We start from the raw sequence: 229,639 nt of genomic DNA, 5'->3' as shown, positions 1-229,639 counted from the left end.
GAGCGGGCTGAGCGAGGTGCGGGGCTCCACCGTCGTCGGCGCCGACGGGAGTACGGCCGAGGTCGACGTCATCGTCTTCGGTACGGGGTTCCACGTCACCGACATGCCCATCGCCGACCGGGTCGTCGGCGCCGACGGGCGTACGCTCGCCGAGGCCTGGGCGGACAGCGGGATGCGGGCGCTGCGCGGGGCCTCCGCCGCCGGGTTCCCCAACTGGATGACGATCATCGGGCCCAACACCGGCCTCGGGAACTCCTCCATGATCCTGATGATCGAGTCCCAGCTGAACTATCTCGCTGACTACGTAGGGCAGTTGGGCGTGCTCGGGGGACGGGTGGCGCTCGACGCCCGGCCCGCCGCCGTGGACGCCTGGAACGACCGGGTCCAGCAGCGGATGCGGCGCACGGTGTGGAGCACGGGCGGGTGCAGCAGCTGGTACCTCGACGCGAACGGGCGCAACACCACCGTCTGGCCCGGTACGACATCCGAGTTCCGGCGGGCGACCCGGAGCGTGGATCTCGCCGAGTACGAGGTCCTGCGGGCGACCGGCAACAACAGCACCGTCAGCGGTGGCAACAGCAACAGCAACAGCAACACCGACAGCACCGGCACTGGCGTCGGCGTCGGTGACATCAACTCGACCATAGAGGTGGACGCATGAGCCGGCTGATGTCCGTGGCGGACGGTCCGTACGTTCCGCCCGTGCCCCTCCGTGAGCTCACCGCCGTTTCGGCGGACGGGGCCCGGCTGCATGTCGAGGTGCACGGCGCGGCCGACGGGCCCGTGGTCGTCCTCGCGCACGGCTGGACCTGCTCCACCGCCTTCTGGGCCGCCCAGATCCGCGAACTCGCCCCCGATCACCGGGTCGTCGCCTACGACCAGCGCGGCCACGGGCGCAGTCCGGCGAGTCCCGTCTGCAGTACGGACGTACTCGCCGACGACCTGGAAGCCGTGCTCGCGGCCACTCTCGCGCCCGGTGAGAAGGCCGTGGTCGTGGGGCACTCCATGGGCGGGATGACGGTGCTGGCCGCGTCCGCGCGGCCGGGGTTCCGGGAGCACGCGGCGGCCGTACTGCTGTGCAGTACCGGCAGTTCGCGGCTCGTCGCCGAATCGCTGGTCCTCCCGATGCGTGCCGGGCGGCTGCGCACCTGGCTCACCCGGCGGAGCCTCAGCTCACGCGCCCCGATGGGGCCGGTCACGCCGGTCTCCCGGCGCATCCTCAAGTACGCGACGATGGGCGCCGGTTCGACGCCCGCGATGGTCGAGGTGTGCGCCCGGATCGTGCACGCGTGCCCGCGCAAGGTGCGGTACGCGTGGGCGCGAGTCCTGGACGGGGTTCAACTTGACGTGCAGGTGCGGGAGTTGGTGGTTCCGGCCGCTGTCGTCGTCGGTACGGCGGATCGGATGACCCCGCCCGTCCATGCGCGGGCACTGGCCGCCGCGCTGCCCCAGTGCCACGGTGTGACCGAGCTGCCCGGGCTCGGGCACATGACGCCGGTCGAGGCGCCGGGAGCGGTGACCGGGGTGATCCGTGAACTCGTCGTGACGTATGGGCAGTTGGGGTCGAACAGTACTCAGGGCACTCTGGGAACTCAGACCACTCGGGTCGGCAGCGGCGTACCCATCGAGGAGAGCGCATGAGCAAGGTCAGTCTGGACGGGCAGGTCGCTGTCGTCACGGGGGCCGCTCGGGGGGTCGGTGAGCTGCTCGCGCGCAAGCTCTCCGCTCGCGGGGCAAGGGTCGCGCTGGTCGGGCTGGAGGCCGACGAGCTCAAGCAGGTCTCGGAACGGTTGCACACCGACAGCGCGTACTGGTACGCCGATGTCACCGATCACGAGGCGATGTCCCGGGTGGCGGAGGAGGTCAAGGAGCGGTTCGGGAAGGTCGACATCGTCGTCGCCAACGCCGGTGTCGCGAGCGGCGGCCCCTTCGTCGACTCTGATCCGGAGTCGTGGCGGCGGGTCATCGAGGTCAACCTGATCGGGTCGGCGGTCACCGCCCGGGCGTTTCTGCCGGTACTGATGGAGAGTCGGGGGTATCTCCTTCAGATCGCGTCCCTGGCCGCCCTCACCCCGGCGCCGATGATGACCGCGTACTGCGCGTCCAAGGCCGGCGTCGAGGCGTACGCGCACTGTCTGCGGGCCGAGGTCGGGTACAAGGGCGTCCGGGTGGGGGTCGCGTACCTGTCGTGGACCGACACCGACATGGTGCGCGGGGCCGACCAGGACGACGTCATGCGGGAGTTGCGGCAGCGGCTGCCGTGGCCGGCCAGCAAGACGTATCCGCTGGGGCCCGCCGTCGACCGGCTCGTGGCGGGGATCGAGCGACGGTCCAGTCATGTGTACGGGCAGGGATGGCTGCGCGGGATGCAGGGGGTACGGGGGTATCTGCCGGGGCTGATCGGTGCGGTGGGGCAGCGGGAGGTCGGGCGGTACTCCGGTCGGTTGCAGGGGATGGGCACCGGGCTGGTGGGCGCGGGTGGCGCGGCGGACGAGGAGGCGCGGGGCGCGGGTGCCGGGCGGGGGTCGGACGCGGTCAGTGACTGAACGTTACTGATCGAAATGCGTGCTTTGTCCTGGCGTGCAAATCTGGTCGAGCCCCCATCCCCTCACCCACTTACGGGAGTGAACCCACATGGGCATGAAGGACGAGATGCAGGACAAGGCCCGCCAGGCCAAGGAGAAGATGGAGCAGACCCGGAAGGGTCAGCAGGGCCAGCGTCAGCAGGGCCAGGAGGACCGGTCCGGTAAGCAGGGTCAGGAGACTCCGGAGCGCGGGCGTCCTCGTGATGAGGAGACGGAGCGGGCGATGCGTGAGGAAGCGGAGCGGCTCAATCGGGACCACGAGGCGTAGTCCTGCTTGAGCGAGCTTTGACGTGGGGTGCCCTCGGCTTTTTTGAGGGCACCCTGCTTTTGTGTTGGGGGTGTTGGGGGTGCGTTGTCGGGTGTGGGTGGGTGGGGGCTGGTCGCGCAGTTCCCCGCGCCCCTGGGTATGTGCCCTCGGCGCCCGTCAAGATTGCGGCCGGAGTTGGTCTCACGTACGTGGGGGGAGTTTTGGTCTGGCCCTGTTCGGGACCTCGGTGTAGTCCGGGGGAGTTGCCGCAGGATGGGACTCCAGTAGGGCCAGGGCCAGTTTGATGGCGTCGTCCGTTTCGACGTGGCGGCCCTCTGCCCAGTCGAGGGGTGTGCGCAGGACCTCCAGGTCCGGGGCGACGCCCTGGTTCTCCACTGTCCAGCCGTAGGTGTCGAGCCATGCCGCGTTCATCGGGACCGTGATCACCGTGCCGTCGCCCAGGCGGTGGCGGCCGGTCATGCCGACCACTCCGCCCCAGGTCCGTTGACCCACCACCGGGCCGAGTTTCAGCAGTTTGAAGGCGGCCGTGATCATGTCGCCGTCGGAGGACGTCGCCTCGTCGGCGAGGGCGACCACCGGTCCCCGGGGGGCGTTCGAGGCGTACGAGACCGCCTGGGCATTGCGGGTCAGGTCCCAGCCCAGGATCGTGCGCGTCAGTTTCTCCACCACCAGTTCGCTGATGTGGCCGCCGGCGTTGCCGCGCACGTCGACGATGAGGGCGGGCCTCGACACCTCCATGCGCAGGTCGCGGTTGAACTGGGCCCAGCCCGAGCCGCCCATGTCGGGGATGTGCAGGTAACCGCACCGGCCGCCGCTCAACTCCCGTACCACTTCCCGGCGTTTGGCCACCCAGTCCTGATACCGCAACGGACGTTCATCGACGAGGGGGACCACCGCGACCCGCCTGGCCCGCCCCTCGCCGGGAGCGTCGTGCACCGGCGTGAACGTCAGCTCCACCGTCGTACCGCCCGCGCCCGCGAGCAAGGGGAACGGGCCCGTCACCGGGTCCACCGGGCGCCCGTCCACATGCGTGAGCAGCGCGCCCTCCCGGATTCCCGAACCGGCCAGCGGGGAACGGGCCTTGGAGTCGGACGAGTCGCCGGGGAGAATCCGGTCGAGCATCCAACCACCCTCCCTGCGAACGAAGTTGGCGCCCAGCAGGCCCTGCCTGCGCTGGTAGTGGGGCGGGCCCTCGTTGCGGCGGGCGGCTGTCACGTACGCGTGGGACGTGCCCAGCTCGCCCAGGACCTCCCGCAGCAGGTCCGCGAACTCGTCGGGGGACGCGACCCGTTCGACGAGCGGGCGGTACTGCTCCAGCACCGCGTCCCAGTCGATGCCGCACATGCGGGGTTCCCAGAAGTAGGCGCGGATCAGACGGCCCGCCTCCTCGTACGACTGGCGCCATTCCGCCGGGGGGTCGACCTCGTGCAGGACCCGGCGCAGGTCGATCCAGACGGTCGTGTCGCCGTCGCCCGGGTCGGTGGAGGGCACCGCGCGCAGCTCGTCCTCGTCCACGACGACCAGCCGTGAGGCGTCGCCGCTCACCGCGAACCAGTCGAGGTGGTCGACGAGTTCGGACTTCTTTCCCTTGCTGAGGTTGAAGTGTTCGAGTGTCGGCCGGCCGCTCGTGTCTGCCGGGTTGGCGAATGTCTCGCCCAGTGCGCCCGAGATCGGCCAGCGCAGCCACACCAGCCCGCCGCCCGCGACCGGGTACAGCGCCGAGTACTTGGAGGCGGCGACCGGGAAGGGCGTCACCCGGCTCTCCAGGCCCTCGGCCTCGACGGTCACCGTGCCGTCGGCACCCTCGTCCTCGGCGGGGTCCAGACCACCGGCGGCCGGACGTCCGTCGGGGGAGAGCGCGAAGGGGGAGGGGGTCGCGGAGGAGAGGGGGACAAGGTAGGGCCGGCAGCCGAGCGGGAAGGACAGGTCGCCGGTGTGGACGTCGTACACCGGGTCGAAGCCCCGCCAGGAGAGGAAAGCCAGATAGCGGCCGTCCCTGGTGAAGACCGGGTTCTCGTCCTCGAAGCGGCCATTGGTGACGTCGACGATCAGGCGGTCCTTTATACGGGCCATCTTGATCTGGCGCAGGGAGCGGCCGATGCCGGGGTGCGACCAGGTCAGCCAGGCGCCGTCGGGGGAGAAGGCGAGGTCCGTGACCGGCCCGTTGAGGGAGCAGATCAGCTCGGTGACCTCCCCGTTCGACTCCTCCGCCGCGTCGATGAGGAGAAGTCGGCCGTCGTGGGCGGCGATGGCGAGGCGTTCGCCCGCAGGGTCGGACACCAGTTCCAGTACCCGGCCCAGCCGGCCGGACGCCAGCCGCCTCGGCTCCCGCTCGCCGCTGGCCCTCGGCAGGTAGGCGATCTCGATCGCGTCCTCGCCCTCCGCGTCCGTGACGTAGGCGACCTGCCCGCCCGAGCCGAGCATCTCGGGCATCCGGACGCGTACGCCGGGCGTGTCCGTGATCGTCCTCGCCGGGCCGTCCCGATGCGTCAGCCAGTACAGGCTGCCGCGTACGACGACGGCGCTCGCGCGTCCCGTCTCGTCGACCGAGATCCCGTCGACGTGCTGCGCGGCGGGCACCTGGTACGTACGACGGCCCGCGCGCGGCCCGCCGAGCCGCACGTCGAGGCGGCGGGGGACGGAGTCGGCGGCGAGGTCGTCGACGATCCACAGGTCGCCCGCGCACTGGTACACGACCCGGGTGCCGTCACTGGAGGCGTGCCGGGCGTAGAAGGCGTCGTGGTCGGTGTGGCGGCGCAGGCCGGAACCGTCGTACGCGCACGAGTACAGGTTGCCGACGCCTTCGTGGTCGGAGAGGAAGGCGATGCGATCGCCGACGAACATGGGGGAGTGGAGATGGCCGTCGAGGTCGGGGAGCAGACGCTCGCCGTGCAGCCAGAGGCGGCCGGTCGCGCCGCCCCGGTAGCGCTTCCAGGCGGCCGGTTCATGGGGCGGGGTGCCCGTGAGGAGGAGGGTCTTGCGCTCCCCTCCGATGTCCGCGACCTGGATGTCGGAGACGGGACCCCAGGGGAGCCGGCCGCCGGGGCCGCCGCCCGCCGGGACGCTGTAGGCCCAGGTGAAGTAGGAGAAGGGCTGGCCGTGGGAGGCGACGGCGAGGATGTCGCCGTCCGGGGACCAGCCGCAGACCTGGGTGTCGGCGCTGCCCCAGTAGGTGAGCCGCCGCGCGGGGCCGCCGTCCACCGGCACCCGGTTGATCTCGGGCACGAGACTGCGCCAGCTCGTGTACGCGATGTGCCGGCCGTCGGGCGAGAAACGAGGGTGCCCGACCTTCGTACGGTCGACGGTGAGCCGCCAGGCACGGCCGTCGGTCCCTGACGACCCCGGTCCGTCGTGTCCTCCGTCTCCGTCGAGGCGGGCGAGCCAGAGATCGTCCTCGGCGACGAAGCACAGCAGGTCACCGTTGAGGTGGGGCAGGCGCAGATAGCTCACCTCCTCATGCTTTTCCGGGAATCGGGCCCGGGCAACTTGTGAAATATCGGAAACACGGATACGAGTGAACGCGGCCCGTGAGCGAGGACACGTACGAAACGGTTTCGTTTCTATGATTCTCAGGGTATGTTCATTGACGTAGGGCGTAGCTGAACGAAACGGTGTCGTCCGAGTCCGGGACCGGATCAGGGAAGGGTGAGAGACATGACCGAGGTCGCAACGGCGCGTCGTAGTCGGATCACACCCGAGCGGGAGGCCGAGCTGTACGGCGCCACGCTCGACCTGCTCCGGGAAGTCGGCTACGAGGCGCTCACCATGGACGCCGTCGCCGCCCGTACGAAGTCCAGCAAGGCCACGCTCTACCGCCAGTGGGGTGGCAAGGCCGAACTGGTGGTCAGAGCGCTGCGGCACTTCAAGCCGGGTGGCGGCGCCATCGCCGCTGTCGACACCGGGTCCCTGCGCGGCGACTTCCATACCCTGCTGCTCCGCGAGGACGACTGCGCCATGGAACAGACCTCCGCGCTGATGCGGGCTCTGGGCATGGCGGTCCACGGAAACCCCGATCTCCTCAAAGCACTTCGGGAACTGCTCATCGAGCCTGAGATGGCCGAGTTCCGCAAGGTGCTGGGGCGGGCTGTCGACCGGGGTGAGGTCAGCGCGGACAACCCGGCGATGGGTTATGTGCTGCACATGATGATCGGCGGCTTCATCGCGCGCTCGCTCATCGACGAACTGCCCCCGACGCAGGCCTACTTGCGTGACTACATCGACGCCGTGGTGCTCCCCGCCCTCTGCGTACCGGTCACGTAGGACAGCCCGTCTCCGAACCAGCCCTTGAACAACCCCACGTATCACCCCACTTGCACCTGACCCGTACCTGCCTTGCACCTGACGCGAGCGCTCACGTCGTCGGGCTGATCCCTCCTGCGCCCCAACAGGCCGATCAACCCTGCCCTGTTGCTGTTCAACGACCTGACCGGGAGTACGCCCCTCGTGGCCACGTTCCTCTACAAACTCGGCCGGCTCGCCTTCAGGCGACGGCATTTCGTCGCTCTGATATGGGTGGCGCTGCTGACGCTCGCGGGAGTCGGCGCGGCCAGCGCGCCCGCCGCGGGCACCACCTCCTTCTCCATTCCGGGTACGGAGGCCCAGAAGGCCTTCGACCTGCTGGAACAGCGTTTCCCCGGCGCCAGCGCCGACGGAGCGACCGGGCGCATGGTCTTCAAGGCGCCCGAGGGCCAGAAGATGACGGACGCTGCCAACAAGGCGACCGTGACGAAGACCGTCAAGCAACTGGGCGACGGCTCCGAAGTCGTCTCCGTCTCCGATCCGTTCACGACAGGCGCCGTCAGCCAGGACGGGACGGTCGCCTACACGTCGGTGAAGTACACGCTGCCCGGCATGGAACTGGCGGACTCGACCAAGGACTCCCTGGAGAAGGCCGGCGACGATGCCCGGGCCGCCGGGCTGACCGTCGACGTCGGGGGTGACGCGCTGCAGGCGGAGTCCGAGCCGGGAGCGGTCGGCGAGGTCGTCGGCATCGCCATCGCCGCGCTCGTCCTCGTCATCACCCTGGGCTCGCTGGTCGCGGCCGGACTGCCGCTGCTGACGGCGGTCATCGGCGTCGGTATCGCCGGCGCCACCATCACCTCCCTCGCCAACGCGCTCGACCTCGGCGACAGCACGTCCACGCTCGCGCTGATGATCGGTCTCGCGGTCGGCATCGACTACGCGCTGTTCATCGTCTCCCGTTACCGCGGTGAACTGGCCGACGGCCGTGACCGCGAGGAGGCGGTCGGCCGGGCCACCGGCACCGCCGGCTCGGCGGTGGTCTTCGCGGGCCTCACCGTCGTGATCGCCCTGGCGGGCCTCGCTGTCGTCAACGTCCCGATGCTGACCAAGATGGGCCTCGCGGCGTCCGGCACGGTCGTGGTCGCCGTACTCATCGCGCTGACCCTGATCCCGGCACTGCTCGGATACGCGGGCCGCAAGGTCCAGCCGGCGGGCCAGAAGAAGGACAAGAAGAGCAAGAAGGCGAAGAAGGGCACGAGCGAGAGCGAGACGAACGAGCAGGTCAAGCCGGTCGCCGGGCCCAACATGGGCACCCGGTGGGCGCGCTTCGTCATCCGCCGGCCGGTCGCCGTACTGATGTTCAGTGTGCTCGGTCTGGGAGCGATCGCGCTCCCGGTCACCCAGCTGGAACTGGGCCTGCCCGACGACGGCTCGCAGCCGACGTCCACGACCCAGCGCAGGGCTTACGACCTGCTGTCGGAGGGCTTCGGCCCCGGCTTCAACGGTCCCCTGATGGTCGTCTACGACGCCCGGGGCACCGCCGACCCCCAGGCCGGTGTCGACAAGCTGGTCGACCGGATCAAGGGCCTCAAGGACGTCGTCACGGTCGCCCCGGCCCAGTTCAACAAGGCCGGCGACACCGCGACGATCGCTGTGATCCCGGACTCCAAGCCGTCCTCGACCCAGACCGAGGGCCTGGTGCACGCGATCCGCGACCAGAGTGCCGACGTCAAGGCCGAGACCGGCGCGACGGTGCTGGTCACGGGCACCACCGCGATGAACATCGACTTCTCGCAGAAGCTCAACGACGCCCTGATCCCCTACCTGGGCCTGGTCGTCGGCCTCGCGTTCCTGCTCCTGATCCTGGTCTTCCGCTCCATCCTGGTCCCGCTCAAGGCGGCCCTGGGCTTCCTGCTCAGCGTCCTCGCCGCGCTCGGCGCAGTGGTCGCGGTCTTCCAGTGGGGCTGGCTGAGCGGCCTGCTCGGCGTCGAGGAGACCGGCCCGATCATGTCGATGGTGCCGATCTTCATGGTCGGTGTGGTCTTCGGTCTCGCGATGGACTACGAGGTGTTCCTCGTGACCCGCATGCGGGAGGCGTACGTCCACGGTGAGTCGCCGTCGAACGCCGTGGTGACCGGGTTCAGGCACAGCGCCCGGGTCGTGGTCGCCGCCGCGATCATCATGATGGCCGTCTTCGGCGGCTTCATCAGCTCCAGCGAGTCGATGATCAAGCTCTTCGGCTTCGGCCTGGCGATCGCGGTCTTCTTCGACGCGTTCGTGGTCCGCATGGCGATCGTCCCGGCCGTGCTGGCCCTGCTGGGCAAGCGGGCCTGGTGGCTCCCGAAGTGGCTGGACCGCGTACTCCCCAACGTCGACGTGGAGGGCGAGGGACTGCGCACCCTGGACGACGACAACCGTCCGAACGACGAGGACCGGGAGCTCGTACAGGTCTGAGTCGGACGCCGGCAAGCTGAGAAGGGGCACCCCGCGCTGCGGAGTGCCCCTTTCCGGTGTTTGTCCCGCCTGTCCCGGCTGTCCGCAGTGCCGTTCGGGTACGGGTCGCCGTTGGAGGTGGGTATGAGCGAAGACGTGGACGAGGTGGGCTGGGCGATCGAGCCCGGCGACGATATGGCGCCGATGATCGAGGTCGTGGGCGGCGTGATCAAGTTCCACAGGGAGGCCGCCGGAATGTCGGTGGCCGACTTCGGGGCGGCCATGCGGTACGGCGAGGACCTGATCCGGAAGGTCGAACGCGGGGCACGGATTCCCCGGGTCGAATTCCTGTACAGCGCCGATGAGTTGGTGAACGCGCGGGGCGCGATCGTCGCCATGCGGAAGTACGTGGAGGACGCGCAGTACCCGAAGAAGGTGCGGGATCTTAAGGAGCTTGAGGGGCGGGCCGTCGAGTTGTTGTTGTACGGCAACCACAACATCCACGGCCTGCTGCAGACGCCGGAGTACGCGAAGGCATTGTTCGAGACACGTCAGCCACCGCTCTCTTCCGGTGAGGTGGAACGGGAAGTTGCCGCGCGCATGGCCCGTAAAACGGTCTTCGACCGGGAGCCCACACCTTCGTTCAGCTTCATCCAGGAACAGGTGACTCTTGAGCGGCCGATCGGAGGGAAAATGGTGCTACGTCGGCAGCTCGAACACCTGCTGGAGGTCAGTGAGTTGCGGAACGTCATGATCCAGGTCATGCCGACAGACCGTGAGGATCACGCCAGCATGCAGGGCCTGATCCAGGTGCTGAAGTTCGCCGATGGCTCGGCGGTCGGTCGTTGCGAAGGTGCGTTCAATGCCCGTCCGATCTCAAGTCCCAGGGATCTGCGGGTCCTTGAGCTGCGTTATGGGATGATCCGGGCGCAGGCTCTCCCGCCTGGGGAGTCGCTGGCCTTCATCGAGCGAGCGCTTGGAGCGTTATGAGCACCTCGGAACTCCGCTGGTTCAAGAGCAGCTACAGCGACAGCAGTGAACCCGGCGACTGCGTAGAAGTAGCCACCACCCCGCACGTCATCCACATCCGGGATTCAAAGACCCCCACCCACACCCCGCACCTCACCCTCGATCCCACCACCTGGAATAGGTTCGTAACGCATCTGTCCGCCAGCTAGCGTGCCGGGCATGACCACGTCCTCCCGTTTCGCCGAGGCCCTCGATGAGCTGGGCCTCGGAGAGCTCCACGCCCGTATCCGCCGGTTCCCGGACGAGACCCGTACCGCCGCCGAGGCCGCCGCCGCGATCGGGTGTGAGTTGAGCCAGATCTGCAAGTCGCTGATCTTCTCCGCCGACGGAGTCCCGGTGCTCGTCCTCATGGACGGCGCCTCCCGCGTCGACGTCGAGCTCGTCCGGCGCGAACTCATGGCCGCGAAGGTCACCCGCGCCAAGGTGGACGTCGTACGGGATACCACCGGGTACGCCATCGGGGGCGTGCCGCCCTTCGGGCACCGGACCAGGACCCGGGTGCTCGCGGACCGTTCTCTGCTGGAGCACGACGTCGTCTGGGCCGCCGCCGGCACCCCGTACACCGTGTTCCCCATGGAGCCGAAGGCCCTGATCGCCCACGCCGGCGCGACCCTCGTGGACGTACGCGAGTCGGCGGCTTCGTGACTCCGACGGTCACCGCCGCCGTACTGCTCGCCGCCGTCACGCACGCCTGCTGGAACGCGCTCGCGCACCGCATCACCGACAAGCTGGTCGGGTTCACGCTCATCGCGGGCGGCGGGATGGTTCTCGGGCTGGTCGCTCTGCCGTTTCTGCCGCTTCCCGCTGCCGGGGCCTGGCCGTATCTCGTCGCGTCGGCGCTCATCCACATCGCGTACTACGTGCTGCTCATGCGGTCGTTCCGGCTCGGCGACTTCGGGCAGGCATATCCGATCGCGCGCGGTACCGCGCCCCTCGTCGTCACGGTCCTCGCCGCCGTGTTCGCCCACGAGGTACCCGACGGCTGGGCGGCGGCCGGAATCACCGTGTCCTGTGCGGGACTTACCGGCGTCGCGCTGTGGGGGCTGCGAGGGAACCGGCCCAACTGGGCGGCGATCGTGGCCGCGTTGGCGACCGGGCTGACCATCGCCGCGTACACCGTCGTCGACGGGCTGGGCGTACGGGCCTCGGGCTCCTCGCTCTCCTACATCGCCTGGCTGATGGCCCTGGAGGGCATCGCGATCCCCGCTTACGCGCTGTACCGGTGGCGGGGTCAATTCCTGGCGACGGTACGGCCGTTCGCCGCCGTCGGACTGCTCGGCGGTGCGCTGTCCGTGGCGGCGTACGGGTTGGTGCTGTGGGCGCAGACCCGGGCGGAACTCGCCCCCGTGGCGGCACTCAGGGAATCGTCGGTCAAGTCGTGCTCATGCGGTAATAACTTCGCTGTTCAGGGGGCTTGGTGAGGTTGCTCTCGTGTGTGTATGTCGCGATGGTCACTGTGGGTGTGCATTGGTTGGTGGCGTGCGACCAGGGGAGTTGATCGGGCGTGAAAATGGACGCTGTTGGAAGCGAAGGTCCCAGCTCGCTGGTGGGGTGCCTCAGGCGTTGGTCGATTTCGCGTGGGTGAGATTGGCGGTGACAACACGGGTGGTGGGGTGGTTTTCGCCGAAGACCCGTAGGCAATCGGTGAGGGTCTGTTCGTAGAGGGGGATGGCCCGGTCGAGGTCCCCTGCCGCCCGGTAGGCGCCTGCGAGGTTGTTGCGGGAGGCGAGGGTGTCGGGGTGGTTTTCGCCCAGGATCCGCATGCGGTCGGTGAGGTTTTGTTCGTAGAGGGGGATGGCCCGGTCGAGGTCCCCTGCCGACGCGTAGGCGCCTGCGAGGTTGTTGAGGGAGGCGAGGGTGTCGGGGTGGTTTTCGCCCAGGATCCGCATGCGGTCGGTGAGAGTCTGTTCGTAGAGGGGGATGGCCCGGTCGAGGTCCCCTGCCGACTCGTAGGCATACGCGAGGTTGTTGCGGGAGGTGAGGGTCTCGGGGTGGTTTTCGCCCAGGATCCGCATTTGGTCGGTGAGGTTTTGTTCGTAGAGGGGGATGGCCCGGTCGAGGTCCCCTGCCGACGCGTAGGCGCCTGCGAGGTTGTTGCGGGAGGCGAGGGTGTCGGGGTGGTTTTCGCCCAGGATCCGCATTTGGTCGGTGAGGTTTTGTTCGTAGAGGGGGATGGCCCGGTCGAGGTTCCCTGCCGACTCGTAGGCGCCTGCGAGGTTGTTGAGGGAGGCGAGGGTGTGGGGGTGGTTTTCGCCCAGGATCCGCATGTGGTCGGTGAGGTTTTGTTCGTAGAGGGGGATGGCCCGGTCGAGGTTCCCTGCCGCCCGGTAGGCGCTCGCGAGGTTGTTGCGGGAGGTGAGGGTTGCGGGGTGGTTTTCGCCCAGGATCCGCATGCGGTCGGTGAGGTTTTGTTCGTAGAGGGGGATGGCCCGGTCGAGGTTCCCTGCCGCCCGGTAGGCGCTCGCGAGGTTGTTGAGGGAGGCGAGGGTGTGGGGGTGGTTTTCGCCCAGGATCCGCATTTGGTCGGTGAGGTTTTGTTCGTAGAGGGGGATGGCCCGGTCGAGGTTCCCTGCCGCCCGGTAGGCGCTCGCGAGGTTGTTGAGGGAGGCGAGGGTGTGGGGGTGGTCTTTGCCCAGGATCCGCATTTGGTCGGTGAAGGTCTGTTCGTAGAGGGGGATGGCCCGGTCGAGGTCCCCTGCCGACTCGTAGGCATACGCGAGGTTGTTGCTGGAGGTGAGCGTGGAGAGGTGGTCGGGGCCGTGGAGGCGAGCGGAGGTGGCCACCGAGCGCTTCTGGTAGGTGATGGCCTGAGTGATCTGCCCTTGGCCGCGCAGGTAAGCGGCAGTGTTGGTGAGGAGGAGGTCAGTGTCATCAGTGTCGTGGGTGGGCTCGGCGGCGCTGAGGAGGGCTTCCGCGTGAGGGAGCAGAGCGCGCCAGGCGGGCCAGCCGGCCACGTTCGTGTCTGGTTGCTCGGGCAGTGCAGTGAGCAGGAGAGTGGTGGCGTGGTGGCGGGCCGCGGTGATGGTGCCGTGGGTGCGGTGGGGGTCTGCGTCGTCTGCAGTGGTGACGTCGGGAGTGCGGGCGATGGTCTGGATGAGGCGGTGGATGCTGAGGGTGTCGGTGTCCAGGGTGATCATGTTGTAGGCGGCGAGCTGGCTGAGGGCTTCGGCGTAGCCGACAGGGGTGTCGGTTAGGGGTGCGAGGAGGGTGCGGGGGATGGCGGTGGGGGCGTACCAGGCGGCGGTGCGCAGGATGTCGACGGCCAGAGGGGTGGTGCGGTGGAGGGCGTCGAGGGTGATGCGCCAGATGCGGGCCATGGTGCGCTGAGGAATGCTGCCCGCAGGGGCGGTGCTGGTGGTCTGGGCCGGATATTGGCGGAGCAGCTCCCGGTAGGCGCCGAGGGCGATGTGACTCTGGGCGATGAAGGCGCCGGCTTGTTCGAGGGCGAGAGGCAGGTGCCCGAGCTCGTCGGCGAGCAGGCGGGCGTGGTGCTGGCTGTCGGCGTCGGTCCGGCGGGTGAGCTGGGTGAGTAGGTCGAGTGAGGCGTCCGGGGTGAGGAGGGGAAGGGCGAGGGGAGTGCTGGGCCAGCCGTCCGTGAAGCGGCTGGTGATCAGGTGGCGTCCGGCGTGATGGAGCTGGCCTATCAGATGGCGGATAGTGTCGGGCTGTTCGGCGTTGTCGAGGATGAGGAGCCAGCCGGGGTGGATCTGGAGCCATCTGATGGCCCAGTCCGCGTCCTCCGCGCTGGTGCGGCCGGTGGCGCCGCCGTGGATGCTGGTGGTCAGGCCGGCGAGGTCAGTGATGATCTGTTCAGGGGTGTCGGCGTGAATCCACCACACCAGTTGGTAGGAGTGCCGGTGCGTGTGGGCGTAGTGGAGGGCCAGGGTGGTCTTGCCGACACCGCCAAGACCGTGAACGGTCTGGGTAATGGCTTTCGAGTCTCGTTCCATGGCGGTGGCGAGGGTGGTGAGGGCTTCTTCTCGGCCGACGAAGACTTCGGTGGGAAGGCCAGGGAGGTTGTGCAGGCCCGGGGATGCGTCCACGTCGTAAGGGCCTGATGGGGGGTGGCTGCTGCTGGCAGGGGTGGTGATGTCTTCCAAGGCCAGTGGATTGCCTGCGGCTTTGATGGTGCTGGTGAAGCCGGGGCGCGCGGCGAGGGTGGCCAGGGGAACGGCGATGAGCTGGTTGCCTGGATATCTTCCCGCGCGGTCGGTGGTCAGGACCCCGGCGAGCAGGTTCCCGCAGAACAGAGTTGCTCCGGATGCCCCGGACCAGGACGACACTGCATCGGTCGCGCTGGGTGTGGCGACTCCGTCAATGTGTGCGGTGATCAGGCCTGATTTCAGGCCGCTCAGGGTCTCTATGTGCCCGCGGATCTCCTTGGTGTCCCGGGTTCCGTCCCGCTGGTCGGACTCAGGGAACCCCACCGCGACACAGCCGACCCGCGCCTCGACCGCACCGGGCGAGGGAGCTGGCAGACGTCCCCAACGCACCGGCGCCGCTGAGTCAGGAGGCTGCCAGGTTGAATCGGTGATGAGTAGCAGGGCAGCGTCGGTGTGCGGATCCTGCGCGATGTCGGGCGGCTGCTCCGGCCACAACACCTCGGCTGCCACCCATGTGGCCTGCGGCTCTCCATGCCGGGCGAGCCGCCGCACCTCCACCGCCCGCTCGGAGGATGATCCCGCCTGCTGGATGTTGTGATACGCGGTGAGGACCAAGCTGTCTGTGATGAGGTATCCGCTCCCGGCGATCTGGCCCGCCGGGTCCCAGATCTCCATCACCCGTTGCACGTCCACTCGCGAACCCCTGTTCTCTGCATCTCACCAAGCGGCTGCCAGCGGGGCTGCTCTACTACTGAGGGCGCTGGGGGGTGCGGGCGCCGATCTTCTGGTCCTGGCCGTGTTCGTCGACCGGCTGCAAGGTGATCTTCAGTCGGGATGTGGTGCCGGCCGCGTATCCGGCTTTCGCCTCGGCGCTGGCGCTCCAGGGCAGGATGGACACCTTGGCGCCGGCCTGGGCGTCCTTCTTGACGTCCACCGCAAACTCCATCTCCACCGGGCCGGTGCGGAACTGGATCGTATGCCCGTGACCGTCGGTCATAGCCTGCTCCAACTCGGCCCGGATCGCGCTGATGGCCTCGGACAATCCAACCCACGGCTCCTGCGGCATTGATGGTTCCCCCTGATCTGCTGAGCTGACGTCAGGTGGGCAGGGTAACGGCTGCTGACCGGAGAAATGCCCCGGAATGACGATCTGTCACAGGGGCAGGACGCAACCGCAACAGACCGCCGACGTAACGAGCCGGCGACGCTCTGTGTGCGACGCCGGACGTGATCTCCGACGGTATGGCGCAACCTCCGCGTGTGCCCTGCCACCGTGCTGCACAAGCGTCAGTCAAGTCGTGCTCATGCATAACTTCGCTGGCCCGGGGACTGGATGAGGAATGAGGCGCGCTCGTAGACCTCTTTGTCTGCGGCGCAGCCAACTGACAGGCTGTCCCGCGTACCTGCTGAGGGCTCGGAATCTCCTGGCGCAGCGCGCAGAGTGGTTGAGCGGCGTCCTCGGAGACGCTGGCCGCGCAGAACTGTTGCGCAAGCCTGGCTGTCAGAGCGTCCCACTACTCTTGGTGATGCCGCGTAAGGCAGACTCACTGCTCCGCCAGGACTACCGGACCGGCCTCCAACATAAGCGCTCACGGCGGGACGGTCACATGTCTTTTGGCGAGGTTGACGCGGCGGGCAATATCTTCGAGAAGACGTGGTGGTTGCTTCAGTCCGGTTGGTTCTGGGCCAAGCAGACGGCACAGGGTGACCACACCACCATCGCCGCGTGTGGCGGGATGGACCGTGACTACTCGGAACGCTTCGTGGCGAGGGTGTGCGTCGGACCTACGCGTGCGGTGAAGCCGGTACCGTCTGTCGAGTTGGCTGCCCGTGCCCTGAGGGTGGCGCGCAGAGTCTTGGGCGACCTGCCGTACGAGGTGAGCTACTCCGGCGAAGACAGAGTGCGTTTCGTCGTGATGGACGATGGCGAGTTCGGTCCCTTTGAGCGTCACCATCTGGAGGTGTTTGGCTCCGGGCTGCTGGATCTCCGCTGGGGGTTGCACATGGCTGTGATCGATGAGGTAGCCGACCCGCTGCCATTGGGCGAGGTGGTGGCAGTTATCCGACGGGTACATCAGGTGACGCAGGGGAGCGAGTACCGCAATCTGTATAGCAAGCGGCTGAGCGAGAAGCGCCGTCGGCATGACTGGCGCATTGGAGTAACCGGCCGTATGAGCAGCGCTAAAGGGCAAGTTGAATGGCATTCACTCGACGTGCCGGGCTCGGACTCCTTCGCTCGGGCCAAGAACCGGTACGCCTACTGCCCCAGCATCGGCTTCGCTGCGGACCGCCTACTATCCCGCAAGCCAGATGAACCGGTACAGGCTGTCGTGCGGCCGGTGTTGGAAGAGTTGTTGATGCACGCTGGGTACCTCGACGTACCGAACTCTGTCGCGGCCATCGTTGCCCATCATCAGTTGGACAGCCCGACGAGGCCAGCCTTGGCGCCGGCCGAGCCTCCGGCCCCATGATGGGGCCGGAGGCTCGGTCAGCAGCTTTCGAGCCTTGCGCTCGTTGTCGTCTGATGTCGCCGTGGTCTCCCGGTAGTGCCTGAGCGCCGCCGAAATGCCTACTTTTCAGTAACATCGTCGAAGAATTTGGAAAAGATCAAGTCGAACTCACAGCTATCGGAGTCCGCAAAGGCGGGAAGCCCTCTAAGGGAATCGGCAGTGTTGTAGCTCTCACAGAAGCGCTGAGCTCGAACATTCTTATTTCCGGAAGAAAGATAAACGGATGGAGGGTAGTAGTCCTCGATCGCGCCACGCTCCCAGACGAAAATATTCTCCGCCCTCAGGGCAGACAGCAATTCGAGCTTAGCCTTGCGCAAATCTGCGGAAATTGCATCGCGCAGCACGGCTCGCTTTGTGCGGGAACTAGCACGATCAAAGAATGCGCTAACGGCAGAGTTAAGCTCCTCCCATGTGCATTCTTTCTTAGCGAAAGCGGAATGCAGGTCAGTGGCTTGCTGCCAGAGGCCTTGAACCTCTCCGCTCTTCCTCATCTTCTTCAATACTTCGCCACGAATCTGGTTCTCTTCCACCAATTTCGCATCTCTATCAACGAGGGGAAGCAGTCGACCGCGAATTTCTGCGCAGCGGTCACTAGCCCCGAGCTTATCAAAGCCTTCAAGGACAGCATCTAGATCAGCCAACACAGAGACTTGCATCTCGAATTTTTCGAAGAAGCCACGATACCGTGCAATGCTCCCCTTTCCCTCGACTTTGGCGATTGCCACAGCGTGCTTTTGAAAGTCCCATTCTGGGTTCAACGTCTTCGCTACATGTGGGACTAGATGGCAATCACTCGGACCTTCCACCAGGAAAACTGAATCGGCAAAGAAGGCTGCCTCATTGTTCTCGTGCTTAATGATCTCAAACTGATCTCTAGCGTCGATATCACTCAGGTCAATTACGTGTGCGCGACTTACGGGTGGGTCGACCTGGTGATTCTTGATCATTTTTACAAAAGTGCCCGTTTCTCTTGGGCCATAAAAAGCCGAGGAGTGGGTAGTTACCAGCACGTCATTGTACTGAGAGAAGAATTTGAGAGCATCAAAAAGCTTCCGTTGCGCTCGCGGATACAGAAATACCTCTGGCTCTTCGAAGAGCAGTACTGTCGGACGCTCTGTCGCAGAGGAATGGCCTTTTATCTGCTTCTTCTTCTGGTCTACGTAGGCTCGAAGAATAGCGAATGTGACCGACCGACGCAGACCGTCGCCCTTCGTACGAAAATGACCTGGAACTCCATCATTAATCGAAATTTCAGCACTTGACAAAAGCGTACGGAGGGCTGGCGGAGGGATGTCGAGCCGCACATCCGCACGAGGGAAGGCTTCCTGTAGGTTGCGCTCGATCAGTTTCTCGATATCGCGCACTTCTTTAAGTCGCTGATCGTCCTCATTCCCCTGATCATCGATCACTACATTCAAATGTCGATGCAGGTCGTCAAAGGATTTCTGAAGGTTGGGCATCTGATGTTCAATCTGTCCAAAAAGCAACCCAAGTAGCTTGCCAAAGGTAGAACTATCCGTCGTCTTCACTTCGTCATTAAGCTCTTTGACCGCCGGGATGTAGATAACATCCGGAAGTAGGGCCGAAATGGACCGATCAATCCCTGTGGGTAGTTTGCTTCCTTCTCCCTCCGTCATTTCCTCCGGTGGCAGGCTTGATACGATCTCCTCAAACTCCCTCCTGACGGCAGCCTTCGTGATCTTACCGTTCAGCTTCGCATGGATTTCCGGATACGTATGCGCCACGTTGGCGGAAACCTCTTCCGCTGAAAGCCCCACTTTCAGCGTTTCATCTAAAGCCGTTTGACTGAAACGGCTATCACGTGGCACTTTGGACAGTACTCGAATTTCCCCCTTTCCTGGTGAAGAGTAAACCCTCAACAGAGTCAACGAGCCATCTTCAACCTCTTTCTCGATCTTTGCGCGATGCTGGGAATCGAGCCGGGCGAGGTCGTCGGCATCAATGTCAGAGAAAGAAACCTGAACGCGAACTGATTGGGTTTTTGAGAGAAATTCTGAGGCGTCCATCGCGCTTCCGCGAAGAAAAGTGTTCAGCGCCTGGAAAACCGAGGACTTTCCTGCGTTGTTTTCGCCGATAACGCAACCAAATCGACTTAGGGGAATCTCAACTGACTCAAGCCCTCGATAGTTTGTAATCTTTACCTTGGTGATGCGCACTTTTCCCCAGCTCCACCGCATGCCGATCCGGTCACCTGACAGGAGAGTGATCCTATAAGGACCTTCTGGCGCCTTGCAGCGATTTCAGGAAATTACCTTGATTTCGACACTTTGGAGTCCTCTGAGCGGGCATCGTAGCCTTGGGCTACTGTCGACAGCCGAGCCCAGTTCCCGCCCATAGCGGGACTTGACCCGTAGGCGATAGTGCTCAGAACGGCAGTTCGGGCCTGGCTGTGCCTCGTTTGATGGCCGTGACCTGCTCATGGAAGTGGAGTGTTGAGGCCTCGCGGGGGTATCTGGAACGAAGTTCCTTGTCCAGCTCGTCAGCGACTAAAAGCAGGGACGGCAGCGACTTGCGGTCGGCTTCGAGCGCCGTGGTGCCCATAGCGACGGCTTCTTCTATGTCGCCGGTTCGGGCGGCGGCGACTCCGAGTGTGAGGCGGGCCTCTGCGGCGCGCATGGGGGAGATCTCGGTTCCGTCGGGGCCAGTGCTGATGCGGATGACTGAGCGGGCGTGGGTGGCGGCGCGTTCGTCGTCTCCGAGGAGGCGGTAGGCGTCCATCTCGTAGAAGTCCCACTTGTCCGGGTCGATTATGAAGTGATGTTCGGGGTGATCCGGGCGGGGTAGCCGGTCCAGGCGGGCGCGTCCGGCGTCCAGGGAGTCACGGACCAGGCGGGCGTCTCCCATGCGTGCGGCTGCGCGGGCCTTGTGGGCGTACAACTGCACGCCGACGGAGTGCGTCTGATCGGCAATGTGCCCTGCTTCGACTGCATCAAGCATGTCTGGCCAGCGGCTTTGCGTGAGGGCGAACCACGCGTCAATCTCGAACGCCCATGCTTTGATCTCGCCGTGGCCGGCCTCGTCGCCGATCCGCAGGGCGGCGGCCTTGCTGAGGTTGGCGGCCTCCCGCTGACCCCGGTCGTACTGCACGCACGCGTTCAGCAGGAAGAGCCAGCCTGCGTCGACCAGGAGTTCCCGGTGCTGGCGCAGCGTCGTCCGGCCTTCGAGCTGCTTGGTGACGTACTGCAAGCCGTTGCGGGTGCGCTCGTGCAGGTAGTCGGCATCTGCATACGGATAAGCCCGGGCCAGTTGATCAATGCCCTGCTCGATCGACTCCAGGGCTGCGCTGTTGATATTGGACATCTCCGTTCGCCGTAGTAGCTCGGCGATGTCCCAGAGTCCTGCGCCAGCCTCTGTGATCAAGGTGCTCGGGTCCTGCGGCACGGAGACACTGGCGCTTCGGGCCAGCTCCCACGGACGTGGGGCGAGTCCTGCAAGGGGGCCGGGGATGCGTAGCCCGTCCACCACTTCGAGGATCTTGCGGTGCTGGGTGATCCGTGGGCGTGTGCCCTTGCCGTCGGTCTCCGGTCGGGCCATGAGGCCGATGTGCTCGCGCTTGTAGCCGACGGCTTCGGCGATCTTGGCGTAACTGATCTTGCCGTGCAGTCGGGCGAGTCTGAAGACTTCGCCGAAGTCGTGGTTGGCGACTGCCGACCGTACGTCCGCGCGTTCCAGCACGTGCGGCGGCAGGGCTGCCGGTGTCGGCGCTGCTTCGGTCATCTCACTTCCCCATCGTGATTGACCAGACGTGTCTTCTCTTCTGCGTTCGTCTTGCGAGTGTACCCACGAGGGGGGTCCCCAAGAGGGGGGAGCGACAGCCGGTACAGGGGATGCATCCTCGGTCCACCCTGCCGGGAGCGTCTCGGCGGACGCGACTGGAGACGGTGAGTTTGTGTCATGACCGCGAAGCAAGCCAGAAAGCGTGAGCACGTCGCGAGTGAGCTGGACGCATTCGCTCACTGGTTCATCTCGCCGAACCTGTCCGACGGTGGTCACTACCTGACGCTCACGCTCTTCGCCGAACTCGGCAACACCGCACGCCTCGCGCGTGACATGACGGGTGCGTTCCTTCAGAGCACGGGGGTCCATGACGTAGTGGATGATGCCCGGCTGATCGTGTCGGAGCTGGTCGGGAACGTGATCAACCATGCTGTGCCGGAGCGCTGTTTTTCCAGGCCCGGTGGAGTGCGGCGTATCGATGTGGCGTTCAAGTTGTGGCCGAAGTGGCTGTTCATCGGCGTGACCGATGAGGACTCGTCTCCGCCGTTGCTCCCCTTGGGTGAGCCGTTCTCCCCTGGTCTCGCTGGTGAACTGTCTGAGGCTGTGCTGCCTGACAGCGGGCGGGGGCTGCTGATCGTTCAGCGGCTGGCCACCTCGGTCTGGTGGACGCCGGAAGACAAGGGCGGAAAGACCGTGTGGGCCCGTCTCGACCTTACCGACGGCGCCGGGGGCAAGCCGTTGTGGTGATCTTCGGGCCGTCACGTCCTCGTTTGCTCTCTCGGGAGCGGGTGACGGTCCGGGGGCTGGAGGGTCATCCCTCCGGCGTACGGGGCGCGGCCTCTTGGCTTGGGTCATCGGGTTCCCCACCCGAGTAGCAAGGGGCCGCGCTTCACAACCGAAAACGCAAGACCGGACCACCCCCGCGCCTGGAAGCAACTGGGGTGGTCCGGAAGGGAGTACAGCGACCCCCGGTGCCTGATGGTACCGGGGTCGTTGTGCTGTGCATCCGCCCTGGACCAAAGAGAGTTGACGATCAGTTACCTGGACCAGGACAGAGGTGGACACAATGACTGGCGCTGGCGAGAACTGGCTGAGCGACGGCATCGATGACTCCAGTGCGGACTTCGGGCTCTGGGTGCCTGGCGTCGACTACCTGGCGGCGTGGCGGGTCGCGCGAGAGTCTGCCGACCGCTTAAACCGGGCGTTCCTCGGTGCCGGGTTCGAGCTGTCGGAGGTGCGGGCTGTCGCCTCGACGAATGAGGACGGGCGCGGCGTGGTCCGGGTGACGGGCTGGCCGGACGCGGTGGAGCGGCTTGCTTGGCTCCTGGAGTCGCACCCTGGCGACGGTGTGGCATGAGGAGCGTTCTCGCTGGTGAGTGGTGCGGGTGGGCACGTCGCCGGCCGCAGAGACTTTGGGCGGGAGCTGCCATGGGGCGAGTGAACAGGGGGCCTTACGCTCGCCAGCGGATCGGGCAGTCCTTGGAGCTGCCCGCAATAGCCCGATCGGCCCCCTGTTCTTCGAGGCTCGCCCCATGGTGGCTGCCTAAAGTCTCGGAGGCCGTCGACCACCAGCCCACCACGCCCCGGCCCACCACTGCCGGTCGGCGCCTCAACTCCCCTGGCGTGCTGCGGTGTGGGGCGGCTGGCGCCTGGACGGGATCGGCGGCCACGCCGCACGCCCGGCCGGGGCGGCCGGGCGCCCCGGCGCGCCGCAGGCGCGCCCTTGAGGAAGTGAAGGCTGTTTCGACCGATGGCCGTTGTCGCTCAGGCGCGGGCGCGTCGGGTGGGCTGCTTGTCGGCGGTGATCCGGTAGGCGAGTTCGGCACGGTCCGCCCCGGTGCGCAGCTCTTCGAGGATCAGCGGGCGGCCGTCGGCGGAGTGCGTGACACGGGCCAGGTGCAGGACCGGGGTCGCGTCCGGCAGGCGGAGCGTAGTCCGCTCGTCGGGAAGCGGCATGCGGGCGCGGACCGTCTCGGACCACGTCAGCTTGTGCCCGTCCTGGGTGAGCAGACCGTAGATCGCTGCCGGTCGCGTGGACGGCTCCTCGGCGAGCACCGGGATGCCTTCGGCGGTCGTGAAGGGGATCAGCGTGCGGTGCATGGCGCGTGTCCCGGAACTTGGGTCGATCAGGAGACGGTCGCATCCGAACAGAGCTTCTTCCGCACCGAGTTGGAGGAGTCGGCCGGTGTCCTTCGTGGTGCGGGTGCGGTAGGTGCTCGGCTCTTCAGCCTCGTCCCACACGTCGCCGCCTGGCATCACGAACGTGCCGTCGGCGGTGCGGGTGATGCGGCGTTCGAGAGTGAGGGCGGGCTGTCCGGCGGAGCGGACGAAGCTGCCTTTGCCGTGGCGGACGTCGACCAGGCCTTCCGCTCGCAGGGCGGCAATCGCATTGCGGACGGTGGGGCGCGATACGCCGTAGCGGGCCATGAGCTGCGCCTCGGACGGAAGCAGGGCATCGGGCGCGAACTCACCCGACAGGATCGCTTCCCGGATGGCGGCGGCCACCTGCTGGTAGAGGGCTCCGGGGCGCTGGATCTCCGACATGGCGGCATCTCCGGGTTCAGGTCGTAGTCACGTCGCACGCGCGACATCACTCGTCAGCATAAGTACTTGCATCCCCGCCGTACAACACTTCATAGTCATCACTCGTAAGGACAAGTGACGTCTGAATATGTCAGGCGTCCCCAATCGGCCAGGAGGCCACAGGCATGCAGTCCATTCCCGTGGACACCGGGCGGCTCGGCGTACTGCGCTGCGCCATCGCCCCCGAAGCAAAGATCAGCAACCAGGAGACACAGGAGATCAAGAAGGACCGGGACGGCAACCTCGTCTACACCGTCGCCGTCACCGTGCGCCAGGACCGGCGGCGCATCTCCGTCATCGAGATCGCCGTCACCGGCGAACCCAAAGGCATCGAGGAAGGCATGATCCTCAAGGTCACCGGGCTCACCGCGTTCATGTGGGCGATGGGCGACCGGCACGGCGTCAGCTTCCGCGCCGACGCCATCACCCCCATCACCGGCGCCTTAAAGGCCGGTGGCGCGTGATGACCGGCATCATCGCCCTCACCCTCGGGCTGGCCCTTCTCGTCTGGGTGCTCGGCGGCGGTGATCTGCTGCGGCGTCACTGCCCGGTCTGGCACTGGTACCTCGCCGGATACCCGGCCGCTGCATGGCGGGTGGTGTTCACCTGGCGCAAGATCGCGATGCTCACCGACCTCGCCGTGTCCCGCCGTCCTTCGCGAGGGCTCCTCGGTGACCTGGTCGTCAAGGGCGATCCACTGCGGCCGGTCGCACCGAAGATCTCGTTCCCCCGCCCGACGCGTGCCGGGCTGAGCGTGATCGTGCGGCTGCACGCGGGCCAGACCCCCGCCATGTACCTCAAGGCGGCCGATGCCCTCGTACACGCATGGAAGGTCCACGCGGTCCGGGTCACCTCACCGGAACGGGGGCTGGCGCTGCTGACGGCAACGGCCACCGATCCGCTGCAACGCCCCGGCCTCGCTACCGCCCCGCCGGCACTCCTGTCCGCACTGATCGGGGTGTTGGAGAGCGGGGGCGCGTGGGTGATGGATCTTCTGGTGGTGCCGCACTGGCTGATCGCCGGGGCCACCCGGTCGGGCAAGTCCACCCTGCTGGCGCGGCTGATCACCCAACTCGCCCCGCAGCACGTCGCCCTGGTCGGCATCGACTGCAAGGGCGGCATGGAACTCGGCCTGTTCACCGACCGGCTCAGCGCACTGGCGACCTCCCGCCGTGAGGCGGTCGCGGTGCTCGCCGCGCTGGTGGTCGACATGCAGGACCGGATGAGCGTCTGCCGCACGGCCGGCGCCCGCTCCATCTGGGAACTGCCCGTCAGATTCCGGCCCGTACCAGTCGTGGTGATCGTCGACGAGATCGCGGAACTCTACCTGTCCGACGGCAGACGCGAGAGCAAAGCAGAAGCCGAACAGTGCTCCACCCTCCTCCTGCGACTGGCGCAACTCGGGGCCGCGCTCGGCATCCACCTCGTCGTCGCCGGACAGCGAGTCGGCTCCGACCTCGGCCCCGGCGTCACCGCACTGCGGGCACAGCTCGGCGGACGCATCTGCCACCGGGTCAACGACCCCGGCACCGCCGAAATGATCCTCGGCGACCTCAACAAAGACGCCGTGGCCATAGCTCAGTCGATCACCGCCCAGGAACAGGGCGTGGCCGTCTGTACGGGTCCTGACGGCGGCTGGAACCGCGCCCGCTCCCACCTCACCCCCACCCAAGAAGCCATCGCGATCACCCGTAAGCACGCGGGCCTGGTGCCCGAACTGCCCACCGTCACCCGCGCTCTCACCGCTCTCGAAGGAGACTCCCAATGATCAGCACAGGTGCCGCCGTGTCCCTCGTCGTGGTCTTCGGGATCATCACCTTCCTCCTCGTCCGCTCCCGCGACGTCCGCGCCTGGGAAGCCGTCTGCATCGCCCTGTTCGGCCTCTACCTCGGCCAGACCCCCGTCAGCCTCACCATCAACGGCTTCGTCACCTGGGTCCTCAGCGGCTTCTCCCACTTCTAGACACAGCAGAAAGGGACGTACGCCATGCCTATGCGCCGCGTGAGATGCACCGTCTGCAAGGGCGACGGAGCACGCAAGACCTGGACCGGACGACTACGCCGCTGCCGCGTCTGCCGGGGCACCGGAACCATCCGCTGAACCTCACCACCCCGCCGACCGCACAAGGAGTGATCCCCATGACCCACACCGCGCCATCCATCCTCATCCGTGCCGCTGCGGCGGCTCACCCCGGAAGGTCACCACCATCACCCCGGAACACATCACCCCGGCCGACAGGCGCGCCGTCCTCGACCGCACGGCGCGCCTGCGCCAACTCCCCGAAACAGACCGAGACGCACTCCACATCGCCCAACACCCCCAATTCGCCCGCTGGCTGGAGCAGATCACCGCAACCGGCGGCTGCACCCACCCCGTCCACCTGTCCGGGTCGACAACGACTCTGGACGCGACAACCGGCGAGATCCTCCGCCACTACGACACCCGTACCGAACCCGGCGAACGCCTCTCCGTCCGCTGCCGCAACCGACGCGTGACTGTCTGCGCCCCCTGCTCACGACTGCACGCGGGCGACACCTACCACCTCGTCCGCGCGGGCCTCCTTGGCGGCAAGAACATCCCCACCACCATCCGCAACCGCCCCCGACTCTTCATCACCCTCACCGCGCCCTCCTTCGGACCCGTCCACCGTGCCGGGGAAGGCCGTTGCCGCCCCCGTCGCGACGGCGGAACCTGCGCACACGGTCGTCCCCTCGGCTGCGGCGCCGTCCACGCCCCGGACGCTCCTGTCATCGGCCAACCCCTGTGCGCCGACTGCTACGACTACACCGGCCACGTGCTGTGGCACGCGCACGCCTCCAAGCTGTGGGACCGGTTCGTCATAGACGTCCGCCGCCGCCTCGCCACCTCGGCAGGCCTCGTCCAGTCCCACTTCGCCGACCACGCCCGGCTCTCCTTCGCCCGCGTCGCCGAATACCAGAAACGCGCGGCCGTCCACGTGCACGCCGTCGTCCGCCTCGACGGCCCGAACGGACCCGACGACCAACCCCCGCCCTGGGGCACGGCGCAACTCCTCATCGACGCCGTACGCGCCTCCGCCCGACGCGTCCTGGTCCGCACCCCATACAGCCCGGCCGTGGGCGAACTGGCCCTGCGCTGGGGCGTCCAGGTCGACGCCCGGCAACTGCACACCGACGGCGACGGACCCGACGATGACGCCGTGGCCGCGTACGTCGCCAAGTACGTCACCAAAGGCGCGAGCGAGACAGGCGCCGGCACCGACCACCCCATCACCACCTGGGGCGACATCGCCTCCGCACCCGTCACCGAGCACGTCCGAACCCTCATGTGGGCGTGCTGGCGCCTCGGCGGCCTCCCCGAGTACGAGCCGCTCCGCCTCCGAGCCTGGGCCCACACCCTCGGCTACCGCGGCCACATCCTCACCAAATCCCGCGCCTACTCCACCACCTACGCCGCGCTGCGCGCCCAACGCGCCCACCACGTCGGCCGCAGCGGCATCCCCGGCACGATCACGGACGTCAACTGGCGTTATGTCGGCTCGGGTCACACCCCCGGCGCGGCTCTAATCGCGGCTGGCATCGCCGAAGACCTCGCCACAAACCGCGAGGTCGCACGCGAAGAGCGTGAGGTACGCCGGTGACGAGACGCCATAGCGAGCAGTGGGCTCGGGCTGTCGAGCGGCAGGCGGCCAAGTTCCCTACACGGATCGGGCCGAAGAGCGCTGCACGACTCGTGCGGCTCCTCGGCCCGTCACGGAAGAGTCTATAAGGATCTGAGTGGTCTAGTCCTGGAAGAGCATGTTGTGTGGATCGATATAGGTGTAAGCAAACCCTACTGCGGTTTCCGATTCAGATTTAAGTTCGCCCCAATACGGGATCTCTGGGAACAGTTGTTCGAACTTGGATCGGATGGCCTGCAAGACCGAAGCGGCGCCGAGTCGATCAGTATCGAACGTGACGTATAGCAGGTATCCGTTGTCCGTGTGATCTTCTAATTGGAAGACTGTGCACCTCTGAATTCCTCCTACTCGTTCGAGGGCCTTGATGAGTTGATCATTGCGGTTGGCGCGAAGCGCGTCCCGTTGAGCTGGCGTGACCGGATCGCATTTCCTGGTGTCCGGTGGGACAGGGGGAGGTGGGGGCTCCGTTACTGTTACAGCCAGAGACCTCAGTTCGATAAGTGGAGCGGGGTCTATGGCCAGGACCTTAGCGAGAGCGTAGATGGTCGCTTCGCTCGGAAGGCCCTCGTTGAGGGCTTTGCTAACGGTCACATACCCCAACCCAGCCCGATGCGCCAAGGTCTTCACCGTGAGCTGCTTCTTCAGGCGACCGCGACGCAGGATTTCCTTGAGTCGGGCGAGTGGATCCCGGCGGTCGGCCTCTGCTGCTACCAGTGTCATAGATCCCCCTCACGTTCAACACCATTCATTATCCTACAGGTTGAACGGATTTGAACGTGGAATCCGTGAGGCTCATCCACGACCTAGCTGATCGTGGAAAGGGAGCACAATGCAACCGTCGCTCACCTCAGTGGCGCTGCTCGCGCTATCTCTCGCGACCGTGATCCTTCTGGCGTTACTGATTGGAACTGGAGCCTGGCTCTTGGCGCTCCTCGATGGCGCGAGCATGCCCACCTCAATTCTGCGAGGGGGTGCGGCCTTCGGGCGTGCTCTCACGCTCCTCCTCGCCCTTTTGGCCCTCATCATCAGCATGTTTGCTTGGCCAAAGAGGTGAGGCGCCTACCTAGTCGAGCGGGTTCGGCTGGATGTCCACCCGCTCGGTGTCGAACCCCCTGCCCTTCCTCGTCGGTGGGCGTACCACCACGGCAGAGAAGAGGAACCGGTAGATCGCGTTCATGCGCGCGTAGTCCTCCTCCTGCTCCAATCGCTCCCAGTTCGCCTCGGCTTCCGGTCCTGCGATCCCCTTCAGGATGACGACCGGTCGCTTCACGGTCCTGCGCTGGCGCTCCTTCATCCGCTTGAGGACCGGCGCACGCATGGCCTGGAAGTCGGCGGTCGTGAAGTCGTCATCGTTGAGCCACAGTTCTTTCAACTCATGCAGCTTCGCCCGGTCCTTCTCGTCCGCTTCGACGTCGGCTTCGGGCCGTACGGTCGTTGGGGGTTCGTGCCCGGTGGTGTCCAGCTTGGTGAGCACCTTGATCGCCACGTCCCGCACGAACGCTTCGAGGGGCTCGGCCACGATCGAGCGATTGCACCTCTCCGGGCCGACGTTGCCAGCGCGGGTACAGCGGTAGTAGGCGTATCGGACACTGTTCGTGCCGCCCATGCGCATCCCACAAGCGCACGTAGCGACACCACGCAGAAGGTAACGTCGGTTCGGCCGCTTCTGACTCTCCCGGGAGCGCTCGGCCCTGTACTGGCTGAACCGCTGCACTTCGTCCCACTGCCCTCGGTCGATGATGGCGGGCCAGGTCCCCACCCCCACCTCTTCGCCCTTGTGCATCCGAATGCCAGCCACGAAGGTCGACGCCAGCAGATGGCGGACGTTCTGGGGCTGCCATGTATTGCCCTTGGACGAGACGATCGAACGTGCTTTGAGTTCCTGGGCGATCCGGGTCGGCGACTCGCCGTCAAGGTAGCGGCGGAAGACCTCTCGAACGATCTCCGCCTCCTCCTCGATGATCGCGCGGCCGTCGGGGGTGTAGCCGTACGGGCGATTGCCGACGTGCGGCTTGCCCTCCCGGGCCTTGTCCTTCAGCGCGTCGATCAGGCGCCGTGACGTGTCGTCAGAAGAACGGCACGCGTGGGCAACCTCAATACGGAGGATGAACCGGTCGTCGGGGTCCGACAGATCGCGTCGGTTCGCCTCGCCGTGCAGCAGGATGCGCTTGTCGTCGGCTATGGACAGCAGCTCTTCCAGGTCCTTGGGCTGCCTCATCAGGCGGTCCGGGTGGTACACGATGACGTGCCGGATCTCTCCGTCCCCCATCGTCTTCAGCATCTCTTCCCAACCCGGCCGCTTGCGGTTGCGCTGCCATGCCGAACGGTTGTTGTCCACGTAGATGTGGGCCGACTCGACGCGGAGTTGAAGCCGTTCGGCGATCTCTCGGCAGATGCGTTCCTGCCGGTCGACTCCGGTCTGGTCCTCGTCCCTGGTGTGCGAGATGCGGCAGTAGATGGCGGCGGGCTCGCCTGGAGTGATGGCGGCCCTCGCTAACTTTGATCGACTCATGCCAATTACTGTATGAGCAACGTATGACATCGATCATCGTCGGCGCGGCCATCGGCGCCGTGTTCTTCAAGGAGCGGTTCGGGGCGCCGAGGATCGCCGCGGCCGGGCTGCTCGTCGTAGGGATCGGGCTGATGCTGCACGCCGGGTAGGGGAAACCTCCACCGCGGCCGGGTTGATCCACGAGACTTGCTCTTGTTTCCCCATGGAATTCCGTTGGGAACTCCCATCGGAATTCCCAACGAGGAAGGGACGGCAAGCATGGCGAACAGCGCGCTTCTGGTGATGGACGTCCAACGGGACGTCGTGGCCATCGCCGACGACGGTTCCGGATATCTGCCGCGCCTGCGCGGAGCGATCGACGGTGCGCGGGCTGCCGGCATCCCCGTGATCTACGTGCGGATGGGCTTACGGCCGGGTGATCCGGAGGTCAGCCCCCGCAACAGGGCGATGGCGAACGCCGTGCGGTCCGGAATGTTCACCGAGGGGGCCCCTGGCGCCGAGATCCATGACGACATTGCGCCCCAGCAGGGCGACGTGGTGGTCACCAAGAGGCGGGGCAGCGCGTTCTCGGGCAGCGACCTCGACCTGGTACTCAGGGCTCGCGACATCGACAGCCTTGTTCTTACCGGCATTGCCACCAGCGCCGTGGTGCTCTCCACCCTGTGGCACGCCATCGATCTGGACTTCGGTCTCACCGTCCTGGCGGACGGTTGCCTCGACACCGACCCCGAGGTGCACACGATGCTCACCGAGAAGCTGTTCCCGCAGTGGGCGGATGTCGTCACCGTCGAGGACTGGCTCAAAGCCATCGCACCGCGATAGTGCGTCTGTCGGGCGATGCTGAGGATGCCCTTGGTTCCGGGTTGTGCGCAGCCCGGAACTAAGGGCGTACCGCCACCGCGTCCACCTCGAAGAGCATCCCCGGCAGGGCCAGCGAGGCGACACCGCTGAGCGTCTGCGCCGGGAGTCGGTCGCCGAAGCGGGCGTGCAGCGCCTTGCCGAGGGTCTCCAGCTTGTCGAGGTCGTGGTCGACGATGAACGTGCCGAGCCGCACCACGTGTTCGTAGCCGAGGCCGACTCCTTCGAGCGCGGAGCGCAGCCGGTCGAAGGCGAGGTCCACCTGAGCCGCGAAGTCGCCGGGGACGGGAGCGCCGGTGGCGTCGGACGCGTACTGGCCGCCGATGTACACGGTCTCGCCTGGCGCCGACACCGCGTGGCTGTAGCCGAAGGGCGTCGGGTCGTGCAGGGCTGGCGGGTTGGTGATCGTGCGCTGGTCGGAGGTCATACCGGGCCAACGCCCGGTGGGTGCCCGCGATTCCGGCGGGCGCTCGCTCAGGACGTCGGGGCCGCGTAACTGCGGAGCTTCACCCACTGGCCCGGCAGCCACTCCTGCTCCACCTCCGCCGCCAGCAGCGTCCAGCCCAGGCGCTCGTACAGGGCCGCCGCTGCCGGGGCTGTCGACGCCACGTCCAGTACCGGGTGCAGGGCGCGGGACTTCGCCTCTGCCGTCGCCCGGGTCATCAGCGCCGCGCCGACTCCTCTGCCCCGGGCCGCCGGATCGACGTACAGGCGGTTGATCACGGCGGTGGGGCCGTCGCTCCAGAGGGCCGCCGCCGCGTTGCCCGCATCGCTGCGGGACAGGACGACGTGGCCGATGACCCCCTCGCCGTCGTCCCCCTCCGCCACCCACACGGCGAGGAGTGAGCGCGGGGTCAGCCAACCGGCCGGGTCGCTGGGCCAGTTGAGGGGGTATGCGTTCTGCTCGTGGATCGTCGCCAGTATGCGCACGCAGGCGTCGAGGTCGGCCTCCGTGCGGGGGCGGACGCGGAACCGGGCTGTGTCGGCAGGGCTGTTGCTTGCTGAGCTTGCCGTGTCTGCCGCGCCTGTCGTGTTTGTCATCCGCGCATGTAAGCACGTACGCCCGACAGGTCGTGGAGGCGCATGCTGTTGCGGTCGGTCACCGAGCGGCCGAGGGCGTGGTGGGGCCAGAGGCCGCCTGCCGTGAGGCGGCTGCGTTCGACCCAGGCGCGGGCCGGGACGCTGCTGTTCTTGTAGTAGTTGAGGGCGTAGCCGCCGGTGTGGACGCGCAGGAGGCAGAAGCCGCCCGGGTAGTCCTTGACCGCGCTGACCTCCTGCTGGGTGACGTGCGGTGCGCCCGTCAGGACCGTGCGTTTGTTGCGGTGGGTGTGGCCCGCGTGGTGGAGGAAGACGCCGGGGGAGGTGGCGTAGGCGTCGACGATCGAGCGGGCCTGGCCGCGGTCGAGGCGCTGGCCTCGGCCCATGGGGAAGACCGAGTCCCGTGTGGTGAGCGGGTGATGGCCGAAGACGACGGTCGGCTGGTCCCGGTCACGCCTCAAGTCGGTCTGGAGCCAAGCCAGTTGCTCTGCACTCAGTCCGCCCGCGTCGCCGCCGTTGCCGTTCTTCTCGTAGGTGTCCAGGCCGATCAGGCGCAGGCCGCCCAGGTCGCGCGCGAAGTAACCGGGGCCGTCGGCGCCGCCCAGGAATCCGTCGCGGAAGGAGTCGTCGGGGTGCCTGGGGCGGTCGTGGTTGCCCCGTACGACGAAGTAGTCCCGTCCGTGGGTGCCGAAGCCGTCCAGGATGCGGCGGGCCTCGGCCAGGTCCCGGGGTGCGCCGGCCGCCGAGATGTCCCCGGCCGCCAGCAGGACGTCCGCCCCGCGCCGGTGGGCCTCCTCGACCATCGCCCGGCTCATGATCTCCGGGTACGGGTCGAGGCCGGGTCGCTGCGAGACCCCGCGCAGCATCGGTACGCCCGCCACCCGGCCCGCCGTGGTCTCGCCGAGGTGCAGGTCGTTGCAGAGGGCGATGGAGAGGAGATGGCGGCCGGGGGGCGGCTGGGGGGTCGTGAAGGAGTAGGGGCCGCCGTGCGAGCCCAGGCCGTGCAGCGAGGTGCCCACCGCGTTGCCGCGCACCAGGTGCAGGGGGGTCGGTGTGGCCGCCCGGCCGCGTGAACGGGCCTGGTAGTAGTACGTCTGGCCCGGTTCCAGGTCCGTCAGCTCGACGTAGTGGTGGGCGGTCGGCCGGCCCTCCGACGCCGTGCGGTCGAGGTGGGCCGGGTGGGTGCCGTACACGACCTCGCCCTCGGTGACCGCGGGGACCAGGTGCCCGAAGCCGTCGTCGGTGCCGGGCACGACCGTGTACCAGGTGATGACGGCGCGGTCCTCGGTGAGCGTGACCAGCTCCAGGTGGAGGGCCGTCACGACGTCGGCGCGCGTGACGCGTTCCTGGCGCGCGGCGAGCGCGGACCGGAGTACGGCGGGCGTGAGCAGCGCGCCGGATCGGACGAGGTCGCGGGGAGCGGGGAACGCCGCCAGGGCGGCGAGGGGAGCGGAGAGACAGCAGCGCATGATCGGAACGTGCCCGTGGCCCGTTAACGGCCGCCGTGGGGACGGGGGCGGCCGGAGGTATGGGGCACGACAACTCCTTGACGTCGGTGCGGTCGGTGCGGGGGTTCTTGAAGCGTACGACTGAGGGCGCGCGCGCATCCCTCACCCGGGGCGATCGCGACGAACGTCACACAACGGGCGCCACGCCCGCTCTGCAGCCCCACCATCCCCATTACCCGCACCACCCCCTATGCCTCCCGCGCCTCCTATGCCTCCCGCGCCTCCTATGTCTCCCGCCCCTCCTGGGCTTCCCGCACCGCCCGTACCAACGCCTGCGCCCGTGCGTCCGCCGTCACGCTCTTGCGGAAGCCGTTCGTCACGTACCCGAACGCGATGCCCGAGTCGGGGTCGGCGAAGCCCAGCGCGCCGCCTCTGCCCGGGTGGCCGAAGGAGCCGGGGGTCAGGAGCGGTGAGGCGCTGCCGTGCAGCATGTAGCCGAGGCCGAAGCGGGTGCCGATGACCAGGACGCGGTCCGGGCCCGCCGACTGCTCGCGCCGGGCCAGCTCGACCGTCGCCGGGGTGAACAGGCGGGTCCCGCCGTCGACCTGGCCGATCAGGGAGGCGTAGAAGCGGGCGAGTCCGTCGGCCGTGGCAATGCCGTTGGAGGCGGGGAGGGCGGCGGCCCGGTACGCGGGGTCGTTCTCGTCCGGGAGCGGGGTGATCGCGGCGAAGGCGCGGCTGGTGAGGGAGTCCGGGTCGGCGTAGGCGTCGGCGACGGACCGTTTGGGGCGCGTTCTGAGGCCCGGGCCCGCCGTCTCCGGTGTCCGGGCCCGGCCCACCCGGCCCACGCGCCCCGCCTCGGCCACCGCCTCCGGCAGCCCGATCCACAGGTCGAGGCCGGCCGGCCCGGCGATCTCGGTGGCGACCCAGTCGCCGATCGGGCGCCCGCTGACCCGGCGTACGAGCTCGCCCGTCAGCCAGCTGTACGTCTGGGCGTGGTACCCGTGGTCCGTCCCCGGCGCCCAGGCCGGCGCCTGGGCCGCGACCGCCGCGGCACCGAGGGCGGGGTCGGCCGCCTGCGCCGGCGTGAGGGGCCGGTCGAGTACGGGGACGCCCGCGCGGTGCGAGAGCAGGTGCCGTACGAGGGTGCGTTCCTTGCCCGCCGCCTTGAACTCCGGCCAGTACTCGCCCACGGGAGCGTCCAGGTCCAGCTCACCGCGCTCGGCCAGCATCAGGAGTACGGCGGCGGCGACACCCTTCGTCGCCGAGCGCACGATCTGCGCGGTGCCGTGCTCCCAGGGCGCAGACCCGGACCCGGACCCGGACCCGGACCCGGACCCGGACCCGGACTCGACGTCCGCGTCCTCGTCCTTGTCCTTGTCGAAGTCCCGTACCCCGGCCCACAGGTCCACGACCCGGTGCCCGTCCTGGTACACGGTCACGGCGGCGCCGCGCTCGCCGCCGGTCGCGAAGTTCCGTACGAACGCGTCTCTGACCGGCTCGAAGCCCTCGGTCACCACGCCGTTCACGTCCACGTTCACGTCTACGTTCAAGTCCACCAGGTCCACGCCGATGTAACGCGCACCTACCCGCTCTCGATTCCTCGGCCCAGAAGGAAACCGGGAGGATCAGCCCAGGATGATCGTCACATCGATGTTGCCGCGGGTGGCGTTCGAGTACGGGCAGACCATGTGCGCCGCGTCCACCAGTTTGGCCGCGATGTCCTGGTCGAGGATCGGCAGCGAGACGCTCAGGGCGACCGCGAGGCCGTAGCCGCGCTGCTTGTTGGGGCCGATGCCGACCTTCGCGGCGACCGTGGAGCCGGTCAGGTCGTAGCCCTCGCGGCGGCCGACCAGGACCAGCGCGTTGTGGAAGCAGGAGCTGTAACCGGCCGCGAACAGCTGCTCCGGGTTGGTGCCGTTGCCGTCGCCGCCCAGCTGTGGCGGCATCGCCACTTTCAGCGCGATCTGGCCGTCCTGGCTGGTGACATCGCCGTCCCGGCCGCCGTGGGCGGTGGCCTCGGCGACGTACATGATCTTCGTGGGACGGGTGTCCGGATGCGCGTCGGCGTGGGCCTCGCTACCGGCCTCGGTACGGGCCTCGACGTCGATACCGGCGTCAGTCACGGCAGAACCTCCACCAAAGCGGACAACAGGAGCATGTGTAGATACTGCGAATACCGCAACTACATCGTGCACAAGGTACCGGCTGGTAGGGATGTATCTCTTACCCGGGGGTAGCAACCGTGGGTAACCTCAGGTCAGTGACCGGCTCAGGTCGAACGCGCCCGGTCGGCCGCCCCCTGTGCCCGCTCCGCCAGCTCCCGCAGGTCGCCCCGCAGCCGGGCGACCTCGCCCCCGCTCAGCTCCGTCGCCGCGAGCAGCGCGCCCGGTACGAGCGCCGCGCGCTCCCGGAGTTCAGCGCCCCGCCCGGTGACACCGACGGACACCGACCGCTCGTCCAGCACCGACCGCTCCCGGCGGACGAGTCCCGCCGCCTCCAGCCGCTTGAGCAGCGGCGACACCGTGCCGTAGTCGAGGCACAGGGCGGTGCCCAGCTCCTTCACGGTCATCTCGCCGCGCTCCCACAGGACCAGCAGCACGAGGTACTGCGGGTAGGTGAGCCCCAGCTCCTCCAGGAGCGGACGGTAGGCGGCGGTCACCGCGCGCTGGGCCGCGTACAGCGCGAAGCACAACTGGTCGTCGAGGCGCGGCGATCCGGGATCGGGTGTGTCGTCGTGCGCGTCCGCTTGTTCGATCACGCGCCCATTGTCCACATGCCCATCGTCATGTGGTGCGGGTGGTGGTGACCGAGCGCGGGTCGAACCCATAGGGCAGTTCCAGGCGGTGGGCGCGCATCAGCTCGTCGTCGGCCAGGAGGTCGCCGGTGCGTCCGTCGGCGGCGATCACGCCCTCGCTGAGGATCAGCGCACGCGGGCACAGCTCCAGGGCGTACGGCAGGTCGTGCGTGACCATGAGGACGGTGACGTCCAACGACCGCAGGATGTCGGCCAGTTCGCGGCGCGAGGCGGGGTCGAGGTTGGAGGACGGCTCGTCGAGGACGAGGATCTCGGGCTCCATGGCGAGCACTGTCGCCACCGCCACCCGGCGCCGCTGCCCGAAGGAGAGATGGTGCGGCGGCCGGCCGGCGAAGTCCGCCATGCCGACCAGGTCGAGGGCGGTACGGACACGCTGCTCCAGCTCCTCGCCCTTCATCCCCGCGGCGGCGGGCCCGAACGCGACGTCCTCGCGGACGGTCGGCATGAAGAGCTGGTCGTCGGGGTCCTGGAAGACGATCCCGACCTTGCGTCGGATTTCGGCCATGTGCCGCTTGCCGACAGGCATCCCGGCCACGCTGACCGTCCCCGCCCCGCCGGTGAGGATGCCGTTGAGATGCAGCACGAGCGTCGTCTTGCCGGCCCCGTTGGGCCCGAGCAGCGCGACCCGCTCACCGCGCCCGACGGAGAAGTCGACGCCGAAGAGCGCCTGGTGGCCGTCGGGGTAGGCGTAGGCCAGCCCGGCCACTTCAAGTGAGGGGGATGGCGGGAGTGAGGGTGAGGTTGTCACAGGATCCATCCCAGCAGACAGACGGCGAGGGCGGCGACGGGCAGGGCGAAGGCGTACGACCACTGTGCCCGGGACGCGGTCACCTCGTCGATGACGGGCATGGAACCGGTGTACCCCCGGCTCACCATGGCCAGATGTACGCGCTCGCCCCGTTCGTACGACCTGATGAACAGCGCGCCGGCGGACTTCGCCAGCACCCCCCAGTGCCGGACCCCGCTCGCCTCGAACCCGCGTGACTCCCGGGCGATCCGCATCCGCCGCATCTCGTCGGCGATGACGTCGCCGTACCGGATCATGAACGAGGCGATCTGCACGAGCAGCGGCGGGAGCCTGAGGCGTTGCAGTCCGAGAAGGAGTTCGCGCAGTTCGATGGTGGAGGCGAGGAGTACGGAGGTGGCGACGCCCAGGGTGCCCTTGGCGAGCACGTTCCAGGCGCCCCAGAGGCCGTTGACGCTGAGCGACATGCCCAGCACGTCCACCCGCTCACCCTGTGCCACGAACGGCATGAGCACGGCGAACGCGACGAAGGGGATCTCGATCAGCAGGCGCTTGAGCAGGAACACGGCGGGCACCTGGGCGGCGCGGGCCACGGCCGCCAGCAGTACGGCGTACACGGCGAAGGCCCACATCGCCTCCCGGGGCGTGGAGACGACCACGATCACGAAGGCGAAAGCGGCGGCGAGCTTGGTGTGCGGCGGCAGCGCGTGCACGGGGGAGTGCGCGTGCCGGTAGAGCCGGTGGGCGTGACCGGCGCCCATGTCAGACGCTCGCGCTCGGGGTAGCGGCCGGGGCCGCTGCGACGTCCTCGTCGGTACGGCGCCTGCGCACCGCCCAGAAGACGCCGGTCCCGGCGACGATCGTGACGCCGACGCCGATCACGCCGGCGAGACCGCCGGAGAGCCGGCCGTCGGTGATTCCCTCGACGGAGTAGTCGGCGAGCGGGGAGTCGGCGGCGGCGTGGTCCTCGACCTTGGCGTCGATGCCCTTGTCCGCGGCGACCTTCTCCAGGCCGTCGGGGCTGGCGGAGGCGTAGAAGCTGACGCCACCGGCGAGGACGAGGGAGGCTGCGAGGCCGGCGAGCCAGACGTTGCGCGTGCGGTGGGAGGGGGCGGGTTCCGGTTCGGGGTCGGGGGTCGCGTCCACCAGCTCGTCGCCGACCCGCAGTCGAAGCTTCTGGCGCAGGCCGCGGGCGCCGTACACGAGGTCCGGTCGTACGGCGATGACGGCGCCGACCGTGAACGCGGTGATCGCGGCCTCGCCGAGCCCGATCAGGACGTGGACGCCGACCATGGCGGTGAGGACCCGGCCGATCGGGACGTCCGTCGTGCCGCCGACGGCGTAGACGAGCGTGAAGGCGAGGGCGGCGGCCGGTACGGAGAGCGCGGCGGCGACGAAGGCGGAGACGGTGACGGAACGGCGCTTCTTGGGCAGCACCTTCACCAGCCCGCGGAAGACGGCGTAGGCGACGACCGTCGTCACGACGGCCATGACCGTGATGTTCACGCCGAGCGCGGTGAGTCCGCCGTCCGCGAAGAGGATGCCCTGCATGAGCAGGACGACGGACACGCACAGGACCCCTGTGTAGGGGCCCACGAGTATCGCGGCCAGTGCGCCGCCGAGCAGATGTCCGCTGGTCCCGGCCGCGACCGGGAAGTTCAGCATCTGCACGGCGAAGATGAACGCGGCCACCAGACCGGCGAGTGGTGCGATCCGTTCGTCCAGTTCGCGCCGGGCACCGCGCAGGCTCACGGCGACGGCGCCGGCCGCGACGACTCCGGCCGCTACGGAGACGGGGGCGTTGATGAATCCATCAGGCACATGCACCGTTCGATGATAGTGGCTTGTTGCGAACGTCTTGCAAGAGCGATGGGAAAGCGGTTTGCTGCATATTTGGGAAAATATGCGACATTGGAGAGGAAGCGGAAGCGGATTCATAGCTTCTGCACAGGTTACGCAGCGTAAGGGGCCGTCGGATGTCCGTAGTCGAGCAGTACGCGCGAGCCCATATCGTCACGGACACGCAGGACGACGACCGTGGCGCGGTCCCCGTGGTCCTGCGCTACGACCCGGACCGGGATCCGCGCGCGGTCCGCATCGGCCTGCCCGGCCCGCACGAGTGGACGTTCTCGCGGTCCCTCCTGGAGGACGGGCTGCGGGCGCCGGTGGGGTCGGGGGAGGTGCGGGTGTGGCCGTGCGGGCGGGTGCAGGCGGTGGTCGAGTTCCACTCGGCGGGGGGTGTGTCGGTGGTGCAGTTCGAGACGAAGACGCTGACGAGGTTTTTGCGGCGTACGTATTCGGCGGGGGCGCGGGTGCCCAGCTGACGTAGGGCGCCCCGTCCCTGGGGGCTGCGCCCCCAGACCCACCTTTCGGCCCTGAAGGGGCCTCGTCCTCAAACGCCGGACGGGCTGGATGGTGCCCGGCCGGGTTGATCAGGAACCCGCCTTCAGCAGTGCCGCGACAATCGGTCCAGCCGTGCTTCCTCCGTGGCCGCCGGACACCACCACGCCCGCGCCTGCCAGGTCTCCGCGGTATGCCGTGAACCAGCCGTTCGGCTTGTCCTGGCCGTCGACCTCGGCCGAGCCCGTCTTCGCCCCGTAGTCCGGGCCCAGCCCGGCCATCGCCTCCGCCGCCGTGCCGTACGCCGCCGTGTACTGCAGCAGTTCCCGAAGCTGGGAGAGCGTCTTCGACGACATCGTCCGGGACGCGGTGGCCAGCGTGCGGCCGTCCACGTCCGCCGAGACCAGATACGGCTGCCGGAACACCCCGGACTCCACCGTCGCCGCCACCGACGCCATGTTCAGCGGGTTCATCCGCACCCCGCCCTGCCCGATCAGCGACGCCGCCATCTGCGCCTGCGACTGCACCGGCACCGAGCCGTCGAAGGTCGAGACGCCGACCGCCCAGTTGTTCATGCCGAGGCCGAACACCTGCTGCGCCTGCTTGGTCAGGCTGTCGTTGTCGAGTTCCTTCGCCTGGCTGATGAAAGCGGTGTTGCAGGACCGCGCGAAGCTCGCCTTGAACGTGCCGCCCTTGATCTCGAACTCGTCGTCGTTCTGGAACTTCCAGCCGCCGTACGTCGAGTACTTCGGGCACGGGTGCGCCTTGTCGGGCGACGCCAGCCCCTTCTCGATGAGCAGCGACGACGTGATGACCTTCAGCGTCGAACCCGGCGCCAACGAGCCCTGGAACGCGGTGTTGAAGCCGTGCGACTGGTTCGCCACCGCCAGGATCTCGCCCGTCGACGGGCGCATGAGCACCACCGACGCCTTCGGCTTCTTCGCGACCTGTGCCTCCGCCGCCGCCTGCAGACTCGGGCTCAGCGTCGTCTTCACGGTGCCCGGCGTGCCCTTGCTCAGCTCCAGCAGGGTCTTGTCGGCCGACTTCGCCGCCTTGGACGCCTTGCCGCGCACGACCCGGAGCTCGATGCCCGCCTTGCCGCCGGCCTTCTTGCCGTACTTCTCCCTGAGGCTGTCCAGAACCGTGCCCAGCGACGGGTACTTGGTGAGCGTCAGCTCACCGCCGTCCCGGTCGACGGCCTTGATCGGCGGGGTGCCGGACTCCCCGGTGAGGAGCTTGTCGCCCTCGGCCAGGTCGGGGTGGACGACCGACGCGTGCCAGTCGACCAGCGGCTTCCCGTCGGACGTACGACGGACCACGGTCAGGGCGCTCTCGTACGTCAGCGGCTTGCTCGTGCCGCCGTACGTCACCGTGCCCTTGACCGTGAAGGGGACCTTGGCGCCCGTCGCCGTACCCGGTGTGATCGTCACGCCGGTGATGTGGGCGTCCTTGGTGTAGCCGGTGAGAAGGGTGGTGGCCGCCGTGGTCGTGTCCGTCGTCGCGGCTGCCGCCTGAGCTGCCTTGCCCGTCTGCCAGGCCGTCAGGAACTGCGTGGCGACCGCCTTGACCTGGGTCGCCGACACGGGACCCGACGGCACCGACGGCTTCCGGTCGGCCGAAGTCGCCGTCGAGGAGCCGTCCTCGGCCGCCGCTCCGCCGCCGTACAGCCCGTACACGCCGAAACCGGCGCCGACGACGACCACGGCGATCATCCCGCCGATCACGGCGGGCCTGGCCTTGGGTGCACTCTGTCGCTCGGCGACGCGCCTTCTCTTGCCCACAGCTCTCGAACCTCCGCGAAATCCTCAGGGTCCCCGTTGCCCTCGTGCACCTCAACGACAACGACCACCCTAGAGTCCCGTACTGTGCGGGTGAGTTCAGCCACCTGTCCGTAGCACGGCTGCGACAATCGGCCCGGCCGCGTCGCCGCCGTGGCCGCCCTCCTGGGTCATGGCCGCCGCCGCGATGTCGCCCCGGAATCCGGTGAACCAGCTGTTGGACTTGGTCTGGCCGTCCACCTCGGCGGACCCCGTCTTCGCCCCGATGTCGCCGCTCAGCCCGGCCATGGCCTGCGTCGCGGTGCCCTGTGTCGCCGTCATCCGCATCATCTCCTTGAGCTGCGCGGACGTGCTCGACGGGAGGCCCTTCGCCTTCGCCAGCTCACGGTTGTCCAGCTTCGGCGACACGAGGTACGGCTGCCGGAACTCACCCGTGATCGCCGTCGCCGTCACCGACGCCATGTTCAGCGGGCTCATCTGGACCTGGCCCTGGCCGATCGCGTTGGCCGCGCGGTCCGGGCCGGGGGAGGCGGGGACGCTGCCGTCGAACGAGGTGATCCCGGTCTTCCAGTTGTCCTGCCCGAGCCCGAACCGCTCCTGGGCCTCGGTCGTCAGCGACTCGTCCGTGAGCGGGTTCGCCTCGGTGCCGTCGATCAGCTTGATGAAACCGGTGTTGCAGGAGCGCAGGAAGTCGTTGGCGAGGGTGGCGTTCTCGTTCGGTGTCATGCCCTTGAGGTTGCTGAAGGTCTGGCTCTTCCAGATCGCGGTCTGCGTGCAGGGCGCCGGGCCGTTCATCGTCGTCACGCCGTTGTCGATCAGCATCGCCGCCGTGACGATCTTCCACGTGGAGCCCGGCGCCAGCGTGCCCTCGAAGGCCGCGTTGAACTGGTCCCCGCGGTGGTTGGCGACCGCCAGCACCTCACCGGTGCTCGGCTTCACGGCGACCACGGACGACTCGGAGAACTTCAGCACCGCCTTCTCGGCGGCGGCCTGCGCGCTCGCGCTAAGCGTTGTCTTCAGCTTGCCCGGCGTGCCCTCGGCGAGCGTCAGCAGCGAGGTGTCGGCGATGTTGGTGTCGGCGTGCCGCACCATCAGCTCGATGCCCGGTGTACCGCCCGCCTTGTCGCCGTAGCGCGCCCGCAGGGTGTCCAGGATCGGCCCGAGGGACGGGTACTTCTCCTTCGTCAGGACCTCGCCGTCCCGGTCCACCGCCTCGATCGGCGCGCTGCCCGCTTCCCCGGTGACCAGGGTGTCCCCGACGGCCTTGAGACCGGGATGCAGGACCGACGGCTTCCAGCCGACCAGCGCCCGCCCGGTCGTCGTACCCCGGACGATCGTCAGGCTGCTCGTGTAGGCGAGCGGCTTGCTCTTGCCCTGGAAGGACACCGTGGCCTTCACCGAGAAGGGCACGGTGGCGCCGGTGGCCGTCCCGGGGGTGATCTTCACCCCGGTGATGTGCGCGGTCGCCTTGTAGTCGCTGATCAGTGTGGCGGCCGGTGCGGCGTTGTCGGTGAGGTCGGCGGCGGCCTGCGCCTGCCCCTTCTCCCAGGCCGCGAAGAACTTCTCGCTGGCCTCCGCGATCTCGTCCTTCGACGGCGGCCCGGTCTTCACGCTCTCCGTGCCGCTGTCCTCGCTGAGCGCGGACACGATGTTGAACGCGCCGTACCCGGCCCCGCCGACCATCACCGTGAACACGGTCCCGACGATGGCGGCCTTCGCTCCCTTACGCATGGGTGTTCCCTCCCCGTTGGCCCATGCACTGTAAGTGGCCTGAGGGACCGCTGTGGAGGATGTTTCTTGTCTTGTCCCAACTCTTGTCCGAAGAGTGACTAGACCCAGGTATCCAGCCACATACGTGAACGCCAGGAGTCGATGGGAATCGCCGTCCCCGTGTACAGCGGCCAGAAGTAGACGAAGTTCCAGGCGATCAGCAGCACCAGCACGCCCGCGCCCGCCGCCCCCGCGACCCGGCGGCGTTCGCTCGACCCCGGTGGGCCGACGATCGCGCCGATCATCATCGCCAGGGCAAGGCAGAGGAAGGGCAGGAAGACGATCGCGTAGAAGTAGAAGATCGTGCGCTCCTGGTACATGAACCAGGGGGCGTAGCCCGCCGCGATCCCGCAGGCGATGGCGCCCGCCCGCCAGTCGCGCCGGAACAGCCACCGGTACAGGACGTACAGCACCGCGAAGCAGGCCGCCCACCACAGGAGGGGCGTGCCGAGGGCCAGGACCTCGCGGGCGCACTGCTCGCCCGAGTTGGTGGGGCAGCCGCCCTTGCCGGGTTCGGGGGACTCGTAGAAGAACGAGACCGGGCGGCCCAGGACCAGCCAACTCCACGGGTTCGACTGGTAGTTGTGCGGGGTGTGCAGGCCCACGTGGAACTCGTACACCATGTGCTCGTAGTGCCAGAGGCTGCGCCACCAGTCGGGGAACAGCCAGGACCAGCTGCTGCCCTTGCCCTCGGTCGCGGCCCAGTCGCGGTAGTAGCCGCCCTTGCCGTTCGACGGCGAGAGGATCCAGGCCGTCCAGGAAAGGATGTACGTGACGACGGCGACCGGGACCGTGGCCAGGAACGCCCAGCCCAGGTCACGCTTGAGGACCGCCTCGTACGGGTGACGGGCGCCGGCGACCTTGCGGGAGCCGACGTCCCACAGCACCGCCATCACGCAGAACGCGGCCAGGATGTACAGGCCGTTCCACTTCGTGCCGATGGCCAGGCCCAGCATCAGGCCCGCGAGCCAGCGCCAGGGGCGCACGCCGAAGCGGGTCGTCTCGGCGATGTGGGCGTCCGGCCGTACGGCGCCGTCGGCGTCCGGCGGTAGCGCCGCCGCCAGCCGTTCGCGGGCCCTGTCGCGGTCGACGACCAGGCAGCCGAAGGCGGCGAGGACGAAGAACTGAAGAACGCCGTCGAGGAGCGAGGTGCGGCTCATCACGAAGGCCAGGCCGTCCACCGCCATCAGCGCGCCCGCCAGGCAGCCCAGGAACGTGGAGCGGAAGAGGCGCCGGCCGACGCGGCACAGGATCAGGATCGACAGCGTGCCCAGCAGCGCCGTCATGAAGCGCCAGCCGAACGGATTGAACCCGAACATCCATTCGCCGAGCCCGATGACGTACTTGCCGACGGGCGGATGCACGACATACGCCGGATCCGAGGGGATCGCCACGTGCCCGTCGGTCTTCAGGATCAGGTCGTTGACGTCCTTGTCCCAGTTGACCTCGAAGCCCTTGTGGATGATGCCCCACGCGTCCTTCGCGTAGTACGTCTCGTCGAACATCACCCGCTTCGGACTGCCCAGGTCCCAGAAGCGCAGCAAGCCCGCCAGCAGTGTCACCAGCAGCGGTCCGCCCCAGCCCGACCAGCGCGTGATCCGGTCGGAGAGGGCCGGCGGCACCCCCAGGGTCGCCCACAGACGGGGGTTCGGCTCGGTGTACGGCGGCACCAGCCGGTCCCGGACATCGCTTCTCGGCTTTGCCGTGTATCCGTATCGGCGCAGCCGCTGCTGCCACGCCGGCCGTTGCTCTGGCGAGGGGTCGCTTGGCCGGATGTCCGTGGAGGGCGCGGTACTGGTCACCGCGCCATCGTAGGGAACAGCTCTGTGTGAGTCCCTTGACATCCTCCCCCTCCTTTTAAAAGAGGAGGATTTCAACCGGTTTGGGTTGAGGTTCACGGACGTTCTTCGACCGCGTGGGCGGTGTCGTCCCTCCGGCACCGGCTGTTCGCCGGGGGCGGGGGATCCCGCCCTGTCCTGCCGCGACGTTGGCTGCTGCGTTGGTGTCCGCGTTGCAGGTGAAGCCGCAGGAGGAGCAGACGAACTCGGCTTGGCTCTTGCGCGAGTTCTTGTCGATCCACCCGCAGGCGCTGCACCGCAGACTTGTGTACGGGGCGGGCACGTCCTCAACCCGGCCGGGGGCCTTGTGTCCGGTGCGCTGCCGCAACAGGCCCCAGCCCTGGGCGAGGATGCCCCGGTTCAGCCCGGCCTTCTGCGCCACGTTCCTGCCGGGCTGTTCCACCGTGCCCTTCGCGGAGCGGGTCATGTTCCTGATGTCCGGCTTTTCGAAGCGGATCAGGTCACCGGTGCGGGCGAGCAGGGTGCTGGTCTTCTCGCACAAGTCCTTGCGGCGGTTCGTCTCCCGTGCCTTGAGCTTCGCGGCCTTCGCATACTCGGCTGTCTTCCGTTCACTGCCCTTGGGTGCGCGGGCGGCGCGCCGCTGGTGCTTGCGGATCTGGGCCCGTTCCCGGGCGGTGAGCTGCGGGCAGTTCAGTTTCCGCCCATCGGAGAGGGCGGCGGTTACGGTGATGCCGCGGTCGATGCCGATGACCGTGTCCGTGCCGGGCGCGGGCACCGGGTCGGGGACGACGGCGAATGCCGCATGCCACTGCCCGTTGCGGAAGGTCACCCTGAACGTCTTCGCGTCCGGCAGTTGCGCGCCCTTGCCGCTGGTGCTGAGGCGAAAGCGGACCCAGCCGCAGCCGGGCACCTTGACCTGCGCCCAGCGCCGGTTCAGCTTCCGCACGACCACTGAGCGGCCCATGACCTGTCGGCCGGTCCTCGCGTTCAGCTTCGGCGTGCCGTCGTCGTGGTGCTCGGGCACGCGGTCGGTGCCGATGACACGGAAACCCTCATGCACGAACTTCTTGCGCCAGGTCGGCTCACCGAACCCGGACGTGAAACGTGCGCTCTTGGCCGTAGCGAAGTCCTTGAGCGCCTGCTGCTGGACGTCCGCGTTCCCCGCCGCCAACCACTCGCTCGCCCGCCGGGCCTCGGTGAGCTGACGGCACTGCTCGGCGAACGAGGGCGCGGACCCGCGGCCCGGCTTCCAGTGTGCATGCTGCTCGACGGCAAGGTTGTAGACGTACCGGGCGTGCGCGCAGTGCAGCAGCATCTGCTGCTCCTGCTCACTCGTCGGGTACATCCGGAAACGTGCCATGCCGCGAAACGTAGACCACACGTTCCCCAGCCGTGCACCTCATCGACGACTGTCACCCGTGCGAGTGACCATCCCGCCGACCTGGCCACCGGTACCAGGTCCCTCGACTTCCCGCCACCACCCGTCCCGGGCATCCCGGACAGCGACGCCGGATCGTTCTGGCAGCGATCCGGCTTCTCCTGCCCCTCTCCGCGGAAGCGGGCATTCACCCCGGCTGAAGGACCGGGCACTCTGCCCGAAAGCCAAGTGGAGGGCCCCTTGGAGGCCCTGCGAGGATGGAAACGTGACAGGAACCTTGGTTTTGGCAGGCACCCCCATCGGCGACATCACGGACGCGCCTCCCCGGCTCGCGGCGGAACTGGCGGGCGCCGACGTCATCGCGGCCGAGGACACCCGGCGGCTGCGCCGGCTCACGCAGGGGCTCGGCGTGCAGCCCAAGGGCCGGGTGGTGTCGTACTTCGAGGGCAACGAGGCCGCGCGCACCCCCGAGCTGGTCGAGGCGCTGCTCGGCGGCTCGCGGGTGCTGCTGGTGACGGACGCGGGCATGCCGTCGGTGTCAGACCCGGGCTACCGGCTGGTCGCCGCCGCCGTGGAGAAGGACATCAGGGTGACGGCCGTACCCGGCCCGTCCGCCGTGCTCACCGCGCTCGCGCTGTCCGGGCTGCCCGTCGACCGCTTCTGCTTCGAGGGCTTCCTGCCGAGAAAGGCGGGCGAACGCCTCTCCCGGCTTCGGGAGGTGGCCGAGGAACGGCGCACCCTCGTCTACTTCGAGGCCCCGCACCGCCTCGACGACACCCTCGCCGCCATGTCCGAGGTGTTCGGCACCGACCGACGGGCCGCCGTCTGCCGGGAGTTGACGAAGACGTACGAGGAGGTCAAGCGCGGTCCGCTGGCCGAGCTGGCGGAGTGGGCCGCGGCGGGCGTACGGGGTGAGATCACCGTCGTCGTCGAGGGCGCCCCCGAGAAGGACGGCGGCGAACTCGGCGCCGAGGAACTGGTGCGGCGGGTGCGGGTGCGCGAGGAGGCGGGGGAGCGGCGCAAGGAGGCCATCGCGGCGGTTGCGGCCGAGGTGGGCCTGCCGAAACGGGAGGTGTTCGACGCGGTCGTGGCCGCGAAGAACGCGGAGAAGGCCGAGGGCGCTGGAAGCACGGGAAGTGCGACGCCGGTCACGCCATAAGGGGGCAAAGGGGAAGGGTGGAAGGCAAAGCCCGGACCTCGGATCCGGGCCGTTCCCACAAGGAATGGCCAAGACGCCTTCAACAGTCGACAGGTCTGATGCCTTCACGTCGGCGGAGGCGTCCACTGGTTCACAGGACGCACCCGTCCTTTGTCCAGCGGACAAGAGGAGCTGGCATGAGCGAGATCACCGGCCACCGCAGCACGGCCACCGCCGTCGTTCACGAGTCGTATTCCTTCGCCTGCATGCGCTGCGGGCACGGCTGGGAACAGTCGTACGAGATCGAGCACCACATCGACGCCGAGGGCGCCGAGATGGTGATGTACGTGGCGGAGGGCCGCGTCGTCCCGTCCCCGCTGACCCGTCCCACCTGCCAGAACTGCGACGGCCATGTCGTACGCATCATGCGGGCGGGGCAGGTGTCGTCGGTGCAGAACTCGATGCACAGGCAGCGCTCGGCCCCCAAGGCGGTACCGGCGACGGATGCTGCCGCCGCCGAGCCGGGGGAGCCGAAGGAAGACCACCACTGGCACCTCTCGGATCTCCTGCACCCGTTCCACCGCAAGGCGAGTTAGGGTCCTGCGCCGGAGATCCGTCGGCAGGAGCAGGCGGGGGAGTCGAGGATCTGTTCGGCGGTCCTGGTCCAGATGAACGGCTTGGGATCTTCGCTCCAGTTCTTGACCCAGGCACGGTGCCGGCTCCGAGCGACTGGACGTTCTTTTCTGCGCCATGGCGGATCATCCGGTCGGCCAGGAAGCCGAACCACCGCTCCTCCTGGTTGATCCAGGAGGAGCGGGTCGGGGTGGAGCGCAGCTGGAACTGCGGGTGTTCGCCCAGCCACGTCCTGATCGCGGAAGTCCATTGGGCGCCGTAGTTTTCCATGACCAGGTGGATCCGCAGATGTGCGGGCACCTTTTTGTCGATGCGGATCAGGAACTTCCTGAACTCTGCTGCGCGGTGTCGGCGGGTCCCGACGAGGAACTGACGCACCAGAGGCAGAAGTCCCACAACAACTGACGACCGACTACTGGCGCGGGACGCCAGGAATTCGGGGCGGAGCGAGCCCCTGCGGGTAGGTGTCCGTCGCTCGCTGTGATCGCGATGCCGGCGCTACGGCCCGTGAGGTCTCCAAGTCCGGGCAGGTGTAAGGCCCCTGGTGGGAACGATCTTGCGACAGATTGTTCTGACCGAGGGGCCTTACCTGTCGGTCGGCGTCACATACATGTTGTTCTCGATCTGCGCTGGTTTATCGACTGCACCCGCTTTTCCCGGCTCGCCCGCGACAACGGCCTGTCGGCCCCCACCGCCCACCGCCTACCGCTGTCTCGCGAGGGATTGGCCGTCCTGGTGGCTGGGGCAACGCACCCCGCGACCGCGACGGAGCGTGCGAAGGCACCCTGACATTTGTCAGGGGCAGCGCAATCACTGGGTGGCATACCGTCGCATCAACCGCGCATCACAGCACAGTTCTCACGGATGTGCGGCGTTGTGTCTGTGCAAACGCGTTCAGCCGCACCTTTGCTGAGAGCAGCGTCCCTCATCAACCACATGAACATGAGGAGAAGCCCGATGCCTAAACCATTCATGCGCCGCCGCGGAAGCTCTTCGACGAGAGCCGCTCGCGCCCTGGGCGTGCTGGCCGCCGTTGTCGGCCTGACCACTGTCGGCTCCCCCGCCCTCGCTGCGGACGGAACCTCCGATACTCACTGCGTCACTGTCATCGACGGTGTGAAGGCCGGGGAAAAGGTCTCAGGGGTGCGCTCGCACACATGCTTCACGGGTGCGGGGGCGGCGGCGCAAGCCAAGAGCGCGGCGCCTTCGGCCGCGGCGGCGACGGAGCTGATGATCTGGTCGGAGCATTCGTCGTGGGGCGGCGTGTACGACCGAATCTACGGCTACGACGGTAACTGCGACGCGACCGGTTATGCGTTCAATCCCAGCACCTGGTGGTCGAACAACCTGTCCTCCTTCCAAGTGCTCAGCGGCTGCAACAAGTCGTACCTCTCCGGCCCTCGGGGCAATGGCTCGTTCACTGGCAATGTCTCCTACGTCGGGAACACGCTCAACGACGCTGTCACCTACATCAAGGTCTGGAACGGCTGACGAGCCAGACCCGATCGGCGCGGCCCGTTGCCCCCTGGGTCTGGCTGTGCCGGCACTGAGCGGGGGCCCGGCGTTCTCGGGCCCCCGCCCGTCATCCCGGGCGTGGACGGAGGGTTCGGGCGTCGGCGGAGGGTTCGGGCGGGCTGCCGGGCAGCGAGACATCACTGGACGGCTGATTCACCCGAAGTCCGCGGGGTGCCCCGAACTCCTCCGTCAGGTTCCGTGAAGACGGGCGTCATGGCGGATGGACCTCATGGGCGGGGCCCTGGCTCACTTTGAGGGGCGGGCGTGCCCTTCTCGCATGCCCCTTTCGTAGGATCGGGGCATGTCTGCCAAGTCCCAAGCCGCCTCCGCGCCGCCGTTGCCCGAACCCCTGCGGGTGCCGGTCGCCGATTCCCACACCCACCTCGACATGCAGTCCGGCACGGTCGCGGAGGGTCTCGCGAAGGCCGCGTCGGTCGGGGTGACGACGGTCGTCCAGGTCGGCTGCGACATCAAGGGCTCCCGGTGGGCGGCCGAGACGGCGGCCACGTACGAGAGCGTGCACGCGACCGTGGCCCTGCACCCGAACGAGGCCCCCCGCATCGTCCACGGAGATCCGGATGGCTGGTCCCGACAGGGAGCGAGGGTCCCCGGCGGAGACGCCGCCCTGGACGAGGCGCTGGCAGAGATCGACCGGCTCGCCGGACTCCCGCAGGTCAAGGGCGTCGGGGAAACGGGGCTGGACTACTTCCGCACCGGGCCCGAGGGCAAGGCGGCCCAGGAGCGGTCCTTCCGGGCACACATCGAGATCGCCAAACGACACGGCAAGGCGCTCGTCATCCACGACCGGGACGCGCACGCCGACGTCCTGCGGGTGCTGAAGGAGGAAGGCGCCCCCGAGCGGACCGTCTTCCACTGCTACTCCGGCGACGCCGAGATGGCCGAAGTCTGCGCCGCGAACGGCTACTTCATGTCCTTCGCCGGCAACATGACCTTCAAGAACGCCCAGCCGCTGCGCGACGCGCTCGCCGTGGCCCCCCTGGAGCTGGTCCTGGTCGAGACGGACGCGCCCTTCCTCACTCCGGCGCCGTACCGGGGCCGCCCCAACGCCCTCTACCTCATCCCGATCACGCTGCGGGCGATGGCCGAGGTGCGAGGCATCGACGAGGACAGCTTGGCGACGGCCATCTCGGCGAACACCGCACGCGCCTTCGGTTACTGACAGCACTGACGTGCGTTGACGCTAGGTAGTCGAGTCGCTTTGGAGAGTGACGAACACTCCGCTAGGTTCTGGTGCTCGTCCGTCGCCGTAACCTGGAGCGTGTCGTCGTGAGCAGTTCGCGTTCGCCGTACGAGACGTACAGCCCCGTCCCCGTCGGCGGACCACAGCCGCCATCGCCCTATGGCGCGTACGACCCGTACGACCCCCACAACGCCGAGACGGTGGCGTACGGGGTGCTGCCGTACGAGGACACGTACAGGCCCGCCTACGAGCCCCCGGCGCCCCCAGTACCCCCAGCGCCGCCTATGACGCCCACGCTGCCCCAGCAGCAGCGGCAGGCGGCCCGTGGACGGGCCGGGGAGGGGCGGGCGGCCAGGCGCCGCAAGGGCTCCGAACGGCCCGACGCCATCCGGCGGTTGCTACCGCAGGCGCTCGTGGTCGCCTTTCTCGCGGGCGGTACGACGGCCTTCGTCGCCAAGGACAAGGCGATCGAACTGAACGTCGACGGCAAGCCGCGCACCCTGCACACCTTCGCCGACGACGTGACCGAACTGCTGGCCGACGAGGGGGTCGCGGTCGGCGCGCACGACGTCGTCGCCCCCGCGCCGGGCACCGCACTGGCCAGTGGCGACGAGGTCCGCGTCCACTACGGGCGACCCGTACGGATCACTCTGGACGGTGAACGCCGCGAGGTGTGGACGACGGCACACACGGTGGAGGAAGCACTCAGGCAGATCGGGGTGCGCGCGGAGGGCGCGTACCTGTCGCTCGCGCGCTCCCAGAAGATCGACCGCCACGGACTGGCCATCGACGTCCGCACCGAGCGCACGGTGACGATCATGGCGGACGGACAGGCCCGCACGATCCGTACGAACACGGCGACGGTCGCCGAGGCGGTGGAGGAGGCCGGGATCACACTCCGGGGCGAGGACGCCCTGTCGGTGGCCCCCGCGAGCTTCCCGCGCGACGGCCAGACCGTGACGGTGCTGCGGGTGACGGGCTCCACGGAGGTACGCGAGGAGGCGATCCCCTACGACGTGCGGCGCACCCAGGACGCCTCCCTGTTCAAGGGCACGGAGGTCGTCGACCAGGCGGGCCGGCCGGGCCTGCGCCGGGTCACCTTCGCCCTGCGCTCGGTCAACGGCGTCAAGCAGAAACCGCGCCGGGTGCGCACCGAGGTGGTGCGCGAGCCCCGGGCCCAGCTGGTGAGGGTCGGCTCGAAGCCCATGCCGACCTCGGTGCAGGGGGCTGACCATCTGGACTGGGGGTCGCTGGCGGCCTGCGAGTCCGGGGGGCGCCCCAACGCGGTGGACCCGTCGGGGACTTACGGGGGCCTGTACCAGTTCGACACCCAGACCTGGCAGAGCCTGGGCGGCTCCGGGCGCCCCCAGGACGCGACGGCGACGGAACAGACGCTCCGCGCGAAGAGGCTGTATGTGAAGCGGGGGGCGGGGCCCTGGCCGCACTGTGGGGGGCGGTTGCATGGGTGAGGGGCTCGAATCGAGCCCCGGTGTCACATCGCCGATGTCCGGGACGAGGCAGGAGTGCTTCCGGCCCATGGGTCTTCCACGCTCACCTGAAGAGAGTGGGGAGGTCGCTGCTCGGCCTCGGACGAGTCGTCGGTCAGCACCCAGATCGCGACCATGGCGACGAAGCCAATGACGAGAAGTGCCGGCAGGCCCAGGATGAGGGCGACCACCCACCACCTGGTCCGTCCCGAGGGGGCCTGGATGTCCTTGTGCCCCACCGGAGGGCCCTGTGTCGTTCCCATGAGATCCACCTTCATCTGCCTGCGCCTGTGCCTGTCGCCAACCCATCCAACCAGGAGCCTCACCTCGTCCCGTGCTCAGCGTCCATCAACTCGACTTTTGATCAACCAGGTTGGCGACGCGACGGCGGTTCGTCCGCAGGCAGGCCCCGCTGCCGCACCCTCTGCGCCGACGCGTCACCAGCCTGCTCGCGCAGCGTCGGCCACGTCCGCACCCTGAACTCGGGTGTCTCTCGCCCCCACCTGCACTTCCGCCCATGATCTCCCTGGACGACCCGCGCTGGCCCGCTCTCGACCATCGAGGTTGGTCCGACGGGCAGGGCACGGCGGACGCCCCTTTCGTCCCTGACGAGTTGCGGTACCTGGTGGCCCACCCCACGTCCCGTGGGCGGTTCGACGATCTGTGGCCCTACCTGTGCTCCGAGGGCACCGCCTGGCCGGCGGCGTACGCCTCGGTGCCTCATCTGGTTACCATCGCGCGCGGCCTTCCTGCCGCCCAGCGCGATGACTACCTCTACGTCATCGGCCTCGTCGCCATCTGCTCCGGCGAACTCGGAGAGGTCCCGGACGATCTGCCCGACGACATCGCGGACGCCTACCGAAACGCCCGGCCCGAGGCCCTGACCCTCCTGGCGGAAACGCTGGCCACGGCGGAGCACGACCAGATGATGACCCGCTACCTGCTCGCCGCCATGGCGGCGCTCAAAGGGCACCCCGAATACGCCGAGATACTCAACGACCTCGATGTCTACGCCGAATGCCAGTCCTGCGGCGAACCCATGCTCGAACTCCCGGAGTGAGCGCGTCCGTAACCACGTCAGGTGTCGACTGACCGGATCGGTCCGCTGCGGGACCCGATGAGGCCTGTCGCCGGCCCGTCCGCGCGCCGCAGGCTAGGCGCATGAGCCGAGCACTGATCGTCATCGATGTCCAGGAGTCCTTCCGCGCCCACCCGCTGTGGGAGACCATCTCCGATCCGAAGATCGCCGACAAGGCGAACCGGCTGGTCCGGTCGGCCCGCCGGGCCGGGGACCTGGTGGTGTGGGTACTGCACTCCGAGCCCGGGAGCGGGGGCCCCTTCGACCCGGCCCTCGGCCAGGTGCGGCTGCTGGAGGAGCTGGAGCGGCCGGAGGACGGCGAGCCGCTGATCCACAAGACCTCGCACAACGCCTTCACCACCACCAACCTGCAACAACTCCTCACCGAGCACGGGGTTCGCGAACTCGCCGTCTGCGGTATCCGTACCGAGCAGTGCGTGGAGACCACCGCCCGTGTGGCGAGCGACCTCGGCTATCAGGTCACCTTCGTCGTCGACGCGACCGCCACCAACCCGATCCCGCACCGCGACGCCCCTGCCGACCAGAGCGTCGCGGAACTGCTCGCCGACCCCCGTACCCTGCCCGCCGACGAGATCATCAGGCGTACCGAGTACGCCCTCGCCGGCCGCTTCGCCACCATCGCGACAGTCGACGAGGTGGAAGCCGCGGCGGAACTTCCGGCATGATGACGGATCTTCCGGCATGATGACCGAATCGTGAGCCACGTCGTCTTCTTCCTGGTGCCCGGAGTCCACCTACTGGACCTGGCCGGTCCCGCGCAGGTCTTCTCCACCGCGGCCGACCTCGGGCACCCCTACACCCTCACCTATGTCGCCGAGCAGCCGCAGGTCCCCACAGCCCAGGGCCTGCCCGTGCTGGCAGGGCCGGACTGGCCCGAACTCGGGCCCGAGGACCTGATCGTGGTCCCGGGTTGGCGGACCGTCACCCTTGCCGACTCACCCACCATCGCCGACGCCTCCCTCCAGGTCCTGCGGGACCACCACACCAGGGGCGGAACGGTGGCCAGCGTCTGCGCGGGCGCGGAGGCACTCGGGAGGGCCGGCCTGCTCAGGGGCCGCCGCTGCACCACCCACCACGACGTGCAGGACGAGCTGGCCCTGCGCCACCCCGGGGCGGTCGTCGTCCGCGACGTCCTGTTCACCGCCGACGACCGGGTGATCACCTCGGCCGGTATCGCCAGCGGCATCGACCTGGCCCTGCACCTCGTCGCCGGCCGGCACGGTCCCGCCGTCGCCGCCCAGGTCGCCAGGGACATGGTCGTCTACGCCCGCCGCAACGGCCACGAGCCGCAGGCCAGCGCGATGTTCCGGCACCGGTCCCACCTCGACGACACCGTGCACCGCGCCCAGGACCTCATCGACACCCGCTTCGACCAACCGTTGCCGCTACCCCACCTGGCCTCGGCCGTCGGCGTCAGCGAACGCACCCTCACCCGGCTCTTCAGCCGCGCCACCGGCCTCACCCCGCTGCGCTACCAGCAGACCCTGCGCCTGGAACGCGCCGAGCACCTCATCAGCCACGGCGCCACGGTCGACGCCGCCGCCCACTCGGTCGGCTTCGAGGACGCCCGTATGCTGCGCCGCCTGCGCATGCGCGCGGCCTGACGGGACATGGCGAGCGGCAGAGCCCACCGGCCACGTCCAAGGCCCGCCTGTCCGCCTACACCTGTTGGTCCCCTCGCCAGGTGATCGACGTCATCGAGACCAGACCGCCGTTCGCCAAGCCCTTGTAGGTCACCTCCCGGTCGGGGCCGACCTCGTGGGCGACGCGTCTCGCCAGCTCCGCCCCTTCGCGGAACTGCCGCTCGCACTCGCCTTCGTGCTTGTTCTCGTCCCGGTCCTGCACGTACATGTTCAGCTTGGTGTCGATGTCCTCCGCCCACGCGTACAGGTCGGCGACGAGCTCCTCGGGCAGGTCCAGCCCGGCGGCGGGATCGTCGGGGAAGAAGTCCCCGAACCCTTCCGAACGCAGCGGACCGAACCGGAACTCGCCCTCGACCGTGAGGTCGACCGGATACATCGGTACGCCGTGACTATCGCGTTCCCAGTGCAGGCGGTCGCAGCTCCAGCACACCCACTTCGCAGTCCCGAGGCGCTCGTCCCAGTAGCGCACCGGCCACAACGGACCGAGATGCCTGGCCAGTCGCCGGGAAACCGTCAGCCCCTGCTTGACGTGTTTGCGAAGGGCCGGCCGGGAGGCAAAACCCTCCGGCGGGCGTGACAGCGACCACGAGCGCAGCGCTTCCGCCAGCTCCGGAGGAAGAGCCGGCCGGTCATCGTCCAGCGCGACATTGGAGGTGAAAGCACCGAGGTCCTCGTAAGCCCCGGGGTCCTCCAGCCCGTACAGCGGTGACGGCTCACCCCGGGCCTGCACGAGCAGGTCACACAGTTCTTCGGCAGTCATGCGGTCCTCGCATCCAGGGACGGGCCACTCCTGCGCCGGAAAGGGCGCCGTGCCGCAACACCCGCAGTACATCTACGTCAGGCATCGACGAACACGTGCAGTTCATCACCGCTCCGAAGGTGTTCCCCCTGCCAGATCCCGCAGGGCCAGCCACTCCTGGAGCTCGATCAGATTCCCTTCCGGGTCCTCCAGGTAGGCGACCCGCATCCGGTCGCCCATCGGGGCCGGGGCCCGGGTGAAATCCGCCCCGCGCGAGGTGAGTTCGGCGTGGGCGGCGTCAAGGTCGTCCACCCGCAGCACGACCAGCGCGCGGTACCCCGTCGGCTCCGCCCCCAACCGCTCCAGCACGCCGGCCAACTGCGCCCGGTCCTGCAGCGCGATCGCGGCGTGCCCGGTGTCGGGACTGAGCTTGGCGTACGGGCCGCTCTCGGCCTCGAACTGCGGCTTGAGCCCGAGCACGTCCCGGTAGAAGCGGTAGACGGCGGGGAAGTCGGAGACCAGCAGGCGTATCTGGGTGAGTTCCATACGGATCTTTCTAGCTCAGCTCCGGTTCCGCTTTTGGCTCGCTCACGATCTTTTGCGTGCACCTTGCCGGAGTCCGGCGATGCGCCCTCGGCGATGCCCACCTGCACACCCTCACCCCCCACCCCCCGTACCCTGGACCCGTGAGTACCAGCCCCGTCCCCGACGCCTCCCCCGATGCCCTGTTCGGCGCCGCCGACATCCGTGAGCTTGCCGATGTCCTCGGCGTCAGGCCCACCAAGCAGCGCGGGCAGAACTTCGTGATCGACGCCAACACCGTCCGCCGTATCGTGCGCACCGCCGGTGTGCGGCCCGACGACGTGGTCGTCGAGGTCGGGCCGGGACTCGGGTCCCTGACCCTCGCGCTGCTGGAGGCCGCAGACCGCGTCGTCGCCGTCGAGATCGACGACGTGCTCGCGGGCGCGCTGCCCGCCACCGTCGCCGCCCGGATGCCCGGCCGCGTGGACAGGTTCGCGCTGGTGCACTCCGACGCGATGCGCGTCACCGAACTGCCGGGCCCCCCGCCCACCGCACTGGTCGCGAACCTCCCGTACAACGTCGCCGTGCCCGTGCTGCTGCACATGCTGGAGACGTTCCCGAGCATCGAGCGGACGCTGGTGATGGTGCAGGCGGAGGTCGCCGACCGGCTCGCCGCGCCGCCCGGTTCGAAGGTGTACGGCGTCCCGTCCGTGAAGGCCAACTGGTACGCCGAGGTCAAGCGGGCCGGTTCCATCGGTCGCAACGTCTTCTGGCCCGCGCCCAACGTCGACAGCGGGCTCGTCTCGCTCGTCCGTCGGGCCGAGCCGCTGAAGACGACCGCCGAGCGGCGCGAGGTGTTCGCCGTCGTCGACGCCGCCTTCGCCCAGCGGCGCAAGACCCTGCGCGCCGCGCTCGCCGGCTGGGCCGGGTCGGCCGCCGCCGCCGAGACCGCCCTCGTCGCCGCCGGAGTCTCCCCGCAGGCCCGGGGCGAGTCCCTGAGCGTCGAGGAGTTCGTCCGCATCGCGGAGAACAAGGTCCAGGAGGACAAGGTCCAGGAGAACAAGGTCCAAGAGGACAAGGTCCAGCAGCAGAACAGCGGCGACGAGGAGTCCGGGCAGCTGTGAGCGTCACCGTTCGGGTTCCCGCCAAGGTCAACGTCCAGCTCGCGGTGGGTGCCGCGCGCCCCGACGGCTTCCACGACCTCGCCAACGTCTTCCTCGCCGTCGGTCTCTTCGACGAGGTGACCGTCACCCCGGCAGCGGAACTCCGGATCACCTGTGACGGGCCCGACGCCGCTCAAGTGCCCCTCGACGGTACGAATCTCGCCGCCCGCGCCGCCGTCGCGCTCGCCGAGCGGTACGGCCGTACGCCCGACGTGCACATCCACATCGCCAAGGACATCCCTGTGGCGGGGGGGATGGCGGGCGGCAGTGCCGACGGCGCCGGTGCCCTGCTCGCCTGCGACGCGCTGTGGGGGACCGGGGCCTCACATGTCGAACTCCTCGACATCTGCGCCGAGTTGGGCAGCGATGTGCCCTTCAGTCTGGTGGGCGGGGCCGCGCTCGGGGTCGGGCGCGGGGAGAAGCTGACGGTCCTGGAGACCGGCGGCACCTTCCACTGGGTGTTCGCGATGGCGGAGCGCGGGCTGTCGACACCGGCCGTGTTCCGGGAGTTCGACCGGCTGGTCGCGGACAGTGACGTTCCCCTGCCCGTCGCCTCGCCGGAACTCCTCGACGCGCTCGCCAAGGGCGACCCGGACGCGCTCGCCACCACCGTCTCCAACGACCTCCAGCCTGCCGCCCTTTCCCTGTTCCCGGCCCTCGCCGACACCCTTGCCGCAGGTCGCGCGGCCGGTGCGCTGACCGCGTTGGTCTCGGGTTCCGGCCCGACGACGGCGTTCCTCGCCCGGGACGCGGAGGCCGCGCAGCAGGTGGCGCGGGCACTGTCGGCGTCCGGTACCTGCCGTGCCGTACGGGTGACCGCAGGGCCCGTACCGGGTGCCAGGGTGCTGTAACAGCGCGTACGCGACAGCTGTCCCATTTGCCGGACCCGCACAGGGAATTCACCGTTCCTTGGCCTGGACCTGCGCGGGTGGGGCGGGCGTGACGAGTAGGGTTTCTTTCAACTTCAAGCACTCGCCGTCCGCCACAAGTCTTCGCTGAGGCCCAGGAGTTCACCGAATTCCAGAGTGCGTGCGCGGCGTGGGGTCCCCCTTGGGTTGCCAACTCCCCCCCAGCACTTCGGAAGGCATCTCCGTGTCAGTACCTCCCCCCTCTTCGTCCTCGTCCTCTTCCTCCCCGGCTCCCTCCCATCGCCGGAAGGTCCCCCTCACCCGGCGCGGCGTGATCGGCGCGGCGGGCGCTGTCGCCGTCGGCGGCGCGCTGACCCCGGTGGTCTTCGCGGCCACCAACGGCGAGGACTCCGCCGCCGGTACGACGGACAGCGCGGCCGGAACGTCCGACGCGTCCGGCGCGGCGGGTACCGAGCCGCAGAAGTTCCCGGCCACCCGCACCGAGGCCGCCACCGGCGCCGCCGAGGCCAGTGCCGCCTTCGCCATCTCGTACGTAGGTGTCCGCTGGAGCGGCGCGGCGGACGGTGCCGGGATCAAGTTCGCGGACGGTGCCTCCGCGCCCGGCAAGTGGCAGGAGCTGCGCGGCGGTTGCGCGACCGTCGACGGTGGCGGCACGGCGCTGGTGGCGGCGGGGGACGCCACCGCGTACGAGCTGAAGCTGCCGGACGGGGCGAGCGTGGGCGGGGCGCGGTCGCTGGCGATCGACACGACCGGCGGGGCCGGCAAGACCTTCCGGGTGCCGACCGAGCCGACCCGGGTGCGCGGGGTGGAGTACCTGTCGCGGCCGGCGTGGGGCGCCGACGAGTCGAAGCGCTACAAGGACGGGAAGGTCAACTCACCAGAGGTGTACTACCCGTTCCAGACGGTCACCGTCCACCACACGGACACCCCGAACAACGACCCCGACCCGGCGTCGACCGTGCGCGGCATCTACGAGTACCACGCGGTCACCCTCGACTGGGGCGACATCGGCTACCACTTCCTCATCGACGAGGCGGGTGACGTCTACGAGGGCCGCTACTCCGGAGACGACCTCGTCCCGGCATTCGACAAGGACGGCAAGCTCGTCACCGCCTTCCACACCGGCGGCTTCAACTCCGGCAACCTCGGCATCGCCCTCATCGGCACGCTCGTCGACCAGCCGCCTACGGACGCCGCCAAGGCGTCGCTGATCCGCCTGATCAAGGTGATCGCCCGCTTCAAGGGCCTGGACCCGCAGGCCAAGCTGACCTACGTGAACCCGGTCAACGGCGTGACGAAGGCCGTCAACGCGATCAGCGGCCACCGCGACTGGCTGGCGACCGACTGCCCCGGCCAGACGATGTACGACCTCCTCGGCGAGGTCCGCACGGCGGTCGCCGCCAAGCGCGCTTGACCAACGGCCGTGCGCCCCAGGCGAGTTGGCGAATTCCAGGGGTCGTTGCAACACATGTGATCAACTGGCTGTGGCCAGGAGTTCAGAGAGACGCTCGGCTGGGGTTTCCCAGTCGAGCGTTTTGCGTGGGCGGCTGTTGAGTTCGGCGGCGACGGCGTCGAGGTGTTCGCGGGTGTGGGCGGACAGGTCGGTGCCCTTGGGGAAGTACTGCCGCAGCAGGCCGTTGGTGTTCTCGTTGGAGCCGCACTGCCAGGGAGTGCCGGGGTCGCAGAAGTAGACCGGGATGTCGGTGGCGAGTGAACGCGTTGTGCGAGGCCGTCTCCGAGCCCTGGTCCCAGGTCAGGGAGCGCCGTAGGTGCGGCGCCAGCGACTGCACCGTCTCGTCGCAATCAAAGCGAGTCGCTGTCATGGGCGGTACGCAGGACAAGCGTCAGGAGCCGGGCACGGGCCGCGAAGCGCAAGAGCACCCGCGCCCCGGAGACCCCGCGCACCCCCAGCCGGGCAAGTCGTCCCGCGAGCAGGGGCAGAAGCAGGGCCGGAAGGAGACCTCGCGTCGCCGCGAGGACGACCTGCTGCGCGAAGAGGACCTGCACGACGAGAACCTTTGACCAGAGCACCACACGCCCAGAGCCCAGCCGGTCCGCAGTCATCCCGGCCGGGCTCTTTCGCGTCCCGCCCGACGCCGGCCTTGAGGCCCGCAGCCGCACACGCTGTCGACGTCACGGTTCGCGGCAGTCCGCCCACCCGTCAGGACGGCAAGTGCGCCACACCTCCCACGGGCGGCCCGCCGCAATGGGGTGCGGCCCATCAGCAGTCGGCTTCCCTGCCGAATTCCGGACTTCGCCAGCGGATCGCGGTCACGCACGAGATGCCTGCCGGTTCAGCAATGCGGCGGCAGGGGACGCCATCGGCGCGCGCTCCACTTTGACGACACGACGGATTCGCACGGACGTGCAGCCGGTTCCTGACGTCACGTCACTCGAATAGATCATTTTTTCTGATGTACGGCCTATTACTACGGAATATGCGTGACTACTCCCACATGGCGGCGTATCACTACCTGTCGGGCAGGGAGTCGCTCTCGGTCCCCGCTCAGCGGGGCCTGCGCACCGGCGCAGGTAGAGGGGCTTGCGGCCCTGAGCAGCCATCGTCGCGGGCGCTCGGGATCCTCCTTCAGGAGGACTGAGACCCGAAGCAACAAGAAAGGTCCTGCTGTGGCATTGGACGTCATTCTGTCGGGTCCACCCGCCAGAAGACCCAGACGCAATCTGTTCAGACGGGGAGCCCTCGTGCTGCTCCCCGCAGCGCTCCTGGCGGCGGTAACCCTGGGGGTCCCAAACCTCGCTCGCGCCCTGGAAGCCCCCGTGGGACTGGGGACCGCCACCAACTACGCGGTCCTGGCCGGTTCGACGATCACCAATACGAACCCCACCGTCATCAACGGAGACCTGGGGCTTCATCCGGGCACCGCGGTGACCGGCTTTCTGCCCGGCATCGTCAACGGAACGCAGCACATCACCGACGCCGCCGCCGCTCAGGCGAAGTCCGACCTCGTCATCGCCTACAACGACGCGGCAAGCCGGGGACCCGGCACCGCCACTTCGGCCGACATCGGCGGACAAACGCTGGCGCCCGGCGTCTACACGGCCTCGTCGACACTGAACATCACCGGAACGGTCACTCTCGACGGCCAGAACAACCCCGACGCCGTCTTCATCTTCCAGATCCCCTCGACCCTGATCACGGCTCCGGGCAGCGTCGTGGCCTTCATCAACGGAGCAAATGCCTGCAACGTGTTCTGGCAGGTGGGCAGTTCCGCCACCATCGACACGACTTCCCAGTTCAAGGGCAACATCCTGGCCCTGACATCCATCACGCTGAACAACGGAGCCGTGATCGAGGGCCGCGCTCTGGCGCGCAATGGCGCGGTCACGCTGGACAACAACACCATTACGAGGGCGGCCTGCGCCGTTGGCCCGCCTGGACCTCCCGGACCGACGGGCTCTCCCGGACCGACGGGCTCTCCCGGACCGACAGGTGCCCCGGGTGTTCCCGGTGCTCCTGGTCCGACCGGTAGTCCTGGTGCGCCTGGTGCTCCTGGGCCGACAGGTGCCCCGGGTGTTCCCGGTGCTCCTGGTCCGACCGGTAGTCCTGGTGCGCCTGGTGCGCCTGGTGCTCCTGGGCCGACAGGTGCCCCGGGTGTTCCCGGTGCTCCTGGTCCGACCGGTAGTCCTGGTGTTCCCGGTGCTCCTGGCCCGACCGGTAGTCCTGGTGCGCCTGGTGCTCCTGGTCCGACCGGTAGTCCTGGTGTTCCCGGTGCTCCTGGGCCGACAGGTGCCCCGGGTGTTCCCGGTGCTCCTGGTCCGAACGGTAGCCCTGGTGCGCCCGGTGCCCCTGGCCCGACTGGCTCCCCTGGTCCGACCGGTGGTCCCGGTGCGCCCGGTGCGGCTGGCCCGAACGGTGCCCCTGGTGCCCCTGGCCCGACCGGCTCCCCAGGCGTTCCCGGTGCGCCTGGCCCGAACGGCAGGCCCGGCGCCCCTGGTGCTCCTGGCCCCGTCGGCTCCCCCGGACCTGCCGGACCTGCCGGACCCGCCGGACCCGCCGGACCCGCAGGGCACGCCGGACCCGCCGGACCCGCAGGACCCGCCGGACCCGCCGGACCCGCCGGGCACGCCGGACCCGCAGGGCCCAAGGGGCCTCGCGGCGACAAGGGCGAAAAGGGTGACTCGGGCGATCACGATCACGACCACGGTCACGACGATGAGGGCGATGAGGGCGAGCACGGTCGCGGCGACGACCACGGCAAGCCTGGCCACGGTCACGGCGATCAGGGCGATGAGGGCGAGCACGGTCGCGGCGACGACCACGGCAAGCCTGACCACGGTTACGACGATCAGGGCGATGAGGGCGAGCACGGTCGCGGCGACGACCACGGCAAGCCTGACCACGGTTACGACGATCAGGGCGATGAGGGCGACCACGGCAAGCCCGGCCACGGTCAGGACGTCCACGACCAGGGCAAGCCCCCGTGGGCCGACTTCCTGCCAGGCGGACTCGACGATGCTCTGGGCCACATCGGTCCCGGCCACACAGCCAAGAGCGTCAACTTGGCCCCCGTGAGCGCCGCCACTGGCCGGCCGTCGAAGGAGGCGTCGCCAGACCTCGCCGCGACCGGCTCAAGCAGCGAGACCGGCATCATGGCCGCTACTGCGGCCGCGCTGGCATTCCTTGGAGGCTCGGCCTTCTTCGCCATGAAGCGGACCCGGCGGGGTACAGCAACCCGACAGGACTAGCCCATCGCAGGCAGGGGCTGATGCTCGATCAAGCACATAGGCCGTCCGGTCCACCGTTCGGCCACTGAGCCCCTGGACACATGGCGAATTCGAGAGGTTGTTGCAACACGTGGTCGGTTGATCAGGCCGCGAGCAGTTTGGGCAGGCGCTCGGCTGGGGTTTCCCAGCCGAGCGTTTTGCGTGGGCGGCTGTTGAGTTCGGCAGCGGCAGCGGCTGCGTGCAGGTGCTTGCGGGTGTGGGCGGACAGGTCGGTGCCCTTGGGGAAGTGTGGGCAGGTGGACCAGCATCACGTAACGGGTGGTGCGTTCGACAGATCCGTTCCGGGCTCCACCGCAGGGTCAGGTGGTCCTGGACGAAGTCCCGCAGTTCCGCGCTCTGGCCGATCTTCCCCGGCTTGGGGCGGGACCGGCGGCCGTCGGCGCGGGCCTGGGTGGCGTGGGGCCGGTACTGGCCGTTGGTGGGATGTCGGTTGCGGCGGATCTCCGTGCTGATGGTCGAGGGGCCGCGGCCCAGCTCGGCGGCGATTGCGCGGATGGTGGTTTTCTCCCGGAGCCGGTCGGCCATGTGGATGCGGTCTGCCTCGCGCAGGTAGCGGGAAGGCCCAGAAGGAGGCGGCGCCTCCTGGTAGATCGGAGGCGCCGCCTTTTCGGCCGACGTTCGCGTGTGAACCGTTACGCCGTCTCTTGCCGGTCCGCAGGTTGATGCCGACGATTCGGCAGGCTTCCTTCCCGCTCACGCCTGGCTGCATGAGCAGGAAGTATGCAGCCCGCTCCCGGTCCAGCTCAGCAGGCCATAAAGGTCAGCAGGCTCAGAAAGTGAGCTTCCAGCTGTTGATGTAGCCGGTGTCGGCGCTGTAGACGTCCTGGACCTTGAGCTGCCAGGTCCCGTTGACGGTGGTCTCGCTGGACGCGTCGACGGTGTAGGTGGCGTCGACGTTGTCGGTGGAGTCAGAGGAACTGCTGTTCTTCAGGCGGTAGGTGGAGCCGTCCGGTGCGACCAGGTCGATGACGAGGTCACCGCGGTAGGTGTGCACGATGTTGACGTACACGGACAGGTCGCTGGGCGCGCTGCCCGTGATGCCGCTGACGGTGATCGGCGAGTAGACGGCCGACCCGGCGTCCGTGATGGTCACATCGGTGGTCGACTCGAAGGCGGTCCCGGTGTCGCCGCCGTCGTCCCCGTCGTCAGCCCCGCTCGGGGTGACCTGGAGGAGCAGGTTGGGACTGCCGGTGCCGACACTGGTGAGGGTGTTGCTGGACGCGGCCGAGGTCAGCGCGGTGGCGACCTGGGCGGGCGTGGCGCCGGGGTTCTCGCCCAGGTAGACGGCCGCCGCGCCGGCGACATGCGGGGACGCCATCGACGTACCGGAGAGTGAGGTGGTGGCCGTGTTCGACGTGTTGTACGTCGACGTGATGCTGGAGCCCGGCGCGAAGATGTCCACCGCGGAGCCGTAGTTGGAGAACGAGGACCGTGCGTCGGCGCTCGTGCTGGCGCCCACGGTGATCGCGGAGGCGACGCGGGCCGGGGAGTTCGACGACGCGGTGGTGTTGTCGTTGCCCGCGGCCACGGCGTAAGTGACGCCCGAGGCAATGGAGTTGGCGACGGCCTCGTCGAGTACGGAGTCCGCGTCGCCGCCGAGCGACATGTTGGCGACGGCCGGGCTGACGTGGTTCGTGGTCACCCAGTCGATACCGGCGACGACCTGGTCGGTGGTCCCGGACCCCGAGTCGTCGAGCACGCGCACGGCGACGATCTTGGCGGCCTTGGCGACACCGTACGTGGCACTGGCGACGGTCCCGGCGACGTGGGTGCCGTGCCCGTTGCCGTCGTTCGCGCTGGTGTCGCCGTCGATGGCGTCGTAGCCGTAGGAGGCGCGTCCGCCGAAGTCGGTGTGGGTGATCCGTACGCCGGTGTCGATGATGTAGGCGGTCACGCCGCTGCCCGCGCTGGACGGGTAGGTGTAGGCGGAGTCGAGCGGCAGATCGGCCTGGTCTATCCGGTCGAGCCCCCAAGTGGGGCCGGTCTGCGTGTCGTTGATGTGCAGGGTCTTGTTCTGCACGACCTTCGCGACGGCGGGGTCGGCGGCGAGCCGCTTGGCCTCGGTCTCGGTCATCTCGGTCGCGTACCCGTTGAGGGCCGACTTGTAGGTCCGCTCCACCTCGGCGCCGTAGCGGGTGGCGAGCGCCTTGCCCTTGCTGGAGGCGGCCCGGAAACCGGCACTGTCCTTGAGGGTGACGATGTAACTGTCCTTGATGACCCCTTCGGCGCCGGCGCCCTGGATCACCCCGACGGCAGGGGTGGCCGCGACGGCGGGCGAGACGGCCGCGCCACCGAGGGCGAGCACGGAGGCGACGGCGGCGAGAGCGGCGAGGGTGCCGCGCCTGGGGGAGGAACTGGGGGCGGAGCCGGGGGTGGGGCGCCCGGCGGGCATGCCTGTGGGGGAGTGCGGTACGGACACTGGGTGGTTCCCCTCTTGTTCGATGTGCACGAGACCTACGGGGACGTGTGGGGGGTGAGGGGGGTGGCGTCTCCGTGGGCACACCGTGGCGGAATTGAAGGGATCACGTCAATAAGGGGAATCCCTACTCCGGGTAACGGGTGTGAGGGGTGGATCCATGTACGGATGCGACCCCGACTCGGCTTGTTCACGGGCGTGTTGGTGGTGTGACGGCCTCTCGTCGCCTCTCCGGCCGCGCAGGCCGGTGTCGCACTTGACCGTGGCGGAAGTCGCTGACCGGGAGAGACCTCATTCGCCCCGCAGGTACGCTCCCGCGCGCGCTGCGGCTGCGGCGGCCCTGGCGGCCTGGTCTGCGGCGGCTTCGTCGAGCCGGTCGCCGGTGGTCAGCAGGCGGTAGTAGAGAGGGGCGGAGACGGCACGGATCACTTCGTGGACATCGGTGCCTTCGGGCACCTCGCCCCGGTCGATGGCCTGCTGGACGCAGGGTGCCCACTCCTTGACGCGGATGTCGTAGAAGCGGTGCAGCGCCTCGGCTGTCTTCGCCTCGCCGGTGGCGGCGGCGATCACTGCCTTGAACAGCGATCCCTGCCGCGGGTCGGCCAAGGTGCTCTGCACGAGCCGGGCGTTGGCCTTGAGGTCGCCGAGCAGTGAGCCGGTCTCGGTCCGTGGCAGTGACTGCTCCGCCATGTCCAGCAGCAGGTCGGCCACCAGGCCGGTCACCGTTCCCCAGCGGCGGTAGACGGTGGTCTTGCCCACCTCGGCACGTCGTGCGACGTCGGCGAGGTCCAGGTGGGCGAAGCCGTGCTCGGCCAAGGCGTCTCCGGCCGCCCGCAACACCGCCGCCCGCACCCGTGCCGTACGCCCTCCAGGGCGGACGGTCCCCGGATCCGCACTCTCGAACTCCATAAAGGGACTCCAGTTTCATTAACGAGGAACGCCTGCTACGCTGCTGCGAACCATTAATGGAACTGTAGAACCATTAGCCAGTCGAGGCAATGAGAGAGGAACAGCCATGGAATACAGGCGGCTGGGCGCATCCGGCCTCAAGGTCCCCGCACTGAGCTTCGGCACCGGCACCTTCGGAGGTCGGGGACCGTTGTTCGGCGCCTGGGGCAGCATCGATGCCCGAGAAGCGCGCCGACTCGTGGACATCTGCCTGGACGCCGGGATCACGATGTTCGACACCGCCGACGTCTACTCCGGCGGCGCCTCGGAGGAGGTGCTGGGCGAAGCGATCAAGGGTCGCAGGGACCAGGTGATCGTGTCCACCAAGACCAGCCTGCCGATGGGCGACGGCCCGGGCGACGCGGGCTCCTCCCGTTCGCGCCTGATCACCGCGTGCGAGGACGCCCTGCGCCGGCTCGGCACCGACCACCTCGACCTGTTCCAACTGCACGCCTTCGACGCCGGCACGCCGATCGAGGAGGTCCTGTCCACACTCGACGATCTCGTACGAGCAGGAAAGGTCCGCTACCTCGGCATCTCCAACTTCTCCGGGTGGCAGGCGATGAAGTCCCTCTCCATCGCGGAGAGGTACGGCCACCCGCGCTATGTCGCACATCAGGTGTACTACTCCCTCATCGGCCGTGACTACGAATGGGAGCTGATGCCCCTCGGGTTGGATCAGGGCCTCGGAGCTCTCGTCTGGAGCCCCCTCGGCTGGGGACGGCTCACCGGCAAGGTCCGCCGCGACCGGCCCCTGCCGGCCGGTAGCCGACTGCACCACACCGCGGACTACGGCCCGCCGGTCGAGGACGAACACCTCTACCGGGTGGTCGACGCTCTCGACGAGATCGCGCAGGAGACCGGCAGGGCAATTCCGCAGATCGCCATCAACTGGCTGCTGCAGCGACCGACCGTCTCCTCCGTCATCATCGGCGCCCGCAACGAGGAGCAGCTCCGCCAGAACCTCGGCGCCGTCGGCTGGACGCTCACCCCCGACCAGTTGGCGAGACTCAACGAGGCGAGCGCCAGGACAGCGCCCTACCCGTACTTCCCCTACCAACGCCAGGAAGGCTTCGCTCGCCTCAACCCGCCGGTGGGTGATGTCGCGGGTCTGTCCGCCGCATGACATCGGCGGCACGCGACTGGAGCGGACGGACGCGCCTCCCGTGCCCGGTCGGCGGGGTGTGCCACTGCCTGACGAGGCGGCGACGTCCCACCGCTCGCCTCACGGAGGTGCGGCCGGCGAGGGCGGCCGGGGCGATGGCGTGGGCGGTCGGACACCGGTCTCCGATGGCCTGGGCGCCGGATTCGTCGGCGTCGCGTTCGACCGGCGGATGGAGGTCCGGGCCTCGCAGACCACTGAGGTCCGAAGACCCCCTCGGCGGTCCGACACGGACAGAGCGGACCGCTGTCAGTCGTCGTGGTCCTCTGCCGTCACGGTCAGTCGCTGATCGAGGTCGCTCACCCACTCCTGGGCCCAGATTCTGAGTTCTTCCGTTGCGTCCGGGGTGAGGCCTTAGGCAGCGAACTCGTCGTCGTCGAACCACTCCGCACCGCCGAGGCGCTCACGGAGGTCCTGTAGACGGAACTCGCCGCGACCGTGCCGCTCGCCGAGTCGTTCGAGATCTTGAAGGGTGCGGCTGTCCGCGGCGGCGTGGACGTCGATGAGGTCTCTGACGGCACCACGGTCTGCCAACGCACGGACCTTGGTCCCGATGACGTCGTCGAAGGCGAGCACCGGTCCGTGTTCGGTCAACTCGGGTGACGCCCAGAAGTTCTCCTTCAGGACGTCCACTTCGCAGTTCTCGCCCGTGTCCGGACTTGCCACCAGCAGCCGAGCGGAAAGCGGGTCGACGCTGATGACGGTGACCCTCCACCCTCGGTCTGCCAGGCCCCGCTGAAGGTCCTCCGCAATGGCGGCCATGGGCGCAGGGTTCTCGGTCGCGACGTCGATGTCCTGGCTGAGCCGGTCGACGAGCCCGTGAGCCTGGACGGCGTATCCGCCGGTAATGACCAACGGATAAGGAGTGCCGATGGAAAGGACATCGGCGAGGAGCCGACGGTGGAGGCCGCTGAGGTTCACGCCGCAGTTGGTCCCGTCCGGCGCACGAGTTCAGGGAAGTGTTCTTCCCACACCGTACGGATGTGCCGACTGATGAGGGTGCGCAGGACCGGCCACTGCTCGATCAGCAGATCGCGGTGGAGGAAGGCCACCACATCATCCCGCTGTCCTTCGGCCAGGACGGTGCGGTACAGGCTCATACGCTGCCGGGGTCGGTCCAGATCGTAGCTGCGCAGACCTGACCAGGCGATGTGGAGGGGCAGCGGAACCTGGCCGTGTGTCGGACCGGAGAGGTCTTCGATGGCGTCCGGGATCCGGTACGCGTAGCGCGCCCGCAGCACGTCGGCCGTGGAGGGCGAGGAACTGGAGAAGGACTGCGCTGCCATGCCGGTGATTATTCCTCCTCGCCCGCGCGGGCGCCTACACGGTGCCCTTTCGGCGGCCCCGCGAATCCGCCCGCCAACCGAACCCACCCCGCCCATTACCCTGGAAGGTCGACCCACCCCACCTCAGGAGCAAAATGGCCGTCAACCTCGTCAATGTCGAGAACGTCAGCAAGGTGTACGGGACCCGTGCCCTGCTCGACGGGATCTCGCTCGGGGTGTCCGAGGGGGACCGGATCGGGGTCGTGGGTCGTAATGGCGACGGCAAGACCACCCTCATCCGGATGCTCGCCAAGCTGGAGGAGGCCGACACCGGGCGTGTCACCCACTCCGGCGGGCTGCGCCTGGGCGTCCTCACCCAGCACGACTCCCTCGACCCCACCGCCACCGTCCGCCACGAGGTCATCCGGGACATGGCGGACCACGAGTGGGCCGGCAACTCCAAGATCAGGGACGTGCTCACCGGGCTCTTCGGCGGACTCGACCTCCCCGGGTTCCCGCAGGGCCTCGACACCGTCATCGCGCCCCTCTCCGGTGGTGAGCGGCGCCGGATCGCGCTCGCCAAGCTGCTCATCGACGATCCAGACCTGATCGTTCTCGACGAGCCCACCAACCACCTCGACGTCGAGGGCATCTCCTGGCTCGCCCGGCATCTGCGCGAGCGCCGCTCCGCGCTCGTCTGCGTCACCCACGACCGGTGGTTCCTCGACCAGGTCTGCACCAGCATGTGGGACGTGCAGAAGGGCGCTGTGTACGAGTACGAGGGCGGCTACACCGACTACGTCTTCGCCCGCGCCGAACGCGAGCGCATCGCCGCGACCGAGGAGGTCAAGCGGCAGAACCTCGTCCGCAAGGAGCTGGCCTGGCTGCGGCGCGGGGCGCCCGCCCGTACGTCGAAGCCGCGCTTCCGCGTCGAGGCCGCCAACGAGCTGATCGCCGACGTACCGCCGCCCCGGGACAGCAGCGAGTTGATGAAGTTCGCCTCGACCCGGCTCGGCAAGACCGTGTTCGACCTCGAGGACGTGACCGTGCAGGCCGGGCCCAAGGTGCTCCTCAAGCACCTCACCTGGCAGCTCGGCCCCGGTGACCGCATCGGCCTCGTCGGGGTGAACGGCGCCGGCAAGACCTCCCTCCTGCGTGCCATGGCCGACGCCTCCCGCAGCGGGGGCGAGACACAGCCCGTCGCCGGACGGGTCGCCGTGGGCAAGACCGTCAAGCTGGCCTATCTCTCCCAGGAGGTCGCCGAGCTCGACCCGACCCTGCGGGTGCTGGAGGCCGTCCAGCAGATCCGGGACCGCGTCGACCTCGGCAAGGGGCGCGAGCTCACCGCCGGGCAGCTGTGCGAGACGTTCGGGTTCGGGAAGGAGAAGCAGTGGACCCCGGTCGGAGACCTCAGCGGTGGTGAGCGGCGGCGGCTGCAGATCCTGCGTCTCCTCATGGACGAGCCCAACGTCCTCTTCCTCGACGAGCCCACCAACGACCTCGACATCGAGACCCTCACCCAGCTGGAGGACCTGCTGGACAGCTGGCCCGGCTCCATGGTCGTGATCTCCCACGACCGGTTCTTCATCGAGCGGACCACCGACCGTGTCTTCGCCCTCCTCGGCGACGCCACCCTCCGCATGCTGCCGCGCGGCATCGACGAGTACCTGGAGCGCCGCAAGCGGATGGAGGAGGTCGCCGCGGCGGCCGTACCGGTTCCCGCCGCCAAGGCCGTCACGGAGAAGAGCGCCGCCGACTCCCGGGCCGCCAAGAAGGAACTCCAGAAGATCGAGCGGCAGTTGGGCAAGATGTCCGATCGCGAGACCAAGCTGCACGCCCAGATCGCCGACAACGCCACCGACTTCGGGAAGGTCGCCGAACTCGACGCCGAGCTGCGCGAACTCGTCCGCGAACGCGACGAGTTGGAAATGCGGTGGCTGGAACTCGCGGACGAGGCATAGCCGCGCACAGCCGAAGGCGTACGAACCGTGAAACTCGCAGACATGGCGTGAAGAGCGAGTGAACGTGCATAACGGCGGCATCACGGGCCGGTTCGCCCTTGGGAACAGAGGTGGCCAGGGGCGGATACAGTCCGGTCAGGGGCGGCCACGGAGTGGTAGAAAGAGCCCTCTGAGACTCCCTGAGTACCTCTCCGAGTGCGTCCGCGCACCGTTCGCGTATCTCAGGGCGTGGCTAAAAATCAGCTGAAGGGGGAACGCGCTGATGACCCAGCCGCCCAGCCAACCGCCCCAGGGGCCGCCCGCGGGCGGCTTCGGCCCACCGCCACAGACCCCACAAGGAGCGCCGCAGGGATCCCCGTACGGGGCTTCGCCGTACGGGACTCCGCCGCCCCTGCCGCCGGCTCCGCCCACGCCCCAGCCGGGGTACGGCTATCCGCAGCAGCCCGGCCCCTACGCCCAACCGGGCCCGTACGGAGCCCAGTCCGGCCCCTACGCCCAGCAACCCCCGGCGTACGGGGCGGCGCCCACCCCCGGCTACGGCTATCCCGGCCAGCAGCCCCCTCAGTTCCCCGGCGCCCCCGTACCCCCGCCGCCGCCATCCCGTAACCCCTTCAAGGGGCGGCCCGCGATGCTGCTCGGGGCGGCCGTCGCCGCGCTGCTCGTCATCGGGGGCACGGTGTACGCCGTGACCAGCGGCGGTGGCGACGACGACAAGCCCGCGGCCGGCGGCGGTCAGGCCGGCCCCGACCTCTCCGCGCCCGCCTCCGGCCCGGCCGACGCCGGTGAGGGCAGCGACGACACCGGCGGCGGCACTGCCGGCGCGGACCCCGGCAACCTCAACGAGGGGCGCAAGGCCGGGGAGTCGAAGGTGCTCTGGTACAAGGAAGCGCCGGACGCGCCCGCCTCCGGCGCCGACGCCGACGGCATGTGGATCACCGACAAGGTGGCCGTGAAGACGGCCTACAAGGAGGTGTTCGCGTACCGCGTCGGAGACGGGGACACGGCCTGGGGGCCGATCACCTTCCCGCAGAAGATCTGCGCCGTCACTCCGCAGAAGTCGGCCGACGACAAGATCGTGGTCGCCTATATGAGCGGCGCCAGCGAGCGCGCCAAGTGCAACAAGCTCCAGGTGCTCGACCTGAACACGGGTGCGAAGGGCTGGAGCGGCGAGGTCGCCGACGGGGCGCTGTTCGACAGCGCGCTCAGCGTCGAGCTGACGCTCACCGGGACGACCCTGATGGTCGGGCGCTCGCAGTCCGGCACGGCGTACGACCTGAACACCGGCGCCAAGCTGTTCGACAAGGTGAAGTACGGGGCCGCCTGCTTCCCCGCCGCCTTCGCGGGCGGCGCCAAGCTGATCGTCGTGTCGTCCTGCGGGGCGTCCACCTCCACCGAGCACGACGAGGTGCAGGAGCTGGACCCGAAGTCGGGTGCGGTCCGCTGGACCCGGCCCATTCCGAAGGGCTGGGCGGTCGGGCGTACGTACTCCGTCGATCCTGTCGTCCTCTATCTCACCAACGCGGACAAGAAGTCGTGGAACATCTCCACGCTCAAGGCCGACGGCAGCTTCCGTTCCGAGGTCGCCGTCGACGAGTCCTTCGCGCCCGTGTGCGGCTGGGCGATCCTCGAACGCGATCTCCAGGGCTGCCAGGGCGTGGCCACCGACGCCGGGACCCTCTATCTGCCGACCAAGGCGACCAGTGGCGCCAACGAGATCGTGGCGATCGACCTGGCCACCGGCAAGGAGAAGTGGCGCACCAAGTCCCCGGCCGACGAATCGATGCTGCCGCTGAAGGTCGAGAGCGGCGCGCTCATCGCCTACGTGGAGCCGTCGTACGACGCCGGCGGCCAGATCGTGTCGATCCCCGTCACCGGCAGCACCCACACCCCGAAGACGCTGCTGAAGAACCCGGAGGCAGCCGCCGACGTCGAGAACGGCTTCTACTCCAGGGCGTTCGACTGGGTCGACGGCCGCTTCTATCTCTCCACCACCCGGCTGAGCGGCAGGGACGAGCAGAAGGAGAAGCTGATGCTCGCCTATGGCAAGTGAGGCGCCCTCTCCCTCTTCGTCTCCCCGTCCCCCTCTCCTCCCTCTCCGCTCCCGAGGTACCCACGTCATGACCCAGCCGCCGCCCCCGCCCAACCAGCCCCCTCAGCCTCCCCCCGGCTACGGCTATCCCCAGGCCGGCCCGAACCCGTACGCCCAGCAGCCCCAGCCGCCGCAGGGTCCTCCCGGTTACGGCTACCCGCAGCAGCAGCCCGCCTATCCGACTCAACCTCCCACCCCCAAAAGGAAGTTGAACGCGCAGGCGGTCATCATCGTCTCGGCCGTAGCCGCGATCGCGTTGATCATCGGCGGCGGTGTCTGGTACTCCTCCTCTTCCAGGGACGGTCAGGCCGACGCGAAGAGCGGCGACAAGAACAGCACCGCCGGCACCACCGAGGGGACCGGCACCACAGAGGGAACCGGTGGTAGCGGCAGTAGCGGAGGCACGGACAAGGCGCCCGCGAACACGGCCTCCAAGGTCCTCTTCCAGGTCCCCGAGCCCGCCGTCGGTGCCGACGAGAGCAGCGTCACCGTCGTCGGGTCCTGGCTCACCGACACGGTGTACGCCAAGAGCGGCAACGCCGAGATCGTCGGGTACGACCCCGTCAAGGGCACCAAGCTCTGGACGGTCCCGCTGCCCGGCCCGGTGTGCGCGGCGAGCCGCCACACCACCGCCGACCACAAGACCGCCATCCTGTACGAGCCCGCGAAGCCGACCAAGGACAAGCCCTACAACGGCTGCAGCCAGGTCGCGGCGATCGACCTGGACGCGGGCAAGGAGCTGTGGACCCGGACGGTCAAGTCCGGCGACCAGTCGATCAACTTCGCCAACGTGACGATCAGCGCGAACACGGTCGCCGTCGGCAGCACCAGCGGTGGCGCCGCCTTCGACATCACCGGCAAGTCCCTGTGGGCCCCGAAGCCGACCGACTCCTGCTACGACGCGGGCTACGGCGGCGGCGAGAAGCTGGTCGCGGTGCGCAAGTGCGGCGCGTACGACGCGCGGCAGCTGAAGATCCAGACCATCGACCCGGTCTCCGGCAAGGTGCTCTCCGAGTACGCGATGGCCAAGGGCATCGAGGACGCCAGCGTCGTGTCGACGAACCCGCTGGTCGTGGCCGCCGACATCAACCGCTCCGCGGGCGACGGCAGCGGCATCTCGGACTTCTTCTCCATCGACAACAGGACCGGGCAACTGCGTACGAAGATCTCGGCGCCCGGCGACAGGTACGCCGCCAAGTGCGAGGGCATCACCAGGATCGAGTACTGCACCAAGCTGGCCGTCGGCAACGACCGGCTGTACCTCCCCACCGAGAACCACGACGGCACCGGCGAGTACAGCAAGACCAACGAGATCGTCGCCTTCGACCTCGCCACCGGCAAGCTGGACGGTCAGCGCGCCGACGCGGGCGACGGCTACACGATCTCCCCGCTGACCATGGACGACGGCAACGTGATCGCGTACAAGAGCCCGCCCTACGACAAGGGCGGCCAGGTCGTCAGCATCGACGGCGGCTCCTTCGCGCAGACGAAGCTGATGGAGAACCCGGCGACGAAGACGGTGCGCGACGTCGAGTCCAGCATGCAGCCCGAGTACGCCGAGCTCGTCTACGCCGACGGCCGCTTCTACATGTCCCAGGTGTACGCCCGCAAGCCCTCCAGCACGGGGGAGAGCAGGTACCTGGTGATCGCGTACGGCACGAAGTGAACACGATCGACTGATCAACGACCGCTGTGTTGACGGCCCCGTCCCTGCTCAGGGGCGGGGCCGTGCACGTACTACTCATCACCCTCGAATGAGAGGATTTTCCGCGATCCGGGGCACTTCTCTCCAGTAGGGGAAGCGCAACGTCGAACAAGCGTGTAGCTTCCGGGGTCATGAGGAGCGGGGGGAGCCGGGGGGCTCCCGTCCGTGGGGACCAATGGACATCCAGAAGGGACAACCATTGGGGGGACTGGGGGGTGGCTCGATGGGAGTGCGGCTGATGGTGGTCGACGACCACCGACTGCTCGCCGAGGCGCTTGCCTCGGCGTTGAAGCTGCGCGGACACCGTGTTCTCGCCGCGGCGGCGCCCGCCGCGGGCGCGGCGGAACTGGTGATCACGCGCGCGCCGGAGGTGTGCCTGCTGGGCACGGCGACCCCGGCCGAGCCGGGCATGTTCGACCCGGTGGTGCGGATCAAGCGTGAGCGTCCGCAGGTGGCGGTCGTGGTGCTGGGCCCGGTGCCCAGCCCGCGCGGCATCGCAGCCGCCTTCGCCGCGGGAGCTTCCGGGTACGTACGTCACGACGAGCGCATAGAGGGCGTCGAGCGAGCCATCATGAAGGCCAGGGCGGGCGAGGTGGCGGTCGCTCCGGCACTGCTCCAGGGCGCGTTCAGTGAACTGCTCAACCCCGCCGCCCAGCCCGACGACGAGGGTCAGCGCCTCCTCCAGATGCTCACCCCGAGAGAGGTCGAGGTCCTGGTCCGGGTCGCCGACGGCGAGGACACCCGGCTGATCGCGGCCGGCATGGGGATCGCGCCCAGCACTGCCCGTACGCACGTACAGCGGGTGCTGATGAAGCTGGGGGTGGGGTCCAGGCTGGAGGCGGCGGCCCTGGCGGCCCGTACGGGACTGCTGGACCGGGCGGGTCCGGTGCATCTGCACTCACCACCCTCACTGCCCTCACTACTGGAACCGGACTTCTGACCTCAAAAGACACCTCACTTTCCAGACCGCGGAGCCGGAGTTCCCGTGAACTCCGGCTCCGCTCACGTCTCATGGACTCCGCTCGCGGCTCGTCTAGCCATACCGATGGTTGTGGATTTATGATTTAATGTGTTCGGTTCTGTTTGAAGCTTGGCTCGCTTGTCTGGGCGGGTCCTGGCTTGTAATGGCTGGTTTGGGTACGGATGGAGAGTCCGGCGTGAAGAAGACCTCGACGAGGCTCGCCGACGGTCGTGAGCTCATCTACTACGACCTGAGCGACGACACAGTGCGCGACGCGGTGGACCGGCGCCCCCTGGAGCGCACGGTCACGACGTCACAGGTACGCCGGGACCCGCTCCTCGGCGACGAGGTGGCGATCGCCTCGCACCGCCAGGGCCGCATCTACCACCCGCCGGCCGACGAGTGCCCCCTCTGCCCGACCGAGGGCGACCGGCTGAGCGAGATCCCGGACTCGTCGTACGACGTGGTCGTCTTCGAGAACCGCTTCCCCTCCCTGGCCGGCGACTCCGGGCGCTGCGAGGTGGTCTGCTTCACCTCCGACCACAACTCGTCCTTCGCCGACCTCACCGAGGAGCAGACGCGACTGGTCCTGGAGGCGTGGACCGACCGGACGTTGGAGCTGTCCCACCTCCCCGCCGTCGAGCAGGTGTTCTGCTTCGAGAACCGGGGCGCCGAGATCGGCGTCACGCTCGGCCATCCGCACGGCCAGATCTACGCGTACCCCTTCACCACCCCCCGCACGGCCCTGATGCTCCGCTCGGTGGCCGCGCACAAGGAGGCGACGGACGGCGAGAACCTCTTCGACTCGATCGTGGAGAAGGAACTGGCGGGCGAGCGCCTCGTGCTGGCGACCGACCACTGGGTGGCCTTCGTGCCGTACGCCGCCCACTGGCCCTACGAGGTGCACCTGTACCCGCGTCGCCGCGTGCCGGACCTCCTCGCTCTCGACGAGGCGGCCCGCACAGAGTTCCCCAAGGTCTACCTGGAACTCTTGAGGCGCTTCGACCGGATCTTCGGTGAAGGTGAGCCACCGACGCCGTACATCGCGGCCTGGCACCAGGCGCCGTTCGGCACCCTGGAGGAGTTCGAGGGCGTCAACCGTGACGACTTCGGGCTCCACCTCGAGCTTTTCACCATTCGACGTACTTCCGGCAAGCTGAAGTTCCTCGCGGGCTCCGAGTCGGGGATGAGCGTGTTCATCAACGACATCCAGCCGGAATCCGCGGCCCAGCGACTGCGAGAGGTAGCGAGTTCATGAGCGGTAAGTACCTGGTCACCGGTGGTGCGGGCTATGTCGGCGGGGTGGTCGCCCAGCATCTGCTGGAGGCCGGCCACGAGGTCGTCGTCCTCGACAACCTCTCGACGGGCTTCCGGGAGGGCGTCCCGGCAGGTGCCACGTTCGTGGAGGGCGACATCAAGGATGCCGCCAAGTGGCTGGACCCCTCCTTCGACGGGGTGCTCCACTTCGCCGCCTCCTCCCAGGTCGGCGAGTCGGTCGTCAAGCCCGAGAAGTACTGGGACAACAACGTCGGCGGCTCGATGGCGCTGCTCACGGCGATGCGCGAGGCCGGCGTCCGCAAGCTGGTCTTCTCCTCGACCGCCGCGACATACGGCGAGCCGGAGACGACCCCGATCGTCGAGACGGCCCGCACCTCCCCGACGAACCCCTACGGCGCCTCCAAGCTGGCCGTCGACCACATGATCACGAGCGAGGCGACGGCCCACGGCCTCGCGGCGGTGTCGCTGCGCTACTTCAACGTGGCCGGCGCGTACGCCACCCAGGGCGAGCGCCACGACCCCGAGTCCCACCTGATCCCCCTCGTCCTCCAGGTCGCCCAGGGCAAGCGGGACGCGATCTCGGTCTACGGCGAGGACTACCCGACCCCGGACGGCACCTGCGTACGGGACTACATCCACGTCGCGGACCTGGCGGACGCCCACCTGCTGGCCCTCACGGCCGCGACAGCGGGCGAACACCTGATCTGCAACCTCGGCAACGGCGAGGGCTTCTCGGTCCGCGAGGTCGTCGAGACGGTACGCCGGGTCACCGGCCACCCGATCCCGGAGGTCGTGGCCCCGCGCAGGGGCGGCGACCCGGCGGTCCTGGTCGCCTCCGCCGACCGGGCCCGGACCCGCCTCGGCTGGAACCCGACCCGGTCCGACCTGGCCGGAATCGTCGCGGACGCGTGGGAGTTCGCGCAGCGGCACAGCAACTAGCAGGCACTGGCAGGTAGTAGCCAGTTAGCCAGTTAGGCAGTAGCGAGCAGTAAGGCCTGGCGGGCCTGAACGTACGAAACGAAAGGTCAGAGGTAGAGGGCATGTCGACTGTGGATGTCGCCGAGGCGTTCGAGGGTCTGTACGGGTCGGCGCCGGAGGGAGTGTGGGTGGCGCCCGGCCGGGTCAACCTGATCGGCGAGCACACCGACTACAACGACGGCTTCGTCATGCCCTTCGCCCTCCCGCACACGGCGGTGGCAGCGGTCTCCCGCCGCACGGACGGCGTCGTACGCCTGCACTCGTCGGACGTGGAGGGCGGCGTCACCGAGCTGCGGACAGGGGAGTTGACGCCCGAGTCGGACAAGAACTGGACGGCGTACCCGGCGGGTGTGATCTGGGCGCTCCAGGACGCGGGCCATGTGTCGGTCTCGGCCGGCGCGGACATCCACCTCACCTCGACGGTCCCGACGGGCGCGGGCCTGTCGTCGTCGGCGGCCCTGGAGGTAGTGGTCGCCCTGGCCCTGAACGACCTGTACGAACTGGGCCTGGAACGCTGGCAGTTGGCCCGCCTGTGCCAGCGCGCGGAGAACGTGTACGTGGGCGCCCCGACCGGCATCATGGACCAGACGGCGTCAGCGTGCTGCACTGCCGGGCACGCCCTCTTCCTGGACACCCGGGACCTCTCCCAGGACCAGATCCCCTTCGACCTGGCGGCCGAGGGCATGACCCTGCTGGTGGTGGACACCCAGGTCAAGCACTCCCACAGCGAGGGCGAGTACGGCAAGCGCCGGGCGGGCTGCGAACGGGGCGCGGAACTGCTGGACGTGAACGCGCTCCGGGATGTGGCGTACGAGGACCTGGACGCGGCGCTGGCCCGCCTGGCCGACGCGGGTGCGGACGAGGAAGTACGCCGCCTGGTACGGCACGTGGTGACGGAGGACCACCGAGTCGAACGGGTGGTGGAGTTGCTGAAGTCGGGCGGCGACACCCGCGCCATCGGCCCGATCCTGACCGAGGGCCACGCCTCCCTCCGCGACGACTTCCGGGTCTCCTGCCCGGAGCTGGACCTGGTCGTCGAGTCCGCGGTCGCCTCCGGCGCCCTGGGTGCCCGCATGACGGGCGGCGGCTTCGGCGGCTCGGCGATCGTCCTGGTCGAGGCGGAGGACGCGGACCGGGTCACCAAGGCGGTGGAGGAGGCCTTCGCCTCCGCCGGGTACACGGCACCCCGGGTGTTCGCGGCGGTGCCTTCGGCGGGGGCGCGGCGGGTGAAGTGATCCGGGGCCACCGGTCTGCTGACGGGGCCGGTGACTTGTGTGGTGGCGACGAGCACGGGCTTCTCGTGCGATCTCAGCGATGAACTGCTGCTGTCCGTCGGTCACTGGGTGGTTCCCCGTGACTGGTCAGCGGGCAGGAGGCGCGAACTCCGGCTGGTCGAGCAGCCGCAGCCAGCTGCCGTCGGGCTGGCGGCGGACGACCTGGGCCCGGGCGCCGGTTCCGTCCTTCGGTGGGGTCGAGGTGAGGGCGATGTCCCCGCTGACCAGCGTCGGCAGCGGCTGTTCCGGTTCGAAGTGGGGACGGTTGGCCAGCACCTTCTCCCACAGCGCGCGGATCGCCTCCCGGCCCACCGTCCGGTCGCCGGGCGGGTAGGCCATCACCGCGTCCTCTTCGTAGAGCGCTGCGACCCCGGCCGCGTCACCGGCGTTGGACCGTTCGACGAACAAGCGGGTGATGTCCTCGGGCCGCATGGCCTTCTCGTACTCCGGCACGGTTACCTCCTGGCGGTTCGTACGGCTTCGGTCTGCCTTCCAGCCTGGCCACCCGCCCATCAGAAGTCCAACAGATGGTTCTTCTGAAAACTAGAATCAGCAGTCATGGAACTGAGGCAGCTGGAGTACTTCGTCGCCGTCGCCGAAGAGGAGAACTTCACCAGGGCGGCCGAGCGGGTGCACATCAGCCAGTCCGGCGTCAGCGCCCAGATCCGTCGGCTGGAACACGAACTCGGCGCCGAGCTGTTCGACCGGTCGGCGCGCATCGCCACCCTCACCGTCGCGGGAAAGGCCGCGCTCGGACCCGCCCGTGCCGCGCTCGCCGCAGCCGAGGCGGTTGGACAGGCCGTGGGGGAGGTGACCGACCTGATCCGGGGCCATCTCACGGTCGGGATGGTCATCGGGTGCACTGTCACACCGCTCTTCGACGCCCTCGCCGCGTTTCACCGGGCACATCCCGGCGTCGAGATCTCACTCCTGGAGGACAACTCCGACCGGCTCGTCGAGAGGGTGCGCGCCGGCGCCGTAGACCTTGCTCTCATCGGTACCGCGACCGCCACCCCCGACGGGCTGGACGCGCTGACGATCATCAGCGAGCGGCTGGTCGTGGCGGTTCCGGCCGGGCATCCCCTGGCGGAACAGCGGCGGCGGGTCGCGCTGCGCGATCTGACCGCCCACCCCATTGTCTGCATGCCACCCGGCACCGGTCTGCGCGCGGTGTTCGATCGTGCCTGCGCCGCCCAGAGCATCCACCCCGCCATCGCGCTGCAGGCCGGCTCCGCGGACGCCATCGCCTACCTCGCCGCCCGCGGACTCGGTGTCGCCGTCCTCAGCGAGTCGATGGCGGCGAACCACCACGACCGGCTCACCGCCCGCACCATCGACGACGTCGAGACACCAGCGCTGCTCGCGCTGGTTTGGAAGAGCAGGCCCAGCCCCGCCCTGCGCGAGCTGCTCGTGCACAGCCGCCAGGCATTCACCAAGCCCGACGGCCACCCCGACGGTCACGGCGAACCCATGGGTCCACCACCGGGATCAGGCTGAACTCCCGATCACCACGGCACCCTTATTGGTGACGGCTCCGGATTCCGCTCCGGCATCCACCACGACCACCTGAAGCTCACCGCGCCCTACGGCATCGACGTCGACATCACCCTGGACGCGCTCAAGGAACTCTGAGTCTCACCAGCCGGCCTTCAGGCCCCTGGCAGCAACCGCTTCGTCAGCGTGTACTCCGTGACCCCCGGTGGATAGTCAGGGATCACGCACACCACCTCGTACCCCTGCTTGCGGTAGAAGTCCGGCGCCTGGAAGTCCCACGTCTCCAGGCGTGCGTTCGTGCACGCGCGCTCCTCGTGTGCCGTGCGCTCCGCTTCGGCGAGGAGACGGGAGCCCAGGCCGCTGCCCCGGTGGAGGGTGTCGACCCAGAGGTACGTCACGTGCAGCCAGGCCGTCCAGGTGTGCCCGACCAGGCCGCCTGCCAGGCTGCCGGCCTCGTCCAACGCCCATACGTGCAGCGGGAGTTCACGCTCCGCAGGGGTCCCGCGCAGGGCGCGCAGGACGGGCGAGGCCGCCGTGTTCGCATCGCGCAACCGCGACCGGAGCACGGAGAGCCATTCCTTGTCGATTTCTGTCTCAATACGAAACATGCGGCACACCATAAACGCCCTGGCCAATCAGTTCTGCGAATTGCCTTCCGCTCCTGCCTCCCAGCCGTACCCTGATGAACAGCATCGGTGGGGGCCGTTGCTGATCAGGGGGCGAGACAGTCGGGTTCGACACCCGGAGTGGGGGTAGCAGTCATCCCACGGCGGCGGCCGTGCGTCGGTGACTGCGACAGCCCCGTCCCAGGCCAGAAGCATCAGCCGGGGACTGCTCCGGGCGTCGTGTCCGCACGGGTTGTCCCCCCGACGATTGGGTGTCCCCAGCTCTTGAGGAGCTCGGGGAAGGGGGTTTCAGTGGTTCGCATCCGAGTCCTGGTCGTCGACGACCATCGCATCTTCGCCGAGTCGCTCGCCGCAGCACTGGCCGCGGAGCCCGACGTCGACGTCTCCGCCGCCGGCAGCGGTCCCGCCGCGCTGCGCAGTCTGGAGCGCGCGGTGGCCGAGGGCCGCCGGTTCGACGTCCTGCTCGTCGACTCCGACCTGGGCGGCAACGTGCCCGGAGCGCGTCCGGCGGTGCCCGTGCAGGAGGGCAACGCGGAGGGGCTGGTCGACGGCATCTCGCTGGTCGCGGGCGTCCGTACGGGACATCCGCACGTACGGATCATCGTCCTCGCCGAGAAGGACGACCCCCGTAGGGCCGCCCTCGCTCTGCAGGCGGGCGCCTCCGGGTGGGTCGCCAAGGACTGCTCGCTGTCGCGGCTGCTGACCGTCATACGGGGCGTGCTGCGCGACGAGACGCACCTCCCGCCCGCCCTGCTCACCGGTGTGCTGCGCGAGCTGACCGCCGCCCGCAAGCACCGCACCGAGAGCGAGCGGCTCGTCGAGTCGCTGACACCCAGGGAGCGGGAAGTCCTGCGGTGCATGGTCGCCGGGCTGGGCCGGAAAGCCGTCGCCGAACGGCTGTTCCTCTCCCCGCACACCGTGCGCACCCACATGCAGAACGTGCTGGGCAAGCTCGGCGTCCACTCCACACTCGCCGCCGTCGCACTCGCCCGGCGAGCCGGAGTCGGACCCGTCGACCTGGGACACGGTGGACGGATCACGGTGGAGGAGAGCAGCAGCGCCTGACCGGCACCCAGTACCTGACCGGCGGCAGCACCTGACCGGTCGGCGTATCTGTGTGTATCCGGTGTCAGCCGGGGATGTTGTCGAACGGTGCCGTCAACTGGCGCAGCAGTCCCGCGAGTTCGCCCCTCTGTGCCCGCGACAGCTCCGCCAGGATCGCGCGCTCCTGGTCCAGCAGGCCCGCGAGCGCCTGATCCGCCCTGTCCTGGCCCTCCGGCGTGAGCCGGACCAGCACCCCTCGCCGGTCGCTGGGGTCGGGGAGACGCTCCACCAGGCCCTTCTTGGTCAGCCGGTCGATACGGTTCGTCATCGTGCCCGAGGTGACCAGGGTCTGGGTGAGGAGCTGCCCGGGGGAGAGCTGGTACGGGTTCCCGGCGCGCCTCAGCGCGGTCAGGACGTCGAACTCCCAGGGCTCCAGGGCGTGCTCGGCGAACGCCAGCCTGCGCGCACGGTCCAGGTGCCGGGCCAGCCTGCTGACCCGGCTGAGCACTTCGAGTGGTTCCACGTCGAGGTCCGGGCGCTCCCGGCGCCACGCAGCGACCAGCCGATCGACCTCGTCCTCCATGGCGATCAGTGTAGTGGTTGTGTCGATGTGAAGTCTCTTGGCGTCAAGTCTCTTGACGTCGAGAGACTTTCTCGGTCAGGCTGGAGCCGCAAACGGCCCCGACAGGCCGACAGTCGACAGCGACGCCGGTGACCGCGACCCACAGGAGAGCCTCCACATGCCTGCCACCACCCCCGCCCCCACCTGGGACCCCGCCCAGTACCTCCACCACGCCGACCACCGCGCCCGCGCCTTCACCGACCTCATCGCCCGCGTCCCCGACCTCCCTGGGACCCCGCCCCGCATCGCGGACCTCGGCTGCGGCCCGGGCAACGTCACCGCCGTACTCGCCGACCGCTGGCCCACCGCGCACATCACCGGGTACGACAACTCCGCACCGATGCTGGAACGCGCGGCCCGGTACGCGGGCCCCACGCCGGGCGGCGGGCGCCTCGACTTCGCCCACGCGGACGCGACGGCGTGGGCGCCCGCGGAGTCCGGCGAGACGTACGACCTGATCGTCTCCAACGCCGCCCTCCAGTGGGTCGAGGGACACCTCGACGCGTTCCCGGCCTGGCTGGACGCGGTCGCACCCGGCGGGACCTTCGCCTTCCAGGTGCCGAACAACCTCGACGCTCCCCTGCACAGCCTCATGCGCCAACTGGGCACCGGCGCCCGCTGGAAGAGCCGCCTCGGCGAGGTGCTGCGCCACGACGACTCCGTCCACGCACCCCTCGTCTACCTCGACCGCCTCGCCCGGCTCGGCTGCGAGGCGGACGTGTGGGAGACGACGTATCTGCACGTCCTGCGGGGCGAGGACCCGGTGCTGGACTGGGTCAAGGGGACCGGCCTGCGCCCCGTCCTCACCGCCCTGGCGGACGACCCGGAGGCCCGGGACGCGTTCGTCACCGAGTATCGCGACCTGCTGCGCGCGGTGTACCCGACGGAGACGTACGGCACGGTGCTGCCCTTCCAACGGCTGTTCGCCGTGGCGCGGAAAGGTGGAACAGCGGCAGGGCGGGCTGAGCGGTGATCGCCGCCGTCGACCATGTGCAGCTGGCCGCGCCGGTCGGGGCGGAGGATGCCCTGCGGGCGTACTACGTCGGCATCCTCGGCATGACCGAGATCCCGAAGCCGCCGGCTCTGGCCGCGCGGGGCGGCTGCTGGTTCCAGGCGGGGCCGGTACAACTGCATCTCGGGGTGGAGGAGACCCCCGCCGGAGGCGGAAAATGTCGCTGCCGGGCGGCCAAGAAGGCCCACCCGGGCCTGCGGGTCGTCGGCATCGAGGCTTACGCCGAGCGGCTCGCCGCCGGTGGAGCGACGGTCACCTGGGACGGGAACCTGCCGGGACACCAGCGGTTCTACTCCTACGACCCGGTGGGGAACCGGCTGGAGTTCCTGGAGCCCGTCCCTACAGGCTGAGGCCCAGCATTCGCCGGACCTCGGCGTGCGGGATTCCCGGCCCGAGGGTGCCCTCGGCCTTGTGACGCTGGTAGTCGGCGACGGCCAGGGAGTCTTCGAGGTCCTCGATGACCTGCGGAGAGACCAGTAGCGCGGTCACCTGCCCGCCGTCGGTGAGGGCGATCGTCTCGCCGTCTGCCGCGCGGCGGACGAGTTCGTCAAGCTGGGAACCGGCCTCGCTGATCGCGATCTCAGTCATGCGTCCACGGTTCCACAAGGCGACCTCGCGGTCAGCCGAAGCACTCCGCAGTCACCCTCAAGCCTTCCGCCGCCCGATAAGCCGCGGCTTAGCCTCCAGCCCGTCCAGGCCGTGCCACGCCAGGTTCACCAGATGCGCCGCCACCTCCGCCTTCTTCGGGCGCCGCACGTCCAGCCACCACTGGCCGGTGAGCGCGACCATGCCGACCAGGGCCTGGGCGTACAGCGGGGCCAGCTTGGGGTCGAAGCCGCGGCGTTTGAACTCGCGGCCCAGGATGTCCTCGACCTGGGTGGCGATGTCCGAGATCAGGGACGCGAAGGAACCCGTCGACTGCGGGATGGGGGAGTCGCGGACCAGGATGCGGAAACCGTCCGTGTACTCCTCGATGTAGTCGAGGAGCGCGAAGGCCGCCTGCTCACACAGTTCGCGGGGATGGCCGGCCGTCAACGAGCTCGTCACCATGTCCAGCAGGCGCCGCATCTCACGGTCCACGACCACCGCGTACAGACCCTCCTTGCCGCCGAAGTGCTCGTACACCACCGGCTTGGAGACGCCGGCCTTGGCCGCGATCTCCTCCACCGACGTGGCCTCGAAGCCCTTCGTGGCGAACAGCGTGCGGCCGATCTCCAGCAACTGGGCCCGGCGCTCGGCACCCGTCATCCGGGTGCGGCGGGGGCGCCGCGGTTTCTCATTGCTGTCAGTGCTGCTGGAGTCGGTCGCCACGCCGTCAATCATGCCGCCTTCGCGGGCTCCTTCCGGCGCCGGGAGCCGTCCTGGTCCGTGTTTCGACGGGAATCGATACGCGAGCGTGACGGCCAGCGCACGTCAGAGGCCCAGCCGAGCTTCTCGAACCAGCGGATCAGTCGCGCCGAGGAGTCGACCTGCCCGCGCATCACACCATGCCGCGCCGACGTCGGGTCGGCATGGTGCAGGTTGTGCCAGGACTCGCCGCAGGAGAGCACGGCCAGCCACCACACGTTCCCCGAGCGGTCCCGCGACTTGAACGGACGCTTGCCCACCGCGTGGCAGATCGAGTTGATCGACCAGGTGACGTGATGGAGCAGGCAGACGCGGACCAACGAGCCCCAGAAGAAGCCCGTGAACGCGCCCCACCAGGACATCGTCACCAGGCCGCCGATCAGCGCGGGCAGCGCCAGCGACAGCATCGCCCACCAGATGAACTGACGGGAGATCGCCCGGATGTCCGGGTCCTTGATCAGGTCGGGGGCGTACTTGTCCTGCGGCGTCTGCTCCTCGTCGAACATCCACTCGATATGCGCCCACCACAGGCCCCGCATCAGCGCCGGAACCGTCTCCCCGAACCGCCACGGAGAATGCGGGTCGCCCTCCGCGTCCGAGAACTTGTGGTGCTTGCGATGGTCGGCCACCCACCGCACCAGCGGACCCTCCACCGCCATCGAACCGGCGATGGCGAGCGCGATCCGCAGCGGCCGTTTGGCCTTGAAGGCGCCGTGCGTGAAGTAGCGGTGGAAACCGATCGTGATGCCGTGACAGCCCAGGTAGTAGAAGAAGACGAGCAGGCCGAGGTCCAGCCAGCTGACCCCCCAGCCCCACGCCAGCGGCACCGCCGCCAGCACCGCGAGGAACGGGACGGTGATGAAGAGGAGAAGCGTGATCTGTTCGAGCGAACGCTTCTGTTCGCCACCCAGCGTGGCCGAGGGCGGTGAGGTGTCGTCGGGCGTCTTCCCGGCGTCTTCGATCGCGCCGGAAGGTGAGGTGGTCATGCGCGTCCCCTGGGGGGTGGTGGGTCTGGGTAGATGCCGGGTTCGGAATCCGAGGGCGCCCTTCGGATCCAGGCTCCCTACGGTTGCGTAACCTACGGCGTCGTAAGTATGTCAGCGCGTTGCCCGGCGGCAAGAGCCCAAAATTCTGCGCGTCCCCCTCGACACCTATCCTTGAGTCGGTCGGACAGCGCGGTCCGCTCCCATTTCTTCCCGGATGCCCAGCCCCTATGCCGCCCGACACCCGGTTCCGGGGCGGTCGAGCCGCCCGGACACCGGCCGGGTACCCACCCGCCGAGCCTCCACACTGCAAGGAGCCGCACCTGTGAGCAGTGCCGACGACCGTGGCCAGACCGACATGGCCGCCACGACGACCAGCAGTGAACTGCGCGCCGACATCCGACGCCTGGGAGACCTGCTCGGCGAGACCCTCGTCCGCCAGGAGGGCCCTGAGCTGCTCGAACTCGTGGAGAAGGTCCGCCGCCTGACCCGCGAGGACGGCGAGGCCGCCGCCGAGCTGCTGCGCGGCATCGAGCTGGAGACCGCCGCCAAGCTCGTCCGCGCCTTCTCCACCTACTTCCACCTCGCCAACGTCACCGAGCAGGTCCACCGAGGCCGCGAACTGCGCGCCAAGCGAGCCGCCGAGGGCAGCCTCCTCGCCCGCACCGCCGACCGCCTCAAGGACGCCGACCCCGACCATCTGCGCGCCACGGTCAAGAACCTCAACGTTCGCCCGGTCTTCACGGCCCACCCCACGGAAGCGGCCAGGCGCTCGGTCCTCAACAAGCTGCGCCGCATCGCCGCCCTGCTGGAGACCCCCGTCATCGAGGCGGACCGGCGCCGCTACGACACCCGTCTGGCCGAGAACATCGACCTCGTCTGGCAGACGGACGAACTGCGCGTCGTACGCCCCGAACCGGCCGACGAGGCCCGCAACGCCATCTACTACCTCGACGAACTGCACGCGGGCGCGGTCGGGGACGTGCTCGAGGACCTCACCGCCGAACTCGAACGCGTCGGGGTCAGGCTTCCCGACGACACCCGGCCCCTCACCTTCGGCACCTGGATCGGTGGCGACCGCGACGGCAACCCCAACGTGACCCCGCAGGTCACCTGGGACGTCCTGATCCTCCAGCACGAGCACGGCATCAACGACGCCCTGGAACTGATCGACGAGCTGCGCGGCTTCCTCTCCAACTCGATCCGCTACACGGGCGCCACCGAGGAACTCCTGGAGTCCCTCCGGGCCGACATCGAACTCCTGCCCGAAATCAGCCCCCGCTACAAGCGCCTCAACGCCGAAGAGCCCTACCGGCTCAAGGCCACCTGCATCCGCCAGAAGCTCGAGAACACCAAGCAGCGCCTGGCCAAGGGCACCCCGCACGCCCCCGGCCGCGACTACCTCGGCACCGGCCAGCTCCTCGCGGACCTGACCCTCATCCAGAGCTCCCTGCGCGAACACCGCGGCGGCCTCTTCGCCGACGGCCGCATGGACCGCACGATCCGCACCCTCGCCGCCTTCGGCCTCCAGCTCGCCACCATGGACGTACGCGAACACGCCGACGCCCACCACCACACCCTCGGCCAGCTCTTCGACCGCCTGGGCGAGGAGTCCTGGCGGTACGAGGACATGCCCCGCGAGTACCGCAACAAGCTCCTCGCCAAGGAACTGCGGTCCCGGAGGCCCCTGGCGCCCACCCCGGCACCCCTCGACGCGGCCGGCACCAAGACGCTCGGCGTGTTCGAGACCGTCAAGAAGGCCCTCGCCGTCTTCGGACCCGAGGTCATCGAGTCGTACATCATCTCGATGTGCCAGGGCTCCGACGACGTCTTCGCCGCCGCCGTGCTCGCTCGCGAGGCCGGACTCATCGACCTGCACGCCGGCTGGGCCAAGATCGGCATCGTGCCGCTCCTGGAGACCACCGACGAGCTCAAGGCCGCCGACACGATCCTCGAAGACATGCTCTCCGACCCCTCCTACCGCCGCCTCGTGGCACTCCGCGGCGACGTCCAGGAGGTCATGCTCGGGTACAGCGACTCCTCCAAGTTCGGCGGCATCACCACCTCCCAGTGGGAGATCCACCGCGCCCAGCGCCGCCTGCGCGACGTGGCACACCGCTACGGCGTCCGGCTGCGGCTTTTCCACGGCCGCGGCGGCACCGTCGGCCGCGGTGGCGGCCCCTCGCACGACGCGATCCTCGCGCAGCCCTGGGGCACCCTGGAGGGCGAGATCAAGGTGACCGAGCAGGGCGAGGTGATCTCCGACAAGTACCTGGTCCCCTCGCTCGCCCGCGAGAACCTCGAACTGACGGTCGCCGCCACCCTCCAGGCCTCCGCCCTGCACACCTCCCCCCGCCAGTCCGACGAGTCCCTCGCCCGCTGGGACGCGGCCATGGACCTCGTCTCCGACTCGGCCCACTCGGCCTACCGCAGGCTGGTGGAAGACCCGGACCTGCCGTCGTACTTCTTCGCCGCCACCCCCGTCGACCAGCTCGCCGACCTCCACCTCGGCTCACGCCCGTCCCGCCGCCCCGACTCCGGCGCCGGACTCGACGGCCTGCGCGCCATCCCCTGGGTCTTCGGCTGGACCCAGTCACGGCAGATCGTGCCGGGCTGGTTCGGCGTCGGCTCAGGCCTGAAGGCACTCAGGGAAGCCGGGCTGGACACGGTCCTGGACGAGATGCACGAGCAGTGGCACTTCTTCCGCAACTTCATCTCTAACGTCGAGATGACCCTCGCGAAGACCGACCTGCGCATCGCCCAGCACTACGTCGACACCCTCGTCCCCGACGACCTCAAGCACGTCTTCGACACCATCCGCGCCGAACACGAACTGACGGTCCGCGAAGTCCTCCGCATCACCGGCGAGAACAAGCTCCTCGACGCCAACCCGGTCCTCCAGCAGACCTTCACCATCCGCGACGCCTACCTGGACCCCATCTCCTACCTCCAGGTGACCCTGCTCAAGCGCCAGCGCGACGACGCGGCGGCGGGCGCCGACCCCGACCCGCTCCTCGCCCGCGCCCTGCTCCTCACGGTCAACGGAGTCGCGGCGGGCCTGCGCAACACCGGCTGAACCGGCCGAACCGGCCGAAAACCGACGCAAACAGTCGAGGGTGCCCTCGTACGCGGAAACACGTTCCACGCGTACGAGGGCACCCTCACGTCGTCCGCGACCCCACGTCTGCAACGTCCGCCTACAACGCCACCCAGGCCGCGGTCACCAGCGCCAGACCGCTCCCGGCCAGCGCCCAGCCGGTCCGCGTCAGCCCCAGCCCGCCCGCCACCACGACCGACGCGAGCAGCAGCGCCCCGCCCAGCGGCACCCACGCGTACAGGAAACCGGCCGGCCCCGACCGTACGACGTCACGGCTGCCGGGCTTCACGACCACGGTGTACGTCTCGCCCTCACTGACCCCGACCGACTGGTCCAGCACGACCCGGCCCCGAGCCGTCGACCCCACCGACACCGGCCGGTACGACCCCGTGCAGACACCGTCCTCGCACCCCGACACGGTCATCGTGCCCTGCTCGCGCCCCTTGCTGAGCATCACGTGCTGGGCCGACCCCCAGGACGCCCACACACCCGCGATCAGGATCAGCGCGGCGACCGTACCCATCACCGCGAACTGCCCGAGCCGCCCCAGACGCCCGAGCCGCAGTACGGCGGGGGCGGGCTTGCGCCGGTGGGCGGTGGCTGGCATGGCCGGGATCATTGGCCATGGTCGGGCGATCGGTCAACTCCTGCCCGACAAAGTCAGCAGTTGTACGCACGTATCCCGCGCCTCACCAGCGGCCCCCGGAGTCTCTCCGGAGTCTCTCCGGCCTCAGGAGTTGTACGCGGTCTGCGCCCGCTCCAGGCCCTCGGTCAGCAGGGACTCCACCGCGTCCGTCGCCCGGTCCACGAAGTAGTCCAGCTCCTTGCGCTCCGCCGACGAGAAGTCCTTCAGCACGAAATCCGCCACCTGCATCCGGCCCGGCGGACGCCCGATCCCGAACCGCACCCGGTGGTAGTCCGGGCCCATCGCCTTCGTCATCGACTTCAGACCGTTGTGGCCGTTGTCCCCGCCGCCCAGCTTCAGCCGCAGAACCCCGTAGTCGATGTCCAGCTCGTCGTGGACCGCCACGACACGGTCGAGCGGCACCTTGTAGAACTCGCGCAGCGCGTTCACCGGCCCGCCCGACAGGTTCATGTACGACGTCGGCTTGGCCAGAATCACCCGACGGCTCGCCGGTCCCGGCGGGCCGACACGCCCCTCGACGACCTGCGCCTGCGCCTTCCCGGCCCGCTTGAACTTCCCGCCGATCCGCCCCGCCAGCAGGTCGGCCACCATGAACCCCACGTTGTGCCGGTTCATCGCGTACTCCGGCCCGGGATTGCCGAGACCCACGATCAGCCAGGGGCCGCCCGCGTCGGTCGTCACGTCCATCTCTCCTTGATACGCGCCTTGGTACGGGACTTGATTCGGGCCTTGATACACGCCGACCGCCGCCCCTGGTGGGAACGGCGGCCGGCGGACCGGGACTCCGGGAAAGTCAGGCCTCGGTGGTCGCGGCCTCGCCGTCGGCGGGGGCTTCCTCCGCCTGGGCGGCCAGGACCTGGAGGACGACCGCGTCCTCGTCGATCACCAGCGTGGTGCCCTTGGGCAGCGGGATGTCCTTGGCGAGGATGGCGGCACCGGCCTCCAGGCCCGCGATGGACACGGTGACGGACTCGGGGATGTGCGTGGCCTCGGCCTCGACGGTCAGCGTGCTCAGCACGTGCTCGAGCAGGTAGGCGCCGGGGGCCAGGTCGCCCTCGGTGTGGACGTAGACCTCGACGGTGACCTTCTCGCCGCTCTTCACGGTGAGCAGGTCGACGTGCTCCAGGTAACCCTTCAGCGGGTCGCGCTGCACGGCCTTCGGGATCGCCAGCGCGGTGCGGCCCTCGATGTCCAGGGTGAGCAGGACGTTCGACTTGCGCAGGGCGAGCTGGAGCTCGTGGCCCGGCAGCGTGATGTGAACGGGCTCGGCACCGTGGCCGTAGACGACCGCGGGAACCTTGGCCTCGCGGCGGATGCGGCGGGCGGCGCCCTTGCCGAACTCGGTGCGGGTCTCGGCGGTGAGCTTTACCTCGGACATGCGTTTCACTCCTCGTACGGGTGAGAGACGGACAGGTCACCCGGCCACGAACGGCCTGCTACGAAGAGCGCGTCGATAACGGATCACCGGCCCGCGAACCACACGGGTACGGCCTCCCTCGCCGAGCAACTCCAACAGAGTACTCGGCAGGGGAGGCCGCAGAAAAATTGATCATGCAGAAGCGATTCAGCAGATCCGGCGGACAAGAAACCCGCAGGTAGAAGAGCTGATGGGACGAGTCTGTTCGAAAGTGTTCGTCAGTGCTCGTCGAACAGGCTCGTCACGGAACCGTCCTCGAACACCTCACGCACCGCACTCGCGATCGTCGGCGCGATCGAAAGTACCGTGATCTTGTCCAGGTCGGCACTCAGCTCACCCGGCGTCGGCAGCGTGTTCGTGAACACGAACTCACTCACCCGAGAGTTCTTCAGCCGGTCCGCCGCCGGACCCGACAGCACACCGTGCGTAGCCGTCACGATGACGTCCTCCGCACCGTGCGCGAACAGCGCGTCCGCCGCCGCCACGATCGTCCCACCGGTGTCGATCATGTCGTCGACGAGAACACACACACGACCCTTGACCTCACCCACGACCTCGTGGACGGTCACCTGGTTCGCCACATCCTTGTCACGCCGCTTGTGCACGATCGCCAGCGGCGCACCCAGCCGGTCGCACCAGCGGTCGGCGACCCGCACCCGGCCCGCGTCCGGCGAGACGACCGTCAGCTTGCCCTTGTCCACCTTGTCGCCCACGTAGTCCGCGAGCAGCGGCAGCGCGAAGAGATGATCGACCGGACCGTCGAAGAAGCCCTGGATCTGGTCCGTGTGCAGATCCACGGTCAGAATGCGGTCCGCACCCGCCGTCGCCATCAGATCCGCGACCAGACGCGCCGAGATCGGTTCACGTCCACGGTGCTTCTTGTCCTGCCGCGCGTAACCGTAGAACGGCACGATCACGGTGATGGAGCGGGCCGACGCACGCTTCAGCGCGTCGATCATGATCAACTGCTCCATGATCCACTGGTTGATCGGAGCCGTGTGGCTCTGGATCACAAAGCAGTCCGCGCCACGCGCCGACTCCTCGTAACGGACGTAGATCTCGCCGTTCGCGAAGTCGAAGGCCTTCGTCGGCACAACCCCGACCCCCAACTGCTGGGCGACCTCCTGGGCAAGCTCGGGGTGGGCGCGGCCGGAGAAGAACATCATCTTCTTCTTCTCGCCGGTCGTCTTGGTCCCGGTCACAGCACTGTCTCCTCGGAGGTTTCTCAGCCGTGATCAGCCCTGGGAGGCCTGCTCAGCTGGGGGTGTGCGGGTGTGCATCTATCACGGTAGCCCGAGTCGGACCGGACTGTTTCCGGTCAGCTTTCGCCGCCCGCCTCCCGGGCAGCCGCCTCGGCCGCCCTCGCCGCCGCACTACCCGGACGCTTACGAGCCACCCAGCCCTCGATATTCCGCTGCTGGCCACGGGCCACGGCCAGTGAACCGGGCGGCACATCCTTCGTGATCACCGAGCCGGCCGCGGTGTAAGCACCGTCCCCGACCGTGACAGGCGCCACAAACATGTTGTCCGAACCCGTCTTGCAGTGCGACCCGACGACGGTGTGATGCTTGTCCTGCCCGTCGTAGTTCACGAACACACTCGCCGCACCGATGTTCGTGTACTCACCGATCGTCGCGTCCCCGACATACGACAGATGCGGCACCTTCGTCCCGTCACCGATCGACGTGTTCTTGGTCTCGACATACGTACCGATCTTCGACTTCACCCCGAGGCGGGTCCCCGGCCGCAGATAGGCGTACGGCCCCACGAGCGCCTGCGCCCCCACCACGGCACCGTCGGCCACGGTGTTGTCCAGCCGCGCACCGGCCCCCACCCGGGTGTCCTTGAGCCGGGAGTTGGGCCCGACCTCGGCACCCTCCGCGAGATGCGTCGCGCCCTGGAGCTGCGTGTTCGGGTGGACGATCGCGTCCTGCTCGAACGTGACCGTCACGTCGACCCACGTACTGGCCGGATCGATCACACTCACCCCGGCGAGCATGGCCTCGGTCAGCAGCCGCTCGTTCAGGATCCGACGCGCCTCGGCCAACTGCACACGGTTGTTGATCCCGGCGATCTCCCGGTGATCGGCGGCCACGGACGCCCCCACCCGGTGCCCGGCCTCACGCAGGATCCCGAGCACGTCGGTGAGGTACTCCTCGCCCTGACTGTTGTCCGTCCGCACCTTCCCCAGCGCGTCGGCCAGGAGTTGCCCGTCAAAGGCGAAGACACCGGAGTTGATCTCACGGATCGCCCGCTGCGAGTCGGTCGCGTCCTTGTGCTCGACGATGGCGGTGACCGCCCCGGAGGCCCCGTCCCGCACGATCCGCCCGTACCCGGTCGCGTCCGGCACCTCGGCGGTCAGGACGGTCACGGCGTTGCCGTCGGCGGCGTGCGTGGCGGCGAGGGTGCGGAGGGTGTCCCCGGTGAGGAGCGGGGTGTCGCCGCAGACGACGACAACGGTCCCGTCGACGGTGCCGCCCAACTCCTCGAGTCCCATGCGTACGGCGTGACCGGTGCCGTTCTGCTGTGCCTGGAAGGCGGTACGGACACCGGCGTCGGCCTCCGTCAGGTGGGCGGTGACCTTCTCACGGGCGTGGCCCACGACGACGACCAGGTTCTCGGGGTCCAACTCGCCTGCGGCGGCGAGCACATGACCCACCAGGGAACGGCCACAGAGCTCGTGCAGGACCTTGGGTGTGGCCGACTTCATACGGGTGCCCTCACCCGCTGCGAGTACGACTACGGCGGCGGGGCGATTGGCGCTCACGGGTGGTGCCCTTCGGCTGCGGAGGGGGTGGGGGACATCCGCAGGATACCGGGGCGTTTCGTGGGGGACATGGGTAAGGGCCCTGACTGGACTGTCAGGACCCGATTTTGCAGCTCCGCCGCTAGGACTCGAACCTAGACCGAACATCTCCAAAGGATGCCGTGCTGCCGATTACACTACGGCGGATCGCTGCATCAGACCTTACCGGAGCTTGTCGGGCTGCCAAGAGCGATTCCGCTCCACCAGCCCTCGATGCGACGGTACAAGTCTGCGCTCTGCCGGACTTTGATCACGAGGCAGCCCCGGTAGGAGTCGCCGACGTTCTTGCGGACCGTCTTGGGATTGTGCTTCTTGAGAGTCGTCTTGTTGAAGGCTGAGTGGTTGGCTCCAACGAGGTCCGCCCAATACTGCTCGGCACCTGCCACGTCGGCGTTTTCGTGGATCATCACGTAGTAGCGAACGCGCTCGCGTTCCACTCCGAGCAGATCCAGCCAGCGCAGGAAGACCTTGATCATTCCCGGATCGCTGTTGACGAAGGCGACGTTCTCCCGGCGTGCGTATGGCTTGTCCTTGCTGCCCTCGGCCCAGTACAGGCCCACGCCTACCAGGAACAGCTCCCGCTCGGTCAAGGCGCCTACTTCCGCAGCCGCTTTCTCCTTGGTGGCTTGGCGCTCTCGGTCCTGTGCGGCGCGCAGATGCGCGAGCCCCTCATTCATGAGTGCCCGCTGCTCCTCGGGGCTGTAGCGCGGTTCGGGCTTCGGCAAGTCTCGTACCCACAGTGAGATCGAGCTCTTCGAACACCCCAGCTCCATCTGGATCCGGTCGTACGTCCAGCCCTGGAGTCGGAGTTCCCTCGCCCGGTGCCGCAGGTCGTCCTTCGCGTTCGGGCGCTTCGTTCATTCCGGGGGCGGCTCGCCCTCCAGGAGGCGGTTGAGGATGTCGTTGTTGTGGACGAGGAGCTGGTCGCGGATCTGGCGGCGGCTCAAGCCCTCCCGCCGCAACGCCAGCGCCCGCTCCCGCAGTGCCTCGAAATCCGCGTACTTGCCACATGCATGTTCCATGGGCAAAGCCTCGGGGCGGAATCATCGCTTCCGGGGTCGAACGGTGCGCGATTCAGCAGTTCGAGGGATTCTGGTGGGTTTCGCTTCTGTTCGATTGTGGTCACGGCAGCCCGTGTGGTGTAGGCCGGTCGTCGAAACTCGCCGGAAAAGCGGGGGGTGGCGCCCGTAGGCTGGGCCCATGACCACTACGGGGGTAGACCACGCCGGGGCCCTGACCGGGCCGTTGTGGTGGGCCCGGTGGCGCAGTGCGGCGTTTGACGTGGGTCTCGCGGTGCTGTCCGCCGGGGAGTGTGCGGCGGAGGGGGTCCGGTTCGCCAGGGACTCGGGGATCCCGTTGGCGGCGGGGGTCGTGTTCGGGCTTGTCGCCGGGTCCGTGTTGGTGTTGCGGCGGCGGTGGCCGATCGCCGTCGTACTGGTGTCCATCGCTGTCGCGCCGGCCCAGATGGGCTATCTGATGGGCATCGTCGGGCTGTACACGCTCGCCGCCTCCGAGCTGCCCCGGCGGATCATCGGGGCGTTGGCCGGGATGGCGATGGTGGGGACGCTCATCGTGACGTTCGTGCGGTCGCATCAGCACATGGCGGACGGGAGCCTGAAGATCGGGGACTGGCTGGTTCCTGTCGTCGCCATCACCACGTCGCTCGGGGTCACCGCGCCGCCGTTGCTTCTCGGGCTGTATGTGGGTGCTCGGCGGCGGCTGATGGAGAGTCTCCGGGAGCGGGCCGACAGTCTGGAGCGGGAGCTTCAGTTGCTGGCCGAGCGGGCCGAGGAGCGGGCGGAGTGGGCGCGGAACGAGGAGCGGACGCGTATCGCCCGCGAGATGCATGATGTCGTGGCGCACCGGGTGAGTTTGATGGTCGTGCATGCCGCGGCGCTGCAGGCGGTTGCGCGCAAGGATCCCGAGAAGGCTGTGCGGAATGCCGCGCTGGTGGGGGACATGGGGCGGCAGGCGTTGACCGAGCTGCGGGAGATGCTCGGGGTGTTGCGGTCCGGGGACGGGCTGGAGCGGCGGGTGCAGAGTGTGCCGTTGGCGGCGGTGGGTGTGGCCGCGGCGGTGGCTGCCTCTCGTGCTGCTCAGCGCGAGGGTGGTGATGGTGCTGGGGACGGGCCTTGTCTGGCTGAGCTGGAGGAGCTGATCGGGCAGTCGGCGGCGGCGGGGATGGTCGTGGCCCTGTCGGTCGAGGGGGATGTGCGGTTGTACGGCGCATTGGTGGAGCAGACCGCGTACCGGGTGGTGCAGGAGGCGTTGACGAACGTCCACAAGCATGCGGCGGGTGCGAAGACGCACGTGCGGCTGGCTCATCGGGGTGACGAGATCGCGATGCAGGTGGAGAACGAGCCGCCGCCCGAGCCGTCGTCTGCCTCTTCGGTGCGGTTTCCGTCCGGTGGCAATGGTCTGCTCGGGATGAAGGAGCGGGTTGCCGCGCTGGGCGGGGTGTTCGTGTCCGGGCCGACGGAGGCCGGGGGGTTCCGGGTGTCGGCGGTCATTCCGGTCTAGGGCCCGGTCCGGCCCGGCGTGTCCTGGTACTTGGGGGACTAGGGGGCTGTCAGGCGTATGGGTTCCAGGCCGGTGACGAGGGTGGCGAGGGCCTGGTCGACGTCGGCGCCGAGGTACCAGTCGCCGGTGTGGTCGAGGGCGTAGACGCGGCCCTCTGTGTCGATGGCCAGCAGGGACTGGGTCTCGGGTTCCTCGCCGAGGGGGCAGACCTCGGTGTCGAGGGCGCGGCCGAGGTCCGCGAGGGTGCGGGCCATGTGGAGGCCGTGCAGGGGGTCGAGGTGCAGGGCGGTGGGGGCGACCTGGCGGCCGGTGCCGGGGGGTGTGATGTGCAGGCCGCCGAATTCCGCCCAGGCTTCCACGGCGGCCGGGAAGACCGCGTGGCGGTGTCCGGCGGGGGAGATGTGGCCGCGCAGGGCGTCGGCCCAGATCTCGGCCTGTTTTATGTCCCAGCGGCCGGGCTGCCAGCCGGCGGCGCGCAGTGCGGCGTCGACGGCCACGGGGAAGCGGGTGGTGGAGGTGCGGTCGGTGTGCATCTGCCCTTCGATCGTCGAGGTCATGGACCGGCGCGAGCGTGTGCCTGGTGCGGCGCCGTCTTGCGGTGGTGCCTGGGGTGAGTGGGGGCGTCAGTCGGTGGGGGCCGACGAGTCGACTATGCGGACGCCGAAGTGGGCGCTGAGCGCTGTGCAGGAGCGGCAGGGTGCGGCGAAGCCGCCGTGGAGGGGGTCGCCGTCCTCGCGGATGTGGCGGGTGGTGAGTTTGGCTTGTTTGAGTGTCCTGCGGGCTTCGCCGTTGGTCATGGGTTTGCGGGCGGCGCGTCGGCTGCGGGCCTCGTCGGCGACGCTGATGTGCCGGGATATGAGGAGTGCCTCGGCGCAGCGGCCGGTGGACCGGTCGCGCTGGGTGCTGGCGAGGGTGTCCAGGAAGTCCTGGACGAGTGGGTGCAGGGCGGGTGGCTGGTCGCCGCGTGCGGCTGTGCCGGTGAGGGTCGCGCCGCGTACGGAGAGGGCGGCGGCGACGGTTGGCAGTATGCCGTCGCGGCGGTGGCGGAGGGTGGGGACGCGGGGCGTCTCGTTGGCGCTCCAGCCGACTCGTGGGTCGCCGCCGGGTCTGCCGGGCGTACCGGCTGTTCCGGGCGTCGGTGTGCGCGCGGAGCTGTCCGTCGGCCGTCCTGTCGGCTGTCCCGCCGGCCTACCTGTAGGTGTCCCCGTCTGTGTCGCGTTCATGATCGTCATCCCCTCGGTGCCTCCCCCGTGCATCCCCTCGGCGGACACAGAGTGCCAAATGGCGTGGCTGGTGCGGTAGCTGGGGCGGTGTGACACGCCCGGGCTTCGCCTCACCGTCACGGCAGGGTGACGGCAGGTCACGGAAGCGGGGGGCCGGTGGCCGGTGCCGGTGACCGGTGTCGGCGTACCGCATAGGCTGTCGGGCAGCCGCGATCCGCAGCGCCGTCCGGGTTGCTGTCCGCACTGATGTGCTGACAGGTGGACGGGGTGATGTGTCGTGACGTGATGTGACAGACGTACTGGTCGTACTGATGTACAGGCCTTACAGGACGCCGCAGGGGGCAACCGCCATGACGACAGGTCGGCTCGGGCAGCGAGCCGTGCCGCCGAACGCGGCCTATGCCGGGCAGGTCGTGCACTTCCCGGATCCGGTACGGGCCACTCGGCATCCGAGAGGGGTGCGGATCGACGAACACGGCTATCCGGACTTCTCGCTCTACGCGCGTGCGGTGGCGGAGATCGCCGAGCCGCCCGAGGGCTTCGGTGTCGACGAGCTTCGGCTGACGGACTACGTGTCGGCGAACGCGGCGCTCGCCGCGTCCGGGCACGAGCTGTGGGACACGATTCCGTCGGTGGCGACCCCGCACGGCTGGACCTGGCACCACGTACCGGGCGGGCGGCGGCTCGAGCTCGTCCCGGTCGAGGTGAAGGCGCTGCTGCGGCATCACGGCGGGATCGCGACGTCGGCCGTCGACCAGCACAAGCGCGGTACGCGCCCCCTGCAGGAGACGCGGCCCGCGCACTTCGCGCTGCCGAGGTCGGCGGTGGCGGTGACCGAGTTGCAGGTGCAGGGCGTCGAGGAGGACCTCGGTTACCGGCTGCCGGGGGCGTACCGGTCGTTCCTGAAGGCGGCGGGCGGGTGCGCGCCGGTGGGCACCGCGCTCGACGCCGAGCTGGGGCTGCTGCTGGACCAGCCGTTCTTCACGGTGCGGGACGAGGCGGCGGTGAACGACCTCGTGTACGTCAACAAGTGTCTGCGGGATCACTTGACGAAGGACTTCCTGTGCGTCGGTTTCGTGCAGGGCGGTCTGCTGGCCGTGAAGGTGAAGGGTGAGCGGCTCGGTTCGGTGTGGTTCAGCGCGTACGACGACGCGCGGGACGTCGATCCGGCCTGGCCCCCGGCCGACCGGGTGCAGCGGCTGCTGCTGCCGTGCGGTGACGACTTCGACCAGTTCCTGTCCCGGCTCGCGGGCAATCCGCCGGAGCTGGAGACGGTGGCGAACCTGATGGTGGACGGCGGCTTCGCGCGTGCGGTGCCGGTGTCTGCGGCGTCCGGGGCGTCTTCGGCGTCATCGGTGTCTTCGGTGGGGGAGTGACTGACCGATGGTGACCTTCGCGCAGGCGCAGGAGCGCGCCGAGGAATGGGTCAACGGGGACGTGCCCTCGTACCAGCACCGGGAGGTGCGGGTGCGGGAGTTCGAGCTCGGGTTCGTGGTCTGGGCGGAGGACCGCGCGGAGGGTCCGCGTTCGGACGGCGGCGCGCAGCGGCTGGTCCTGGCCCGGGACAGCGGCGAGGCCACCCTGTGGCCCGCCCTGCCGGTCGGCGAGGTGATCCGCCGGTACGAGGAGCAGTACGGCCGTGCGGCCTCCGTCGAGGACGCGGTACCGGCGCCTCCGGCGCGGGTCGACCTGAACCAGACGTCGTTCCTGCTGACTCCGCCGGAGTGGTTGCAGGAGGCGGCGGACAAGCTGGGGATTCCTGACCGGCGGGCGGGTGCGGGTGCCTCCGGCGGTGGGGTGGGCCCGGCTTCCGCGGCCTCTTCGGGCGGCGGGCCGGTGGACTCGGTGCCGCCGGGGGCCACGCCCTGGACCGGGACCGACACGACCAGTGTGGACGCGGGCGAGGACCGTTCCGTGCCGCTGCCGGCGACCGTGTTCGCGCCGCCGCTGGGCGACGACGACCGCGATGACGTCCCGCGTCCCCGGGATGCCTTCAACGGCGGTCCGGGGGCTCAGGGTTACGGGTATCCGCAGGAGGCGGGCGAACCCTCGTACGGTTACCCGCAGGGTGCGCCCGGTGTGTCCGGCCCGCCGGGGCGTGCGCTCGCGTCCAACGCCGGCGAGATCGCCGACGCGGCGACCAGCAAGGCGCCGCCGCCGCGCGGTGCCCGGGGCGCGAGCGCCCCGCCTCCACCAGGTGCGCCGGGAACTCCGGGCGCACGTCCGGGAGTTGGGTCGCCGCCCCCTCCGCCGCCGGGGCCTGGTCCCGCGGGCGGATATGTGCCCACGCAGTTCGTGTCGGCGCTCGGGGCTGATGGAGTTGACGGGGCTGCGGGCTCTGGTGCCGCTGCCGGTGGGTCTGGCGGCGCGTATCCGGTTGGCGGTCCGCGTCCGCCCGGTGGTCCGAATCGGCCGGGTGCGCCGAGTGCTCCGGGTGTCCCGGGGGTTCCGAATCCGCCTGGTGCTCCCAACTCGCCTGCGGGGGCGCCTTCTGGGGGCGTTCATCAGGCCGCGACGATGTTCTCCGGGCCAGGCGGGCCCGACGCGCCTCAGCCCCCGGCGGCTCCCGGGGTTCCGGGTGCGGGCCAGGGGCCGGGTGGGTCCGGTCGGCTTGGCGTGTCCGGTGCCCCTCAGCCTCCCGGCGCGCCGAATCCGCCTGGCGCTCCCTTGCCTCCGGGTCCGCCTGGCGTTCCGGGTGCCCCTGGCGGGCCGAACCGGCCCGGCGTTCCCCACTCGCCCGGGGGTACCCCTCCGGGCGGTGTCCACCAGGCCGCGACCGTGTTCGCCGACCCTCATCAGGGCGGTGCCCCCAACGTGCCTCGGCCGCCGGGTGCCCCGGGTGCTCCGCAGCCTCCGGGTGCCCCTGGCGGGCCCGGTGCGCATGGCGTGCCCGGTGGGCCAGGCGTACCGTCGGCTCCCGGTGCTCCCGGTGCTCCCGGTGCTCCCGGTGCTCCCGGTGCTCCCGGTGCTCCCGGTGCTCCCAGTGTCCCTGGGGCCCCTGGTGCTGTGCACCGCGCCGAGACCGTGCTGGCCGGTCCTCCGGTCGGCGGTCCCGGCATGCCTCCGCCGCCGCCCCCCGTACCGGGCGCTCCTCGCACCCCGGGAGCCCCGGGATTTCCCGGTGCTCCGGGTAATGCTGGTGGCCCTGGCTCGCAAGGTGCCCATGGTGCTCCCGGTGCCGCTGGCGCTGGGGCTCCCGGATTCCCCGGTGCCCCGGGTGCTCACGGCGGCCCTGGCGCCCCGGGTACGCCCGTCAGCGCCCCCCAGTCCTCCATGCCCCCCGGCGCGATGCTCCCGCCCCCCGGCGGTCGGCCGGTCCCCGGCATGCCCGCGCCGGCTGGTCCGCCCGCTCCCGGTCTGGCGGCCCCCGGTCTGGCGGGGCACGCCCAGTCGGCGCACGGCCAATCAGCGCACGCCCCCGGGTTTCCGCCTCCGCCCGCTCCCAACCTCTCCGCGCCACCGCCTCCGCCCCCCTCCTACGGCTATCCCCCGCCCGGCCAGCCCACCGTCGGGCCCGGCTATCAGGCCGTTCTTCGCTACCGGGCGCCCGACGGGTCCGAGCAGCAGGTGATCCGGCGGTCCGCGCCGGGGACGCCGCATCCGGAGTGGCAGATCTTCCATGAGCTGCGGGCGATGAACATCCCGCCGGACCAGGTCCTCGAACTCCACACCGAGTTGGAGAGCTGTGAACTGCCGGGTGCCTACTGCGCCCGCATGATTCGCGAGCAGTGGCCGAACGCCCGGATCACCAGCATCGCGCCGTACGGCACCGATCACGCGAGCCGCCAGCAGGGCATGGCTCAACTCCTCGCGCATCAGGGTGAGTTGCACCAGGTGGCGGATGGTCCGGCGCGCCCGGGGCCGGTTCGTACGCCGCTGCCTCCCGTGCAGACCGCCCCGCCGATCCCCCCGGAGGGGGTCGCGCAGGAGATGGCCGCCGCGTTCGGGCCCGGGGTGTTCCGGTTCGACCAGGCGGCGGTGTCGCGGCAGGGGGTGCCGCCGATCGTGGCGCACACCCTGGTCGTGGCCGGGCTGCCCGCCGACATGGGGCCGTTCTTCTGGGCGCAGGCCCAGCCGGGGCGGCCGGTGCCGACACTCGCCGAGCTGGCGCAGGAGCGCGGGGTGCGGCCGGCGGCGGACGCCGGGTCGTACCTCGTGATGGGCAGCGACTTCGGCAAGGCGATCTGCGTGCAGTACGGGACGGCGAACATCGTCGCGGTGCCCGTGGAGGCGGGGCCGGGCGGAGCACCCGTACCGCCGCAGTTCGTGAACACGGGGCTGCCCGAGTTCGCGCGGTGTCTCGCGCTGCTCGGCCGTATGTGGCGGCTGCGGTACGGCCTCAACCAGGAGCAGGCGGGCCGCTGGACGGTCGACTTCCAGGCCCAGCTCGCCTCCCTCGACCCGGCGGCGCTCGGCTCGCCGGAGAGCTGGTGGTCGGTGCTGCTGGAGGAGATGTGGGACGGGTTGCTGTGACCCGCTGAGCGCACGCGGAAGGGGGTGGGTGGCCGTACGGCCACCCACCCCCTTCGTCGTACCGAATCCTCGTAGCGGCCGTGACCCGGCCCGGAGTGTCGCGTTAGGCACATTTCACCCCAATCCATCAAGATGTGCGCGAAATCATTACTTCGTACGCGGAGAGGGGTTGCATGATGAGCAGCGCAGCGACGTCGCACGGTTTCGTGGCCGGTTTCGGGGCCGGACGGGGGCGCGGTTACCGGCCCGACCAGGTCGACGCTTACGCAGCCGCGCTCTCCGCGGAACGGGACTCCGCCTGGGAGCGGGCCGCGCGGCTGACCGTGCTCGCCAGGGACATGGAGGCGGAGTCGGTGCGGCTGCGCGAGTCGGTCGCGCGGCTCGCCCCGCAGACGTACGAGAGTCTTGGTGAACGCGCCCGGCGGCTCTGGGAGTTGGGCGTCGAGGAGGCCGGCGCCGTGCGGGAGCGGGGGCGGAGCGAGGTACGGCAGCTGATCGCGGCTGCCGAGGCCCGCGCGGACGCCCTGCGGGAGGCGGCGGAGGTCGCCGCCGAGACCGTACTGGGTGAGGCCGAGGAGCGTGCCCGGCACCGGCTGCTGGCCGCCCGCGCCGAGGCCGACGAGATCCGGATCGGCGCCCGGCGGGAGGTCAAGGAGGGGCGGGGAGAGGCGCTGGCCGCGCTGCGCGAGATGCGGCTGCGGACCTCCGGGCTGCTCGCCGAGCAGGAGAAGGAGTACGCCGAGCGGTGGGCAGAGCAGGAACGGCTTGCCGCCGAGCGCGAAGTCGCCCTGGAGGCAGCGCACATGGATCGTGTGACGGCTGCCGAGGCCGCGCTGTCCGAGGCGAAGCGGGTCTTCGCGGAGGCCGAGGAGTCGGTCCGGCGGAGTGATGACGCCGCCCGTGTCCGCGCCGCCGAGCTCCTCACCGAGGCCCGCGCCCAGGAGGAGCGCATCGCCCGCGAGACGGAGCGCGTGCTGCGAGACCACGGGGAGGAGTGGGACGACGTCCAGGCCCACATGGACCACGTACGCAGCAGTCTGACCACTCTGACGGGGCGTGCGGCGGCCGAATGAGCGCCAGGAGTACCGCGAAGTCCGCCCCTTAGGGGCTGTCGAGGACCGGGAAGCGGCGCGGCGCCAGTACCAGCAGGGCCACGAACGCCAGCGCCGCCGCACCCGCCGCCCCGAAGTACACCGCGTGCACCGCCTCCGCGATCGCCCGTCGGGTCGCCTCCGGCGCGGCGCCCGTGCCCAGCGCCCGGGTCACCGAGTCCAGGTCGCTCGCGCCGCCCAGCCGGGACGCGAGTACGCCGTTGGCCACCGCGCCGAACAGGGCGGCGCCGATCGTCTGGCCGGTCTGGCGGCAGAAGAGCACCGACGCCGTCGCCGTGCCGCGTTCCGACCAGCCGACCGTCGACTGGACGCCCACTATCAGGGGGAGTTGGAAGAGGCCCAGGGCGCCGCCGAGCAGCAGCATCAGGAGCGTGGGCTGCCAGGCGGAGCCGGGGTAGGGGAGGAAGGGGAACGCCAGCAGGATCAGGGTCGCCGCGCCGATGCCGAGCATCGCCGTGTTCCGGAAGCCGATCCTGCGGTAGACGTGCTGGCTCAGTGCCGCCGACACCGGCCAGCTCAACGTCCATACGGACAGCACGAATCCGGCGGCGATCGGGGCCAGGCCCAGCACCGACTGGGCGTACGTCGGCAGGAACACCGTCGGGGCCACCATCAGCAGGCCCAGCGCGCCCAGCGCCAGGTTGACCGCCGCGATCGTGGGGCGCCGCCACACCCACCCGGGGATGATCGGCTCCGCCGCCCGGCGTTCGATCACGACCACGAGGAACACCAGCGCAAGTCCCGTACCGAAGAAGGCGGTTGAGGGCCACGACAGCCAGGGCCAGGCCACGCCGCCCTGGACGAGGGCCGTCAGCAGTACGCCGCCGCACGCGAACACCGCCAGGGCGCCCGCCCAGTCGATGCGTGGGCGGGGGCCGGAGGTGTCGCGCTGCGGTTCGTGGAGGTGGCGGGCCAGGAGCCACATCGCCACCGCGCCGACGGGGAGGTTGACGAGGAAGATCCAGCGCCAGCCGGCGTAGGCCGCCAGAACTCCGCCCACGGCGGGGCCCGCCACCGCCGCGGTCGCCCACACCGTCGACAACTTCGCCTGGATCTTGGGGCGTTGTTCGAGTGGGTAGAGGTCGGCGGCCAGTGTCTGGACCGTGCCCTGGAGGGCGCCGCCGCCCAGGCCCTGGATGATCCGGAACGCGATCAGGGCACCCATGTTCCAGGCCAGCGCGCAGAGGAGTTACCCGAGGAGGAACAGGGCCGCGCCCGCGATCAGGACCGGTTTGCGGCCGAAGGTGTCGGAGAGCTTGCCGTACACCGGGAGGGTGACCGTGACGGCCAGCAGATAGCCCGAGAACAGCCAGGAGAAGACGGAGAAGCCGCCGAGATCCCCGACGATCTGCGGTACGGCGGTCGACACGATGGTGGAGTCGAGCGCGGCCAGCGCCATCGCGAGCATGAGCGCGGCGACGACGGGCCCCCGCTTGTCGATTCCGGTGCGCTGCGCCGCGCCGGGTATCGCGGGTATCGCGGGTTCCGTACGGCGGCTGCTGCTGTCCACCGGGTTCCTTTCCCCCTGCATCTATCTGTCGGCGACCACTCTGCCACTTGACCTTCACGCGGCGGGAGGGTGGAGCGTTGCCGGGGCGAGGGTGGAGGCAACCCCGAGACCTACTCCACCGAGGGGTGGACAGCCCCTAGGGGTACCTCCTTACTACGGCTCGGGGAGGGTTCGTACCGACGGAGGACGAGACGGGGTACGGGCGGTCCTTAACCTGGCTTTATGCCGCTGGGGGCGGCGTTCCTGAACTTCGGGGGTGGGGTTTTCCCCCGCAGAAGACTGCGCTGGGCACCAGAGACCCGGACCCCCTCCCACCAGCAGACTCATGGACATACCGCAGGGCAGCGCAGCGCAGAGCAAGGCAATGCAGGGCAACACATCGCCAGGGTGTCAGTGCGCTCTCCGTACTGACCGACTTAGGAGACATACCGTGACATCGGCTGTAACCATCACCAGGCACGGGGGCACTGGAGGGCGTACGGCCGTTGCCGCACGGGCGCGGCAGGTCGTGAAGGCGTACGGGTCCGGTGAGACCCGCGTCGTCGCCCTGGACACCGTGGATGTGGACATCGCGCGGGGACAGTTCACTGCGATCATGGGCCCCTCGGGGTCCGGAAAATCCACCCTCATGCACTGCCTCGCCGGCCTCGACACCGTGACCAGCGGCCAGATCTACCTCGACGACACCGAGATCACCGGGCTCAAGGACAAGAAGCTGACGCAACTGCGCCGGGACCGGATCGGGTTCATCTTCCAGGCGTTCAACCTGTTGCCGACGCTCAGCGCGCTGGAGAACATCACGCTTCCCATGGACATCGCGGGCCGCAAGCCGGACAAGGGCTGGCTGGCACAGGTCGTCGAGACCGTCGGGTTGGCGGACCGACTCAAGCACCGGCCCAACCAGCTCTCCGGTGGTCAGCAGCAGCGCGTCGCCGTGGCGCGGGCGTTGGCGGCACGGCCCGAGATCATCTTCGGTGACGAGCCGACCGGGAACCTCGACTCCCGTGCGGGCGCAGAGGTGTTGGGCTTCCTCCGGCGGTCCGTCGACGAGCTGGGGCAGACCATCGTCATGGTCACGCACGACCCGGTCGCCGCCTCGTACGCCGACCGGGTGCTGTACCTGGCCGACGGGCGGATCGTCGACGAGATGTTCCGGCCGACCGCCGACAGCGTTCTCGACCGTATGAAGGACTTCGACGCGCGGGGGCGTACGTCATGACTGTGCTCAAGACCTCGATGCGCAACTTCTTCGCGCACAAGGGCCGGATGGCCCTGTCGGCGGTGGCCGTGCTGCTGTCGGTGGCGTTCGTGTGCGGGACCCTCGTCTTCACCGACACCATGAACACGACGTTCGACAAGCTCTTCTCGGTCACCTCCCCCGACGTCACGGTGTCGCCGAAGGCGGCCAAGAACGACGACACCCCGCAGAACGGGGTGCCGGAGTCGCTGCCGGCCTCCGTGCTGGCGAAGGCGCAGCAGGCTCAGGGCGTCAAGTCGGTTGAGGGCGCGGTCAGTTCGATGAACGTGACCGTCGTCAACAGCGAGAACGAGAACATGGGGTCCAGCACCGGGGCGCCGACCTTCGCGGGCAACTGGACGCGCAACGACCTGCGTTCGATGGAGATCACCGGCGGTCACGCACCACGCGGGCCCACCGAGGTGATGGTCGACGCCGACACCGCCGACAAGCACCACCTGAAAATGGGTGACGAGCTCCGTACCATCACGCAGACCGGTGACATCACCGCGCGGATCGTCGGCATCGCCACCTTCAAGGTGACCAACCCCGGTGCGGCCATCGTCTACTTCGACACCGCCACCGCACAGCGTGAACTCATCGGTGCCACCGGCCGGTTCACCCAGCTCAACATCACGGCCGTCGGCGGGGTCACCGACGCGCAGCTCAAGCAGAACGTCACCCGGGCTCTCACGGCCGCCGGCACGTTCAAGGTGCAGACGCAGAAGGAGTTCGCGGACGAGAGCCGTGAGGGCGTCGGCGAGTTCATGAACGTCATCAAGTACGCCATGCTCGGCTTCGCCGGGATCGCGTTCCTGGTCGGCATCTTCCTGATCATCAACACCTTCTCGATGCTGGTCGCCCAGCGGACCCGCGAGATCGGCCTGATGCGGGCGATCGGCTCCTCCCGCAAGCAGGTCAACCGGTCCGTGCTCGTCGAGGCGCTGCTGCTCGGCTTCGTCGGATCGATTCTCGGTGTCGGCGCGGGGGTCGGCATCGCGATCGGCCTGATGAAACTGATGTCGATGGCCGGCATGAACCTCTCCACCGACGATCTCACCGTCAAGGCGACCACCCCGGTGATCGGTCTGGTCCTCGGCGTCGTCGTCACCGTCGTCGCCGCCTACTTCCCCGCCCGCCGTGCCGGCAAGGTCTCCCCGATGGCCGCACTCCGCGACGCCGGCACCCCGGCCGACGGCAGGGCGGGCCTCGTACGGGGCCTCATCGGCCTCGTCCTGACCGGCGGCGGCGGCTACGCCCTCTACCTGGCCGCCACCGCCGACAAGGCGAGCGACGGTTCACTGGTCCTCGGCGCGGGCGTCGTACTCACGCTCCTCGGGTTCGTCATCATCGGCCCGCTCCTCGCGGGCGCCGTCGTACGGATGCTCAGCGCCGTACTGCTGCGAGGCTTCGGCCCCGTCGGCCGGCTCGCCGAGCGCAACGCCCTGCGCAACCCGCGCCGGACCGGTGCCACCGGCGCCGCCCTGATGATCGGCCTGGCCCTGGTCGCCTGCCTCTCGGTGGTGGGCTCGTCGATGGTCGCCTCGGCGACGAGCGAGCTGGACGCATCGGTCGGCGCGGACTTCATCGTCCAGGGCAACCAGCGGATCGTGCCGCAGGCGGAACAGGCGATGCAGCGCACGCCCGGCCTGACCCACGTCACCCGCTACAAGGAGGTCGAGGTCACCCTGACCCCGCCCGACGGCAGGGCCGAGAAGACCCAGCTGACGGCCGCCGACCCGACGTACGCCTCCGACCTGCGCCGCACCACGATCTCGGGCACGCTGAGTGCCGCGTACGGCAAGGACGCCATGTCGCTCGGCTCCGCCTACGCCAAGGACCACGGGGTGAAGGTCGGCGAGACGATGACCGTCGCCTTCAAGGGCGGCTCGACGGCGAAGCTCAGGGTCGCCGCGATCACGGACGACGACGTGGCCATCGACAAGGGCTCGCAGTACCTGTCCATCGCGACGATGGAGAAGTACCTGCCGGCCGACAAGGTCCCGCCGAACAGCCTGATGTTCGCCTCGGCGAAGAAGGGCCAGGAGAAGGCGGCCTACGCGGCGCTGAAGAAGGCCTTCGACCCCTACCCGCAGTACCAGGTCCGCGACCAGACCGACTACAAGCAGGAACTCAAGGACCAGATCGGCCAGCTCCTGAACATGGTCTACGGTCTGCTCGCCCTGGCGATCGTGGTAGCGGTCCTGGGTGTGGTCAACACGCTGGCCCTGTCGGTGGTGGAGCGGACGCGGGAGATCGGCCTGATGCGGGCGATCGGTATGTCGCGGCGCCAGCTGCGCCGGATGATCCGCATGGAGTCGGTGGTGATCGCCCTCTTCGGCGCACTGCTGGGCCTCGGCCTGGGAATGGGCTGGGGCGCGACGGCCCAGCGACTGCTGGCCCTGGAGGGCCTGAAGGTCCTGGAAATCCCGTGGGTGACGATCGGCGGGGTGTTCGTCGGGTCGGCCTTCGTGGGCCTGATCGCGGCACTGGTGCCGGCGTTCAGGGCGGGGCGGATGAACGTGCTGAACGCTATCGCTACTGACTAGGGGGCCACGGGGAACGGGGGTACGGGGGAGCCCGGCGCCGGGGAGTCTGCGGACTCCTTGGCGCCGGGCTTTGTGCCGGGGGTGTTCAGTGGTCCGTTCATTACGCGGTATCTGTTCCGGGTGGCTTTCGTCCCGTCCGCCATCGACCCCGGCGAAGCCGAGCGGACGAGGCCCTCGGCGTCCGAGACTCTTTGACGTGCTCGCGTCTTACTTGAGCCAAGTCGCCGACGAGAGCGGGCTTGTAGGCATACCTCGGGAGGGTGAAAACGGGCCCGGAGGGCACCACACAGTACTGAAGTGCGTACTCTGTGTTATTGGGTGAGTCAATGCGACTCCCCATGCGTACTACGCGGCACACTGGGGGATTTGTGGGGGGAGGGCGCAAGCCGCCATATGAGATACCCGACGAGGCCACACTCACGCAGTATGGAGAGACTCCGCCGATCGGCGAGGGTTTCCGGTCAAAGCTCCGTCCGGACATCGGTGAGACAGAGATGTCCTTCATTTTCGGCGAAGTGAGTGCTGAGCAGGCGTCCCTGCTGGTCACCAAGATGGTGCAACCATGCGCGGATCGTCGACTGACCACCGCTGGAGAGTTACGCGCACGTAACTTCCGGGTCGTACATTCGGCTACTCGGGGAAACCCTCTACATGTGAGCGTCTTCCCACCAGAGGTCGCCCCAGGGGAGCCGGCGGAGTGGGGTGACGCTATGGCCGAACTGTTCGACGGATGTTTCACTGAAGAGGACAAAGCTGGAGGTGACTGTGGTGGATGAAGCCTTGATGCCTACTCTGGGCAACCTAGCCTGGGCCCCGCATGCTGCCATCGAGCGAGTCGAGATCCTGGACAGGTTCAACGGTGTGCCGACGCTGGGTGTGCTCAAGAGTCCAGATGCGAACCACATCTTCTGGCGAGCCCTGGGCTATGTACCGGAGCGGTTTTCGATCTGGATCTACGCACCGATCGACGAGCGGGAAGCGGATCACATCGACGACTGCGAGCCCCTGGATCTCCTTCAGGGCCCTCTGTTCAAGGCTCGCAAGGACCGGTACGTGACGGTGGGGATGGCAGAGAACAATCGCTTGTTCTTCGAGCGTGAGTGGCTGATCCCTGCTGGATGCGATCAAGAGACTCTTCGCGAAGAAATGCTGAAGTTCTTGCTGGAGGCCTTTCTGATCGCCCTGGAGCAGGACCTCCCGCCCGGGCGTCGTGAGATCGTCAACCGGGCATCGCAGGTAGTGCGAGAACTCACCACGGCCGGTTGCCGCTGACGGACGGCTCTGCCGTCTAGGCGAGGACCGGCCTTGTAGCGTCGGCCAGGTACCGCCGAGGCATTGAGGGCTCACCTTCGGGTGAGCCCTGTTTTTTTGCCTGCGGTACAGCAGTGATGTGCAGCAACCACCGAGACCACAGTCGACTGAGCGGGAATCGGCGCAGCGGTGGGGGCGGGTGGCAGGTGGGCGGGAAACAGGGCTGCGAGGTCCGGACCGTTTCAGGGGGTCGGTGCGGCGCACGTTGTCCACAGGCGCCGCGCCCGTCCGCGCGGCGTCGTACCCTGGACACCCCCCGGCCCGTCACACGTGTCGGGCGGCTCGCGTTGCCCACCCCTCACGTCCTTCACGCTCCTCACGAAAGCCCCCTCATGAGCCTGCACGGTCTGCTCGACGTCGTAGTCAAGGACGCCGCCCTCGCGGAAGCGGTCAAGGCCGCCGGCGACGGCAACCGTATGCACGTCGATCTGGTCGGACCACCCGCCGCCCGCCCCTTCGCCGTGGCCGCGCTGGCCCGCGAGTCCGGGCGCCCGGTGCTGGCCGTGACCGCGACCGGACGTGAGGCCGAGGATCTCGCCGCCGCCCTCAGATCGCTGCTGCCGCCCGACACGGTCGCCGAGTACCCGGCCTGGGAGACCCTCCCGCACGAGCGGTTGTCCCCCCGCAGCGACACCGTGGGCCGCCGCCTCGCCGTACTGCGCCGCCTGACGCACCCCCGCCCCGACGACCCGGAGACCGGGCCGGTGTCGGTCGTCGTGGCCCCCGTGCGCTCCGTACTCCAGCCGCAGGTCAAGGGGCTCGGCGAGCTGGAGCCGGTCGCCCTGCGCACCGGTCGGACGGCCGACCTGGGCACGGTCGTCGAGGCGCTGGCCGCCGCCGCGTACTCGCGCGTCGAGCTGGTCGAGAAGCGGGGCGAGTTCGCCGTACGCGGAGGCATCCTCGACGTGTTCCCGCCCACCGAGGAGCACCCCCTCCGGGTGGAGTTCTGGGGCGACGACATCGAGGAGATCCGCTACTTCAAGGTCGCCGACCAGCGCTCCCTCGAAGTCGCCGCGCACGGACTGTGGGCGCCGCCCTGCCGCGAGCTGCTGCTCACCGACCAGGTGCGGGAGCGGGCCGCCGCGCTCGCCGAGGCACATCCTGAGCTGGGGGAACTGCTCGGCAAGATCGCCGAGGGGATCGCGGTGGAGGGCATGGAGTCCCTCGCTCCCGTACTCGTCGACGACATGGAGCTGCTGCTCGACGTCCTGCCCAAGGGGTCCATGGCCGTCGTGTGCGACCCGGAGCGGGTACGGACACGGGCCGCCGACCTGGTGGCGACCAGCCAGGAGTTCCTGCAGGCATCCTGGGCGGCCACCGCGGGCGGCGGCGAGGCGCCCATCGACGTCGGCGCTGCCTCCCTGTGGTCCATCGCCGACGTCCGGGACCGGGCACGCGAGCTGGACATGATGTGGTGGTCGGTGTCGCCCTTCGCCGCCGACGAGGAACTGGACTCGGACACGCTCAAGCTGGGCATGCACGCGCCCGAGACCTACCGCGGCGACACCGCGAAGGCGCTCGCCGACACCAAGGGCTGGCTCGCGGACGGCTGGCGCACGGTGTTCGTCACGGAGGCGCACGGCCCGGCCGCCCGTACGGTCGAGGTGCTCGGCGGGGAAGGCATCGCGGCCCGCCTGGAGGCGGATCTGACCTCGCTGACGCCCTCCGTCGTGCAGGTGGCGTGCGGCTCGATCGACTTCGGGTTCGTCGACACGAAGCTGAAGCTCGCCGTGCTGACCGAGACCGACCTCACCGGGCAGAAGGCCGCCGGCAAGGACGGCGCCCGTATGCCCGCCCGGCGCCGCAAGACCATCGACCCGCTGACCCTCGAAACCGGCGACTACATCGTGCACGAGCAGCACGGCGTGGGCCGGTACGTCGAGATGGTCCAGCGGACCGTGCAGGGCGCGACCCGCGAGTACCTCGTGGTCGAGTACGCGCCCGCCAAGCGCGGCCAGCCCGGCGACCGCCTCTACATCCCCACCGACCAGCTCGAACAGATCACCAAGTACGTCGGCGGTGAGTCACCCACCCTCCACCGGCTCGGCGGCGCCGACTGGACGAAGACCAAGGCGCGTGCCAAGAAGGCCGTCAAGGAGATCGCCGCCGACCTCATCAAGCTGTACAGCGCGCGTATGGCAGCCCCCGGGCACGCCTTCGGGCCCGACACGCCCTGGCAGCGCGAGCTGGAGGACGCCTTCCCCTACGTGGAGACGCCCGACCAGCTGACCACGATCGCCGAGGTCAAGGACGACATGGAGAAGACGGTCCCGATGGACCGCCTGATCTGCGGCGACGTCGGCTACGGCAAGACGGAGATCGCCGTCCGCGCCGCCTTCAAGGCCGTCCAGGACGGTAAGCAGGTCGCCGTCCTCGTCCCCACCACTCTCCTCGTGCAGCAGCACTTCGGCACCTTCGGTGAGCGCTACTCCCAATTCCCGGTCAACGTACGGGCGTTGAGCCGCTTCCAGACGGAGACCGAGGCGAAGGCCACCCTGGAGGGCCTGCGGGAAGGGTCGGTCGACGTCGTCATCGGCACGCACCGGCTGTTCTCCGCCGAGACCAAGTTCAAGGACCTCGGACTTGTCATCGTCGACGAGGAACAGCGGTTCGGCGTCGAGCACAAGGAGCAGCTGAAGAAGCTGCGCGCCAACGTCGACGTGCTGACCATGTCCGCGACGCCCATCCCCCGTACGCTCGAAATGGCGGTCACCGGCATCCGCGAGATGTCGACGATCACCACCCCGCCGGAGGAACGCCACCCGGTGCTGACCTTCGTCGGCCCGTACGAGGAGAAGCAGATCGGCGCCGCGATCCGCCGCGAACTCCTGCGCGAGGGCCAGGTCTTCTACATCCACAACCGCGTCGAGTCCATCGACCGGGCGGCGGCCCGGCTGCGGGAGATCGTCCCCGAGGCGCGGATCGCGACGGCCCACGGCCAGATGTCCGAGCAGGCGCTGGAGCAGGTCGTCGTCGACTTCTGGGAGAAGCGGTTCGACGTCCTCGTGTCGACGACGATCGTCGAGTCCGGCATCGACATCTCCAACGCCAACACCCTCATCGTGGAGCGCGGAGACAACTTCGGCCTCTCCCAACTCCACCAGCTGCGGGGGCGAGTTGGCCGTGGCCGGGAGCGCGGTTACGCGTACTTCCTCTATCCGCCGGAGAAGCCCCTGACCGAGACCGCCCACGAGCGGCTCGCGACCATCGCCCAGCACACCGAGATGGGCGCGGGCATGTACGTCGCCATGAAGGACCTCGAAATCCGCGGCGCCGGAAACCTCCTCGGCGGCGAACAGTCCGGCCACATCGCGGGAGTCGGCTTCGACCTCTACGTACGGATGGTCGGCGAGGCCGTCGCGGACTACCGGGCCTCACTGGAGGGCGGGGTGGAGGAGGAGCCGCCGCTGGAGGTCAAGATCGAGCTCCCGGTCGACGCCCACGTCCCGCACGACTACGCACCCGGCGAGCGCCTGCGCCTCGCGGCCTACCGCGCCATCGCCGCCGCGAACACCGAGGCCGACATCAAGGCCGTACGGGAGGAACTCGTCGACCGCTACGGCAAGTTGCCCGAGCCGGTCGAGAACCTGCTGCTGGTGGCGGGGCTGCGGATGCTCGCGCGGGCCTGCGGGGTCGGTGACATCGTGCTCCAGGGTGCCAACATCCGCTTCACGCCGGTGGAGTTGAGGGAGTCCCAGGAGCTGCGGCTCAAGCGCCTCTACCCGGGCACGGTCATCAAACCGACCGCACACCAGATCCTCGTACCGCGTCCCAAGACGGCGAGGGTGGGCGGAAAGCCGTTGGTCGGGCGGGAGTTGCTCGGCTGGACCGGGGAGTTCCTGACTTCGATCCTTGGGTCGTGAGCGCGTAGGCAGTGACAACGCGGAGCAAGTGACAAGAGGAAGCCGCCCATGGCCCGTTGGGGGTCGAGGGCGGCTTCTCTTTCTTGTCTCAGGTTCTTGTCTCAGGCTTCAGAGACCTCCGGGGCTACGGCTGTTCGGGCCTGTCGCGATCACGGGCCATGCCCATCGAGCCCTCGATCCGCTGCTGCGCGTCGTCGACCTGGCTCGTGTACTTGTCGCCCGTCTTCTCGTTGACCTTCTTCTCCGCGGTGTCGGAGACCTTCTGTCCCGTCTTGCCGCGCATCTGGTCCTTGAACTTGTCGAGGATGCCCATCCAGAGCTCCTTCCGGAGGTGAGTCAGCAACGACGATACGCCCGGTATGCGAAATACGCCCCTTGAGCGCCGGTGGGCGCCCCTGCAGATGGGGAGGGGGCGGCAGATAGCCTGGCGAACGGCGGAATATCGCGGGTGGGTGCGGGAACTGGCAGTAGCGGGCGGGGACGTGAACGGGGCAGTTGGGGAGGGACATAACGTGGTGTGTCTTAGGGGTGGGGGCGTCGTCGCCGCCGTACTCGTGGTGGCGTTCGGCGTCGGTGGGTGCAAGGGCGACACCCTGGGGTCGGCCGGGCCCGAGGAGAGCGCGAGCGGCGCGGCAGGCGCGGGAGGCGGTGGCGGGGGTGCGGCGCTCGCGGCTGTCGACTCCCTGACCGTGAAGGGGCGGGCGCCCAAGACGGGATACGCCCGGGACCGGTTCGGCACCGCGTGGGCGGACACCGACTCCAACAAGTGCGACACCCGCGACGACATCCTCAAGCGGGACCTGGTCGACGTGAAGTTCCGCAGCGGCGGTTGCAAGGTGTCGGCGGGGAAACTGGATCCGGACCCCTACAGCGGCAAGGACGTGACGTTCGCGCGGGGCCGCAGTGAGGTCGACATAGACCACATCGTCGCGCTCTCGGACGCCTGGCAGAAGGGCGCCAAGTACTGGGACGACAGCAAGCGCATAGCGCTGGCCAACGACCCGCTCAACCTCCGTGCCGTCGACGCGAGCACCAACCGCAGCAAGGGTGACGGCGACACGGCGACCTGGCTGCCGCCGAACAAGGCGTACCGCTGCACGTATGTCGCCAACCAGGTCGCCGTGAAGAAGAAGTACGAACTGTGGGTCACGGAGGCGGAGAAGACCGCGATGAAGAAGGTGTTGTCGGGGTGCGGCGGGGAGAAGCTGCCGGCCGGCGGCAACCCCACGGAGGCGCCCGCGCGGTTCCACGCGAGTTGAGTGGGGCGGGGGCGGGATGAACCGGGGTTGGTGTGATGAACCGGTGTTGGTGTGGGCGTCTGCTGGGGGCTGCCGCCCCCAGGCCCCCGCTCCGGCCCTGAACGGGCCTTGTCCTCAATCGCCGGACGGGCTGGATGGTGCCGGCCAGGGCTGAAATGTGCCCGCCGGGGCTGAAGAGGCGCCGCTTCGGGCTGAATGGTGCCGCTCCGGCCTGGATGGCGGCGCCGAGGCCGGATGGTTGCGCCCGAGGCCGGATGTGCCGTCCGGGGCTGGGGTGTGGCGCGTGGTCCGGCTACCGTTTCGCCCATGGAGCTGAAGGTCTCGTCCCTTGCCGAGCGCCCCGAGATGTATCGCCAGGTCGTCGAAATGCCGGACACCTGGCCCGAGTTGATGCAGCACGACTTCACCGGCAACGCCCACTACGACCGGATCGCCACCGAACTCCCGGAGCACGTCCTGTTCGCCGAGGACGAGCGGGGCGAGGTCGTCGCGCACGCCTACAGCGTGCCCTTCGCGCTCGCCGCCGAGGGGCGAGGCGGCCGGGGCGGGGGCGAACTGCCCGCGCGTGGCTGGGACCAGGTCCTGGTGTGGGCGTTCCAGGACCTGCGCGCCGGTACCCGTCCGGACACGGTGAGCGCAATCTCGATCGTCGTCTCCCCGCACGCACAGGGCACGGGACTGTCCGCACGCATGCTCGCGGCGATGCGGGACAACGCCGCCGCGCACGGCTTCCGCGAGGTCGTCGCTCCGGTCCGGCCCAGCGCCAAGCACCTGGAGCCGCGGACGCCGATCACCGAGTACGCGTACCGGGTGCGCGAGGACGGACTGCCCTACGACCCCTGGCTGCGCGTGCACGCCCGGGCCGGAGCCACGATCGTCGCCGTGGCGCCTGCGTCCATGTGCGTCGCGGCCTCGCTGGAGGAGTGGCGCGCCTGGACGGGCCTGCCCTTCGACAGCGACGGTGAGGTGGAGGTACCCGGGGCGCTGACACCGGTGCGGTGCGACGTGGAACACGGGTACGCGGTCTACGTCGAGCCCAACGTGTGGATGCGGCACACCTTGTGACCGGTGATCCAGCCCTCCGGTGATCCAGCCCTCCGGTGGTCCGGCGGCCGGGCTCAGCCGCCCAGTGCGTCCAGGTCGAGGACCCCGCCGCTGGGCTTTTGGGCCGAGACGGGCTTGTCGTAGTCGCTGAAGACGACGGTTCCCGGGTCCTTCGCGGACTTGCTGTCGACCCGCAGCAGATAGGGCTTGCCCTTACTGGCGACGTACATCGTGTACGTGTCCTTGCCGTCCTTCTCCGTGACGAGGACGGCAGGCACACCGCCGACGGTCGTCGCGGCACCGCGCGTCACGTTGGAGCCGGCCCCCGACCCCGTGTCCTTGATCTCGGCGAGCGCGCTGTCCAGGTCGCAGAAGCCCGCGATGTCCTTGGCATCGGAGCCGGTCGTGGACATCTTGGTCCACTTTCCGGCCAGCATGGCCACGACCCCGTCGGTCTCCTCCTTCGACGAGCCCCCGCTCTGCGCCCGCAGGAACTTCTCGTCGTACTTCATGTAGAGGGTGGTGCCGGACTTCACCAGATCGGCCTTGCCCTCACCGTTCATGCTCATCGTCCCGGTGCAGTCGCCCCGCTTGTCGAGGGCCATGTCGATCCGGATCGTCCCGCTGCTCTCGTCGTCCGGCACATCGCCTGTCATACGGAGCGACGAGGCACCCGAGGTCGCCTTCAGTGCCCGATCGGCTATCTCACCGCCGGTCAGTCCGGCGAACGGGTCCTTCGGTTTGGCGGCCGTCTTGTCCGTCGTCCTGTCCGCGGTTTTACCAGTCGTCTTGTCGGAAGCCTTGTTCTCGCCGGTCTGGCAGCCGGCGACCCCGGCGACGGCGACAGCGGTGAGACAGAGAGCGGCAAGTGTGCTTCGGCGCATGGGAGTTCCTCCGAGTTTTCGTGGTGGTGGTGAGCGGAGCTGGGTTGAACTGAGCGGAGCTGGGTTGGGTTGAGTTGAGAAGCGGGGCGGCGGTGGCGCAGTCCCCGGCGCTTCGCCACCGCCGCCCGGCTGGGGGCAAGAAGAGGAGAGGAGAGGAGAGGGATGGAGCGGAAGAGAGGTGGAGCAGGAGAGAGGCGGAGCAAGAGAGAAGAGGGCGACCGCCTTCCCCGGCGTGCCGCCTGTTCGCTGGGTCAATAACAACAGAGCGTGTGAACCGAGTCAACACGATTCACGCGATGTCTTGTGTACACGCCGTGAATGGGTAGATCTTGCGTGCGTCGGTATGCTCGGCGTCACAGTGAAGCGAGGGCTGCATGACCGGGGCTGTGTACGGAGATCAGAGCCGTAACGCGGGAACGCCCGGGTCGTGCACGGGACGAGGGGAGCGCGGCGCGTGCAGGACAACGCCACGGAAGTGACCGCCGCCGGCATCGCACGGCTCGCGGGGGTCGGACGTGCCGCCGTCAGTAACTGGCGCCGCCGTCACGCCGACTTCCCCAAGCCGGTCGGCGGCACCGAGACCAGCCCCGCCTTCGCCCTCGCCGAGGTGGAGTCCTGGCTCCGCCACCAGGGGAAACTCGCCGAAGTGCCCCTCCGGGAGCGCGTCTGGCAGCAACTCGTCGGCCACCCCGAGGGCCCGGCCACCGCTCTTGTCCACGCGGGCTGCGTCCTGCTGCTCATCCACGACCGCCCGACCGTCTGGCTGGAGCTCGGCGCGGTCTCCGACGAACGCCTCGCCGCCCGACTCCCCGCCACGCTGGAGCAGGTGATCGCCCCACGATTCGGCCTCGCGGGGAAGCGTGGCGTTCACGCTTCGCCTGCCGTACGGGGAGTTCACACGGTGCTGGCCGCACAAGGGGTTCACAGTCAGACTGGCGTTCGAGGGGTTCACACTTCTCTGAGTGGGCGCGGTGCGCCGACTGTGAACGACCCGGAGAGCGTGAACACCCTGGGCGCTGTGAACACTCCGCCCGGAGTACACGCCTCTCCGCCCACATCCGGAGTACACGCCGCTTCTCCCACCCTCGGCGTTCACACCACCCCCGTCCCGCCCCGCGTACACAGCTCACCCGCCGTGCACAGCGACAGCGCCACCTCCGCCGTACATGCCGCCCCGGCCGTACACACACCCACCGGCCCCGAACTCCTCCCCTCCGTCCCGCTCCTCCGAGGGGTCGCCGAACTCGCCGCCGAGATGGGGGCGCGGCAGGCGTACGAGTTCCTGGTCGGGCGGCATCTCGACGCCAACCCGCGGCAGTACACGCTCACCCCCGCCGAGCTCGCCCGGCTCATGGGGGACCTCGCCGGCCCGGCGCGCACCGTCCTCGACCCGGCCTGTGGCACCGGTGCGCTGCTGCGCGCCATTCCGGTGCGGGGGGCGCGGGAGGTCGAACGGGACGATTCCGAGCGGGAGTTGTACGGGCAGGACAGTGCCCCTGAGCTGGCCGCGCTCACCGCCCTCCGGCTCGCGCTCCAGGGCCGGAACGTGGTCGTACGCACGGCAGCCGGGGACACGCTTCGCGCCGACGCGTTTCCCGGGCTCAGGGCAGACGCCGTGCTCTGTCATCCCCCGTTCAACGAGCGCAACTGGGGGCACGACGAACTCGCGTACGACGCCCGCTGGGAGTACGGGTTCCCGGCCCGCAACGAGTCCGAGCTGGCCTGGGTGCAGCATGCGCTCGCCCGGCTCAGGGAGGGCGGCACCGCCGTACTGCTGATGCCGCCGGCCGCCGCGTCCCGGCGTTCCGGGCGCCGTATCCGCGCCGATCTGCTGCGACGCGGGGCGCTGCGCGCGGTGATCGCGTTGCCGGTCGGCGCGGCACCCCCGTACAACATCCCGCTGCACCTGTGGGTGCTGCGGCGGCCCGACAAGGCGCCCGCGCAGCCCGAGGTGCTGCTCGCCGACACGGGGACGGTCGCCGAGCACGGCGGGCGCGGCGGGCTCGACTGGGAGGCAGTGCGCACCGCCGTTCTCGACGCCTGGCGGCCCTTCGAGCGGGCCGGTACGGCGGTCGAGCAGCCGGGAGTCGCACGTTCCGTGCCCGTCATCGAACTCCTCGACGACGACGTCGACCTCGCCCCGGCCCGACACCTCCCGCCCGCCACCGCGGGCGACGGCGAGCACCTGAGCGACGTACGGGAGCGCCTCGGCGAGACCCTGCGCCTGACCGTCGACCTCACTCCGCCCGCCCCCGCCGGACACGCCGAGGAGCAGCCCGGGCGCTGGCCGCTCATCACCATCGGTGAACTCGCGCGCGGGGGCGCCCTGGTGATGCGTACGGGCGGAAACGGCGGCCACGCGCGCGTGCCCGTGCTGACCGACCAGGACGTCCTCGCCGGAACCGCTCCCTCCGGCACGCTGCCCGAGAGCGACGAGGCTGCCGTGCGGGTGGCGGCGGGCGACGTCGTCGTGCCGATCCTCGGCGGCGGGTCCGTCGCGCGCGTGGTCGACGACGCGACCGCGGGGGCCGTTCTCGGCCGCAGCCTCGTCCTCCTGCGGCCCGATCCGGCTGCCCTCGACCCGTGGTTCCTCGCCGGGTTCCTGCGCGGCACCGCCAACAACCGGCAGGCCAGCAGCTACGCGTCCACCGCGACCCGGCTCGACGTGCGCCGACTGCAACTGCCCCGGCTGCCCCTGGACGAACAACGGCGCTACGGCGCGCGGTTCAGGGCGCTCGCCGAGTTCGAGGAGGCCCTGCGGCACGCGGGCAGGCTCGGCGGACAGCTCGTGCGGGGCATGTACGACGGGCTGACGGACGGGACCGTCGCGCCCGACTGACGCGCTGACGCCGTTCCGAGGGTCCACGAACCGCGACGCAGGACGACAACGGTTCGGTACAACCCGGACCCGTTGTCGGTGTCGGCCTATACGCTCGGACCCCGACACCGAACCTGTCACTCGTATGTCCGTCCTCGTCGGGATCACCCGGTCCAGGAGCAGTCATGTATGGCCCCGGCGCGCCGCCGCCCACCCAGAACGCGGGCACCGTCATCACCCTGCGCGTGCTGATCGCCGCCGTCGGGTTCCTCTCGTGCGGCCTCTTCGCGTGCCTGCCGCTGTTCCGGGTCGCCTTGCTGCGCGGCCGGTGGTTCAACTGGGTGGCGGCCTGGGTGAGTCTGCCCCTGTCCATCGTGTGCTTCGGCGTTGTCGGCACGGTGGCTGAGAACAACGTCAAAGGCGACTACGCCCTCGGCACCGTGATGATCCTGGGCGCCCTGAGCAGCACCTACTTCCTGGTCATGGACATACGGCAGGACAACCCCCAACGCCAGTACGCCGGTTACGTGCCGCACCGGGCCGCGACCATGCCCCCCGGGTACGGCTATCCGCCCCCGTCGCCGTACGCGAACATGCAGACCGGGCCGCAGCAGCCCGCCATGCCCGCCATGCCCCACACGCCGATACCCCAGCCCCAGCCCCAGGCACCCCGGCCACCCGTCGCCCAGAGCCCCGTTCCGCCCCCGCCGCAGCGCCCCGCGCCCGCCCGTATCGACCAGGTGCGCGCCGAACTCGACGAGCTCAGCGACTACCTGCGCAAGCACGACAGCAACGGCAATGGCAATGGGAACGGCAACCCCAACTCGAACTCCAACCCCGGCCCCAACTCCAACGGCAGCCATGAGGGCGGACGGTGAGCGTGGCGACGGGCCGCGTCATCGCCGACCGGTACGAACTGTCCACGCTCATCGGACAGGGCGGCATGGGCCAGGTGTGGACGGCGTACGACCAGCGTCTCGACCGGCGGGTGGCCGTGAAACTGCTGCGGCCGGACAAGGTCGCCGGCCAGGAGGCCGACGAACTGCGCCGCCGCTTCGTACGCGAGTGCCGGGTGACCGCGCAGGTCGACCACCCCGGGCTCGTCACCGTGCACGACGCGGGCAGCGAGGACGAGGAACTGTTCCTCGTCATGCAGTACGTCGACGGCGCAGACCTCTCCGACCACCTCGCCGAACACGACCCGTACCCCTGGCAGTGGGCGGTCGCCGTGGCAGCGCAACTGTGCGCCGTGCTGAGCGCCGTGCACGCCGTGCCGATCGTCCACCGCGACCTCAAGCCGCGCAACGTGATGGTGAAGCAGGACGGCACGGTCACCGTCCTCGACCTGGGCGTCGCCTCCGTCATGGACACGGACACGACCCGCCTCACCCACACCGGTTCACCCATCGGATCGCCCGCCTACATGGCCCCCGAGCAGGCGATGGGCGGCGCGGTCGGCCCGTACACGGACCTGTACGCACTCGGCGTGGTCCTCCACGAACTCCTCAGCGGGGACGTGCCGTTCTCCGGCTCGACGGCCCTCGGGGTGCTGCACCGGCACCTGTACGAGCCGCCGCTGCCCGTGCGCCGCCTCAGACCCGAGGTGCCCGAGTCGCTGGAAGCGCTCGTCCTGCGGCTGCTCGCCAAGGACCCGCAGCACCGGCCCGCCTCCGCGCAGGAGGTGTACGAACACCTGGCGCTGCTCCTCCCGGAGCGCGGGATGCCCACAGGGGCGCCCCTCGACCCCACACGCCCCTTCCTGCGCCCGCACGCACCCTGGCCGGACCGCGCCCGCACCCCCGCCACCCAGCCGACGGCCGCCCCGGCGGCCGAGAGGCCCGACGTCGCCGGAGCAGTCGACGAGGTCAAGCGCCTCCTCGGCGAGGGCCGCATCACCCAGGCCGTCGACATTCTCGGCGGGATCCTGCCGGCCGCCGCCGAACAGCACGGCGAGCGCTCCCCGGTCGTCCGCACCCTCCGCAAGCAGTACGCGGCCACCCTCATGGACGACGGCCAGTACCGCCGCGCCCTGCCCGAACTGCGCCGCCTCGCCGACGAACGCGCCGCCGAGGCCGGCCAGGCCGACCCCCAGGCGCTGCGCTTCCGCTACGAGGCCGCCCAGTGCCTCGAACAACTCGGCGAACCCGCGGCGGCCCTCGCCGAGTACCGCGCCCTGCTGCCGTACTACGAGAACCAGTACGTCGCCGGTGACCCGGAACTCGCCCTCGACGTCCGCCGCCGCATCGGCCACCTCCTCCTCGCCCTCGGCGACCGCACCGCCGCCCGCGACACCCTCGCCCGCCTCCTCCACGACGTGGACCGCCTTCGCGGCCCCGGCCATCCGCTGGTGGCCGAGATCCGGCGGACCCTGGAGTGGCTGGGACAGGTGCGCGGCTAGGGTTTGCCGTGGCTTGAGGGAATCTTGTGGGTCAGCGGGGCCGATGTTTCCGGAACAGAGGAATGACGCCGGTTACGTTGCGACCTGCTTTCGTGTCTCAGACTTCGCGTCTCAGAGCTTCGTGCCGCATACCAGTTACCAGGGGTGGGTTTTACGTGGTGTCCAGTCACCGGCAGTCCAAGAAGCGCAGGTACATCACCTGGGCGGTGGCCGGGACGGCCGTCGTCGCCGGGGCCGGGCTCGCCGCCCAGTCCTCGATGGCCGCCACGACCTGGCCCGCCCAACGGACCTACACCGGCCGCGCGTTCGACGCCTGCACCGCGCCCTCCCTCGCTGCGATGAAGGCCTGGCACGGTGGCCTCTACGGCGCCGCAGCCGTCTACATAGGCGGCAAGAACCGCGGCTGCGCCCAGCCCAACCTCACCGCGGCCTGGGTGAAGTCGGTCAGCGCACAGGGCTGGAAACTCATCCCCCTGTACGTCGGCGCCCAGCCCTTCTGCCAGACCGGCTCCAGCCCCGAGAAGCTCACCGCCGCCACGGCCGCCTCCCTCGGCGCGAAGGACGCGGCGGACGCGGTGACCAAGGCCTCGGCGCTCGGCATGAAGGCCGGCAGCCCGGTCTACCTCGACATGGAGTCGTACGACATCACGAACAAGGCGTGCAACGACGCCGTACTGACGTACGTGCGCGCCTTCAACAAGGCGCTGCAGGCCAAGACGTACCGCACCGGCTACTACGGCTTCACCAGCTCCAGCGCGAAGGCGATCGCCCAGGCCACCGACCGCACCAACCTGCCGGGCAACATGTGGTACGCGCTGTGGGACAAGCAGAACACCACCACCGCGGACTGGCCGTTCGCCGCCACCCAGTGGACCAACCACAGCCGGGCCCACCAGTACATGGTCAACAGCAAGGAGACGCGCGGCGGTTACACGATCACGGTGGACCGCAACGCGTGGGACGCGCCGGTGGCGATCACCGGCTGAGACCGCTGGCTGAGACGGCCGGGGCGGGCGCGACGGTGCCCGAAGTCCCGGTGAATCGTTGGTCGAATGGCTTGGCCGGAGCCCGGCCACTGCCTAACATCGATCATCGCAAGACTTTGTGCATCGCCGCACAATCTCCTCGGGAGGCTTCCTTGCACCGCCGTCGTCGCACCGCGCTCATCCTCTCCGCCGCGATCGTCGCCGCGGCACCACTCCTCACCGCCTGCGGAAACGACGCGCATCCCGGCGCGGCGGCCGTCGTCGGCGGGCAGCGGATCACGGTCGCGCAGCTGGAGAGCAGGGTGAACGAGGTACGCGCGGCGCAACGGGCGGCCACCCCGGACCAGGCCCAGTACGCGCAGACCGTCGCCAGAACCGGCAGTCTCACCCGCGACACCCTGCACACGCTGGTCCTCGACCGCGTCCTCAATCAGGCCGCGAAGAACGCGGGCGTGACCGTGACCCGCAAGGACGTCCAGACCCTGCGCGCCTCCCTGGAACAGCAGGCGGGCAGCGCGAAGTCGCTGGCGGACGCCTGGCTCCAGCAGTACGGCGTCGCCCCGGCACGGCTCGACGACAGCCTGCACACCGAGATCGTGGCCCAGAAACTGGCCGCCGCGCTCGGCGCCGACATGAACACCCCGGACGGCCAGGCCACGTTCTGGAAGGCGATGTCCGAGGCCTCGAAGACCCTCGACGTCGACCTCAACCCGCGCTACGGCAGCTGGGACGTCCAGAAGAGCAGCCGCGTCGACGCGAAGACGCCCTGGCTACGGGAGATCACGGCACCGCAGACGGCCGAGGGGACGGCCTGACGGCCTGACGGCCACGGTGTGACGGTCACGGCGTAACGGTTGTCCGTACGCGTGTACGGGCGTACGGGCGCGCGTGTCCACAGGGACGTGCTGGCCTGTGGACAACCGGTGGGGCTGTCGGTGACGTGGGTTACGTTCGGAGGGTGAACGCAACCAGCGGCTTCGAGACCGCTCCGGAGACGGAGACCGACCCCGGTCGTGTCGTCCTGCTCACCACCAGCCACCGTGTCGCGCCCGGCCTGCTGTCCTGGCCCGCCTGGCAGGTGCTGCACGCGGCCGACCGGGTGCTGTGCGCGGACGGCACGCATCCGCAGCTGCCGTATCTGCGGGACGCCGGCACAGCGGTCGAGGAGGCCTCCCCGACCGCCGAGGACCTGCTCGACGCCTGCGCCGGCGGCCGGACGGTCGTGATCGTCACGACCGGCGAGGGCGACCCGGCCCTCACGGACGGCCTGGCACGCCTCGCCGGCTCCGGCCGCGTACGGATGCCGGACCTGGAACTCCTCCCCGCCTCCTACGACCTCCCCGGCGCCCGCCTCCTCGACCTCGTGCAGGTCATGGACCGCATCCGCCTGGAGTGCCCGTGGTCCTCCCGTCAGACCCACAAGGGCCTGGCGAAGTACGGCATCGAGGAGGCGTACGAACTCGTCGAGGCGATCGAGGAGGGCGACCGGGACGAACTGCGCGAGGAGCTGGGGGACGTCCTGCTCCAGGTCGTCTTCCACGCGCGCATCGCCGAGGAGGGCAGCGAGGAGGGCACGGCCCCGTTCTCGATCGACGACGTGGCGGCCGGCATCGTCACCAAGCTGATCCACCGCCACCCGCACGTCTTCGGCGACGAGACGGCGTCCACACCGGAGGACGTGAAGGAGCACTGGCTGCGCACCAAGGCGGTCGAGAAACAGCGGGAGTCGGTGACGGACGGCGTGCCCCTGGGCCAGCCGGGCCTTGCCCTGGCCGCGAAGCTGGCGTCGCGGGTCCACACGGCAGGCCTGGACGTCCCGCTGCCCCAGGGCGACGGCATCGGATACGAACTGCTGGAGATGGCGGTACGGGCGGAGCGCGACGGAGTGGACCCGGAGGCGGCACTGCGGGCCGCCGCGCGGGCCTACCGGGATGCGGTGCGGGTGGGGGAAGGGGTGGCCGGGGCGGCTGCGGAGCAGTGATGGTGCGCTGAGCCGGGCCCGGTGCTCAGCTCAGTACCGCTGTCCCAGGTGTCCCAGGACCGGCGTCGAGGCCTGGGGGTGTGCTGGGAGCGGGGTCGCCTCGACGCCGACCAGGGCCTCGCTGAAGTCCTCCGCCCTCCCGATACCGTCACCGAGTGACCAACCAGCCCCTCTCCACGCCCCCACCCCCCGTCCCCGAACTCTTCACCTGGGAGTTCGCGACGGATCCCTACCCCGCCTACGCCTGGCTCCGCGAGCACGCGCCCGTGCACCGGACCAAGTTGCCCAGTGGCGTCGAGGCCTGGCTTGTCACCCGTTACGTCGACGCCAAGCAGGCCCTCGCCGACCCCCGGCTCTCCAAGAACCCCGCGCATCACGACGAGCCCGCGCACGCCAAGGGCAAGACCGGTATCCCCGGTGAGCGCAAGGCCGAGCTGATGACCCATCTGCTCAATATCGATCCGCCGGACCACACCAGGCTGCGGCGGCTCGTCGCCAAGGCGTTCACTCCGCGCCGGGTCGCCGAGTTCGCGCCCCGCGTCCAGGAACTCACCGATCACCTGATCGACCAGTTCGCGGCGAGCGGCTCCGCCGATCTCATCCACGAGTTCGCGTTCCCGCTGCCCATCTACGCGATCTGCGACCTGCTGGGCGTACCCCGCGAGGACCAGGACGACTTCCGGGACTGGGCCGGGATGATGATCCGGCACGGGGGAGGGCCCCGGGGCGGCGTCGCCCGGTCGGTCAAGAAGATGCGGGGCTATCTCGCCGAGCTGATCCACCGCAAGCGCGAGGCGCTGACCGACGTACCCGAATCCGGCGAGGACCTCATCTCCGGGCTCATCCGCGCCTCCGACGAGGGCGAGCACCTCACCGAGAACGAGGCTGCCGCCATGGCCTTCATCCTACTTTTCGCTGGTTTTGAAACCACCGTGAATTTGATCGGCAATGGCGTCTACGCCCTGCTCACCCACCCCGAACAGCGCGCCCGCCTCCAGGCCTCCCTCGCCGTCGAGGACTCCTCCCTCCTCGAAACCGGCATCGAGGAACTCCTCCGCTACGACGGCCCCGTCGAGCTGGCCACCTGGCGGTTCGCCACCCGGTCGCTCAGCCTCGGCGGGCAGGACATCGCGGCCGGCGATCCCGTCCTCGTCGTCCTGGCCGCCGCCGACCGGGACCCGGCCCGGTTCGCCGACCCCGACACCCTCGACCTCGGCCGCCGGGACAACAAGCACCTCGGATACGGCCACGGCATCCACTACTGCATCGGCGCCCCGCTCGCCCGCCTGGAGGGTCGCAGCGCGCTGGCCACCCTCCTCACCCGCCTCCCCGACCTGCAACTCGGTGCGGATCCGGCCGAGTTGAGATGGCGGGGCGGGCTCATCATGCGTGGACTGCGTACCCTGCCCGTCGAGTTCACGCCGGTTGCTGGGGCCGGGCCCGCGTCGCCGGTGGTGGCGTAGGAGATCGCGAGAAGGTGACACTCCCTCAGCAAAGTGATCTTCACGTGATCTGTGCGGCATTAACTTGTGACAAGCGTTCGTCTGTAGATACGTTCGTGCACCAGTGCGATGCCTTGGTGTCTTGCGGCACCGGTCGCACTGCCCCCAGTTGTCTCGTGAAAGGCATCGCATGCTCTCCGGGAACGGTCGTCACCGTCGCCCCCGTCAGGCCCCGGCTCTGCTCGTAGCGGCCGGCGTGACAGGCTCCGCCATCGCCATCCCACTGCTCGCCGCGACCGGCGCCAGCGCGGCCAGCGGTACCACCTGGGACAAGGTCGCGGAGTGCGAGAGTGGCGGCTCCTGGAGTGCCGACGGCGGCAACGGGTTCTACGGCGGGCTCCAGTTGACCCAGGCGGACTGGGTGAAGTACGGCGGCCTCGCGTACGCGGCGAGCGCCGACCAGGCCAGCCGTTCGCAGCAGATCGCCGTCGGCGAGAAGATACTCGCCGACCAGGGGGCGGGGGCCTGGGAGGCCTGCGCGCTGCTGTCCGGGCTCAGCAAGGACACCGGTTCGGCCGATGTCGACACGGGCGTCGCCGGGGGTGACGCCGACGCGGCCGGGAGCGACACCTCCGGACTGGGCCTGGGTCTGAGCTCGGGTTCGGACTCCGCCGCCTCGCCCTCGACTTCGGCGTCGCCCACGCCCTCAGTGTCGCCCGCCGACGGCTCCTCGGCCTCGACCGGGGCCGCGGACTCGTCGCCGCCCCCCGCGCCGTCCGGCGGGGCGACGACCGGCTCTGCCGGGCCCGCTGATTCCGGCGACTCCGCCGGGTCGGCCGTCTCCCCGTCTCCTTCCACCTCGTCGCCCAGCGCGGGCGGCGCGAAGGGAAGCGGCACTTCGCCCATAGGTATCTCAGGAGGGCAACAGCGGGGCAATTACGGGCAGAGCGGTAAAAGTGAGGGCGCCGAAGTCGGCACCGAAACCTCCACCGACACCGAAGCCTCCGTCGGTACCGGTCGTCACCGGGGTGAGCCCGAGGGCTCGTACACGGACAGCATCGGGGACGCCCTCTGGAGTGTCACCGACTCCCTCGATCTTGCGGGCGGGCAGACCGGAACCCCTGCCGAGGACGAGTCCTTCCTTGACGCGGACTCGGGTCTCATCCTGCCCGGTCAGACCCTTGCGGTAGGTAGCGAACCCGGGCAAAACTAACCGGAGTTCACGTCCTGGTTTCGGGCTGAATGTCCGTTATCAATGCGGTGAGACAAAGGTCTCAGAAGCCCTGATCGTCTTTGTATTTCAGGGGATCAGCTGTTTACGGTCGTCATCGCCCGCCACAGTGGGCCCCGCCGGTCGCAACGCCGAATCCTGCCAACGGCCGTACGGGAACAGTCGTCGCTGTCAAGCGCCGTAGGCAGGAGCGGGGGACCCAAGGTAAGTGCCGCACCGGGCAGTTGTCCGGAGCGGCTTGGGGTGAAGCCGTACGCCGCCCGCAAGGGACGTACGGCCGGGCAACCAAACCGGCCCGAACCCGACAGCTCACCTCGCAGGCGTCGGTGAGGGGATACACGCATGCTGTTTACCGGTAAGGGCAAGCACCGCCGTCCGTCCAAGGCCACCCGGGTCGTCGCCCTCGCGGGTGTCACCGGCGCCGCGGTCGCCGCTCCGCTCCTTGCGGCCGGCTCCGCCTCGGCCGCCACTTCCGCCGAGTGGGACACCGTCGCCCAGTGCGAGTCCGGCGGCAACTGGTCCATCAACACCGGCAACGGCTACTACGGCGGTCTGCAGTTCTCCGCCTCGACCTGGGCCGCGTACGGCGGCTCGGCGTACGCGTCCACCGCCGACCAGGCCTCCAAGTCCGCGCAGATAACCATCGCCGAGAAGGTCCTCGCGGGCCAGGGCAAGGGTGCCTGGCCGGTCTGCGGCGTGGGTCTGTCCAGCGCCTCCTACGGTGGCGGTGCGAGCAGCAGCACGGGCACGAGCAACAACAACTCGTCCGGCAACTCCAGCAGCTCGAACAACTCCAGCGGCTCCGGCGAGACCTCCACCCGCTCCACCGACAACCAGCAGGCCTCCCGTTCGCAGGAGCGGCCCGCTGCCAAGAAGACCGTCACCACCCCGACCGGCAAGAAGGTCAAGAAGGGTGACGGCGAGTACAAGGTCGTCAAGGGCGACAGCCTGAGCGCGATCGCCGAGGCGCACGACGTCAAGGGCGGCTGGCAGAAGCTCTTCCAGCTGAACAAGGACATCATCGACGACGCCGACTTCATCTTCCCGGGCCAGCAGCTGCACCTCAGCTGACGCGGCCGTATCGCGGTTGTACGGCAGCTGACCCCGGTCACCTGCGGGCCGGAATCTCCCCCAGATCCCGGCCGGCTCGCAGGTGAACCACAGGGCCCTCACATCCGTGCCTTCCATAGTGAGGGCCTCGTGAGGGCCACCCCCGTCCCCCACGGGCTCCCCGCTTCGGTGCGTCTTCCCCCGTACGCACCGGAGCGGGGCTTTTTGTTCCCTGGGGGAACAATGTTTACCCTCGGTTCCGTTCCTGTTCCGTCCACGGGGTGGCCGGAAGGCTGGCCGATCCCCCGGAGCCGGTTAGGCTCATCATCGCGGAGCCGCCGCGGCCTCTTACTCACGAGGCCCAGCAGCCCCGCGTACCCGCGTCACATCCCAGCAAGAAGGAGATGCTCGTGCCGTCCATCGACGTCGTCGTAGCCCGGGAAATCCTCGACTCACGAGGCAACCCCACCGTCGAGGTCGAGGTCGGCCTCGATGACGGCAGCACCGGCCGTGCCGCTGTCCCGTCCGGCGCCTCCACCGGAGCCTTCGAGGCCATCGAGCTGCGCGACGGTGACCCCAACCGCTACTTCGGCAAGGGTGTCGAGAAGGCCGTCCTCGCGGTCATCGAGCAGATCGGCCCGGAGCTCGTCGGCTACGACGCCACCGAGCAGCGCCTGATCGACCAGGCGATGTTCGACCTGGACGCCACCGACAACAAGGGCTCCCTCGGCGCCAACGCCATCCTCGGCGTCTCCCTCGCCGTCGCCCACGCCGCGTCGGAAGCCTGTGACCTCCCCCTCTTCCGCTACCTCGGCGGCCCGAACGCGCACCTGCTGCCCGTTCCGATGATGAACATCCTCAACGGCGGATCCCACGCGGACTCCAACGTCGACATCCAGGAGTTCATGATCGCCCCGATCGGCGCGGAGTCCTTCTCCGAGGCGCTGCGCTGGGGTGCGGAGATCTACCACACCCTCAAGAAGGTGCTGAAGACCAAGGGCCTGTCCACCGGCCTCGGCGACGAGGGCGGCTTCGCCCCGAACCTGGAGTCCAACCGCGCCGCCCTCGACCTCATCGTCGAGGCCATCAAGCAGGCCGGTTACGTCCCCGGCGAGCAGATCGGCCTCGCCCTCGACGTCGCCGCGTCCGAGTTCTACAAGGACGGCAAGTACGAGTTCGAGGGCAAGTCCCGCACGGCCGCCGAGATGACCGAGTACTACGAGGAGCTCGTCTCCGCGTACCCGCTCATCTCCATCGAGGACCCGCTGTACGAGGACGACTGGGCCGGCTGGAAGACCATCACCGACAAGCTGGGCGACAAGGTCCAGATCGTCGGCGACGACCTCTTCGTCACCAACCCGGAGCGCCTCGCCCGTGGCATCGAGGAGGGTTCGGCCAACGCCCTGCTCGTCAAGGTGAACCAGATCGGCTCGCTGACCGAGACCCTGGACGCCGTCGAGATGGCCCAGCGCAACGGCTTCAAGTGCATGATGTCCCACCGCTCCGGCGAGACCGAGGACGTCACCATCGCCGACCTCGCCGTCGCCGTGAACTGCGGCCAGATCAAGACCGGCGCCCCGGCCCGCTCGGACCGCGTCGCCAAGTACAACCAGCTCCTGCGCATCGAGGAGATCCTCGACGACGCGGCGGTCTACGCCGGACGCTCGGCCTTCCCGCGCTTCAAGGGCTGAGGACAACGGCTGAGAACATCGGTTGAGAACAACGGCTGACCCAACCAGGGTCAAGGCATAGCCAGTCGTACGTACGTCCCCGTACCCGGTCCCGTACCGTGTGCGGGGACGTACGCGCGTGTGAACGGGAGGCGGGGAACATGGCCGTACTGTGCCTTCCCGGGGGACAACCCCCGGACCCCCGGCCGAAAAGACCAGGTGCGCGAGCGTGACCGGCGTAGAGCTGCGAGGTGAGCATCAGTGACCAACCGGGACCGGTTCTCCACCGCGACCAGGATCAAGCTGCTCGGCGAGCAGACGGCGGCCCGCGTCTACCGTTCCCAGACCAAGCGCCAGGCCCGCCGCTCCCGGCTGACCGGCCGGGCGGCCCTGCTCGCCCTGGTCCTCTGCACGCTGATCGTGGCCCTCGCCTACCCGATAAGGCAGTACGTCTCCCAGCGCGCCGACATCGCCGACATGGAACGCGAACGCGACCGGACCAGCCAACGGGTCGAGCAGCTCCGTGACCTGAAGGCACGCTGGCAGGACGACGCGTACGCGGAGCAGCAGATCCGACAGCGGCTGCACTTCGTGCTGCCGGGCGAGACCGGGTTCATCGCGATCGACCCGGACGCGGCGAAGCAGTCGCGCGTCGACCTCGGCGCGGCCGACCGCCCCTGGTACGCGAACGTCTGGGACGGCGTGGACAAGGCCGACGCCGCCGACCAGTGAAGTGAACGGAACAGAAAAGACAGGTATGGACACGCCCCCGCCCTCCACCCCGCGCACCGAGCCGACCGACGCGGACGTCGAGGCCTTCCAGCAGCAGCTGGGCCGCCCGCCGCGCGGGCTGCGCGCCATCGCGCACCGCTGCCCCTGCGGTCATCCGGACGTCGTCGAGACGGCTCCGCGGCTGCCGGACGGCACGCCCTTCCCCACGACGTACTACCTGACGTGCCCGCGCGCCGCCTCGGCGATCGGCACCCTGGAGGCGAACGGCGTGATGAAGGAGATGACGGAACGTCTCTCGACGGACCCGGAGCTCGCCGCCGCGTACCGGGCCGCGCACGAGGACTACATCGCCCGCCGTGACGAGATCGAGGTCCTGGAGGGCTTCCCGAGCGCGGGCGGCATGCCGGACCGCGTGAAGTGCCTGCATGTCCTCGTGGGCCACTCGCTGGCCGCCGGCCCCGGGGTGAACCCGCTGGGCGACGAGGCGATCGCGATGCTGCCGGAGTGGTGGGCGAAGGGGCCCTGCGTGCGGCGCACGACGCCTCCGGAGGGGGAGGGCTGGGTGGTGCACGAGAGCGAGTCCGGCCACTTCGCGTTCAAGCGACTGGAGCCCGGGGAACCGGCGGGCTGGATGGGCTCGATGGATTCGGCCGATTCCGTGGAGCCCGGGGAGGGCGGCAAGTGACCCGTGTCGCCGCCATCGACTGCGGTACGAACTCGATCCGCCTCCTCGTCGCCGACGCGGACCCGCTGACCGGCGAACTCGTCGACCTGGACCGGCGGATGACCATCGTCCGCCTCGGTCAGGGCGTCGACCGTACGGGGCGGCTGGCCCCCGAGGCGCTGGAGCGGACCTTCGCGGCCTGCCGGGAGTACGCCACCGTCATCAAGGAGCACGGCGCCGAGCGGCTGCGCTTCGTCGCGACGTCCGCCTCCCGGGACGCGGAGAACCGGGACGAGTTCGTACGGGGCGTGCTGGACATCCTGGGTGTCGAGCCCGAGGTCATCTCGGGCGAGCAGGAGGCCGAGTTCTCCTTCACCGGCGCCACCAGGGAGCTGAAGGGACGCGACGACCTCGCCAAGCCCTACCTCGTCGTGGACATCGGCGGCGGCTCGACCGAGTTCGTGGTCGGGGACGACCAGGTGCGCGGGGCACGTTCCGTGGACATCGGGTGCGTACGGATGACGGAGCGGCACCTGGTGCGGGACGGCGCCGTCGCCGATCCGCCCTCCGAGGAGCAGATCGCGGCGATCCGCTCGGACATCGAGGCGGCCCTGGACCTGGCGGCGGAGACGGTCCCGCTGGGCGAGGCGCGCACACTGGTGGGTCTCGCGGGGTCGGTCACCACGGTGTCGGCGATCGCGCAGAACCTGTCCGCGTACGACCCCGAGGCCATCCACCACTCCCGGGTCTCCTACGACCGCGTCCGCGAGATCACCGAGACCCTCCTCCGCTCCACGCACGCCGAGCGCGCCGCGATCCCCTCGATGCATCCGGGGCGCGTCGACGTGATCGGCGCGGGGGCCCTGGTCCTGCTCTCGATCATGGAGCGCATCGGGGCGTCGGAGGTCGTGGTGAGCGAGCACGACATCCTCGACGGCATCGGCTGGTCTTTGGCCTGACCGCCTACAGGTTGCGGTACACGTCCCGCCGGTCGCCCACCTTGACGACGAGGATGACGAGTTCGCCATCGTTGATCTGGTAGGCGACCCGGTAGCTTCCGACCCGCAGCCGGTAGAGCCCCGACGGGCCGGTGAGCTTCTTGACGTCGGCGTCCTCGCGATACGGGTCGTCACCGAGAGCGGTCAGCGCGGTCAGGATGCGCATGGCGTCGAGTCGGCTGACGGCCCGGAGTTGCCGCTGCGCCGCCGTGGTGAACCGGAACGCGTACTTCACGCGGCGCCTTCACCGTGCTCGGTGAACAGATCTGCCAGCAGTTCGGCCATGGTCACGGTGGGGCCGTTCTCGGCCAGGACCGCTTCGGCCTCTCGGGCCAACATGACGTCGGCCGCCTCTTCCAGGGCTTCGAAGTCCGCGATCGGTACCACTGCCGCCACCGGAGTGCCGTTGCGAGTGATGACCGTCGGGGTGCCTTCCTCGGCCAGGTTGATGCGCTCCGCGAGATGGGCGCGGGCTTCCCGTATCGTCACGGTGTCCTCGGTCATGACGTCAGTGTACGCGCATATGTGTACACGCGCCCGGGTGAGTCGCGTTCGTGAGACATCCTCGGCGGGATCGCGCACAGTTGCGCAGTCGAGTCGCGTTCGTAGGCGTTCCTCGACGGGATCGCGTTCAAAGTGGCAGAGGATCTCCAGTAGTACTTCGGGCGACTCCTCGACGGCATCGCGTGGGCGGTCGTATGACCCTCGGCTGAGCAGGTCGGACAACGTATGAGCGCACCTGGGGGGCTGTTTGAGGCCCCCCGGTGACGCCCTCCCGGGAAACTTCGTGAAGTTCTTCACAAGGAATTCGGTCCTGTTGGGCGACGAACATGGTCCGAAGGGCTCTTTCGGGGGCTCACCTGGGGTGGGAGCGTGCTCGGGGGAGCGTTTCGGCGGTGTTTCCAGGGGGTGTGGCCGGAGGCTGGTCCAGTTGCTCCGGCGGCCCGGAAGAGCAGTTCACGCGGCATTGACATCGGGGCGTACCGCCCGCTGGTACCTCTTGGATGGCGGGGTCTCGGCCATGCGGGGCGCGCAGTGTAGCAGAGGGGCCGCATAAGCTTGTGAAGGGGCGCACGAGCGACCCCCCTGGAGCGGGTGGATACTCGATGGCATGAGCACCACGGAGCGTCCCAGGATCCTCGTAGTAGGCGGTGGGTACGTAGGCCTGTACGCAGCTCGGCGCATCCTCAAGAAGATGCGCTACGGCGAGGCGACCGTCACGGTCGTCGACCCCCGGTCGTACATGACCTACCAGCCCTTCCTCCCCGAAACCGCCGCCGGCAGCATTTCGCCGCGCCACGTCGTCGTACCGCTGCGACGTGTGCTGCCCAAGGCGGAAGTTCTCACCGGTCGGGTCACCACCATCGATCAGGACCGCAAGGTCGCCACGATCGCCCCCCTCGTGGGTGAGGCGTACGAGCTGCCTTTCGACTACCTCGTCATCGCCATGGGCGCGGTCTCCCGCACCTTCCCGATCCCCGGCCTCGCCGAACAGGGCATCGGTATGAAGGGCATCGAGGAGGCCATCGGCCTGCGGAACCACGTCCTCGAGCAGCTGGACAAGGCTGACTCCACGACCGACGAGGAGATCCGCCGCAAGGCGCTCACCTTCGTCTTCGTCGGCGGTGGCTTCGCGGGTGCGGAGACCATCGGCGAGGTCGAGGACATGGCGCGCGACGCGGCGAAGTACTACACCAGCGTGTCCCGCGAGGACATGCGGTTCATTCTCGTCGACGCCGCCGACAAGATCCTTCCCGAGGTCGGCCCGAAGCTGGGCCAGTACGGCAAGGAGCACCTGGAGAGCCGCGGGGTCGAGATCTACCTCTCGACGTCGATGGACTCCTGCGTCGACGGTCACGTCGTCCTGAAGAACGGCCTCGAGGTCGACTCCAACACCATCGTGTGGACCGCGGGCGTCAAGCCCAACCCGGTCCTGTCGCGGTTCGGCCTTCCGCTGGGCCCGCGCGGTCACGTGGACGCGCAGCCGACGCTCCAGGTCACGGGTACGGACTACATCTGGGCCGCGGGCGACAACGCCCAGGTGCCGGACGTGGCCGCCCGCAAGGCCGGCGTGGAGAACGCCTGGTGCCCGCCGAACGCGCAGCACGCGCTGCGACAGGCGAAGGTCCTCGGCGACAACGTGGTCTCCGGTATGCGGGGCTTCCCGCAGAAGGAGTACGCGCACTCCAACAAGGGCGCTGTCGCGGGTCTTGGCCTGCACAAGGGCGTCGCGATGATCGTGATGGGCAAGCTCAAGATCACGCTCAAGGGCCGGCTGGCGTGGTACATGCACCGTGGCTACCACGGTCTGGCGATGCCGACGTGGAACCGGAAGATCCGGGTGTTCGCGGACTGGACGCTGGCGATGTTCCTGAAGCGTGAGGTTGTGGCGCTGGGCGCGCTCGAGACTCCTCGTGAGGAGTTCTACGAGGCCGCCAAGCCGGCGCCGGTCGCTGCCGCGAAGAAGGCCGAGGAGAAGGTCGAGGAGAAGTCAGAGGCCAAGGCCTCCTGATCTCCCTTCCCCTTTGACCTCCGGTCACTGAAACACCCCTGAAGGGGCCGCTCGCCATCCGTGGTGCGAGGGGCCCCTTCAGGCGTTTCCCCCGTCCCCCGCCGTCTCTGCCCGTCCCGTCCTGTTCCTGGGGGCTGCGCCCCCAGACCCCTTGAGTTCTAGCGGTCGTTGCAACACTGTCTGGCCTAGGCGGTGAGTAGATCACGTAGACGCTCGGCTGGTGTATCCCAGCCGAGCGTCTTGCGTGGACGGCCGTTGAGTTCCTGGGCGACGTGTTCGAGTTCCTCGGGACTGTGCAGGCTCAGGTCGGTGCCCTTGGGGAAGTACTGCCGCAGCAGGCCGTTGGTGTTCTCGTTCGAGCCGCGCTGCCAGGGCGAGGCAGGATCGCAGAAGTAGACCGGCATCCCGGTGGCCATGGTGAACTGCTTGTGCCGTGCCATCTCGGCTCCCTGGTCCCAGGTGAGCGAGCCCCGCAGGTGCTGGGGAAGGGTCTGGACGGTGCGGACCAGGCCGTCGCGGACGGCTGTGGCGTCGTGAGAGTTGCCCGGCAGGTGGACCAGCATGGTGTAGCGGGTGGCCCGCTCGACCAGGGTCGTGATGGCGGACCGGCCGTGTGCGCCGACGATCAGGTCGCCTTCCCAGTGGCCCGGCACCGCCCTTTCCTCGACCTCGGCGGGACGGCTGCTGATCATCACCATCGGGTCGTTGAAGCGAGGGGTGCGACGGTTCGGGTCGCGTCGCGGCTTGCGATGCGTGCGGCCGGTGCGGACAGCCGCCTGGACTTCCCGCTTCAGACCGCCCCTGGCCTGGAAATACAGTGCCTGATAGATCGTCTCCACGCTCACCCGCATGTCTTGGTCGCCGGGATGGCTCTTGGTCAGAGCGTGGCAGATCTGTTCCGGGGACCACCGTCTGTGCAGACCGTCCTGGACGAAGTTGCGCAGCGGACTCTCCCGCAGCAGCTTGCGCTGCTTCGGCCGGGGCCTGCGCGTGGCAGCGGTCCTGTGTGCCATGTAGGGGTGGTAGCCGACAGTTCCCGAGTTGTTCCGCAGCTCGCGTGAGATGGTGCTGGCCGGGCGCCCCAGGACCCGCCCGATGGCCCGCAGCGACTGGCCGGCCGCGCGGAGATCGCGTATTCGTTCCCGCTCGGAGAGCGTCAGGAACCGCGGGTGCAGCTTCTTCTCAAGGGACTTGAGGCTCACCGGCCCCACCGGTGTCTTCATGATCACACCGGACATCGTGACGGTTCCCGTCGCGTAGTCCACACGTCGGCCGTCGGGGTAGACCCGCCCACTGTGGAACTTCCGGACGCCGTAGTCCCAGTCCTTGGCCGTGCGCACATGCACCCCGACCCGTTCAGCAGCCTCCCGGCGCGAGACACCCCGAGCCCGCAGCTGGGTGTACTCCTCGCGCCCCGGGTGCCCCATGTGCCCGACCTTGATGCCCGCCTTGCGGGCCAGCGTAAACGCCGTATTCCGGTTCAGTCCCAGCTCACGGGCCACGAGAGACACGCTCCCAACGACACCCAGCCGGTCAAGGAAGCGCTGTTTCAACGCCGGATCAAGCCTCTTACCGCCCACGGTCCTCGCAACTCCCATTGATCATGAGTGTTGCGAGGACCGCTGGAACCTAAGCCCCCGCTTCGGCCCTGAAGGGGCCTCGTCCTCAAACGCCGGACGGGCTGGGGTGGGGGCGGGTGGGTGGGTGGGAAACAAGGCTTGGGCCGAACGGGCCTCGTCCCCAAACGCCGGACGGGCTGGGGTGGGGGCGGGTGGGCTCCGTCCTCAGACGCTGGCTGGGCTGGATGTGCCCGGGGCTGGGCTGGATTGACGGTGGGGGCGGGTGGTGGGAAGCACGGCTTGGGCCGAACGGGCCTGGTTCTTGAACGCCGGACGGGCTGGATTGCCCGGTGCTGGGCTGGCATGTGTGCGGTGAACGGGCGGATGGGTGGGTGGGTACACCCTTTTGCCCAGTTGTGATCAGTTCTGGGGACTGCGAGCCCGACCCGATGGTGTTTTCGTGGGTGTTGGACATTCCCGGTGATGTCGTCACGGAGGTGTGCGTCATGCCCGAAGCCGCATCGCGGCTCCAGAGCTTCGCCGAACAGTTGCTGGGGGCCCCGCTCCCGATGCGTATCCGCGCCTGGGACGGTTCACAGGCCGGCCCGCCCGACGCTCCCGCACTGGTCGTCCGTAACCGCCGCGCCCTGCGCCGGCTGCTGTGGAAACCCGGCGAACTGGGGCTCGCCCGGGCCTGGGTCTCCGGCGACCTGGACATCGAGGGCGATTTCTACGCCGCGCTCGATCACCTGTCCGGGTTGGTCTGGGAGCGTGAGGAGGACGCCCGGAGTCTCACCGAGGCACTGCGCGAACCCGGGGTGCGGGCCGCGGTGCGCGGGCTCGTGCGGATGGCCGGGCTCCCCATCCCTCCCACCCCGCCCCGTGAAGAGGTTCCGCGGCGGCGCCGACGCCTCCACACCAAGCGCACCGACAAGCGCGCCGTCAGCCACCACTACGACGTCGGCAACGACTTCTACGAGGTCGTCCTCGGCCCGTCCATGGTGTACTCCTGCGCCTACTGGGAGGCCGGTGACGGTGCCGCCGGTCTCGAAGACGCCCAGCGCGACAAGCTGGACCTCATCTGCCGCAAGCTCGCCCTGACGCCGGGCCTGCGGCTCCTCGACGTCGGCTGCGGCTGGGGCTCCCTCGCCGTCCATGCCGCCCGCGAGTACGGCGTTCAGGTCGTCGGCGTCACCCTCTCGCAGGAACAGGCCGCGTACGCCCGTAAGCGCGTCGCGGAAGAGGGGCTCGCGGACCGCGTCGAGATCCGGGTGCAGGACTACCGGGATGTCACCGACGGGCCCTTCGACGCCGTGTCCTCCGTGGGCATGGCCGAGCATGTGGGGAGCGAGCAGTATCTGCTGTACGCGCGTGAGCTGTACGCCCTGCTCAAGCCGGGCGGCCGGCTGCTCAACCACCAGATCGCCCGTCGGCCGCACACGGACGAGGGCGCGTACAGCCTCGACGGATTCATCGACGCGTACGTCTTCCCGGACGGTGAACTCGCGCCCGTCGGCACCACCGTCACCCAGCTCGAACGGGCCGGGTTCGAGGTGCGTGACGTCGAGTCGATCCGGGAGCACTACGCCCTGACCCTGCGTCGGTGGGTCGCCAATCTGGAGGCCGACTGGCCGCTGGCCCTGCGCCTCACCAGCCCGGGGCGGGCCCGCGTCTGGCGGCTGTACATGGCCGCCTGCGCCCTCGCCTTCGAACACAACCGGCTCGGCGTCAACCAGGTCCTCGCCGTGCGGACCCCCGGGTCCGGCGCTTCCGGGATGCCCCTGCGGGCCCGTACCTGGAACTGAGATATCTGGAACTGACGTCAACGAGACGGGAGTTGGGCTCAGCTGTTGTATCAGCGGAGCCCAACTCCCGTACGGCTGCTACTGCTTGCCCCCTACTCCGACTTGATCGCCGCCAGCATGTTCATGCTGGCCGCGCGACGGGCCGGCCACAGGGCCGCCAGGATGCCCACCGTGGCCGCGAGGAGCAGGAAGAGCGCCATCCTGGCCCAGGGCAGGACGAGTTCGTACGTCGGCATGCTCGTGCCCACCAGTTCGCCGGCCGCCCAGCCGAAGAACACGCCCAGGCCGATGCCCAGGACACCGCCGAACAGGGAGATGACCAGGGACTCCAGACGGACCATCTGCTTGATGCCCTTGCGGTCGAGGCCGATCGCGCGGAGCATGCCGATCTCCTGGGAGCGTTCGAAGACCGACATGGCCAGGGTGTTGACGACCCCGAGGACCGCGACCAGGACCGCCATGGCCAGCAGGCCGTAGAGCATGTTCAGCATCAGGGTGAACATCTGCGCGATCTCGTTGGAGATGTCCTTCTTGTCCTGGATCTTGATGGCCGGGTTGGCGCCCAGGGCCTTCGCCAGCTTGTCCTTCGTCGCGCTCGTCGCGCCGTCCGACGTCTTCACCATGACCTGCATGTCGGCGTACTCGGCCGCTTCCGTCCGGTGCGGGGCCAGCAGGGTGTTGTCGACCATGATGCCGTTCACCACCTCGTTGCCCTCGTACACGCCCGCCACGGTCAGCCGCTGCTTCTGCCCGTCGTCGTAGGTGACCGTGAAGGCCGAACCCGCCTTCCAGCCATGGGACTTGGCCGTCCGTTCGTCCACGACGACCTGGGTGCCGCCGACCTTGAACGTGCCGTCGTCGACCGTCAGCTTCGTCAGCTTGCCGATCGCGCCGCCGGTGACGCCGGTCATGTACTCCGACGTGTCGTCGATGAGGACGGCGGCGTCGCTCAGGGGGCTGACGGCGGTCACTCCGGGCGTCTTCGCCAGCTTCTCGGCGACGTCGGGGGAGAGACGGTTGCCGTTGGCCATCGAGACGATGTAGTCCGCGCTGATCGAGTCCGACGCCATCCTGTTGATCGCCTGCTGGAGACTGCCCGCCATCACCGTCATGCCGGTGATGAGGGTGAGCCCGATCATCAGCGCGGAGGCCGTGGCGGCCGTACGACGGGGGTTGCGGACCGAGTTCTGGCGGGCCAGCTTCCCGGAGACGCCGAACACGCGCATGAGCGGGCCGGCGGCGGCGATCAGCGGGCGGGAGAGGAGGGGGGTGAGGATGAAGACGCCGATGATGAGCAGTACCGCGCCGATGCCCATGGGGGCCTGGCCGTCCGAGCCGTTCATCGACGTCGCGGCCAGGACCACGGCGATGCCCGCGCCCGAGAAGAGCGCGCCGAGCGTGTTGCGCAGCACCAGCGACTTGGTGGTCGCGGTGGCGTGGACGCTGCTCATGGCGGCCACCGGCGGGATCTTCGCGGCGCGGCGGCCGGGCAGCCAGGCCGCCAGCATGGTGACGACGATGCCGACCGCGAGGGCCGCGCCGACCGTGCCCGGCGTGACGACCAGCGGCCCGTCGGGCACGGTCGCGCCGAGCATGCCCAGCAATGACTTCAGCCCGGCCCCGATGCCGATGCCCGCGATCAGCCCGGTCACCGCCGCCACCGCGCCGACCACGAACGCCTCGATCAGCACGGACCGGGTGACCTGCCGGCGCGAGGCACCGACCGCCCGCATCAGCGCAAGTTCCTTGGTGCGCTGGGCGACCAGCATGGTGAAGGTGTTGGCGATGATGAACGTACCGACGAACAGGGCGATGCCCGCGAAGACCAGCAGGCCCTGCTTCAGGCCGCTCATCTCGGAGGCGATGTTCCTCGCCTGGTCGTCGGCGAGTTTCGTGGCCGTCGTCGTCTCGACGGCGTTTCGCGGCAGGGCCTTGTCCAGCGCCGCCTTGAGTGTGGCCTGGCTCGTTCCAGCCGCCGCCTTGACGTCGATCTCGTCGTACGCGCCCACCTTGCCGTACAGCCGCTGCGCGGTCGCCGTGTCGAACAGTGCGAGGCTGCCGCCGGCCGTCACGTTGCCGTCGTCCGTCGTGAAGATGCCGGAGAGGGTGGGGGAGAGCACCGGGCCGTCCACCGACAGGCGCACGGTGTCCCCGACCTTGTATCCGGCCCGCTCGGCGGTCTTCGCGTCGAGGGCGACCTGGCCGGCGCCCTTGGGCGCGGTGCCGTCCGTCAGCGGGTACCGGGCGTCCTTGTCGCCCCAGTAGTTCGCGCCCTGTGACTGGAAACCGTCGCCGACGAGCTTGCCGTCCTTGTCGGCGATGGCCGTGAAGCCGTTCACGACCCCGATGACGGACGCGGCGCCCGGAACCTTCGCGCTCTCGTCGAGCAGGGCCTGTGTCAGCTCCGGGGGCTTGGCGATCGTGTCGCCCCCATCGTTCCCCACGTCCCCGACGCCCGGCTGCACGGCGACGTCGACCTGGTCGAAGCCCTTGGCGGAGCTGTTCTGGAGGGCGTTCGAGAGGGTGTTGGTGAAGACCAGGGTCCCGGACACGAAGGCCACGCCGAGCATCACGGCGAGCACGGTCATCAGGAGTCTGGCCTTGTGCGCGAGTACGTTGCGCAGGGCGGTACGGAACATGGGTGTCGTCTCAGTCCGTCGAAGTCGAGGTCGTGCAGAAGTCGAGGTCGTGCAGAAGTCAGGTCGTGCCGAAGTCGGGTCGTGCCGAAGTCAGTTCGGGCGCAAGGGAGTTGAGGGAGCGTCAACCCGCGGCCCACGCGATGGCGGTGCGTCAGCTGGTGCGGATCGTCCTGGTGTCGAGCCGCTTCATGAGGTCCAGGACGCCGTCCGCCGTCGGGCCGTACAGCTCGTCCACGATCCTGCCGTCCGCGAGGAAGACCACCCGGTCCGCGTACGCCGCCGCCACCGGGTCGTGGGTGACCATCACGACCGTCTGCCCCAGTTCCCGTACGGAGTTGCGCAGGAAGCCCAGTACCTCGGCGCCCGCGCGGGAGTCGAGGTTCCCGGTCGGTTCGTCGCCGAAGATGATGTCGGGGCGGGAGGCCAGGGCCCGGGCCACGGCGACGCGCTGCTGCTGGCCGCCGGAGAGCTGGGACGGGCGGTGGCGGAGTCGGTCGGCGAGGCCGATCATCGAGATCACCGAATCCAGCCACTCCTTGTCCGGCTTACGGCCCGCGATGTCCATCGGGAGGGTGATGTTCTCCAGGGCGGTCAGCGTCGGCAGCAGGTTGAACGCCTGGAAGATGAAGCCGATCTTGTCCCGGCGGAGCTTGGTGAGCTGCTTGTCCTTGAGTGAGCCCAGCTCGGTGTCGCCGATGCGCGCAGAGCCGGACGAGAAGGAGTCCAGGCCCGCCACGCAGTGCATCAGCGTGGACTTGCCGGAGCCGGACGGGCCCATGATCGCGGTGAACTCGGCCTGCTTGAAGTCGACGGAGACCCGGTCGAGGGCGACGACCTGCGTCTCTCCCTGTCCGTAGATCTTGGACAGTTCCGTGGCGCGGGCGGCGACCGTGGTGGTCCGGTCGGCGAGGGGAGTGGTGGTCACGGGTGGGGCTCCTGTCGGGACAGCGGTGCGCGGCGATGGGCCAAGAGATGTGACGAGTTCGGGTTCGGCTGTGAGGTCCGAAGCTCGTGAACCCATCGTCATGGCCATGGGTTGCCGTGTAGTCAGCCGCTGTTCCAGTTCCGAAGGCAGACCCGGGACGGACCCGGGGGGCCCGTGTCATACCTGGGGATGACGGTCGTCCCCTAGGTCCTTCCAGGTCCTTCGGGCGGGGAGATGTCAAGAACAGGTGGAGCCCCCTTGTTCGAACGGTGAAATTCCGTCATTCCGCATGTGCGCCGAACCGCCTCGCGAAAGGCTGTTGGCAAGTGCGGATGGCTCGTTCCAGGTGCTGATGCACCCTCAGAAGTCAATAAAATAAGACAACATCGGGGCCCTCACCCGCAGTTCGGGTGGGGCGTCCCGATAGGCTCGGAACCTCGATGCGGAGCCCAGGGCCTGCCCGGATGGTGGAATGCAGACACGGCGAGCTTAAACCTCGCTGCCCCTTCGCGGGCGTGCCGGTTCAAGTCCGGCTCCGGGCACTTCCGACTGCTTGTGCGCCGGATTTGTCGGTGCTGTGTCCATTGAGGACTTCATCGCGGAACCGTTGACAGCGGGCGTGTGCGACCAGACACTCATCACAGAGGGTTCGTGAAGAAAGTTTCACCACGCGAACATATCTGCGCTGGATGACCGTACCGCCCGTATGAAGGGAACGACCGATGCGTACCACCGTCGGCATCATCGGAGCCGGCCCCGCCGGGCTCCTGCTCGCCCGGCTGCTCCACAACGCCGGTATTGACTCGGTCGTCCTGGAGAGCCGCGACCGGGCGTACGTGGAGCGGCGGCAGCGGGCCGGGATCCTGGAACAGGGCACCGTCGACGTACTGCGCGCGGCCGGGGCCGGTGCCCGTATGGACCGCGAGGGGCTGCGCCACGACGGCATCGAGCTGCGCTACGACAGGAAGCGCCACCGCGTCGACTTCCCCGCCCTCACCGGCGGTCGGTCCGTGATGGTGTACGCGCAGACCGAGGTCTGCAAGGACCTCATCGCCCTCCAGCTGGTGGAGGGCGGCCCGCTGCTCTTCGAGGCGGAGGCGCTCGCCGTGGAGGGAGTGGAGGGAGTGGAGGGAACGGGGGGAGCGGGGGAAGTCGAGGGCGCCGGCAGTGGTGGTCCTCGGGTGCGGTTCCGGCATGAGGGGCGCGAGGACGTACTGGAGTGCGAGTACGTCGTCGGGTGCGACGGCTTCTGGGGAGTGGCCCGTACGGCGATCCCCGCCGAACTCACCCGCGTCTTCGAACGGTCGTACCCCTTCGGCTGGCTCGGCATCCTCGCCGACGTACCGCCCTCGCACGACGAGCTGGTCTACGCCCGCCACGACCGCGGCTTCGCCCTCCTCTCCATGCGCTCCCCGTCCGTCTCCCGCCTCTACCTCCAGGTGCCGGACGGCACCGACGCCGAGGAGTGGAGCGACGAGGAGATCTGGGACGAGCTGGAGCGCCGCTTCGAGACCGCCGACGGCTGGAAGCTCGACCGGGGGCCCATCACCCAGAAGTCCGTGACCCCGATGCGGAGCTATGTCCACGAGCCGATGCGGTACGGACGGCTGTTCCTGGCCGGGGACGCCGCGCACATCGTGCCGCCCACCGGCGCCAAGGGGCTCAACCTCGCCGTCGGCGACGTCGTGACCTTCGCGCGCGCACTGACACACGAGAAGGAGACGGGGTCGGCGGAGCTGCTCGACGCCTACTCCGAGACCTGTCTGCGCCGGGTCTGGCAGGCCGAGCGGTTCTCGTACGACATGACGACCCTGCTGCACCGGACCCCGGACGCCACTCCCTTCGAGGACCGGCTCCAGCTGGCCCGGCTGGAGCGGATCGCCGGCGCCCGCTCGGCGGAGACCGACCTCGCCGAGGGGTACACGGGTTTCCCCCTGGAGTGAGAGAGCCGGTGAGTGAAGGGGTCCGCCGCCCGGCTTGATCAGGGGGCGGTCTCGGGTCTGTACCGGGTTGGTCATGGTCCCGGGGCTCCGTAGCCGGGAATCAGGGGGGCGCGTAGCGTGTTCGCGACAGGACAAGGGAAAGATCCTCCCCAAGCACTAGGGTCAATCCTTTGCCCACCTATTACTCTTGAGCCCAAGGCCACGCACTGTGGCCATGGAGGAGTGAAATGAGGAGCAGCAACCCGGTCTTCTCGCGACGGGGGTTCAGCCGCGACAACGGCTACGCGGGCTTCAACACCGCGCCGCAGGCCGGGGGAGCCGGTGTCGGTACGCAGTCGGGCAACCCCTATGCGGACCAGCAGGCCCAGCAGGGCGGCAACCCGTACGCGACCAACCCCTACGCGCAGCAGGACCTTCAGCACGGCGCACCGCCGCAGGCCCCGGTCTCCACCGGCCGGATGACGATGGACGACGTCGTCATGCGGACGGCCACCACGCTCGGTGTGCTGGTCGTCACGGCGGCGCTCGCCTGGGCGCTGCTGCCGGTCGACGACGCGAACATCAGCCGGTCCTACGGCATCGCCATCGGCGCCGGTCTGGTCGCGATGGTCCTGGGCCTCGTCCAGTCCTTCAAGCGCAAGGCCTCGCCCGCGCTGATCGTGACGTACGCGGCGCTCGAGGGTGTCTTCCTCGGCGTTGTCTCCAGCGTCGTCGACAACCGCATCGCGAGCGGTGCGGCCATGCAGGCCGTGATCGGCACGCTGGCGGTCTTCACCGCCGTACTCGTGGCGTACAAGGCGGGCTGGATCCGCGTCAACCGCCGCTTCTACGGCTTCGTGATGGCGGCGGCGCTCGGCTTCGTGCTGCTGATGGCCGTGAACCTGCTGTTCGCGGTGTTCGGCGGCGGTGACGGCCTCGGCTTCCGCAGCGGCGGCCTCGGCATCATGTTCGGCATCATCGGCATCCTGCTCGGTGCGTGCTTCCTCGCCCTCGACTTCAAGCAGGTCGAGGACGGCATCGCCTACGGCGCGCCGCGCGAGGAGGCCTGGCTCGCCGCCTTCGGTCTCACGATGACGCTGGTCTGGATCTACCTGGAGTTCCTGCGGCTGATCGCCATTCTGCAGGGCAACGACTAGTACGCCAGGCAGTAGGCAAGTAGTACGCAGTACGCAGTAGAAGGGCCCCGGGGTCACCCCGGGGCCCTTCTCGTCGTGGTGTCGGTGCGCGCCTCGGTCTCTCGGAGGGCTCTGTGCGCTCAGAAAGCTGTGCTCTCAGAGGAACTTGCGCGCGGCCCTCCTCAGGTCGTACTCGTGAATGATCGCCTTGGCGTGGCCGTACGCGAGATTGTGCTCGTGCCGGAGCCAGCTGACCTTCTCCTCGAAGCGGAAGAGGGAGGGGCCTTCGTCGACGGTGCGCAACCAGTCGGCGACTTCACGACCGGTGCATTGGGGGATGCGGGCGAGCATGTTGCGGTGGGTCTCCTCGGAGAGGACGTGGGACATCGGCGCCTCCGGACGCAAAGGGGATGTAAGCCGGTCCTTCACGCCACGGTGCCTGAGGGTTGGGTTGTTGGCAACAGTCCGGTTGCGACCGTTAGTCTCACGGCGTGCTGGATACCGAGCCTTTGACGCTTGCAGTGGATCACTTTGCCGACCGGTTGCGGGCGGCGCCGCAGAGTCGGTTGCAAAGGGGGGCCGCTGCGGAGGCGTTGGGGTTGGCCAGGGAGTTGGCACGGCGTGCCCAGCTTCTGGAGTCGCCGGGGACTGACCCTCGGGTGATGCCTGATGTCGGAATGTTCGCCGCGGCGGATCAGGTGACTGTCGCCGCGAATGATCTGGCGCTCGTTCTGAAAAGCGAAGGCGAGCTGGCCGCGGCGCTGACTCTGGTGGCGGAGGCTCAGCAGCGGGCGGGGGTTTAGCGGCGGTTTTGAGGCCTTCCAGAAGCCTCTGGAGGTGCTGCAGGGGCCTCTGGAGGTGCTACAGGGGGGCTTTGAGGCTGACTGGCGAACCCACCCCGCCCAGCCCCGCCCAGCCCCACGACTACAGGGACGCTATGACCCTGTCCGCCAGCACGTACACCGTTTCCTCGCCGCATTCGAAGGTCAGGGCGTAGGCGCCCGAGATGCCCGAGCCGCCGAGGAGGACGGGGGCCTCGCCCGTGCGCAGGGCCGCGGAGAGGCGTTCGGCGGTCTCGCGGTGGCCCGGAGTCATACAGAGGGTCGTGCCGTCGGTGAAGACGTAGACGTCGAGGGTGCCCAGCGGACCGGGGCGGACGTCGGCCAGGGCGGTACGGGACTCGGCGAGGTCCTCCAGGCAGGCGACCGTACGTTCGTGGTCGTTCACGATGGGCGACTGGGCCGGTACGAAGTCGGGGTGCGAGGGGTGCCGACGGCGGGCGGCGGCCAGTTCGGCGGACTCTCCCGCGAACTCGTCGGTGTCGGTGCTGGACTCGGTCACCGGCTCCAGGAACTCCAGGCCCGCGAAGTCCGTGGCACGCGGCAGGAACAGCTCGCTGTCGGGGAGGCCGAGCAGGGAGGGCGCTTCGGAGGCGTCACGGGCCTCCTGGGCGGCCCAGAAGGCACGCGCCTCGGCGAGCTCCCGCTCCCGCTCCTCGGCGAGCGCCTCGGCCACGGCGGCGCGTATCCGGTCGGTGTCACCGGCTGTGCGGGCCTGCGGCACGAGACCGTGCGCGCCGACGGCGAGACTCTGGGCGGTGAGCTCGGCATGCAACGCCGCGATCTGTCGACGCAGCCCCAGCAGGGTGCGCAGAACGGCGACGCCCACAGCCGTGGTGACGGTGGCTGTGGCGAGCAGCAGAGCAAGAGGCGTAGCGCTCACTGACGTACTCCCGGTTCAAAGTCGACCCCCGACTTCCTACATCAGCTTGAAGGGTGGACTAACCACCTGTCAGTGCGTAACGTCACGAAACGGACAGGACTTTGGGCCCGGGGTTTGGTATTGAACCTGTCCTGACCTGCGCAAATACCTCGCCAGAGCGAGATAGGTCACATCCTGGGGGAGATTGGATCACAAAACGGCCCAGAACCCCGGTGGTTACCGGGTTCCGGGCCGCTTTCTCACGCAGCGCATCCGCTCGACTACCGAAACGATTCCGCCAGTTGGGGATCGCGGCGACTTCGCTTCGGGTGCTCGGGGCTCAGCTCAGGCGCTCGATGACCATCGCCATGCCCTGGCCGCCGCCGACGCACATCGTCTCCAGGCCGAACTGCTTGTCGTGGAACTGGAGGGAGTTGATGAGCGTGCCGGTGATCCGGGCGCCCGTCATGCCGAAGGGGTGGCCGACGGCGATGGCGCCGCCGTTCACGTTCACCTTCTCCAGCGGGATGCCGAGGTCGCGGTAGGAGGGGATCACCTGGGCGGCGAACGCCTCGTTGATCTCGGCCAGGTCGATGTCGTCGGCGGTGAGGCCGGCGCGGCGCAGCGCCTGGCGGCTCGCCTCGACCGGGCCGAGGCCCATGATCTCGGGGGAGAGGCCGGAGACGCCGGTCGACACGATCCGGGCCAGCGGCGTGAGGCCCAGCTCGCGCGCCTTCGTGTCGCTCATGACGACGACGGCCGCGGCGCCGTCGTTCAGCGGGCAGCAGTTACCAGCGGTGACGAGTCCGTCCGGACGGAACACCGGCTTGAGCCCCTGGGTGCCCTCCAGCGTCACGCCCGCGCGCGGACCGTCGTCCTTGCTGACGACCGTGCCGTCGGGCAGCGTCACCGGGATGATCTCGCGCTCCCAGAAGCCGTTCTTGATGGCTTCCTCGGCGAGGTTCTGCGAACGGACGCCGAACTCGTCCATGTCCTGACGCGTCACGCCCTTCACCCGGGCGAGGTTCTCGGCGGTCTGCCCCATCGAGATGTAGGCGTCCGGCACGAGGCCGTCCTCGCGCGGGTCGTGCCACGAGGTGCCCTCCTGCTCGGCGACGGCGGCGGTACGGGCCTCGGCCTCGGCGAAGAGCGGGTTGCGCGTGTCGGGCAGCGAGTCCGAGTTGCCCTTCGTGAACCGGGAGACCATCTCGACACCGGCCGAGATGAAGACGTCGCCCTCGCCCGCCTTGATGGCATGCAGTGCCATCCGGGACGTCTGGAGGGACGAGGAACAGTAACGGGTGATAGTGCAGCCCGGCAGGTAGTCCATGCCCATCTGTACGGCGACGATCCGCCCGAGGTTGTTGCCCTGCTCGCCGCCGGGCAGACCGCAGCCGAGCATCAGGTCGTCGATGTCCCGCGGATCAAGCTCGGGGACCTTGGCCAGCGCGGCCTGGATGATCGTGGCGGTGAGATCGTCGGCGCGCAGCTCCTTGAGGGAGCCCTTGAAGGCGCGTCCGATGGGGGAGCGGGCGGTCGAGACGATGACGGCTTCCGGCATGACGGCTCCATTGGCGTTACGAGGGCTGCTGGGCGTTCTTGTTTCTTGCGCTTCTTGCGGGCGGACCTGCTTGGGAAGTTACCCGTACGTATGGCCTCGGTCACGGGTGTGGCGGTGTGACTCGGGCCGCACTTTTCTAAGCGCTTGCTCACTCGGCGTCGGAGGGCCCGGTCGGCGTGGGCAGCCGCCCCTTCCCGTCCAGCCACTCCCAGTACACCCGCGCCCGCTGGACCTCCGCCCAGTACGCCTTCGTGAGCGTGTCGTGCAGCGTGGGCGCGTGTTCGGCGAGGGGACTGGTGGCCGCCCACACCAGCCGTTGCCGCACACCCATCGGGTCCCCCGTCAGCGGCCGTACGACGACACCCTCGCGCTCGGTCACCAGCGGGTGCGCGAGGGCGACCCCGTGCCCCTGCCCGACCAGCGGGAACACCACGCTCCCGCTCAGCCGCTGCACCCGGCGCGGGGCGAACCCGGCCCGTCGGCAGGCGGCCCGGAACTGCGCCGCCATCCGTACGTCCTTGTTCTCCCCGGCCAGCCAGGGCTCGCCGGAGAGCGCGGAGAGGGGGATCTCGGGGCGGGCGGCGAGCGGATGCCGTTCCGAGATCAGCACGAAGACGGGGTCCACGGCGAGGAGGGCCTCGCCGAGCCCGGGACGGCACGTACAACGACTCGCCGTACGAATACGTGCTGGTGTGGTTCGAACGAGGCCATCTGCCGACGAACTTCAGCCGGGTGGTCAGGCAGAGCGAACTGGCGCAGGTGAACCTGGTGCAGGGCTGGAAGGTGATCGATGAGGCTCGCCGCTCCCAGCTGGACCTTCCCGGCCAGGAGGACGTGATCGAGATCCCGAGACGTTGGCGGTGCCGACCTCGACGGGGTGAGGGGCGCGCGACGATCCGCGAGCCGGTCCGGACACCGGATCTCCCGTTCCGTCCCCCCGCTGCGTCCTGAGCCAGCACCCCCACTGCCAGGACTCCGAACCCCGCGACACCGGCGTACCCGGAGTGCACTACCTCGTGTGCACCTGCGCTTGCCACCACCCGGTCCCGACTGTGGCCCCGGCTGAGTCACCTCTTGACCGCCTCCGCGATCCGCACGGCGGCCTCGGCGGGCGTGAGATGCGTGGTGTCGACGACCTCGGCCTCGGCGTGCAGCCAGGTGCGGGCCGCCTCGGCGTACGGCTCGAGGTATTTGAGGCGGAACGGGGAGTTGGGGCCGAGAACCGTGTCGTCCGCGATGCGGTCCCGGAGAGCGTCCTGGTCGGCGTGGAGGACGAAGTGCCGTACCGGGATGGCGTGTTGGGCCAGACCCGTGCTGATCTCGCGCCAGTACTGCTCGACCAGGACCGTCATGGGCACCACCAGGGTGCCGCCGGTGTAGTCGAGCACGCGGCGGGCGGTCTCGATGACGAGTGGCCGCCACGGGGGCCAGTGCTGGAAGTTGTCCGTCTCGGGCAGCCCCGGGGTGATGTCCATGAGTGTCTCGCCGACCTTCTCGGCGTCGAAAACCCGTGAATCGGGGATCAGTTGCTGCACGAGCGCACTGGTCGTCGTCTTGCCCGCGCCGTGGGTGCCGTTGAGCCATACGATCATGGGACCCGACGCTATCCGCTCCGCGGGGAGCGCGGTGATGAACCTGCGGGCCGGTGAGGGCTGGGCGCGCAGTTCCCCGCACCCCTTTCGGGGCTTCGGTGTTTGCACGCCCTCGCCGGCTTCAGCCGCTCGACACTCCCCTCGGTGTGGTCGGCGTCGTCGGCGTGGGGGACGGGTCCGTTGCCGGTACCCGGCGCCTGCGCCTGCGCTTCATCAGTGCCCAGGGGCCTCTGGGGCCCGTGGGCATCGCCGCCGTGACCTCCGTGCCCGGCTCCGATGCCGCCTCCGCCGCCGCCCGCGCCACCGGCAGGAAGCCTTCGCGGCGGGAAACGTCCGGGCGCTCCTCGTCCGCCGGCCACAGGCCCAGGGCCGCGCACACCGTCGGGAGTACCGCCATCGCCGCCGTCGCGTACCCCTCGGCCGAGGGGTGGTAGTTGTCCGGGCCGAACAGTTCGCGTGGATTCGCCTCGAACTCGGGGCCGAGCAGGTCGCCCAGCGACACCGTGCGGCCTCCCTGTTCCACGACCCCGATCGTCTGTGCCGCCGCCAGCTGGCGGGACGCCCGCCGGGCCAGCCAGCGCAGCGGCTGCTGGACGTGCTCGACGGTGCCCAGGTCGGGACAGGTGCCCACGACCACCTCCGCACCGGCCGTACGGAGGCGACGTACCGCCGATGAAAGGTGGCGGACCGAGCGGGTCGGGGGCATCCGGTGGGTGACGTCGTTCGCGCCGACCATGATCACGCAGATGTCCGGGATCCAGTCGGACGCCGAGACGGTCAGCCCCACCTGGCGGTCCAGGTCGTCGGACTGGGCGCCGGCCAGCGCCACGTTGCGCAGCTCCACCGGACGTTCCGCGAACGCCGACAGGCCGGACGCGAGCAGCGCGCCCGGGGTCTGGCGGGCCCGGTGGACGCCCTGGCCGGCCGCCGTGGAGTCGCCCAGCAGGACGAGTCTGAGCGGGGGCTCACCGGGGGTGGCGTACCCGCGTCCGTACAGGCCGTCCGCGCTCGGCGCGTGCGGACCGCCGCCGTTTCCCACCTGGCGTCTCGCCATCCGCACCTCGGCCAGCACCACTCCCATGGCCGCCGCGCTCATCAGGCCGATCCCGCCACCGCCGTACGCGGCACCGGCCGCGATCCGCCGGGCCACCCTTGCCCTTGACATGCTCGTCATGCGTCGCCGCCACCTCCTCGTAGCCGTACACCCACTCCTTGCCCCGAACCGACGGTCCGCCAATCGCGACGTGAGGTGAATGCCGAGGCTGAGCCTTAGGCTGGCCGCACCAATGACAACCACATTTATGTGCGGCAACCGGAGACAACGGTGCAATTCCACGACTCGATGATCAGCCTCGTCGGCAACACCCCGCTGCTGAGGCTCAACAGTGTGACCGCGGGCATTCAGGCGACCGTCCTCGCGAAGGTCGAGTACTTCAACCCCGGCGGGTCCGTGAAGGACCGCATCGCCCTGCGCATGATCGAAGCGGCGGAGGAGAGCGGGGAGCTTCAGCCGGGCGGCACGATCGTCGAGCCGACCAGCGGAAACACCGGGGTCGGGCTGGCCATCGTGGCCCAGCAGAAGGGCTACAAGTGCATCTTCGTCTGCCCCGACAAGGTGTCCACCGACAAGATCAACGTGATGCGTGCCTACGGCGCCGACGTCGTGGTCTGCCCCACCGCCGTCGACCCCGAGCACCCGGACTCGTACTACAACGTGTCCGACCGGCTCGTGCGCGAGACACCGGGAGCCTGGAAGCCCGACCAGTACTCCAACCCCCACAACCCTCTCTCGCACTATCACTCCACCGGCCCCGAGCTGTGGGAGCAGACCGAGGGGCGGATCACCCACTTCGTGGCGGGTGTCGGCACCGGCGGGACCATCTCCGGCACCGGGCGCTATCTGAAAGACGCCAGTGACGGGCGCGTCCAGGTCATCGGGGCCGACCCCGAGGGGTCCGTGTACTCCGGGGGGTCCGGGCGGCCGTACCTCGTGGAAGGGGTGGGCGAGGACTTCTGGCCCACCGCCTACGACCGGACCGTCGCCGACGAGATCATCGCCGTGTCCGACAAGGACTCCTTCCAGATGACCCGGCGGCTCGCCAAGGAGGAGGGCCTGCTGGTGGGCGGCTCCTGCGGGATGGCCGTCGTCGCCGCGCTGCGGGTCGCGGAGCGGCTCGGGCCGGACGATGTCGTCGTCGTGCTGCTGCCCGACAACGGGCGCGGATACCTCAGCAAGATCTTCAACGACGAGTGGATGGCCGACTACGGCTTCCTGGAGGACACCGGCCCCTCCGCGCGCGTCGCCGACGTCCTCGACTACAAGGAGCACGGCCACATCCCCTCCCTCCTCCACATGCACCCCGACGAAACCGTCGGCCAGGCGATCGAGGTGCTGCGTGAGTACGGCGTCTCGCAGATGCCGATCGTGAAGCCCGGTGCCGGTCACCCCGACGTCATGGCGGCGGAGGTCATCGGGTCGGTCGTCGAACGCGAACTGCTCGACGCGCTGTTCACCCAGCGGGCCTCGCTCGACGACCCGCTGGAGAAGCACATGTCGGCACCGCTGCCGCAGGTCGGCTCCGGTGAACCCGTCGGCGACCTGATGTCCGTTCTCGGCACCCATGACGCGGCGATCGTGCTCGTCGAGGGCAAGCCGACCGGAGTCGTCAGCCGGCAGGACCTGCTGGCCTTCCTGGCCAAGGGCGGCAACCAGTAGCGAACGTCCGGTGAACGGGGCGTGGCGGAGGGAAACTTACGGTGTCCGCCGTGATGTCCCGTTCCGATTCCTTTCGGACGGAGACTTCGTGGAAGTGGTACGAGGGTGTCACGTCCGCGCAGCACACGCTTAACACGGGACCGGCAGAGTAGTGGGTGTCGGCAAGGGCGGGAGCGGCTCCCCGCCCCGGCCGGCACCGAAACGGCGTCACGGACCTCCGGAGCGGCTCCCGGACCTCCACCGACGCCCAGGACGCGCAAGCCCGGCCCTGACCCGGCACGCGTCCCTCGCGGGGACCGCCGTCGTCCCGCCCCCCGGCAACGGGGGTGCGGCGGTCCCCGCGAAAGCTTTTTCTACCGGCGTGCGGTGACGCTCCCCTGCCCGTGGTGACTCCGGGACGTCGGCCGACAGCCCTCAGTCCTCAGCTCTCCCAGTCGCTGTCCTGGCCGGACCTCTTGTGCCGGCCGAAGAGCCACGCCGAACTGCGCGCCGCCTGGAAGGCGTTCACGCCCACGATGCCGCCCCAGGCGACCAACAGGCCGGGGAGGCCCGAGACGCCGCCGCCGATGGCGGACAGGGGTATCGCCAGGACCAGCGAGACGATGGCGAAGCCGAAGCGCTCGCCGAAGGTGTCGGTGGATTTCGGGCCGCGCGAGTCACGCGCCACCACCATCTGCTGCTCGGCGAGCTGACGCCGTACCCGGCGCTCCACCGAGCCGTCTATCCGCTGGTCGACCTTCTCCAGGAACGAGTCGACCAGCGCGGACTCGTAATCCTCGCCCAGTTCCCTGCGGGCCTGCAGGGTGGCGCTGAGTTCCTTCTTCAGGTCGGCGTCGTGCGCGCCCATCGCGTCCATCCCGTCCATAGCGGTCATGCACACCACGGTAGGGAAACCACGCCCGCCCGGCACTGGGGTTAGCCCCCCTGTTCGTTCTCGGGTCCTCAGGCCACCATCAGTGCTTCCGCGGTCTGCCCCGGGGTGTGCCGTCGTGCGCCGAGCGGGCAGTCCGACGCAGGGCGCGCTGGATGTGTCCCAATGCCATACCCGTAGCGGTCGCTGTGGGTCACAGGGTCGGAATCCCGTACTGCTCCCTGGCGATTAGCTGGTAGTTGACCAATTTGATCGTCGACCGTTACGCAGCGTCATATGGCGTGTCAGAGGAGTCGAGCGACGTCAACTGCCCTGTTACTGACATAACCGAGCTTGCGTTGCGGGCACCACTGGCTGTGATGCGTCGCCCGCGTCCGGCCACCCGCTGATGCGGAATGGCGGGGGCCGTTGACTGGGCCCCGCGTCGCCACAACTCCCACGCGCGTGCGCGGATGTTGCGGGAGCCTCCCCCATTCTCGGCTTCGCTCGAACGGGAGGTGCCCCCATCGGTCTGCGTGATCAACGAATCCGCAGTTCCGGCATGCGAACCAGGCCTGTGAGACCCGGTTCGCCTTGTCGATGTGGCCGCATTCGGCGCAGGTGCGGGAGGTGTACGCCGGATCGACGTACACCACCGGCACTCCCGCCCGGCGGGCCTTGTACGCGATGAAGCTGCCGAGCTGGGCGAACGCCCAGCTGGAGTGAGTGGCCCGTTGGGGCTTGCGAAGCCGTACCCGCTCGCGGATGCCCGTCAAGTCTTCCAGGGCGATCCCGCGACCGGTGCGTTCCGCCTCGGCCACCACATGCTTCGAGATCTTGTGGTTGATGTCCTTCGCCCGCCGCGCTTCCTTGCGCCTGCGTTTCTTCAAGCGGCGCTTGGCGGACGGGGTGTTCTTCATCTGGAGTTTGGTGCGCAGTCCGCGTTCACGCGCCCGGCTGCGGTTGAGTTCGCGTCCGGCCATGATCTCGCCGTCGGAGGTGGTGGCGATGTTCACAATGCCCAGGTCGACACCAAGGAAGTCCACAGGGTCTGCGTTGAGCGGTGCGTCAGGCACTTCGCAGGTCGCCGCCAGGAACCACATTCCGTCCCGATGGATAAGGTCCGATTCACCCCGCCGGAAGCCAGCCAGGAACTCCAACTGCTCAGGGCTGCCAGTGAAGGCGATGCCCTTCATACGACCTGACGTGGTCCACATGGACACTGTCAACCGTTCGATCTGCCATGACAGACACCGGTCGTCGAAGGCCTGAGCGGCGTCCGGGCGAAAGCTCACGGGCTTGGCTTCCACCTGCTTGCGGCGCTTCGACCCGGGCTTGCCGAGATTGCCGCTACGGATGTTCGCTCGCAGCGTCGCATAGGCGTCGGCCACCTTGCGAATGGCGTGCAATGCCGGCTGAGCCGACAGCCCGAACCTTGCCTTCACTTCGTTGTACATGGCGACCTGCATCGGCTTCTTGCCGAACACGCGTTGCTTGAATGCCACGGACGACACCCACCGCGCGGCTTCGTTGCATGCGTGGAGGGTCGCCTTCAGTGCCGCTGCTTGGTCGGGCGTGGGCAGGAGCTCGATGTGCACAACGAGCTTCACGTCCGTAATCATGGCATCGCTCTTGGTGATGAGGATCCGAACAGATCCCCGATCTTTGTCGGGGATGGGAAATGGGCACGGGCGAGAAGCGTGTTGTCTACTTCTCCACCGGCCCGTGTCGCTCGGTGTACCCGTTCGCCCCCGTCCTCCGGGTCTTTCTCGTCCACGTCACCTGGAGGTTGGCTGTGGTGTCAGTGGGCGGGCCTGCGGGCCTGGCCGAGTATGAGGGCTCGGATGCCGCCCTCGGGAGCCGGGTTCTGTGGGAGATCTGTGACGGTCTTCAGTGCCCCAGGGTCCTCCGCGGGGGCGTGGAGCCAGAGCAGCTTGAGGCCGTGCTCGGCGTCGAGGTGGCCGTCGGCCGGGCGGGCGAGGGGTTCGGCTGTGCGGAAGATCGCGATCTGATCGCCGACCCGGATGTCCTTGCCGCCGACCTGGATCGTGCCGGAGGTCGGGTCGACCATCCGGTTGATCATCCGCAGGGTGGTCGTCTTGCCGCAGCCGGAGGATCCGACGAGAACGGTCACACCGCCCTCCGGCATCTGGAGGGAGAGATCGTGGACCGCTGTGGTGCCGTTCGGGAAGCGCTTGTGGACCGCGTCGAACTGGATCATGAGGTGTCCCTTGCCGGGCCTGTATAACGTCATGCAGAGTTCTCTGTGTCTGAATAGATTGTCAATGCCCTCGTGTTAATCCGAGGTAACGGCCGTCCAGTAAGCAAGATCGAGTGTCCGGTTTGCTTCCGGTTTGAGGGGAGTCTGCGTCTTATGTCGTCTCGAATCGTGGATACGCCGTCGGCGGTGCCACCCCCGACGCCACCCCTGACACCACCTCCAGTGTCCACCGGCATCGTCGTCCTGGACGGTGTCGGCCTCGGCGTCGAGGACGTCGTACGCCTCGCAGACGGGGCCGCGCGGCCGGTCGCCGGCACCGACGCGATGAAGCGCGTCGCGGAGGTCTGGGACGTCGCCCGCCGCATCGCCGCGACCGGCCGCGTGTACGGCCGTTCCACCGGCGTCGGCGCCAACCGCAACGAGGCCGTCCCGACCGAGGCCGCCGCCGACCACGGACTGCGCCTGCTGCGCAGCCACGCCGGTGCCATCGGCGCGGAATTGCCGGCCCGGCAGGTACGGGCGATGCTCGCCGTCCGCGCCAACCAGTTGCTGGCGGGGGGTGCCGGACTCCGCCCCGGGGTGGTCACCGCCCTGTGCGAGGCGCTGGAGAACGGGGTCCATCCCGTGATCAACGAGTTCGGATCGGTGGGCACCGGGGACATCGCGGCGCTGGCACAGATGGGGCTCGCGCTGGCCGGGGAGCACGAGTGGATCGGACCGGTGACGGCGGTGCCGGCGGGGGGATCAGCTCCCCGGGGATGGAGCGTTGCCGGGTCCCCCGAGCCCCAGGCCCTCGACAACAACGACGCCCTCGCCCTGATCAGCAGCAACGCCCTCACCCTCGGGCAGGCCGCGCTCGCCCTGCACGAGCTGCGAGGGCTCATCGCCGCCACGCAGGTCGTCGCCGCGCTCTCGCTGTACGCCGTCGACGGTTCCCACGAGGCGTACGCCGCGCCCGTGCACGCCGCCCGTCCGCACCGGGGGTCGGTCGAAGTCGCGCGCCGGATGCGGGAGCTGATCGGTTCCGCGGCCCGGCCCACCCCTCCCCTCGGGCGCATCCAGGACCCGTACGGCTTCCGGTGTCTGCCGCAGATCCACGGGCCCGCGCACGACGCGGCGGACGCGCTGGAGGGGGTGCTCGCCATCGAGATCAACGCCGCCGCCGAGAATCCGCTCATCTCGCCCGAGGACTTCACCGCCTACCACCACGGCGGCTTCTACCAGGCCCAACTGGCCCTCGCCCTCGACCACTTCAGACTTGCCGTCACCCAGGTGGCGCGGCTGTCCACCTCCCGCCTGTCCACCCTCAACGAGCCCGCCTTCACCCGTCTGCGCCCCTTCCTCGCCGACCACGAGCCCGCCGCCTCCGGGGTGATGATCCTGGAGTACGCCGCCGCCGCCGCCCTCGGTGACCTGCGGGCCTTCTCCGCGCCCGCCTCCCTCGGGCACGCTGTACTCTCCCGGGGCGTCGAGGAACAGGCCAGCTTCGCCTCGCTCGCCGCCCGGCAGACACTGCGGGCGTGCGACGCGTACCGTCTCGTCGTCGGCTGCGAACTGGTCTCCGCCGTACGGGCGCTGCGCCAGCGCGACCTGCGGCCCGACCCGGAACTGCCGGCCGGACGGGCGCTGGAGCTGGCCGAGTCGGTCCTCGACGCCGAATCGGCCGACCGGCCGCTCACGGACGACGTGACAGCGGCGGCGGCACTGCTGGACCGGTTCACGGAGATCTGGAGGGGGAGCGGGGCATGAGTACGCCGAGTGCGGACGTCAACATGGGCGCCGGTACGGGTTCGGGTACAGGGGCGGACACGGGAGCGGGAGCGGAGGGGGCCGCGGGCCCGGGCGGACATCTGCCCGACAGTCCCGCCGTCCGGCTCCAGGCCCTCTTCGAAGGGCACCGGCTCACCCCGACGCAGCGGCGCATTGCGCACAGCATGGTGCGCCGGGCCTCCGAGGTGCCCTTCCTCTCCAGCGTCGAACTGGCCGAACTGGCCGGCGTCAGCCAGCCGTCCGTCACCCGCTTCGCCGTCGCCCTCGGCTTCGACGGCTACCCGGCGCTGCGCAAGCACCTGCGTGAGGTCGCCCCCACCGAACAGGGCGCCCGGCCGGGCTCGTACAACGAGTACCAGCAGGCCGTCGAGGCCGAGATCGAGAACCTCAGGCACCTGGCCGAGGTGCTCGCCGACCCGCGCCCGGTGCAGCGCGCGGGCCAACTGCTCGCCGCGTCACGCCCCCTGCCCGTCCTCGGGCTGCGTGCCGCCGCGTCGCAGGCGTACGGCTTCGCGTACTTCGCCGCGAAGGTCCACCCGGACGTACGGCTGCTCAACGAGGGCGGCACGATGATCCACGACCGGATCGACGCCGCCGTACGGGCGGGCGCCACGACCCTGCTGTGCTTCGCGCTGCCCCGGCATCCGCGCGAGGTCGTCGACACCCTCGCCTACGCCAAGGGGGCGGGGCTGACCGTCGTCACCGTCGCCGACTCGGCGTTCGCGCCGGTCGCGAAGGTCTCCGACCTGCTGCTGCCGGCCGCCGTCGGCACCGGGCTCGCCTTCGACACCGCCTGCGCGCCGATGCTGCTCGGCCGGGTGCTGCTGGAGGCCATGTGCGACGACCTGCCGGACGCCCAGGCCCGTCTGGAGGAGTTCGACACACGGGCGGCGACCCGGGGACTGTTCGTGGAGTAGCCACCGGCCGGGGCATCCGCCGGGGCTCTCAGATTCGTCTCACGTTCGCTCGCTACTCTCCCGCTCCGACAGAGCTGTCAGGTCTGTCGGAACTGTCAGGACTGTGCCGGATGAACGAACCGGGAGGCGGACGTGGCACGCGGAGTTCACGGAGGGCAGGGTCTCGCTCGGGTGGCTGTGGTCGTACGGGCCGGAGCGGCGCCCATGTGGTGGTTCGGAGTGTTCGCGGCGGGCACCGGCGTACTGGTGCCGGGGATCACCGGCCGCCGGATCGGGGTGATGGCGGGGGCCGCGCTGTTCATCGTCGCGGCCGGTGCCGTGGCGTATCTGCGGCGCGGGCGCTACACCGCGCTCGCCGCCGGTGCCGCCCGGGCCGGCAGGCACGACGTGCTCCAGGACCGCGCGGTGACCGTGCGCAACTGGCGCCGTGGCCACCGCTGGTGGCTGCTGCTCGCCTTCGCCGTCGCGCTGGGCAGCTCCCTCGCGGTGCCCGCGGCGGGCGGGATGCTGCTCGCCGGGGCCGGTACCGGGCTGCGGCTGAAGGCCGCCTGGCTGGGCCGCCGGGAGCGAGCCGACGACGTACTGCTGTGGGTACGTGTGGACTGGCTCGGCCCGCGCTCCGGTGCCCCGGCGGGCAGGCCGGTCAAGGCCTACCGCGCCACGGGAATCGCCGCCGGCGACGCCACCCCGGGCGGGGCGCGCCGCCGCGGCGGCGTCCTGGTCTAGCCCGTCGGTCCTCTCAGACCTCGATCTCCGCCTCGATCCGCTTCAGCTGGTGGCGGGCCATCGCCAGGTTGGAGCGGTTGATGTCGAGCACCAGGTAGAGGAAGAGGCCGTTGCCGCCGCGCCCCTTCATCATGCGGATCAGGTGGTACTGGCTGGAGAGCGTGATCAGGATGTCCTCGATCTCGCCCTTCAGGCCCAGATGCTCCATGGTGCGCATCTTGGCGCGTACGACGTCGGTGTTGCCGGCGGCGGCGACGTTCAGGTCGAACGTCTTGCTGCCGCCCATCGTGCCCAGGGCCATGCCGCTGGTGTAGTCGACGAGTGCGACTCCGGTGGCGCCCTCGATGGAGGTCAGCGCCTCTTTCAACGCGGTCTCTGTGGTGGCCATGACGGTGTTCCTCTCCTGCTTCCGGTTCAGTTTTCCGTGGTGGTGGTGGTGCGCGCGTCGGGCGTGGTTGTCGGTGTGCGTGGCGCGCGCGGGGTTCTGGTTCGGGTGGGCATGGGTTCGGGTGCGGCCGGCGGCGTGGGTTCGGGCGTGACGGCCGGTCTGGGCGGCGCGGACGCCTGTTCCGCCTCGGCCGCCGCGTCCACCAGCTCGCCGATACGGAGGCCGGCTCGGCGGCCCTCCAGGTGGAGTCGGCCGACGTTGACGCGGTCCTGCGCGAGCAGCGTCAGGACGGCGGTACGGCCCGCCGCGTATGTCGCCACATAGCCGTAGACCCCGCGGATCAGCAGCTCGCGGAAGTCGCCCTGGCCGGTCGCGTCCGCCATGCGCACGGCGACACTGAGCGCGGTGGCGGTGAGTGCCGCGACCGTCTCCGGTTCGACACCCGGGGTGTCCTGTACGAGGACGAGACCGTCGACGCTGGCCGCGAGTGCGCCGGTGAGCTGGGGGACGCGGGCCCGCAGCCGGCGCAGTTCGTCCATGACCTCGGCCTCGGCTGCCATGAGTTGTTGCCTCCTCTCGGCACGCGGGCGCTGCTTTTCAAAGGGCCTCCAGCGCATCCCTGAGCCTCTTCAGCAGCGTGATGTTGGGGTCGGCGAACGACGGCGGCAGTGTCCCGGGGGGAGCCGGGGGAGCCGAGGACTCCGACGGTGGTGGCGGGACGACGGGGGCCGGCGCCGGGGTCGGCGTGGCCTCCGGGGCTATGACTCCGGCGGCTGCCAGACGCCGTACGTCCACAAGGGTGTGGAAGGCGGGCCTGGCCAGCGCCAGGGCGATGTCCGCCGCCGTACGGACACCGTTCACCAGGGCCAGTACGGCGTGCTGGCGGGCGGTGACCGTCGGCGCGGCCGGGCTGCCGGAGAGGAGCAGCGGGGCGCTGTCGGGGGCCGGGTCGGGCCAGATGCGGTGCAGCAGGGCCCGTCGGCGCAGCGTCTCGTGCTCCACCGCGGCCACCGGCACCGGGCGCACCGGACCGAGCCAGTGTGCGTCCCCGTACTTGAAGTGCCCCGGCGTCCCGCTGGGCGCGAGGGCGAAGTACGCCGCGTCGTACAGCGCCCCCAGGTGGCACACCTCCAGGGCGCCCACGCCGATCCGGCCGCTCTCTACCAGGAACCGCCCGACCCGGTGCAGCTTGCCGGCCGCGCCGACCGCGTCCCGCCAGCCCTCCGCGTCCAGCGTGCCGCGCGCTGTGAGCAGCACGTCCAGGCCCGGTACGGCCGGGCTCTCGGCGTGCACGACCTGGCCGTCGGCGAGGTAGAGCGAGCCGCACTCGCGGACCAGGACGCCGGTTGCCCGCTCGGTGGCGAGCCGGCCGAGCATCGGTGAGACCCCGCCCCACGCCCGCTGGCGACCCGCCGCCTTGTCCCGCACCGGCAGGCGTGGCGGCGGGGTCGTCAGATTGGTGTTGGTGTGCAGAGTCGTCATCCCAGCACCAGCCGTCCGGCCATCTCGCCGAGCCGGATACGGGCCAGCGCGAGATTGCCGTCCGCGCGGGCCAGCCACAGGTGCAGGAACACACTGCTGTCGAAGCTCGTCGTGACGAACCGCAGGACGTGATAGCTGTCGCGGTTGCTGATGATCAGGTCCTCGACCGGAGGATCCTGTCCCAGTGGGCCACCGGCGAACTCGTCGGCGTCGGTGGCGCCGGCGTCGTACTCCTCCTCCGGGGCGAACGCCCGGTGCTCGACGGCCAGCCGGGCCAGCTCGGCCGCTTCGGCCGCCATCGTCTCCGGATCACCGCCCGGGGACTCCCCGACGGTGCCCAGTGCCAGCCCGCTGGTCCAGTCCACCAGCGCGGCACCCCGGGCACCGGGCAGCCGCATGGCTTCCAGTAAGCACTCGTCGATTCCGGGCACCCTTGGCCCCTCCCACCTGTCCCGCTCGCGTCTGTCCGGCTGGTCCTCGGCCGTCCCGCCCGGTGTTCGGCCGACGGATGTTCGGCCAACCGACGTTCGGCTGAGTGACGCAGACGCTACGCAACGTGTGCGCGAGGAGTGAGAGATCTGGCATTTTCCGGTGGAACATGCGGCGGATGACTAAGGTAGGTCGACTGACCCCGTTTTCAGGGCAGTTGACCTGCATGTTCCCCGGGGTCCGTCAAGGGCGTGCGGAGGGGGAGGTGGTGGGGACGAGGGTGGTGAGCGCCGAGGCGTGCGCCCCACCGGATTCGGCCACGATCTCCGCGACGGTCTGAGGCTCCCGCACGACCGCGAAGGTGACATCGTCGCCTCCGTCGGTTGGTCCGCCCGCGTTCGCGCCCGGCACGAAGCCGTAGATCCCGGGCCGGGCGAGGGAGTTGTACGCGTAGTGGTGCGCGAAGTAGTACGCGCCCGTGTCCAGCGCCGCCGCGTAGTCACCCTGTTCGAGCAGCGGCAGCGCACGCCCCTCGGCGAGCAGGTCGCCCGAGAAGCAGGCGGGCCCGGCCACGTCCTGCACCACGTCCGGCCCGGACTTGGGGAGCCCCTTCCCGTCGTACGCGGCGATCCTGAGCGGCCACGACGCCGGTGCGTACACCGTCCGCGTCGCGACCTGCACGCCCGCGTGCGTGACCGCGACCGGTCGCCCGCCGGCGCTCTTCGCGTACTCGACACGCGCCACGACCGTGCCGTGCTTGGCCAGCAGCGACCGCCCGAACTCGGTCACCAGGCCGTACCGGCCCCCGAACAGCCCCGGCACCGCGTCGCTCAGCAGCCGCGCGTACTGCGCGTACGTCGGAATCGTCGCGTCTGACGCGAAGTTGACCGGCAGCCCGCCGCCGATGTCGATGGTGTCGATCTGCCGCCGCCCGACCCGCCGGTTGATCTCCTCGGCCAGCGCGTACGTCTCCGCCACGCCCCGGACCATCAGCGACAGCGGGATGCCCTGCGACCCGGTGTGCGCGTGCAGCCTGGTCAGCCACGGGCGCTCGGCGTACGCCCCCACGATCCACTCGCGCGCCCCCTCGTCCAGCAGTGCGACCCCGAACTTCGAGGTCGTGGTGGCGGTGGACGTGGCCCCGATCGACCCTCCGCCGATCTGCGGGTTCACCCGGATCCCGATCGGGGACCAGCTGGTCGCGGACCGCATCAGCGCGTCGAGCCGGTCCAGCTCCTGCGGGTTGTCGGCGTTCACGGCGATGCCCAGCGCCAGCGCCTCGCGCAGCTCGGTGGGCGTCTTGGCGGGCGAGTCGAGCACTGTCCGGTTCGGCGGCACCCCCGCCGCCCGCGCCAGCGCCAGCTCCCCCGGGCTCGCCACCTCGGCCCCGATCCCCTCCTCGCGCAGCAGCCGCAGTACGGGCACCAGCGGGGTCGCCTTCACCGCGAAGGCGTGCAGGACGGGTGTACCGGGTGCCACGACCGCGTCGAAGGCGGCGCGCAGCTCGGCGGCGGACTCGCGGATGCCGATGACGTCGAGAAGTCCGACGATGGGTGTGTCGGCGCGGAGCAGTCCCTGCTCCACGGCGGCGCGTACGGCTTCGTCCCGGCGGCCCGTGCGATCGGAACCGTTGTTCTCCATTTGCGTCCCCCGTGCTGTCGTTCCGTGCTGATGTCGTGTCGAGATCCGTGTCGACAGGTCAAGCCAAACATCTACGGCGCGCGCATGCCGGGCACGAGAAGGTATTGACTAGTTCTATTCAGAAGTCCAGGATGTGAATATCCACTGCAACAGTCCACTGTCAGTCCGCTGGGAGGCAGACCATGTCAGGACCCCGCCCCGTACGAGCCCCGCGCGGTACGGAACTGAGTGCCCTGGGATGGCAGCAGGAGGCCGCCCTGCGGATGCTGCAGAACAACCTGGACCCCGAGGTCGCCGAACACCCCGACAAGCTCGTCGTGTACGGCGGCACCGGCAAGGCCGCCCGTGACTGGCGCTCCTTCGACGCCATGGTCCGCACCCTGCGAACCCTGAAGCAGGACGAGACGATGCTCGTCCAGTCGGGTCGCCCGGTCGGTGTCATGCAGACCCACGAGTGGGCCCCGCGTGTCCTGATCGCCAACTCCAACCTGGTCGGCGACTGGGCCAACTGGGAGGAGTTCCGCCGCCTGGAGGCCCTCGGCCTGACCATGTACGGGCAGATGACGGCCGGCTCGTGGATCTACATCGGCACCCAGGGCATCCTCCAGGGCACCTACGAGACCTTCGCCGCCGTCGCCGCCAAGAAGTTCGGCGGCACCCTCGCCGGGACGATCACCCTCACCGCCGGCCTCGGCGGGATGGGCGGCGCCCAGCCGCTCGCCGTGACGATGAACGACGGCGTCGCGATCTGTATCGACGTCGACCCGCGCGCCATCGAGCGCCGTATCGAGCACCGGTACCTCGACGTGAAGGCCGACTCCCTGGAGCACGCCCTCCAGCTCGCGGTGGAGGCGCGTGACGCCCGCCGCCCGCTCTCCATCGGCCTGCTGGGCAACGCGGCCGAACTGCTCCCGCGCATGCTCGCCGAGAGCGCCCCCATCGACATCGTCACCGACCAGACCTCGGCCCACGACCCGCTGGCCTACCTGCCGGTCGGCGTCGACTTCGACGACCTGGCGTCCTACGCGGCGAAGGACCCGGCCGGCTTCACGACCCGGGCCCGCGAGTCCATGGCCCGGCACGTGGAGGCGATGGTCGGCTTCATGGACGCCGGCGCCGAGGTCTTCGACTACGGCAACTCGATCCGCGGTGAGGCCCAACTGGCCGGATACGAGCGGGCGTTCGCCTTCCCCGGCTTCGTGCCCGCGTACATCCGCCCCCTCTTCTGCGAGGGCAAGGGCCCCTTCCGCTGGGCGGCCCTGTCGGGCGAGGCGTCCGACATCGCGAAGACCGACAAGGCGATGCTGGAGCTGTTCCCGGAGAACGAATCCCTGCACCGCTGGATCAAGATGGCCGGGGAGCGCGTCCACTTCCAGGGGCTGCCGGCCCGCATCTGCTGGCTCGGCTACGGCGAGCGGGACAAGGCGGGCGAGCGCTTCAACGACATGGTGGCGAGCGGTGAGCTGGCCGCGCCGCTGGTGATCGGCCGCGACCACCTGGACAGCGGATCCGTCGCGTCTCCCTACCGGGAGACCGAGGCGATGCTCGACGGCTCCGACGCGATCGCCGACTGGCCGCTGCTGAACGCGATGGTGAACGTGGCGTCCGGAGCGTCGTGGGTCTCCATCCACCACGGTGGCGGTGTCGGCATGGGTCGGTCCATCCACGCCGGCCAGGTGTCGGTGGCCGACGGCACGAAACTGGCGGGCGAGAAGATCCGCCGGGTGCTCACCAACGACCCCGGGATGGGCGTGATCCGGCACGTGGACGCCGGGTACGACATCGCGGAGACGGTCGCGGACGAGCGGGGTGTACGGGTGCCCATGCGCGAGGGGGACGACGCGTGAGGGGTCCTTCCGGCGGGCGGGACGGCGACGCTTCGGCGAGGGGCGGGGGATCGTCACCGTCTGCCGGTTCGGCTGCGCCCACCGGTTCCGCCCTGCGGAACGACTGCCCACAGCCTGCCGGCGGTGCCTCTTTCCATCAGATGTGGCGCGACCTCGCCCCCATCGGGCGCCACCCCGGCTCACACGGCTATCGCCGTTACGCCTGGACAGGCATCGATCTCGAATGCCGGGCCTGGTTCAAGGAGCAGGCCGAGAGCCGGGGGCTGTCCTACGAGGTCGACCGGAACGGGAACCAGTGGGCCTGGCTCGGGGATCCCGGCGCCGGGGATGCCGTTGTCACCGGGTCGCATCTTGACTCCGTGCCCGATGGCGGGGCCTTTGACGGGCCCCTCGGGGTCGTCTCCTCCTTTGCCGCTCTTGATGAACTCCGGGACCGGGGAGCGCAGTTCGGCAAGCCGCTGGCCATCGTCAACTTCGGGGACGAGGAAGGTGCCCGGTTCGGGCTCGCCTGTGTCGGGTCGCGGCTCACCGCCGGGGCCGTCACCGTCGACCAGGCCCGGCTGCTGACCGACGGGGACGGGGTCACCCTGCCGCGGGCCATGGAGGCCGCCGGGTACGACCCGGACGCCATCGGGCCGGACCCCGAGCGGCTCGCACGTATCGGCGCCTTCGTCGAGCTGCACGTCGAGCAGGGGCGGGCTCTCGACCTCAGCGGCGACCGCGTCGGCATCGCCAGTGCCATCTGGCCGCACGGGCGGTGGCGCTTCGACTTCCGCGGTGAGGCCAACCACGCCGGTACGACACGCCTCGTCGACCGGCGTGACCCCATGCTGCCGTACGCCGAGACGGTCCTCGCCGCCCGGCGCGAGGCGCAGCTCGCCGGTGCGGTCGCCACCTTCGGGAAGATCAGCGTCGAGCCCAACGGGGTCAACGCCATCCCCTCCCTCGTACGCGGCTGGCTCGACTCCCGCGCCGCCGACCAGCACGCCCTCGACACCGTTGTCTCCGGTGTCGAGAAGGCGGCCCGCGAGTACGCCGAGGCGCACGGCGTCGATCTCGACGTCGTCCGTGAGTCGTTCACCCCCGTCGTCGAGTTCGACCACGCCCTGCGCGACGAACTCGCCCGACAGCTGGGCCGGGACGGGAAGGACACCGAGCTCAAGGTTCCCGTCCTGGGCACCGGTGCCGGACACGACGCCGGGATTCTCTCCGGGAGCATCCCGACCGCCATGCTGTTCGTGCGCAACCCCACGGGCGTCTCGCACTCCCCGGCGGAGTACGCCGCCGAGGACGACTGCGTGGCCGGGGTGACCGCACTCGCCGACGTACTGGAAGGGCTGGCCTGCACGTGACGCACCCTCATCAGCACCCGCCTCGGCACTCGCATCCGCAGCGCACCTACTGGCTGGAGCACGCCTGGCTCGACACCAACGTCGAGCCAGGCGTGGCTCTGGACCTGCGGGACGGTCGTATCGCCGGCGTCCGCACCGGAGTCGAAGCTCCGCCGCCCGGCGCCGAGATCCTTCGCGGGCTCACCCTTCCAGGCCTCGCCAACGCCCACAGCCATGCCTTCCACCGTGCCCTGCGCGGCACCGTCCAGGTCGGCTCCGGCACCTTCTGGACCTGGCGCGAGGTCATGTACTCCGTCGCCGACAAGCTCACCCCGGACAGCTACCACGCCCTCGCCCGAGCCGTGTACGCCGAGATGGCGCTTGCCGGCATCACCGCCGTGGGCGAGTTCCACTACGTCCACCACGCCCCGGGCGGCACCCCCTACGGCGACCCGAACGCGATGGGCGAGGCCCTCGTCGAGGCCGCCGCCGACGCCGGTGTTCGCATCACCCTCCTCGACACCGCTTACCTCTCCGCGGGCATCCTGAACAAGCACGGCGGACAGGCCCCGAACCGCCACCAGCTCCGCTTCTCCGACGGCACGGCCGAGGCCTGGGCGGAACGCTGTTCAGTTCTCAAGGAACGGGATCACGCGCGGATCGGTGCCGCCATCCACTCCGTACGGGCCGTGCCCGCCGGTCAGTTGGCGACCGTGGCACGCTGGGCCGAGGAACGGCGGGCCCCGCTCCACGTCCATCTGTCCGAGCAGACGGCGGAGAACGACGCCTGCCAGGCCGCACACGGGTGCACGCCCACCCGCCTCCTCGCCGACCACGGGGTCCTCGGCCCCCGCACCACCGGCGTCCACAACACCCACCTCACCGCCGCCGACATCGCGCTCCTCGGCGGCAGCGGTACCGGTACCTGTATGTGCCCCACCACCGAGCGCGACCTCGCCGACGGCATCGGCCCCGCCGTCGCCCTCCAGCGCGCGGGCTCACCACTCAGTCTCGGCTCCGACAGTCACGCCGTCATCGACCTGTTCGAAGAGGCGCGCGCAATGGAGCTGAACGAGCGCCTGCGCACCCGCACCCGGGGTCACTGGACAGCGGCAGCACTGCTCCGGGCAGCCTCCGCCGACGGCCACGCGGCCCTCGGCTGGGACGACGCGGGCACCCTTGAGGCGGGTGCGCTCGCCGACTTCACGACGATTGCGCTCGACTCGGTCAGAACTGCGGGGCCGGTGCCTCGCCTGGGAGCGGAGACCGCGGTATTCGCAGCGTCGGCAGCGGATGTGCGCCATACGGTCGTGGCCGGTCGGCACGTCGTGCGTGACGGGGCGCACACCGTCGTACCCGAGGTGCCGCAGGCGCTCGCGGCGGCTGTCGAAGCCCTGCGCGGCTGACCCCCGTACGAACGCCTCCCGTACGAACCCTGGCCCGCAGGCCGCCCGCCACCCACGAGGACGCCATGAACAGCACCAGCACGCCGAGCAGTCCGGGCAGCCCGAACCGGACGAAGAGCGCTATCGGCAGCACGACCGACACCACCACCGGCACGACGACTGTCATCACGAACATCGGCAGCCTGGTCACCAACGACCCCTCTCTCGGATGGGGGTCCCCCCGCTCGAGCAAATTCGAGAGTGGGGGAGGATCACCTCTTGGACTGATCCTGGACGCGGCCGTCGTCATAGAGGGCGACCGCGTCGTCTGGACCGGTGAAACCAGCAAAGCACCCGCCACTGACAATCGGGTCGACGCAGGTGGCAGGGCTGTCCTCCCGGGCTTCGTCGACTCCCACTCCCACCTCGTCTTCGCGGGCGACCGGACCCAGGAGTTCAACGCCCGCATGTCCGGGCGCGGCTACACCGCCGGGGGGATCCGCACCACAGTCGCCGCCACCCGCGCCGCCACGGACGCGGAACTGGAGGCCAACCTCACCCGCTATCTCCGCGAGGCCCTCCACCAGGGCACGACGACCTTCGAGACCAAGTCGGGGTACGGCCTGACCGTCGAGGACGAGGCCCGCGCCCTGCGCATCGCCGCCGCACACACCGACGAGGTCACCTACCTCGGCGCCCACATCGTGTCCCCGGACTACGCCGACGACCCGGCCGCCTATGTCGCCCTGGTCACCGGCGAGATGCTCGACGCCTGTGCCCCGTACGCCCGTTGGGTCGACGTCTTCTGTGAGAAGGGCGCCTTCGACGGCGACCAGGCGCGCGCGATCCTCACGGCGGGCCGGGCGAAGGGGCTGCATCCGCGCGTCCACGCCAACCAGCTCTCCTACGGCCCCGGGGTACAGCTCGCCGTCGAACTCGACGCCGCCAGCGCCGACCACTGCACCCACCTCACCGACGCCGACGTGGACGCCCTCGCGAACAGCGACACGGTCGCGACCCTCCTGCCCGGCGCCGAGTTCTCCACCCGGGCCCAGTGGCCGGACGCCCGCCGCCTCCTCGACGCGGGCGTCACGGTGGCGCTCTCCACGGACTGCAACCCGGGGTCCTCCTTCACCTCCTCCGTGCCCTTCTGCGTCGCGCTGGCGGTACGGGACATGGGCATGTCCCCGGACGAGGCGGTCTGGTCGGCCACGGCGGGGGGCGCGCAAGCCCTCCGCCGCACCGACATCGGCCGCCTCACGCCCGGGGCGTACGCCGACCTGACACTCCTGGACGCCCCGAGCCACGTACATCTGGCCTACCGGCCGGGGGTTCCGCTGGTCAGCGGGGTGTGGCGGCGGGGCGTGCGGGTCGTCTGAACCGAATCGTTCGGCTGCGGCTGCGGAGGCTGATTCGGATCAGAGGCCGTAGCGGTTCTTCAGGTGGCGCCAGAAGTCACGGAACATCCACTTGTCGAACTCCGTGATCTGCGTGGCGCTGCCCGCGTTCATGACGAAGCAGCACTGGCCGGTCGGGGTCCAGTCGTAGAAGTCGTCGAGCCCGAAGGTGTGGCCGACCTCGTGCAGGTAGATGTGGATGTTCTCCTGGTCGAGCGTGCTGGTGAAGTACTCCTGGCCGACCCGCTGACCCCAGTCGCCGCCGGCGCCGCCCTGGAAGCCCTTCGTCAGCCACAGCGACTGGTCGTAGTGGCGGGACGCGCCGCCCGGGCACCTGGAGTAGTTGCCGTCCTGGTGGAAGAAGCGGCCGCAGTCGGGAGCGCACTGCGGGGCGCCGCCGCCGTCGAGGTTCCCGGCGTAGATGTCGACGGAGTTGTCGGTCCACTGGAGGGTCGAGCGGTTCTTCACCGCCCAGCCGACGATGTTGACGGGCACGCTGGTGTACGGCCAGGCGTTGTGCCCCTTGCCGTTGTCGACCATCGCCGCCATCCACTTGCCGAACTGCTTCTTCAGCGCGGTGTGGATCCGGTCGCGCAGGGCGGTGCTCACGGGCGCGTCCGACTCCCAGCGGACGCAGTAGTTGACGCTTCCCCGGTTGGCCATGACCTGGTCCCAGCCGTAGTTGCGGAAGCCGTAGAGGTCCGGGTAGGTCGACGAGACGTGGTTCCAGACCTCGTTCAGTGGCTGTACGAGGTTCGCGGGCGGGTTCCAGTCCTCGGCGGCCCGAGCCTGCGCCGCCGTCACGGCGGGAGCGGCGAACGCCGCCGGCAGACCGGGGGCGGCGATCAGCGCGGCCAGTGCCGCGAGGATGGCCAAGAGACGTGCGAGCTGCTTACGCATCGGTGAACTCCCTTTGTGGGGGGGGGCGGGATTCACCCTCGGGTCGCCACGGGGCGTGCACGGGGTTGCCGACGCGTCCCCGGCCGCATTTCACTTCCGCCTCGTCCGGTCTCGTCCGGCGGAGTGAAACGCGCACCTGTCGCGGGAGGTTGGCGGATACGGACTTTTCAGCTAGCGCCCGCCCGCCACCGCTGCCCCGACCCGCCGGTCAGGGGTTCGAGGGTCAGGCCGTCGTCACCGGCCGGAGTGAGCCCCGTAGCGATGGCGATCGCCGGACGGATCACACCGTCGTCGTCCACGGTGAAGCGCAGGTTGTCGCCGTTCTCGCTGTCGCTCACCGACTCGCACTCCCAGATGCCCACGCCCTTGTCCACATCACCCCGGCTGTCCAGGCACAGGTCGGTGTCCGCGGACGAGCGCAGCAGCCCCGAGCCGGCGTCCACCTGCCAGCGCTGGGTCGCGGCCGACGTGGAGCAGGTCGCCGTGACGACGTCCGTACCCTTCTCCAGCACACCGCCCCGGATGTCCAGACAGCGTCCCGAGGCGACGTTCACCACCTGGGCGAACGAGGCGCCCGGCGCCCGGAACGCGGGCGTGGCAGTGGGAGTGGGTGTAGGGGTTGGCTTCGGAGTCGGCGAGGGAGACGGGGTCGGAGTGGTCGGCGGCCGTGAAGTCGGCGCCGGGGAGGGGGAGTCGGCGGCAGCCGGTGAGGAGGGGGACGTCGCCCCGGAGACACTCGGCACCGCGGTGACCGGGAGGGTGCCCGCCGCGCCCTGTGTATCCGGCGAGCCGCCGCTCTGCGAGAGCAGCACGATCACCAGCGGGACCAGCGTCACGCCCAGCACGGCCGAGGCCAGCACGAACCGCCGCCGGGACGGCCGGGCCGGAGTCCAGGGCCAACTGCCTTCCGGTTGGCGGGTGTTGGCGCGCGTGACGGTCGGCGCGTCCCTCGCGTACGACAGGCCGCTCCACGGCAGCAGGCCCTCCCCCAGCGCCGTGCGCGGGTTGTCGCGCAGGGCGGCGAGTTCCTCGTAGGCCACCGAGCAGTGCGGGCAGATGACCATGTGGGAGTTCAGGTCCGTGCTGTGGCGGGGGTTGACGGGGCGGACCGACTCCTCGATCAGCCGGCGGAAGTCCTGGCAGCGCGGATCGTCCGAGACGGCCAGCCGGAACCGCAGACAGGCCTGTGCCAGGGCCTGGAGCGCCGAGTCCGTCTCGTGCGTCACGTCCTCGCGCGTCAGTCCGAGGAGGGCGGCGGTCCGGTCCTCGGGTTCGCGCTCCACGATGCCGTACCAGATGAGGCCCTGGGTGCGGGACGGCAGCGACTGGAACGGGCCCAGCATGGGCGGGGGCGGGATCAGTCCGGCTCCGCCCGCCGCGCCCTGCGCGCTCCCCGCATTCATCGGGGTGTTCATCGGGGCGAGTGTGTTCAGGACGAGGAGCAGGCTCGGGTCGAGGCCCGCCGCACGTTCGTCCGTCGCCCAGGTGGCCGCCAGATCGGCTGTCAGCAACAGGAGTTGGTGGCGCCACGGGACGCTCGGCTCGGTACCGCGTGCCGTGTCCCGGGCCGCCACCGTGAAGGCCTGGGCCGCCAACTGCCCTGCCGTGGAGTCGCTCGTCGTGCACAGGCGGGCGTAGGCGAGGACGGACGCGCGGTGGCGGGCCCGGAGTTCCTGCAACGCGAGGTACGCGGTGGGGGAGTTGGTGCGCAGCAACTCGGTGAGGTGTGCGTCGGACGCGCCGACGTACTCCCCGTACTCCCCGTCCACTCCACTGTGGCCGGTGTCCTGGGACATCCGTCCGCCTCCTCGCACCCCCGGCTTCGCCCCGTCCTGACGTACGAGCCAGTCTGAGGGCGGTCCGGGTGACGCAGGGGGCCTTTGGGAAAAGAGGGGAGAGGTTTCCGTAGGTAACCGGAAACCTCTCCCGGTGGGGGCCTCAGGGCCTCCGGAGGGCCTCAGCCCTCGGCCAGCAGGCCCTTTCGCAGTCGCTGCAACGTCCGTGACAGCAGTCGCGACACATGCATCTGGGAGATGCCCAGCTCCTCGCCGATCTCCGACTGGGTCAGGTTGGCGACGAACCGCAGCGAGAGGATCTGCCGGTCCCGGGGCGGGAGTCCGGCGATCAGCGGCTTCAAGGACTCGATGTACTCGATGCCTTCGATGCCGTTGTCCTCGTAACCGATACGGTCCGCGAGCGCGCCCTCGGAGTCGTCCTCGTCGGCCTGTGCGTCGAGTGAGCTGGCGGTGTAGGCGTTCGAGGCCGCCATGCCCTCGACGACCTCGTCCTTCGAGAGGTCGAGGCGTTCGGCCAGCTCGGCCACGGTGGGGGCGCGGTCGAGCTGCTGGGCCAGTTCGTCGCCGGCCCGTGCCAGGTCCAGCCGGAGCTCCTGGAGCCGGCGAGGTACGCGGACGGACCACGACGTGTCACGGAAGAAACGCTTGATCTCGCCGACGATGGTCGGCATGGCGAACGTCGGGAACTCGACGCCGCGGCTCAGTTCGAAGCGGTCGATCGCCTTGATCAGGCCGATCGTGCCGACCTGGATGATGTCCTCCATGGGTTCGCTGCGCGAACGGAAGCGGGAGGCGGCGAACTTGACCAGCGCGAGGTTGAGCTCGACGAGGGTGTTACGGACGTACGAGTAGTCGTGGGTGCCTTCTTCGAGGGACTCCAGTCGCGCGAAGAGGGTCTTGGACAGGGCACGGGCGTCGACCGCCCCCACCTTGTCGAACGGCGGGATCTCGGGGAGCCCGTCCAGGGCGTCCGGAACGTGCGCACCCGGGAGGTGCCGGTCCAGTAGTCGGGAGTCCGTGTGTTCCGGAGGGGGTGTCGACGTCGCTGTGTGGGTATGCGATGCGTCGAGCCGGGGTGACATGGTGTCCTCCATGGTTCTCGGCATAAGGCTGCCGAAGCCGGTGCGTGCGGTGCGGTGTGCGGCGACTCCAATGCCGGCCATATCGGGTGTTCGTCTTGGCCGGCTCGCTGACAGGAACTGGCGCACTACTAGCCCTACCCGCTTTCCCGAGCCCACCGCAAGTGCACTGTCTTCCCGTATGTCCGTATATGGGCTTTAGTTCGGGTGTCGAAGAGTGTGGGGAAGGCGTAGTGTTCGTGGACGTCAGTTCGGCGCGAGCGAGCGCCGGTAATGCAGACACGAGCTCGGGAGAGAGACGGCATGGACCGCGAGACGGTCGGCAGCGCAGAGTCTGGCCGGCTTCTGGTGGAGGTGCGCCACGAAGGCTCCAGCGCCGTCGTGACGCCCACGGGTGAACTTGATCACCACACCGCCGACCTGTTGCGTGAACCACTTGAGGACTGCCTCGCGAAGGGCATCTCGCGGCTGGTCGTCGACTGCGCGGGGCTGGAGTTCTGTGACTCCACCGGCCTCAACGTGCTGCTCGGCGCCCGCCTGAAGGCGGAGGAAGCCGGCGGCGGGGTGCATCTCGCCGCGATGCAACCGGTGGTCGCACGAGTGTTCGAGATCACGGGCGCGGACGCCGTTTTCACCGTCCACGAGTCCCTTGCCGACGCGCTTGCAGACGATCCTCCGGAGTCCCCTGCGGCACTTGAATCCTCCTAGCCTTTCCGGCCGAGTCTCCTCGGTCGGCCGGGCGGGTTGTCGAGTGCGCTCTCTTTGGGGGGTGTTCTGTCGGTTCCCCCGGGCAGGAGACATCCTGAATGCGCACACAATGACGTGCGTAGGGAGCTGTGGTGAATGAAGACCGTGTACGTGAACTGGTGAATCGGTGAGGTGAAGCGCTGATGAGCACCACCCGGCCCGACTCGCCGGGCTTCCCGGAGCCCTCGGCGGGCTCCCAGGAGTCCGCCGAGTCCGGCGGCGCTTCCGGGGGCCGTCAGACCCGCAGCCTGAGTCTCGCGGGCGAGAGCGGTGTCGTTCCGCTCGCCCGTGACTTCGCCCGGCAGGCGCTGTACGCGTGGGGCTGGCTGCCCGCCGAGGCCGCCGACCGGCGGGCCGCCGCCGAGGACGTGCTGCTCGTCGTCTCCGAGCTGGTCACCAATGCCTGCCTGCACGCCGATGGCCCGGACGAGATGTGGATCACCTGCGACAACAAGGTGATCCGCGTCGAGATCTCGGACCATGGCGCGGGCCAGCCGGCCCCGCGCACCCCGCACCGGGCCGGGCGCCCCGGCGGCCACGGAATGTTCATCGTGCAGCGGCTGTGCCTGGACTGGGGAGTCGTACGGACTCCCGGCATCGCGGGCAAGAAGGTGTGGGCGGAGCTCGGCGCTCCGGCGTAGTTCCCGTCGTTCCGGCGTGTGAGCACCACTCGAATCAGGCCGAAATCCCGGCGATCCGGTGTGTGCTGTGTCTTCCAAGTGTTGGTCCTCCGGCGTACCTTGACGGCCGATCCGCGATCTGATGTGCCGTCAGATTCGCCGCCAGGGCCGCCAGGAATGACCGCCAGGAATGGGGGACGACGATGTCGTACCACCGGACATGCCGCCGAACGCACCCGAAACGAGGCGCCGCGCTCGCGTCTGTCGCGGCCCTCGCCGGATCGGCGGTGCTGCTGGCCGCCCCCGCCGCCCGGGCCGAGGTCGTGGACGTCAACTACCGATGCGACACGCCGATCGGCATCAAGAGCGCCCTCTCGTCCATCGACATCAAGGCGGTCGAGAGCGGCGGCTCCTACAAGGTCACGATGTCCTGGCAGAAGGGCGTCTCGTCCAGCCCGGTGGAACTGGGCAAGGGCGCGATGAGCCCGAGCGCCACGATCAAACTGGGCGGCGCGGACAGCGGCACCCTGAACGTCAGCGGTCCCGCGAACGAGGCCGCGCTCCCCGCCAACACCCCCATAAAGATCAACGACCTGAGCGGCACGTACAAGCCCTCGAAGAACGGCAAGGTCACCTTCACGGCCGGAATCCTGACGATCAAGGCCGCCGGTACGACCACCACGTGCACGCCCACCAACAGCCCCAAGCCGTCCCTGACGCTCGACATCACGGGGGCCTCGGGCGGCGGTACCACCGGCGGCACGAGCAGCACCGGCGGCAGCGGCGACACCGGTGCCGACCTCCCGCAGACCGGCCCCGAGGACTCCTTCATCGCGCTGGGCACGCTAGGCGGCACGGTGCTGCTCGCGGGCGCGGCGGGCACGCTGTGGCTGACGCGCAGGAACCAGACGGCGCACAGGAACCGGACTGGGACGCCGGTACGACGGCAGCCGACGGCACGCCACTGAGGACCGTACGAGACCCGTACGACTTCCGGGAGCCGCCGATGCGTGTCCTCTGCCCCAGCCCCAGTCATCTCCGTCGCCTCAGTCCCCTCAGCCTCCTCGGCCTCGTCGTGCTGCTGTCCGCGGGGACGCCGGCCGTGGCCGACGAGAGCTGGTCCGTCACGCCCCTGGGCACCGGACGGCCGTACTTCTACACCGAGGGCACCCCGGGAACGGTTCTCCAGGACACGCTCTCCGTCCGCAACCCGACGGCGCGGATCCTGAACGTGCGGCTGACCGGCGGAAGTTGGCTCACCCTGGCCGCGCCCGAGGTGGACGTCCCCGCCCGCACGCGAGCCGATGTGCCGTTCACGGTGCGCATCCCCGAGGGCACACCTCCCGGCGACCGCACCGCCACGATCACCGCCCGCGCCTCGGGCCGGAGCGCGACGCTGCGGGTCCGACTGCGGGTCAGGGGACCCCGGTTGCCCGCGCTGACCGTCGAGCACGTGAGGGTACGCGGTGACCGCATCGCGTACGAGCTGGTCAACCGCGGCACCACCGACCTGACCCCGACGCTCGCCGTCCACGCGGACGGTGTCCTCGGTCCCGTCCTCGACCGGGCCCCGCGCACGCTGCCCGTACGGCTGTCCCCGGGCCGGCGCGTCACCCTCACCGAACCCTGGTCCGGGAGGCCGGGGTTCGACGCGGTCGACGTACGCCTGACGGTCACGGCGGCGGGCGGGGCGGTGCGCGACCAGGCGGGCGCGTCGGTGCGGTTCGTGCCGTGGGGCGGGGTGGCGGGGGTCGCGGGGGTGCTGTCGGCGGGCGCCGCCCTTGTGGTCGTACGACGGATCGGGCGCCGTAGGCGTGATGAACGGCCGGATAGACGCCCGGAGTTGGCGGCGAAGCCGGATGAGCTGACGGGGGCGATGACGTGATGCGGCGGATTCCTGCACTGGTCGCGGTGCTGGCGATCGCTCTCCTGATGGTGCCCGTGACCAGTGCGGCAGCCGCCGACGGGCCGACCGTCAAGGTGTCCAAGTCCCAGGCGGGGACCGGTGATTCGATCATCGTCACGGGGGCAGGCTGGCAGCCCAGGACGCTGCTGATGATGCTGATCTGCGGCCGGTCCACACCGGGCCGGGGAGTGATCGGCGGCACCAACTCCTGTGCCAACGCGGACGCGAGAGCCGTCACCACGGACACGCTCGGCGGCTTCAGCAAGAGCCTGCCGGTGACCGAACCGCCGGTGCCGTGCCCATGTGTGGTGCATGTGGCGACGGTGACGGGAGGCTCGCAGGCGGCGGCCGACGCGGTGTTCAAGGTGGCGGGGCACCCGGTCGAACCGCTGCCCGCGCAGACCGGCACGGGCCGTCTCTCGGTCCTCACGGACCCGCGGCTCGACGGTTCGAGCGGGGTGCTGACCTGGTTCGGGGCGCCGCCCACCCGGACCCTGGTGGTCACCGTCGGCAACCTCGGCACGGCGGCGGTCAAGGACCCGGTCTTCCAGGTCGGCACCTCCCACGGGGTGTTCGCCCCGCAGTGGGACGAGCAGCAGTGGCGCGGCACGATCACGCCGGGCGGGAAGGCACGCGTCGAGCTGCCGGTCGGCCTGGTGAGCGGGGCGCACGGTGACTACACGGTCTCGCTGAGGTACGACGGCAAGATGCTCGCCGAGCAGCCGTGGGGCGTGGGCCGGCCGTGGGGCGTGACCCTGTTCTGGGTCCTGGCCGGTGTCGTCGTACCGGCGGCGCTGTTCCGCATCGGGATGGCTGTGGTGGACCGGGTACGGCCACGCGGACCGGGCGGAGCGGGCGGGCGGCCGTCGCCGCGTCATGGCAGGGCGCTGCGGCTGCCCGAACTGACCCTGCGTATGCCGAGGTTGAACACGCGGGAGGACCGCGAACAGCCCCGGCCGGCGACCGCTTCCACCACCCTGCCGTGGTTCACCCCCGACGCCGACCCGGGAGCGAGCGCGGTCGAGGGCGCGGGATCGGGCGCGGGCACGGGCATCGACACCGGAGCGGGCACTCCGACGACCAGCACGACGACTACGAAGGGGAACACGTGAGAACGCAACGGAGACGGAGCGCGGGTGCGGCAGGGGCCCTGTTGCTGCTCGGCGGAGCGGGCGGTGTCCTGCTGGGCATGGCCGCGGCGGGACCCGCCCAGGCAGCCGAGGTGTCGTACGCGACCAAGTGCGTGCCGCCGGCGGCCTCCGGGCTCGACCCGGTCAACGGAACGACCAAGGTGGAGATCACCGCGCCCGCGACGGCGAAGGTCGGCGACGAGGTGGACGTGGTCTGGAAGTTCACGCAGGCCGCGTCCAAGAACCCGGACCTGATCGACCTCCCGGCCAACTCGGTCCAGCCGAGCGGGGTGTTGAAGGCGGCCGGTGCGCAGACCGCCGACATCGCGCTGGTGGGTCCGCGGGAGAACCCGGCGATCCCCAAGGGCGGGGCGATGGTCCTGTCCGACATGAAGGGCAAGGTGAAACTGACGACGGCGGGAGACGTGACGCTGACGCCGGACGCGTACACGATCAACGTGTACGGGACGGACACGAAGTGCGCGCCGACCGGGACGGTGCAGTCGTCGGCGACGATCAAGGTGACGGCGGGTGACGGCGGTTCACCGTCCACGTCGACCTCACCCACGCCGACTCCGACGGACTCCGAGTCCGCGACGCCGACCCCGACCCCGACCCCGACCCCGACCGGGTCGGACGACGAGAGCGAGTCGCCGAGCAGCACACCGAGTGCGACGGACAGCGGCCAGACGGACTTCACCGGGAAACTCGTGCAGGTCCCGTACAAGTGCGTGACACCGATCGGCGACAAGGACGTGACCTCCCCCATCCAGATCAACGCCACGAAGAACGGCGGGAGTTACAAGATCACGGTCCAGTTCAAGGGCTCGGTGATGAACAGTCCGGCGGACCTCCCGGCGGGCGTGGTGAAGCCGTCCATGGAGGTCGTCCTGGGCGGGTCCGACACGGGCACGGTCCACGTCGAGGGCCCGGGCAACCCGGATCCGATCAAGACCGGTGACGCGATGTCGGTCTCCGACATGACGGGCACGTACAAGCCGGGTGCGACCGGTGAATCGACCCTGTCACCAGGCGTGTTGACGGTGAACGCCGTCGGCACGACGACCACCTGCACTCCGACCACGACGATGGTCTCCCTGACCCTGGACACGGAGGAACAGGCGAGCGGCGCGTCCGGCGGCTCGTCGACCACGACTTCCGGCAGTACGGGGACCAGCGGCGGCCTCGCCAACACGGGCGCCGAGAACAACGGTGCCCTGAAGGCGCTGGGCCTGGTGGCCGGAACGGTGATCCTGGCGGGCGTGGCGGTGTTCACGTTCATGCCGGGACGGCGGCGCCTGCGCTGAACGGCGAACGGTGAACGATGACGTCAGGACCCCGCCCCGGAGCAGGTTGCCGCGGGCGGGGTCGGACGTTCTGCGCTGCCGCTGCCTCGAAGGTGCCGCTCACGTGCTGCTGTGGGCGTCCAGCAGATGGGCCCGGAGCCGTACGTTCGCGTCACTGACCGCGCTGTAGTCGAAGGCGGTCTGCGCGGCGCTCCGGCGTGCGGCGAGTTCCTGACAGGCCTCGCAGCCGTCCGTTGGCGCGGGTGGACGGTACTTCTCGTAGGACGGGTAGAGCGGCGGGCGCGGTGGACGCGTTGTCATGGCGCACACCCCTGTCCGTGCCTGCCGTGCTCCCCCAACTCCCGCTCACAGTCGCTGACTTCACCCGTACGGCCGGCCTCCAGGGCCGCGTCCCGCTGTGCGGCCAGCGCCTCGCACACGTCACAGGGCGGCGCCTGGGCCGTCGTGGAGGGCGTGGCGGCCGTGTTCACACCGACCACCGTGCGAGCGCCGCTTCCAGGGAGCGCAGGACCTCGGGGGTCGGCGCCGCCCAGGCACCGGACGGGGTCCAGCTGGGGGCGGGGGCGGCGCGGTGGGCGGTGGTGCGGGGACGCCGGGGGAGACGGGGGAGGGAGGTCGTCGTCATCGGGTCACTCCTCGGGTGGAGGTTCCGGCGTAAACCTGTGCTGTGTGCGGTCGCCGGATTACGGTGCGTGTTCAGGTACGACGAGCATGCCGCCTCAATCGGGCGGAAACGTCGTGGACAGGGCCGGATGCCCACGTTCGGCGGGGGCTATTTCCACTACGTCCAACGACAACCCACAGTCACCGCACGAGGGGAACGAGATGTCGCAACGACGCACCGTGACGAGCCTCAGCCAGCAGCCGCGCGCCCGGTTCGCCGAGGAACTGAGAGCGTTGCGGGAGGCGAACGGGGACAGCCTGCGGCAGCTCGGCGAGAAGGTCGGCTGGGACTTCTCGCTGTTCGGGAAGATGGAGAACGGCCACACACTGGGCAGCGCGGATGTGGTGCGGGCGCTCGACCAGTACTTCGGCACGGGGAGGTTCCTGGTGACGCTGTGGGAGCTGGCGCTGGGGGACAAGACCGAGTTCAAGGAGCAGTACCGCGAGTACATGGGCCTGGAGGCGGAGGCGCTCAGCCTGTGGCACTTCGGGTTGAGCAGTATCCCCGGCGTCCTGCAGACACGTGGGTACGCGACCGAGGTGCTCGCGGCGGGCGGCATCAAGGGCGAGGAGCTGACCCGGCAGGTCGAGGCGCGCCTCAACCGTGGCGAGATGCTGGCCGGTGAGGACGCGCCGCGATTCCGCACGATTCTGTACGAGTCGGTGCTGCGGTTGGTGCTACGCGATCCGGAGGCGTGGCGGGAGCAGTTGGAGCATCTGGTGGGGATGTCCGAGCGCCCCAACGTGACCGTGCAGGTGCTGCCGTTCAGCGCCGGACCCTTCGGGCTGATGAACACCGACGCGATGTTCCTGGGGCTCGACGACGGACGCGTCGTGGCTTACACGGAGAACGACCTCCATGGTGAACTCATCGAGGGAGGAGGCCGGATCGAGCGTCTGCAAGCTGCGTACGAGGCGATGCGCGACCTGGCGTTGTCCCCCGCCCAGGCGCGGAAGTTCATCGGGGAGATGCTGGAGGAGGCACGTTGCGATCCATCGACCTGAGTGCAGTCACATGGCGCAGGAGCAGCTACAGCAACACCGACGGCGGCCAGTGCCTCGAAGTCGCCGACAACCTCTCCGCCGTCCCCGTCCGAGACTCCAAGACCCCGGACGCCCCCGCCCTCATACTCCGGCCCACCACCTGGACCTCCTTCGTCACCGCCGTACGCCGCGACGAACTCCCCATCTGCTGAGGGACGTACGACCGTCAGGCACCGAGTAGGGCCTCCGGGCTCGCCAGATCCCAGCGCTGAGCCCCCGCCCACTCGGCGAAACCGTGCCACCCCACCTCCGGGTGGTCGCGGCGCAGGCCCTCGACATCCACGTCGAGGCCGGTCGCGGTGAAGTAGCGGAACATCGCGGCCAGATCGGCGGAGTGCGCCTCGATCTGGGCCAGGGGAACCGGAGTGAACTCGATCGGACGGCCGCAGACGGCCGAGAGGGTCTCGGCGATCTCCGTGCACGTCAGGTTGTCCGACGCGATGTCGATGCGGCGCCCGGCGAACTCCTCGGGGTGCCGCAGGGCGAGCGCCGCGAACGCGCCGATGTCGGCGGCCGGGATGAACGGCAGCCGCAGGTCGGCGGGCAGGGGCAGGGCGAAGCGGCCCTCGCGCAGGCCGCTCAGCGTCCACTCACTGGTGTAGTTGTCCATGAAGACGCCCGGGGCGATGACCGTCCAGGGGATGCCCAGGCTCCGAAGGTGGAGTTCGACACGGTGCTTGGTCTCGAAGTGGGGGACACCGGTGCCGCGGTCCGCGTTGGCGGCCGAGGTGAACACGATGTGCCGGACGGTTCGGCTCGCGGCGGCGGCGTCGAGCAGCGAGACGGCCTGCCGCACTTCGGCGCCGGCGTCGTCGTCGTTGCGCGTGGACATCGTGAACAGCGCGTCGGCGCCGGTGAGCGCGGCATCCAGGCCGGCCCGGTCGTCGAAGTCGGCGTACGCCACCTCCGCGCCGAGCCCGCGCAGCTCCTCGGCGGCCGTGGACGACGGATTACGCGTCAGCGCGCGGACCCGTGAACCGTGGCGGAGGAGGGCCCGGGTGGTGGCGCCGCCCTGGGCGCCGGTCGCGCCGGTGACAGCGATGACGGGCTGGGTGGGCCGGGCGAACTGATAAATTGTCTGCGTCATGCAGTAAACGTACACGCATTGTCTGCGCCGCGCAGATATTAAGGAGTGGTTGTGCCCCGAGACGACCGGACGAGCGGCCTGGAACTGGACTCCCGGCGGTACGTGGCCTCCTACGTGCTGTTCAACCAGGCCGTCGCCGACCACCTGGGGATGCACCCGACGGACGTGCAGTGCCTCAGCCTGCTCGGCATCGAGCCGGGCCCCTTCACGACCGGCCGGATCGCCCAGCTGACCGGCCTCACCAGCGGCTCGGCGACCCGGCTCGTCGACCGCCTGGAGAAGGCCGGGTACGTCACCCGGCAGCGGGACGAGGCGGACCGGCGACGGGTGCTGGTCGTGCCGGTGGCCGCGGCCATGCGGCGCCTCGGCGAGTTCTGGGACTCGCTCGCCGAGGGCTGGCTGGCCACGTTCGAGGGCTACACCGAAGAGGAACTGGCCCTGCTCGGCCGACACATGCGCCGGACGACCGAACTGGCCCAGCGTCAGATCGAGCACCTGCGCGCCCTGCCCACGGAACCGAGGTGAGCCCCACCCCGGTCCCGCGAGCCGCGCGACCGGCGTGGGTGACCCGTCAGTTCACGCTCCCCATCAGCGCCTTCACCCTGCCCCGGTACGCCCACACCGCGGCGCCCGCCAGCACCGCGAGCACCGCCTCCAGCGCCACCACGCCCATCCGGTCGAGGTTGACGCCCGCGACGGAGAGCAGGCCCGTCGTCGCGTCGCCCGCGGTGACCGCCAGGAACCAGACACCCATCATCTGGGAGGCGTACTTCGCCGGCGCCATCTTGGTCGTGACCGACAGGCCGACCGGCGAGAGGGTCAGTTCACCGACCGTCTGGACGAAGTAGATCGCCACGATCCACATCGCCGCCGCCTTGTGACCGTCCCCGGCGATCGACAGCGGGGCCAGGAAGAGGAGGAACGAGACGCCGACCAGCACCAGGCCCGACGAGAACTTCACGATCGTGCTCGGCTCCTTGCCACGCCGGTTCAGCGCCAGCCAGAACCAGGCGAAGACCGGCGCCAGCGCCATGATCAGCACCGGGTTCACCGACTGGTACCAGGAGACCGGGAACTCCCAGCCGAGGACGCTGTTCTCGGCATTCTGGTCGGCGAAGATCGACAGGGTGGTGGCGCCCTGGTCGTAGATCATCCAGAAGACGGCGGCGGCCACGAAGAACCAGATGTACGCCGACATCGACGACTGCTCGGACCCGCTGAGGTCCTTGTCGCGCTTGATCCGCGCCAGCACGACCACCGGGACGACCAGACCGAGCAGGATCAGCGGAACCATCACCCAGTTCAGCGTGTAGTGGCCCGAGAAGCCGACGAACGCGTAGAAGACGGCCGCGACGCCCGCCCAGACCGCCGCCCTGCGCAGCGTCGCGGACTTCTCCGCGGCGGACAGCGGGGTCGGGACGACACTCGAACGCGCGTCCAGATGCCGACTGCCCAGCAGGAACTGGGCGAGACCGAGCGCCATGCCGAGCGCGGCGAGGGCGAAGCCGAGATGCCAGTCGACCTTCTCGCCGATCGTGCCGATCACCAGCGGCGCGGCGAACGCGCCGGCGTTGATGCCCATGTAGAAGACGGTGAAGCCGCCGTCACGGCGCGGGTCGTCCGGGCCGTCGTACAGGTGGCCGACCATGGTGGAGATGTTGGCCTTCAGCAGGCCCGAACCGATCGCCACGAGCCCGAGGCCGGCGTAGAAGGTGCCCGCCGTCGGCAGGGCCAGTGTCAGATGGCCGAGCATGATGACGCCGCCGGCCACCGCGACGGTCCTGCGCGGGCCCCAGACGCGGTCACCGAACCAGCCGCCAGGCAGGGCGAGCAGGTAGACGAGGGAGACATAGACGGAGCCGATCGCGGTGGCGGTCGGCACGCTCAGGTGCAGACCGCTCGGCGCGATCAGGTACAGCGGGAGCAGGGCCCGCATGCCGTAGTACGAGAACCTCTCCCACATCTCGGTCATGAAGAGGGTGGCCAGTCCGCGGGGGTGGCCGAAGAAGGACCGTGGGGAACCGGGGGTGTCCGGTGTCAGGGATTCCTTCGTCAGGCTGGACGCCATGAGTCGTTCCTTGCTGGTCGGGACGCACAAAAAAGACCTTCAGCAGAAAACTCGCCAAAGGTCCATGGGTGCCACTAAGAGCTTCCTTTCACCATACGACAGCTCACAGTCGTAAATAAAAGGATTTGAGACGTGAATCACAGGTGATGGGCGAGTATCAGTCACTCATTCCAAGGTAAGAGACAGGAAATCACCGTAGAGGCACAGGTGCTGGCGTCGGGGCGCGGCAGGCACCGGCCCCGCCGTCCCGGACGCTCTCGTCGTAGCGGCCGAAGGTAAGAATCAAGAACGCCTGGTCACACCCCGGGCGGCGTCCAGGGCGGTCTACCATCAGCTCATGACCCGTGTACTGCTCGCTGAGGACGACGCGTCCATCTCGGAGCCGCTGGCCCGCGCACTGCGCCGGGAAGGCTACGAGGTCGAGGTGCGCGAGGACGGCCCGACCGCGCTCGACGCAGGCATCCAGGGCGGTATCGACCTGGTCGTCCTGGACCTGGGCCTGCCCGGCATGGACGGCCTCGAAGTGGCCCGCCGACTGCGTGCCGAGGGGCTGACCGTCCCGATCCTCATCCTGACCGCGCGCGCCGACGAGGTGGACACCGTCGTCGGCCTCGACGCGGGCGCCGACGACTACGTCACCAAGCCCTTCCGGCTCGCCGAACTGCTCGCGCGTGTCCGGGCCCTGCTCCGGCGCGGCGCGTCCGAGCCGCAGCAGCCGCCCGCAACGCACGGCGTGCGCATCGACGTCGAGTCGCACCGCGCGTGGATGGGTGAGGAGGAACTCCAGCTCACCGCCAAGGAGTTCGACCTCCTGCGGGTGCTTGTGCGCGACGCGGGGCGGGTCGTGACCCGCGACCAGCTGATGCGTGAGGTGTGGGACACGACGTGGTGGTCGTCGACCAAGACCCTCGACATGCACATCTCGTGGCTGCGGAAGAAGCTGGGCGACGATGCCGCCAACCCCCGGTATATCGCGACTGTCCGGGGCGTCGGTTTCCGGTTCGAGAAGAGTTAGCGAACTACGCGCGTAACCCTCCGGGGGCTGTGCGGTGTGTGCGGCTGCGGGCCCGGTGGGGGCTGGCCGCGCAGTTCCCCGCGCCCCTGGAGGCGCCCCTGACGGGGCTGCTCCAGGGCGCCTGGTCGCCGCTATGCCATCGCTCCCGGAGGGCCTGTGCGTCGTCGTCTTATTCAGTCCACCCTTGCCGTCGTGCTCGTGGTGATCGCCGTGTTCGGTGTGTCGCTCGTCATCGTCGAGACGCGGACGATCAGTACGAGTGCCCAGGACCGGGTGGACTCCGAGGCCGTGCGGCTGGCCAGCATCGTGGACAGCCGCATCCTCGGGGACGAGCAGATCAACTCCAAGGTCCTCCGCGGCCTCGTCACCGGCGACCGGTACGCCGTCGTGCGCATCCCCGGCCGCGCGCCGATCGAGGTCGGGGACCAGCCCGTCGGTGACGTCATCTCCGCCGAGGAGGACGGCGAGGAGGGCGAGACCGTCCGGGTCGAGGAACCCCGTTCCTCCGTGACCCGCGAGGTCGGCCGCACCCTGCTGATCATCGGCGCCGTCGCGCTGCTCGCCGTCATCGCAGCCGTCCTGCTCGCCGTACGGCAGGCGAACCGGCTGGCCTCGCCGCTCACCGACCTCGCCGAGACCGCCGAACGCCTCGGCTCGGGCGACCCGCGCCCCCGTCACAAGCGGTACGGCGTCCCGGAGCTCGACCGGGTCGCGGATGTGCTGGACAGCTCGGCGGAACGTATCGCCCGGATGCTCACCGCCGAGCGCCGGCTGGCCGCGGATGCCTCGCACCAGCTGCGTACGCCCCTCACCGCCCTGTCCATGCGTCTGGAGGAGATCACCCTCACCGACGACCCGGAGACGGTGAAGGAGGAGGCCACGATCGCGCTCACGCAGGTCGAACGCCTCACGGACGTCGTCGAACGGCTCCTCACCAACGCCCGCGACCCGCGCACCGGCTCTGCCGTCTCCTTCGACCTCGACGAGGTCATCCAGCAGCAGCTCGCCGAGTGGCGCCCCGCCTACCGCAGCGAGGGCCGGGCCATCGTCACCTCCGGCAAGCGGCATCTGCAGGCCGTCGGCACGCCGGGCGCGGTCGCCCAGGTGCTGGCCGCCCTGATCGAGAACTCGCTCATGCACGGCGGCGGCACGGTCGCCCTGCGCACCCGCGTCATCGGCAACCAGGCGGTGATCGAGGTCACGGACGAGGGACCCGGCGTCCCGACCGACCTGGGCGCCCGGATCTTCGAGCGTGCGATCAGCGGCCGCAACTCCACGGGCATCGGCCTCGCCGTCGCCCGCGACCTCGCGGAGGCCGACGCGGGCCGCCTGGAACTGCTCCAGCAGCAGCCGCCGGTCTTCGGCCTCTTCCTGTCCCGGACCCCGCTGAAGAAGTCGGTGGGGGGCGAGGAGGAGCGGACGGTCCGATAAGCGCCCCTTAGGGGCGCGGGGAACTGCGCGACAAGCCACGACGGCGCCGCACTGAACCGAACTCGCTCAACCCACCCGCTGACGCTGGTTCCGGCCCTCCGGAATCGTCCGACCCTCGGGGATAGGCTCCAGGAACGACTCCGCGCTGGCCACAGCCTCCCGCGCCGGAAGCGTACGGAACACCCACGTACGGTACGACCAGAAGCGGAACAGCGTCGCGACGCCGATCCCGACGAACTTGAAGACGTTGCTCTGCAGCGGGCTGTCCAGGCCGAAGCCGTAGGTCGCCGCGTAGAGCACGCCGTTCTCGATGACCAGTCCGACCGCGCTGAACAGCAGGAACAGCGTCAGTTCCTTCGTGCGGCCGCTCTTGTCGCGGTCCCGGTACGTGAAGTAACGGAAGCCGATGTAGTTCGTACAGATCGCGACGACCGTGGCGGTGACACCGGCGCGGACGACCGGGAGGTCGGTCGTACTGCGCACCAGGTTGAACACGAGCAGGTTGACGAGAAGCCCCGCCGTTCCCACCGCCCCGAACCTCGCCACCTCGGCCGCGAACTGGTCGAATCGTCGGCGTACGGCGCTCCGGGGCGTCGTATGAAGCCCGTCGGAACCAGCTTCGGAACCATGTTCCATGGTCTGTCGGCCCCCGTCTGTGGGATCGCAGTGTGGGATTTCGTCAACCCAGCCATGCTAACCACCCCCTCTGGGGCTTGCCTGTGCGCATCGAGTCACAGGCGTGTAATGCGTGAAATCAGGCCGGGATGGCCGACCGGATACTCGCCGATACTCTTGGAGGGTGACGTTCCCGGTAGTCGGCATGGTCGGCGGGGGGCAGCTCGCTCGTATGACACACGAGGCGGGCATCCCGCTCGGCATCAGGTTCAAGCTTCTCAGTGACACCCCGCAGGAGTCCGCGGCGCAGGTCGTCGGCGATGTCGTCATCGGCGACTACCGCGACCTGGAGACGCTGCGCGCCTTCGCGCAGGGGTGCGATGTGATCACTTTCGATCACGAACACGTCCCGACCGAGCATCTACGGGCCCTGGAGGCGGACGGCATCCCCGTCCGCCCCGGCCCCGACGCGCTCGTGCACGCCCAGGACAAGGGCGTGATGCGGGCGAGGCTCGACGAGATCGGGGTGCCGTGCCCCCGCCATCGCATCGTCCGCGACGTCGCGGACGTGGTGGCTTTCGCGGCCGAGGGCGTGCCCGAAGGCGATGAGGGGGACGGCTTTCCGGTCGTCCTCAAGACGGTCCGCGGCGGGTACGACGGCAAGGGCGTGTGGGTCGTCCGGTCCGCGGCGGACGCCGCCGACCCCTTCCGGGCCGGTGTGCCGGTCCTGGCCGAGGAGAAGGTCGACTTCGTACGGGAACTGGCGGCGAACGTCGTCCGCTCCCCGCACGGCCAGGCCGTCGCGTACCCGGTCGTCGAGTCGCAGCAGGTCGACGGCGTGTGCGACACCGTCATCGCCCCGGCGCCCGGCATCGCCGAGGAGCTGACCCTCCAGGCCACGGAACTGGCCCTGCGCATCGCCAAGGAACTCGGCGTGGTCGGCCACCTGGCCGTCGAACTGTTCGAGACCCGTGACGGTCGCATCCTCGTCAACGAACTGGCGATGCGTCCGCACAACTCGGGCCACTGGACCCAGGACGGCGCGATCACCAGCCAGTTCGCCAACCACGTCCGCGCGGTCCTCGATCTCCCCCTCGGCGATCCGCGCCCGCGCGCCAAATGGACGGTCATGGCGAACGTCCTCGGCGGCGACTTCCCCGACATGTACTCCGCTTACCTGCACTGCATGGCCCGCGACCCCCAGCTCAAGATCCACATGTACGGCAAGGACGTGAAGCCCGGCCGCAAGGTCGGCCACGTCAACACCTACGGCGACGACCTGGACGACGTGCTGGAGCGCGCCCGTCACGCAGCCGGCTATCTGAGAGGCACGATCACCGAATGAGTCCCGTCGCAGGCCCCCTCGTGGGCATCGTCATGGGTTCCGACTCCGACTGGCCCGTCATGGAGGCCGCCGCCCAGGCCCTCGACGAGTTCGAGATCGCCTACGAGGTCGACGTCCTGTCCGCGCACCGCATGCCGCGCGAGATGATCACGTACGGCGAGCAGGCCGCCGACCGCGGGCTGAAGACGATCATCGCGGGCGCGGGCGGCGCGGCCCACCTGCCCGGCATGCTGGCGTCGGTGACCCCGCTCCCCGTGATCGGTGTCCCGGTGCCCCTCAAGTACCTCGACGGCATGGACTCGTTGCTGTCGATCGTGCAGATGCCGGCCGGTGTGCCGGTCGCCACGGTCTCGGTCGGCGGGGCGCGCAACGCGGGCCTGCTGGCGGCCCGCATCCTGGCCTCGCACGACGAGGAACTCCTCGGCCGGATGCGGGAGTTCCAGCAGGAGCTGAACGACCAGGCCACCGAGAAGGGCAAGCGGCTGCGCGCCAAGGTCGACAGCGGCGCGGGCGGCAGCGGCTTCGGCTTCGGGAAGTGACGTCGGTGAGCTCCCTGGAGCAGGCCCGGGAACTCCTGCGCGAGTTCCCGGTCGTCGACGGCCACAACGACCTCCCGTGGGCGCTGCGCGAACAGGTCCGCTACGACCTCGACGCCCGCGACATCGCAACCGCCCAGCACGCCCACCTGCACACCGACATCCCGCGCCTGCGCGAGGGCGGGGTCGGCGCGCAGTACTGGTCGGTGTACGTCCGCTCGGACCTGCCCGACGCGGTGCCCGCGACCCTCGAACAGATCGACTGCGTACGTCAGTTGATCGCGCGATACGGCGACGACCTGCGGCCCGCCCTCACGGCCGCCGACATGGAGGCGGGCCGGCGCGAAGGCCGTATCGCCTCGTTGATGGGCGCCGAGGGCGGTCACTCGATCGCCAACTCCCTCGGCACCCTGCGGGGGTTGTACGAACTGGGCGTGCGCTATCTGACCCTCACCCACAACGACAACGTGGCGTGGGCGGACTCGGCGACGGACGAGCCGGGCGTCGGCGGGCTGTCGGAGTTCGGCCGCGAGGTGGTCCGGGAGATGAACCGCCTCGGCATGCTCGTCGACCTCTCCCACGTGGCCGCGACGACGATGCGGCACGCGCTGGACACGTCCGTTGCACCGGTGATCTTCTCCCACTCCTCCTCGCGCGCGGTGTGCGACCACCCGCGCAACATCCCCGACGACGTCCTGGAACGCCTGCCAGGCAACGGCGGGATGGCGATGGTGACGTTCGTGCCCAAGTTCGTCCTCCAGGCCGCCGTCGACTGGACGGCCGCCGCGGACGACAACATGCGCGACCACGGTTTCCACCACCTCGCCACGACCCCCGAGGCGATGAAGGTCCACCGGGCCTTCGAGGAGACGAACCCGCGCCCGATCGCCACGGTCTCGACGGTCGCCGACCACCTGGACCACATGCGCGAGGTGGCCGGCGTCGACCACCTGGGCATCGGCGGCGACTACGACGGCACGGCGTTCACCCCGGACGGGCTGAACGATGTCTCCGGTTACCCGAATCTCATCGCGGAACTCCTCGACCGGAGCTGGTCGAAGACCGACCTCGCCAAGCTGACCTGGAGCAACGCGGTACGGGTGCTGGGGGCGGCCGAGGACGTGGCACGGGAGGAACAGAGCAGGCGGGGGCCGTCCAACGCCACGCTGGAGGAGCTGGACGGCTGAGGCGGACTCGGCGGCCAGGGCGTACCCCCGAACGCCCCACCCACCAGGAAGCCCCCTCGGCTCCGTGCGACGGTGACCGTATTGCGATCACGCGGTAGATCACGACGTACGGAGCCCGTCATGGCCGACCTGCAGGACGAACTGCACACCACAGCCGAGGTCGGGAAACTCGACCCTCCGCTGCCCCCGCCCGTCTCCATGCCGGAGCCCGACGACCACCCCCACGACGACCAGGCGACGGATTTCGACCTCTCCGCCCTCTCGGCCCTTTCCGATCTCTCCGACCAGGACACCGCCGACCCCCTCGACCGTGCCCACGCCGTCCTCGCCGAGCACCCCGTCGCCGACGGCTACAGCGGACTGCCCTGGGCGCTGCGGCACCTCGCCTGGTACGACCTGGAGCTCGGTGAGAGCACCGTCGACACCGATGTGCCCCGCATGCGACGCGGCCACGTGGGCGCGCTGTTCTGGGCGCTGCACCTGCCTGAGGGGCTCACCGGGGACCGGGCCGTCGGCGCCACCCTGGAGCAGCTCGACCTGGTCAGGACGGTGGCTCGCAGCCACCCCGAGGGGCTGCGTCTCGCGGACACCGCCGGGCAGGTCACCGACGCCCGCAACTGCGGACGGGTCGCTGTCGTCCTCGGGCCCGCCGCCGCAGCCGCGCTCGACGACTCGATCGGCATCCTGCGCGTCCTGCACTCCCTGGGCCTGCGCGTGCTCACCCTCGCGGGCACGTCCTGGGCGAGCGAGGCCGGGCTGACCCGGTTCGGCGAGGAGGTGGTCCGCGAGATGAACCGGCTCGGCGTGCTGGCCGACCTCTCGGGAGCCTCCCCGGCCACCATCAGCCGTACCGTCACGATCTCCAAGGCGCCGGTCCTGTGCACCCGCTCCGCGGCCCGCGCCCTGCGCCCCCACCCCGCCAACCTCCCAGACGAGACGCTCGCCGAGCTGGGCGCGGCCAGGGGGCTGTGCCTGGTGCCGCTGACGGCCGAGCAGACCGGGCCGTCCGTCCGTGACGTCGCCGACCATCTCGACCATGTCCGCGCGGTCGCGGGCCCGGAGTGCGTCGGCCTGTCCGGCACGTACGACTCCGGCAGCGCCCACCCCCAGGAACTCGGCGACGCCTCCTGCTACCCGAACCTGATCGCCGAACTCCTTCGCCGCGGCTGGACCGAGCCTGACATCGGTCTCCTCACCTGGGGAAACGTTCAGCGCGTCCTGCGCAGCGCCGACTTCACGGCCAAGGCGGCCCAGCAACGCCGGGAGCCGTCCACGGCACGGATCGCGGAGCTGGACGGCTGATTCGGCTGCTCAGGTGCGCTCGATCCGGCAGAGGCAGAACGGATGCCCCGCCGGATCGGCGTACACCCTGAAGTCCCGCTTCCCGTCCTGGTCGTCCAGGTCCAGCGGGCGGGCGCCCAGCGCGAGGACAGCCTCCTGGGCCGAGTCCAGCTCCGCCCAGGTGGAGCCGGCGTCCAGGTCGAGGTGGAACTGCTGCGAGGCGTGATCGGCCCGCGGCCACTCGGGCGGGGCGTACCCGGGCGCCTGCTGGAAGGCCAGCCGCGGCCCGCCGGAGACGTGGAGCACGACCCACTCGGGCTCCCCTTCCGTGGGCGTACCGCCGAGGACCCCCGCGTAGAAACGGGCCAGCGCGTGCGGGTCGGGACAGTCGAGGACGACGGTACGGAAACGGGCTACGGGCGTCATGGGTTCCTCCGGTCGGTAAGGCGGTTCGGCACGTCTGTCACGTCCGTCAGGCCTGTTCAGCCCACGCAGAGGCAGAACGGGTGCCCAGCCGGATCGGCGTAGACCCTGAAGGAGCGGGCCCGGTCCTCCGTCTCCAGCGGCTTCGCGCCCAGCGCGAGCACCTCCCGCTCGGCCGCGTCCAGGTCGGCCACGGTCACGTCCAGATGGAACTGCTGCGAGCCGTCGGCCGACGGCCACTTCGGGGGCACGTGGCCGGGGGTGGCCTGGAAGGCCAGGCCCGGCCCGTCCGGGACCCGCAGGTCGACCCAGTCCTCCTGGACCTCGGGCGTGCCGCCCAGCAGCCCGGCGTAGAAGGCGGCGAGCGCGCCGGGGTCGGGACAGTCCAGGACGACCTGGTCGAACTTGGCGATGGGCATGGGTTCCTCCGTCGATTGCCTGCTCAGTGCTCTCTGCTGCTCCCTGGCGTTCCGGGTACCCCGTTGTTACCGGTTGACCCGGCTCATACGGTAACGGTTACCGGATGCCCGCGCATAGGAGGTAACGCGAGGAGGTAATGTCGCCCATATGAGCGAGAACGGGTCCGCGCCCGGGGGGCTGGCCCTCGTGGAGGCCCTGGTGAACACCAGGGGCCTGGAATCGGGCCGGGAAGCGCTGGACACCGTCGAGGGGCGTACCGCGTTCGGCATCGCGGAGATCACCGAACGGGACCTGGCGGCCGTGAAGGAGCTGCGGGAGTCCCTGCGGGCCGTCTGCCTCGCCCACGCCGGGCATCCACCGCACGATGCCGTCACGCCCCTGGGTCAACTGCTGTCCCGCGCCCCGCTGTTGGTGACCGTCGACGAACGGGACGGCTCGGCCCGGCTGACCGCCGCCGAGGAGGGCCCGCTGCTCTCCCGCGTGGCGGCGGCCGTCGCGGAGGCGCTCACCGACGGCACCTGGCTGCGCCTGAAGGCCTGTGAGCTGCCAGAGTGCCACTGGGCGTACTACGACCGCAGCCCCGCCGGGCGCCGCCGCTGGTGCGCCATGTCGGTGTGCGGGGCACGCGCGAAGATGCGCCGGTACCGCGCGAAGTAGGGGCCCCGCGTGGAGTGGCCGCCCGGGATTTGGGATGCGGGTCCCGAAGCGTGGCCGGGATGTGGAGAATGGGGCAGGCGCCGGTCCGGCCGACTGAGCCTCGGCCGGACCGGCGTCCTTTCCCGGGCCGGACTCCGTCAGCCTCAAGCGGCCGTCAGGCGGTGGGCCGCCCCATCGCGCGGTACGTCCAGCCGGCCTTCCGCCACACCGCCGGGTCGAGGGCGTTGCGCCCGTCCAGGACTAGCCGGTGGGCCACCGCCTCGCCCAGCACCGCCGGGTCCAGCTCGCGGAACTCCCGCCACTCCGTCAGGTGCAGTACGGCGTCGGCGCCCCGGACCGCCTCCAGGGCCGTGTCGGCGTACGCGAGCGTTGGGAAGACCTTGCGTGCGTTGGCCATGCCCTTCGGGTCGTACACCGTCACCTGGCCGCCCTGGAGGTGGATCTGCCCGGCGACGTTGAGGGCGGGCGAGTCACGGACGTCGTCCGAGTCGGGCTTGAAGGTGGCGCCGAGCACCGCGACCCGCTTCCCGAGGAACGGGCCGCCGCCCAGCGCCTGCCGGGCCAGCTCCACCATCTGGCCGCGCTGGCGCATGTTGATCGAGTCGATCTCGCGCAGGAAGGTCAGCGCCTGGTCCGCGCCCAGCTCACCGGCGCGCGCCATGAACGCCCGGATGTCCTTGGGCAGACACCCGCCCCCGAAGCCGATCCCGGCCCGCAGGAACTTCTTGCCGATCCGGTCGTCGTACCCGATCGCCTCGGCGAGCTTCGCCACATCCCCGTCGGCGGCCTCGCAGACCTCCGCCATGGCGTTGATGAACGAGATCTTGGTGGCCAGGAACGAGTTCGCGGAGGTCTTCACCAGCTCGGCGGTCGGGAAGTCGGTGACGACGAACGGGGTCCCCTCCGCGATCGGCGTGGCGTACACCTCGCGCAACAGCTTCTCGGCCCGCTCGCTCCGTACGCCGACCACGAGCCGGTCCGGGTGCAGCGTGTCCTGGACGGCGAAGCCCTCGCGCAGGAACTCCGGGTTCCAGGCCAGCTCGGCGTCAGCGCCGGCGGGCGCCAGCCCGGCGATCGTCCGGGCGAGCCGGTCCGCCGAGCCGACGGGCACGGTCGACTTGCCGACGACGAGGGTGGGCGAGGTGAGGTGCGGGGCGAGGGACTCGATCGCGGCGTCGACGTACGACATGTCGGAGGCGTACTCGCCGTGCTTCTGCGGGGTGTTCACGCAGACGAAGTGGATGTCGCCGAAGGCGGCGACCTCGGTCCAGTCCATGGTGAAGCGCAGCCGCCCGGTGGACCCCTCGATCCCGGCGACATGCTTGCGCAGCAGCTCTTCGAGTCCGGGCTCGTACATGGGGGCCTGCGCGCGCCGCAGCAGGTCGATCTTCTCCTCCACGACATCCAGTGCCAGCACCTCGAAACCGAGCTCGGCCATGGCGGCGGCGTGGGTGGCCCCGAGGTATCCGGTGCCGATCACGGTGATCTTGAGAGCCATGGGTGCTCCTGGGGTGTGGCCTGGGGGTGGTCGTGTGTGCGATGGCGAGCATAGTCGTGGGCCTGGCACGGCCTGGCAGGGGCTGTTGCGGGCCTTCACGGGGCAGAATCCCTCGGAGTCGCCGCGGAGCCCCCGGAAGTCCCCCCTGTCGCCAAGCTCACGTATCACCGGGGTGGGCAGGCCCTTAAAATTTGGATTACCTACTGGGTTACTTAACGGTAGTTAGCGTCAGTCACACAGCGTCTTTGGAGCGTGAGAGACCTTGGCCGGATCGGCTGATTTCGACCTGTACCGCCCGTCGGAGGAGCACGACATGCTCCGTGACGCGATCCGCTCCCTGGCCGAGGCGAAGATCTTGCCGTACGCCGCGGCGGTGGACGAGGAAGCACGCTTCCCCCAGGAGGCCCACGACGCGCTGGTGGCCAACGACCTGCACGCGGTGCACGTACCGGAGTCGTACGGCGGCGCGGGCGCGGACGCGCTGGCCACCGTGATCGTGATCGAGGAGGTCGCGCGGGTGTGCGCCTCCTCGTCCCTGATCCCGGCGGTGAACAAGCTCGGCTCGCTGCCCGTGATCCTCTCCGGCTCGGAGGACCTGAAGAAGAAGTACATGACTCCGCTCGCCAAGGGCGAGGGCATGTTCTCGTACTGCCTCTCGGAGCCCGACGCGGGCTCGGACGCGGCCGGCATGAAGACGAGGGCGGTCCGCGACGGCGACTTCTACGTACTCAACGGCGTGAAGCGCTGGATCACCAACGCGGGCGAGTCCGAGTACTACACGGTGATGGCCGTGACCGACCCCACCAAGCGCAGCAAGGGCATCTCGGCGTTCGTCGTCGAGAAGTCCGACGAGGGCGTCTCCTTCGGCGCCCCGGAGAAGAAGCTCGGCATCAAGGGCAGCCCGACTCGCGAGGTCTACCTCGACAACGTCCGCATCCCGGCCGACCGCATGATCGGCGACGAGGGCACCGGCTTCGCCACCGCGATGCAGACCCTGGACCACACCCGCATCACGATCGCCGCGCAGGCCCTGGGCATCGCGCAGGGCGCCCTCGACTACGCCAAGGGGTACGTCAAGGAGCGCAAGCAGTTCGGCAAGCCGATCGCCGACTTCCAGGGCATCCAGTTCATGCTCGCCGACATGGCGATGAAGATCGAGGCCGCGCGTCAGCTGACGTACGCGGCGGCGGCCAAGTCCCAGCGCGGCGACAAGGACCTCACCTTCCAGGGCGCGGCGGCGAAGTGCTTCGCGTCGGACGTGGCGATGGAGGTCACCACGGACGCGGTCCAGCTCCTCGGCGGCTACGGCTACACCCGCGACTACCCGGTCGAGCGCATGATGCGCGACGCCAAGATCACGCAGATTTATGAAGGAACGAATCAGGTCCAGCGGATCGTGATGGCCCGCAACCTGCCGTAACCCGGTATCCCGGTAACCCGGCACGAACGACCGTTCGCCCCTGCCCGATGGATCGGGCAGGGGCGAACGGGTTTGTCGTGAAGGCCGGCCGCGCGTTCGCTCAGTTGCCGGAGACGGTGACCTTGTCGTCGTTCTTCAGTTCGGTCACCAGCGTCTTCACCTTCGCCTTGTCCCAGACGAGGTTGCCGCCGGTCGAGCCCGAGATCGGCATGTTCATGGACTTGCCGTCGCCGCCCGTGACGCCCTTCATTGCCCAGAACATGTCGCCCAGGTCGAACAGGCCCATGTCCTTGTCGACGATCAGGGTGTCGAGGCCCGCGCTCATCGTCGGATACAGCTTGAAGGGGTTCAGGATCGTGCCCGGCGTCGCCGTCTGGCTCGCCAGCGCCGCGAGGAACTTCTGCTGGTTCTTCGTACGGTCGAGGTCGCTGCCCGCGAGGGCGTACCGGGTGCGGACGAAGGCCAGGGCCTGCTCGCCGTTGAGGGTCTGCTGGCCCGCCGTGAAGTTGGCGCCGGACTTCGTGTCCTTCATCCCGCCCTTGGGGATGGTGAGCTCCACACCGCCGACCGCGTCCACGATGTTCGCGAAGCCGGCGAAGCCGATCTCCACGTAGTGGTCGATCCGCAGGCCGGTGTTGAACTCGACGGTACGGACGAGCAGTTCGGGCCCGTCCGTCGCGTACGCCGCGTTCAGCTTGGTGTGCTTGCCCGTGCCCTTGTACGTCTTGCCGGACTCGGAGCCCACGAACGTCGGGATCTCCACGTCCGAGTCACGGGGGAGCGAGATGAGCGTCGGGCCGTTGTCGCCGGTGTGCAGGATCATCATCGAGTCGGTGCGCTTGCCCTCGGCGGAGCCGGTGTGGAGCGCCTTCTTCTCCTCGGCCGACATGCCCTCACGGCTGTCGGAGCCGACGATCAGATAGTTGGTGCCCTTGCCGCCGTCCGGCCGGTCGATGACCTTGGACAGGTCGACCTGGCGGTTCAGCTTGCCGTCGGCCCAGAAGTACGTACCGACGGACACCACGACCAGCAGCGTGACCACCGTGATCGCGGTCCACTTGATCCGCTTGCGCCAGTTCGGTGCGGAGCGGGGACCATGTCCGCCGCTCCCCATGGCGCCGGGCCCGCCCGGCCCGCCGCCCGAGCCACCGGCCTGCGGCGCGCCGCCGTAGACCTGGCCGGTGTTGTACCCGCTGTCGTAGCCGTTGCCGTAAGGGCCCTGGCCCTGGTCACCGGCGTACGGCTGCTGCTGGGGCACCCCGCCGCCGTACGGCGGGGCGGCCGGGTTCTGACCGCCCGGGCCGCCTTGGCCGCGCTGGGCCTGCCGCATCACGCGCGCACTCTCGGGCTGTGCGTTCGCGCTGCCACGTCCGTAGCGGTTGTCGCGGTTGTCGTCGGACCACGCGCCTGGCCAATCGTTCATGCGGACCAGTGTGCAGTGCTGAGCTATGCCCTATACAAGGGTCGTAGGAAATTAGGAGCACTGCTGTTGCGAAGCTGACACAAATCGCCCATGTGTGCGCCTGGCCGGGTTACGGGTCCTTGCCGGGGGCTGGAAACGCGCAGGTGGGAAAAATCCCTCACCGACACCCCACCTCATCCCCCGTGGTCACCCCGAACTCCCCGACCCGGACCTTCCGTACCCCCTGATAATCCGCCCCGACGGTCACCTTCAGCAGCGCCCCCTGCCCCCGCACCACCCGCAGCGAACTCCCCGGCAGCGCCGCCGCCAGCGACCTCGCGGAACGGTCCCACCGGGGGTCGTACGCGATGACCGTCCGTACCGTCGCCCCCCGCTCCCGCGCGTTCACCGGCACCCGGGTCGTCCGGAACCCCGTCGCGGCCAGCGCGCGGTCCACCTTCCGCCCCAGCCCCACCGTGCGCGTCCCGTTCTCGACCTGCACCCGGATCTGCTGCGGTGCCACCTCCACCCGCACCGGTGCCCCGCCCTTGCCGCCGCCCCCGCCCTTCCGCACCGACAGCGGCTCGTCCTCCCGCAATGCCCGGAACAACCGCCCCGCTTTCGCGTCGTCCCACTTCAACGTCGAACCGATGCCCTTCACGGCGAACCCCATCCGCCCGATCGGCACGGTCGTGAACTCGGACGACGACGGGGAGAAGTGCCGCATGGCCCGCCCGAGGTCGAGCAGCTCACCCGTGCCGAACTCCTTGTCCGCCCGCACCGACCCGAGCACCGCCCGGGTGATGTCCCGGAACTTCATCGGGTTCAGCAGCACCCCGGACGACGTGGACTGCGCCATCAGCGCCGCCATGAAGCGTTGCTGTCGCTGCATCCGCCCCAGGTCGGAGGATCCGTCGGCATGCCGTGAACGCACGTACTGCAACGCCTCCCCGCCGTTCAGCTCATGCTCCCCGGCCGTCAGGTTCAGCCCGGTGTACGAGTCCTTCAGCGGCTTGGGCGTACAGATCTCGACTCCGCCCAGCACGTCCACCGTCTTCATGAAGCTGGTGAAGTCGATCTCCAGGTAGTGGTCGATCTTCACGTGCGTCATGTTCTCCACCGTCCGCACGGTGAGGTTCGGACCGCCTTCCGCGTACGCCGCGTTCAGCTTGATGACATGTCCGCCGTGCCGGTGCCCGGTGTTGCGGTCGGTGTGCGGGGGCGTCCGGGCGTACGAGTCGCGCGGCAGGCTGACCACGCTCGCCCGCTCCCGGTCCTCCGAGATGTGCACGATCATCATCGTGTCGGTGCAGTGGCAGGGCGCGCCGCCGAGCCGGTACTTGCGCCGCTCGGCCTCGCTGATCTTCTCCCGGCTGTCCGTGCCGACCAGCAGCACGTTCATGCCGTGACCGGCCCGCGGACGGTTCTTCATGTCCTTGAAGGGGTCGACGCGGGCGATGTCGGCGTCGAGGCTGGTGACCACCGCGTGCCCGATCCCGGCCGCGGCGAGCACCACGACGGACAGCGTCGTCACCGCCCGCATGGCCCAACGGGGCTTCTTCCGCCGTACGGGTGGACGCGGGCGCCCGGACGACGGCCGTGGCCGGCGCTGCGGGGAACCGGGGGAGCGAGGGGATGCGGGAGACGCGGGCATGGGGGAACACCTCCGCGAAGGCAGGCCGGGGGAGGGGGAGTGGGCCGAACGTGGGATCCGTGAGCACCGTAGGCCCATACGATCTGCGGCCCGGGTCAGGGAGCGGGCGGCGCGCGTCGGTGTCCCCCGTTCGCGGTAACGTGAGCCCCCTATGAACGCCAAGCCCGACGTGCCGCTGCCCGCCGTGTCCGTGATCATGCCCGTCCTCGACGAGGAGCGGCATCTGCGTGGAGCCGTCCAAGCGATCCTCGCCCAGGAGTACGCCGGCGAGATGGAGGTCGTCATCGCCCTCGGTCCGTCCACGGACCGCACGGACGAGATCGCCGCCGAGCTGGTACGCGAAACGGCCGGTACAAGCAAACGCGTCCATACCGTCCCCAACCCGACCGGCCGCACGCCCGCCGCGCTGAACGCAGCGATCAAGGCCTCCCGCCACCCCGTCGTCGTACGCGTCGACGGACACGGCATGCTCTCGCCCGACTACATCTCGACCGCCGTACGTCTCCTCGACGAGACCGGCGCGCAGAACGTCGGCGGGATCATGCACGCCGAGGGCGAGAACGCCTGGGAGCACGCGGTGGCCGCCGCGATGACCTCGAAGATCGGGGTCGGCAACGCCGCCTTCCACACGGGAGGCGTGGCCGGGCCCGCCGAGACCGTGTACCTGGGTGTCTTCCGGCGCGCCGCTCTGGAACAACAGGGTGGCTACAACGTGGAGTTCATCCGCGCCCAGGACTGGGAGCTGAACTTCCGGATCCGGGAGGCGGGCGGCCTCATCTGGTTCTCGCCCGAGCTGCGGGTGTCGTACCGGCCGAGGCCCTCTGTGCGCGCGCTGGCCAAGCAGTACAAGGACTACGGCCGTTGGCGCCACGTGGTGGCCCGCTACCACGAGGGTTCCATCAACCTGCGCTACCTCGCCCCGCCCACCGCCGTACTGGCGATAGCGGCGGGCGTGCTGCTGGGCGCCGTACTGACCCCGTGGGCCTTCCTGGTGCCCGGCGGCTACCTCGCGGCCATCGCGGCGGGCTCGGTCCCGGCCGGCAAGGGGCTCTCCCTGAAGGCCCGCCTGCAGATCCCCGTCGCCCTCGCCACCATGCACATGTGCTGGGGCTGGGGCTTTTTGACGAGCCCCAAGTCGCTTGCCCGCAAGGTGATCGCGGCCCGTCGGCCGGCGGTGCTCGACGGCGCGAACGCGGCCTGAACGACAACGAGTCGGGGGCCTGCCGTCAGTCATTGACGGCAGGCCCCGACTCGTTTCCCCACAACCGGCGCGGCGGCCGTCACCAGCGGTAGGGCGAGTAGACCTCCATGCACGCGTCGGTGTCCGAACCGACCACCTTGTCGGCGGTGGTGGGCAGTTGACCGGCCTTCGGAGCCGTCTGCTTCGGATACGCCTTGCCCTCGCGCCAGTCGGCGCCCACGGTCACCGTCACGCCGGAGACGTCCGTCGACTTCTTCACCGAACTCGCCGGGATCCCGAGGGACTTGGCGACGAGCTGGGCGTCGCCCGCCAGATCGGCGCTCGGGTAGTGCACGACCGTCTTCTCCACGGAGAGTGAACCGGACGTGTCCGCCGCCGCGTTGGTGAAACCCTTGGCCGAGAGGACCGCGCTGATCGCGGTCGCCCGGCGGCCGACCGCGGCGAGGGTGGCCGTCCGGGTGCCGTTCTGCACGAGCACGCCGATCTTTCCGGGATCGGCCGCCGGGTCCGTCGAGGCCGTCGCCGAGGCCGCGGCCGTCGGAGCCTTCGTCGCCGCGGCGCCGCCCTTGTCGTCGAAGGCGATGTCGTCGCGGAGCATCGTCCACACCTGCTCGGCGTCGTCGCCGGCCGTCACCAGATGGTTCGCGTTCTGGGGGTCAACGACGGTCGGAATCGTCGTCATCGTGATGCGGTCGGTCGGCACCGACTTGAGCTGCATGCCCAGGTCGTACAGCTCCTTGACCGTGCCGAGCTCCTCGGACACCGTCAGCGACTTGGTGGCAGCCTCGGCCAGTCCGGTGAGCCGTCCGGCGTCCGTGAAGACGTTCTGCGCCTTCAGCGTGCGGATCATCGAGTTCATGTACATGTGCTGGGCCTTGGCACGCCCCAGGTCGCTGTAGAAGGCATGCCGGGTACGCAGCCATTGCAGCGCCTGCTTGCCCTTGACCTTGTGCTTGCCGGCCGTGAGCTTGAGCCCGGAGCCGCCGGACACACCGGGCAGCGGGTGGTCCCACACGTTCTGCTTCACACAGACCTCGACACCGCCGATGGCGTCGGCCATCTTCACCACGCCCGCGAAGTCGATCGTCATCCAGTGGTCGATGTAGACCCCGGTGAGGTTCTGCCAGGTGGCCAGCGTGCAGCCGGCGCCGCCCCGGGCCAGCGAGGTGTTGATGATGTCGTTGGTCGCCGCGAACTTCGCACCGGTGTCGGGGTCCGTGCACTTCGGTATGTCGACCCGGGTGTCGCGCGGAATGCTCACCACAGCCGCGCTCTTGCGGTCGGCGGACACGTGCATCAGCATCTGGACGTCGCCCAGCGGCGGGTTGCCGCGGTTGGCCTTGTCACCGCCCAGGGACACGTTGGCGTCGGAGTTACGGCTGTCCGAGCCGATCAGCAGGATGTTCAGCGGAGTCTGCCCGGCCGCGTTCGCCTCGGTCTTCTGCGCCTTGGAGTCGCCGCTGCTGCGCTTGCCCTTCTGGATGTTGCTGTTCAGGTGCTCGTAGTACAGGTATCCGATGCCGGCGGTGGCGAGGATTAGCAGCGAGAGGGTCGCCGCCGACCAGCGCAGCACCTTGCGTCTGCCGGGCTGTCGCTGTCTTCCTGTCGGACCGCCGCTGCCGGTTCCGCCACTGCTGTCGTCTTCGCCGGAGTCGCTCTCCTGCTCGTGCGCGCCGTCTCTCTGCCCCGGAACCCGAGCAGGCCGGACGCCAGGTCGCGTCCCCTCCCCATGCACACTGCTCTGCGTCATTCCCCTGCCTCCCACCCTTGCGCCGCCGTCGAACAGGCCTGCCTCGCGTCCCGTAAGACGCAAGACAGGCCTGTCAGGTCAACCGGCGCACCAAAAACATCTGGCGCAGATGCCCATTGATCAATTCGGAATGCTCAGCTGGCGCACTTCACCTTGTCCGCCGTGGACTGTCCGTCCACGCTCGGCGCCTTCGCCGGCGCGGTGAGCGAGACGCCGGCCTCCTTGAAGTCCTTGCCCAGGGTCAGCGTCATGGTGGGCAGCCCCTGGGAGTTCTTCACACTCTCGCCGGGCTTCATGGCCGAACCGGACAGCCCCATGATGGCGGCCAGCCGCCGGGCCTGGTCGGCCTGGTCGGGCGCGTACTCCAGCGTCGTCTTCGCGAGCTCCGCCGGAGCGTTGCCCGCGTTCTCGGACTTCGTCACGCCCTCATCATTCTGCAGGTAGTTAAGAACAGCCTGTGCGGAGCCGCCGACGGCACCGCCGTTCAGGATCCGCACCCGCACTTCGGAGGCCTCGGACTTGGTGCCCTTGAGGCGCGCCGCGACGGCAGCCGCCTCCTTCGCCTTCTGCTGCTTGACGGCGGTGAACGACACGTCGTTCGCGATCGCGTTGAACACCTCGGGGCCCGTCGGGCCGACGACAACCGTCGCCCGGACCTGCTCCGCAGGGTTGTCGACCACCGGGACGGTCAGGAAGGTGATGTTCTTCGTCGGCACCTTCTTCAGCTCCAGCGCGACATCCTTCAGCGTGGAGACCTTGCCGAGGCCGGTGTCCACGGTCAGCGCTTTGGTGGCCGCCTCCGCGAGCTTCAGCAGCTTGGCCGGGTTGGTCAGGGTGTCGCTGGAGGACATCTTGCGCATCAGCGAGCTGAGGAACTGCTGCTGCACCTTGATCCGGTCCAGGTCGCCCTGGTTGCCGAAGCTGTGCCGCGTACGGACGAAGGCGAGCGCCTGCTCCCCCTCGACCGTCGACTTGCCGGCGGGCAGCTTCAGCTTCGACTCCTTGTCGTTGACGGCCTTGGCCACGCAGACCTCGACCCCGCCCACCGCCGTCGTCAACGTCTTCACCGCGTTGAAGTCGGCCATCATGAAGTGGTCCGGCGAGATACCCGTGACCGCCTTCACCGTGCGCATGGTGCAGCCCGGGTCGCGATCGTCCTGCCCGAGGCTGGTGTTGAAGCGGACGTCCTGGGTACCCCGGACGATCTTCTCGGACCCGTCGGGCAGGATGGTCGGACAGTCCGGGACGTCGACGATCAGGTCACGCGGAATGCTCAGCGCGGTCGCGTTCGTCCGGTCCTTGGAGACGTGCAGCAGGATCGTCGTGTCCGCGTGCCCGACGCTGCCCGCGTCGCCGTAGGCCTCGTTGCCCGCACCGGTGCGCTTGTCCGTGCCGATGATGAGGATGTTGAAGGCCTCGTCCTTGCTGAAGCCGGACTTGCCCGCCGTGCCGATGTCCGTCGTCTGGACGTTGCCCTCAAGGTGCTTGAGGTAGAAGTAGCCGGCCGTGGTGGCGGCCACCATGACGAAGGCCATGGTCCCGCCCGTCCAGAGCAGCACCTTCTTGGCCTTCGACTTCTTCTTCTCCGGGGCCCGCGAGCGGCGCCGCCCGGGGAGCGGCTCCTCGGGCACACCGCGTCGCCGTCTCGGCGGCGGTACCTGCCCGGGCGTGCCGGGCACCCCGTGCGTCTCTCGCTCCTGCTCCCGCTCCGGCGCCGCCGAACGCCCGCGTCCGGCACCCGCGTTGGCGGGTGTGGCTCGACGAGGTCCCGGGACCGCTGATTGCGGTGCGGAGGGAGTCAGTCGCAGTTCGTATTCGCCGGTGCTCGGGTTGAGCACCCACTGGTCTGCGGGGTCGATGTCGTCCGCCCGCCCACGGCCTTGCGCGTCCACGGTTCTGCATCCTCCGTCGGGGCCACGCGGCGCCTTTCCCCCTACCAAGGCGCTCGGGTCTCTCGGTCTGCCGGTGTGCACACGACACGTGTCCTGACGCACCGGATCGCTCACACTATCCGTCTGGTTGGGCGTCAAGCGACGACGGTGACAAATTCCACGTCCCTACACCTGGGCAATCCACCCATTTTCTTGAACTAAAGACCGCTGACTTGGCAAGCGCTTTACCCGTAGGCACCCCGATCGGCCGTGTTGCCGCGAAAAGTGAGTACGGGGGCGGGGTGAAGGAATCGCCCCGAACCGGCATTTCCGCCGTGACGGCGACCGGCGCGCCCGTCCGGCAACCGCTGGAACGGCTTCCGGCTTCCGGCTCGGCAAGCTGGTCGCGATTTGTGTAGTAGGCGTACGACTCCCGTGGAACGGTCATGAACTGCACACGTTCGACAGGAAAGTCGCGCATTCCGCGCATCAATTCGCACGAACCATGCACACCGGCCGGGGCGGGGTGCGCGCGAGGCAGGCCGCGCTTTCTCGTACCTCGCGAGCTCGCCGGCGGCATTGTGATCCGGGGTGACTCCGGCTGGTGGACCAGGGGCCTCGCGCTCCCCCAGAGGGGGTGCCCCCAGACGTCGTACCCGGTGTCCAGGCTCGCCTGGCCGCACCAACCCCCGTACGGCTCAGGGCGCCACAAGCCCTCGTGCGAGCTTCTGGGCGAGCCCGAGGACGCGTACGGCGCCGGTCGCGACCGGGCGCCCCCTCATGGTCGTACGGGCATGTGCTCCTACGACCATGACCTGGGCGCGGTCCTGAGGGCCTCGCCAATGGCCCGAACGGCTGAACGCCGGGGCCGGCACTCGCCCAGAGGCGTGCAGCTGTGACACGTACGGCTCCGCCGCGTGAGCGCGACAAGTCCCCACCGGGGCACAGCCGAAACGCAACGCACCCCCTACCCGCGGCGCGTAGCCGTGACCCGCTCGTCCTCGACCCGCCGGGCCACCGCATCCTCACTCGCCCGCTCAAGATGCCGGCACAGCACCACAGACCCCCCGGTGGCGAGAGGCGAGTACAACCCCGCGCTGACCCCGTCCCACGTGTCGTACCCCAACCCCGACAGCAGCCGTGACCCCGGCCCGGTAAGCCCGAACTCCACCGCATCCGCCCCGGCCCGTTCCACGACCTCCGCTCCCGTGAACTCCGCCCCGGCCACGATCAGCGCCGCCGCCTCCGGATCGACGGGCGCGTACGGCGCGAACCGGTCCCCCTGTCCCGGCACCTCCACCGCGTAGTCGGCGAAGCCTGCCGGCACCTGCGGGAACCGCCCGCCCAACGGCCGCAGCGCGAGCGCGATCCGCTCACCGGAACACGCGCGCGCCGCGTCCAGTGTGTCGGGCCCGCTGACGACGATGTCGGCCGTACCGGGCTCGCCCGCCATGTCGGCGACGACACCCACCGACGAGCACGCCAGCAGCCACACCGCCGTCTGCCAGTGCGCGGGCAACAGCAGCGCGACCCGGTCACCGGGTTCGGCGGACAGCTCGCCCTGGAGGAGATTCGCGGTCTTGGCCACCCAATTGGCGAAGGTGGCCACGGACAATTCGACTCGTTCACCCGTGGCGTCGTCGTAGAAGGTCACCAGGGGGCGTGCGGGGTCCGCGGCGAGCGCGGAACGCAGCAGGTCGGCAGGGGTGCGATCGGTGGCGTTCACCCGCGCAAGAGTACGCAGGGGTCCGCGTGGCGGTGGGCGCGGGCCGACTGCCGGAGCCACCGGTTCGGGTGAACACGCCAGACGGCCCGTCAGTTCATCGTTGGACAGATATGTATGACTATGTCCAGGATCAGGGGCATGCGTGGATATCTTTCTTCTTCCATCGGCGTCGTATGCGCAACAGCCCTGGCGCTCCCGTTGACCCTGCCCACAACCCCGGCCTCGGCCTCGGCGAGACCCGCCGAGGCAAGACCGGCTCAGACGGCCCCGGTGGCTCCCGCCGCCTCCACCGTCCCCGGCAGCACCCAGTCGCTCCCGCTGGCCCCCCGCCCCGGCGACCGTACCCTCGGCCCGGCCGCCGAACAGGGTCTGTACCGTCCGGACGTACGGCACTTCTCGCTGGTCGGTGTCGTCTGGGACAACCCGGACACCGAGCTGTACGGCGAGGTCCAGGTGCGTACCCGGGAGGCCGCCGGCGGTCACTGGTCCGGCTGGCAGGACGTCGAGACGCACAACCACGAACACGCGGCCGACCCCGGCACTGCCGAGCGGGTCTCGGGCCGGGTCCGCGGTTCCACGGCGCCGCTGTGGGTGGGCGACTCGGACGGCGTGGAGGTGCGCGTACGGGCGGACGGCGAGGGGGGCGCGCCGGGCACCCGGTCCCCCCTCCCCGCGGGCCTCCGCCTCGAACTGGTGGACCCGGGCAAGGCATCCGCGACACCCGCGCGGCAGCGCACTCGCGCGACGGGGCAGACGGAGACCGGGTACACCACCGGGTCCGCGGAGTCGGCGGAGTCGGCGGCGGCCAACGCGGACCTCGCTCCCCTCGGCGCCACCGAGATCCCGGCGCTGAACAGACAGCAGACGGAGGAAGAGGCGCTGACGCTGCGACGGCAGGAGACGGGAACGAGACCGGAAGAGCGACGGGTGAAGCCGTACATCGGCCCGCGCCCGCGGATCGTCACACGTCGAGGCTGGGGTGCGGACGAGACGCTGCGCGAACCCGGCTTCGTCTACACGAAGAAGGTGAAGGCGGCCTTCGTGCACCACACGGCCTCGGGCAACAAGTACTGGTGCAAGGACGTCCCGTCCCTCATCCGCGGCATCTACCGCTACCACGTGCTGAGCAGCGGCTGGCGGGACATCGGCTACAACTTCCTCGTCGACCGGTGCGGAAACATCTACGAGGGGCGCGCCGGGGGGATGGCGAAGCCCGTGATGGGCGCACACACGCTCGGATTCAACACCGACAGCATGGGGATCGCCGTCCTCGGAACTTTCGGCAGCTCCAAGCCGTCCAAATCGGCAGTGAGTGCGATCGCCCGGCTGACCGCCTGGAAGTTGGGCCTGTACGGGGTCAATCCGAACGCGAAGACATACCTGAAGTCGGGTGGTGGCAATCTCTATCAAAAGGGAAAGAACGTACGACTCAACGTGATCTCCGGCCACCGGGACGGCTTCGCCACCGAGTGCCCGGGCCGGCTGCTCTACGACAAACTCGGCTCGGCGCGCAAGTCGGCGGCCAAGTACCAGGGGCGATGAGGACTTCGGCCGACCGGACGGCGTTTCGGTCGGTCCCGGCAGGAAGCAGGGACGACAGGTGACAGAAGCGATCCTCCTGGTCGGCGGCAAGGGCACCCGGCTGCGTCCGCTCACCGTGCACACCCCGAAGCCGATGGTCCCGGCGGCCGGGGTCCCCTTCCTCACGCACCAGTTGGCGAGAGCGAGAGCGGCGGGGGTTGAGCACATCGTCCTGGCGACCTCCTACCTGGCCGAGGTCTTCGAACCGCACTTCGGTGACGGCTCGTCGCTCGGCCTCCATCTGGAGTACGTCACCGAGGACGAACCCCTCGGCACGGGCGGCGCGATCCGCAACGTCGCCTCGCGCCTGCACTCCGCCCCCGACGACCCGGTCCTGGTCTTCAACGGCGACATCCTGACGGGCCTGGACATCAGGGCCCTCGTCCGCACCCACGAGTCGACGCGGGCGGACGTCTCCCTCCACCTGACCCGAGTAACGGACCCGAGGGCCTACGGCCTGGTCCCCACGGACGCGACCGGCCGGGTGACAGCGTTCCTGGAGAAGCCGCAAACCCCCGAGGAGATCGTCACCGACCAGATCAACGCGGGGGCGTACGTCTTCCGCCGCTCGGTCATCGACACGATCCCGGCAGGCCGCCCGGTGTCGGTGGAGCGGGAGACGTTCCCGGAACTCCTCTCCATCGGCGCACACCTGCAAGGCCTGGTCGACTCCACGTACTGGCTGGACCTGGGCACCCCGGCGGCCTTCGTACGCGGCTCGGCGGACCTGGTACTGGGCCGCGCCCCGTCCCCCGCCGTCCCCGGCCGCTGCGGCGACCGCCTGATCCTCCCCTCCGCCCGGGTGGCCCCCGACGCCAAGCTGACCGGCGGCACGGTGGTGGGCGAGGGCGCCTTCGTGGCGGAGGGCGCACGCGTCTCGGGCAGCACGATCCTGGCGGGCGCGGTGGTCGAACCGGGCGCGGTCATCACCGACTCCCTGATCGGCGCAAGGGCCCGCGTGGGCGAACGCTCGGTCCTCACGGGCACGGTGATCGGCGACGGCGCGATCATCGGCGCCGACAACGAACTGAGGGAGGGTGTACGGGTGTGGTGCGACGCGAGAATCCCACCGGGCGCACTCCGCTTCTCGTCGGACCAGTAGGCAGGGTTTCCCACCCACGCATGAAGCCCCGGCCCAGGCATCTTCAGCCCGTCCGGCGTTTGAGGACGAGGCCCCTTCAGGACCGAAGCGGGGGTCTGGGGGCGCAGCCCTCAGGTTCAGGATGGGACGGGTAGGGGCGGCGGGGGCGAGGAAACACCCCCCTCACAGCCGCCCGATATCTCCCTTACGCATACGCGGCCCCCGCCGCCCCGGCGTACGCCCACTCAGCAGAATCAACCGAGCCGCCCGATGCCGCTGCCCCGCATACGGCTCCAGCAACGACAACATCACCTCGTCATCCGCATCCCGGTCCCCCGCCAGCGCAAACCCGACGATCCCCGGCAGATGCAGATCCCCCACAGTCACCGCGTCCGCCGCCCCATGACTCCGCTGCACAACCTCCGCCGAGGTCCACGGCCCCACCCCGGGAACCACCTCCAGCCGAGCCCGCGCCCGCTCCGGATCCAGCGCCACAGCCTCCTCCAGGCGCCCCGCGACCCGGACAGCCCGCAGAATCGTCGACGCCCGCTTGTCATCGACCCCGGCCCGATGCCACTCCCAGGACGGAATCAGAGCCCAGTCCCGAGCCGCGGGCGCAACGAACAACCCTGGGGGCAGACCCTCGGGCCCAGGCGCAGGCTCCCCGAACTTCCGTACGAGCAACCGCCAGGCCCGATAGGCCTCGTCGGTCGTGACCTTCTGCTCCAGCACGGACGGAATCAGCGACTCCATGACCAGTCCGGTCCGGGTCAGCCGCAACCCCGGCCGCCGATGCCGCGCGAGCGCGACGATCCGGTGCCGAGGCGCGAACACCTCGGGATCGTCGGCCGACCCCAGCAACTCGGGCAACCGCTCCAGTAGCCACTCGGCCCCGGGCCCCCACGCCTCCCCCCGGACCACCCCGTCCCGCAGCGCGACCTGCAACGTCCCGGCCCCGGCAGGCGTACGGCTGGCCCGCCACACGGACCCGTCCGGCGCCGCCCGGAACGTGGGGTCGCCCGGCCCCCGCCGCAACGGCCCCAGAACCAGCCCGAGGTCGAGCGGCACACCGGGCACCCAGGTCCGGGTCCGCCCCGGCGCGCCGGCCTGCCGCGGCACTCCACCGGGCACGACGACATGCCCACCCCGCACGGTCGTACGAGTGGGCTGGGAGGGCCGAGAAACGAACCGTCCTGCCACGAACCGTCCCTAGCATGCGAAGAACGAACAAACCCAGAAGAAGCGAACCCTCCAAGGGGGACAGCCCCCACAACATCTCACCGCACCTCGATGAACGCCCCCGCATCCCGATCCACCCGAGGCTGCGGCGCCTGAGCCGGATGCCCGACCGCGACCGCCCCCATCGGATCCCACCCCGCCGGCAGCCCCAGCACCTCCCGCACGACATCCCGGCAGAACATCGTGGACGACACCCACGCCGACCCGAGCCGCTCACCGGCGAGCGCGACGAGGAAGTTCTGTACCCCGGCCCCGGCCGCGACCACGAACATCTCCCGCTCGGCCCCGTCCCGCCGGGCGTCCCCGTACGTGTGCGACCCGTCCATCACGAGACAGGGCACCGCCAGATACGGCGCCGCCCGCAGCACATCCCCCCGCCGCACCCGCTTCCCGACGGACTCCTCGCTCTTCCCGTCCCGCCGCAGATCCGCGATCCAGGCGTCCCGCATCGCGTCGAGCAGTTCTGTCCGCGACCGCTCCGACTCCAGCAGTACGAAGCGCCAGGGCGTCGTGTGATGAGGAGCGGGCGCGGTCACCGCGGCGGCCACCGCCCGCCGTACCGCGCCGGGGTCCACGGGCTCGTCCGTGAAGGCCCGCACCGTACGCCGCTGGGTCACCGCCTCCCGTACGGCCTCCGACGTACCGAGCCGGAACATGTCGTCGCGGGCGTCGCGCACCAGAGCCCGGGCCCCCGCATCCTCACCGTCGTCATCGCCCTCGACCACCACATGCGGCAGCCCGCGTACGACGGCGACGGGCAGTCCCGACGCCTTGCCCTTGACCAGATCCCCGGCGGCGGCCAGTTCGTCGGCTGTCGCCACGACCGTCGCGGAGAGCGGATTGCCGTGCGCGTCGGTGCCCCCGCGCAGATCGTCGAGCACACGCACGCCCGCGGCGCCGATCGCCACATCCGTGAGCCCGGCGCGCCAGGGTCGTCCGAAGGTGTCGGTCACGACGACCCCGATGTCGACGCCCAGCGCGTCTCTGAGGCCGTCCCGGACCGCACGCGCGGACGCGTCGGGATCCTCGGGCAGCAACAGCACCGTCCCGGAGGGCGTGTTGGAGGCGTCGACGCCGGCCGCGGCCATCACCAGGCCCTGCCGGTTCTCCACGATCCGCAGCGGCCCGCGCCGGGCGACGACCCGCACGGTCTCGGCGTCGATCGCGGCCTCCCGGTCCGCCGCCTCGACGACGCGGCCCTCGGCTTTGGACACGATCTTCGAGGTGACGAGCAGCACGTCCCCGTCGAGCAGCCCGGGCTCGGCGGCGGCGATGAGCTTCGCGAGATCGTCCCCGGGCTGAACCTCGGGCATCCCACCCACGGCCCAGACCCGATACCCGTCACCGTCGCCGCTACCACTACCACTACCGCCACCGGTACCCGTACCGATCGCACCCTCACTGGAAAGCTCGCCGCTCAAGCGCCCCGCACCTCCTCCGCCAGCGCGAGCGCCTCGCGCGCCATCTGCGCCGACGCCTCCACGTCCGTCATCATCAGCGGCACAGCACGGCAGCGGATGCCCGCCGTCTCCACCCGCTCCACCGTGCCCGCGTCGACCGTGTCGACGAGCCAGCCGTCCAGCAGCCCCGAACCGTAGTGCTCGGCGACCGCCGCCGCCGTGGCCTCCACGCCGACCGCCGCGAGCACCTTGTCGGCCATCCCGCGCACGGGCGCGTCCCCGACGATGGGGGAGAGGCCCACCACGGGCACCCCGGCCTCGGCGATCGCCTCGCGGATCCCGGGCACGGCCAGGATCGTGCCGATGGACACCACCGGGTTGGAGGGCGGGAAGAGGATCACGTCGGCGTCGGCGATCGCCTCCAGGACCCCCGGTGCCGGCTTCGCCTGTTCAGCGCCGACCGGCACGATGGCCTCGGCCGGTACGGAGGCCCGCAGCCGCACCCAGTACTCCTGGAAGTGGACGGCCTTGCGCTCGCCGTCCACCTCGACGGCGACATGCGTCTCCACACGGTCGTCGGACATCGGGATGAGCCGCACCCCGGGCTTCCACCGGTCGCACAGCGCCTCGGTGACGGCGCTCAGCGGATAGCCCGCGCCGAGCATCTGCGTGCGCACGATGTGCGTGGCGAAGTCCCGGTCGCCGAGACCGAACCACTCCGGCCCGACGCCGTACGCCGCGAGCTCCTCCTTCAGATGGAAGGTCTCGTCGGTCCGCCCCCAGCCCTGCTCCTCGTTGATACCGCCGCCGAGGGTGTACATCACCGTGTCGAGATCGGGGCAGACCTTCAGCCCGAACAGGTGAATGTCGTCCCCGGTGTTGCCGATGACGGTGATGTCCGCGTCCGGCACGGCCCGCTGAAGACCGCGCAGGAACCGGGCACCGCCGATGCCGCCTGCCAGAACCACAATGCGCATACCGACAAGTCTTGCAGGCGGGTACGACAACGCGTCGACCGGTCGCCGGGCCCGGTCGCGAGGAACCCTCTGTCAGCCCTCCGGGCTGCTCCGAGCCGCTCTCGGTCGGTCTCAGCCGGTCACACCGGTAACGGCAGCCGACGGCGCGCAGCGCGCCGAGTGCATCGGCATCTCCGTCAGGCCCGGGTAGTAGACGTGCAGGCTCACGGCCGGTTCGAGACTGTCGTTGACCACCTCGTGGACGTACCCCGGAGCGAACACCCGCTGCACCCCCGCCCCCAACGCGCGCGTGCCGCTCTCCGTCCGCTCGGTCAGCTGCCCGTCCAGGACCGTCAGGACACCCGACGAACCGCCGTGGTCGTGCAGCCCGCTGCCCTGCCCGGGGACCCAGGACAGCAGCCACACCTCGTAGCCGGGGCCGGTGCGCAACCGGTGGTACCAGCGCGAGGTCGCGTCGTACTGGACGAGGTGCGCCCAGTGGGAGCGGTCCGCGGCGATGGTGCGGGCCAGGCCGACGAAGTCGGCGACGGTGGCCGGGTGCTCGCGCGGCGCCTGGAGGAGGTGCGCCACTTCGAGGATGTCGCCGGCGATCTGGAGGTCGCTGTCGCTGTTCATGAGTGCGGAGGTCCTCGGCGGGAGAAGTGTGGGGGTTGGCTGGGTGTCGCGTACCGTCCGCCCGGGTCACGGGTGGGAAAGGCATCGCCCTGGTGTGGGCTTCGAGGGAAACAGCAGCCGAGTCACGGTGGACTCAAGGGCAGCCGGAGCTCGCCTGAGCTCAACAGCTGGAACAGCAACAACAGCTACAGCGAACACGGGCAGCACCGAGGGACCGCGCGGGGCGGGTCGAGGTGAATGCCAAGTTCGCGAGCATGCCCACAAGGACATCGGTTCACACCATCACTGTCAACTCGACGCCCGGTATGTGGGACATGTTTCACCTCATCCGGTTCATCTCCCAGGCGAAAGGTTTGTTCGCCCGGCTTCGCGGACACATGGCGCACAACCAGGCGCATGGACCTCGGAACGAGATCGAACTTCTGGGCGTCCTCCCCCGTGCAGGCTCTGTGCGGGGGTAGTCGTCCCCTGGGGCCTCCTCTGCCTGTCAAGGTTTATGCCGATTTGAACACTTTCCGCATAGCCTTGGTTCCGCAGAGTGAATAAGAGGCCCAATAGCAGATCTCGGCTTGACTCGCCCGGATCAGCACACTTGTAATTTCACTCGTGTCGTTCGGCCGATACCGGTCGACGACAACCTCACGGGGACGCGAAAGACAGACGAGGGGCGCACATGACCGAGACGGTGCAGCAACTGCTGGTCGACGACGCGGACGAGGAACTCGGCTGGCAGGAGCGCGCGCTGTGCGCCCAGACCGACCCCGAGTCCTTCTTCCCCGAGAAGGGCGGCTCGACCCGCGAGGCCAAGAAGGTCTGCCTCGCGTGCGAGGTCCGCTCCGAGTGCCTTGAGTACGCCCTCGCCAACGACGAACGCTTCGGAATCTGGGGCGGGCTGTCCGAGCGGGAGCGCCGCCGTCTGAAGAAGGCCGCGGTCTGAGGCGTACGGCACCGGGCTCCACGTAACGCAGCACACGGCAACGCAGCACAACGAACGGCCCGTCGCGGGTGGAGTTGTCCACAGGCGGCGGGCCGCCGTGCTGCCCAGCCGATAGTGTGGCTGTTCGTCCGAGACGCCCCGCCGCTCACAGAGGGCACAGGCGTCCACCACAGTCCACCGAACCGGGGCCCGTACCTCGATGTCCGCGCACAGCCACACCGCAGCCGACTACGGCACTGCCACCACGCCCGAGTTCCCGCGTCACGTGGTGACCGCGGTGCTCGTCTCCCACGACGGCGCCCGCTGGCTGCCCGAGGTGCTCGCCGGGCTGCTCGGGCAGGAGCGCCCGGTGCAGAACGTCATGGGGGCCGACACCGGCAGCGCGGACGAGTCCGCCCAGCTGGTCACCGAAGCCCTCGGCGCCGACCGCGTCCTGCACCTCGCCCGCCGCACCGGCTTCGGCCAGGCCGTCGAGGAGGCCAACCGCACCGCGCCCGTCCTCACGCCGGACGAGCTGACGTACCTGAAGCGCCCCAGCGGCTGGGACCCCGTCACCCGAAGCTGGCGCGACGACGCGTACGACATGCCGGAGCTGCCCCACGGGGAGCCGGTGCAGTGGCTGTGGCTGCTGCACGACGACTGCGCCCCCGACCCGGACGCCCTGGCCCAGCTGCTGCGGGTCGTGGAGCACGAGCACGAGTTGGGCCGGGGCGACGACATCGCGGTCGTCGGCCCCAAGCTGCGCGGCTGGTACGACCGCAGACAGCTCCTCGAGGTCGGCGTCACCATCGCCAACTCCGGCCGCCGCTGGACCGGCCTGGACCGCCGCGAGCAGGACCAGGGCCAGCACGACCACGTGCGCCCGGTGCTGTCCGTGTCCACCGCGGGCATGCTCGTACGGCGCGACGTCTTCGACGAACTCGGCGGCTTCGACCGCCGGCTGCCCCTGATGCGCGACGACGTCGACCTGTGCTGGCGCGCCACCGCCGCCGGCCACCGGGTCCTCGTCGCCCCCGAGGCGGTCGTACGGCATGCCGAGGCGTCCTCCCGTGAGCGTCGCACCGTCGACTGCGTGGGCCGCACCTCCGCGTCCCCGCACAAGGTCGACAAGGCCGGCGCCGTCTACACCCTGCTGGTCAACAGCCGTACGGCACAGCTGCCCTGGGTGCTGCTGCGCGTGATCCTCGGCACGCTGGTGCGCACGGTGGCGTATCTGGTCGGCAAGGCCCCCGGACAGGCCGTCGACGAGATCCGCGGCCTCCTGGGCACCCTGCTGCGGCCCGAGCGGATCATCGCCGGGCGCCGCCGACGAGGCGTCGCCCAGATCGACAAGGGCGAGCTGCGAGCCCTGTTCCCGCCGCCCGGCGCGACCGTGCGGGCCACCATCGAACAGGTGGCCGGCGACTTCGGCGGTCGCTCCGACCCCGAGGTCACCTCCGGCGCGGGCCGGCACGGCGGCGCTGTCGAGTCCGGGCCCGGCGGTGACGACGCCGACTTCCTGGAGGTCGAGCAGTTCGTCCGCCTCAAGCGCATCGCCCGCAAGCCCGGCCCGGTGCTCTTCCTCGTACTTCTGCTCGTCTCGCTCGTCGCCTGCCGTGAACTGCTCGGCGGCGGTGCCCTCGTGGGTGGCGCGCTGCTGCCCGCGCCGGCCGACTCCGCCGAACTCTGGGCGCGCTATCTGGACGCCTGGCACCCGGTGGGTGTGGGCGACACCTCGTCGGCGCCGCCCTATCTGGCCCTCGTCGCGATGCTCGCCTCCACGCTGTTCGGCTCGGCGGGCCTCGCGGTCACGGTCCTGCTGATCGCCGCGGTGCCGCTGGCCGGCTTCACTGCGTACTTCGCCTCCCGCCCGCTCGTCGAATCGCGGCTCCTGCGCGCGTGGGCGGCCGTCGTCTACGCCTTCCTGCCCGCCACCACCGGCGCCCTGGCGGGCGGCCGGATCGGCACCGCCGTACTCGCCGTCCTCCTGCCCCTCATGGCCCGCGCGGGCATCGCGGCAAGCGGTCTGACGCACGCGTCGGGAGCGCGCGGCAGTTGGCGCGCCACCTGGGCGTACACGCTGCTGCTGACGATCACCACCGCCTTCACACCGATCGTGTGGCCCATCGCCCTGCTGCTCGGTCTCGCGCTCCTCGTCGTGCGTCGGGGTGAGATCACCGCCTATGGGCTGCGCTTCCTGGCCCAGTTGGGCGTGCCCCTGCTGGTGCTGGCCCCCTGGTCGCTGTCCCTGCTCCCGTTCGGCTTCTTCCAGGAAGCCGGCCTGGAGTACGGCTCCGGTTCCGCCGGAGCCCTCGACCTCCTCAGCGCCAGCCCGGGCGGCCCCGGCACGGTCAGCGGGCTGATGCTCATCGGCGTCGTGCTGGCCGCACTGGCCGCCCTGCTGCGCACGGAGCGCCAGTTCGGCATCTGGACCGCCTGGGCGGTCGCCCTGCTGGCGCTCGTCTTCGCGGTCCTATCGAACAGTTCGACGTGGGCCGGACCCGCGACCCTCGTCTACGGCCTCGCCCTGCTGGCCGCCGCCGCGCTCGGCGCCGACGGGGCACGCTCGCGCGTGGCCGAGCAGAGCTTCGGCTGGCGTCAGCCGGTCGCCGCGCTGATCGCGTTCGCCGCCGCCGCGGGCCCACTGCTCCTCGCCGCCGGCTGGATGATCGGCGGCGCCGACGGCCCCCTGGAACGGCGCGACCCCGTCCAGGTGCCCGCGTTCGTCGCCGAGGAGAGCGGCACCCGCGACCAGGCCCGCACCCTGGTCCTGGCCAGCGACTCCACCGCCCGCGTCGGCTACACCCTCGTCCGTGGTTCCGGCGCCCGCCTCGGCGACGGCGAACTCGCCGCCCAGAGCGGTGAGAACGAACTCCTCGACAAGGTCGTCGCCAACCTCGTCGCGGGCTCCGGCGCCGACCAGGCCGACGAACTCGGCGGCTTCGCCGTGCGCTACGTCCTCGTCCACAAGGGCGCGCCCCGGCAGGTCGGCCGCATCCTCGATGCCACGCCCGGCCTGAGCAGGCTGAGCCAGCAGGACGGCGGCGCCCTGTGGCGCGTCGACCAGCAGGTCTCGCGCGCCGCCATCGTCCCGGCGTCCGGCTCCGGTGCCCCGCAGTCCGTCCCCGCCGGACCCGTCGACATCCACACCACGATCCCGGCCGGCTCCGGCAGCCGCGTCCTGCGCCTCGCCGACTCCGTCGACGAGGCCTGGACGGCCACGCTGGACGGCAAGCCCCTCACCCCCACCACCCTCGACGGCTGGGCCCAGGGCTTCGAGCTGCCCTCCTCCGGAGGGAAGCTGGACGTCACCTTCGACACCCCGGTCGGCCACACCGCCTGGCTGTGGACACAGGGCGCGCTCGCCGTCGTCCTCGTCGTCATGGCTCTGCCGGGCCGCCGTCGGGACGTCGACGACGACCTTCCCGAGGAAGAGCGCGAGATCCCGGCCCAGGCCACCACCGGCGACGGCCGCCGCGCCCGCCGCCTGCGCGCCCAGGCGGAGGCGGACCAGACGGAACAGGCCGACGAACACGCCGAGTTCCCCTCCGCCACCCCTCCTCCTCCGGAGGAGGCCCCGGTCGCGATCCCGCAACAGCAGCCGTACGGCGACGAATGGAACACCGCGGCCTACGCGGGCACCCAGTACGACGGCTACAGCGCCGACCAGTACCAGAACGCCCAGCAGTACCCACCGGGCACCTACGATCCGGCGTACCAGGGGGATCCGTACCAGAGCGGCCAGTACGACCCGTACGCGTACGGCGGTTCACCGCAGACGACGTCGTACGACCAGACGTACAACCAGGGTTACGACCCCGCGTACGACCCGGCGCAGCCACAGCAGCCGCAACAGCCGCACCCGCAGGGTGAGCGCCCCGACGGGAGCCAGCAGTGAACCGCACCACCATCTCCCTGCTCGCCGGCACGACCGCGCTCGCCGCCGTCACCGGCTTCGCCTCCATCAGCACACCGGACGCGTCCGACGCGGGCACGGCCAAGGCAGCCGCCCAGCTGCCCGTGGAGCGCACGAGTCTGCTCTGCCCGGCTCCCAGCACCTCCGACCTCGCGGAGACCACGTACACGTCCTTCACGCCCGTCACAGAGGGCACCGGGAGCGACGGCAGGGCCGAACTGGCCGCCGCCACCGCGGAGTCGGCCACCGGCGCGAAGGGGAAGGGCAAGGCGAAGGCCGCCAAGCCCGTCGTCACCCCCAAGGAGCCCGGCAAGCCCGTCACCGGGGACACCTCGGGCGGTGACGCGCCCGCGCTCGTCGGCACCGCCGAGGGGAAGTTCGCGCCGGGCTGGACCGTGCAGGAGACCACCGAGGTCGCCGCGGGCACCGGGCGCGGCCTGCTGGGCGTCAACTGCACCGTCCCGGACACCGAGTTCTGGTTCCCGGGCGCCAGTACCGCCGCCGACCGTACGGACTACGTGCATCTGACCAACCCGGACGACTCCGCCGCGGTCGTCGACATCGAGCTGTACGGCAAGGACGGCAGCCTCAAGTCCGAGGTGGGCGAGGGCATCACGGTCCCGTCGCACGGCAGCGAGCCGATCCTGCTGTCCACGCTCACCGACGGACCGCAGGCCGACCTCACCGCGCACGTGAGCGTGCGCAGCGGCCGGGTCGGCGCCGCCGTCCAGGCCCTGGACGCCAAGACCGGCGGTGACTGGCTGACGGCGTCCACCGAACCGGCAGGCAGCCTGGTCCTGCCGGGCATCCCCAAGGACGCCACCTCCGTGCGCCTGATCGCCTTCGCGCCCGGCGACAGCGACGCCGACCTGAAGGTGCGCCTCGCCTCCCCGACAGGCCTGATCACCCCGGTCGGCAACGAGACACTGCACATCAAGGCGGGCATGACGGCCGCCGTCGACCTCGGTGACCTCACGCGCGGCGAGGCGGGCTCCCTGGTGCTCACCCCGACCGGCACATCGGTGCCGGTCGTCGCCGCCCTGGAGGTCGTACGCGGCAAGGGCGCCAAGCAGGAGAGCGCGTTCATCCCGGCCACGGGCCCGGTCTCCGCGCGCGCGACGGTCGTCGACAACACCGCCAAGGGCACCACGCTCTCCCTGACAGCCCCGGGCGGTGCCGCCCAGGTCAAGGTCACGGCGTCCGTGGGCAGCGCGGGCGGTACGGCGGCCACGAAGACGTACACGATCAAGGGCGGCACCACCCAGGACGTCGAACTCCCCGTCCCGGCCGGCCTGAAGGGCACGTACGCGCTGACGGTCGAGCGGGTCTCCGGGGGAGCCGTCTACGCGTCCCGGACCCTCACGGCCCCGGTGGACGGCATCCCGGCCTTCACGATCCAGACGCTGCCGGACGACCGGGGGACCGTGGCGGTACCGGACGCGGAGCAGGACCTGTCGGTCCTCCAGAAGTGACGGACAGAGGGAAGCGTTCGCCCCGGGAGGCGACAAGGGCGCCGACAACGGGTGTCGGCGTCACTCCTCGCCGTACCGCGGATCCACGGTGTCCGGGGTGAGTCCCAGCAACTCGGCGACCTGCTCGACCACGACTTCGTGGACCAGGGCCGCACGTTCGTCGCGGCCCTTGGTCCGGATCTCGACTGGGCGGCGATAGACCACCACACGCGCGGGGTGCCCCTCCCGGGCGGCGATCGTGCCCCCCAGGGGAACTGTTTCGTCGGCCCAGGCCTCGGGCGACCCTTCGAGCTGCGGTACTTCGAGGACGAGGAAGTCGAAGTCCGCGAGCTGAGGCCACCGCCGCTCCAGCCGCTCCACGGAGTCCTGCACCAGATCCGCGAACCCCTCGGCGCGGCTCGCGGAGAGCGGAACCTGCGGCGGTGCCACGGGGCCGCGCATGCCACGGCCGTGGCGATCACGGCGGCGGGGCCCGGGGCCTGCGGCGCGGGGCGGTACGGGGTTGTCCATCACTGACGAAGCGTAGTCCCCGCGACCGACGCACGGGCGCCGGGCACGCTGCGCCCTCGGGTATCGACCGAGGCCGGCCGGCCCGGCGACGACATGTCGCGGGATGATCATTTCAGCCAAGGTTGGGCTCGATTTCGTATGCCCACTTGACCGTCGACGACCCCCTGTCTCATGGCACTTGGCATGATTTATGCCAAGTGGCGATCGGGGCCGACGTTGTTCGGTATCTCGGAACCCGCTGTCGCCCCAGGTCAACGAGGTGTCCTGTAAGACCCGTGTGGGCGGTTTCACACCTCGACACGGGAGAGTGGCCTGGTGGGGAGTCGTCGCGGCCCGCTCAAGAGTGCGGTAGCGTCCAGCGTCGTGAGCCCTGTACGTCGCTGTTCGCGCACCGCTTGCGGCCGTCCCGCCGTCGCGACGCTGACGTACGTCTACGCCGACTCGACCGCGGTTCTCGGCCCCCTCGCCACCTACGCCGAACCCCACTGCTACGACCTGTGCGCCGAGCACTCCGAGCGCCTCACCGCGCCGCGCGGCTGGGAGGTCGTCCGGCTCCTGGACAGCTCCGCTCCCGCGCGGCCCAGCGGAGACGATCTGGAAGCGCTTGCCAACGCGGTCCGCGAAGCGGCCCGCCCGCCGGGGCGGACGGCCGAGGCCGGCGGACCCCGCACGGCGGACCCGCGCGAGGTCGCCCGACGCGGACACCTGAGAGTCCTGCGCTCACCGGACAACTGAGCCACCGGAGCCGTTTTCGGCCTCCTCCCCATCCGCGTGTCCAAAACCTCGTCGTCACCTTCCTGCCACAGGGAGTGTCAGTGAGGGCGGGTAGTTTGGGGCGACCGATGGGACTTTCGGAAAGGTTGGCCGTGTCTGCAGATCTGTCGCAGCTCGTGAAGGCGTACGACGTACGTGGTGTGGTCCCGGACCAGTGGGACGAGCCGCTGGCGGAACTGTTCGGCGCCGCCTTCGTCCAGGTGACCGGGGCGGACGCGATCGTGGTCGGACACGACATGCGGCCCTCGTCGCCCGGCCTGTCGCGGGCCTTCGCGCGCGGGGCGGCGGCACGCGGCGTCGACGTGACCGAGATCGGCCTGTGCTCCACCGACCAGCTCTACTACGCGTCGGGCGCCTTCGACCTGCCCGGCGCCATGTTCACCGCCTCGCACAACCCCGCCCAGTACAACGGCATCAAGATGTGCCGGGCGGGCGCCGCACCCGTCGGCCAGGACACGGGCCTCGCCGACATCCGTGAACTCGTGGAGTCCTGGCTGGACTCGGGCGCACCGGAGCCGGAGCCCGTGACACCGGGCACGATCACGCGGCGGGACACGTTGGAGGACTACGCGGCACACCTCCGCTCGCTCGTCGACCTGACCTCCGTCCGCCCCCTGAAGGTCGTCGTCGACGCGGGCAACGGCATGGGCGGCCACACGGTCCCGACGGTCTTCGCCGGCCTGCCCCTCACCCTCGTCCCCATGTACTTCGAGCTGGATGGCACGTTCCCGAACCACGAGGCCAACCCGCTCGATCCGGCCAACCTCGTGGACCTCCAGAAGCGTGCCCGCGAGGAGAGCGCCGACCTCGGCATCGCCTTCGACGGTGACGCGGACCGCTGTTTCGTGGTCGACGAACACGGCGACCCGGTCTCGCCGTCGGTGATCACGGCCCTGGTGGCCTCCCGAGAACTGGCCCGCAACGGCGGTTCCGGCACGGTCATCCACAACCTGATCACCTCCTGGTCGGTCCCGGAGGTCGTCCGCGAACAGGGCGGCACACCGGTACGCACGCGCGTGGGCCACTCGTTCATCAAGGCCGAGATGGCACGCACGGGCGCGATCTTCGGCGGCGAGCACTCCGCGCACTACTACTTCAAGGACTTCTGGAACGCGGACACGGGCATGCTGGCCGCCCTGCACGTCCTCGCCGCACTCGGCGGCCAGGACGGCCCCCTGTCGGCCCTCGTGGCCCAGTACGACCGGTACGCCGGCTCCGGCGAGATCAACTCCACGGTGGCCGACCAGACAGGCCGCCTCGCGGCGATCAGGGCGGCGTACGAGGGTCAGGAGGGCGTCGAACTGGACGAACTGGACGGCCTGACGGTCACCGCGGCGGACTGGTGGTTCAACGTCCGCCCGTCCAACACGGAACCCCTGCTGCGCCTGAACACGGAGGCACGCGACGAGGCAACGATGGCGAAGGTCCGGGACGAGGTACTGAGCCTCATCCGAGGCTGACCGGCACTCGCCATGCCCGTCCGGGGGGCGCCGCATCCGTTCAGCGGCTCCACCGCGGGCCCTCCCGGCCCAACCCCCGCCCTCTCCACTCCCTCCACGCCGACACCCCGCCCCCCACGGCGGTACCCTGACCAGGCCACATCCGCGCACCCCCGAAGGGACACCACATGCCGCTCGAAGCCGGCCTCCTGGAGATCCTCGCCTGCCCGGCCTGTCACGCTCCCCTCAAGGAGCAGGAGACCGAGTTGATCTGCACCGGTCAGGACTGCGGCCTGGCGTACCCCGTCCGGGACGGAATCCCCGTACTGCTCGTCGACGAGGCCCGCCGCCCCGCGTAAGCCCGTCCCGGCGATCGGAGGTGCCACCCCATGCTCGACGAATCGCTGCTCGACGCCCCTGAGGCGTTGGCGGACGCAGACCGCCGCGGCCTCCTGCGCGGCGCGGCGGAAGCAGGCGCCCGCGTCCGCACCGCCGCCCGGCACGCGGCGGAGGCGGGCATCAACGACCTGCAACCGGACGGCCGCCCCCGCGCCGTCCTGATCGCGGGCCCCGGCGTCGCCGCGGCCTGCGTCGCCGACCTCCTCGGCACCCTCGCCGGCGCGACCAGCCCCGTCATCCGCCTGGCCCCCACGGGCGTCGCCCCCGCGGCGGGTGCCCTGCGCTGGGAGCTGCCGGGCTGGGCGGGTTCCGTGGACCTCCTTCTGATCGCCACCCCCGACGGCACCGAACCGGGCCTGTCCCTGCTCGCCGAGCAGGCCTACCGCCGTGGCTGCACGGTCGTCGCCGTCGCCCCGGCCGACACCCCGCTCACCGAGACGGTTCAGGGCGCGGCCCATGGCCTGTTCGTACGCATGGCGACGGCCCCGAACGAGCCGGGGGAGGCCGACCAGCAGTTCCCCGCGTCCGCCCCCGGGGTCCTGTGGGCGCTGCTCACCCCGCTGCTCGTCCTCCTCGACCGCACCGGCCTGCTCACCGCCCCGCCGGACGCGCTGGAGAAGGTCGCCGACCGCCTCGACCACATCGCCGAACGATGCGGCCCGGCCGTCGCGACGTACAGCAATCCGGCCAAGACCCTCGCCGTCGAACTCACGGACATGCTCCCGGTGATCTGGACGGAGGGCACGTCGGCCGGGCCCGTGGGCCGCCGGTTCACCGCCGCCCTCGCCGAACTCGCCGGCCGCCCCGCGCTCGCCGCCGAACTTCCCGAGGCGCTCGCCGCGCACGGCTCCCTGCTCGCCAGTCGGCTCGCCGCGGGCGCCGACCCCGACGACTTCTTCCGCGACCGGGTGAGCGAGGCACCCGCCCTGCACGCGCGCGTGGTCCTGCTCCGAGACCGCCCGACCGGCGGTCTCAGCGCCGCCCCCACGGCCCGCGAACTCGCCCTCGGCCACGACACGGCGATCAGCGAACTCGAACCGGAGGACGGCGCCGAACTGGAGACCCTGGCGGAACTGATCGCCACCACGGACTTCGCCGCGGTGTACATGGCACTGACCGCCGGAAGCTGACCAGACGTGCAAAGAACCGCGTAAGGCAGACAACCCCTCCACCGCCTCACTCGCCTCATCTCGCCCTCTCCTTCTACCTGCGCAGAAAGACCGGTATGGACCGCCTCGACAACACCATCCGCCCCTACGCCTGGGGTTCCACCACCGCCATCGCGGCGCTCCTCGGCACCGAGCCGACCGGTGAACCGCAGGCGGAGATGTGGATGGGCGCCCACCCCGGCGCCCCCTCGCGCACCGGACGCGGCACGCTCGTCGAGGTCATCGACGCAGACCCGCAGGGCGAACTCGGCGCGGGGGCCGTCGCCAAATTCGGCCCCCGTCTGCCCTTCCTCCTCAAGATCCTCGCGGCCGGCGCCCCCCTCTCCCTCCAGGTCCACCCCAACCTCGCCCAGGCGAAGGAGGGTTACGCGGACGAGGAGAACCGCGGGATCCCGATGGACGCCGGGCACCGCAACTACAAGGACGCCAACCACAAGCCCGAAATGATCTGCGCCCTCACAGAGTTCGACGGCCTGTGCGGCTTCCGCGACCCGTCACAGACCGCCGACCTCCTCGCGGGCCTGGAGGTCGACTCCCTCAAGCCGTACGTCGACCTGCTGCGCGCCCACCCCGAGGAGGCGGCGCTGCGCGAGGTCCTGACGGCCGTACTCAGCGCGGACCGCGAGGACATGGCCCGCACGGTCACCGAGGCTGCGACCGCCTGCGCCCGCCTCGGCGGCGACTACGCCCCCTACGCGGACATCGCCCAGCACTACCCCGGCGACCCCGGCGTCATTGCGGCCATGCTCCTCAACCGCGTCCGACTCCAGCCCGGTGAGGCCCTGTTCCTCGGCGCCGGCATCCCGCACGCCTACCTCAACGGCCTCGGCGTCGAGATCATGGCCACCTCGGACAACGTCCTGCGCTGCGGCCTGACCCCCAAGCACGTCGACGTCCCCGAACTCCTGCGCGTCGTCCGCTTCGAGGCGAGTGGCCCCGGCGTACTGCGTCCGGAGGCCGCCGCAGACGGCGAGGAGGTCTACGAGACCCCCATCGACGAGTTCCGCCTCTCGCGGTACGTCCTCCCGGAGAGCGCCCCCGCCCGCGACCTCACCCTCCCGACCCCGCAGATCCTGCTCTGCACGGCTGGCGCGGTCCGTACCGGAGACATCGAACTCGCCCCCGGTCAGTCGGTCTTCGTACCCGCCAACGAAAAAGCCGAGGTGTCCGGCTCCGGCACGGTGTTCCGGGCGACGGTCGTCGTCTGACTCCACTGAGCAGCACTCGGGGACTGCCGGAGACTGTCCGGGCGCATCCCGGGCACTGGTTGCCAGGGTCCGCGTGACAGCCTGGCGGGTCGTTGTCGGAGGGGGCTGCAACAATGGCCCACCGGCAAAGGGCGGGCAAAGCCCGGGACAGCGAACGTACGAAGGGACAACGCGAACACATGAGCGCGTCAGGCGGCACCAGGGCGATCGTGGCGGCACTCGGCGCCAACCTCGCGATCGCGGCAGCGAAGTTCGTGGCGTTTCTCTTCAGCGGTTCGTCGTCGATGCTCGCCGAGTCCGTGCACTCGCTCGCCGACTCCGGCAACCAGGGACTGCTCCTCCTCGGCGGCAAGAAGGCCCAGCGCGAGGCGACCCCGCAACACCCCTTCGGCTACGGCCGCGAGCGGTACATCTACGCCTTCCTCGTCTCCATCGTGCTCTTCTCGGTCGGCGGCATGTTCGCGATCTACGAGGGCTTCGAGAAGATCAAGCACCCGCACGAGATCGAGCACTGGTACTGGCCGGTGGGCGTCCTCGTCTTCGCGATCATCGCCGAGGGCTTCTCCTTCCGTACGGCCATCAAGGAGTCCAACCCGCTGCGTGGCAACGAGTCCTGGAAGGACTTCGTCCGCCACGCCAAGGCCCCCGAACTGCCCGTCGTCCTCCTTGAGGACCTCGGCGCGCTCGTCGGCCTGGTCCTGGCCCTCGGCGGCGTCGGCCTCGCCCTCGCCACCGGCGACGGCGTCTGGGACGGCATCGGCACCCTCTGCATCGGCATCCTGCTCATCCTGATCGCCCTGGTGCTGGCCGTGGAGACCAAGTCCCTGCTGCTGGGCGAGGCCGCCGGCACGGAAGCGGTCGTGAAGATCGAGAAGGCGATCGTCGACGGTGACACCGTCACCGGCATCATCCACATGCGCACACTCCACCTCGGCCCCGAGGAACTCCTGGTCGCCGCCAAGATCGCCGTCCAGCACGACGACACCGCCGCCGAGGTGGCCACCGCGATCAACGCTGCCGAGTCCCGTATCCGCGCCGCCGTCCCGATCGCCCGCGTCATCTACCTGGAACCGGACATCTACAGCGAGAAGGACGCCGCCAAGGGTCCCGACCGCGAGGCCACCCCGGGCGGCCCGGCCCAGCCCGCCGCCCACTGAGTTCCCCTCCACCCGGTCTTGGTCTGTCCTGATGTGTCCGTAGGCGGACTGGGGCCGGTCGGCCGACAGGTGTAGCTTGGGACGGAGCCAGACGTCGCTGCTGATGGCGGTCGGGCGGTCCCACTGCGGACCGACCGAGGGAGAGAGGGCCTCCGACGGACTGTGCTGCGCGTACCGGGGCATAGCCGTGCCCTCTTCGGGCACCCCTGTGTCCGCCGCCGCGCAGACCAGCCGTACCCACCTCGCCCCAATCTTGAGGAGCAGCCCGTAATGACGACTGTCGACGCCCGACAGGACTTCAAGGTCGCTGATCTCTCCCTGGCCGAGTTCGGCCGCAAGGAGATCACCCTCGCCGAGCACGAGATGCCCGGCCTGATGTCCATCCGCAGGGAGTTCGCCGCCACCCAGCCGCTGGCCGGTGCCCGGATCATGGGCTCGCTGCACATGACCGTGCAGACCGCCGTGCTGATCGAGACCCTGGTCGCCCTGGGCGCCGAGGTCCGCTGGGTGTCCTGCAACATCTTCTCCACCCAGGACCACGCGGCCGCCGCCATCGCGGTGGGCCCGAACGGTACGCCCGAGAACCCGCAGGGCATCCCGGTCTTCGCCTGGAAGGGCGAGACGCTGGAAGAGTACTGGTGGTGCACGGAGCAGGCTCTGACTTGGCCGAACACCCCCACCGGCGGCCCGAACATGATCCTGGACGACGGCGGCGACGCCACGATGCTCGTCCACAAGGGCGTCGAGTACGAGAAGGACGGCAAGGTCCCCTCGCCCGACACCGCCGAGTCCGACGAGCACCGAGTCGTCCTCGAGCTCCTCGGCCGGACCATCACCGACGGCTCGCAGAAGTGGACCCAGGTCGCCTCGGAGATCCGCGGCGTGACCGAGGAGACCACCACCGGCGTCCACCGCCTGTACGAGATGCAGCGCGACGGCACCCTCCTGTTCCCGGCGATCAACGTCAACGACGCCGTCACCAAGTCGAAGTTCGACAACAAGTACGGCTGCCGCCACTCCCTGATCGACGGCATCAACCGCGCCACCGACGTCCTCATCGGCGGCAAGACCGCGGTCGTCTTCGGCTACGGCGACGTGGGCAAGGGCTGTGCGGAGTCCCTGCGCGGTCAGGGCGCCCGCGTGATCATCACCGAGATCGACCCGATCTGCGCGCTCCAGGCGGCGATGGACGGCTACCAGGTGGCGACCCTCGACGACGTCGTCGACAAGGCCGACATCTTCATCACCACGACCGGCAACAAGGACATCATCATGGCCAGCGACATGGCCAAGATGAAGCACCAGGCGATCGTCGGCAACATCGGCCACTTCGACAACGAGATCGACATGGCCGGCCTCGCGAAGATCCCGGGCATCGTCAAGGACGAGGTCAAGCCGCAGGTCCACACCTGGAAGTTCCCCGACGGCAAGGTTCTCATCGTGCTGTCGGAGGGCCGTCTGCTGAACCTGGGCAACGCCACCGGTCACCCCTCCTTCGTGATGTCCAACTCCTTCGCGGACCAGACCCTGGCCCAGATCGAGCTGTTCACCAAGCCCGAGGAGTACCCGACCGACGTCTACGTGCTGCCCAAGCACCTCGACGAGAAGGTCGCCCGCCTCCACCTCGACGCCCTCGGCGTGCGGCTGACCACGCTGCGCCCCGAGCAGGCCTCGTACATCGGCGTAGAGGTCGAGGGCCCGTACAAGCCGGACCACTACCGCTACTGAGCCGGCACCCAGCCAGTGGTGAGCACGTCCGCGCACTGACGCGCTCACCACGAGCAGGTCCTCCGAGGCAGGCCCCCGCACCCCCGTGCCGGGGGCCTGCCCCTTTACCGAGGCTCAGAGGCTCGAAAACTCAAGCGCCAGTGACAGTCCGAAAAATCCAGGACACCCATGCCCCGCGGCCGTTATTCGCTCCACGATCCGCACGATCACACCCCTCTCGCAGAAGAACACTTCCACTGCGCCCCCGGCCCCTCCGGCTGGCGCTACGTCTCCCAACTGACCATCCCCTCGGGCGACCACAGCGGATCCGTCGACCTCACCCTCGACGACCTGGGCCGTCCGATCCGCCTCGAACTCCACGCGGCGAGCTGGCAGGTCCGCGGTGCCGCGCTCGACGGCGTCACCTGGGTGCGCACCGACCCCACCGGCACTCACGCCACCGAAGGCAACGTCCGAGCCCACGCCTTCACCGGCACGTCCCCCGCGTTCCTGGTCGCCACCGCCCGCCTCCTGCGCCTCACCCCCTCCGCCGCCGCAACCCGCGTACGCCTGGTCGCCCTCACCGACCCGGTCCTCGCCCCCCGCACCGTGGACCAGTCCTGGGCCTTGGTGAAGAGAGAAGCACACGCCACTGACAACGCCCCCCTGACTGTGGACGAATACCAGGTCACAGCCCTGGACACGGGCGAACAGCATGCCGTGCACATCGCCGGCGACGTGGTCCTCGCCGCACCGGGCATCGAGCTGGAACACCTCGAGTCCCCGCCGTCCACGTTCGCCGACTAGGCGGGCGGTGCGAACCCACCGGAGGAGCGGCGATCACCGGCCTGACCCGGCGGCGCGGCTTCGACAGCCGGGACAGGCACGGCGGCTTCGACGACCGCAGGATAGGGACCCCCCGGGGGCGGATACATGACGGCAGCAGGCGGTTGCGGAGCTGGAGCCCCGAATGAACCAGGCACTCCGTGTCCACTGATCGCAGCCCTCTGCCCGAACGCCCGCCGAGCCTCCCGCACCTGCCGCTCCTGTACCACCGCCGCCAGATAGGCGGCCGGAGGAACATTCCGCGGCGCCGGAGTCCCGGTACGCGCCGCCACGTCGGCTGCGAGCCGCTCGGCCATGGCCCAGCCCACCTGCGGATCCAGCTGTCCCATGCGCGTCAGATACTGACGTACGGCCAGCCACAACCCGTCGGGCACGCCCGACAGATCGAGCTCCGCGAACCGTCCGGACAACCAGGGCGGCGGCGGAGGAACGAACGTGGTCCGACCGACGGGCACTCGCTCCCGTACGACGAGCGTGCCCGCGACGACGTCACCGAGCCGCCGTCCCCGCGCCGAGACGAGCGAGGCGATACAGGCCACCACCCCCAACGTCATCAGAATCTCCACCACACCGACAGCACCCCTTACCAGCGCATGCCGAAACCGGATCGGCCCGCCGTCGTCCCGCACCACCCGCAGACCGCACGCCATCTTGCCGAGCGAACGACCGTGGCTGAGTGTCTCGACCGCGATCGGCGCACCCACCAGAACCAGAATGAACGCCGCGATGGAGAGAGCGACCTGTGCCGCCTCGTCGAGCGAGGCCGTCGATACGACAAGAACAATGGTGACGACGGTGTAGACCAGCCCGACCACAACAAGGTCGAGCAACACGGCAAGTGCCCTGCTGGGCAGTTTCGCGGGGCGCAGCTCCAGCGCCACCGCCTCGCCCGTAACCAGCTCACTCACGCCTGCCGTCCTTCCCCTGACCTGCCACCGGAACCACCAGTCTGCCAAGCTGAAGGGGCATCGCGCCGCAGTACGACAAGCCGACATCCATGACGTGCAGTCGACGAACAGCCGAGGAGCAGGCAAAACGATGGACCTCGACGTCTTCGTCTCCGCCCACCGCGCCGAGTGGGACCGTCTGGACGCACTGCTGCGCCGCCGGCGCCGCCTCACCGGCGCCGAGGTGGACGAACTCGTGGCCCTCTACCAACGGACCGCCACCCACCTCTCGCTGATCCAGTCGAGCGCCCCGGACCCCCAGCTGACCGGTCGGCTCAGCCAACTCGTGGCACGCGCGCGTAGCGCTGTGGCAGGAACCCGCCGCGCCTCCTGGCGCGATGTCACGCGCTTCCTCACACACGGTTTCCCCGCAGCGGTCTACCGAGCGCGCCACTGGTGGGTCCCCACCGCGCTCATCTCCACGGCGGTGGCCGTTCTCCTGGGATGGTGGATAGGCACGCACCCCGAAGTGCAGTCCTCCATAGCGGCCCCCGACGAACTGCGGGCCCTCACCCGCCCCGGTGGCGAGTACGAGACGTACTACTCCAGCCACCCCGCGGCTTCCTTCGCCGCTCAGGTGTGGACGAACAACGCCCAGGCAGCCGCGATGTGCCTGGTCCTGGGAGTCTTCCTCTGCTTCCCGGTCATCTGGATCCTCTTCCAGAACATGCTCAACGTGGGCGTCGGCCTCGGCCTGATGTCCTCGGCGGGCCGACTCGACACCTTCCTCGGCCTGATCCTGCCGCACGGACTCCTGGAACTGACCGCGGTCTTCGTGGCCGCGGGTACGGGACTGCGCCTCGGCTGGACCGTCATCGACCCGGGCCCGCGTTCCCGTCGCACGGCACTGGCCGAGGAAGGACGGGCAGCTCTGGGAATGGCGATCGGCCTGGCCCTGGTCCTCTTCGTCTCGGGCGCCATAGAAGGCTTCGTCACCCCGTCGGGCCTGCCCACCTGGGCACGCATCACGATCGGGGTCGTCGCCGAACTGGCCTTCCTCGCGTACGTCTATGTCCTAGGCGGTCGCGCGGTCCGCGCCGGCGAGACGGGCGACCTCGAGGCGGTCGAGCGCAGCGCCGCGGTCCCCACGGCTGCCTGATGTGCGGACACGCCTGCCGGACTGCTAGTCTCCTCTTCGCCCTACAAGAGCCGTTGACGCGGCGCGAGTGGGGAGGTAGGTTGGAGCAGTTGCCTAGAACCGGAGAGGTTCGGTGGCGGCGGTGAAAATCTACTGGTTGCTCGAGGACTTAGATTCTTGAGAACCACATCCCGATGAATCTCAGGAATGAACAGCCGGTCAGTCCGGCCAAAAACTTCTGATAAAGTCGGAGTCGCCGGAAAGGGAAACGCGAAAGCGGAAACCTGGAAAGCGCCGAGGAAATCGGATACGGAAACGGTCTGATAGAGTCGGTAACGCAAGACCGAAGGGAAACTGCCCGGAGGAAAGCCCGAGAGGGTGAGTACGAAGGAAGCGTCCGTTCCTTGAGAACTCAACAGCGTGCCAAAAATCAACGCCAAGTTTGTTGATACCCCGGCTCACAGGCTTTGTCTGTGGGTTGAGGTTCCTTTGAAGTAGTAAAC

At 69.5% G+C, this 229,639-nt stretch carries 196 protein-coding genes, 2 tRNA genes, 10 pseudogenes and 1 riboswitch (1 of these 209 cut by a window edge); of the genes and pseudogenes, 118 read left to right on the top strand and 90 right to left on the bottom strand.

What is annotated here, in order from left to right:
* The 4 genes from G3I56_RS17285 to G3I56_RS17270 all read left to right on the top strand — a co-directional run.
* On the top strand, positions 1-661 hold the final stretch of the coding sequence (locus tag G3I56_RS17285) for an NAD(P)/FAD-dependent oxidoreductase (RefSeq protein ID WP_239134941.1). The gene continues 950 nt to the left of window position 1, outside the view; only the last 661 of its 1,611 coding nucleotides appear in the window; its start codon lies beyond the left edge, outside the window; the stop codon is at positions 659-661.
* Positions 658-1,641: an alpha/beta hydrolase gene (locus G3I56_RS17280; RefSeq protein ID WP_164409866.1), complete on the top strand. Its 984-nt coding sequence runs from the start codon at positions 658-660 to the stop codon at positions 1,639-1,641. Before G3I56_RS17285 ends, G3I56_RS17280 begins: the two co-directional genes overlap by 4 nt.
* Positions 1,638-2,546: an SDR family oxidoreductase gene (locus G3I56_RS17275; RefSeq protein WP_164409865.1), complete on the top strand. Its 909-nt coding sequence runs from the start codon at positions 1,638-1,640 to the stop codon at positions 2,544-2,546. The genes G3I56_RS17280 and G3I56_RS17275 overlap by 4 nt, the downstream gene beginning before the upstream one ends.
* Positions 2,547-2,634: 88 nt before the next feature.
* On the top strand, positions 2,635-2,853 hold the full coding sequence (locus tag G3I56_RS17270) for a hypothetical protein (protein WP_164409864.1): 219 nt from the start codon (positions 2,635-2,637) through the stop codon (positions 2,851-2,853).
* 180 nt (positions 2,854-3,033) lie between these two features.
* Here G3I56_RS17270 and G3I56_RS17265 read toward each other — a convergent pair whose 3' ends face one another.
* The gene (locus G3I56_RS17265; RefSeq protein ID WP_164409863.1) at positions 3,034-6,303 is read right to left on the bottom strand and encodes a S41 family peptidase; all 3,270 of its coding nucleotides are present in this window, start codon (positions 6,301-6,303) and stop codon (positions 3,034-3,036) included.
* Between the two features lie 204 nt (positions 6,304-6,507).
* Between G3I56_RS17265 and G3I56_RS17260 the strand changes: the two genes are divergently transcribed.
* The 6 genes from G3I56_RS17260 to G3I56_RS17235 all read left to right on the top strand — a co-directional run bounded on the left by G3I56_RS17260 (position 6,508) and on the right by G3I56_RS17235 (position 11,978).
* Positions 6,508-7,113, top strand: a complete 606-nt coding sequence (locus tag G3I56_RS17260; RefSeq protein WP_164409862.1) for a TetR/AcrR family transcriptional regulator — start codon at positions 6,508-6,510, stop codon at positions 7,111-7,113.
* Between the two features lie 183 nt (positions 7,114-7,296).
* Complete coding sequence (locus tag G3I56_RS17255; RefSeq protein ID WP_164409910.1) at positions 7,297-9,549, top strand: MMPL family transporter; 2,253 nt, start codon at positions 7,297-7,299, stop codon at positions 9,547-9,549.
* 123 nt (positions 9,550-9,672) lie between these two features.
* Positions 9,673-10,518: a Scr1 family TA system antitoxin-like transcriptional regulator gene (locus G3I56_RS17250; protein WP_164409861.1), complete on the top strand. Its 846-nt coding sequence runs from the start codon at positions 9,673-9,675 to the stop codon at positions 10,516-10,518.
* On the top strand, positions 10,515-10,706 hold the full coding sequence (locus G3I56_RS17245) for a DUF397 domain-containing protein (protein WP_164409860.1): 192 nt from the start codon (positions 10,515-10,517) through the stop codon (positions 10,704-10,706). Before G3I56_RS17250 ends, G3I56_RS17245 begins: the two co-directional genes overlap by 4 nt.
* A gap of 10 nt (positions 10,707-10,716) precedes the next feature.
* Positions 10,717-11,202 carry a YbaK/EbsC family protein gene (locus G3I56_RS17240; RefSeq protein WP_164409859.1) on the top strand — a complete coding sequence of 162 codons (486 nt, stop codon included), beginning with the start codon at positions 10,717-10,719 and terminating at the stop codon, positions 11,200-11,202.
* Positions 11,199-11,978, top strand: a complete 780-nt coding sequence (locus G3I56_RS17235) for a DMT family transporter (protein WP_164409858.1) — start codon at positions 11,199-11,201, stop codon at positions 11,976-11,978. The genes G3I56_RS17240 and G3I56_RS17235 overlap by 4 nt, the downstream gene beginning before the upstream one ends.
* A gap of 135 nt (positions 11,979-12,113) precedes the next feature.
* Here the strand turns inward: G3I56_RS17235 and G3I56_RS17230 are convergent, their stop codons facing one another.
* Positions 12,114-15,353: a tetratricopeptide repeat protein gene (locus G3I56_RS17230; RefSeq protein ID WP_164409857.1), complete on the bottom strand. Its 3,240-nt coding sequence runs from the start codon at positions 15,351-15,353 to the stop codon at positions 12,114-12,116.
* 55 nt (positions 15,354-15,408) lie between these two features.
* Positions 15,409-15,702: a trypco2 family protein gene (locus G3I56_RS17225; RefSeq protein ID WP_239134939.1), complete on the bottom strand. Its 294-nt coding sequence runs from the start codon at positions 15,700-15,702 to the stop codon at positions 15,409-15,411.
* Positions 15,703-16,267: 565 nt separating this feature from the next.
* On the opposite strand from G3I56_RS17225, the gene G3I56_RS17220 reads away from it, so the two are divergent.
* Complete coding sequence (locus G3I56_RS17220; RefSeq protein ID WP_164409855.1) at positions 16,268-17,131, top strand: hypothetical protein; 864 nt, start codon at positions 16,268-16,270, stop codon at positions 17,129-17,131.
* A gap of 98 nt (positions 17,132-17,229) precedes the next feature.
* Here the strand turns inward: G3I56_RS17220 and G3I56_RS17215 are convergent, their stop codons facing one another.
* Complete coding sequence (locus G3I56_RS17215) at positions 17,230-19,347, bottom strand: AAA family ATPase (protein WP_164409854.1); 2,118 nt, start codon at positions 19,345-19,347, stop codon at positions 17,230-17,232.
* A 208-nt stretch (positions 19,348-19,555) separates the two neighbouring features.
* Positions 19,556-20,908 (bottom strand): tetratricopeptide repeat protein, encoded by a 1,353-nt coding sequence (locus G3I56_RS17210; protein WP_164409853.1) that lies wholly within the window; start codon positions 20,906-20,908, stop codon positions 19,556-19,558.
* A gap of 177 nt (positions 20,909-21,085) precedes the next feature.
* Here G3I56_RS17210 and G3I56_RS17205 point away from each other — a divergent pair, with 177 nt between their 5' ends.
* Positions 21,086-21,655 (top strand): ATP-binding protein, encoded by a 570-nt coding sequence (locus G3I56_RS17205; RefSeq protein WP_164409852.1) that lies wholly within the window; start codon positions 21,086-21,088, stop codon positions 21,653-21,655.
* Between the two features lie 319 nt (positions 21,656-21,974).
* Positions 21,975-22,265 (top strand): hypothetical protein, encoded by a 291-nt coding sequence (locus tag G3I56_RS17200; protein WP_203690030.1) that lies wholly within the window; start codon positions 21,975-21,977, stop codon positions 22,263-22,265.
* Between the two features lie 407 nt (positions 22,266-22,672).
* Here the strand turns inward: G3I56_RS17200 and G3I56_RS17195 are convergent, their stop codons facing one another.
* Positions 22,673-23,452: a GntR family transcriptional regulator gene (locus G3I56_RS17195; protein WP_164409850.1), complete on the bottom strand. Its 780-nt coding sequence runs from the start codon at positions 23,450-23,452 to the stop codon at positions 22,673-22,675.
* 164 nt (positions 23,453-23,616) lie between these two features.
* On the opposite strand from G3I56_RS17195, the gene G3I56_RS17190 reads away from it, so the two are divergent.
* The 4 genes from G3I56_RS17190 (at position 23,617) to G3I56_RS17175 (ending at position 27,110) form a co-directional block, all read left to right on the top strand.
* On the top strand, positions 23,617-23,955 hold the full coding sequence (locus G3I56_RS17190; RefSeq protein WP_164409849.1) for a hypothetical protein: 339 nt from the start codon (positions 23,617-23,619) through the stop codon (positions 23,953-23,955).
* A complete protein-coding gene (locus G3I56_RS17185) occupies positions 23,955-25,259 on the top strand; it encodes an FtsK/SpoIIIE domain-containing protein (protein ID WP_164409848.1) in 1,305 nt (434 codons plus the stop codon). The genes G3I56_RS17190 and G3I56_RS17185 overlap by 1 nt, the downstream gene beginning before the upstream one ends.
* Positions 25,256-25,453, top strand: coding sequence for a hypothetical protein (locus tag G3I56_RS17180; protein ID WP_086747616.1), 198 nt, complete (start codon positions 25,256-25,258; stop codon positions 25,451-25,453). Before G3I56_RS17185 ends, G3I56_RS17180 begins: the two co-directional genes overlap by 4 nt.
* A 304-nt stretch (positions 25,454-25,757) precedes the next feature.
* Entirely contained in the window at positions 25,758-27,110 is a 1,353-nt protein-coding gene (locus G3I56_RS17175) for a replication initiator (RefSeq protein ID WP_164409909.1), read from the top strand.
* Positions 27,111-27,251: 141 nt separating this feature from the next.
* Here the strand turns inward: G3I56_RS17175 and G3I56_RS17170 are convergent, their stop codons facing one another.
* Positions 27,252-27,869: a helix-turn-helix transcriptional regulator gene (locus G3I56_RS17170; protein WP_164409847.1), complete on the bottom strand. Its 618-nt coding sequence runs from the start codon at positions 27,867-27,869 to the stop codon at positions 27,252-27,254.
* Between the two features lie 343 nt (positions 27,870-28,212).
* The gene (locus tag G3I56_RS17165) at positions 28,213-29,661 is read right to left on the bottom strand and encodes a recombinase family protein (RefSeq protein ID WP_164409846.1); all 1,449 of its coding nucleotides are present in this window, start codon (positions 29,659-29,661) and stop codon (positions 28,213-28,215) included.
* A 20-nt stretch (positions 29,662-29,681) separates the two neighbouring features.
* Here G3I56_RS17165 and G3I56_RS17160 point away from each other — a divergent pair.
* Positions 29,682-29,810 (top strand): annotated as a pseudogene (locus G3I56_RS17160) (EamA family transporter); the annotation flags it as partial.
* A gap of 109 nt (positions 29,811-29,919) precedes the next feature.
* Positions 29,920-30,483 (top strand): cysteine hydrolase, encoded by a 564-nt coding sequence (locus G3I56_RS17155; RefSeq protein ID WP_164409845.1) that lies wholly within the window; start codon positions 29,920-29,922, stop codon positions 30,481-30,483.
* A 58-nt stretch (positions 30,484-30,541) separates the two neighbouring features.
* On the opposite strand, the gene G3I56_RS17150 is transcribed toward G3I56_RS17155, so the two are convergent.
* The 9 genes from G3I56_RS17150 to G3I56_RS17110 all read right to left on the bottom strand — a co-directional run bounded on the left by G3I56_RS17150 (position 30,542) and on the right by G3I56_RS17110 (position 38,395).
* Complete coding sequence (locus tag G3I56_RS17150) at positions 30,542-30,946, bottom strand: Rid family hydrolase (protein ID WP_164409844.1); 405 nt, start codon at positions 30,944-30,946, stop codon at positions 30,542-30,544.
* A 47-nt stretch (positions 30,947-30,993) separates the two neighbouring features.
* Complete coding sequence (locus G3I56_RS17145) at positions 30,994-31,560, bottom strand: GNAT family N-acetyltransferase (RefSeq protein WP_164409843.1); 567 nt, start codon at positions 31,558-31,560, stop codon at positions 30,994-30,996.
* On the bottom strand, positions 31,557-33,026 hold the full coding sequence (locus G3I56_RS17140; protein WP_164409842.1) for a metallophosphoesterase family protein: 1,470 nt from the start codon (positions 33,024-33,026) through the stop codon (positions 31,557-31,559). Before G3I56_RS17140 ends, G3I56_RS17145 begins: the two co-directional genes overlap by 4 nt.
* A 263-nt stretch (positions 33,027-33,289) precedes the next feature.
* A complete protein-coding gene (locus G3I56_RS17135; RefSeq protein WP_164409908.1) occupies positions 33,290-34,540 on the bottom strand; it encodes a serine hydrolase domain-containing protein in 1,251 nt (416 codons plus the stop codon).
* Between the two features lie 93 nt (positions 34,541-34,633).
* Complete coding sequence (locus G3I56_RS17130) at positions 34,634-35,038, bottom strand: organic hydroperoxide resistance protein (protein WP_203690092.1); 405 nt, start codon at positions 35,036-35,038, stop codon at positions 34,634-34,636.
* A 239-nt stretch (positions 35,039-35,277) separates the two neighbouring features.
* On the bottom strand, positions 35,278-35,766 hold the full coding sequence (locus G3I56_RS17125) for a MarR family transcriptional regulator (protein WP_343239969.1): 489 nt from the start codon (positions 35,764-35,766) through the stop codon (positions 35,278-35,280).
* 25 nt (positions 35,767-35,791) lie between these two features.
* Positions 35,792-36,580 carry an ABC transporter ATP-binding protein gene (locus G3I56_RS17120; protein WP_164409840.1) on the bottom strand — a complete coding sequence of 263 codons (789 nt, stop codon included), beginning with the start codon at positions 36,578-36,580 and terminating at the stop codon, positions 35,792-35,794.
* Positions 36,568-37,329 carry a cobalt ECF transporter T component CbiQ gene (cbiQ, locus tag G3I56_RS17115; protein WP_164409839.1) on the bottom strand — a complete coding sequence of 254 codons (762 nt, stop codon included), beginning with the start codon at positions 37,327-37,329 and terminating at the stop codon, positions 36,568-36,570. The genes G3I56_RS17120 and cbiQ overlap by 13 nt, the downstream gene beginning before the upstream one ends.
* Before the next feature lies 1 nt (position 37,330).
* Complete coding sequence (locus G3I56_RS17110) at positions 37,331-38,395, bottom strand: energy-coupling factor ABC transporter permease (protein ID WP_164409838.1); 1,065 nt, start codon at positions 38,393-38,395, stop codon at positions 37,331-37,333.
* 149 nt (positions 38,396-38,544) lie between these two features.
* Here G3I56_RS17110 and G3I56_RS17105 point away from each other — a divergent pair, with 149 nt between their 5' ends.
* The gene (locus G3I56_RS17105; protein ID WP_164409837.1) at positions 38,545-38,892 is read left to right on the top strand and encodes an SsgA family sporulation/cell division regulator; all 348 of its coding nucleotides are present in this window, start codon (positions 38,545-38,547) and stop codon (positions 38,890-38,892) included.
* A 108-nt stretch (positions 38,893-39,000) separates the two neighbouring features.
* Here the strand turns inward: G3I56_RS17105 and G3I56_RS17100 are convergent, their stop codons facing one another.
* The 4 genes from G3I56_RS17100 to G3I56_RS17085 form a co-directional block, all read right to left on the bottom strand.
* Entirely contained in the window at positions 39,001-40,689 is a 1,689-nt protein-coding gene (locus G3I56_RS17100; RefSeq protein ID WP_164409836.1) for a penicillin-binding transpeptidase domain-containing protein, read from the bottom strand.
* A 96-nt stretch (positions 40,690-40,785) separates the two neighbouring features.
* Positions 40,786-42,417 (bottom strand): penicillin-binding transpeptidase domain-containing protein, encoded by a 1,632-nt coding sequence (locus G3I56_RS17095; RefSeq protein WP_164409835.1) that lies wholly within the window; start codon positions 42,415-42,417, stop codon positions 40,786-40,788.
* Between the two features lie 98 nt (positions 42,418-42,515).
* On the bottom strand, positions 42,516-44,258 hold the full coding sequence (locus tag G3I56_RS17090) for a phospholipid carrier-dependent glycosyltransferase (RefSeq protein WP_343239968.1): 1,743 nt from the start codon (positions 44,256-44,258) through the stop codon (positions 42,516-42,518).
* Between the two features lie 55 nt (positions 44,259-44,313).
* The gene (locus G3I56_RS17085; RefSeq protein ID WP_164409833.1) at positions 44,314-45,615 is read right to left on the bottom strand and encodes an RNA-guided endonuclease TnpB family protein; all 1,302 of its coding nucleotides are present in this window, start codon (positions 45,613-45,615) and stop codon (positions 44,314-44,316) included.
* Positions 45,616-45,898: 283 nt separating this feature from the next.
* On the opposite strand from G3I56_RS17085, the gene rsmI reads away from it, so the two are divergent.
* From rsmI to G3I56_RS17055, 6 genes and pseudogenes are all read left to right on the top strand, one after another.
* Positions 45,899-46,792, top strand: coding sequence for a 16S rRNA (cytidine(1402)-2'-O)-methyltransferase (rsmI, locus tag G3I56_RS17080; RefSeq protein WP_164409832.1), 894 nt, complete (start codon positions 45,899-45,901; stop codon positions 46,790-46,792).
* Positions 46,793-46,968: 176 nt separating this feature from the next.
* Positions 46,969-47,367 carry a hypothetical protein gene (locus G3I56_RS17075; protein WP_164409831.1) on the top strand — a complete coding sequence of 133 codons (399 nt, stop codon included), beginning with the start codon at positions 46,969-46,971 and terminating at the stop codon, positions 47,365-47,367.
* Between the two features lie 652 nt (positions 47,368-48,019).
* Positions 48,020-48,190, top strand: a pseudogene (locus tag G3I56_RS43890) (IS5/IS1182 family transposase); the annotation flags it as partial.
* A gap of 234 nt (positions 48,191-48,424) precedes the next feature.
* Positions 48,425-48,895 (top strand): hypothetical protein, encoded by a 471-nt coding sequence (locus G3I56_RS17065; RefSeq protein WP_164409830.1) that lies wholly within the window; start codon positions 48,425-48,427, stop codon positions 48,893-48,895.
* A 325-nt stretch (positions 48,896-49,220) separates the two neighbouring features.
* On the top strand, positions 49,221-50,099 hold the full coding sequence (locus tag G3I56_RS17060) for a TatD family hydrolase (protein ID WP_164409829.1): 879 nt from the start codon (positions 49,221-49,223) through the stop codon (positions 50,097-50,099).
* Between the two features lie 107 nt (positions 50,100-50,206).
* Positions 50,207-51,589 (top strand): resuscitation-promoting factor, encoded by a 1,383-nt coding sequence (locus G3I56_RS17055; RefSeq protein WP_164409828.1) that lies wholly within the window; start codon positions 50,207-50,209, stop codon positions 51,587-51,589.
* A 23-nt stretch (positions 51,590-51,612) separates the two neighbouring features.
* Here G3I56_RS17055 and G3I56_RS17050 read toward each other — a convergent pair whose 3' ends face one another.
* Positions 51,613-51,870, bottom strand: a complete 258-nt coding sequence (locus tag G3I56_RS17050; RefSeq protein WP_164409827.1) for a hypothetical protein — start codon at positions 51,868-51,870, stop codon at positions 51,613-51,615.
* Between the two features lie 254 nt (positions 51,871-52,124).
* Between G3I56_RS17050 and G3I56_RS17045 the strand changes: the two genes are divergently transcribed.
* The 3 genes from G3I56_RS17045 (at position 52,125) to G3I56_RS17035 (ending at position 54,310) form a co-directional block, all read left to right on the top strand.
* Positions 52,125-52,667 carry a hypothetical protein gene (locus tag G3I56_RS17045; RefSeq protein ID WP_164409826.1) on the top strand — a complete coding sequence of 181 codons (543 nt, stop codon included), beginning with the start codon at positions 52,125-52,127 and terminating at the stop codon, positions 52,665-52,667.
* Positions 52,668-52,768: 101 nt separating this feature from the next.
* Positions 52,769-53,371 (top strand): isochorismatase family protein, encoded by a 603-nt coding sequence (locus G3I56_RS17040; protein ID WP_164409825.1) that lies wholly within the window; start codon positions 52,769-52,771, stop codon positions 53,369-53,371.
* Between the two features lie 30 nt (positions 53,372-53,401).
* The gene (locus G3I56_RS17035; protein ID WP_164409824.1) at positions 53,402-54,310 is read left to right on the top strand and encodes a DJ-1/PfpI family protein; all 909 of its coding nucleotides are present in this window, start codon (positions 53,402-53,404) and stop codon (positions 54,308-54,310) included.
* 55 nt (positions 54,311-54,365) lie between these two features.
* On the opposite strand, the gene G3I56_RS17030 is transcribed toward G3I56_RS17035, so the two are convergent.
* Both G3I56_RS17030 and G3I56_RS17025 read right to left on the bottom strand, forming a co-directional pair.
* Positions 54,366-55,109, bottom strand: a complete 744-nt coding sequence (locus G3I56_RS17030; protein WP_164409823.1) for a hypothetical protein — start codon at positions 55,107-55,109, stop codon at positions 54,366-54,368.
* Positions 55,110-55,214: 105 nt separating this feature from the next.
* Complete coding sequence (locus G3I56_RS17025; RefSeq protein ID WP_164409822.1) at positions 55,215-55,634, bottom strand: VOC family protein; 420 nt, start codon at positions 55,632-55,634, stop codon at positions 55,215-55,217.
* A 140-nt stretch (positions 55,635-55,774) separates the two neighbouring features.
* Between G3I56_RS17025 and rsmA the strand changes: the two genes are divergently transcribed.
* The 3 genes from rsmA (at position 55,775) to G3I56_RS17010 (ending at position 59,056) form a co-directional block, all read left to right on the top strand.
* Positions 55,775-56,734, top strand: coding sequence for a 16S rRNA (adenine(1518)-N(6)/adenine(1519)-N(6))-dimethyltransferase RsmA (gene rsmA, locus G3I56_RS17020; protein ID WP_164409821.1), 960 nt, complete (start codon positions 55,775-55,777; stop codon positions 56,732-56,734).
* Positions 56,731-57,624 carry a 4-(cytidine 5'-diphospho)-2-C-methyl-D-erythritol kinase gene (locus G3I56_RS17015; protein WP_164409820.1) on the top strand — a complete coding sequence of 298 codons (894 nt, stop codon included), beginning with the start codon at positions 56,731-56,733 and terminating at the stop codon, positions 57,622-57,624. The genes rsmA and G3I56_RS17015 overlap by 4 nt, the downstream gene beginning before the upstream one ends.
* A 328-nt stretch (positions 57,625-57,952) precedes the next feature.
* Positions 57,953-59,056 (top strand): peptidoglycan recognition family protein, encoded by a 1,104-nt coding sequence (locus G3I56_RS17010; protein ID WP_164409819.1) that lies wholly within the window; start codon positions 57,953-57,955, stop codon positions 59,054-59,056.
* Between the two features lie 60 nt (positions 59,057-59,116).
* On the opposite strand, the pseudogene G3I56_RS17005 reads toward G3I56_RS17010, so the two are convergent.
* Positions 59,117-59,411: pseudogene (locus G3I56_RS17005) on the bottom strand (IS30 family transposase); the annotation flags it as partial.
* Between the two features lie 52 nt (positions 59,412-59,463).
* On the opposite strand from G3I56_RS17005, the gene G3I56_RS17000 reads away from it, so the two are divergent.
* The 3 genes and pseudogenes from G3I56_RS17000 (at position 59,464) to G3I56_RS45060 (ending at position 62,176) form a co-directional block, all read left to right on the top strand.
* Positions 59,464-59,664, top strand: a complete 201-nt coding sequence (locus tag G3I56_RS17000) for a hypothetical protein (protein ID WP_164409818.1) — start codon at positions 59,464-59,466, stop codon at positions 59,662-59,664.
* A 420-nt stretch (positions 59,665-60,084) separates the two neighbouring features.
* Positions 60,085-60,951, top strand: a pseudogene (locus G3I56_RS45065) (ice-binding family protein); the annotation flags it as partial.
* Between the two features lie 151 nt (positions 60,952-61,102).
* Positions 61,103-62,176: a hypothetical protein gene (locus G3I56_RS45060; RefSeq protein ID WP_343239973.1), complete on the top strand. Its 1,074-nt coding sequence runs from the start codon at positions 61,103-61,105 to the stop codon at positions 62,174-62,176.
* A 294-nt stretch (positions 62,177-62,470) separates the two neighbouring features.
* On the opposite strand, the pseudogene G3I56_RS16990 reads toward G3I56_RS45060, so the two are convergent.
* The 3 genes and pseudogenes from G3I56_RS16990 to G3I56_RS16980 form a co-directional block, all read right to left on the bottom strand.
* Positions 62,471-63,130, bottom strand: a pseudogene (locus G3I56_RS16990) (helix-turn-helix domain-containing protein).
* Positions 63,131-63,157: 27 nt separating this feature from the next.
* Positions 63,158-64,780: a S8 family peptidase gene (locus tag G3I56_RS16985; protein WP_164409906.1), complete on the bottom strand. Its 1,623-nt coding sequence runs from the start codon at positions 64,778-64,780 to the stop codon at positions 63,158-63,160.
* A 315-nt stretch (positions 64,781-65,095) separates the two neighbouring features.
* Positions 65,096-65,713: a TetR/AcrR family transcriptional regulator gene (locus G3I56_RS16980; protein WP_164409816.1), complete on the bottom strand. Its 618-nt coding sequence runs from the start codon at positions 65,711-65,713 to the stop codon at positions 65,096-65,098.
* A gap of 106 nt (positions 65,714-65,819) precedes the next feature.
* On the opposite strand from G3I56_RS16980, the gene G3I56_RS16975 reads away from it, so the two are divergent.
* Positions 65,820-66,878: an aldo/keto reductase gene (locus G3I56_RS16975; protein ID WP_164409815.1), complete on the top strand. Its 1,059-nt coding sequence runs from the start codon at positions 65,820-65,822 to the stop codon at positions 66,876-66,878.
* A gap of 285 nt (positions 66,879-67,163) precedes the next feature.
* Here the strand turns inward: G3I56_RS16975 and G3I56_RS16970 are convergent.
* Both G3I56_RS16970 and G3I56_RS16965 read right to left on the bottom strand, forming a co-directional pair.
* Positions 67,164-67,835: pseudogene (locus G3I56_RS16970) on the bottom strand (nucleotidyl transferase AbiEii/AbiGii toxin family protein).
* A complete protein-coding gene (locus tag G3I56_RS16965; RefSeq protein WP_164409814.1) occupies positions 67,832-68,200 on the bottom strand; it encodes a hypothetical protein in 369 nt (122 codons plus the stop codon). The pseudogene G3I56_RS16970 and the gene G3I56_RS16965 overlap by 4 nt, the downstream one beginning before the upstream one ends.
* A gap of 134 nt (positions 68,201-68,334) precedes the next feature.
* Here G3I56_RS16965 and G3I56_RS16960 point away from each other — a divergent pair, with 134 nt between their 5' ends.
* The 7 genes from G3I56_RS16960 (at position 68,335) to galK (ending at position 78,386) form a co-directional block, all read left to right on the top strand.
* Complete coding sequence (locus G3I56_RS16960) at positions 68,335-70,140, top strand: ABC-F family ATP-binding cassette domain-containing protein (protein WP_164409813.1); 1,806 nt, start codon at positions 68,335-68,337, stop codon at positions 70,138-70,140.
* 262 nt (positions 70,141-70,402) lie between these two features.
* Positions 70,403-72,190: a PQQ-binding-like beta-propeller repeat protein gene (locus G3I56_RS16955; RefSeq protein WP_164409812.1), complete on the top strand. Its 1,788-nt coding sequence runs from the start codon at positions 70,403-70,405 to the stop codon at positions 72,188-72,190.
* A gap of 67 nt (positions 72,191-72,257) precedes the next feature.
* On the top strand, positions 72,258-73,895 hold the full coding sequence (locus G3I56_RS16950; RefSeq protein WP_164409811.1) for a PQQ-binding-like beta-propeller repeat protein: 1,638 nt from the start codon (positions 72,258-72,260) through the stop codon (positions 73,893-73,895).
* A 262-nt stretch (positions 73,896-74,157) separates the two neighbouring features.
* The gene (locus tag G3I56_RS16945; protein WP_164409810.1) at positions 74,158-74,874 is read left to right on the top strand and encodes a LuxR C-terminal-related transcriptional regulator; all 717 of its coding nucleotides are present in this window, start codon (positions 74,158-74,160) and stop codon (positions 74,872-74,874) included.
* Positions 74,875-75,091: 217 nt separating this feature from the next.
* Positions 75,092-76,153, top strand: coding sequence for a galactose-1-phosphate uridylyltransferase (gene galT, locus G3I56_RS16940; RefSeq protein WP_164409809.1), 1,062 nt, complete (start codon positions 75,092-75,094; stop codon positions 76,151-76,153).
* Positions 76,150-77,112, top strand: coding sequence for a UDP-glucose 4-epimerase GalE (gene galE / locus G3I56_RS16935; RefSeq protein WP_164409808.1), 963 nt, complete (start codon positions 76,150-76,152; stop codon positions 77,110-77,112). The genes galT and galE overlap by 4 nt, the downstream gene beginning before the upstream one ends.
* 101 nt (positions 77,113-77,213) lie before the next feature.
* Positions 77,214-78,386, top strand: coding sequence for a galactokinase (gene galK, locus G3I56_RS16930; RefSeq protein WP_164409807.1), 1,173 nt, complete (start codon positions 77,214-77,216; stop codon positions 78,384-78,386).
* Positions 78,387-78,512: 126 nt separating this feature from the next.
* On the opposite strand, the gene G3I56_RS16925 is transcribed toward galK, so the two are convergent.
* Entirely contained in the window at positions 78,513-78,878 is a 366-nt protein-coding gene (locus G3I56_RS16925) for an SgcJ/EcaC family oxidoreductase (RefSeq protein ID WP_164409806.1), read from the bottom strand.
* A gap of 105 nt (positions 78,879-78,983) precedes the next feature.
* On the opposite strand from G3I56_RS16925, the gene G3I56_RS16920 reads away from it, so the two are divergent.
* Entirely contained in the window at positions 78,984-79,922 is a 939-nt protein-coding gene (locus tag G3I56_RS16920) for a LysR family transcriptional regulator (protein WP_164409805.1), read from the top strand.
* 152 nt (positions 79,923-80,074) lie between these two features.
* Here the strand turns inward: G3I56_RS16920 and G3I56_RS16915 are convergent, their stop codons facing one another.
* Positions 80,075-80,539 carry an N-acetyltransferase gene (locus tag G3I56_RS16915; protein ID WP_203690023.1) on the bottom strand — a complete coding sequence of 155 codons (465 nt, stop codon included), beginning with the start codon at positions 80,537-80,539 and terminating at the stop codon, positions 80,075-80,077.
* A gap of 297 nt (positions 80,540-80,836) precedes the next feature.
* Here G3I56_RS16915 and G3I56_RS16910 point away from each other — a divergent pair, with 297 nt between their 5' ends.
* Positions 80,837-81,610, top strand: a complete 774-nt coding sequence (locus G3I56_RS16910) for a response regulator transcription factor (protein ID WP_164409803.1) — start codon at positions 80,837-80,839, stop codon at positions 81,608-81,610.
* Between the two features lie 64 nt (positions 81,611-81,674).
* On the opposite strand, the gene G3I56_RS16905 is transcribed toward G3I56_RS16910, so the two are convergent.
* Positions 81,675-82,172 carry a MarR family transcriptional regulator gene (locus tag G3I56_RS16905; RefSeq protein ID WP_164318744.1) on the bottom strand — a complete coding sequence of 166 codons (498 nt, stop codon included), beginning with the start codon at positions 82,170-82,172 and terminating at the stop codon, positions 81,675-81,677.
* A gap of 157 nt (positions 82,173-82,329) precedes the next feature.
* On the opposite strand from G3I56_RS16905, the gene G3I56_RS16900 reads away from it, so the two are divergent.
* Complete coding sequence (locus tag G3I56_RS16900; protein ID WP_164409802.1) at positions 82,330-83,184, top strand: trans-aconitate 2-methyltransferase; 855 nt, start codon at positions 82,330-82,332, stop codon at positions 83,182-83,184.
* Positions 83,181-83,573: a VOC family protein gene (locus G3I56_RS16895; RefSeq protein ID WP_164409801.1), complete on the top strand. Its 393-nt coding sequence runs from the start codon at positions 83,181-83,183 to the stop codon at positions 83,571-83,573. The genes G3I56_RS16900 and G3I56_RS16895 overlap by 4 nt, the downstream gene beginning before the upstream one ends.
* On the opposite strand, the gene G3I56_RS16890 is transcribed toward G3I56_RS16895, so the two are convergent.
* From G3I56_RS16890 to G3I56_RS16880, 3 genes are read right to left on the bottom strand one after another with little or no spacing between them, the layout of a single operon-like run.
* The gene (locus G3I56_RS16890; protein WP_164409800.1) at positions 83,563-83,811 is read right to left on the bottom strand and encodes a type II toxin-antitoxin system prevent-host-death family antitoxin; all 249 of its coding nucleotides are present in this window, start codon (positions 83,809-83,811) and stop codon (positions 83,563-83,565) included. The genes G3I56_RS16895 and G3I56_RS16890 overlap by 11 nt on opposite strands.
* A gap of 57 nt (positions 83,812-83,868) precedes the next feature.
* Positions 83,869-84,546, bottom strand: coding sequence for a TetR/AcrR family transcriptional regulator (locus G3I56_RS16885; RefSeq protein ID WP_164409799.1), 678 nt, complete (start codon positions 84,544-84,546; stop codon positions 83,869-83,871).
* Complete coding sequence (locus tag G3I56_RS16880; protein WP_164409798.1) at positions 84,543-85,556, bottom strand: fatty acid desaturase; 1,014 nt, start codon at positions 85,554-85,556, stop codon at positions 84,543-84,545. The genes G3I56_RS16885 and G3I56_RS16880 overlap by 4 nt, the downstream gene beginning before the upstream one ends.
* Before the next feature lie 322 nt (positions 85,557-85,878).
* On the opposite strand from G3I56_RS16880, the gene ppc reads away from it, so the two are divergent.
* Complete coding sequence (gene ppc / locus G3I56_RS16875) at positions 85,879-88,629, top strand: phosphoenolpyruvate carboxylase (RefSeq protein WP_164409797.1); 2,751 nt, start codon at positions 85,879-85,881, stop codon at positions 88,627-88,629.
* 121 nt (positions 88,630-88,750) lie between these two features.
* Here ppc and G3I56_RS16870 read toward each other — a convergent pair whose 3' ends face one another.
* The 7 genes and pseudogenes from G3I56_RS16870 to G3I56_RS16840 all read right to left on the bottom strand — a co-directional run bounded on the left by G3I56_RS16870 (position 88,751) and on the right by G3I56_RS16840 (position 94,541).
* A complete protein-coding gene (locus G3I56_RS16870) occupies positions 88,751-89,269 on the bottom strand; it encodes a hypothetical protein (protein WP_164409796.1) in 519 nt (172 codons plus the stop codon).
* A gap of 111 nt (positions 89,270-89,380) precedes the next feature.
* Positions 89,381-89,983, bottom strand: a complete 603-nt coding sequence (gene pth, locus G3I56_RS16865) for an aminoacyl-tRNA hydrolase (protein ID WP_164409795.1) — start codon at positions 89,981-89,983, stop codon at positions 89,381-89,383.
* Positions 89,984-90,089: 106 nt separating this feature from the next.
* Positions 90,090-90,674 carry a 50S ribosomal protein L25/general stress protein Ctc gene (locus tag G3I56_RS16860; protein WP_164409794.1) on the bottom strand — a complete coding sequence of 195 codons (585 nt, stop codon included), beginning with the start codon at positions 90,672-90,674 and terminating at the stop codon, positions 90,090-90,092.
* A gap of 257 nt (positions 90,675-90,931) precedes the next feature.
* Positions 90,932-91,915, bottom strand: a complete 984-nt coding sequence (locus G3I56_RS16855) for a ribose-phosphate diphosphokinase (protein WP_164409793.1) — start codon at positions 91,913-91,915, stop codon at positions 90,932-90,934.
* Between the two features lie 116 nt (positions 91,916-92,031).
* Positions 92,032-93,480: a bifunctional UDP-N-acetylglucosamine diphosphorylase/glucosamine-1-phosphate N-acetyltransferase GlmU gene (glmU, locus tag G3I56_RS16850; RefSeq protein WP_164409792.1), complete on the bottom strand. Its 1,449-nt coding sequence runs from the start codon at positions 93,478-93,480 to the stop codon at positions 92,032-92,034.
* Positions 93,481-93,593: 113 nt separating this feature from the next.
* A tRNA-Gln gene (locus G3I56_RS16845) sits at positions 93,594-93,666 on the bottom strand.
* Positions 93,667-93,674: 8 nt separating this feature from the next.
* Positions 93,675-94,541, bottom strand: a pseudogene (locus G3I56_RS16840) (hypothetical protein).
* Between the two features lie 178 nt (positions 94,542-94,719).
* On the opposite strand from G3I56_RS16840, the gene G3I56_RS16835 reads away from it, so the two are divergent.
* A complete protein-coding gene (locus tag G3I56_RS16835) occupies positions 94,720-96,039 on the top strand; it encodes a histidine kinase (RefSeq protein ID WP_164409791.1) in 1,320 nt (439 codons plus the stop codon).
* A 38-nt stretch (positions 96,040-96,077) separates the two neighbouring features.
* On the opposite strand, the gene G3I56_RS16830 is transcribed toward G3I56_RS16835, so the two are convergent.
* Together G3I56_RS16830 and G3I56_RS16825 are read right to left on the bottom strand one after the other, a co-directional pair.
* Positions 96,078-96,572: an SUKH-3 domain-containing protein gene (locus G3I56_RS16830; RefSeq protein ID WP_164409905.1), complete on the bottom strand. Its 495-nt coding sequence runs from the start codon at positions 96,570-96,572 to the stop codon at positions 96,078-96,080.
* A gap of 90 nt (positions 96,573-96,662) precedes the next feature.
* Entirely contained in the window at positions 96,663-97,271 is a 609-nt protein-coding gene (locus G3I56_RS16825; protein WP_164409790.1) for a YwqJ-related putative deaminase, read from the bottom strand.
* A gap of 341 nt (positions 97,272-97,612) precedes the next feature.
* Here G3I56_RS16825 and G3I56_RS16820 point away from each other — a divergent pair, with 341 nt between their 5' ends.
* From G3I56_RS16820 to G3I56_RS16810, 3 genes are all read left to right on the top strand, one after another.
* Positions 97,613-98,638: an SMI1/KNR4 family protein gene (locus G3I56_RS16820; RefSeq protein WP_164409789.1), complete on the top strand. Its 1,026-nt coding sequence runs from the start codon at positions 97,613-97,615 to the stop codon at positions 98,636-98,638.
* A gap of 7 nt (positions 98,639-98,645) precedes the next feature.
* Positions 98,646-101,735, top strand: a complete 3,090-nt coding sequence (locus G3I56_RS16815; RefSeq protein WP_164409788.1) for an SUKH-4 family immunity protein — start codon at positions 98,646-98,648, stop codon at positions 101,733-101,735.
* Positions 101,736-101,908: 173 nt separating this feature from the next.
* Entirely contained in the window at positions 101,909-102,808 is a 900-nt protein-coding gene (locus G3I56_RS16810) for a cellulose-binding protein (protein ID WP_164409787.1), read from the top strand.
* 28 nt (positions 102,809-102,836) lie between these two features.
* On the opposite strand, the pseudogene G3I56_RS16805 reads toward G3I56_RS16810, so the two are convergent.
* Positions 102,837-104,378, bottom strand: a pseudogene (locus tag G3I56_RS16805) (MFS transporter).
* Positions 104,379-104,787: 409 nt separating this feature from the next.
* Between G3I56_RS16805 and G3I56_RS16800 the strand changes: the two are divergent.
* The 4 genes from G3I56_RS16800 to mfd all read left to right on the top strand — a co-directional run bounded on the left by G3I56_RS16800 (position 104,788) and on the right by mfd (position 113,317).
* Entirely contained in the window at positions 104,788-105,576 is a 789-nt protein-coding gene (locus tag G3I56_RS16800) for an ABC transporter ATP-binding protein (protein WP_164409786.1), read from the top strand.
* Positions 105,573-108,143, top strand: a complete 2,571-nt coding sequence (locus G3I56_RS16795; protein ID WP_164409785.1) for an FtsX-like permease family protein — start codon at positions 105,573-105,575, stop codon at positions 108,141-108,143. Before G3I56_RS16800 ends, G3I56_RS16795 begins: the two co-directional genes overlap by 4 nt.
* A 765-nt stretch (positions 108,144-108,908) precedes the next feature.
* Positions 108,909-109,415, top strand: coding sequence for a hypothetical protein (locus tag G3I56_RS16790; RefSeq protein ID WP_164409784.1), 507 nt, complete (start codon positions 108,909-108,911; stop codon positions 109,413-109,415).
* A 371-nt stretch (positions 109,416-109,786) separates the two neighbouring features.
* Positions 109,787-113,317 (top strand): transcription-repair coupling factor, encoded by a 3,531-nt coding sequence (mfd, locus tag G3I56_RS16785; RefSeq protein ID WP_164409783.1) that lies wholly within the window; start codon positions 109,787-109,789, stop codon positions 113,315-113,317.
* Positions 113,318-113,441: 124 nt separating this feature from the next.
* Here the strand turns inward: mfd and G3I56_RS16780 are convergent, their stop codons facing one another.
* Entirely contained in the window at positions 113,442-113,630 is a 189-nt protein-coding gene (locus G3I56_RS16780) for an Rv0909 family putative TA system antitoxin (RefSeq protein WP_164409782.1), read from the bottom strand.
* 199 nt (positions 113,631-113,829) lie between these two features.
* On the opposite strand from G3I56_RS16780, the gene G3I56_RS16775 reads away from it, so the two are divergent.
* Together G3I56_RS16775 and G3I56_RS16770 are read left to right on the top strand one after the other, a co-directional pair.
* A complete protein-coding gene (locus G3I56_RS16775) occupies positions 113,830-114,576 on the top strand; it encodes an HNH endonuclease family protein (RefSeq protein WP_164409781.1) in 747 nt (248 codons plus the stop codon).
* A 306-nt stretch (positions 114,577-114,882) separates the two neighbouring features.
* Complete coding sequence (locus G3I56_RS16770; protein WP_164409780.1) at positions 114,883-115,641, top strand: GNAT family N-acetyltransferase; 759 nt, start codon at positions 114,883-114,885, stop codon at positions 115,639-115,641.
* A 53-nt stretch (positions 115,642-115,694) separates the two neighbouring features.
* Here G3I56_RS16770 and G3I56_RS16765 read toward each other — a convergent pair whose 3' ends face one another.
* Positions 115,695-116,504, bottom strand: a complete 810-nt coding sequence (locus tag G3I56_RS16765) for a hypothetical protein (protein WP_164409779.1) — start codon at positions 116,502-116,504, stop codon at positions 115,695-115,697.
* A 454-nt stretch (positions 116,505-116,958) separates the two neighbouring features.
* On the opposite strand from G3I56_RS16765, the gene G3I56_RS16760 reads away from it, so the two are divergent.
* The 13 genes from G3I56_RS16760 to G3I56_RS16700 all read left to right on the top strand — a co-directional run bounded on the left by G3I56_RS16760 (position 116,959) and on the right by G3I56_RS16700 (position 132,435).
* Entirely contained in the window at positions 116,959-119,343 is a 2,385-nt protein-coding gene (locus G3I56_RS16760) for an N-6 DNA methylase (protein ID WP_164409778.1), read from the top strand.
* A gap of 164 nt (positions 119,344-119,507) precedes the next feature.
* Entirely contained in the window at positions 119,508-120,200 is a 693-nt protein-coding gene (locus G3I56_RS16755) for a hypothetical protein (protein WP_239134936.1), read from the top strand.
* A 38-nt stretch (positions 120,201-120,238) separates the two neighbouring features.
* Positions 120,239-121,720 (top strand): serine/threonine-protein kinase, encoded by a 1,482-nt coding sequence (locus G3I56_RS16750; protein ID WP_203690074.1) that lies wholly within the window; start codon positions 120,239-120,241, stop codon positions 121,718-121,720.
* A gap of 158 nt (positions 121,721-121,878) precedes the next feature.
* On the top strand, positions 121,879-122,706 hold the full coding sequence (locus tag G3I56_RS16745; RefSeq protein ID WP_164409904.1) for a glycoside hydrolase domain-containing protein: 828 nt from the start codon (positions 121,879-121,881) through the stop codon (positions 122,704-122,706).
* A 152-nt stretch (positions 122,707-122,858) separates the two neighbouring features.
* Entirely contained in the window at positions 122,859-123,521 is a 663-nt protein-coding gene (locus G3I56_RS16740) for a SurA N-terminal domain-containing protein (RefSeq protein ID WP_164409776.1), read from the top strand.
* Positions 123,522-123,664: 143 nt separating this feature from the next.
* Positions 123,665-124,687 (top strand): nucleoside triphosphate pyrophosphohydrolase, encoded by a 1,023-nt coding sequence (locus G3I56_RS16735; RefSeq protein ID WP_164409775.1) that lies wholly within the window; start codon positions 123,665-123,667, stop codon positions 124,685-124,687.
* A 155-nt stretch (positions 124,688-124,842) separates the two neighbouring features.
* Positions 124,843-126,150 (top strand): cytochrome P450, encoded by a 1,308-nt coding sequence (locus G3I56_RS16730; RefSeq protein WP_164409774.1) that lies wholly within the window; start codon positions 124,843-124,845, stop codon positions 126,148-126,150.
* A 235-nt stretch (positions 126,151-126,385) separates the two neighbouring features.
* On the top strand, positions 126,386-127,342 hold the full coding sequence (locus G3I56_RS16725) for a transglycosylase family protein (RefSeq protein WP_343239967.1): 957 nt from the start codon (positions 126,386-126,388) through the stop codon (positions 127,340-127,342).
* A gap of 184 nt (positions 127,343-127,526) precedes the next feature.
* A riboswitch (cyclic di-AMP (ydaO/yuaA leader) is annotated at positions 127,527-127,698 on the top strand.
* A 4-nt stretch (positions 127,699-127,702) separates the two neighbouring features.
* Complete coding sequence (locus G3I56_RS16720; protein WP_164409772.1) at positions 127,703-128,431, top strand: transglycosylase family protein; 729 nt, start codon at positions 127,703-127,705, stop codon at positions 128,429-128,431.
* 383 nt (positions 128,432-128,814) lie between these two features.
* Positions 128,815-130,101: a phosphopyruvate hydratase gene (eno, locus tag G3I56_RS16715; protein ID WP_164409771.1), complete on the top strand. Its 1,287-nt coding sequence runs from the start codon at positions 128,815-128,817 to the stop codon at positions 130,099-130,101.
* A gap of 240 nt (positions 130,102-130,341) precedes the next feature.
* Positions 130,342-130,812 carry a septum formation initiator family protein gene (locus G3I56_RS16710; protein WP_164409770.1) on the top strand — a complete coding sequence of 157 codons (471 nt, stop codon included), beginning with the start codon at positions 130,342-130,344 and terminating at the stop codon, positions 130,810-130,812.
* 25 nt (positions 130,813-130,837) lie between these two features.
* On the top strand, positions 130,838-131,497 hold the full coding sequence (locus G3I56_RS16705) for a DUF501 domain-containing protein (protein WP_239134935.1): 660 nt from the start codon (positions 130,838-130,840) through the stop codon (positions 131,495-131,497).
* A complete protein-coding gene (locus G3I56_RS16700; protein WP_164409769.1) occupies positions 131,494-132,435 on the top strand; it encodes a Ppx/GppA phosphatase family protein in 942 nt (313 codons plus the stop codon). Before G3I56_RS16705 ends, G3I56_RS16700 begins: the two co-directional genes overlap by 4 nt.
* A 4-nt stretch (positions 132,436-132,439) precedes the next feature.
* Here G3I56_RS16700 and G3I56_RS16695 read toward each other — a convergent pair whose 3' ends face one another.
* Both G3I56_RS16695 and G3I56_RS16690 read right to left on the bottom strand, forming a co-directional pair.
* Complete coding sequence (locus G3I56_RS16695) at positions 132,440-132,709, bottom strand: type II toxin-antitoxin system RelE/ParE family toxin (protein WP_164409768.1); 270 nt, start codon at positions 132,707-132,709, stop codon at positions 132,440-132,442.
* The gene (locus tag G3I56_RS16690) at positions 132,706-132,978 is read right to left on the bottom strand and encodes a type II toxin-antitoxin system Phd/YefM family antitoxin (protein WP_164409767.1); all 273 of its coding nucleotides are present in this window, start codon (positions 132,976-132,978) and stop codon (positions 132,706-132,708) included. The genes G3I56_RS16695 and G3I56_RS16690 overlap by 4 nt, the downstream gene beginning before the upstream one ends.
* Positions 132,979-133,585: 607 nt before the next feature.
* Between G3I56_RS16690 and G3I56_RS16685 the strand changes: the two genes are divergently transcribed.
* A complete protein-coding gene (locus G3I56_RS16685; protein ID WP_164409766.1) occupies positions 133,586-134,986 on the top strand; it encodes an NAD(P)/FAD-dependent oxidoreductase in 1,401 nt (466 codons plus the stop codon).
* 185 nt (positions 134,987-135,171) lie between these two features.
* On the opposite strand, the gene G3I56_RS16680 is transcribed toward G3I56_RS16685, so the two are convergent.
* Positions 135,172-136,209: an IS30 family transposase gene (locus tag G3I56_RS16680; protein WP_164409903.1), complete on the bottom strand. Its 1,038-nt coding sequence runs from the start codon at positions 136,207-136,209 to the stop codon at positions 135,172-135,174.
* Between the two features lie 842 nt (positions 136,210-137,051).
* Here G3I56_RS16680 and G3I56_RS16675 point away from each other — a divergent pair.
* Entirely contained in the window at positions 137,052-138,350 is a 1,299-nt protein-coding gene (locus G3I56_RS16675; RefSeq protein WP_164409765.1) for a cyclopropane-fatty-acyl-phospholipid synthase family protein, read from the top strand.
* Between the two features lie 92 nt (positions 138,351-138,442).
* Here G3I56_RS16675 and G3I56_RS16670 read toward each other — a convergent pair whose 3' ends face one another.
* Both G3I56_RS16670 and G3I56_RS16665 read right to left on the bottom strand, forming a co-directional pair.
* A complete protein-coding gene (locus G3I56_RS16670; RefSeq protein ID WP_164409764.1) occupies positions 138,443-140,989 on the bottom strand; it encodes an FtsX-like permease family protein in 2,547 nt (848 codons plus the stop codon).
* 151 nt (positions 140,990-141,140) lie between these two features.
* On the bottom strand, positions 141,141-141,914 hold the full coding sequence (locus tag G3I56_RS16665; RefSeq protein ID WP_164409763.1) for an ABC transporter ATP-binding protein: 774 nt from the start codon (positions 141,912-141,914) through the stop codon (positions 141,141-141,143).
* A 458-nt stretch (positions 141,915-142,372) separates the two neighbouring features.
* Between G3I56_RS16665 and G3I56_RS16660 the strand changes: the two genes are divergently transcribed.
* From G3I56_RS16660 to G3I56_RS16650, 3 genes are all read left to right on the top strand, one after another.
* A tRNA-Leu gene (locus tag G3I56_RS16660) sits at positions 142,373-142,456 on the top strand.
* Positions 142,457-142,636: 180 nt separating this feature from the next.
* The gene (locus tag G3I56_RS16655; RefSeq protein ID WP_164409762.1) at positions 142,637-143,857 is read left to right on the top strand and encodes a 4-hydroxybenzoate 3-monooxygenase; all 1,221 of its coding nucleotides are present in this window, start codon (positions 142,637-142,639) and stop codon (positions 143,855-143,857) included.
* Between the two features lie 227 nt (positions 143,858-144,084).
* On the top strand, positions 144,085-144,993 hold the full coding sequence (locus G3I56_RS16650; protein WP_164318653.1) for a Bax inhibitor-1/YccA family protein: 909 nt from the start codon (positions 144,085-144,087) through the stop codon (positions 144,991-144,993).
* Positions 144,994-145,128: 135 nt separating this feature from the next.
* On the opposite strand, the gene G3I56_RS16645 is transcribed toward G3I56_RS16650, so the two are convergent.
* On the bottom strand, positions 145,129-145,359 hold the full coding sequence (locus tag G3I56_RS16645; protein WP_164409761.1) for a DUF4287 domain-containing protein: 231 nt from the start codon (positions 145,357-145,359) through the stop codon (positions 145,129-145,131).
* A gap of 104 nt (positions 145,360-145,463) precedes the next feature.
* Between G3I56_RS16645 and G3I56_RS16640 the strand changes: the two genes are divergently transcribed.
* Positions 145,464-145,775 carry a hypothetical protein gene (locus G3I56_RS16640; protein ID WP_164409760.1) on the top strand — a complete coding sequence of 104 codons (312 nt, stop codon included), beginning with the start codon at positions 145,464-145,466 and terminating at the stop codon, positions 145,773-145,775.
* A gap of 121 nt (positions 145,776-145,896) precedes the next feature.
* Here G3I56_RS16640 and G3I56_RS16635 read toward each other — a convergent pair whose 3' ends face one another.
* The 3 genes from G3I56_RS16635 to G3I56_RS16625 all read right to left on the bottom strand — a co-directional run bounded on the left by G3I56_RS16635 (position 145,897) and on the right by G3I56_RS16625 (position 148,916).
* Positions 145,897-146,694 carry a hypothetical protein gene (locus G3I56_RS16635; RefSeq protein ID WP_164409759.1) on the bottom strand — a complete coding sequence of 266 codons (798 nt, stop codon included), beginning with the start codon at positions 146,692-146,694 and terminating at the stop codon, positions 145,897-145,899.
* 319 nt (positions 146,695-147,013) lie between these two features.
* Positions 147,014-148,234 (bottom strand): acetyl-CoA C-acetyltransferase, encoded by a 1,221-nt coding sequence (locus G3I56_RS16630; protein ID WP_164409758.1) that lies wholly within the window; start codon positions 148,232-148,234, stop codon positions 147,014-147,016.
* A 148-nt stretch (positions 148,235-148,382) separates the two neighbouring features.
* Positions 148,383-148,916 carry a LysR substrate-binding domain-containing protein gene (locus G3I56_RS16625; protein ID WP_343239972.1) on the bottom strand — a complete coding sequence of 178 codons (534 nt, stop codon included), beginning with the start codon at positions 148,914-148,916 and terminating at the stop codon, positions 148,383-148,385.
* 83 nt (positions 148,917-148,999) lie between these two features.
* Here G3I56_RS16625 and G3I56_RS43885 point away from each other — a divergent pair.
* Positions 149,000-149,185: pseudogene (locus G3I56_RS43885) on the top strand (hypothetical protein); the annotation flags it as partial.
* A gap of 116 nt (positions 149,186-149,301) precedes the next feature.
* Here G3I56_RS43885 and G3I56_RS16620 read toward each other — a convergent pair.
* Together G3I56_RS16620 and G3I56_RS16615 are read right to left on the bottom strand one after the other, a co-directional pair.
* Positions 149,302-149,826 (bottom strand): ATP-binding protein, encoded by a 525-nt coding sequence (locus G3I56_RS16620; RefSeq protein ID WP_164409756.1) that lies wholly within the window; start codon positions 149,824-149,826, stop codon positions 149,302-149,304.
* 121 nt (positions 149,827-149,947) lie between these two features.
* Positions 149,948-151,000 (bottom strand): SGNH/GDSL hydrolase family protein, encoded by a 1,053-nt coding sequence (locus tag G3I56_RS16615; protein ID WP_164409755.1) that lies wholly within the window; start codon positions 150,998-151,000, stop codon positions 149,948-149,950.
* Positions 151,001-151,150: 150 nt separating this feature from the next.
* Here G3I56_RS16615 and G3I56_RS16610 point away from each other — a divergent pair, with 150 nt between their 5' ends.
* Positions 151,151-152,542, top strand: coding sequence for a cystathionine beta-synthase (locus G3I56_RS16610; protein ID WP_164409754.1), 1,392 nt, complete (start codon positions 151,151-151,153; stop codon positions 152,540-152,542).
* 421 nt (positions 152,543-152,963) lie between these two features.
* Here the strand turns inward: G3I56_RS16610 and G3I56_RS16605 are convergent, their stop codons facing one another.
* From G3I56_RS16605 to G3I56_RS44735, 3 genes and pseudogenes are all read right to left on the bottom strand, one after another.
* The gene (locus G3I56_RS16605) at positions 152,964-153,389 is read right to left on the bottom strand and encodes a hypothetical protein (RefSeq protein ID WP_164409902.1); all 426 of its coding nucleotides are present in this window, start codon (positions 153,387-153,389) and stop codon (positions 152,964-152,966) included.
* Between the two features lie 308 nt (positions 153,390-153,697).
* Positions 153,698-155,002, bottom strand: a complete 1,305-nt coding sequence (locus G3I56_RS16600) for a transposase (RefSeq protein ID WP_343239966.1) — start codon at positions 155,000-155,002, stop codon at positions 153,698-153,700.
* Positions 155,003-155,202: 200 nt separating this feature from the next.
* Positions 155,203-155,613, bottom strand: a pseudogene (locus G3I56_RS44735) (ATP-binding cassette domain-containing protein); the annotation flags it as partial.
* A 153-nt stretch (positions 155,614-155,766) separates the two neighbouring features.
* Here G3I56_RS44735 and G3I56_RS16590 point away from each other — a divergent pair.
* From G3I56_RS16590 to G3I56_RS16580, 3 genes are all read left to right on the top strand, one after another.
* Complete coding sequence (locus G3I56_RS16590; protein WP_164409753.1) at positions 155,767-157,362, top strand: aromatic amino acid ammonia-lyase; 1,596 nt, start codon at positions 155,767-155,769, stop codon at positions 157,360-157,362.
* Positions 157,359-158,300 (top strand): MurR/RpiR family transcriptional regulator, encoded by a 942-nt coding sequence (locus G3I56_RS16585; RefSeq protein ID WP_239134934.1) that lies wholly within the window; start codon positions 157,359-157,361, stop codon positions 158,298-158,300. Before G3I56_RS16590 ends, G3I56_RS16585 begins: the two co-directional genes overlap by 4 nt.
* A 132-nt stretch (positions 158,301-158,432) precedes the next feature.
* Positions 158,433-159,026, top strand: a complete 594-nt coding sequence (locus G3I56_RS16580) for a hypothetical protein (protein WP_164409752.1) — start codon at positions 158,433-158,435, stop codon at positions 159,024-159,026.
* A gap of 13 nt (positions 159,027-159,039) precedes the next feature.
* On the opposite strand, the gene G3I56_RS16575 is transcribed toward G3I56_RS16580, so the two are convergent.
* From G3I56_RS16575 to G3I56_RS16555, 5 genes are all read right to left on the bottom strand, one after another.
* Positions 159,040-159,414 carry a hypothetical protein gene (locus G3I56_RS16575; RefSeq protein ID WP_164318636.1) on the bottom strand — a complete coding sequence of 125 codons (375 nt, stop codon included), beginning with the start codon at positions 159,412-159,414 and terminating at the stop codon, positions 159,040-159,042.
* 26 nt (positions 159,415-159,440) lie between these two features.
* The gene (locus tag G3I56_RS16570; protein WP_164409751.1) at positions 159,441-159,974 is read right to left on the bottom strand and encodes a roadblock/LC7 domain-containing protein; all 534 of its coding nucleotides are present in this window, start codon (positions 159,972-159,974) and stop codon (positions 159,441-159,443) included.
* A 37-nt stretch (positions 159,975-160,011) separates the two neighbouring features.
* The gene (locus G3I56_RS16565; RefSeq protein ID WP_164409750.1) at positions 160,012-160,896 is read right to left on the bottom strand and encodes a transcriptional regulator; all 885 of its coding nucleotides are present in this window, start codon (positions 160,894-160,896) and stop codon (positions 160,012-160,014) included.
* A complete protein-coding gene (locus G3I56_RS16560; RefSeq protein WP_164409749.1) occupies positions 160,893-161,327 on the bottom strand; it encodes a hypothetical protein in 435 nt (144 codons plus the stop codon). Before G3I56_RS16560 ends, G3I56_RS16565 begins: the two co-directional genes overlap by 4 nt.
* 241 nt (positions 161,328-161,568) lie before the next feature.
* Positions 161,569-162,966: a diaminopimelate decarboxylase gene (locus G3I56_RS16555; protein ID WP_164409748.1), complete on the bottom strand. Its 1,398-nt coding sequence runs from the start codon at positions 162,964-162,966 to the stop codon at positions 161,569-161,571.
* A 182-nt stretch (positions 162,967-163,148) separates the two neighbouring features.
* On the opposite strand from G3I56_RS16555, the gene hutU reads away from it, so the two are divergent.
* From hutU to hutI, 4 genes are all read left to right on the top strand, one after another.
* Positions 163,149-164,813, top strand: coding sequence for a urocanate hydratase (gene hutU, locus G3I56_RS16550; protein ID WP_164409747.1), 1,665 nt, complete (start codon positions 163,149-163,151; stop codon positions 164,811-164,813).
* A 140-nt stretch (positions 164,814-164,953) separates the two neighbouring features.
* Positions 164,954-166,165 (top strand): allantoate amidohydrolase, encoded by a 1,212-nt coding sequence (locus tag G3I56_RS16545; RefSeq protein ID WP_203690020.1) that lies wholly within the window; start codon positions 164,954-164,956, stop codon positions 166,163-166,165.
* Positions 166,162-167,550: a formimidoylglutamate deiminase gene (locus G3I56_RS16540; protein WP_164409746.1), complete on the top strand. Its 1,389-nt coding sequence runs from the start codon at positions 166,162-166,164 to the stop codon at positions 167,548-167,550. Before G3I56_RS16545 ends, G3I56_RS16540 begins: the two co-directional genes overlap by 4 nt.
* A gap of 65 nt (positions 167,551-167,615) precedes the next feature.
* Positions 167,616-168,908 carry an imidazolonepropionase gene (hutI, locus tag G3I56_RS16535; protein WP_164409745.1) on the top strand — a complete coding sequence of 431 codons (1,293 nt, stop codon included), beginning with the start codon at positions 167,616-167,618 and terminating at the stop codon, positions 168,906-168,908.
* Between the two features lie 39 nt (positions 168,909-168,947).
* On the opposite strand, the gene G3I56_RS16530 is transcribed toward hutI, so the two are convergent.
* From G3I56_RS16530 to G3I56_RS16520, 3 genes are all read right to left on the bottom strand, one after another.
* Positions 168,948-169,826: a hypothetical protein gene (locus G3I56_RS16530; protein WP_203690019.1), complete on the bottom strand. Its 879-nt coding sequence runs from the start codon at positions 169,824-169,826 to the stop codon at positions 168,948-168,950.
* Between the two features lie 167 nt (positions 169,827-169,993).
* Positions 169,994-171,622, bottom strand: coding sequence for an RICIN domain-containing protein (locus tag G3I56_RS16525; protein WP_164409744.1), 1,629 nt, complete (start codon positions 171,620-171,622; stop codon positions 169,994-169,996).
* Between the two features lie 161 nt (positions 171,623-171,783).
* Entirely contained in the window at positions 171,784-172,716 is a 933-nt protein-coding gene (locus G3I56_RS16520) for an RNA polymerase sigma factor SigF (RefSeq protein WP_164409743.1), read from the bottom strand.
* A 288-nt stretch (positions 172,717-173,004) separates the two neighbouring features.
* Here G3I56_RS16520 and G3I56_RS16515 point away from each other — a divergent pair, with 288 nt between their 5' ends.
* From G3I56_RS16515 to G3I56_RS16490, 6 genes are all read left to right on the top strand, one after another.
* Positions 173,005-173,409, top strand: coding sequence for an STAS domain-containing protein (locus tag G3I56_RS16515; RefSeq protein ID WP_164409742.1), 405 nt, complete (start codon positions 173,005-173,007; stop codon positions 173,407-173,409).
* 182 nt (positions 173,410-173,591) lie between these two features.
* The gene (locus tag G3I56_RS16510) at positions 173,592-174,089 is read left to right on the top strand and encodes an ATP-binding protein (RefSeq protein WP_164409741.1); all 498 of its coding nucleotides are present in this window, start codon (positions 173,592-173,594) and stop codon (positions 174,087-174,089) included.
* Between the two features lie 182 nt (positions 174,090-174,271).
* On the top strand, positions 174,272-175,036 hold the full coding sequence (locus G3I56_RS16505) for an LPXTG cell wall anchor domain-containing protein (RefSeq protein WP_164409740.1): 765 nt from the start codon (positions 174,272-174,274) through the stop codon (positions 175,034-175,036).
* Positions 175,037-175,074: 38 nt separating this feature from the next.
* Positions 175,075-175,953, top strand: a complete 879-nt coding sequence (locus tag G3I56_RS16500; protein ID WP_164409898.1) for a hypothetical protein — start codon at positions 175,075-175,077, stop codon at positions 175,951-175,953.
* Complete coding sequence (locus G3I56_RS16495) at positions 175,953-177,086, top strand: hypothetical protein (RefSeq protein WP_164409739.1); 1,134 nt, start codon at positions 175,953-175,955, stop codon at positions 177,084-177,086. The genes G3I56_RS16500 and G3I56_RS16495 overlap by 1 nt, the downstream gene beginning before the upstream one ends.
* Before the next feature lie 77 nt (positions 177,087-177,163).
* Positions 177,164-178,411 (top strand): hypothetical protein, encoded by a 1,248-nt coding sequence (locus G3I56_RS16490; RefSeq protein WP_239134945.1) that lies wholly within the window; start codon positions 177,164-177,166, stop codon positions 178,409-178,411.
* A gap of 99 nt (positions 178,412-178,510) precedes the next feature.
* On the opposite strand, the gene G3I56_RS16485 is transcribed toward G3I56_RS16490, so the two are convergent.
* The 3 genes from G3I56_RS16485 to G3I56_RS16475 are packed head-to-tail and all read right to left on the bottom strand — an operon-like array spanning position 178,511 to position 179,036.
* Positions 178,511-178,711 carry a hypothetical protein gene (locus G3I56_RS16485; protein ID WP_164409738.1) on the bottom strand — a complete coding sequence of 67 codons (201 nt, stop codon included), beginning with the start codon at positions 178,709-178,711 and terminating at the stop codon, positions 178,511-178,513.
* Entirely contained in the window at positions 178,708-178,881 is a 174-nt protein-coding gene (locus G3I56_RS16480) for a hypothetical protein (RefSeq protein ID WP_164409737.1), read from the bottom strand. Before G3I56_RS16480 ends, G3I56_RS16485 begins: the two co-directional genes overlap by 4 nt.
* Positions 178,878-179,036 carry a hypothetical protein gene (locus G3I56_RS16475; RefSeq protein WP_164409736.1) on the bottom strand — a complete coding sequence of 53 codons (159 nt, stop codon included), beginning with the start codon at positions 179,034-179,036 and terminating at the stop codon, positions 178,878-178,880. Before G3I56_RS16475 ends, G3I56_RS16480 begins: the two co-directional genes overlap by 4 nt.
* 200 nt (positions 179,037-179,236) lie before the next feature.
* On the opposite strand from G3I56_RS16475, the gene G3I56_RS16470 reads away from it, so the two are divergent.
* Together G3I56_RS16470 and G3I56_RS16465 are read left to right on the top strand one after the other, a co-directional pair.
* Positions 179,237-180,079, top strand: a complete 843-nt coding sequence (locus tag G3I56_RS16470) for a helix-turn-helix transcriptional regulator (RefSeq protein WP_164409735.1) — start codon at positions 179,237-179,239, stop codon at positions 180,077-180,079.
* Positions 180,061-180,270 carry a DUF397 domain-containing protein gene (locus tag G3I56_RS16465; RefSeq protein WP_164409734.1) on the top strand — a complete coding sequence of 70 codons (210 nt, stop codon included), beginning with the start codon at positions 180,061-180,063 and terminating at the stop codon, positions 180,268-180,270. The genes G3I56_RS16470 and G3I56_RS16465 overlap by 19 nt, the downstream gene beginning before the upstream one ends.
* Positions 180,271-180,284: 14 nt before the next feature.
* On the opposite strand, the gene G3I56_RS16460 is transcribed toward G3I56_RS16465, so the two are convergent.
* On the bottom strand, positions 180,285-181,205 hold the full coding sequence (locus G3I56_RS16460; RefSeq protein ID WP_164409733.1) for an NmrA/HSCARG family protein: 921 nt from the start codon (positions 181,203-181,205) through the stop codon (positions 180,285-180,287).
* A 51-nt stretch (positions 181,206-181,256) separates the two neighbouring features.
* Here G3I56_RS16460 and G3I56_RS16455 point away from each other — a divergent pair, with 51 nt between their 5' ends.
* On the top strand, positions 181,257-181,730 hold the full coding sequence (locus tag G3I56_RS16455; RefSeq protein WP_164409732.1) for a MarR family transcriptional regulator: 474 nt from the start codon (positions 181,257-181,259) through the stop codon (positions 181,728-181,730).
* Positions 181,731-181,776: 46 nt separating this feature from the next.
* Here the strand turns inward: G3I56_RS16455 and G3I56_RS16450 are convergent, their stop codons facing one another.
* Positions 181,777-183,273 (bottom strand): oligopeptide:H+ symporter, encoded by a 1,497-nt coding sequence (locus G3I56_RS16450; RefSeq protein ID WP_164409731.1) that lies wholly within the window; start codon positions 183,271-183,273, stop codon positions 181,777-181,779.
* A 337-nt stretch (positions 183,274-183,610) separates the two neighbouring features.
* Here G3I56_RS16450 and G3I56_RS16445 point away from each other — a divergent pair, with 337 nt between their 5' ends.
* Both G3I56_RS16445 and G3I56_RS16440 read left to right on the top strand, forming a co-directional pair.
* On the top strand, positions 183,611-184,288 hold the full coding sequence (locus tag G3I56_RS16445; RefSeq protein WP_164409730.1) for a response regulator transcription factor: 678 nt from the start codon (positions 183,611-183,613) through the stop codon (positions 184,286-184,288).
* Between the two features lie 156 nt (positions 184,289-184,444).
* Positions 184,445-185,719: an ATP-binding protein gene (locus G3I56_RS16440; protein ID WP_164409729.1), complete on the top strand. Its 1,275-nt coding sequence runs from the start codon at positions 184,445-184,447 to the stop codon at positions 185,717-185,719.
* 66 nt (positions 185,720-185,785) lie between these two features.
* Here G3I56_RS16440 and G3I56_RS16435 read toward each other — a convergent pair whose 3' ends face one another.
* On the bottom strand, positions 185,786-186,355 hold the full coding sequence (locus G3I56_RS16435) for a GtrA family protein (protein ID WP_164409728.1): 570 nt from the start codon (positions 186,353-186,355) through the stop codon (positions 185,786-185,788).
* A 163-nt stretch (positions 186,356-186,518) separates the two neighbouring features.
* On the opposite strand from G3I56_RS16435, the gene G3I56_RS16430 reads away from it, so the two are divergent.
* From G3I56_RS16430 to G3I56_RS16415, 4 genes are all read left to right on the top strand, one after another.
* Positions 186,519-187,679 carry a 5-(carboxyamino)imidazole ribonucleotide synthase gene (locus tag G3I56_RS16430; RefSeq protein WP_164409727.1) on the top strand — a complete coding sequence of 387 codons (1,161 nt, stop codon included), beginning with the start codon at positions 186,519-186,521 and terminating at the stop codon, positions 187,677-187,679.
* On the top strand, positions 187,676-188,218 hold the full coding sequence (purE, locus tag G3I56_RS16425; protein ID WP_164409726.1) for a 5-(carboxyamino)imidazole ribonucleotide mutase: 543 nt from the start codon (positions 187,676-187,678) through the stop codon (positions 188,216-188,218). Before G3I56_RS16430 ends, purE begins: the two co-directional genes overlap by 4 nt.
* Positions 188,215-189,402 (top strand): dipeptidase, encoded by a 1,188-nt coding sequence (locus G3I56_RS16420; RefSeq protein ID WP_164409725.1) that lies wholly within the window; start codon positions 188,215-188,217, stop codon positions 189,400-189,402. The genes purE and G3I56_RS16420 overlap by 4 nt, the downstream gene beginning before the upstream one ends.
* 120 nt (positions 189,403-189,522) lie before the next feature.
* Positions 189,523-190,704 carry a dipeptidase gene (locus tag G3I56_RS16415; RefSeq protein ID WP_164409724.1) on the top strand — a complete coding sequence of 394 codons (1,182 nt, stop codon included), beginning with the start codon at positions 189,523-189,525 and terminating at the stop codon, positions 190,702-190,704.
* Positions 190,705-190,713: 9 nt separating this feature from the next.
* On the opposite strand, the gene G3I56_RS16410 is transcribed toward G3I56_RS16415, so the two are convergent.
* Together G3I56_RS16410 and G3I56_RS16405 are read right to left on the bottom strand one after the other, a co-directional pair.
* A complete protein-coding gene (locus G3I56_RS16410) occupies positions 190,714-191,109 on the bottom strand; it encodes a VOC family protein (RefSeq protein WP_164409723.1) in 396 nt (131 codons plus the stop codon).
* 56 nt (positions 191,110-191,165) lie between these two features.
* Positions 191,166-191,525, bottom strand: coding sequence for a VOC family protein (locus G3I56_RS16405; protein WP_164409722.1), 360 nt, complete (start codon positions 191,523-191,525; stop codon positions 191,166-191,168).
* 148 nt (positions 191,526-191,673) lie between these two features.
* Between G3I56_RS16405 and G3I56_RS16400 the strand changes: the two genes are divergently transcribed.
* The gene (locus G3I56_RS16400) at positions 191,674-192,183 is read left to right on the top strand and encodes a CGNR zinc finger domain-containing protein (protein WP_164409721.1); all 510 of its coding nucleotides are present in this window, start codon (positions 191,674-191,676) and stop codon (positions 192,181-192,183) included.
* A 154-nt stretch (positions 192,184-192,337) separates the two neighbouring features.
* Here the strand turns inward: G3I56_RS16400 and G3I56_RS16395 are convergent, their stop codons facing one another.
* Positions 192,338-193,681 (bottom strand): UDP-glucose/GDP-mannose dehydrogenase family protein, encoded by a 1,344-nt coding sequence (locus tag G3I56_RS16395; RefSeq protein WP_164409720.1) that lies wholly within the window; start codon positions 193,679-193,681, stop codon positions 192,338-192,340.
* Positions 193,682-193,943: 262 nt separating this feature from the next.
* Here G3I56_RS16395 and G3I56_RS16390 point away from each other — a divergent pair, with 262 nt between their 5' ends.
* The gene (locus G3I56_RS16390; RefSeq protein WP_164409719.1) at positions 193,944-195,101 is read left to right on the top strand and encodes an acyl-CoA dehydrogenase; all 1,158 of its coding nucleotides are present in this window, start codon (positions 193,944-193,946) and stop codon (positions 195,099-195,101) included.
* Between the two features lie 100 nt (positions 195,102-195,201).
* On the opposite strand, the gene G3I56_RS16385 is transcribed toward G3I56_RS16390, so the two are convergent.
* On the bottom strand, positions 195,202-196,524 hold the full coding sequence (locus tag G3I56_RS16385; RefSeq protein ID WP_203690017.1) for an LCP family protein: 1,323 nt from the start codon (positions 196,522-196,524) through the stop codon (positions 195,202-195,204).
* Positions 196,525-196,681: 157 nt separating this feature from the next.
* Positions 196,682-198,046 carry an LCP family protein gene (locus tag G3I56_RS16380; RefSeq protein ID WP_164409718.1) on the bottom strand — a complete coding sequence of 455 codons (1,365 nt, stop codon included), beginning with the start codon at positions 198,044-198,046 and terminating at the stop codon, positions 196,682-196,684.
* A gap of 262 nt (positions 198,047-198,308) precedes the next feature.
* On the opposite strand from G3I56_RS16380, the gene G3I56_RS16375 reads away from it, so the two are divergent.
* Complete coding sequence (locus G3I56_RS16375; RefSeq protein ID WP_164409717.1) at positions 198,309-199,358, top strand: glycosyltransferase family 2 protein; 1,050 nt, start codon at positions 198,309-198,311, stop codon at positions 199,356-199,358.
* A gap of 79 nt (positions 199,359-199,437) precedes the next feature.
* On the opposite strand, the gene G3I56_RS16370 is transcribed toward G3I56_RS16375, so the two are convergent.
* From G3I56_RS16370 to G3I56_RS16360, 3 genes are all read right to left on the bottom strand, one after another.
* Entirely contained in the window at positions 199,438-201,108 is a 1,671-nt protein-coding gene (locus G3I56_RS16370) for an LCP family protein (protein ID WP_203690016.1), read from the bottom strand.
* A gap of 134 nt (positions 201,109-201,242) precedes the next feature.
* Positions 201,243-203,000 carry an LCP family protein gene (locus G3I56_RS16365; RefSeq protein ID WP_164409716.1) on the bottom strand — a complete coding sequence of 586 codons (1,758 nt, stop codon included), beginning with the start codon at positions 202,998-203,000 and terminating at the stop codon, positions 201,243-201,245.
* 946 nt (positions 203,001-203,946) lie between these two features.
* Complete coding sequence (locus G3I56_RS16360) at positions 203,947-204,705, bottom strand: TIGR03089 family protein (protein WP_164409715.1); 759 nt, start codon at positions 204,703-204,705, stop codon at positions 203,947-203,949.
* Positions 204,706-204,825: 120 nt separating this feature from the next.
* Here G3I56_RS16360 and G3I56_RS16355 point away from each other — a divergent pair, with 120 nt between their 5' ends.
* Both G3I56_RS16355 and G3I56_RS16350 read left to right on the top strand, forming a co-directional pair.
* Positions 204,826-206,247 carry an N-acetylmuramoyl-L-alanine amidase gene (locus tag G3I56_RS16355; protein WP_164409714.1) on the top strand — a complete coding sequence of 474 codons (1,422 nt, stop codon included), beginning with the start codon at positions 204,826-204,828 and terminating at the stop codon, positions 206,245-206,247.
* A gap of 58 nt (positions 206,248-206,305) precedes the next feature.
* Positions 206,306-207,388, top strand: coding sequence for an NDP-sugar synthase (locus G3I56_RS16350; RefSeq protein WP_164409713.1), 1,083 nt, complete (start codon positions 206,306-206,308; stop codon positions 207,386-207,388).
* A 162-nt stretch (positions 207,389-207,550) separates the two neighbouring features.
* Here G3I56_RS16350 and G3I56_RS16345 read toward each other — a convergent pair whose 3' ends face one another.
* The 4 genes from G3I56_RS16345 to G3I56_RS16330 form a co-directional block, all read right to left on the bottom strand.
* Positions 207,551-208,567, bottom strand: a complete 1,017-nt coding sequence (locus tag G3I56_RS16345; protein WP_164409712.1) for a DNA-3-methyladenine glycosylase 2 family protein — start codon at positions 208,565-208,567, stop codon at positions 207,551-207,553.
* Positions 208,568-208,644: 77 nt separating this feature from the next.
* Positions 208,645-209,997, bottom strand: a complete 1,353-nt coding sequence (locus G3I56_RS16340) for a coenzyme F420-0:L-glutamate ligase (protein ID WP_164409894.1) — start codon at positions 209,995-209,997, stop codon at positions 208,645-208,647.
* A gap of 26 nt (positions 209,998-210,023) precedes the next feature.
* Positions 210,024-210,983, bottom strand: a complete 960-nt coding sequence (cofD, locus tag G3I56_RS16335; RefSeq protein WP_164409711.1) for a 2-phospho-L-lactate transferase — start codon at positions 210,981-210,983, stop codon at positions 210,024-210,026.
* A 111-nt stretch (positions 210,984-211,094) separates the two neighbouring features.
* Entirely contained in the window at positions 211,095-211,598 is a 504-nt protein-coding gene (locus G3I56_RS16330; protein ID WP_164409710.1) for a cysteine dioxygenase family protein, read from the bottom strand.
* Positions 211,599-212,271: 673 nt separating this feature from the next.
* Between G3I56_RS16330 and G3I56_RS16325 the strand changes: the two genes are divergently transcribed.
* From G3I56_RS16325 to G3I56_RS16315, 3 genes are all read left to right on the top strand, one after another.
* On the top strand, positions 212,272-212,535 hold the full coding sequence (locus G3I56_RS16325) for a WhiB family transcriptional regulator (protein ID WP_010034659.1): 264 nt from the start codon (positions 212,272-212,274) through the stop codon (positions 212,533-212,535).
* A 199-nt stretch (positions 212,536-212,734) separates the two neighbouring features.
* On the top strand, positions 212,735-216,412 hold the full coding sequence (locus G3I56_RS16320) for a glycosyltransferase family 2 protein (RefSeq protein WP_164409709.1): 3,678 nt from the start codon (positions 212,735-212,737) through the stop codon (positions 216,410-216,412).
* Positions 216,409-217,902: a DUF5719 family protein gene (locus tag G3I56_RS16315; RefSeq protein ID WP_164409708.1), complete on the top strand. Its 1,494-nt coding sequence runs from the start codon at positions 216,409-216,411 to the stop codon at positions 217,900-217,902. The genes G3I56_RS16320 and G3I56_RS16315 overlap by 4 nt, the downstream gene beginning before the upstream one ends.
* Positions 217,903-217,962: 60 nt before the next feature.
* Here the strand turns inward: G3I56_RS16315 and G3I56_RS16310 are convergent, their stop codons facing one another.
* Positions 217,963-218,412 carry a metallopeptidase family protein gene (locus G3I56_RS16310; RefSeq protein WP_164409893.1) on the bottom strand — a complete coding sequence of 150 codons (450 nt, stop codon included), beginning with the start codon at positions 218,410-218,412 and terminating at the stop codon, positions 217,963-217,965.
* A gap of 315 nt (positions 218,413-218,727) precedes the next feature.
* Here G3I56_RS16310 and G3I56_RS16305 point away from each other — a divergent pair, with 315 nt between their 5' ends.
* From G3I56_RS16305 to G3I56_RS16265, 8 genes are all read left to right on the top strand, one after another.
* Positions 218,728-219,147, top strand: a complete 420-nt coding sequence (locus G3I56_RS16305; RefSeq protein ID WP_164409707.1) for a DUF3499 domain-containing protein — start codon at positions 218,728-218,730, stop codon at positions 219,145-219,147.
* 131 nt (positions 219,148-219,278) lie between these two features.
* Positions 219,279-220,646: a phosphomannomutase/phosphoglucomutase gene (locus G3I56_RS16300; protein WP_164409706.1), complete on the top strand. Its 1,368-nt coding sequence runs from the start codon at positions 219,279-219,281 to the stop codon at positions 220,644-220,646.
* A 167-nt stretch (positions 220,647-220,813) separates the two neighbouring features.
* Positions 220,814-220,984, top strand: a complete 171-nt coding sequence (locus tag G3I56_RS16295) for a Trm112 family protein (protein ID WP_133928598.1) — start codon at positions 220,814-220,816, stop codon at positions 220,982-220,984.
* 30 nt (positions 220,985-221,014) lie between these two features.
* A complete protein-coding gene (locus tag G3I56_RS16290; protein ID WP_164409705.1) occupies positions 221,015-222,154 on the top strand; it encodes an SIS domain-containing protein in 1,140 nt (379 codons plus the stop codon).
* Positions 222,155-222,249: 95 nt separating this feature from the next.
* The gene (gene manA, locus G3I56_RS16285; RefSeq protein ID WP_164409704.1) at positions 222,250-223,401 is read left to right on the top strand and encodes a mannose-6-phosphate isomerase, class I; all 1,152 of its coding nucleotides are present in this window, start codon (positions 222,250-222,252) and stop codon (positions 223,399-223,401) included.
* A 179-nt stretch (positions 223,402-223,580) separates the two neighbouring features.
* Complete coding sequence (locus tag G3I56_RS16280; RefSeq protein ID WP_164409703.1) at positions 223,581-224,558, top strand: cation diffusion facilitator family transporter; 978 nt, start codon at positions 223,581-223,583, stop codon at positions 224,556-224,558.
* 270 nt (positions 224,559-224,828) lie between these two features.
* On the top strand, positions 224,829-226,286 hold the full coding sequence (gene ahcY / locus G3I56_RS16270; RefSeq protein WP_164409702.1) for an adenosylhomocysteinase: 1,458 nt from the start codon (positions 224,829-224,831) through the stop codon (positions 226,284-226,286).
* A gap of 168 nt (positions 226,287-226,454) precedes the next feature.
* Positions 226,455-227,072 (top strand): hypothetical protein, encoded by a 618-nt coding sequence (locus G3I56_RS16265; protein WP_164409701.1) that lies wholly within the window; start codon positions 226,455-226,457, stop codon positions 227,070-227,072.
* Here G3I56_RS16265 and G3I56_RS16260 read toward each other — a convergent pair.
* Positions 227,069-228,019: an RDD family protein gene (locus G3I56_RS16260; protein ID WP_164409700.1), complete on the bottom strand. Its 951-nt coding sequence runs from the start codon at positions 228,017-228,019 to the stop codon at positions 227,069-227,071. The two genes, G3I56_RS16265 and G3I56_RS16260, sit on opposite strands and share 4 nt — an antisense overlap.
* Before the next feature lie 130 nt (positions 228,020-228,149).
* Between G3I56_RS16260 and G3I56_RS16255 the strand changes: the two genes are divergently transcribed.
* Entirely contained in the window at positions 228,150-229,157 is a 1,008-nt protein-coding gene (locus G3I56_RS16255) for a stage II sporulation protein M (protein WP_164409699.1), read from the top strand.
* Positions 229,158-229,639 lie beyond the last annotated feature (482 nt).

The organism is Streptomyces sp. SID12488 (assembly GCF_010548275.1).
In the GTDB taxonomy this organism is placed as follows: domain Bacteria; phylum Actinomycetota; class Actinomycetes; order Streptomycetales; family Streptomycetaceae; genus Streptomyces.
Note: the sequence above shows the minus strand (reverse complement) of the source record. Positions and strands in the feature narration are given on the sequence as shown.

What these genes read in the sequence shown, in the direction of transcription:
- G3I56_RS16590 (WP_164409753.1), top strand. Translation starts at nt 155,767, where the DNA reads ATGTCGTCTCGAATCGTGGATACGCCGTCGGCGGTGCCACCCCCGACG.
- G3I56_RS16585 (WP_239134934.1), top strand. Translation starts at nt 157,359, where the DNA reads ATGAGTACGCCGAGTGCGGACGTCAACATGGGCGCCGGTACGGGTTCG.
- G3I56_RS16620 (WP_164409756.1), bottom strand. Translation starts at nt 149,826, where the DNA reads ATGATCGTATGGCTCAACGGCACCCACGGCGCGGGCAAGACGACGACC.
- G3I56_RS16965 (WP_164409814.1), bottom strand. Translation starts at nt 68,200, where the DNA reads ATGGCAGCGCAGTCCTTCTCCAGTTCCTCGCCCTCCACGGCCGACGTG.
- G3I56_RS16435 (WP_164409728.1), bottom strand. Translation starts at nt 186,355, where the DNA reads ATGGAACATGGTTCCGAAGCTGGTTCCGACGGGCTTCATACGACGCCC.
- G3I56_RS16495 (WP_164409739.1), top strand. Translation starts at nt 175,953, where the DNA reads ATGCGGCGGATTCCTGCACTGGTCGCGGTGCTGGCGATCGCTCTCCTG.
- G3I56_RS16860 (WP_164409794.1), bottom strand. Translation starts at nt 90,674, where the DNA reads ATGTCCGAGGTAAAGCTCACCGCCGAGACCCGCACCGAGTTCGGCAAG.
- G3I56_RS16265 (WP_164409701.1), top strand. Translation starts at nt 226,455, where the DNA reads ATGCCCCGCGGCCGTTATTCGCTCCACGATCCGCACGATCACACCCCT.
- G3I56_RS16955 (WP_164409812.1), top strand. Translation starts at nt 70,403, where the DNA reads ATGACCCAGCCGCCCAGCCAACCGCCCCAGGGGCCGCCCGCGGGCGGC.
- G3I56_RS16575 (WP_164318636.1), bottom strand. Translation starts at nt 159,414, where the DNA reads ATGGCCACCACAGAGACCGCGTTGAAAGAGGCGCTGACCTCCATCGAG.
- G3I56_RS16500 (WP_164409898.1), top strand. Translation starts at nt 175,075, where the DNA reads ATGCGTGTCCTCTGCCCCAGCCCCAGTCATCTCCGTCGCCTCAGTCCC.
- G3I56_RS16450 (WP_164409731.1), bottom strand. Translation starts at nt 183,273, where the DNA reads ATGGCGTCCAGCCTGACGAAGGAATCCCTGACACCGGACACCCCCGGT.
- G3I56_RS16705 (WP_239134935.1), top strand. Translation starts at nt 130,838, where the DNA reads ATGGACACGCCCCCGCCCTCCACCCCGCGCACCGAGCCGACCGACGCG.
- G3I56_RS16505 (WP_164409740.1), top strand. Translation starts at nt 174,272, where the DNA reads ATGTCGTACCACCGGACATGCCGCCGAACGCACCCGAAACGAGGCGCC.
- purE (WP_164409726.1), top strand. Translation starts at nt 187,676, where the DNA reads ATGAGTCCCGTCGCAGGCCCCCTCGTGGGCATCGTCATGGGTTCCGAC.
- G3I56_RS16355 (WP_164409714.1), top strand. Translation starts at nt 204,826, where the DNA reads ATGTCCAGGATCAGGGGCATGCGTGGATATCTTTCTTCTTCCATCGGC.
- galK (WP_164409807.1), top strand. Translation starts at nt 77,214, where the DNA reads ATGTCGACTGTGGATGTCGCCGAGGCGTTCGAGGGTCTGTACGGGTCG.
- G3I56_RS17165 (WP_164409846.1), bottom strand. Translation starts at nt 29,661, where the DNA reads ATGAGTCGATCAAAGTTAGCGAGGGCCGCCATCACTCCAGGCGAGCCC.
- G3I56_RS17075 (WP_164409831.1), top strand. Translation starts at nt 46,969, where the DNA reads ATGAGCGAGATCACCGGCCACCGCAGCACGGCCACCGCCGTCGTTCAC.
- G3I56_RS16485 (WP_164409738.1), bottom strand. Translation starts at nt 178,711, where the DNA reads ATGACAACGCGTCCACCGCGCCCGCCGCTCTACCCGTCCTACGAGAAG.
- mfd (WP_164409783.1), top strand. Translation starts at nt 109,787, where the DNA reads ATGAGCCTGCACGGTCTGCTCGACGTCGTAGTCAAGGACGCCGCCCTC.
- G3I56_RS17040 (WP_164409825.1), top strand. Translation starts at nt 52,769, where the DNA reads ATGAGCCGAGCACTGATCGTCATCGATGTCCAGGAGTCCTTCCGCGCC.
- G3I56_RS17140 (WP_164409842.1), bottom strand. Translation starts at nt 33,026, where the DNA reads ATGCGCTGCTGTCTCTCCGCTCCCCTCGCCGCCCTGGCGGCGTTCCCC.
- G3I56_RS16295 (WP_133928598.1), top strand. Translation starts at nt 220,814, where the DNA reads ATGCCGCTCGAAGCCGGCCTCCTGGAGATCCTCGCCTGCCCGGCCTGT.
- G3I56_RS16255 (WP_164409699.1), top strand. Translation starts at nt 228,150, where the DNA reads ATGGACCTCGACGTCTTCGTCTCCGCCCACCGCGCCGAGTGGGACCGT.
- G3I56_RS17155 (WP_164409845.1), top strand. Translation starts at nt 29,920, where the DNA reads ATGGCGAACAGCGCGCTTCTGGTGATGGACGTCCAACGGGACGTCGTG.
- G3I56_RS17130 (WP_203690092.1), bottom strand. Translation starts at nt 35,038, where the DNA reads ATGTACGTCGCCGAGGCCACCGCCCACGGCGGCCGGGACGGCGATGTC.
- G3I56_RS16380 (WP_164409718.1), bottom strand. Translation starts at nt 198,046, where the DNA reads ATGCGGGCGGTGACGACGCTGTCCGTCGTGGTGCTCGCCGCGGCCGGG.
- G3I56_RS17050 (WP_164409827.1), bottom strand. Translation starts at nt 51,870, where the DNA reads ATGGGAACGACACAGGGCCCTCCGGTGGGGCACAAGGACATCCAGGCC.
- G3I56_RS17045 (WP_164409826.1), top strand. Translation starts at nt 52,125, where the DNA reads ATGATCTCCCTGGACGACCCGCGCTGGCCCGCTCTCGACCATCGAGGT.
- G3I56_RS16950 (WP_164409811.1), top strand. Translation starts at nt 72,258, where the DNA reads ATGACCCAGCCGCCGCCCCCGCCCAACCAGCCCCCTCAGCCTCCCCCC.
- G3I56_RS16690 (WP_164409767.1), bottom strand. Translation starts at nt 132,978, where the DNA reads ATGACCGAGGACACCGTGACGATACGGGAAGCCCGCGCCCATCTCGCG.
- G3I56_RS16980 (WP_164409816.1), bottom strand. Translation starts at nt 65,713, where the DNA reads ATGGAGTTCGAGAGTGCGGATCCGGGGACCGTCCGCCCTGGAGGGCGT.
- G3I56_RS16920 (WP_164409805.1), top strand. Translation starts at nt 78,984, where the DNA reads ATGGAACTGAGGCAGCTGGAGTACTTCGTCGCCGTCGCCGAAGAGGAG.
- G3I56_RS17120 (WP_164409840.1), bottom strand. Translation starts at nt 36,580, where the DNA reads ATGGATCCTGTGACAACCTCACCCTCACTCCCGCCATCCCCCTCACTT.
- G3I56_RS16370 (WP_203690016.1), bottom strand. Translation starts at nt 201,108, where the DNA reads ATGACGCAGAGCAGTGTGCATGGGGAGGGGACGCGACCTGGCGTCCGG.
- cofD (WP_164409711.1), bottom strand. Translation starts at nt 210,983, where the DNA reads ATGCGCATTGTGGTTCTGGCAGGCGGCATCGGCGGTGCCCGGTTCCTG.
- G3I56_RS16670 (WP_164409764.1), bottom strand. Translation starts at nt 140,989, where the DNA reads ATGTTCCGTACCGCCCTGCGCAACGTACTCGCGCACAAGGCCAGACTC.
- G3I56_RS16755 (WP_239134936.1), top strand. Translation starts at nt 119,508, where the DNA reads ATGTATGGCCCCGGCGCGCCGCCGCCCACCCAGAACGCGGGCACCGTC.
- G3I56_RS17195 (WP_164409850.1), bottom strand. Translation starts at nt 23,452, where the DNA reads ATGTCGGAGATCCAGCGCCCCGGAGCCCTCTACCAGCAGGTGGCCGCC.
- G3I56_RS16645 (WP_164409761.1), bottom strand. Translation starts at nt 145,359, where the DNA reads ATGTCCCACGTCCTCTCCGAGGAGACCCACCGCAACATGCTCGCCCGC.
- G3I56_RS17060 (WP_164409829.1), top strand. Translation starts at nt 49,221, where the DNA reads ATGTCTGCCAAGTCCCAAGCCGCCTCCGCGCCGCCGTTGCCCGAACCC.
- G3I56_RS16880 (WP_164409798.1), bottom strand. Translation starts at nt 85,556, where the DNA reads ATGACCACCTCACCTTCCGGCGCGATCGAAGACGCCGGGAAGACGCCC.
- hutI (WP_164409745.1), top strand. Translation starts at nt 167,616, where the DNA reads ATGAACAGCACCAGCACGCCGAGCAGTCCGGGCAGCCCGAACCGGACG.
- G3I56_RS16310 (WP_164409893.1), bottom strand. Translation starts at nt 218,412, where the DNA reads ATGGACAACCCCGTACCGCCCCGCGCCGCAGGCCCCGGGCCCCGCCGC.
- G3I56_RS17280 (WP_164409866.1), top strand. Translation starts at nt 658, where the DNA reads ATGAGCCGGCTGATGTCCGTGGCGGACGGTCCGTACGTTCCGCCCGTG.
- hutU (WP_164409747.1), top strand. Translation starts at nt 163,149, where the DNA reads ATGTCAGGACCCCGCCCCGTACGAGCCCCGCGCGGTACGGAACTGAGT.
- G3I56_RS16885 (WP_164409799.1), bottom strand. Translation starts at nt 84,546, where the DNA reads ATGATTGACGGCGTGGCGACCGACTCCAGCAGCACTGACAGCAATGAG.
- G3I56_RS16960 (WP_164409813.1), top strand. Translation starts at nt 68,335, where the DNA reads ATGGCCGTCAACCTCGTCAATGTCGAGAACGTCAGCAAGGTGTACGGG.
- G3I56_RS16770 (WP_164409780.1), top strand. Translation starts at nt 114,883, where the DNA reads ATGGAGCTGAAGGTCTCGTCCCTTGCCGAGCGCCCCGAGATGTATCGC.
- G3I56_RS17025 (WP_164409822.1), bottom strand. Translation starts at nt 55,634, where the DNA reads ATGGAACTCACCCAGATACGCCTGCTGGTCTCCGACTTCCCCGCCGTC.
- G3I56_RS16945 (WP_164409810.1), top strand. Translation starts at nt 74,158, where the DNA reads ATGGGAGTGCGGCTGATGGTGGTCGACGACCACCGACTGCTCGCCGAG.
- G3I56_RS16720 (WP_164409772.1), top strand. Translation starts at nt 127,703, where the DNA reads ATGCTGTTTACCGGTAAGGGCAAGCACCGCCGTCCGTCCAAGGCCACC.
- G3I56_RS16765 (WP_164409779.1), bottom strand. Translation starts at nt 116,504, where the DNA reads ATGCGCCGAAGCACACTTGCCGCTCTCTGTCTCACCGCTGTCGCCGTC.
- G3I56_RS16870 (WP_164409796.1), bottom strand. Translation starts at nt 89,269, where the DNA reads ATGATCCCGGCCATGCCAGCCACCGCCCACCGGCGCAAGCCCGCCCCC.
- G3I56_RS16415 (WP_164409724.1), top strand. Translation starts at nt 189,523, where the DNA reads ATGGCCGACCTGCAGGACGAACTGCACACCACAGCCGAGGTCGGGAAA.
- G3I56_RS16655 (WP_164409762.1), top strand. Translation starts at nt 142,637, where the DNA reads ATGCGTACCACCGTCGGCATCATCGGAGCCGGCCCCGCCGGGCTCCTG.
- G3I56_RS17180 (WP_086747616.1), top strand. Translation starts at nt 25,256, where the DNA reads ATGATCAGCACAGGTGCCGCCGTGTCCCTCGTCGTGGTCTTCGGGATC.
- G3I56_RS16555 (WP_164409748.1), bottom strand. Translation starts at nt 162,966, where the DNA reads ATGGAGAACAACGGTTCCGATCGCACGGGCCGCCGGGACGAAGCCGTA.
- G3I56_RS16385 (WP_203690017.1), bottom strand. Translation starts at nt 196,524, where the DNA reads ATGAACGATTGGCCAGGCGCGTGGTCCGACGACAACCGCGACAACCGC.
- G3I56_RS16890 (WP_164409800.1), bottom strand. Translation starts at nt 83,811, where the DNA reads ATGACTGAGATCGCGATCAGCGAGGCCGGTTCCCAGCTTGACGAACTC.
- G3I56_RS17275 (WP_164409865.1), top strand. Translation starts at nt 1,638, where the DNA reads ATGAGCAAGGTCAGTCTGGACGGGCAGGTCGCTGTCGTCACGGGGGCC.
- G3I56_RS16605 (WP_164409902.1), bottom strand. Translation starts at nt 153,389, where the DNA reads ATGGGCGCGCACGACGCCGACCTGAAGAAGGAACTCAGCGCCACCCTG.
- G3I56_RS17205 (WP_164409852.1), top strand. Translation starts at nt 21,086, where the DNA reads ATGACCGCGAAGCAAGCCAGAAAGCGTGAGCACGTCGCGAGTGAGCTG.
- G3I56_RS17150 (WP_164409844.1), bottom strand. Translation starts at nt 30,946, where the DNA reads ATGACCTCCGACCAGCGCACGATCACCAACCCGCCAGCCCTGCACGAC.
- G3I56_RS16650 (WP_164318653.1), top strand. Translation starts at nt 144,085, where the DNA reads ATGAGGAGCAGCAACCCGGTCTTCTCGCGACGGGGGTTCAGCCGCGAC.
- G3I56_RS16405 (WP_164409722.1), bottom strand. Translation starts at nt 191,525, where the DNA reads ATGCCCATCGCCAAGTTCGACCAGGTCGTCCTGGACTGTCCCGACCCC.
- G3I56_RS17260 (WP_164409862.1), top strand. Translation starts at nt 6,508, where the DNA reads ATGACCGAGGTCGCAACGGCGCGTCGTAGTCGGATCACACCCGAGCGG.
- G3I56_RS17210 (WP_164409853.1), bottom strand. Translation starts at nt 20,908, where the DNA reads ATGACCGAAGCAGCGCCGACACCGGCAGCCCTGCCGCCGCACGTGCTG.
- G3I56_RS16400 (WP_164409721.1), top strand. Translation starts at nt 191,674, where the DNA reads ATGAGCGAGAACGGGTCCGCGCCCGGGGGGCTGGCCCTCGTGGAGGCC.
- G3I56_RS16470 (WP_164409735.1), top strand. Translation starts at nt 179,237, where the DNA reads ATGTCGCAACGACGCACCGTGACGAGCCTCAGCCAGCAGCCGCGCGCC.
- ahcY (WP_164409702.1), top strand. Translation starts at nt 224,829, where the DNA reads ATGACGACTGTCGACGCCCGACAGGACTTCAAGGTCGCTGATCTCTCC.
- G3I56_RS16985 (WP_164409906.1), bottom strand. Translation starts at nt 64,780, where the DNA reads ATGCCCGCCGGGCGCCCCACCCCCGGCTCCGCCCCCAGTTCCTCCCCC.
- G3I56_RS16325 (WP_010034659.1), top strand. Translation starts at nt 212,272, where the DNA reads ATGACCGAGACGGTGCAGCAACTGCTGGTCGACGACGCGGACGAGGAA.
- G3I56_RS17245 (WP_164409860.1), top strand. Translation starts at nt 10,515, where the DNA reads ATGAGCACCTCGGAACTCCGCTGGTTCAAGAGCAGCTACAGCGACAGC.
- G3I56_RS17030 (WP_164409823.1), bottom strand. Translation starts at nt 55,109, where the DNA reads ATGACTGCCGAAGAACTGTGTGACCTGCTCGTGCAGGCCCGGGGTGAG.
- G3I56_RS16510 (WP_164409741.1), top strand. Translation starts at nt 173,592, where the DNA reads ATGAGCACCACCCGGCCCGACTCGCCGGGCTTCCCGGAGCCCTCGGCG.
- G3I56_RS16545 (WP_203690020.1), top strand. Translation starts at nt 164,954, where the DNA reads ATGTGGCGCGACCTCGCCCCCATCGGGCGCCACCCCGGCTCACACGGC.
- G3I56_RS16570 (WP_164409751.1), bottom strand. Translation starts at nt 159,974, where the DNA reads ATGGCAGCCGAGGCCGAGGTCATGGACGAACTGCGCCGGCTGCGGGCC.
- G3I56_RS16320 (WP_164409709.1), top strand. Translation starts at nt 212,735, where the DNA reads ATGTCCGCGCACAGCCACACCGCAGCCGACTACGGCACTGCCACCACG.
- G3I56_RS17240 (WP_164409859.1), top strand. Translation starts at nt 10,717, where the DNA reads ATGACCACGTCCTCCCGTTTCGCCGAGGCCCTCGATGAGCTGGGCCTC.
- G3I56_RS16825 (WP_164409790.1), bottom strand. Translation starts at nt 97,271, where the DNA reads ATGACGATCATGAACGCGACACAGACGGGGACACCTACAGGTAGGCCG.
- G3I56_RS16475 (WP_164409736.1), bottom strand. Translation starts at nt 179,036, where the DNA reads ATGACGACGACCTCCCTCCCCCGTCTCCCCCGGCGTCCCCGCACCACC.
- G3I56_RS16615 (WP_164409755.1), bottom strand. Translation starts at nt 151,000, where the DNA reads ATGACGAGCATGTCAAGGGCAAGGGTGGCCCGGCGGATCGCGGCCGGT.
- G3I56_RS16445 (WP_164409730.1), top strand. Translation starts at nt 183,611, where the DNA reads ATGACCCGTGTACTGCTCGCTGAGGACGACGCGTCCATCTCGGAGCCG.
- G3I56_RS16395 (WP_164409720.1), bottom strand. Translation starts at nt 193,681, where the DNA reads ATGGCTCTCAAGATCACCGTGATCGGCACCGGATACCTCGGGGCCACC.
- G3I56_RS16820 (WP_164409789.1), top strand. Translation starts at nt 97,613, where the DNA reads ATGACGACAGGTCGGCTCGGGCAGCGAGCCGTGCCGCCGAACGCGGCC.
- G3I56_RS16460 (WP_164409733.1), bottom strand. Translation starts at nt 181,205, where the DNA reads ATGACGCAGACAATTTATCAGTTCGCCCGGCCCACCCAGCCCGTCATC.
- G3I56_RS16565 (WP_164409750.1), bottom strand. Translation starts at nt 160,896, where the DNA reads ATGACGACTCTGCACACCAACACCAATCTGACGACCCCGCCGCCACGC.
- G3I56_RS16375 (WP_164409717.1), top strand. Translation starts at nt 198,309, where the DNA reads ATGAACGCCAAGCCCGACGTGCCGCTGCCCGCCGTGTCCGTGATCATG.
- G3I56_RS16515 (WP_164409742.1), top strand. Translation starts at nt 173,005, where the DNA reads ATGGACCGCGAGACGGTCGGCAGCGCAGAGTCTGGCCGGCTTCTGGTG.
- G3I56_RS17250 (WP_164409861.1), top strand. Translation starts at nt 9,673, where the DNA reads ATGAGCGAAGACGTGGACGAGGTGGGCTGGGCGATCGAGCCCGGCGAC.
- G3I56_RS16680 (WP_164409903.1), bottom strand. Translation starts at nt 136,209, where the DNA reads ATGAAGACACCGGTGGGGCCGGTGAGCCTCAAGTCCCTTGAGAAGAAG.
- manA (WP_164409704.1), top strand. Translation starts at nt 222,250, where the DNA reads ATGGACCGCCTCGACAACACCATCCGCCCCTACGCCTGGGGTTCCACC.
- G3I56_RS16915 (WP_203690023.1), bottom strand. Translation starts at nt 80,539, where the DNA reads ATGGTGTGCCGCATGTTTCGTATTGAGACAGAAATCGACAAGGAATGG.
- G3I56_RS16410 (WP_164409723.1), bottom strand. Translation starts at nt 191,109, where the DNA reads ATGACGCCCGTAGCCCGTTTCCGTACCGTCGTCCTCGACTGTCCCGAC.
- G3I56_RS16815 (WP_164409788.1), top strand. Translation starts at nt 98,646, where the DNA reads ATGGTGACCTTCGCGCAGGCGCAGGAGCGCGCCGAGGAATGGGTCAAC.
- G3I56_RS16685 (WP_164409766.1), top strand. Translation starts at nt 133,586, where the DNA reads ATGAGCACCACGGAGCGTCCCAGGATCCTCGTAGTAGGCGGTGGGTAC.
- galE (WP_164409808.1), top strand. Translation starts at nt 76,150, where the DNA reads ATGAGCGGTAAGTACCTGGTCACCGGTGGTGCGGGCTATGTCGGCGGG.
- G3I56_RS16830 (WP_164409905.1), bottom strand. Translation starts at nt 96,572, where the DNA reads ATGCACACCGACCGCACCTCCACCACCCGCTTCCCCGTGGCCGTCGAC.
- G3I56_RS16630 (WP_164409758.1), bottom strand. Translation starts at nt 148,234, where the DNA reads ATGCCGGAAGCCGTCATCGTCTCGACCGCCCGCTCCCCCATCGGACGC.
- G3I56_RS16795 (WP_164409785.1), top strand. Translation starts at nt 105,573, where the DNA reads ATGACTGTGCTCAAGACCTCGATGCGCAACTTCTTCGCGCACAAGGGC.
- pth (WP_164409795.1), bottom strand. Translation starts at nt 89,983, where the DNA reads ATGGACGTGACGACCGACGCGGGCGGCCCCTGGCTGATCGTGGGTCTC.
- G3I56_RS17095 (WP_164409835.1), bottom strand. Translation starts at nt 42,417, where the DNA reads ATGCGTAAGGGAGCGAAGGCCGCCATCGTCGGGACCGTGTTCACGGTG.
- G3I56_RS16330 (WP_164409710.1), bottom strand. Translation starts at nt 211,598, where the DNA reads ATGAACAGCGACAGCGACCTCCAGATCGCCGGCGACATCCTCGAAGTG.
- G3I56_RS17000 (WP_164409818.1), top strand. Translation starts at nt 59,464, where the DNA reads ATGGGCGGTACGCAGGACAAGCGTCAGGAGCCGGGCACGGGCCGCGAA.
- G3I56_RS17220 (WP_164409855.1), top strand. Translation starts at nt 16,268, where the DNA reads ATGTCTTTTGGCGAGGTTGACGCGGCGGGCAATATCTTCGAGAAGACG.
- G3I56_RS17170 (WP_164409847.1), bottom strand. Translation starts at nt 27,869, where the DNA reads ATGACACTGGTAGCAGCAGAGGCCGACCGCCGGGATCCACTCGCCCGA.
- G3I56_RS17105 (WP_164409837.1), top strand. Translation starts at nt 38,545, where the DNA reads ATGTCCGTAGTCGAGCAGTACGCGCGAGCCCATATCGTCACGGACACG.
- G3I56_RS16905 (WP_164318744.1), bottom strand. Translation starts at nt 82,172, where the DNA reads ATGGAGGACGAGGTCGATCGGCTGGTCGCTGCGTGGCGCCGGGAGCGC.
- G3I56_RS17085 (WP_164409833.1), bottom strand. Translation starts at nt 45,615, where the DNA reads ATGGCACGTTTCCGGATGTACCCGACGAGTGAGCAGGAGCAGCAGATG.
- G3I56_RS17200 (WP_203690030.1), top strand. Translation starts at nt 21,975, where the DNA reads ATGACTGGCGCTGGCGAGAACTGGCTGAGCGACGGCATCGATGACTCC.
- cbiQ (WP_164409839.1), bottom strand. Translation starts at nt 37,329, where the DNA reads ATGGGCGCCGGTCACGCCCACCGGCTCTACCGGCACGCGCACTCCCCC.
- G3I56_RS17185 (WP_164409848.1), top strand. Translation starts at nt 23,955, where the DNA reads ATGACCGGCATCATCGCCCTCACCCTCGGGCTGGCCCTTCTCGTCTGG.
- G3I56_RS16530 (WP_203690019.1), bottom strand. Translation starts at nt 169,826, where the DNA reads ATGCGTAAGCAGCTCGCACGTCTCTTGGCCATCCTCGCGGCACTGGCC.
- G3I56_RS16490 (WP_239134945.1), top strand. Translation starts at nt 177,164, where the DNA reads ATGGCCGCGGCGGGACCCGCCCAGGCAGCCGAGGTGTCGTACGCGACC.
- G3I56_RS16900 (WP_164409802.1), top strand. Translation starts at nt 82,330, where the DNA reads ATGCCTGCCACCACCCCCGCCCCCACCTGGGACCCCGCCCAGTACCTC.
- G3I56_RS16780 (WP_164409782.1), bottom strand. Translation starts at nt 113,630, where the DNA reads ATGGGCATCCTCGACAAGTTCAAGGACCAGATGCGCGGCAAGACGGGA.
- G3I56_RS17190 (WP_164409849.1), top strand. Translation starts at nt 23,617, where the DNA reads ATGCAGTCCATTCCCGTGGACACCGGGCGGCTCGGCGTACTGCGCTGC.
- G3I56_RS16835 (WP_164409791.1), top strand. Translation starts at nt 94,720, where the DNA reads ATGACCACTACGGGGGTAGACCACGCCGGGGCCCTGACCGGGCCGTTG.
- G3I56_RS16525 (WP_164409744.1), bottom strand. Translation starts at nt 171,622, where the DNA reads ATGTCCCAGGACACCGGCCACAGTGGAGTGGACGGGGAGTACGGGGAG.
- eno (WP_164409771.1), top strand. Translation starts at nt 128,815, where the DNA reads ATGCTCGTGCCGTCCATCGACGTCGTCGTAGCCCGGGAAATCCTCGAC.
- G3I56_RS16810 (WP_164409787.1), top strand. Translation starts at nt 101,909, where the DNA reads ATGATGAGCAGCGCAGCGACGTCGCACGGTTTCGTGGCCGGTTTCGGG.
- G3I56_RS16975 (WP_164409815.1), top strand. Translation starts at nt 65,820, where the DNA reads ATGGAATACAGGCGGCTGGGCGCATCCGGCCTCAAGGTCCCCGCACTG.
- G3I56_RS17270 (WP_164409864.1), top strand. Translation starts at nt 2,635, where the DNA reads ATGGGCATGAAGGACGAGATGCAGGACAAGGCCCGCCAGGCCAAGGAG.
- G3I56_RS17145 (WP_164409843.1), bottom strand. Translation starts at nt 31,560, where the DNA reads ATGACAAACACGACAGGCGCGGCAGACACGGCAAGCTCAGCAAGCAAC.
- G3I56_RS16520 (WP_164409743.1), bottom strand. Translation starts at nt 172,716, where the DNA reads ATGGAGGACACCATGTCACCCCGGCTCGACGCATCGCATACCCACACA.
- G3I56_RS16290 (WP_164409705.1), top strand. Translation starts at nt 221,015, where the DNA reads ATGCTCGACGAATCGCTGCTCGACGCCCCTGAGGCGTTGGCGGACGCA.
- G3I56_RS16280 (WP_164409703.1), top strand. Translation starts at nt 223,581, where the DNA reads ATGAGCGCGTCAGGCGGCACCAGGGCGATCGTGGCGGCACTCGGCGCC.
- G3I56_RS16675 (WP_164409765.1), top strand. Translation starts at nt 137,052, where the DNA reads ATGCCCGAAGCCGCATCGCGGCTCCAGAGCTTCGCCGAACAGTTGCTG.